The sequence below is a fragment of the Enterobacter dykesii genome, from assembly GCF_008364625.2.
GTDB classification, from domain to species: domain Bacteria; phylum Pseudomonadota; class Gammaproteobacteria; order Enterobacterales; family Enterobacteriaceae; genus Enterobacter; species Enterobacter dykesii.
Window position 1 is genome coordinate 3,264,528 of sequence record NZ_CP126604.1, and the last position, 230,686, is coordinate 3,495,213.

205 protein-coding genes, 5 tRNA genes, 3 rRNA genes, 1 other RNA gene, 3 pseudogenes and 1 other annotated feature (1 of these 218 running past the window's edge) are annotated in these 230,686 nt (G+C 55.4%); of the genes and pseudogenes, 89 read left to right on the top strand and 128 right to left on the bottom strand.

Annotation, left to right across the window (positions count from 1 at the left end; all coding sequences use genetic code 11):
• Positions 1-94: 94 nt before the first annotated feature.
• The 5 genes from F0320_RS15520 to F0320_RS15540 all read left to right on the top strand — a co-directional run bounded on the left by F0320_RS15520 (position 95) and on the right by F0320_RS15540 (position 1,002).
• Positions 95-170 (top strand) — tRNA-Val (locus F0320_RS15520).
• 41 nt (positions 171-211) lie between these two features.
• Positions 212-287 (top strand) — tRNA-Val (locus tag F0320_RS15525).
• Positions 288-316: 29 nt separating this feature from the next.
• Positions 317-392: transfer RNA gene (locus F0320_RS15530), tRNA-Val, on the top strand.
• Between the two features lie 4 nt (positions 393-396).
• A tRNA-Lys gene (locus F0320_RS15535) sits at positions 397-472 on the top strand.
• A gap of 188 nt (positions 473-660) precedes the next feature.
• The gene (locus F0320_RS15540; RefSeq protein ID WP_047652626.1) at positions 661-1,002 is read left to right on the top strand and encodes a FlxA-like family protein; all 342 of its coding nucleotides are present in this window, start codon (positions 661-663) and stop codon (positions 1,000-1,002) included.
• Here the strand turns inward: F0320_RS15540 and F0320_RS15545 are convergent.
• Entirely contained in the window at positions 999-1,934 is a 936-nt protein-coding gene (locus F0320_RS15545; RefSeq protein ID WP_126329898.1) for a LysR family transcriptional regulator, read from the bottom strand. The two genes, F0320_RS15540 and F0320_RS15545, sit on opposite strands and share 4 nt — an antisense overlap.
• Before the next feature lie 89 nt (positions 1,935-2,023).
• Here F0320_RS15545 and F0320_RS15550 point away from each other — a divergent pair, with 89 nt between their 5' ends.
• Positions 2,024-3,019 carry a bile acid:sodium symporter family protein gene (locus tag F0320_RS15550; RefSeq protein WP_047060698.1) on the top strand — a complete coding sequence of 332 codons (996 nt, stop codon included), beginning with the start codon at positions 2,024-2,026 and terminating at the stop codon, positions 3,017-3,019.
• Here F0320_RS15550 and F0320_RS15555 read toward each other — a convergent pair.
• The 3 genes from F0320_RS15555 to zipA all read right to left on the bottom strand — a co-directional run bounded on the left by F0320_RS15555 (position 3,016) and on the right by zipA (position 6,301).
• Positions 3,016-3,231: a DUF3820 family protein gene (locus F0320_RS15555; protein ID WP_003861328.1), complete on the bottom strand. Its 216-nt coding sequence runs from the start codon at positions 3,229-3,231 to the stop codon at positions 3,016-3,018. The genes F0320_RS15550 and F0320_RS15555 overlap by 4 nt on opposite strands.
• Position 3,232: 1 nt before the next feature.
• A complete protein-coding gene (gene ligA, locus F0320_RS15560; protein WP_126329900.1) occupies positions 3,233-5,248 on the bottom strand; it encodes an NAD-dependent DNA ligase LigA in 2,016 nt (671 codons plus the stop codon).
• A gap of 69 nt (positions 5,249-5,317) precedes the next feature.
• The gene (gene zipA, locus F0320_RS15565) at positions 5,318-6,301 is read right to left on the bottom strand and encodes a cell division protein ZipA (protein ID WP_047652629.1); all 984 of its coding nucleotides are present in this window, start codon (positions 6,299-6,301) and stop codon (positions 5,318-5,320) included.
• A 230-nt stretch (positions 6,302-6,531) separates the two neighbouring features.
• Between zipA and cysZ the strand changes: the two genes are divergently transcribed.
• The 5 genes from cysZ to crr all read left to right on the top strand — a co-directional run bounded on the left by cysZ (position 6,532) and on the right by crr (position 11,325).
• Positions 6,532-7,293 carry a sulfate transporter CysZ gene (cysZ, locus tag F0320_RS15570; protein WP_126329902.1) on the top strand — a complete coding sequence of 254 codons (762 nt, stop codon included), beginning with the start codon at positions 6,532-6,534 and terminating at the stop codon, positions 7,291-7,293.
• 163 nt (positions 7,294-7,456) lie between these two features.
• Positions 7,457-8,428, top strand: a complete 972-nt coding sequence (gene cysK / locus F0320_RS15575) for a cysteine synthase A (protein ID WP_014884739.1) — start codon at positions 7,457-7,459, stop codon at positions 8,426-8,428.
• Between the two features lie 317 nt (positions 8,429-8,745).
• Positions 8,746-9,003, top strand: coding sequence for a phosphocarrier protein Hpr (ptsH, locus tag F0320_RS15580; protein WP_000487600.1), 258 nt, complete (start codon positions 8,746-8,748; stop codon positions 9,001-9,003).
• A gap of 44 nt (positions 9,004-9,047) precedes the next feature.
• Positions 9,048-10,775, top strand: coding sequence for a phosphoenolpyruvate-protein phosphotransferase PtsI (gene ptsI, locus F0320_RS15585; protein ID WP_023332954.1), 1,728 nt, complete (start codon positions 9,048-9,050; stop codon positions 10,773-10,775).
• Positions 10,776-10,815: 40 nt separating this feature from the next.
• Complete coding sequence (gene crr, locus F0320_RS15590) at positions 10,816-11,325, top strand: PTS glucose transporter subunit IIA (RefSeq protein ID WP_003861316.1); 510 nt, start codon at positions 10,816-10,818, stop codon at positions 11,323-11,325.
• A 44-nt stretch (positions 11,326-11,369) separates the two neighbouring features.
• Here the strand turns inward: crr and pdxK are convergent, their stop codons facing one another.
• The 10 genes from pdxK to F0320_RS15640 all read right to left on the bottom strand — a co-directional run bounded on the left by pdxK (position 11,370) and on the right by F0320_RS15640 (position 19,653).
• The gene (gene pdxK / locus F0320_RS15595) at positions 11,370-12,206 is read right to left on the bottom strand and encodes a pyridoxine/pyridoxal/pyridoxamine kinase (RefSeq protein ID WP_126329904.1); all 837 of its coding nucleotides are present in this window, start codon (positions 12,204-12,206) and stop codon (positions 11,370-11,372) included.
• Between the two features lie 5 nt (positions 12,207-12,211).
• Complete coding sequence (gene cysM / locus F0320_RS15600; protein WP_126329906.1) at positions 12,212-13,123, bottom strand: cysteine synthase CysM; 912 nt, start codon at positions 13,121-13,123, stop codon at positions 12,212-12,214.
• A gap of 67 nt (positions 13,124-13,190) precedes the next feature.
• A complete protein-coding gene (gene cysA, locus F0320_RS15605; protein ID WP_126329908.1) occupies positions 13,191-14,285 on the bottom strand; it encodes a sulfate/thiosulfate ABC transporter ATP-binding protein CysA in 1,095 nt (364 codons plus the stop codon).
• Entirely contained in the window at positions 14,275-15,150 is an 876-nt protein-coding gene (gene cysW, locus F0320_RS15610) for a sulfate/thiosulfate ABC transporter permease CysW (protein WP_028016163.1), read from the bottom strand. The genes cysA and cysW overlap by 11 nt, the downstream gene beginning before the upstream one ends.
• Positions 15,150-15,983: a sulfate/thiosulfate ABC transporter permease CysT gene (gene cysT, locus F0320_RS15615; protein WP_008501609.1), complete on the bottom strand. Its 834-nt coding sequence runs from the start codon at positions 15,981-15,983 to the stop codon at positions 15,150-15,152. Before cysT ends, cysW begins: the two co-directional genes overlap by 1 nt.
• Positions 15,983-16,996: a sulfate ABC transporter substrate-binding protein gene (locus F0320_RS15620; RefSeq protein WP_047652632.1), complete on the bottom strand. Its 1,014-nt coding sequence runs from the start codon at positions 16,994-16,996 to the stop codon at positions 15,983-15,985. The genes cysT and F0320_RS15620 overlap by 1 nt, the downstream gene beginning before the upstream one ends.
• Before the next feature lie 164 nt (positions 16,997-17,160).
• Entirely contained in the window at positions 17,161-18,060 is a 900-nt protein-coding gene (locus tag F0320_RS15625; protein ID WP_126329910.1) for a Dyp-type peroxidase, read from the bottom strand.
• A 92-nt stretch (positions 18,061-18,152) separates the two neighbouring features.
• Entirely contained in the window at positions 18,153-18,728 is a 576-nt protein-coding gene (locus F0320_RS15630) for an RpoE-regulated lipoprotein (protein WP_126329912.1), read from the bottom strand.
• A 63-nt stretch (positions 18,729-18,791) separates the two neighbouring features.
• Positions 18,792-19,241, bottom strand: a complete 450-nt coding sequence (locus F0320_RS15635) for a DUF2919 domain-containing protein (protein ID WP_126329914.1) — start codon at positions 19,239-19,241, stop codon at positions 18,792-18,794.
• Complete coding sequence (locus tag F0320_RS15640; protein WP_023308738.1) at positions 19,228-19,653, bottom strand: GNAT family acetyltransferase; 426 nt, start codon at positions 19,651-19,653, stop codon at positions 19,228-19,230. The genes F0320_RS15635 and F0320_RS15640 overlap by 14 nt, the downstream gene beginning before the upstream one ends.
• Before the next feature lie 212 nt (positions 19,654-19,865).
• Here F0320_RS15640 and amiA point away from each other — a divergent pair, with 212 nt between their 5' ends.
• Both amiA and hemF read left to right on the top strand, forming a co-directional pair.
• Positions 19,866-20,741 carry an N-acetylmuramoyl-L-alanine amidase AmiA gene (amiA, locus tag F0320_RS15645; RefSeq protein WP_047652635.1) on the top strand — a complete coding sequence of 292 codons (876 nt, stop codon included), beginning with the start codon at positions 19,866-19,868 and terminating at the stop codon, positions 20,739-20,741.
• A complete protein-coding gene (hemF, locus tag F0320_RS15650) occupies positions 20,741-21,640 on the top strand; it encodes an oxygen-dependent coproporphyrinogen oxidase (protein ID WP_126329916.1) in 900 nt (299 codons plus the stop codon). Before amiA ends, hemF begins: the two co-directional genes overlap by 1 nt.
• Positions 21,641-21,687: 47 nt before the next feature.
• Here hemF and maeB read toward each other — a convergent pair whose 3' ends face one another.
• The gene (gene maeB, locus F0320_RS15655; protein ID WP_126329918.1) at positions 21,688-23,967 is read right to left on the bottom strand and encodes an NADP-dependent oxaloacetate-decarboxylating malate dehydrogenase; all 2,280 of its coding nucleotides are present in this window, start codon (positions 23,965-23,967) and stop codon (positions 21,688-21,690) included.
• Positions 23,968-24,213: 246 nt separating this feature from the next.
• Between maeB and tal the strand changes: the two genes are divergently transcribed.
• Both tal and tkt read left to right on the top strand, forming a co-directional pair.
• On the top strand, positions 24,214-25,164 hold the full coding sequence (gene tal, locus F0320_RS15660) for a transaldolase (RefSeq protein WP_126329920.1): 951 nt from the start codon (positions 24,214-24,216) through the stop codon (positions 25,162-25,164).
• 19 nt (positions 25,165-25,183) lie between these two features.
• Positions 25,184-27,172 (top strand): transketolase, encoded by a 1,989-nt coding sequence (gene tkt / locus F0320_RS15665; protein WP_126329922.1) that lies wholly within the window; start codon positions 25,184-25,186, stop codon positions 27,170-27,172.
• A 4-nt stretch (positions 27,173-27,176) separates the two neighbouring features.
• On the opposite strand, the gene F0320_RS15670 is transcribed toward tkt, so the two are convergent.
• From F0320_RS15670 to aegA, 3 genes are all read right to left on the bottom strand, one after another.
• The gene (locus tag F0320_RS15670) at positions 27,177-28,220 is read right to left on the bottom strand and encodes a DUF1176 domain-containing protein (RefSeq protein ID WP_126329924.1); all 1,044 of its coding nucleotides are present in this window, start codon (positions 28,218-28,220) and stop codon (positions 27,177-27,179) included.
• 101 nt (positions 28,221-28,321) lie between these two features.
• Positions 28,322-28,915: a GDP-mannose pyrophosphatase NudK gene (gene nudK / locus F0320_RS15675; protein ID WP_126329926.1), complete on the bottom strand. Its 594-nt coding sequence runs from the start codon at positions 28,913-28,915 to the stop codon at positions 28,322-28,324.
• Between the two features lie 66 nt (positions 28,916-28,981).
• Positions 28,982-30,958 (bottom strand): formate-dependent uric acid utilization protein AegA, encoded by a 1,977-nt coding sequence (aegA, locus tag F0320_RS15680; RefSeq protein ID WP_126329928.1) that lies wholly within the window; start codon positions 30,956-30,958, stop codon positions 28,982-28,984.
• Positions 30,959-31,110: 152 nt separating this feature from the next.
• On the opposite strand from aegA, the gene narQ reads away from it, so the two are divergent.
• Together narQ and acrD are read left to right on the top strand one after the other, a co-directional pair.
• The gene (gene narQ / locus F0320_RS15685) at positions 31,111-32,805 is read left to right on the top strand and encodes a nitrate/nitrite two-component system sensor histidine kinase NarQ (RefSeq protein WP_126330043.1); all 1,695 of its coding nucleotides are present in this window, start codon (positions 31,111-31,113) and stop codon (positions 32,803-32,805) included.
• Between the two features lie 142 nt (positions 32,806-32,947).
• Positions 32,948-36,061 (top strand): multidrug efflux RND transporter permease AcrD, encoded by a 3,114-nt coding sequence (acrD, locus tag F0320_RS15690; RefSeq protein ID WP_126329930.1) that lies wholly within the window; start codon positions 32,948-32,950, stop codon positions 36,059-36,061.
• A gap of 109 nt (positions 36,062-36,170) precedes the next feature.
• On the opposite strand, the gene ypfM is transcribed toward acrD, so the two are convergent.
• A complete protein-coding gene (ypfM, locus tag F0320_RS15695; RefSeq protein WP_015572204.1) occupies positions 36,171-36,230 on the bottom strand; it encodes a protein YpfM in 60 nt (19 codons plus the stop codon).
• A gap of 387 nt (positions 36,231-36,617) precedes the next feature.
• Between ypfM and F0320_RS15700 the strand changes: the two genes are divergently transcribed.
• From F0320_RS15700 to F0320_RS15710, 3 genes are read left to right on the top strand one after another with little or no spacing between them, the layout of a single operon-like run.
• Positions 36,618-36,968: an ArsC family reductase gene (locus F0320_RS15700; RefSeq protein ID WP_126329932.1), complete on the top strand. Its 351-nt coding sequence runs from the start codon at positions 36,618-36,620 to the stop codon at positions 36,966-36,968.
• Between the two features lie 10 nt (positions 36,969-36,978).
• Positions 36,979-38,106: a succinyl-diaminopimelate desuccinylase gene (gene dapE, locus F0320_RS15705; RefSeq protein WP_047060712.1), complete on the top strand. Its 1,128-nt coding sequence runs from the start codon at positions 36,979-36,981 to the stop codon at positions 38,104-38,106.
• Positions 38,107-38,130: 24 nt separating this feature from the next.
• A complete protein-coding gene (locus F0320_RS15710) occupies positions 38,131-38,328 on the top strand; it encodes a hypothetical protein (protein WP_023308751.1) in 198 nt (65 codons plus the stop codon).
• A 38-nt stretch (positions 38,329-38,366) separates the two neighbouring features.
• On the opposite strand, the gene ypfH is transcribed toward F0320_RS15710, so the two are convergent.
• The 6 genes from ypfH to dapA all read right to left on the bottom strand — a co-directional run bounded on the left by ypfH (position 38,367) and on the right by dapA (position 44,821).
• The gene (gene ypfH / locus F0320_RS15715) at positions 38,367-39,062 is read right to left on the bottom strand and encodes an esterase (protein WP_047652645.1); all 696 of its coding nucleotides are present in this window, start codon (positions 39,060-39,062) and stop codon (positions 38,367-38,369) included.
• Positions 39,063-39,135: 73 nt separating this feature from the next.
• Complete coding sequence (locus F0320_RS15720) at positions 39,136-41,082, bottom strand: tRNA(Met) cytidine acetyltransferase TmcA (protein WP_149323895.1); 1,947 nt, start codon at positions 41,080-41,082, stop codon at positions 39,136-39,138.
• A complete protein-coding gene (ypfJ, locus tag F0320_RS15725; RefSeq protein ID WP_126329936.1) occupies positions 41,082-41,948 on the bottom strand; it encodes a KPN_02809 family neutral zinc metallopeptidase in 867 nt (288 codons plus the stop codon). The genes F0320_RS15720 and ypfJ overlap by 1 nt, the downstream gene beginning before the upstream one ends.
• 120 nt (positions 41,949-42,068) lie before the next feature.
• A complete protein-coding gene (gene purC, locus F0320_RS15730; protein ID WP_032659350.1) occupies positions 42,069-42,782 on the bottom strand; it encodes a phosphoribosylaminoimidazolesuccinocarboxamide synthase in 714 nt (237 codons plus the stop codon).
• Positions 42,783-42,891: 109 nt separating this feature from the next.
• Positions 42,892-43,926, bottom strand: a complete 1,035-nt coding sequence (bamC, locus tag F0320_RS15735) for an outer membrane protein assembly factor BamC (protein WP_126329938.1) — start codon at positions 43,924-43,926, stop codon at positions 42,892-42,894.
• 16 nt (positions 43,927-43,942) lie between these two features.
• Entirely contained in the window at positions 43,943-44,821 is an 879-nt protein-coding gene (dapA, locus tag F0320_RS15740; RefSeq protein WP_126329940.1) for a 4-hydroxy-tetrahydrodipicolinate synthase, read from the bottom strand.
• 145 nt (positions 44,822-44,966) lie between these two features.
• On the opposite strand from dapA, the gene F0320_RS15745 reads away from it, so the two are divergent.
• Both F0320_RS15745 and bcp read left to right on the top strand, forming a co-directional pair.
• Positions 44,967-45,536, top strand: a complete 570-nt coding sequence (locus tag F0320_RS15745) for a glycine cleavage system transcriptional repressor (protein WP_033146171.1) — start codon at positions 44,967-44,969, stop codon at positions 45,534-45,536.
• A complete protein-coding gene (gene bcp / locus F0320_RS15750) occupies positions 45,536-46,006 on the top strand; it encodes a thioredoxin-dependent thiol peroxidase (protein WP_094934579.1) in 471 nt (156 codons plus the stop codon). Before F0320_RS15745 ends, bcp begins: the two co-directional genes overlap by 1 nt.
• A gap of 95 nt (positions 46,007-46,101) precedes the next feature.
• On the opposite strand, the gene F0320_RS15755 is transcribed toward bcp, so the two are convergent.
• The gene (locus F0320_RS15755) at positions 46,102-47,166 is read right to left on the bottom strand and encodes an AI-2E family transporter (RefSeq protein WP_047652648.1); all 1,065 of its coding nucleotides are present in this window, start codon (positions 47,164-47,166) and stop codon (positions 46,102-46,104) included.
• A gap of 221 nt (positions 47,167-47,387) precedes the next feature.
• On the opposite strand from F0320_RS15755, the gene bepA reads away from it, so the two are divergent.
• Together bepA and arsC are read left to right on the top strand one after the other, a co-directional pair.
• A complete protein-coding gene (gene bepA, locus F0320_RS15760) occupies positions 47,388-48,851 on the top strand; it encodes a beta-barrel assembly-enhancing protease (protein WP_126329942.1) in 1,464 nt (487 codons plus the stop codon).
• An 18-nt stretch (positions 48,852-48,869) separates the two neighbouring features.
• Positions 48,870-49,226, top strand: coding sequence for an arsenate reductase (glutaredoxin) (arsC, locus tag F0320_RS15765; protein ID WP_023308762.1), 357 nt, complete (start codon positions 48,870-48,872; stop codon positions 49,224-49,226).
• Here the strand turns inward: arsC and F0320_RS15770 are convergent.
• On the bottom strand, positions 49,223-50,047 hold the full coding sequence (locus tag F0320_RS15770) for a helix-turn-helix domain-containing protein (RefSeq protein ID WP_126329944.1): 825 nt from the start codon (positions 50,045-50,047) through the stop codon (positions 49,223-49,225). The two genes, arsC and F0320_RS15770, sit on opposite strands and share 4 nt — an antisense overlap.
• Before the next feature lie 146 nt (positions 50,048-50,193).
• On the opposite strand from F0320_RS15770, the gene celB reads away from it, so the two are divergent.
• Genes celB through F0320_RS15785 form a run of 3 tightly spaced genes read left to right on the top strand, consistent with a single transcriptional unit; the run spans position 50,194 to position 53,894 of the window.
• Positions 50,194-51,513 carry a PTS cellobiose transporter subunit IIC gene (gene celB, locus F0320_RS15775; RefSeq protein WP_024907562.1) on the top strand — a complete coding sequence of 440 codons (1,320 nt, stop codon included), beginning with the start codon at positions 50,194-50,196 and terminating at the stop codon, positions 51,511-51,513.
• A 3-nt stretch (positions 51,514-51,516) separates the two neighbouring features.
• On the top strand, positions 51,517-52,473 hold the full coding sequence (locus tag F0320_RS15780) for a N(4)-(beta-N-acetylglucosaminyl)-L-asparaginase (protein ID WP_149323896.1): 957 nt from the start codon (positions 51,517-51,519) through the stop codon (positions 52,471-52,473).
• Complete coding sequence (locus tag F0320_RS15785; protein ID WP_126330045.1) at positions 52,473-53,894, top strand: leucyl aminopeptidase family protein; 1,422 nt, start codon at positions 52,473-52,475, stop codon at positions 53,892-53,894. Before F0320_RS15780 ends, F0320_RS15785 begins: the two co-directional genes overlap by 1 nt.
• Before the next feature lie 16 nt (positions 53,895-53,910).
• Here F0320_RS15785 and F0320_RS15790 read toward each other — a convergent pair whose 3' ends face one another.
• From F0320_RS15790 to F0320_RS15805, 4 genes are all read right to left on the bottom strand, one after another.
• On the bottom strand, positions 53,911-54,612 hold the full coding sequence (locus F0320_RS15790) for a DnaA inactivator Hda (protein WP_211438414.1): 702 nt from the start codon (positions 54,610-54,612) through the stop codon (positions 53,911-53,913).
• Positions 54,613-54,708: 96 nt separating this feature from the next.
• A complete protein-coding gene (uraA, locus tag F0320_RS15795) occupies positions 54,709-55,998 on the bottom strand; it encodes a uracil permease (protein WP_047060720.1) in 1,290 nt (429 codons plus the stop codon).
• A gap of 83 nt (positions 55,999-56,081) precedes the next feature.
• Positions 56,082-56,708 carry a uracil phosphoribosyltransferase gene (gene upp, locus F0320_RS15800; RefSeq protein ID WP_023308769.1) on the bottom strand — a complete coding sequence of 209 codons (627 nt, stop codon included), beginning with the start codon at positions 56,706-56,708 and terminating at the stop codon, positions 56,082-56,084.
• Between the two features lie 158 nt (positions 56,709-56,866).
• Entirely contained in the window at positions 56,867-58,297 is a 1,431-nt protein-coding gene (locus F0320_RS15805; RefSeq protein WP_126329948.1) for a 6-phospho-beta-glucosidase, read from the bottom strand.
• Between the two features lie 266 nt (positions 58,298-58,563).
• On the opposite strand from F0320_RS15805, the gene purM reads away from it, so the two are divergent.
• From purM to ppx, 4 genes are all read left to right on the top strand, one after another.
• The gene (purM, locus tag F0320_RS15810; RefSeq protein ID WP_126329951.1) at positions 58,564-59,601 is read left to right on the top strand and encodes a phosphoribosylformylglycinamidine cyclo-ligase; all 1,038 of its coding nucleotides are present in this window, start codon (positions 58,564-58,566) and stop codon (positions 59,599-59,601) included.
• A complete protein-coding gene (gene purN / locus F0320_RS15815) occupies positions 59,598-60,239 on the top strand; it encodes a phosphoribosylglycinamide formyltransferase (protein WP_032643559.1) in 642 nt (213 codons plus the stop codon). The genes purM and purN overlap by 4 nt, the downstream gene beginning before the upstream one ends.
• A 207-nt stretch (positions 60,240-60,446) precedes the next feature.
• Entirely contained in the window at positions 60,447-62,507 is a 2,061-nt protein-coding gene (gene ppk1 / locus F0320_RS15820; protein ID WP_033146179.1) for a polyphosphate kinase 1, read from the top strand.
• A gap of 3 nt (positions 62,508-62,510) precedes the next feature.
• Positions 62,511-64,049, top strand: a complete 1,539-nt coding sequence (ppx, locus tag F0320_RS15825; protein ID WP_023308773.1) for an exopolyphosphatase — start codon at positions 62,511-62,513, stop codon at positions 64,047-64,049.
• 4 nt (positions 64,050-64,053) lie between these two features.
• On the opposite strand, the gene F0320_RS15830 is transcribed toward ppx, so the two are convergent.
• Positions 64,054-66,294 (bottom strand): EAL domain-containing protein, encoded by a 2,241-nt coding sequence (locus F0320_RS15830; RefSeq protein ID WP_126329953.1) that lies wholly within the window; start codon positions 66,292-66,294, stop codon positions 64,054-64,056.
• Positions 66,295-66,663: 369 nt separating this feature from the next.
• Between F0320_RS15830 and F0320_RS15835 the strand changes: the two genes are divergently transcribed.
• Complete coding sequence (locus F0320_RS15835; protein WP_023333002.1) at positions 66,664-66,834, top strand: YfgG family protein; 171 nt, start codon at positions 66,664-66,666, stop codon at positions 66,832-66,834.
• Here F0320_RS15835 and F0320_RS15840 read toward each other — a convergent pair.
• Positions 66,831-67,746 (bottom strand): annotated as a pseudogene (locus F0320_RS15840) (LysR family transcriptional regulator). The gene F0320_RS15835 and the pseudogene F0320_RS15840 overlap by 4 nt on opposite strands.
• A gap of 72 nt (positions 67,747-67,818) precedes the next feature.
• Here F0320_RS15840 and F0320_RS15845 point away from each other — a divergent pair.
• From F0320_RS15845 to F0320_RS15855, 3 genes are read left to right on the top strand one after another with little or no spacing between them, the layout of a single operon-like run.
• The gene (locus F0320_RS15845; protein WP_126329957.1) at positions 67,819-69,048 is read left to right on the top strand and encodes an MFS transporter; all 1,230 of its coding nucleotides are present in this window, start codon (positions 67,819-67,821) and stop codon (positions 69,046-69,048) included.
• A 50-nt stretch (positions 69,049-69,098) separates the two neighbouring features.
• Positions 69,099-69,566, top strand: coding sequence for a DUF6130 family protein (locus F0320_RS15850; RefSeq protein ID WP_126329959.1), 468 nt, complete (start codon positions 69,099-69,101; stop codon positions 69,564-69,566).
• A gap of 11 nt (positions 69,567-69,577) precedes the next feature.
• Entirely contained in the window at positions 69,578-70,321 is a 744-nt protein-coding gene (locus F0320_RS15855; protein ID WP_126329961.1) for an alpha/beta fold hydrolase, read from the top strand.
• A gap of 57 nt (positions 70,322-70,378) precedes the next feature.
• Here the strand turns inward: F0320_RS15855 and iolB are convergent, their stop codons facing one another.
• From iolB to F0320_RS15905, 10 genes are all read right to left on the bottom strand, one after another.
• Complete coding sequence (gene iolB, locus F0320_RS15860) at positions 70,379-71,203, bottom strand: 5-deoxy-glucuronate isomerase (protein ID WP_126329963.1); 825 nt, start codon at positions 71,201-71,203, stop codon at positions 70,379-70,381.
• 9 nt (positions 71,204-71,212) lie between these two features.
• Complete coding sequence (gene iolE / locus F0320_RS15865; RefSeq protein WP_126329965.1) at positions 71,213-72,103, bottom strand: myo-inosose-2 dehydratase; 891 nt, start codon at positions 72,101-72,103, stop codon at positions 71,213-71,215.
• A gap of 11 nt (positions 72,104-72,114) precedes the next feature.
• Positions 72,115-74,019, bottom strand: coding sequence for a bifunctional 5-dehydro-2-deoxygluconokinase/5-dehydro-2-deoxyphosphogluconate aldolase (locus F0320_RS15870; protein ID WP_126329967.1), 1,905 nt, complete (start codon positions 74,017-74,019; stop codon positions 72,115-72,117).
• Positions 74,020-74,031: 12 nt separating this feature from the next.
• A complete protein-coding gene (locus F0320_RS15875) occupies positions 74,032-75,165 on the bottom strand; it encodes a Gfo/Idh/MocA family protein (protein WP_149323897.1) in 1,134 nt (377 codons plus the stop codon).
• 8 nt (positions 75,166-75,173) lie between these two features.
• Complete coding sequence (locus F0320_RS15880; RefSeq protein ID WP_126329971.1) at positions 75,174-76,202, bottom strand: ABC transporter permease; 1,029 nt, start codon at positions 76,200-76,202, stop codon at positions 75,174-75,176.
• An 11-nt stretch (positions 76,203-76,213) separates the two neighbouring features.
• The gene (locus F0320_RS15885) at positions 76,214-77,761 is read right to left on the bottom strand and encodes a sugar ABC transporter ATP-binding protein (protein ID WP_047652664.1); all 1,548 of its coding nucleotides are present in this window, start codon (positions 77,759-77,761) and stop codon (positions 76,214-76,216) included.
• Positions 77,762-77,809: 48 nt separating this feature from the next.
• Positions 77,810-78,739, bottom strand: coding sequence for a sugar ABC transporter substrate-binding protein (locus tag F0320_RS15890; RefSeq protein ID WP_021241824.1), 930 nt, complete (start codon positions 78,737-78,739; stop codon positions 77,810-77,812).
• 31 nt (positions 78,740-78,770) lie between these two features.
• The gene (gene iolG, locus F0320_RS15895; RefSeq protein WP_047652665.1) at positions 78,771-79,757 is read right to left on the bottom strand and encodes an inositol 2-dehydrogenase; all 987 of its coding nucleotides are present in this window, start codon (positions 79,755-79,757) and stop codon (positions 78,771-78,773) included.
• Positions 79,758-80,046: 289 nt separating this feature from the next.
• On the bottom strand, positions 80,047-81,972 hold the full coding sequence (iolD, locus tag F0320_RS15900; RefSeq protein ID WP_126329972.1) for a 3D-(3,5/4)-trihydroxycyclohexane-1,2-dione acylhydrolase (decyclizing): 1,926 nt from the start codon (positions 81,970-81,972) through the stop codon (positions 80,047-80,049).
• Between the two features lie 11 nt (positions 81,973-81,983).
• Positions 81,984-83,489 (bottom strand): CoA-acylating methylmalonate-semialdehyde dehydrogenase, encoded by a 1,506-nt coding sequence (locus tag F0320_RS15905; RefSeq protein ID WP_047652667.1) that lies wholly within the window; start codon positions 83,487-83,489, stop codon positions 81,984-81,986.
• Between the two features lie 292 nt (positions 83,490-83,781).
• On the opposite strand from F0320_RS15905, the gene F0320_RS15910 reads away from it, so the two are divergent.
• The 3 genes from F0320_RS15910 to F0320_RS15920 all read left to right on the top strand — a co-directional run bounded on the left by F0320_RS15910 (position 83,782) and on the right by F0320_RS15920 (position 86,244).
• The gene (locus F0320_RS15910; RefSeq protein WP_126329974.1) at positions 83,782-84,615 is read left to right on the top strand and encodes a MurR/RpiR family transcriptional regulator; all 834 of its coding nucleotides are present in this window, start codon (positions 83,782-83,784) and stop codon (positions 84,613-84,615) included.
• Between the two features lie 370 nt (positions 84,616-84,985).
• The gene (locus F0320_RS15915) at positions 84,986-85,501 is read left to right on the top strand and encodes a DUF2778 domain-containing protein (RefSeq protein WP_126329976.1); all 516 of its coding nucleotides are present in this window, start codon (positions 84,986-84,988) and stop codon (positions 85,499-85,501) included.
• A 251-nt stretch (positions 85,502-85,752) separates the two neighbouring features.
• Positions 85,753-86,244, top strand: coding sequence for an Hcp family type VI secretion system effector (locus F0320_RS15920; RefSeq protein WP_126329978.1), 492 nt, complete (start codon positions 85,753-85,755; stop codon positions 86,242-86,244).
• Between the two features lie 152 nt (positions 86,245-86,396).
• Here F0320_RS15920 and guaA read toward each other — a convergent pair whose 3' ends face one another.
• On the bottom strand, positions 86,397-87,974 hold the full coding sequence (guaA, locus tag F0320_RS15925; RefSeq protein ID WP_006811514.1) for a glutamine-hydrolyzing GMP synthase: 1,578 nt from the start codon (positions 87,972-87,974) through the stop codon (positions 86,397-86,399).
• Between the two features lie 67 nt (positions 87,975-88,041).
• Complete coding sequence (guaB, locus tag F0320_RS15930; protein ID WP_023333022.1) at positions 88,042-89,508, bottom strand: IMP dehydrogenase; 1,467 nt, start codon at positions 89,506-89,508, stop codon at positions 88,042-88,044.
• 158 nt (positions 89,509-89,666) lie between these two features.
• Here guaB and xseA point away from each other — a divergent pair, with 158 nt between their 5' ends.
• From xseA to F0320_RS15945, 3 genes are read left to right on the top strand one after another with little or no spacing between them, the layout of a single operon-like run.
• On the top strand, positions 89,667-91,040 hold the full coding sequence (gene xseA, locus F0320_RS15935; protein WP_047652669.1) for an exodeoxyribonuclease VII large subunit: 1,374 nt from the start codon (positions 89,667-89,669) through the stop codon (positions 91,038-91,040).
• Positions 91,041-91,098: 58 nt separating this feature from the next.
• A complete protein-coding gene (locus F0320_RS15940; RefSeq protein ID WP_149323898.1) occupies positions 91,099-92,118 on the top strand; it encodes a M4 family metallopeptidase in 1,020 nt (339 codons plus the stop codon).
• Positions 92,119-92,469 (top strand): protealysin inhibitor emfourin, encoded by a 351-nt coding sequence (locus F0320_RS15945; protein ID WP_126329984.1) that lies wholly within the window; start codon positions 92,119-92,121, stop codon positions 92,467-92,469.
• Here F0320_RS15945 and F0320_RS15950 read toward each other — a convergent pair.
• The 12 genes from F0320_RS15950 to F0320_RS16005 form a co-directional block, all read right to left on the bottom strand.
• Positions 92,466-92,687, bottom strand: a complete 222-nt coding sequence (locus F0320_RS15950; RefSeq protein ID WP_023308796.1) for a zinc ribbon domain-containing protein — start codon at positions 92,685-92,687, stop codon at positions 92,466-92,468. The genes F0320_RS15945 and F0320_RS15950 overlap by 4 nt on opposite strands.
• A gap of 58 nt (positions 92,688-92,745) precedes the next feature.
• Positions 92,746-94,287 carry a peptide MFS transporter gene (locus F0320_RS15955; RefSeq protein ID WP_126329986.1) on the bottom strand — a complete coding sequence of 514 codons (1,542 nt, stop codon included), beginning with the start codon at positions 94,285-94,287 and terminating at the stop codon, positions 92,746-92,748.
• A 300-nt stretch (positions 94,288-94,587) separates the two neighbouring features.
• Positions 94,588-96,060, bottom strand: a complete 1,473-nt coding sequence (gene der, locus F0320_RS15960) for a ribosome biogenesis GTPase Der (RefSeq protein ID WP_126329988.1) — start codon at positions 96,058-96,060, stop codon at positions 94,588-94,590.
• 112 nt (positions 96,061-96,172) lie between these two features.
• Positions 96,173-97,351, bottom strand: a complete 1,179-nt coding sequence (gene bamB / locus F0320_RS15965) for an outer membrane protein assembly factor BamB (RefSeq protein ID WP_008502135.1) — start codon at positions 97,349-97,351, stop codon at positions 96,173-96,175.
• Positions 97,352-97,361: 10 nt separating this feature from the next.
• Positions 97,362-97,982, bottom strand: a complete 621-nt coding sequence (locus F0320_RS15970; protein WP_126329990.1) for a YfgM family protein — start codon at positions 97,980-97,982, stop codon at positions 97,362-97,364.
• A gap of 13 nt (positions 97,983-97,995) precedes the next feature.
• On the bottom strand, positions 97,996-99,270 hold the full coding sequence (gene hisS, locus F0320_RS15975) for a histidine--tRNA ligase (RefSeq protein ID WP_126329992.1): 1,275 nt from the start codon (positions 99,268-99,270) through the stop codon (positions 97,996-97,998).
• Positions 99,271-99,350: 80 nt separating this feature from the next.
• A complete protein-coding gene (ispG, locus tag F0320_RS15980) occupies positions 99,351-100,469 on the bottom strand; it encodes a flavodoxin-dependent (E)-4-hydroxy-3-methylbut-2-enyl-diphosphate synthase (protein WP_023308814.1) in 1,119 nt (372 codons plus the stop codon).
• 26 nt (positions 100,470-100,495) lie between these two features.
• Positions 100,496-101,509 carry a cytoskeleton protein RodZ gene (gene rodZ / locus F0320_RS15985; protein ID WP_126329994.1) on the bottom strand — a complete coding sequence of 338 codons (1,014 nt, stop codon included), beginning with the start codon at positions 101,507-101,509 and terminating at the stop codon, positions 100,496-100,498.
• A 293-nt stretch (positions 101,510-101,802) separates the two neighbouring features.
• Complete coding sequence (locus tag F0320_RS15990) at positions 101,803-102,969, bottom strand: bifunctional tRNA (adenosine(37)-C2)-methyltransferase TrmG/ribosomal RNA large subunit methyltransferase RlmN (protein ID WP_014171168.1); 1,167 nt, start codon at positions 102,967-102,969, stop codon at positions 101,803-101,805.
• Positions 102,970-103,138: 169 nt separating this feature from the next.
• Complete coding sequence (gene ndk, locus F0320_RS15995) at positions 103,139-103,570, bottom strand: nucleoside-diphosphate kinase (protein ID WP_003860625.1); 432 nt, start codon at positions 103,568-103,570, stop codon at positions 103,139-103,141.
• A 156-nt stretch (positions 103,571-103,726) separates the two neighbouring features.
• Complete coding sequence (gene pbpC, locus F0320_RS16000; RefSeq protein WP_126329996.1) at positions 103,727-106,051, bottom strand: peptidoglycan glycosyltransferase PbpC; 2,325 nt, start codon at positions 106,049-106,051, stop codon at positions 103,727-103,729.
• A gap of 1 nt (position 106,052) precedes the next feature.
• Entirely contained in the window at positions 106,053-111,005 is a 4,953-nt protein-coding gene (locus tag F0320_RS16005; protein ID WP_126329998.1) for an alpha-2-macroglobulin family protein, read from the bottom strand.
• Between the two features lie 287 nt (positions 111,006-111,292).
• Here F0320_RS16005 and F0320_RS16010 point away from each other — a divergent pair, with 287 nt between their 5' ends.
• From F0320_RS16010 to F0320_RS16025, 4 genes are all read left to right on the top strand, one after another.
• Positions 111,293-112,837, top strand: coding sequence for a PTS transporter subunit EIIC (locus F0320_RS16010; protein ID WP_126330000.1), 1,545 nt, complete (start codon positions 111,293-111,295; stop codon positions 112,835-112,837).
• 12 nt (positions 112,838-112,849) lie between these two features.
• Positions 112,850-114,217, top strand: a complete 1,368-nt coding sequence (locus tag F0320_RS16015) for a 6-phospho-alpha-glucosidase (RefSeq protein ID WP_047652681.1) — start codon at positions 112,850-112,852, stop codon at positions 114,215-114,217.
• 90 nt (positions 114,218-114,307) lie between these two features.
• Positions 114,308-115,153, top strand: coding sequence for a 3-mercaptopyruvate sulfurtransferase (gene sseA, locus F0320_RS16020; RefSeq protein ID WP_126330002.1), 846 nt, complete (start codon positions 114,308-114,310; stop codon positions 115,151-115,153).
• On the top strand, positions 115,153-115,923 hold the full coding sequence (locus tag F0320_RS16025) for a MurR/RpiR family transcriptional regulator (protein ID WP_033146219.1): 771 nt from the start codon (positions 115,153-115,155) through the stop codon (positions 115,921-115,923). Before sseA ends, F0320_RS16025 begins: the two co-directional genes overlap by 1 nt.
• 17 nt (positions 115,924-115,940) lie before the next feature.
• On the opposite strand, the gene sseB is transcribed toward F0320_RS16025, so the two are convergent.
• From sseB to trmJ, 11 genes are all read right to left on the bottom strand, one after another.
• On the bottom strand, positions 115,941-116,717 hold the full coding sequence (gene sseB / locus F0320_RS16030) for an enhanced serine sensitivity protein SseB (protein WP_126330004.1): 777 nt from the start codon (positions 116,715-116,717) through the stop codon (positions 115,941-115,943).
• Positions 116,718-116,779: 62 nt separating this feature from the next.
• Positions 116,780-118,066, bottom strand: coding sequence for an aminopeptidase PepB (pepB, locus tag F0320_RS16035; protein ID WP_047652685.1), 1,287 nt, complete (start codon positions 118,064-118,066; stop codon positions 116,780-116,782).
• Positions 118,067-118,126: 60 nt separating this feature from the next.
• Positions 118,127-118,327 (bottom strand): Fe-S cluster assembly protein IscX, encoded by a 201-nt coding sequence (gene iscX, locus F0320_RS16040; protein ID WP_003860650.1) that lies wholly within the window; start codon positions 118,325-118,327, stop codon positions 118,127-118,129.
• A gap of 1 nt (position 118,328) precedes the next feature.
• Positions 118,329-118,664 (bottom strand): ISC system 2Fe-2S type ferredoxin, encoded by a 336-nt coding sequence (gene fdx, locus F0320_RS16045; protein WP_003860652.1) that lies wholly within the window; start codon positions 118,662-118,664, stop codon positions 118,329-118,331.
• Position 118,665: 1 nt separating this feature from the next.
• A complete protein-coding gene (gene hscA / locus F0320_RS16050) occupies positions 118,666-120,516 on the bottom strand; it encodes a Fe-S protein assembly chaperone HscA (protein WP_126330006.1) in 1,851 nt (616 codons plus the stop codon).
• 14 nt (positions 120,517-120,530) lie between these two features.
• Positions 120,531-121,046 (bottom strand): co-chaperone HscB, encoded by a 516-nt coding sequence (gene hscB / locus F0320_RS16055; protein ID WP_119915345.1) that lies wholly within the window; start codon positions 121,044-121,046, stop codon positions 120,531-120,533.
• Positions 121,047-121,125: 79 nt separating this feature from the next.
• Positions 121,126-121,449 (bottom strand): iron-sulfur cluster assembly protein IscA, encoded by a 324-nt coding sequence (gene iscA, locus F0320_RS16060; protein WP_003860659.1) that lies wholly within the window; start codon positions 121,447-121,449, stop codon positions 121,126-121,128.
• Positions 121,450-121,462: 13 nt separating this feature from the next.
• Positions 121,463-121,849, bottom strand: a complete 387-nt coding sequence (iscU, locus tag F0320_RS16065; protein WP_003860661.1) for a Fe-S cluster assembly scaffold IscU — start codon at positions 121,847-121,849, stop codon at positions 121,463-121,465.
• 24 nt (positions 121,850-121,873) lie between these two features.
• Positions 121,874-123,088, bottom strand: coding sequence for a cysteine desulfurase (iscS, locus tag F0320_RS16070; protein WP_008502157.1), 1,215 nt, complete (start codon positions 123,086-123,088; stop codon positions 121,874-121,876).
• 119 nt (positions 123,089-123,207) lie between these two features.
• On the bottom strand, positions 123,208-123,699 hold the full coding sequence (iscR, locus tag F0320_RS16075) for a Fe-S cluster assembly transcriptional regulator IscR (RefSeq protein WP_023308826.1): 492 nt from the start codon (positions 123,697-123,699) through the stop codon (positions 123,208-123,210).
• A 216-nt stretch (positions 123,700-123,915) separates the two neighbouring features.
• The gene (gene trmJ, locus F0320_RS16080) at positions 123,916-124,641 is read right to left on the bottom strand and encodes a tRNA (cytosine(32)/uridine(32)-2'-O)-methyltransferase TrmJ (RefSeq protein WP_047652688.1); all 726 of its coding nucleotides are present in this window, start codon (positions 124,639-124,641) and stop codon (positions 123,916-123,918) included.
• 131 nt (positions 124,642-124,772) lie between these two features.
• Between trmJ and suhB the strand changes: the two genes are divergently transcribed.
• Positions 124,773-125,576 (top strand): inositol-1-monophosphatase, encoded by an 804-nt coding sequence (suhB, locus tag F0320_RS16085; protein ID WP_023308828.1) that lies wholly within the window; start codon positions 124,773-124,775, stop codon positions 125,574-125,576.
• Positions 125,577-125,616: 40 nt separating this feature from the next.
• Here suhB and F0320_RS16090 read toward each other — a convergent pair whose 3' ends face one another.
• Complete coding sequence (locus F0320_RS16090) at positions 125,617-126,597, bottom strand: nickel/cobalt transporter (protein WP_126330008.1); 981 nt, start codon at positions 126,595-126,597, stop codon at positions 125,617-125,619.
• Entirely contained in the window at positions 126,588-127,226 is a 639-nt protein-coding gene (locus F0320_RS16095) for a DUF1007 family protein (protein WP_126330010.1), read from the bottom strand. The genes F0320_RS16090 and F0320_RS16095 overlap by 10 nt, the downstream gene beginning before the upstream one ends.
• Before the next feature lie 125 nt (positions 127,227-127,351).
• Between F0320_RS16095 and csiE the strand changes: the two genes are divergently transcribed.
• Entirely contained in the window at positions 127,352-128,629 is a 1,278-nt protein-coding gene (gene csiE / locus F0320_RS16100) for a stationary phase inducible protein CsiE (RefSeq protein WP_126330012.1), read from the top strand.
• Here the strand turns inward: csiE and F0320_RS16105 are convergent.
• On the bottom strand, positions 128,624-129,769 hold the full coding sequence (locus F0320_RS16105; RefSeq protein WP_126330014.1) for a 3-phenylpropionate MFS transporter: 1,146 nt from the start codon (positions 129,767-129,769) through the stop codon (positions 128,624-128,626). The two genes, csiE and F0320_RS16105, sit on opposite strands and share 6 nt — an antisense overlap.
• Before the next feature lie 173 nt (positions 129,770-129,942).
• Between F0320_RS16105 and F0320_RS16110 the strand changes: the two genes are divergently transcribed.
• The gene (locus F0320_RS16110; protein ID WP_126330016.1) at positions 129,943-130,365 is read left to right on the top strand and encodes a DoxX family protein; all 423 of its coding nucleotides are present in this window, start codon (positions 129,943-129,945) and stop codon (positions 130,363-130,365) included.
• A 53-nt stretch (positions 130,366-130,418) separates the two neighbouring features.
• Here the strand turns inward: F0320_RS16110 and glyA are convergent, their stop codons facing one another.
• A complete protein-coding gene (gene glyA, locus F0320_RS16115; protein ID WP_126330018.1) occupies positions 130,419-131,672 on the bottom strand; it encodes a serine hydroxymethyltransferase in 1,254 nt (417 codons plus the stop codon).
• Between the two features lie 304 nt (positions 131,673-131,976).
• Between glyA and hmpA the strand changes: the two genes are divergently transcribed.
• Positions 131,977-133,167 (top strand): NO-inducible flavohemoprotein, encoded by a 1,191-nt coding sequence (hmpA, locus tag F0320_RS16120; RefSeq protein WP_126330019.1) that lies wholly within the window; start codon positions 131,977-131,979, stop codon positions 133,165-133,167.
• An 82-nt stretch (positions 133,168-133,249) separates the two neighbouring features.
• On the opposite strand, the gene glnB is transcribed toward hmpA, so the two are convergent.
• From glnB to purL, 5 genes are all read right to left on the bottom strand, one after another.
• Entirely contained in the window at positions 133,250-133,588 is a 339-nt protein-coding gene (gene glnB / locus F0320_RS16125; RefSeq protein ID WP_126330021.1) for a nitrogen regulatory protein P-II, read from the bottom strand.
• 65 nt (positions 133,589-133,653) lie between these two features.
• A complete protein-coding gene (gene glrR, locus F0320_RS16130) occupies positions 133,654-134,991 on the bottom strand; it encodes a two-component system response regulator GlrR (protein WP_023308835.1) in 1,338 nt (445 codons plus the stop codon).
• Entirely contained in the window at positions 134,978-135,715 is a 738-nt protein-coding gene (gene qseG, locus F0320_RS16135; protein WP_126330023.1) for a two-component system QseEF-associated lipoprotein QseG, read from the bottom strand. The genes glrR and qseG overlap by 14 nt, the downstream gene beginning before the upstream one ends.
• 1 nt (position 135,716) lies before the next feature.
• Positions 135,717-137,144 carry a two component system sensor histidine kinase QseE/GlrK gene (qseE, locus tag F0320_RS16140; RefSeq protein ID WP_126330025.1) on the bottom strand — a complete coding sequence of 476 codons (1,428 nt, stop codon included), beginning with the start codon at positions 137,142-137,144 and terminating at the stop codon, positions 135,717-135,719.
• A 542-nt stretch (positions 137,145-137,686) separates the two neighbouring features.
• Positions 137,687-141,574: a phosphoribosylformylglycinamidine synthase gene (gene purL / locus F0320_RS16145; RefSeq protein WP_126330027.1), complete on the bottom strand. Its 3,888-nt coding sequence runs from the start codon at positions 141,572-141,574 to the stop codon at positions 137,687-137,689.
• A 256-nt stretch (positions 141,575-141,830) separates the two neighbouring features.
• Here purL and mltF point away from each other — a divergent pair, with 256 nt between their 5' ends.
• Complete coding sequence (mltF, locus tag F0320_RS16150) at positions 141,831-143,381, top strand: membrane-bound lytic murein transglycosylase MltF (RefSeq protein WP_126330029.1); 1,551 nt, start codon at positions 141,831-141,833, stop codon at positions 143,379-143,381.
• Here the strand turns inward: mltF and tadA are convergent.
• From tadA to murQ, 4 genes are read right to left on the bottom strand one after another with little or no spacing between them, the layout of a single operon-like run.
• Positions 143,269-143,808, bottom strand: coding sequence for a tRNA adenosine(34) deaminase TadA (tadA, locus tag F0320_RS16155; RefSeq protein ID WP_045888303.1), 540 nt, complete (start codon positions 143,806-143,808; stop codon positions 143,269-143,271). The genes mltF and tadA overlap by 113 nt on opposite strands.
• A gap of 24 nt (positions 143,809-143,832) precedes the next feature.
• The gene (yfhb, locus tag F0320_RS16160; RefSeq protein WP_039263757.1) at positions 143,833-144,468 is read right to left on the bottom strand and encodes a phosphatidylglycerophosphatase C; all 636 of its coding nucleotides are present in this window, start codon (positions 144,466-144,468) and stop codon (positions 143,833-143,835) included.
• Between the two features lie 3 nt (positions 144,469-144,471).
• On the bottom strand, positions 144,472-145,833 hold the full coding sequence (locus F0320_RS16165; RefSeq protein WP_126330031.1) for a PTS transporter subunit EIIC: 1,362 nt from the start codon (positions 145,831-145,833) through the stop codon (positions 144,472-144,474).
• Positions 145,834-145,844: 11 nt separating this feature from the next.
• A complete protein-coding gene (gene murQ / locus F0320_RS16170) occupies positions 145,845-146,738 on the bottom strand; it encodes an N-acetylmuramic acid 6-phosphate etherase (protein ID WP_126330033.1) in 894 nt (297 codons plus the stop codon).
• A gap of 118 nt (positions 146,739-146,856) precedes the next feature.
• Here murQ and F0320_RS16175 point away from each other — a divergent pair, with 118 nt between their 5' ends.
• Both F0320_RS16175 and F0320_RS16180 read left to right on the top strand, forming a co-directional pair.
• Positions 146,857-147,705: a MurR/RpiR family transcriptional regulator gene (locus tag F0320_RS16175; RefSeq protein WP_023333056.1), complete on the top strand. Its 849-nt coding sequence runs from the start codon at positions 146,857-146,859 to the stop codon at positions 147,703-147,705.
• 46 nt (positions 147,706-147,751) lie between these two features.
• Positions 147,752-148,012, top strand: coding sequence for a YfhL family 4Fe-4S dicluster ferredoxin (locus F0320_RS16180; protein WP_008502177.1), 261 nt, complete (start codon positions 147,752-147,754; stop codon positions 148,010-148,012).
• On the opposite strand, the gene acpS is transcribed toward F0320_RS16180, so the two are convergent.
• The 12 genes from acpS to rseD all read right to left on the bottom strand — a co-directional run bounded on the left by acpS (position 148,009) and on the right by rseD (position 157,422).
• Positions 148,009-148,389: a holo-ACP synthase gene (gene acpS, locus F0320_RS16185; protein WP_149323899.1), complete on the bottom strand. Its 381-nt coding sequence runs from the start codon at positions 148,387-148,389 to the stop codon at positions 148,009-148,011. The genes F0320_RS16180 and acpS overlap by 4 nt on opposite strands.
• On the bottom strand, positions 148,389-149,120 hold the full coding sequence (pdxJ, locus tag F0320_RS16190) for a pyridoxine 5'-phosphate synthase (protein WP_047652701.1): 732 nt from the start codon (positions 149,118-149,120) through the stop codon (positions 148,389-148,391). The genes acpS and pdxJ overlap by 1 nt, the downstream gene beginning before the upstream one ends.
• A gap of 33 nt (positions 149,121-149,153) precedes the next feature.
• Entirely contained in the window at positions 149,154-149,861 is a 708-nt protein-coding gene (gene recO / locus F0320_RS16195) for a DNA repair protein RecO (RefSeq protein WP_047652702.1), read from the bottom strand.
• Positions 149,862-149,878: 17 nt separating this feature from the next.
• Positions 149,879-150,784 carry a GTPase Era gene (era, locus tag F0320_RS16200; protein ID WP_047652703.1) on the bottom strand — a complete coding sequence of 302 codons (906 nt, stop codon included), beginning with the start codon at positions 150,782-150,784 and terminating at the stop codon, positions 149,879-149,881.
• The gene (gene rnc / locus F0320_RS16205) at positions 150,781-151,461 is read right to left on the bottom strand and encodes a ribonuclease III (protein WP_003860711.1); all 681 of its coding nucleotides are present in this window, start codon (positions 151,459-151,461) and stop codon (positions 150,781-150,783) included. The genes era and rnc overlap by 4 nt, the downstream gene beginning before the upstream one ends.
• Before the next feature lie 222 nt (positions 151,462-151,683).
• Positions 151,684-152,658 carry a signal peptidase I gene (lepB, locus tag F0320_RS16210; RefSeq protein ID WP_023308848.1) on the bottom strand — a complete coding sequence of 325 codons (975 nt, stop codon included), beginning with the start codon at positions 152,656-152,658 and terminating at the stop codon, positions 151,684-151,686.
• A 15-nt stretch (positions 152,659-152,673) separates the two neighbouring features.
• Positions 152,674-154,473 (bottom strand): translation elongation factor 4, encoded by a 1,800-nt coding sequence (gene lepA / locus F0320_RS16215; protein WP_047652704.1) that lies wholly within the window; start codon positions 154,471-154,473, stop codon positions 152,674-152,676.
• A gap of 185 nt (positions 154,474-154,658) precedes the next feature.
• A complete protein-coding gene (gene rseC / locus F0320_RS16220; RefSeq protein WP_023308850.1) occupies positions 154,659-155,135 on the bottom strand; it encodes a SoxR-reducing system protein RseC in 477 nt (158 codons plus the stop codon).
• On the bottom strand, positions 155,132-156,085 hold the full coding sequence (gene rseB, locus F0320_RS16225; RefSeq protein ID WP_023308851.1) for a sigma-E factor regulatory protein RseB: 954 nt from the start codon (positions 156,083-156,085) through the stop codon (positions 155,132-155,134). Before rseB ends, rseC begins: the two co-directional genes overlap by 4 nt.
• The gene (gene rseA, locus F0320_RS16230) at positions 156,085-156,735 is read right to left on the bottom strand and encodes an anti-sigma-E factor RseA (RefSeq protein WP_047652705.1); all 651 of its coding nucleotides are present in this window, start codon (positions 156,733-156,735) and stop codon (positions 156,085-156,087) included. The genes rseB and rseA overlap by 1 nt, the downstream gene beginning before the upstream one ends.
• A gap of 31 nt (positions 156,736-156,766) precedes the next feature.
• Positions 156,767-157,342, bottom strand: a complete 576-nt coding sequence (rpoE, locus tag F0320_RS16235) for an RNA polymerase sigma factor RpoE (RefSeq protein WP_006176728.1) — start codon at positions 157,340-157,342, stop codon at positions 156,767-156,769.
• Complete coding sequence (gene rseD / locus F0320_RS21830) at positions 157,339-157,422, bottom strand: rpoE leader peptide RseD (protein ID WP_223605340.1); 84 nt, start codon at positions 157,420-157,422, stop codon at positions 157,339-157,341. Before rseD ends, rpoE begins: the two co-directional genes overlap by 4 nt.
• 344 nt (positions 157,423-157,766) lie before the next feature.
• Here rseD and nadB point away from each other — a divergent pair, with 344 nt between their 5' ends.
• Positions 157,767-159,386 carry an L-aspartate oxidase gene (nadB, locus tag F0320_RS16240; protein WP_047652706.1) on the top strand — a complete coding sequence of 540 codons (1,620 nt, stop codon included), beginning with the start codon at positions 157,767-157,769 and terminating at the stop codon, positions 159,384-159,386.
• Here nadB and trmN read toward each other — a convergent pair.
• Positions 159,371-160,108: a tRNA(1)(Val) (adenine(37)-N(6))-methyltransferase TrmN gene (gene trmN, locus F0320_RS16245; RefSeq protein ID WP_047652707.1), complete on the bottom strand. Its 738-nt coding sequence runs from the start codon at positions 160,106-160,108 to the stop codon at positions 159,371-159,373. The two genes, nadB and trmN, sit on opposite strands and share 16 nt — an antisense overlap.
• A 132-nt stretch (positions 160,109-160,240) precedes the next feature.
• On the opposite strand from trmN, the gene srmB reads away from it, so the two are divergent.
• On the top strand, positions 160,241-161,569 hold the full coding sequence (gene srmB, locus F0320_RS16250) for an ATP-dependent RNA helicase SrmB (RefSeq protein WP_047652708.1): 1,329 nt from the start codon (positions 160,241-160,243) through the stop codon (positions 161,567-161,569).
• A gap of 49 nt (positions 161,570-161,618) precedes the next feature.
• Here the strand turns inward: srmB and grcA are convergent, their stop codons facing one another.
• On the bottom strand, positions 161,619-162,002 hold the full coding sequence (grcA, locus tag F0320_RS16255) for an autonomous glycyl radical cofactor GrcA (protein ID WP_047652709.1): 384 nt from the start codon (positions 162,000-162,002) through the stop codon (positions 161,619-161,621).
• Between the two features lie 313 nt (positions 162,003-162,315).
• Between grcA and ung the strand changes: the two genes are divergently transcribed.
• On the top strand, positions 162,316-163,005 hold the full coding sequence (ung, locus tag F0320_RS16260; protein WP_047652710.1) for a uracil-DNA glycosylase: 690 nt from the start codon (positions 162,316-162,318) through the stop codon (positions 163,003-163,005).
• Between the two features lie 48 nt (positions 163,006-163,053).
• Here the strand turns inward: ung and F0320_RS16265 are convergent, their stop codons facing one another.
• Positions 163,054-164,184 (bottom strand): tRNA/rRNA methyltransferase, encoded by a 1,131-nt coding sequence (locus F0320_RS16265; protein WP_023308857.1) that lies wholly within the window; start codon positions 164,182-164,184, stop codon positions 163,054-163,056.
• Between the two features lie 204 nt (positions 164,185-164,388).
• On the opposite strand from F0320_RS16265, the gene trxC reads away from it, so the two are divergent.
• The 5 genes from trxC to F0320_RS16290 all read left to right on the top strand — a co-directional run bounded on the left by trxC (position 164,389) and on the right by F0320_RS16290 (position 170,109).
• Positions 164,389-164,808, top strand: coding sequence for a thioredoxin TrxC (trxC, locus tag F0320_RS16270; protein ID WP_047652711.1), 420 nt, complete (start codon positions 164,389-164,391; stop codon positions 164,806-164,808).
• A gap of 69 nt (positions 164,809-164,877) precedes the next feature.
• The gene (locus F0320_RS16275) at positions 164,878-165,576 is read left to right on the top strand and encodes a tRNA-uridine aminocarboxypropyltransferase (protein WP_047652712.1); all 699 of its coding nucleotides are present in this window, start codon (positions 164,878-164,880) and stop codon (positions 165,574-165,576) included.
• A 35-nt stretch (positions 165,577-165,611) separates the two neighbouring features.
• Positions 165,612-168,275, top strand: a complete 2,664-nt coding sequence (locus tag F0320_RS16280) for a bifunctional acetate--CoA ligase family protein/GNAT family N-acetyltransferase (protein WP_047652713.1) — start codon at positions 165,612-165,614, stop codon at positions 168,273-168,275.
• 110 nt (positions 168,276-168,385) lie between these two features.
• On the top strand, positions 168,386-169,741 hold the full coding sequence (gene pssA / locus F0320_RS16285; RefSeq protein WP_126330047.1) for a CDP-diacylglycerol--serine O-phosphatidyltransferase: 1,356 nt from the start codon (positions 168,386-168,388) through the stop codon (positions 169,739-169,741).
• Positions 169,742-169,785: 44 nt separating this feature from the next.
• On the top strand, positions 169,786-170,109 hold the full coding sequence (locus tag F0320_RS16290; protein ID WP_059347155.1) for a YfiM family lipoprotein: 324 nt from the start codon (positions 169,786-169,788) through the stop codon (positions 170,107-170,109).
• Here F0320_RS16290 and F0320_RS16295 read toward each other — a convergent pair.
• The 8 genes from F0320_RS16295 to rluD form a co-directional block, all read right to left on the bottom strand.
• Positions 170,106-171,401, bottom strand: a complete 1,296-nt coding sequence (locus F0320_RS16295; protein ID WP_047652716.1) for an MFS transporter — start codon at positions 171,399-171,401, stop codon at positions 170,106-170,108. The two genes, F0320_RS16290 and F0320_RS16295, sit on opposite strands and share 4 nt — an antisense overlap.
• 209 nt (positions 171,402-171,610) lie before the next feature.
• Positions 171,611-171,726 (bottom strand): 5S ribosomal RNA (rrf, locus tag F0320_RS16300).
• 67 nt (positions 171,727-171,793) lie between these two features.
• A 23S ribosomal RNA gene (locus F0320_RS16305) occupies positions 171,794-174,699 on the bottom strand.
• A gap of 182 nt (positions 174,700-174,881) precedes the next feature.
• Positions 174,882-174,957: transfer RNA gene (locus F0320_RS16310), tRNA-Glu, on the bottom strand.
• Between the two features lie 84 nt (positions 174,958-175,041).
• Positions 175,042-176,583, bottom strand: a 16S ribosomal RNA gene (locus F0320_RS16315).
• Together the 16S, 23S and 5S rRNA genes with 1 tRNA gene alongside form the textbook arrangement of a ribosomal RNA operon.
• A 428-nt stretch (positions 176,584-177,011) precedes the next feature.
• Positions 177,012-179,585: an ATP-dependent chaperone ClpB gene (gene clpB, locus F0320_RS16320; RefSeq protein WP_047650363.1), complete on the bottom strand. Its 2,574-nt coding sequence runs from the start codon at positions 179,583-179,585 to the stop codon at positions 177,012-177,014.
• A gap of 129 nt (positions 179,586-179,714) precedes the next feature.
• A complete protein-coding gene (yfiH, locus tag F0320_RS16325) occupies positions 179,715-180,446 on the bottom strand; it encodes a purine nucleoside phosphorylase YfiH (RefSeq protein WP_126329443.1) in 732 nt (243 codons plus the stop codon).
• Positions 180,443-181,423 carry a 23S rRNA pseudouridine(1911/1915/1917) synthase RluD gene (rluD, locus tag F0320_RS16330; protein WP_023308866.1) on the bottom strand — a complete coding sequence of 327 codons (981 nt, stop codon included), beginning with the start codon at positions 181,421-181,423 and terminating at the stop codon, positions 180,443-180,445. The genes yfiH and rluD overlap by 4 nt, the downstream gene beginning before the upstream one ends.
• A gap of 131 nt (positions 181,424-181,554) precedes the next feature.
• Here rluD and bamD point away from each other — a divergent pair, with 131 nt between their 5' ends.
• From bamD to pheA, 4 genes are all read left to right on the top strand, one after another.
• Positions 181,555-182,292, top strand: a complete 738-nt coding sequence (gene bamD, locus F0320_RS16335; RefSeq protein ID WP_023308867.1) for an outer membrane protein assembly factor BamD — start codon at positions 181,555-181,557, stop codon at positions 182,290-182,292.
• A 268-nt stretch (positions 182,293-182,560) separates the two neighbouring features.
• Complete coding sequence (gene raiA / locus F0320_RS16340; protein WP_003863162.1) at positions 182,561-182,902, top strand: ribosome-associated translation inhibitor RaiA; 342 nt, start codon at positions 182,561-182,563, stop codon at positions 182,900-182,902.
• A 110-nt stretch (positions 182,903-183,012) separates the two neighbouring features.
• Positions 183,013-183,138, top strand: a sequence feature (Phe leader region).
• Positions 183,014-183,061 carry a pheA operon leader peptide PheL gene (gene pheL, locus F0320_RS16345; RefSeq protein ID WP_100249759.1) on the top strand — a complete coding sequence of 16 codons (48 nt, stop codon included), beginning with the start codon at positions 183,014-183,016 and terminating at the stop codon, positions 183,059-183,061. It overlaps the preceding feature by 48 nt.
• 30 nt (positions 183,139-183,168) lie before the next feature.
• Positions 183,169-184,329, top strand: coding sequence for a bifunctional chorismate mutase/prephenate dehydratase (pheA, locus tag F0320_RS16350; protein WP_047650360.1), 1,161 nt, complete (start codon positions 183,169-183,171; stop codon positions 184,327-184,329).
• Here pheA and F0320_RS16355 read toward each other — a convergent pair.
• Genes F0320_RS16355 through aroF form a run of 3 tightly spaced genes read right to left on the bottom strand, consistent with a single transcriptional unit; the run spans position 184,326 to position 187,461 of the window.
• Complete coding sequence (locus F0320_RS16355; RefSeq protein ID WP_126329445.1) at positions 184,326-185,198, bottom strand: SMP-30/gluconolactonase/LRE family protein; 873 nt, start codon at positions 185,196-185,198, stop codon at positions 184,326-184,328. The genes pheA and F0320_RS16355 overlap by 4 nt on opposite strands.
• A 60-nt stretch (positions 185,199-185,258) precedes the next feature.
• Positions 185,259-186,380: a bifunctional chorismate mutase/prephenate dehydrogenase gene (gene tyrA, locus F0320_RS16360; RefSeq protein ID WP_126329447.1), complete on the bottom strand. Its 1,122-nt coding sequence runs from the start codon at positions 186,378-186,380 to the stop codon at positions 185,259-185,261.
• Between the two features lie 10 nt (positions 186,381-186,390).
• Positions 186,391-187,461 carry a 3-deoxy-7-phosphoheptulonate synthase AroF gene (aroF, locus tag F0320_RS16365; protein WP_126329449.1) on the bottom strand — a complete coding sequence of 357 codons (1,071 nt, stop codon included), beginning with the start codon at positions 187,459-187,461 and terminating at the stop codon, positions 186,391-186,393.
• Positions 187,462-187,675: 214 nt separating this feature from the next.
• On the opposite strand from aroF, the gene F0320_RS16370 reads away from it, so the two are divergent.
• From F0320_RS16370 to F0320_RS16385, 4 genes are all read left to right on the top strand, one after another.
• Entirely contained in the window at positions 187,676-188,050 is a 375-nt protein-coding gene (locus F0320_RS16370; RefSeq protein ID WP_047174748.1) for a DUF2799 domain-containing protein, read from the top strand.
• Positions 188,051-188,187: 137 nt separating this feature from the next.
• Positions 188,188-188,739: a YfiR family protein gene (locus F0320_RS16375; protein WP_185807255.1), complete on the top strand. Its 552-nt coding sequence runs from the start codon at positions 188,188-188,190 to the stop codon at positions 188,737-188,739.
• Entirely contained in the window at positions 188,732-189,952 is a 1,221-nt protein-coding gene (gene dgcN, locus F0320_RS16380) for a diguanylate cyclase DgcN (protein ID WP_149323916.1), read from the top strand. The genes F0320_RS16375 and dgcN overlap by 8 nt, the downstream gene beginning before the upstream one ends.
• 12 nt (positions 189,953-189,964) lie before the next feature.
• Positions 189,965-190,450 carry an OmpA family protein gene (locus F0320_RS16385; protein ID WP_126329455.1) on the top strand — a complete coding sequence of 162 codons (486 nt, stop codon included), beginning with the start codon at positions 189,965-189,967 and terminating at the stop codon, positions 190,448-190,450.
• Positions 190,451-190,452: 2 nt separating this feature from the next.
• Here F0320_RS16385 and F0320_RS16390 read toward each other — a convergent pair whose 3' ends face one another.
• The 7 genes from F0320_RS16390 to ffh all read right to left on the bottom strand — a co-directional run bounded on the left by F0320_RS16390 (position 190,453) and on the right by ffh (position 195,870).
• A complete protein-coding gene (locus F0320_RS16390) occupies positions 190,453-191,823 on the bottom strand; it encodes a PepSY-associated TM helix domain-containing protein (RefSeq protein ID WP_126329457.1) in 1,371 nt (456 codons plus the stop codon).
• Between the two features lie 38 nt (positions 191,824-191,861).
• Positions 191,862-192,266, bottom strand: a complete 405-nt coding sequence (locus F0320_RS16395; RefSeq protein WP_149323915.1) for a DUF2946 domain-containing protein — start codon at positions 192,264-192,266, stop codon at positions 191,862-191,864.
• 132 nt (positions 192,267-192,398) lie between these two features.
• Complete coding sequence (gene rplS / locus F0320_RS16400) at positions 192,399-192,746, bottom strand: 50S ribosomal protein L19 (RefSeq protein WP_002914145.1); 348 nt, start codon at positions 192,744-192,746, stop codon at positions 192,399-192,401.
• A 43-nt stretch (positions 192,747-192,789) separates the two neighbouring features.
• The gene (gene trmD, locus F0320_RS16405) at positions 192,790-193,557 is read right to left on the bottom strand and encodes a tRNA (guanosine(37)-N1)-methyltransferase TrmD (RefSeq protein WP_014832949.1); all 768 of its coding nucleotides are present in this window, start codon (positions 193,555-193,557) and stop codon (positions 192,790-192,792) included.
• 31 nt (positions 193,558-193,588) lie between these two features.
• Positions 193,589-194,128 (bottom strand): ribosome maturation factor RimM, encoded by a 540-nt coding sequence (rimM, locus tag F0320_RS16410; protein WP_029741020.1) that lies wholly within the window; start codon positions 194,126-194,128, stop codon positions 193,589-193,591.
• A gap of 15 nt (positions 194,129-194,143) precedes the next feature.
• Complete coding sequence (rpsP, locus tag F0320_RS16415) at positions 194,144-194,392, bottom strand: 30S ribosomal protein S16 (RefSeq protein ID WP_003863133.1); 249 nt, start codon at positions 194,390-194,392, stop codon at positions 194,144-194,146.
• A 116-nt stretch (positions 194,393-194,508) separates the two neighbouring features.
• The gene (gene ffh / locus F0320_RS16420; RefSeq protein WP_014884878.1) at positions 194,509-195,870 is read right to left on the bottom strand and encodes a signal recognition particle protein; all 1,362 of its coding nucleotides are present in this window, start codon (positions 195,868-195,870) and stop codon (positions 194,509-194,511) included.
• 166 nt (positions 195,871-196,036) lie between these two features.
• Between ffh and F0320_RS16425 the strand changes: the two genes are divergently transcribed.
• Together F0320_RS16425 and F0320_RS16430 are read left to right on the top strand one after the other, a co-directional pair.
• Positions 196,037-196,828, top strand: a complete 792-nt coding sequence (locus F0320_RS16425) for a cytochrome C assembly family protein (protein WP_014884879.1) — start codon at positions 196,037-196,039, stop codon at positions 196,826-196,828.
• A 19-nt stretch (positions 196,829-196,847) separates the two neighbouring features.
• A complete protein-coding gene (locus F0320_RS16430; protein ID WP_025759264.1) occupies positions 196,848-198,134 on the top strand; it encodes an HlyC/CorC family transporter in 1,287 nt (428 codons plus the stop codon).
• Positions 198,135-198,186: 52 nt separating this feature from the next.
• On the opposite strand, the gene grpE is transcribed toward F0320_RS16430, so the two are convergent.
• Complete coding sequence (grpE, locus tag F0320_RS16435) at positions 198,187-198,780, bottom strand: nucleotide exchange factor GrpE (protein WP_023308880.1); 594 nt, start codon at positions 198,778-198,780, stop codon at positions 198,187-198,189.
• A 122-nt stretch (positions 198,781-198,902) separates the two neighbouring features.
• Here grpE and nadK point away from each other — a divergent pair, with 122 nt between their 5' ends.
• From nadK to bamE, 3 genes are all read left to right on the top strand, one after another.
• A complete protein-coding gene (gene nadK / locus F0320_RS16440; RefSeq protein ID WP_008502500.1) occupies positions 198,903-199,781 on the top strand; it encodes an NAD(+) kinase in 879 nt (292 codons plus the stop codon).
• A gap of 85 nt (positions 199,782-199,866) precedes the next feature.
• Positions 199,867-201,528 (top strand): DNA repair protein RecN, encoded by a 1,662-nt coding sequence (gene recN / locus F0320_RS16445; protein ID WP_126329461.1) that lies wholly within the window; start codon positions 199,867-199,869, stop codon positions 201,526-201,528.
• A gap of 138 nt (positions 201,529-201,666) precedes the next feature.
• Complete coding sequence (gene bamE / locus F0320_RS16450) at positions 201,667-202,005, top strand: outer membrane protein assembly factor BamE (RefSeq protein ID WP_008502502.1); 339 nt, start codon at positions 201,667-201,669, stop codon at positions 202,003-202,005.
• Positions 202,006-202,113: 108 nt separating this feature from the next.
• On the opposite strand, the gene F0320_RS16455 is transcribed toward bamE, so the two are convergent.
• Together F0320_RS16455 and F0320_RS16460 are read right to left on the bottom strand one after the other, a co-directional pair.
• Positions 202,114-202,401, bottom strand: a complete 288-nt coding sequence (locus F0320_RS16455) for an RnfH family protein (RefSeq protein WP_047650347.1) — start codon at positions 202,399-202,401, stop codon at positions 202,114-202,116.
• Positions 202,391-202,828 (bottom strand): type II toxin-antitoxin system RatA family toxin, encoded by a 438-nt coding sequence (locus tag F0320_RS16460; protein WP_024908332.1) that lies wholly within the window; start codon positions 202,826-202,828, stop codon positions 202,391-202,393. The genes F0320_RS16455 and F0320_RS16460 overlap by 11 nt, the downstream gene beginning before the upstream one ends.
• A 156-nt stretch (positions 202,829-202,984) precedes the next feature.
• Here F0320_RS16460 and smpB point away from each other — a divergent pair, with 156 nt between their 5' ends.
• From smpB to F0320_RS16490, 6 genes and pseudogenes are all read left to right on the top strand, one after another.
• Complete coding sequence (smpB, locus tag F0320_RS16465; RefSeq protein WP_008502505.1) at positions 202,985-203,467, top strand: SsrA-binding protein SmpB; 483 nt, start codon at positions 202,985-202,987, stop codon at positions 203,465-203,467.
• 88 nt (positions 203,468-203,555) lie between these two features.
• Positions 203,556-203,919: a transfer-messenger RNA gene (gene ssrA, locus F0320_RS16470) on the top strand.
• A gap of 204 nt (positions 203,920-204,123) precedes the next feature.
• On the top strand, positions 204,124-205,365 hold the full coding sequence (locus F0320_RS16475) for an integrase domain-containing protein (protein WP_126329463.1): 1,242 nt from the start codon (positions 204,124-204,126) through the stop codon (positions 205,363-205,365).
• 262 nt (positions 205,366-205,627) lie between these two features.
• Positions 205,628-206,860, top strand: coding sequence for a hypothetical protein (locus F0320_RS16480; protein ID WP_126329465.1), 1,233 nt, complete (start codon positions 205,628-205,630; stop codon positions 206,858-206,860).
• A gap of 106 nt (positions 206,861-206,966) precedes the next feature.
• Positions 206,967-207,683, top strand: coding sequence for a hypothetical protein (locus F0320_RS16485; protein ID WP_126329467.1), 717 nt, complete (start codon positions 206,967-206,969; stop codon positions 207,681-207,683).
• Positions 207,684-207,747: 64 nt separating this feature from the next.
• Positions 207,748-208,246, top strand: a pseudogene (locus F0320_RS16490) (transposase); the annotation flags it as partial.
• Between the two features lie 32 nt (positions 208,247-208,278).
• Here the strand turns inward: F0320_RS16490 and F0320_RS16495 are convergent.
• The gene (locus tag F0320_RS16495) at positions 208,279-209,145 is read right to left on the bottom strand and encodes a hypothetical protein (RefSeq protein WP_126329469.1); all 867 of its coding nucleotides are present in this window, start codon (positions 209,143-209,145) and stop codon (positions 208,279-208,281) included.
• A 124-nt stretch (positions 209,146-209,269) separates the two neighbouring features.
• On the opposite strand from F0320_RS16495, the gene F0320_RS16500 reads away from it, so the two are divergent.
• The 3 genes from F0320_RS16500 (at position 209,270) to F0320_RS16510 (ending at position 211,307) form a co-directional block, all read left to right on the top strand.
• Positions 209,270-209,482, top strand: a complete 213-nt coding sequence (locus F0320_RS16500; RefSeq protein ID WP_071602232.1) for an AlpA family phage regulatory protein — start codon at positions 209,270-209,272, stop codon at positions 209,480-209,482.
• 353 nt (positions 209,483-209,835) lie between these two features.
• Positions 209,836-210,408, top strand: a complete 573-nt coding sequence (locus tag F0320_RS16505; RefSeq protein ID WP_149323914.1) for a recombinase family protein — start codon at positions 209,836-209,838, stop codon at positions 210,406-210,408.
• 296 nt (positions 210,409-210,704) lie between these two features.
• The gene (locus tag F0320_RS16510) at positions 210,705-211,307 is read left to right on the top strand and encodes an inovirus Gp2 family protein (RefSeq protein ID WP_149323913.1); all 603 of its coding nucleotides are present in this window, start codon (positions 210,705-210,707) and stop codon (positions 211,305-211,307) included.
• 41 nt (positions 211,308-211,348) lie between these two features.
• Here the strand turns inward: F0320_RS16510 and F0320_RS16515 are convergent, their stop codons facing one another.
• From F0320_RS16515 to F0320_RS16535, 5 genes are all read right to left on the bottom strand, one after another.
• Entirely contained in the window at positions 211,349-212,263 is a 915-nt protein-coding gene (locus F0320_RS16515) for a hypothetical protein (RefSeq protein WP_126329475.1), read from the bottom strand.
• A gap of 28 nt (positions 212,264-212,291) precedes the next feature.
• On the bottom strand, positions 212,292-216,146 hold the full coding sequence (locus F0320_RS16520; RefSeq protein WP_126329477.1) for a hypothetical protein: 3,855 nt from the start codon (positions 216,144-216,146) through the stop codon (positions 212,292-212,294).
• Positions 216,147-216,316: 170 nt separating this feature from the next.
• Positions 216,317-217,381: a DUF5677 domain-containing protein gene (locus tag F0320_RS16525; protein WP_126329479.1), complete on the bottom strand. Its 1,065-nt coding sequence runs from the start codon at positions 217,379-217,381 to the stop codon at positions 216,317-216,319.
• Between the two features lie 61 nt (positions 217,382-217,442).
• Complete coding sequence (locus F0320_RS16530) at positions 217,443-218,861, bottom strand: UvrD-helicase domain-containing protein (RefSeq protein ID WP_126329481.1); 1,419 nt, start codon at positions 218,859-218,861, stop codon at positions 217,443-217,445.
• Entirely contained in the window at positions 218,851-220,587 is a 1,737-nt protein-coding gene (locus tag F0320_RS16535) for an ATP-dependent nuclease (RefSeq protein WP_126329483.1), read from the bottom strand. Before F0320_RS16535 ends, F0320_RS16530 begins: the two co-directional genes overlap by 11 nt.
• A gap of 361 nt (positions 220,588-220,948) precedes the next feature.
• On the opposite strand from F0320_RS16535, the gene F0320_RS16540 reads away from it, so the two are divergent.
• From F0320_RS16540 to F0320_RS16555, 4 genes are all read left to right on the top strand, one after another.
• Complete coding sequence (locus F0320_RS16540; protein WP_126329485.1) at positions 220,949-222,421, top strand: phosphoribosyltransferase-like protein; 1,473 nt, start codon at positions 220,949-220,951, stop codon at positions 222,419-222,421.
• A 491-nt stretch (positions 222,422-222,912) separates the two neighbouring features.
• Complete coding sequence (locus F0320_RS16545) at positions 222,913-223,764, top strand: GTPase family protein (RefSeq protein WP_149323912.1); 852 nt, start codon at positions 222,913-222,915, stop codon at positions 223,762-223,764.
• Positions 223,742-223,951, top strand: a complete 210-nt coding sequence (locus F0320_RS16550; RefSeq protein ID WP_064323816.1) for a DUF5983 family protein — start codon at positions 223,742-223,744, stop codon at positions 223,949-223,951. Before F0320_RS16545 ends, F0320_RS16550 begins: the two co-directional genes overlap by 23 nt.
• Before the next feature lie 326 nt (positions 223,952-224,277).
• Positions 224,278-225,465, top strand: coding sequence for an integrase domain-containing protein (locus F0320_RS16555; protein ID WP_126329500.1), 1,188 nt, complete (start codon positions 224,278-224,280; stop codon positions 225,463-225,465).
• A gap of 36 nt (positions 225,466-225,501) precedes the next feature.
• On the opposite strand, the gene F0320_RS16560 is transcribed toward F0320_RS16555, so the two are convergent.
• The 5 genes and pseudogenes from F0320_RS16560 to F0320_RS16580 form a co-directional block, all read right to left on the bottom strand.
• A complete protein-coding gene (locus tag F0320_RS16560; protein ID WP_149323911.1) occupies positions 225,502-227,142 on the bottom strand; it encodes an AIPR family protein in 1,641 nt (546 codons plus the stop codon).
• 32 nt (positions 227,143-227,174) lie between these two features.
• Complete coding sequence (locus F0320_RS16565; protein ID WP_149323910.1) at positions 227,175-227,504, bottom strand: hypothetical protein; 330 nt, start codon at positions 227,502-227,504, stop codon at positions 227,175-227,177.
• Positions 227,505-227,831: 327 nt separating this feature from the next.
• A pseudogene (locus tag F0320_RS16570) lies at positions 227,832-228,240 on the bottom strand (phage polarity suppression protein); the annotation flags it as partial.
• A 117-nt stretch (positions 228,241-228,357) separates the two neighbouring features.
• Positions 228,358-228,672, bottom strand: a complete 315-nt coding sequence (locus tag F0320_RS16575; RefSeq protein WP_045357486.1) for a DUF1493 family protein — start codon at positions 228,670-228,672, stop codon at positions 228,358-228,360.
• The gene (locus tag F0320_RS16580; RefSeq protein WP_045357489.1) at positions 228,672-229,118 is read right to left on the bottom strand and encodes an STM2901 family protein; all 447 of its coding nucleotides are present in this window, start codon (positions 229,116-229,118) and stop codon (positions 228,672-228,674) included. The genes F0320_RS16575 and F0320_RS16580 overlap by 1 nt, the downstream gene beginning before the upstream one ends.
• A 30-nt stretch (positions 229,119-229,148) precedes the next feature.
• Between F0320_RS16580 and F0320_RS16585 the strand changes: the two genes are divergently transcribed.
• The 3 genes from F0320_RS16585 to F0320_RS16595 form a co-directional block, all read left to right on the top strand.
• On the top strand, positions 229,149-229,418 hold the full coding sequence (locus F0320_RS16585) for a hypothetical protein (RefSeq protein ID WP_045357491.1): 270 nt from the start codon (positions 229,149-229,151) through the stop codon (positions 229,416-229,418).
• Between the two features lie 2 nt (positions 229,419-229,420).
• On the top strand, positions 229,421-229,888 hold the full coding sequence (locus F0320_RS16590; protein WP_126329502.1) for a hypothetical protein: 468 nt from the start codon (positions 229,421-229,423) through the stop codon (positions 229,886-229,888).
• Positions 229,889-230,383: 495 nt separating this feature from the next.
• On the top strand, positions 230,384-230,686 hold the 5' portion of the coding sequence (locus tag F0320_RS16595) for a hypothetical protein (RefSeq protein WP_023333137.1). The gene runs 54 nt beyond the window's last position; 303 of the gene's 357 nt are visible here — the first part of the coding sequence; it begins with the start codon at positions 230,384-230,386; its stop codon lies beyond the right edge, outside the window.

A 230,686-nucleotide genomic window follows, 5' to 3' on the forward strand; every position in this document is an offset into this window, starting at 1 on the left:
TCGTTTTGTTTAATTTTACGACGAACGAATAAAAACTTTAGAAAATGCGTTGACTCATTTTCAACTCTCCCTATAATGCGACTCCACACAGCGGGGGTGATTAGCTCAGTTGGTAGAGCATCTCCTTTACACGGAGGGGGTCGGCGGTTCGAGCCCGTCATCACCCACCATCTACTTCGGTAGACTCGCAGTGTAGATAAGAATTGAGATTGGGCGATTAGCTCAGTTGGTAGAGCATCTCCTTTACACGGAGGGGGTCGGCGGTTCGAGCCCGTCATCGCCCACCATTCTCACCTTATCGCAGCAGTTCCGAAATGGGCGATTAGCTCAGTTGGTAGAGCATCTCCTTTACACGGAGGGGGTCGGCGGTTCGAGCCCGTCATCGCCCACCATTTCGGGTCGTTAGCTCAGTTGGTAGAGCAGTTGACTTTTAATCAATTGGTCGCAGGTTCGAATCCTGCACGACCCACCAATGTAAAAAAGCGCCCTAAAGGCGCTTTTTTGCTATCTGCAGTTTGTCTACTTTCGCCTTCCAGTACACTTTTACCGCATCAATAATACTGATTATGTATAGATGTAACTCCCTGCCAGATATGGCAGTTTTGCTCAAGCTAATCCCGTTGGTGTCGATACCTCTGTTTTATAACGCGAGGAAATACTATGACGACCATTCAGGCTTCAACCCAAATGATTCAAACCAGCAGCGGTGGGAGTGGTGCTTCTGGCAGCAACGACATCGCTTCCCAGATCAGCAGTATTATTGACAAGATCAATAAGCTGACTCAGCAGCTAAAAGAACTGGCGAACAACACCGGCAGCGCTGATGAGAAGAAGAAGCAGCAGGAGCTTATTCAGACCCAGATCAAAGTGCTGCAGGCGCAGCTCGCCGCGCTGCAGCGCCAGCAGGCCGAAGAGGCCCAGAAGAAGCAGGATCTAAATCTGGGCAAGGTCGAAGGTGTGAATAACCCGTCAGACGATCATCAGATCGATATCTACATCTAATCGTCTGATGCATTAAACAGTGGGTCGCGTATGCGGGCCTCGGTTAATCGCTGTGCCTGGATGCGCACCACTTCCCAGATGGCCTGCGCCGCCCCCGAGAGTGAACGATTTTTTCGCCGCACCAGCATCAGCTTTCGCTCAACAACGGGCGTTAATCGCCTGACGGCCAGTCGACTCCCCTGCGGCAGGGGAAGCGCCAGGGCGGGCAACACGCTGATGCCAATCCCTGCTTCCACCATGGGAAACAGCGTTGCCGGGTGCCCAATCTCCTGCACGATCGTTGCCTTTACGCCCTGATTCACCAGCGCGGAATCAATCAGCGGACGGCTGCCCGAGGCATAATCCTGTAAAACCAGGTTCGCGCCGGTCAGGGACTGCCAGCTGACTTCCGGCAACGTGGCCAGCGGGTCGTCGTCACGGCAGAGCAGCAAGAATGGCTCGGAAAGTACGCTTTCGCACGCCAGATCGCTCGCCTGGCCGGGATCGATAACAATACCAAAATCCGCATCGCCCTGGCGGATGCTCTCCAGCACCCACTGCTGCGGCCTGTCATGCAGGACAAAATCAATGTCCGGGTAGCGATGATTTCCCTCGGCAATACACTGCGGGATAAGGTGCGCTGATATCGTCTGGCTGGCCGCGACGCGCACGGTCCCCGAAAGCTGCTGCCCCAGCCTCCCCACGTCTCTGAGCGTGCTGTTCAGCTCATCCAGCAATCGTTCAAGACGCAGGGCGAGCTGCTGCCCCGCTTCGGTCAGTACCACTTCACGCGTGGTGCGGTCAAGCAACTTCACCCCGGTCTGATTCTCCAGCTCTTTCACGCTGTGGCTGACCGCCGACTGGCTCAGGCCAATCGTCTCCCCTGCCCGGCTAAAGCTGCGGGCGTGGGCGACGGTGACGAAAATACGAAGCTGGCGTAAGGAGTAATTCATCTGTTTTATTCATGAATGGATGCAATAAATCAATTTTATTTCTCAAATGGAAAAAAGCACAATAGCGACATCTGTTTTCAGGAGTCATTATGAAACTATTTCGTATTGTTGATCCGTTTACGCTCACCCTGGTGGTTACCGTTTTACTGGCCTCGTTCTTCCCCGCCCGCGGGGGCTTTGTCCCGTTTTTTGAAGGGCTGACGACGGCCGCCATCGCGCTGCTGTTCTTTATGCATGGCGCAAAGCTCTCGCGCGAAGCGATTATTGCCGGCGGTAGCCACTGGCGGCTGCATCTCTGGGTGATGTGCAGCACGTTCATTCTGTTCCCAATCCTCGGAGTGCTGTTTGCCTGGTGGGCGCCGGTTAACGTCGACCCGGCGCTCTACACCGGTTTCCTGTATCTCTGTATTCTGCCGGCTACCGTACAGTCCGCCATTGCCTTTACCTCTCTCGCTGGAGGGAACGTTGCGGCCGCGGTCTGCTCGGCATCGGCATCCAGCCTGCTTGGAATTTTCGTTTCCCCGCTGCTGGTGGGCCTGCTGATGAACATGCACGGCGCGGAAGGCAATCTCGAGCAGGTTGGAAAAATCTGCCTGCAGCTGCTGCTCCCGTTTGTCCTGGGGCATCTATCCCGTCCATGGACCGGGGCGTTCGTGGCGAAGCACAAAAAATGGATCTCCAAAACCGACCAGTCATCAATTCTGCTGGTGGTCTATTCCGCCTTCAGCGAAGCGGTCGTGAACGGGATCTGGCATAAGGTAGGCGCAGGCTCGCTGCTGTTTATCGTGGTAGTCAGCCTCGTCCTGTTGGCGATTGTGATTGCGGTAAACGTCTTTGTGGCACGCAGGTGCGGCTTCAGCAAAGCGGATGAAATCACCATTGTCTTCTGCGGTTCGAAGAAAAGCCTGGCGAACGGTATCCCGATGGCCAATATTCTGTTCCCGACCTCGGTGATTGGGATGATGGTGCTGCCGCTGATGATTTTCCACCAGATCCAGCTGATGGTCTGCGCGGTGCTGGCGCGTCGCTACAAGCGCCAGACCGAAAAGCTGGCGCAGGAAGAGACCCGCGCCGCGAAGGCTTAAGGACGTTTCAGGGGCTGAACCAGCTGGGTCAGCCCCTCGGTTTTGATCAGTAACGTGATAGCCATCAGCTCGCCCAGTCGCCCTGCCGGGAATTCATCCTTGCGGGCAAACCACAGCAGATACTCCTCCGGCAAATCAATCAGCCTGCGGCCCTTGTATTTACCGAACGGCATCTCCGTATTGGCAATCTCAACGAGCTGTTCTTTCTCCACGTTACTCTCCTAACAGACGCATCATTTCCGCTTCGTCGATAACATCAATGCCGAGCTCCTGGGCTTTCGCCAGCTTAGAGCCCGCCGCTTCCCCGGCGATCACCAGGTCGGTTTTCTTCGACACGCTGCCCGCCACTTTGGCCCCCAGCGCCACCAGGCGCGCTTTCGCATCGTCGCGTGAAAGCTGGCTCAGGCTGCCGGTCAGGACCACCGTTTTACCGGCGAACGGGCTGTCGATCTCTTCGGCGTTAACCACCACCGGCGCGGGCCACTTGATGCCCTCTTCCAGCAGCTTGCCGATGACTTCACGGTTGCTCTCTTCGGCGAAGAAGTTAAAGACGTGCGTGGCGACTACAATGCCAACGTCAGGGACTTTCTGCAGCTCGTCGATGCTTGCCTTTTCCAGCGCCTCCAGCGTACCAAAGTACGCCGCCAGGCCCGCCGCCGTCGCCTCACCCACTTCACGAATGCCCAGCGCATACAGGAAGCGGGCAAAGGTCGTCTCTTTGGCGGCTTCCAGCGCGTTAACCACATTCTGGGCTGACTTTGGCCCCATGCGATCCAGGCCGGTCAGTTTACCTGCCGTCAGTCTGAAGAGATCCGCTGGCGTGTGGACATACTCTTTCTCAACCAGCTGATCGATAATCTTGTCGCCCATGCCGTCGACGTCCATCGCCCGACGGGAGACGAAATGCTTCAGCGATTCTTTACGCTGCGCACCACAGATTAAGCCCCCCGTACAGCGCGCCACCGCTTCACCTTCCACACGCTCAACGTCGGAGCCGCACACCGGGCAGTGGGTCGGGAAGACGATCTCGCGCGTATCGGCAGGACGTTCTGACTCCACGACGTTAACCACCTGCGGGATAACGTCGCCCGCCCGGCGAATCACCACTTTGTCACCAATACGCAAGCCCAGACGTTCGATTTCATCGGCGTTATGCAGCGTGGCGTTACTCACCAGCACGCCCGCAACCTGCACGGGCTCCAGACGGGCGACCGGGGTAATCGCCCCCGTACGGCCAACCTGGAACTCCACATCGCGAACGAAGGTCATCTGCTCCTGAGCAGGGAACTTAAACGCCACCGCCCAGCGCGGCGCGCGAGCAACAAAGCCCAGCTGCTCCTGCAGCGCCAGTGAATTCACCTTGATGACGACGCCATCTATATCAAAACCGAGCGTAGGACGGTCCTCTTCCACCTTGTGGTAGAACGCCAGCACCGCTTCCGGCGAGTCGCAGAGCTGAACGCGGTTGCTCACCGGCAGGCCCCACGCTTTAAACTGCAGCAGACGTCCCAGGTGCGTATCCGGCAGCTCGCCGCCCTCCAGAATACCGACGCCGTAGCAGAAGAAAGTAAGCGGTCGCTTCGCTGTAATACGCGGGTCAAGCTGGCGCAGAGAGCCTGCCGCCGCATTACGCGGGTTAGCAAACACCTTACCGCCCGTGCGACGCGCCTCTTCGTTAATTTTCTCGAAGCCCGCCTGGGGCAGGAACACCTCGCCGCGCACTTCCAGACGCGCGGGAATGTTGTCACCCTGCAGCTTCAGCGGGATCGCACGGATGGTACGCACGTTGGTAGTGATGTCTTCGCCCGTCGTACCGTCGCCACGCGTTGCGGCACGCACCAGCACGCCGTTTTCATAGAGAAGGCTGACCGCCAGGCCATCCAGCTTGAGCTCGCAGCACCAGGTGAGGGAGTCGCTGCTTTTTAGGCGATCCTGCACGCGCTTGTTAAACGCGAGGAAGCTCTCTTCATCGAAGACGTTATCCAGCGACAGCATCGGCACCTCATGGCGCACCTGGCTGAAAGCGCCCAGCGGCTCAGCGCCGACGCGCTGGGTGGGGGAATCCGGCGTGATAAGCTCCGGATGCTGCGCCTCTAGTTCGCGCAGCTCGCGCATCAGGCGGTCATATTCGGCATCCGGGACTTCCGGCGCGTCCATAACATGATAGAGATATTCATGATGGCGAAGCGTGGTTCGCAGTTCAGTGAGTTGTTGTTCGATTGAGTCCATATCGCACCATCAATGAGAAAAAACCCCCGACAGGCGGGGGTTGAGGAGGAGTTGAAGTAAGCGCGACTATTACGCGTTAGCTTCCTTAACTTCGCGGATGCGGTCCTGATACTCGCGCAGCTTCTGCGGAGTCATCATTCGACGCTGATCGTCGAGCACCACGCCACCGACTTCGTCAGCGATGTGCTGAGCGGACTGCAGCATCAGCTTAAAGTTTTGCAGTTCGTCGCCGTAAGAAGGCACCTGCATAAAGATAGTGACGCCCGGGGTCACGAAATCACCGGTCATTTCCGGATCAAAGGTGCCAGGGTTAACCATGTTGGCCAGGCTGAACAGCGCCGGACCGCTACCGTCAGGGCTCAGATGGCGATGGAAAATGTTCATATCGCCAAACTTGAATCCTGCCTGTTGAATACTGTTGAGCAGCACGTCACCGTTGAGATGGCTGCCGTGATGCGCGGCCACGTTCATGATGATCACCGCTTCTTTACGCTGCGGTTTTTCAACAACCGGCTCTGGCTCTACAACGGGCTCAGGCTCAACGTGCGGGGCCGGAGCAGGCTGAGGCGCAGGCTGTACGTGAACAGGCTGCTGCGGTTGTTGTACCGGCTGAGCAGGCTGTTGCGGCACGGGCTGCTGCACCGGTTGCTGTTGAACCGGCTGTGGCGCTGCAGGCTGCTGATAAACAGGCTGTTGCGGCGGCTGGCGCACCGGCTCTTCCACTGGCTGCGGCGCTGGCTGGCGCGGCTGTGCAGAAGCATACGGCGGTTGATACTGGTGCTGCGAAGGACGAGGCGCTTCATGCTCCCCATGGCCTGCGCCGGGCGCAGTATTGACCCGATGAACACGAACTTCACCCACGCCGTCGTCGTCGCTGCCGTCGATGTCATCTTCACTGTCATCGTCGTCACGACTGGACTTCATGCGCTTCAGTGGGCGATCGCGAAACATCGAGGAACGCTCTTTACGGCTGGTCCAGAAACCATGTACCAGTAAAGCGATTATGGCGATCGCGCCAACAATGATTAATATCAGACGCAAATCCTGCATCATTATATTCTCTGTTGTTCTAACACCTTGCCACCACGGCAAACATTTACTCACTAAGAGTATTTGCCGTTTACGTCAAGTGCAAGTGTGTGCAGAGCATTCACAGCATAAAGATGAAGGAAATCGTGCTTTTTGCTGGTTTTTCGAACATTTCCGAACTGGTCATTGCTCCGTAAGTGGATAATATAGGCGGGCAATTCCACTGGTTGTGTAAAAAGGAGTACAACCTGGCTATGGTTTCAACATCTTCTTCTCCCCCGCGCAGCGGCGTCTGGTATTTTTCTCAGGGCTGGAAACTGGTCTCCCTGCCGGGGATTCGACGCTTCGTCATTCTGCCGCTGTTGATCAACATTATTCTGATGGGCGGCGCGTTCTGGTGGCTGTTCACAAAGCTGGAGAGCTGGATCCCGTCGCTGATGAGTTACGTGCCGGACTGGCTGCAGTGGCTTAACTACCTGCTCTGGCCGGTAGCGGTGATCTCCGTGCTGCTGGTGTTTGGGTACTTCTTTTCGACGATTGCCAACTGGATAGCCGCACCTTTTAACGGTCTGCTGGCGGAACAGCTTGAAGCGCGGCTTACCGGCGCGACGCCGCCGGACACGGGCGTGCTGGGGATCATGAAAGACCTGCCACGCATCATGAAGCGCGAGTGGCAGAAGTTTGCCTGGTACCTGCCCCGCGCGGTCGTGCTGCTTATCCTCTATTTTGTGCCAGGCATTGGCCAGACGATGGCGCCGGTGCTGTGGTTCCTGTTCAGCGCCTGGATGCTGGCTATTCAATACTGCGATTATCCGTTCGATAACCACAAGGTGCCGTTTAAAGAGATGCGCACCGCCCTGCGCAGCCAGAAGGTCGCCAATATGCAGTTTGGCGCACTGACCAGCCTGTTCACCATGATTCCCTTCCTGAATCTGTTCATCATGCCCGTCGCCGTCTGCGGCGCGACGGCGATGTGGGTCGACTGCTACCGTGCTAAGCACGCATTATGGAAATAATGCAAAAATGTGTAAAGCAGGGGTGGCTTATGCCGCCCCTTATTCCATACTGTTCCCCATTATTTCCTTGCAGTATATAGATATGCGAATTCCTTACTTCCCCCTACCTGCTTAGCAGGTATGCTGGGTCGGTATCCCAATTTCATACAGTTAAGGACAGGCCATGAGTAAGATTTATGAAGACAACTCGCTGACTATCGGTCATACGCCCCTGGTTCGACTGAACCGTATCGGTAATGGACGCATTCTGGCGAAGGTCGAATCACGTAACCCGAGCTTCAGCGTAAAATGCCGTATCGGTGCAAACATGATTTGGGATGCTGAAAAACGTGGCGTACTGAAGCCTGGCGTTGAGCTGGTGGAACCGACCAGCGGTAATACCGGTATCGCTCTGGCCTATGTGGCTGCCGCGCGTGGCTACAAGCTGACGCTGACCATGCCAGAAACCATGAGCATCGAGCGTCGTAAGCTGCTCAAAGCGCTGGGCGCGAACCTGGTGCTGACCGAAGGCGCGAAGGGCATGAAGGGCGCCATTCAGAAAGCTGAAGAGATTGTGGCCAGCGATCCGGCGAAATATCTGCTGCTGCAGCAGTTCAGCAACCCGGCTAACCCGGAAATTCACGAGAAGACCACCGGTCCGGAAATCTGGGAAGATACCGACGGCCAGGTTGACGTATTTATCTCCGGCGTGGGTACCGGCGGTACGCTGACCGGCGTGTCACGCTATATTAAAGGCACAAAAGGTAAAAAAGACCTGATCACCGTTGCCGTTGAGCCAACAGACTCTCCGGTTATCACCCAGGCACTGGCGGGTGAAGAGCTTAAACCAGGCCCGCATAAAATTCAGGGTATTGGCGCAGGCTTCATTCCGGGCAACCTGGATCTGAAGCTGATCGATAAAGTGGTGACCATCACTAACGAAGAAGCCATCTCTACCGCACGTCGCCTGATGGATGAAGAAGGCATTCTGGCGGGTATTTCTTCCGGTGCGGCCGTTGCGGCAGCGCTCAAGCTTCAGGAAGATGAAGCCTTTACCAACAAGAATATTGTGGTTATCCTTCCTTCTTCGGGCGAGCGTTACCTGAGCACCGCACTGTTTGCCGATCTGTTTACCGAAAAAGAACTGCAACAGTAGTGCCAGCATGTTAATAACGCGTAAAAAAGCACCTTTTCAGGTGCTTTTTTGTGGCCTGCTTCAAACTTTTGCCCCTCCTGGCATTGCTTCACCCCGTTGGGTCTGGTATTTAAACCAGCAATTATTTTGATGCGTGAAATTAATCGGTGAATGAAATAGCCTTGCTGAATCGATTTTATGATTTGGTTCAAGTCTTGCTTTCGCTGCATAATGTTTAATGACGATCGAAACGTCAGCGCTAACAATACAGGCTAAAGTTCAGTCGCCAGGCTAGACTTTAGTTCCACAACACTAAACCTATAAGTTGGGGAAATACAATGTTCCAGCAAGAAGTTACCATTACCGCTCCGAACGGTCTGCACACCCGCCCTGCTGCTCAGTTTGTTAAAGAAGCAAAAGGCTTCACTTCTGAAATCACTGTGACTTCCAACGGCAAAAGCGCGAGCGCAAAAAGCCTGTTCAAACTGCAGACTCTGGGCCTGACTCAGGGCACCGTTGTCACCATCTCTGCAGAAGGTGAAGACGAGCAGAAAGCAGTTGAGCATCTGGTAAAACTGATGGCTGAGCTCGAGTAAGTTTCCGGGTTCTTTTAAATATCAGTCACAAGTAAGGTAGGGTTATGATTTCAGGCATTTTAGCATCCCCGGGTATCGCTTTCGGCAAAGCACTGCTGCTGAAAGAAGACGAGATCGTCATCGACCGGAAAAAAATTTCTGCCGACAAGGTTGATCAGGAAGTTGAACGTTTTCTGAGCGGTCGTGCCAAGGCATCTGCGCAACTGGAAGCAATCAAAACTAAAGCTGGCGAAACTTTCGGTGAAGAAAAAGAAGCCATCTTCGAAGGGCACATCATGCTGCTCGAAGATGAGGAGCTGGAGCAGGAAATCATAGCCCTGATTAAAGATAAAGGCATGACGGCCGACGCGGCTGCGCATGAAGTTATCGAAGGTCAGGCAACTGCCCTGGAAGAACTGGATGATGAATACCTGAAAGAGCGTGCGGCTGACGTACGTGACATCGGTAAGCGCCTACTGCGCAACATCCTGGGTCTGGCCATTATCGACCTGAGCGCGATTCAGGATGAAGTCATCCTGGTTGCCGCTGACCTCACCCCGTCTGAAACCGCACAGCTGAACCTGAAAAAGGTCCTCGGTTTCATCACCGACGCGGGTGGCCGTACCTCCCACACCTCTATCATGGCGCGCTCTCTGGAACTGCCTGCCATCGTGGGTACCGGTAGCGTCACCTCTCAGGTGAAAAACGGCGACTATCTGATTCTGGATGCCGTAAACAATCTGGTTTACGTCAATCCAACCAATGAAGAGATCGATAAACTGCGCGCGGTTCAGGAGCAGGTTGCGACTGAAAAAGCGGAACTCGCTAAGCTGAAAGACCTGCCAGCCATCACCCTGGACGGCCATCAGGTAGAAGTGTGCGCAAACATCGGTACCGTCCGCGACGTTGATGGCGCTGAGCGCAACGGTGCGGAAGGCGTCGGTCTCTATCGTACAGAATTCCTGTTCATGGACCGCGACGCGCTGCCAACGGAAGAAGAGCAGTTTGCTGCCTATAAAGCCGTGGCTGAAGCCTGTGGCTCTCAGGCGGTTATCGTCCGTACCATGGACATCGGTGGCGACAAAGAGCTGCCGTACATGAACTTCCCGAAAGAAGAGAACCCGTTCCTGGGCTGGCGTGCAATCCGTATCGCGATGGATCGTAAAGAGATCCTGCGTGACCAGGTTCGCGCGATCCTGCGTGCCTCTGCGTTCGGTAAACTGCGCATCATGTTCCCGATGATCATCTCTGTTGAAGAAGTGCGTGCACTGAAGAAAGAGATCGAAATCTACAAACAGGAACTGCGCGACGAAGGTAAAGCGTTTGACGAGTCAATCGAGATCGGCGTGATGGTGGAAACACCTGCGGCGGCGACCATTGCGCGTCATTTAGCCAAAGAAGTTGATTTCTTTAGTATCGGTACCAATGATTTAACGCAGTACACCCTGGCAGTTGACCGTGGTAATGATATGATTTCACATCTCTACCAACCAATGTCACCGTCCGTACTGAACTTGATCAAGCAAGTTATTGATGCTTCTCATGCAGAAGGTAAATGGACTGGCATGTGTGGTGAGCTTGCAGGCGACGAACGTGCTACACTTCTGTTGCTGGGTATGGGTCTGGACGAATTCTCTATGAGCGCCATTTCCATCCCGCGCATTAAGAAGATTATCCGTAACACGAACTTCGAAGATGCGAAGGTGTTAGCAGAGCAGGCTCTTGCTCAACCGACAACGGACGAGTTAATGACGCTGGTTAACAAGTTCATTGAAGAAAAAACAATCTGCTAATCCACGAGATGCGGCCCAAATTACTGCTTAGGAGAAGATCATGGGTTTGTTCGATAAACTGAAATCTCTGGTTTCTGATGATAAGAAAGACTCCGGAACTATTGAGATTGTTGCTCCGCTCTCCGGCGAGATCGTCAACATCGAAGACGTGCCGGATGTAGTGTTTGCTGAGAAAATCGTTGGTGATGGCATTGCTATCAAACCAACTGGCAACAAAATGGTTGCTCCAGTTGACGGCACCATCGGTAAAATTTTTGAAACCAACCATGCGTTCTCTATCGAATCTGATAGCGGTATCGAACTGTTCGTTCACTTCGGTATCGACACCGTTGAACTGAAAGGCGAAGGCTTCAAACGTATCGCGGAAGAAGGCCAGCGTGTTAAAGTTGGCGACCCGGTAATTGAATTCGATCTGCCACTGCTGGAAGAAAAAGCCAAGTCTACCCTGACGCCGGTTGTTATCTCCAACATGGACGAAATCAAAGAACTGATCAAACTGTCTGGCAGCGTCACCGTGGGTGAAACCCCGGTTATCCGCATCAAGAAGTAATTCTTGCCGCACAGAAAAATGGCGCCTTCGGGCGCCATTTTTGTTTATGCGGGGAGGATAAGCTCGTCATACCCTTTCGACTGGGTATAAAGCATCACGTCGGTCACCCGATCGCCGGCCATGCGAATGGCATCAGCAACGGTTTTCCCCTCAACAATTCCGCTCACCAGCTCTGAACAGAACAGGTCGCCCGTCCCTTTCAGATCGGTTTCTACGCGCGGATGCGCGCTGACGGTCACGCCTTCATTCGTCACCAGCACCACGTGGATGTTTTCCGGGTCATCGGCGACCGGCGCACTGGTGATCGCCACCCATTTCAGGCTGTCGGAGAGCAGTCCCTGCGCCGCATCGATGGCGCTTTCCGGCGTACGGCACGGTTTGCCGCTTAACACTTCCAGCTCATAGACGTTTGGCGTAATCCCCTGCGCCAGCGGCAGCAGATGCTCCCGATACGCCTGCGGGATCTCAGGCTTCACGTACATACCGCTGTCGATATCGCCGATAACCGGGTCGACCAGCACCAGCAGGTCAGGATGCTGCACTTTGACCGCCTTCAGCCATTGAGCCAGCAGGACGATCTGGCTGGCGCTGCCCATATAGCCGGTAGTCACCGCCTTAAGCTCGCGCAGGATCTCGCGCTCTTCCAGCGCCTTAAGATAACCGCTGAACCACTCGTCGGGGATCACGCCGCCGTAGAAGGTGTCATAGTGTGGCGTGTTGCTAAACAGCACCGTCGGCACGGCGGTGACGTTCAGCCTGTGGGTACGAATATTCGGTACCGCAATGCTGTTCCCCACGCTGCCGTACACCACCTGCGACTGCACCGCCACAATGTCGGTTTGCTGCGCCCGGGTGTTATCCCGGAATAAAATCATCTCCATGACGCTTAAATCCCCGCCCCCTGCGAATAACTCTCTTCACCAAAGACGCCGGTAGACAGGTAACGATCGCCGCGATCGCAGATAATCGCCACGACAACCGCGCCAGGGTTTTCATTTGCAACGCGGATTGCCCCTGCTACAGCACCACCCGAACTGACCCCACAGAATATGCCTTCACGCACGGCCAGCTCACGCATGGTATTCTCCGCCTCGCGCTGATGAATATCCAGCACCCGATCCACCAGCTGCGCATTAAAAATGCCCGGCATATATTCCGCGGGCCAGCGGCGAATGCCCGGAATGCTGCTCCCCTCTTCCGGCTGCAGGCCAACGATGGTGACGACTTTTTCCTGCTCGCGCAGAAAACGCGATACCCCGGTAATGGTGCCGGTGGTGCCCATGCTGGAGACAAAATGGGTGATACGCCCGTCGGTCTGCTGCCAGATTTCCGGGCCGGTGGTGGTGTAGTGCGCGTACGGGTTGTCCGGGTTGTTGAACTGATCCAGCAGCTTACCTTCGCCGCGCTCGGCCATTTCTAGCGCTAAGTCGCGTGCGCCTTCCATTCCCTGCTCTTTGGTCACCAGAATCAGCTCGGCCCCGTAGGCACGCATCGCGGCGCGGCGCTCCTGGCTCATGTTGTCCGGCATCAGCAGCTTCATGCGGTAGCCTTTCAGCGCCGCAATCATCGCCAGGGCGATACCGGTGTTGCCGCTGGTAGCCTCAATCAGCACGTCTCCTGGCTTAATTTCTCCGCGTTTTTCGGCCTGGACAATCATCGACAGCGCCGCACGGTCTTTTACCGATCCCGCCGGGTTATTGCCTTCGAGTTTGACCCAGATTTCGCTGCCGTTGTTCGGCCCCATGCGCTGAAGTTTGACCAGAGGAGTGTTGCCGATGGTGTGTTCGAGTGTATTCACGATTTTTGCTCAATAAAAAGCCCGGTAAGCATTACGCCACCGGGCGAAAAACATACGCATTAACCTATCAGGCTGACTCCGCCAGAGCAATATCCTCGCGCGTCTCAATACGCTCCTTCCCGTGATAAATACGGGCATGCTGCAGCCCGACAAACAGGCGCTCCCCCCGGTGCGGCGGCACGTCATCGCGCATGACCACGGTCAGCGGCTCGGTATACCAGCCCAGCGGCTGTACCACCAATTGGGTGTAGTGACCTTTAGGGCTAGCTTCCAGGACCTGCACCGGCAGCGGTGAATCCAGGCTGGTTCGGCGGCTCACGTCCACTTCCCACGGACGCAGGAACAGATCGACCGGCCCCTGATGCGCGGAGGTATAGCCCAGCGGCCAGCGATGCGCGCCCACGTGGAACTGGCCGCCGCGAATGATGCCCTGCAGACGGTTCACTTCGCCCATAAACTCCAGCACGAAGCGGGTCGCCGGTTCACGCCACAGCTGTTCAGGCTCGTCAACCTGCTCAATGTTGCCCTGACTCATGACCACCACGCGATCCGCGACTTCCATCGCCTCTTCCTGGTCGTGGGTCACGAAGACGCTGGTGAATTTCAGCTCCTCATGCAGCTGACGCAGCCAGCGACGCAGCTCTTTACGCACCTGCGCATCCAGCGCGCCGAAGGGTTCATCCAGCAGCAGAATTTGCGGCTCAACGGCCAGCGCGCGCGCCAGCGCCACACGCTGTTTCTGCCCGCCGGACAGCTGGGCCGGGAAACGGTCCGCAAGGTGAGCCAGCTGCACCATCTCCAGCAGTTTTGTCACTTTCGCTTTAATGGTTGCCGCATCCGGGCGCTCGCGACGCGGCAGCACGGTCAGGCCAAACGCGATGTTGTCGAACACGGTCATGTGGCGGAACAGCGCGTAATGCTGGAACACAAAGCCTACTTTACGATCGCGGGCGTGCAGGCGGCTAACGTCGGTGCCGTGGAAGCGAATGTGCCCGCTGGTCTGATGCTCAAGCCCGGCGATAATACGCAGCAGCGTGGTTTTGCCCGAGCCGGACGGCCCCAGCAGCGCCACCATTTGTCCGGAAGGGATATCCAGCGAGATATCATTCAGCACCTGGGTGCGACCAAAAGACTTCTTAATATTGGCAATCTCAATGCTCATGATTTCCCTCCTGATGCTGACGTTTTTCCTGATTTTCTAAACGCCACTGCACCACACTCTTCAAAAACAGGGTCAAAATGGCCATCAGCGTCAGCAACGCTGCGGCAGTAAACGAGCCGATGGTGTTGTAGTCCTGCTGCAGCAGCTCAATCTGGAGCGGCAGCGACAGGGTTTCACCCCGGATGGAGCCGGAAACAACGGAAACGGCACCGAACTCGCCAATCGCGCGGGCGTTGGTCAGCACCACGCCGTAAAGCAGCGCCCAGCGGATATTCGGCAGCGTCACGCGACGGAACATTTGCCAGCCTGACGCGCCCAGCAGCACCGCAGCTTCGTCTTCGTTGCTCCCCTGGCTTAACATCACCGGCACCAGCTCGCGCACCACAAACGGACAGGTCACGAAGATGGTGACCAGAACCATGCCCGGCCAGGCGAACATGATCTGCAGGTTATGCTCATCCAGCCAGCCGCCCAGCGGACCGTTGGAGCCGTAAAAGAGCAGGTACACCAGACCGGCCACCACCGGCGACACGGCAAACGGAATATCCAGCAGGGTCAGCAGCAGCTGACGCCCCGGGAAGTTAAAGCGGGTCACCAGCCAGGCCAGCAGGGTACCGAACACGAGGTTCACCGGCACGGTGATCAACGCAATCAGCACGGTCAGCCAGATGGCATGCAGCATATCCGGGTTCGCCAGGTTTTCCAGCGCGGGCATCAGGCCCTTGCTGAAAGCCTGAACGAAGATATAGATCGTCGGCACGACGAGAATGAGGGCGGAAACCAGCACGCCCGCCCCAATGAGAAACCATTTGCCCCAGTTAATACGGGGTGCATCGTATCGCTTCAATTGCGTAACTTCCGCCATCAGTGACCTACCACGCGTCGACCAAAGCGACTTTGCAGAGTATTAATCGAGTACAGCAGCAGCAGCGAGGCCGCCAGGATCACCGAAGCAATCGCGCTCGCCGCCGGATAATCAAACTCCTGCAAACGGATGAAAATCATCAGCGAGGTGACTTCTGTTTTCCAGGCGATGTTCCCGGCGATAAAAATCACCGCGCCGAACTCACCGAGGCTGCGGGTAAACGACAGCGCGACGCCCGCCATCAGCGCCGGTGACAGTTCAGGCAAAACCACCTTGCGGAAGCTCTGCCAGCGCGTGGCGCCCAGCGTTTCCGCCGCTTCTTCGTATTCCGGACCTAACTCTTCCAGCACTGGCTGCACGGTACGGACCACAAACGGGATGCTGGTAAAGGCCATCGCCACCGCGATACCGAGCCAGGTGTAGGTTACTTTGATGTCAAATTTCGCCAGCCACTCGCCGTACAGCCCGTTCACGGAGAAAAGCGACGCGAGGGTTAAGCCCGCCACCGCCGTCGGCAGCGCAAACGGCAGATCCATCAGGGCGTCAAGCAGCGTGCGACCCGGGAAGCGATAGCGGGTTAAAATCCACGCCATCAGAAGGCCAAACACGCCGTTAAAAATGGAGGCGACAAACGCCGACAGCAGCGTCACCTTATATGCCGCCACCACCTGCGGGTTGGTGATCACGTCCCAGTACTGCGCCCAGCTCATCTGAGCAAGCTGCATCACCAGCGCGCTGAGCGGCAACAGCAGGATCAGGCAGACGAACAGCAGGCTGGTCCCGAGGCTTAAGGTAAAGCCCGGCAGCACGCGTTTTGTCGAGACTGCAAACATTACTTACGCCCCGCCGCCAGCAGTTTGTCTAACTCACCGCCGCTGGCAAAATGCGTTTTCATCACGTCAGGCCAGGAGCCGAAATGATCTTCCACGCGGAACAAATCGGTCTGCGGGAATTTATCTTTCAGCTTGTTCATTACGTCCGGGTTATTCACGCGGTAGTAGTAATCGGTAATGATGGTCTGCGCCTGCGGGCTGTACAGGTAGTTGAGATAGGCTTTTGCCGCTTTCTCGGTACCGTTCGCCTGCACGTTTTTATCCACCCACGCCACCGGGAACTCGGCCAGGATGTTGGTTTTCGGTATAACGACCTCGAAGCCCTGCGCTTCATACTGTTTGCGGATGTTATTCACTTCCGATTCAAAGCTGATCAGCACGTCGCCGAGACCGCGCTCCGCGAAGGTCGTGGTCGCCCCGCGGCCGCCGGTATCAAACACTTCGACGTTTTTCAGGAACTGGGTCATGAACTGCTCGGTTTTGGCTTTATCATTACCGTCAGCCTTGTCCGCCGCGCCCCACGCGGCTAAATAGGTGTAGCGCGCGTTACCGGAGGTTTTCGGGTTCGGGAAAATCAGCTTCACGTCGGAACGCACCAGATCGCTCCAGTCGTGGATATTCTTCGGGTTGCCCTTACGCACCAGGAAGCCCATGGTGGAATAGAACGGGGAACTGTTGTTCGGAAGGCGGCTCTGCCAGTCTGCCGGGATGAGCTTGCCTTTGTCGTGCAGGATCTGCACGTCAGTGACCTGGTTGTAGGTCACCACATCCGCTTTCAGGCCCTGCAAAATCGCCAGCGCCTGCTTGGACGAGCCGGCGTGGGACTGCTTGATGGTCAGCTTGTCGCCGTTATTGTCTTTTGCCCACTGCTGTTCGAACGGTGGATTAAGGGCGGCAAACAGCTCGCGGGAGACGTCATACGAACTGTTTAACAGTTCAGTCGCCTGCGCCTGGGCAACCAGCAGTAAACCTGCCAGCGCCAGAGTTCCTTTTTTCAGTACAGTAACGGCCATTGCGCACCCTTATAAATGTGATGACTATCTTATAGTCATAATATTTATAACGGGGATGAAAGGAGTAACGGTTTTATATACCGTTTGGTGATTTAGAAGCAGAAAAGGGAATAAGGGTGAGGCCTGATGCTAGCCCTCTCCCGCAGGGAGAGGGCGAAAGGACATTACAGCGCCAGCAGACGCTCAACGGACGGCGCGAAGTAGTAGCCACCGGTCACCGGTTTGGTGAAGCGCAGCATGGCGTCGCGCTTGCCGTCGGTATCGCCGAACATGCTCAGCAGCTGCTGCTCAATGTTATACAGGCGCGCGCAGTAGGCGCAGAAGTAGAGGCCGTGCGTGCCGCTTGCGGTACCGTACGGCAGGCTCTGGCGGACAATCTTCAGCCCTTTGCCGTCCTCTTTGAGGTCAACGCGGGTCAGGTGAGAGGTCACAGGGCGATCGTCACCGTCGATCTCTTCGTTGGCTTCTTTAGTACGACCAATCATCATCTCCTGATCGTGCACGCTCATGCGGTTAAGCTGCCTGAGGTTGTGCTCCCAGCGCTGCACGAACACGTAGCTGCCGCCCGCGTCCACGCCGTCTTTAATCACCGCCACGTCGCGACGAACCTCTTCACCCGCCGGGTTTTCCGTCCCGTCGACGAAGCCGCTCAGATCGCGCTCTTCCACCCAGCGGAAACCGTGAACCTCTTCCTGCACCTCAATGCTGTCGCCAAAGGCCGCTACCGCCGCCTGGGCAACGGAGAAGTTCACGTCGTGACGCAGGGAGAGAATGTGGATCAGCACGTCGTACTGGGTTGCCGGAGCCAGACCTTTGCCGTAAGGGATGAAGTCTTTCAGCTCTTCCGCCCCTTCGCCACCGCTCAGCTGACGCCAGACATTATTGCCAAAGGCGACAACGGCGCCGAGGTGAGCTTCCGGGAATTTGGCCTGGAAGGTAGCCAGCTTATCAACAAACGCTTTACTGGCCGCACGCAGGGCATCCACGTCCCCTTTAACATTGGCTTCAATCCAAATCGCCGCGCGGCAATGTTCTGGCAAAATGCCACTCTGAACCTGAGACATCGCTCCTCCTGAAATAAAGATGCCACGTTAGCGTGGCATTGATGGCGGCTATTATACCCGGATTTCAGCGAGGCGGTTTGTTCAGGCGCAAATTACTGCTTCCAGAGTATTTTGCTCACTTTCCAGCTCCTGAGCGTGTCGTCAGACGGCATCAGACCTTCCGGGCCGCTCCAGGTTCCGGTGAAGACATAGCTGATGTGCTGGCTGCCCTCAGCCTTACATTCCACCGCGACCTTGTCGTCAGACGGCAGGCTGGTGCAGTTGCCAAAAGCCTGCTTATAAAGGTCGCTGAACGGCGTGCCCACCTTCACACCGCTCGCCGTCGGAATATCTTCATCCATCACGGCAATGCGGTTTACGGTGCCTTTGTCACCGTTAATCACCAGCGCCAGCTTGTCGCCCTTCAGCGCTTCATAATAGCGAACAATATTGCCATTCTCCGTTTTCATGCCGCTGCGCAGGCGGTAATCGCCGCTGAGCGCATCCTGAATGGCGTCCTGATCCAGCGCCGTCGCGGCGGTAATTTTCCCCACGCCCTGCTCGGTCACTTCCGTCGATGAGCCAAACCAGTTCCACGGATACGCGGCGGACCAGTTAATGGAGGAGAGCGTCGAACAGCCGGTCAACGCCAGCGGGAGAGCGCATAAAAATAAACGCAGCGATTTCATTGAAACGTCCTTTCTTGTTAAATCAACGCTTGTTGGAGTGCGACATCGGCAAAAAGTGCCGGATTAATCATCCTGATGGGCAAAACAGGCGCGAAGACGTGGGTTGGTCAGCAGCCACAGCAGCGCCACGATATCGGCAACCACCAGCGCAACGCCGGTGCCCGTCAGCGGTTCACCGTACCACCAGAGTACCGGCTGCCAGAAGAGCAGCGCAACCTGGGCGAGGATCAGCAGCCAGCGAAGCGCGCGCCAGAAACCAGGGATCGTATGCCGTCGTCCGCTGCACAAAAAAGCGACCACCGCCGGTACGCCCGGCAATAAACCGAGCCAGAAGGCGTCGTGATCGGGATAAAAGAGATTCAGCAGCGTGTCGCCCTGCCCGCGCGACGCGGCGGCCATCACAAACAGCACCCAGGTTCGGGCCTGGAGCAGCAGAACGCACCAGAATAAAAAGGGCAGCCTGACGCGGCCCTGCGCGTCATAGTCTGCCGGATGGATCTCAGTACTCTTCATCTTCGATCAGACGCTTTCCTAAACTCAGCACGTCGGAATGCTCGTAGCCCAGACGCTCATACATGCCCAGCACCACGTCGTTATCTTCCCGCACCATGATCTGGATTTTCGGGCAGCCGCGGGCGATCAGCTTCTTCTCGAGCCGGTTCAGCAGCGCATTGGCAATGCCGCGGCCACGGTATTCGGGGTGGACGCCCAGATAATAGGCCGAGCCGCGGTGGCCGTCGTAACCGCCCATTACCGTCCCCACAACCTCGCCATTGACTTCCGCGACCAGAAACAGACTGACGTCGTGATTCACCTTACGTTCGATATCCATTTCCGGATCGTTCCACGGACGCAGCAGATCGCAGCGCTCCCAAAGGGTGATCACCTCTTCGAAATCTTCCTGGCGAAAAACGCGTATCTCCATGGTATTAACCGCCTTTTCGGGTTTAAAAACAGTGATTATGGCGCGAAGCTCGCCTTTCGCCAATAACCGGGGAAAATCTCGCCAAAATTTGGCATAATGTCACTTTGTCACGTATTGAAATGAAAAGTAAAACAATTCTCAACATGGACTGTCGTAACGGGAAACACGATACGATATAACACCAGGACCCCATTTTTTAGTATTCAGGCCGCATGAGCACATTCAAACCATTAAAAGCACTCACATCGCGTCGTCAGGTTCTCAAAGCGGGGCTGGCGGCCTTAACGTTAACGGGCATCGCAAAGCAGGCTCAGGCGAAAGACGAGAGCACGCTCAAAACCAGTAACGGACACAGCAAACCGAAAACCAAAAAGCCGGGCGCGAAGCGTCTGGTAATGCTCGACCCGGGCCACGGCGGTATTGATACCGGCGCTATCGGCAAAAACGGGTCGAAAGAAAAACACGTCGTGCTGGCAATTGCAAAAAATGTGCGCGCAATTTTACGCAGCAACGGCATTGACGCACGTCTGACGCGCTCTGGCGACACCTTTATTCCGCTGTATGACCGCGTTGAGATCGCCCACCAGCACGGTGCGGATCTGTTTATGTCGATTCACGCCGACGGCTTTACCAACCCTTCTGCGGCCGGTGCCTCGGTGTTTGCACTCTCTAACCGTGGCGCCAGTAGCGCCATGGCAAAATACCTTTCCGACCGCGAAAACCGGGCGGATGAAGTCGCCGGGAAGAAAGCCACAGACAAAGATCACCTGCTACAGCAGGTGCTGTTCGACCTCGTGCAGACGGATACGATTAAAAACAGCCTGACGCTCGGCTCGCATATCCTCAAGCGGATTAAGCCGGTGCACCGCCTGCACAGCAAAAGCACCGAGCAGGCGGCGTTCGTGGTGCTGAAATCACCGTCCATCCCGTCCGTGCTGGTGGAAACCTCCTTCATTACCAACCCGGAAGAGGAGCGACTGCTCGGCACCACGGCGTTTCGTCAGAAGATCGCCAACGCTATCGCCTCCGGCATTATCAGTTACTTCAACTGGTTCGATAACCAAAAAGCGCACTCCAGGAAACGTTGATGAAACCCGATGCTCAACTGGTCAAAACCTTCCTGCTGCAGCTGCAGGATGAGATCTGCCAGAAACTGGCTGCCGCAGACGGCGGTGAATTTCAGGAAGATACCTGGCAGCGCGAGGCCGGAGGCGGCGGGCGCAGCCGCGTACTGCGAAACGGCGGCATCTTCGAACAGGCGGGCGTGAATTTTTCCCACGTTCACGGCGACGCCATGCCCGCGTCTGCGACAGCACATCGTCCTGAACTCGCGGGCCGCAGCTTCGAAGCGATGGGCGTCTCGCTGGTGGTGCACCCGCACAACCCGTTCGTGCCCACCAGCCACGCCAACGTGCGCTTTTTCATTGCGGAAAAACCGGGCGCCGACCCGGTCTGGTGGTTCGGTGGCGGTTTCGATTTAACGCCCTACTACGGCTTCGAAGAGGATGCCGTGCACTGGCACACCACCGCGCGGGACCTTTGTCTGCCGTTTGGTGAAGACGTCTACTCGAAATTTAAAAAGTGGTGCGACGACTACTTTTACCTGAAGCACCGCGACGAGCAGCGCGGCATCGGCGGGCTGTTCTTTGACGATCTCAACACGCCTGATTTTGATACCGCGTTCAGATTTATGCGAGCGGTGGGCGAAGGGTATACCGACGCCTATCTGCCGATTGTCGAGCGTCGTAAAAATACCGACTACGGCGTGCGCGAGCGCGAGTTCCAGCTCTACCGCCGCGGGCGCTACGTGGAGTTCAACCTGGTGTGGGATCGCGGGACGCTGTTCGGTCTGCAGACCGGCGGGCGCACGGAGTCGATTCTGATGTCGATGCCCCCGCTGGTGCGCTGGGAGTATTGCTACGAACCAAAAGAAGGCAGCCCGGAGGCTGCCTTGCGTGAGTTTATTCAGGTTCGGGACTGGGTGTAGCCCTTATCCCCTCTCCCTTTGGGAGAGGGTTAGGGTGAGGGTAAAAATTACAGCGGCTGCGTCTGCGCCTCAACCACCGCCAGCGCCACCATATTCACGATACGACGCACAGAGGCAATCGGCGTTAACACGTGCACCGGTTTCGCCACGCCCATCAGTACCGGCCCTACGGTCACCCCTTCAGAGCTGGAGACGCGCAGCAGGTTGTAGCTGATACGCGCCGCTTCCACGTTTGGCATAATCAGTATGTTGGCCGATCCCTTCAGCGGGCTGTCCGGCATACGCTCGTTGCGGATGCTTTCCACCAGCGCGGCATCGCCGTGCATCTCCCCGTCAATCATCAGCTCCGGCGCACGCTCGCGCACCAGCTCCAGCGTCTGACGCATTTTGCAGGCCGCCGCGGATTTAGACGAACCAAAGTTAGAATGCGACAGCAGCGCCACCTTCGGCTCAATACCAAAACGACGCACGGTCTCGGCGGCCATCACGGTGATCTCCGCCAGCTCGTCCGGGGTCGGATCGTCGTTAACGTAGGTGTCCGCAATAAAGGTGTTGCCGCTCGGCAGCAGCAGCGCGTTCATCGCCCCGGCGGTATGGACGCCGTCGCGATAGCCGAAGATCTCCTGCACTACGCTAAAGTGCTCGTGATAATCGCCGATGGTGCCGCAGATCAGCGCATCCGCCTCGCCGCGATGAACCATGATCGCGCCGATCACCGTCGTGTTGCTGATCACCGCTTTCTGCGCCTGCTCCTGAGTGATCCCCCGGCGCTTCATGATCGCGTAGTATTCGCTCCAGTACTCTTTGAAGCGCGGATCGGATTCGTTGTTTACGATCTCGAAGTCGACGCCCGGCTTAATCTGCAGGCCCAGCTTCTGGATACGCATTTCAATCACGCTCGGACGACCAATCAGGATCGGTTTCGCCAGGCCTAAGGTGATCAGCTCCTGAGTAGCGTGCAGCACGCGCGCCTCTTCCCCTTCCGCCAGCACCACGCGCTTCGCGTCGGCACGCGCCTGGGAGAAGATCGGCTTCATGAACAGGTTCGTTTTATAGACAAACTCGGTGAGCTTATCGACGTACGCGTCGAAATCGTGAATCGGACGCGTCGCCACGCCGGAGTCCATCGCCGCTTTGGCCACCGCTGGGGCGATTTTAACAATCAGACGCGGGTCGAACGGTTTGGGAATGATGTAGTCCGGGCCGAAGCTCAGATCCTGATCGCCGTACGCAGACGCAACCACTTCGCTCTGCTCGGCGTGCGCCAGCTCCGCGATGGCGTGAACGGCGGCAAGCTTCATCTCTTCGTTGATCGCCGTTGCGCCAACGTCCAGCGCGCCGCGGAAGATGAACGGGAAGCAGAGCACGTTGTTGACCTGGTTCGGGTAGTCCGAACGACCGGTACAGATGATGGCGTCTTCACGCACCGCTTTCGCAAGCGGCGGCAGGATTTCCGGCTCGGGGTTCGCCAGGGCCAGGATCATTGGCGCACGCGCCATCTTCTTCACCATCTCCTGGGTCAGCACTTTCGGACCCGAGCAGCCGAGGAAGATATCCGCGCCGTCGATTACGTCGTCCAGGGTGCGTTTACCGTCGTCGTCGACCGCGTAAGCCGCTTTGGTTTCCGCCATGTTCGGCTCGCGGTCTTTATAGATAACGCCTTTGGAGTCGCAGACCACAATGTTGTGTTTCTGCATACCCAGCGCCACCAGCAGGTTCATACAGGCGATGGCCGCGGCGCCTGCGCCAGAGACCACCATGCGCACGTCGGAGAGATTTTTCTCTACCACGCGCAGGCCGTTGAGAATCGCGGCGGTGCTGATAATCGCGGTGCCGTGCTGGTCATCGTGGAACACGGGAATGTTCATACGCTCGCGCAGTTTCTGCTCGATATAGAAACATTCCGGCGCTTTGATGTCTTCCAGGTTGATGCCGCCGAAGGTCGGCTCCAGCGCGGCCACCACGTTGATGAATTTGTCAGGATCGAGTTCATCCACCTCGATATCGAACACATCGATACCGGCGAATTTCTTGAACAGTACCCCCTTCCCTTCCATCACCGGCTTACCGGCCAGCGCGCCGATATTGCCCAGCCCCAGCACCGCCGTGCCGTTAGAGATCACGGCGACAAGGTTACCGCGCGCGGTGTATTTGTAGGCCGCCAGCGGGTCTTTTTCGATTTCCAGACACGGTGCAGCCACGCCCGGCGAATAGGCCAGCGCCAGATCGCGCTGGGTTGCCAGCGGCTTGGTTGGGGAGACCTGGATTTTGCCCGGGACAGGGAACTCGTGAAAATCGAGGGCACTCTGTTTCAACTGATCGTCCATCTTGTTATTCCTTTTACGTATCGGTCAGATAGTATCGCCGCAGGACAGCGCATAAACTTTGAAGGCTGCCAAACTCTCACCATCACACATTAAAAATTGTTATCAATTTATAACAGCCATGTTACCCGTCTCAAAAGCAATGCCTCCCCCGTCTGCTATGCTTTTTTGTTAAGTCCATCATGATTTTTCCAGAAGTGTGAACTAACGCACTCATCTAACTCTTTTATTTCCAAGGAGTAATCATTTATGAACCAGCTAGACGGCATCAAACAATTCACTACGGTGGTGGCAGACAGCGGCGATATCGAGTCGATTCGCCACTATCAGCCGGAGGACGCGACCACTAACCCTTCGCTACTGCTCAAAGCGGCAGGGCTTGCCCATTTTAGCCATCTGATTGATGACGCTATTGCCTACGGTAAACAGCGCGGGAAAACGCAGGAGCAGCAGGTTGCCGAAGCCAGCGACAAGCTGGCGGTTAATTTTGGTGCGGAAATTCTTAAAAGCATCCCGGGCCGCGTCTCGACCGAAGTCGACGCCCGCCTCTCGTTCGATAAAGAAAAGAGCATAAATAAGGCGCGTCGCCTGGTGGAACTCTACGAGGAGCAGGGGATCGATAAATCACGCATTCTGATCAAACTCGCCTCTACCTGGGAAGGCATCCGCGCGGCGGAGGTACTGGAGAAAGAGGGCATTCACTGCAACCTGACGCTGCTGTTTTCGTTTGCCCAGGCGCGCGCCTGCGCTGAAGCGGGCGTGTTCCTCGTCTCGCCGTTTGTCGGGCGCATCTACGACTGGTATCAGGCGAAACAGCCGATGGATCCGTACGTGGTGGATGAGGATCCGGGCGTGAAATCGGTCCGTAATATCTACGACTACTACAAACAGCACCGCTACGAAACCATCGTCATGGGGGCCAGCTTCCGCCGTACCGAGCAGATCCTCGCCCTGGCAGGCTGCGATCGTCTGACCATCTCCCCTAACCTGCTCCAGGAGCTACAGGACAAAGACGAAACGGTGATCCGCAAGCTGGTGCCGACCTCCACCGTTCTGCCAAAACCGAAAGCCATGACCGAAGCGGAGTTCCGCTGGGAGCACAATCAGGACGCCATGGCCGTGGAAAAACTGGCGGACGGCATCCGCCAGTTCGCCGTCGACCAGCGCAAACTTGAAGATCTTCTCGCCGCCAAACTTTAACCTTGCCACGGAGTGAACTATGTCCCGTAAAGAGCTAGCCAATGCCATTCGCGCCCTCAGCATGGATGCCGTGCAAAAAGCCAATTCCGGCCACCCCGGCGCGCCGATGGGCATGGCTGATATTGCCGAAGTGCTGTGGAACGACTTTCTTAAGCACAACCCCAATGACCCGACCTGGTACGATCGCGACCGCTTTATTCTCTCCAACGGTCACGCCTCAATGCTGCTCTACAGCCTGCTGCACCTTTCCGGCTACGATCTGCCGCTTGAGGAGCTGAAAAACTTCCGCCAGCTGCACTCCAAAACGCCGGGGCACCCGGAGATTGGCTATACGCCAGGCGTGGAGACCACCACCGGGCCGCTCGGTCAGGGGCTGGCCAATGCGGTTGGACTGGCGATTGCCGAGCGTACGCTGGCGGCGCAGTTTAACCAGCCGGACCACGAGATTGTCGACCACTACACCTACGTGTTTATGGGCGACGGCTGCCTGATGGAAGGGATCTCCCATGAGGTCTGCTCCCTGGCGGGCACGCTGGGGCTCGGAAAGCTGATTGGCTTCTACGATCACAACGGCATCTCCATCGACGGGGAGACCGAAGGCTGGTTTACCGACGACACGGCAAAACGCTTTGAAGCCTACCACTGGCACGTGGTGCACGAGATCGACGGCCACGACCCTGAAGCGGTGAAAAAAGCGATTCAGGAAGCGCAGAGCGTGAAGGATAAACCGTCCCTGATTATCTGCCGCACGGTTATCGGCTTCGGCTCGCCGAACAAGGCGGGCAAAGAGGAGGCGCACGGCGCGGCGCTGGGCGAGGAAGAAGTGGCGCTGACCCGGCAGAAGCTGGGCTGGAAACATCCACCGTTTGAGATCCCGAAAGAGATCTACAGAGCCTGGGATGCCCGTGAGGCGGGCGAAAAGGCCCAGCAGTCCTGGAACGAGAAGTTTGCCGCCTACAAAAAAGCGCACCCGGATCTCGCCGCCGAGTTTTCCCGCCGCATGAGCGGCGGCCTGCCGGAGGACTGGGACGATAAAACCCAGGCGCTGATTGAAAACCTGCAGTCCAACCCGGCGAAAATCGCCACCCGCAAGGCGTCGCAAAATACCCTGAACGCAATCGGCCCTCTCCTGCCTGAACTGCTCGGCGGCTCAGCGGATCTGGCGCCCAGCAACCTGACCATCTGGTCGGGCTCAAAATCGCTGAAAGAGGACATTGCCGGGAACTACATCCACTACGGCGTGCGCGAGTTCGGGATGACCGCCATTGCCAACGGCATCGCCCATCACGGCGGGTTTGTGCCGTACACCGCCACCTTCCTGATGTTCGTCGAGTACGCCCGTAACGCGGCGCGCATGGCGGCCTTAATGAAGGCGCGGCAGATTATGGTCTATACCCACGACTCCATCGGTCTGGGGGAAGACGGGCCTACTCACCAGGCGGTGGAACAGCTGGCGAGCCTGCGCTTAACGCCGAACTTCAGCACGTGGCGTCCATGCGATCAGGTTGAAGCGGCGGTGGGCTGGAAGCTGGCGGTAGAACGCCACGATGGCCCAACGGCATTGATTCTGTCACGCCAGAACCTGGCGCAGATTGAGCGAACCCCGGAGCAGGTGAAAAACATCGCCCGCGGCGGCTACATCCTGAAGGACAGCGGCGGCAAGCCGGACGTGATCCTGATTGCGACCGGTTCCGAGGTGGAAATCACGGTGAAAGCGGCGGAGAAACTGACTGCCGAAGGACACGCGGTTCGGGTCGTATCCCTGCCCTCCACGGATATTTTTGACGCCCAGGACGAGGCGTACCGGGAATCGGTCCTGCCGTCCAGCGTCGCGGCTCGCGTGGCGGTGGAGGCCGGTATTGCCGACTACTGGTACAAATATGTCGGGCTCAAAGGGGCGATTGTCGGCATGCGGGGTTACGGTGAATCCGCCCCTGCCGACAAGCTGTTCCCGTACTTCGGCTTTACCGTTGAGAACGTAGTGGAGAAGGCGCTGAGCGTGCTGTAGTGCTTTACCGCGTGATCCACAGCGTGGGCCAGGCATCTGGCCCATTCCAGTTGTCGCAGCTGGGCTCCTCGGCGTAGCGCACCAGGCGGAAACGCTGGCCGTCAAAACGCCAGCGCGTCTGTATCCCGCAATCGCCCAAACCGCGCCCCAGCGCGAGCGTTGTCAGCTCGCGCGTCTTTTCATCGAAGCTGGCATTCATCAACTCCATTTCGCTCCCGTCGTCTGACGGCGTAAACGGCAGGCGCAGCCTGACGCTTCGTGCCGTGAACGGTTTTTTACGTGATACCAGCCACGCCAGATCGACGGTGTTATAGGCCCCCGCCTCGCAGCTGACGATCAGCAGCGCTTTGTCATCGGTTAACGCGGTGACGCGCACTTCGCGACGGTTAGGATCCAGAGAGCACTGGCTGGTGTTCATCCGTCCGGTACCATAGTCCAGCAGGTCGTTCAGTTCGGCGTGGGAGAGCGGCGTTGGGGTCGGGTTGACGACCGCCACCTTTTTTAGGGCGGGAGCAGGCGGAACGCTTAACGGCGGATCGTCACCTTTCTTGATCCACGCGGTTTCGCTGCCGACGCGCTTTTGCTGCGCATCAATGAACAGCAGCGCGGCCTTAAGCCCGGTCAGTGAAATGACCTGCTTACCGCCGCGCAGGGTCAGGGCCTTCCCTTCCTGGATGTTTTTCAGAAAGGCGGTGATGGTGGCCGCATCGTCCGTTTTCAGATGCCAGGGCGTGAGCTGCCAGCGCTGTTTGTCCAGCTTCAGGGGAACGTTATCCAGCAGCAGCCGGGGAGCAATCTCTGGCTCTTTGACCGGGGGCGCATCAAGACCGCCAAGATCGATACGCAGCGTGGCGTCCGTTTTCGCCCCGGCACTACGGGTGAGCGTCATGACCAGACCACGGTGTTCACCCGTGTTGCGTGCAAGGCAAAAATTCTGGTTATTGCAGGTTACCTGCCAGTCGGAGAAGGCTTGCTGGGCAGGTGCAGCCCGCACCTGCGGCGCGAGGAGCACACAAAACAGGTAAAACAAAAAGACGCTGTAGCGCATGAATGACACAATCCCGGAACGAAAACGCTTAACTGGGCAGTATCTTCGTGTTCCCGCCGGGGTTGCTCAATCGGATTTATCAGATATACCCGAAAAACAGGCTATATCCGTTCGAAAGTGGTCTTCATCAGCCCGGTTGTCTGTAAATACTGCAGTAATATCACCGCTTTACCATCCCTGATTTCGCCTGAACGCATCATCTCCAGCGCCCGGGCAAAAGGAAGCTCCAGCACTTCGATATCTTCATCCTCCACGCCACCGCCGCGGTGAGTGCGCTGCGCGTCGCTGTATTCCGCGATGAAGAAATGCACAATTTCCGTTACGCCGCCCGGCGACATAAACAGCTCGAAGACCTTTTTGACCTTGCCCACTTCGAAGCCGGTCTCTTCCACGGCCTCTTTGCGGATACAAACTTCCGGCTCATCATCATCGAGCAGGCCCGCGCAGGTTTCAATCAGACGTCCGTCAGGGTTGCCATTAACCCATGTCGCCACTCTGAACTGACGGATCAGCACCACGCTCTGCTTTTCACGGTTATAGAGCAGAATGGTTGCCCCGTTGCCGCGGTCGTAGACCTCGCGTTTGTGGCGGATCACCTCACCGTTGTTACGCGTAAGGTCATAGGTGATGTTACGCAGGACAAAGTAGTTTTCAGAGAGAATTTTGTCTTTGATAACGTCAATTTTCAAGGTCATACGGGCTCCACAACACAATGAGTCGTCCTATACTACGCCGTGAATCCCGCTTTGTCGCCCGCCGGATTAATGATGTTTTGGCGCGTTAACCCCAAGCCAGTCGAGTATCCCCTGCGCCGCATGACGCCCTTCCGCCATTGCGGTCACCACCAGATCCGCGCCGCGTACCGCATCGCCCCCGGCGAAGATCTGTGGGTTGGTCGTCTGGTAACGGTAGCGGCTCTCGACCGAAGCAACGATCCGCCCCCGATCATCCGTTTCGACACCCTGCGCCTGAAGCCACGGCATCGCGTGCGGGTTAAAACCAAACGCCATGATGACCGCATCAGCCGCCATCACGAACTCGCTGCCCGCTACCGGAACGGGCCGACGCCGTCCCTGCGCGTCCGGCTCTCCGAGCTCGGTACGCAGCATCCGGATACCGTTGACCTTTCCGTCGGGATCCAGCGTCAGCTCGACCGGCTGAACGTTAAATTCAAACGCCGCGCCCTCTTCTCGGGCATTCTTCACCTCTTTCTTCGAGCCCGGCATATTGGCCTCATTCCGACGATAGGCGCAGGTCACCTTCGCCGCGCCGTGGCGTAACGCGGTGCGGACGCAGTCCATCGCGGTATCGCCCCCGCCAAGCACCACCACGTTTAAACCACGGGTGTCGATGAACGGTTCGCTGGCCGTCGACCCCAGCCCCATAACGTGCCGCGTATTGCCCACCAGGAAAGGCAGCGCGTCGTAGACCCCTGGCGCGTCCTCATGCGGGATACCCGCCTTCATCGAGCGATAGGTTCCCACGCCAATAAACAGGGCGTCGTAATCGTTCTTTAACTGAGACATCGACACGTCCTGGCCCACCTCGCAGTTCAGCTCGAAGCGGATCCCCATCGCGGTAAATATCTCTCTGCGCCGCGCGAGCAGCAATTTGTCCAGCTTAAATGCCGGGATGCCAAAGGTCAGCAATCCGCCAATTTCCGGATGCCGGTCATAGACCGTCACGCTCGCGCCGCTGCGCGCCAGCACGTCGGCGCACGCCAGCCCGGCGGGCCCCGCGCCGACGATCGCGACTCGTTTACCTGACGGCGTGACGGCGGACATATCCGGCCGCCAGCCCATCGCCAGCGCCCGATCGGAGATATAGCGCTCGATGTTACCGATGGTCACAGATCCCGCCTCGTCACGTATTGTGCAGGCGCCTTCGCATAATCGATCCTGCGGACAGACGCGGCCGGTAATTTCAGGTAAACAGTTGGTCTGATGAGAAAGCTCGACCGCGCCGGCGATATCCCCCGCGTTGAGGCGCTCGATCCACTGCGGAATGTGGTTATGCAGCGGGCAGGTCCATTCGCAAATGCTGTGCTCTCCGCACTTCAGGCAACGCGACGCCTCGCGGGCGGCCTGTTCGGCCCGGAACGGCAGGTAAATTTCGTTAAAATGGCCCACGCGCTCTGCGGCAACCAGTTTGTCGGGCTCGCCGCGTGGCGGGGTTGTTTGCATCTGATGCAGTTTGGTGCGCGAAGCGTCTTCTCTGACGACCTCCGCATGCCAGGGCTGCGCTTCCAGGCTGGCCGTGCGCTGGCGGCGCGATTTCGCCAGAGTATCAAGGACAGCAGGCGTCGCCAGTGAGAGGACATCTGCCGGGCAATTTTCGATACAGGCCGGGCCGTGTGGCCGCGTCAGGCAGAGATCGCATTTATTCGCCGAGGCCTTCACGCCGCCGCTGTCGAGCGGAGTGACGATAATCTCCATCGTGCCAAACGGGCAGGCCACCACGCAGGCCTTACAGCCGATGCATTTTTGTTGATTCACCTGTACGCTGTCATCGCATTTGCTGATGGCGCCGTTCGGGCAGCTTTGCGCGCAGGGCGCGTTTTCACAGTGATGGCAGGTGACGGGGCTACTCTTCTCGCCGGTTCTCAGGACCGTAATACGGGGATGAAAATGGCGCTCGCTCAGGACGTGCTGCTCATCGTTGTGCGCCATCACGCAGGCCACTTCGCAGGCGCGACACCCGATGCACTGCTGGCTGTTAGCCATAATAAAACGATTCATAACCACACCTGTTTTTGGTTCAATAACCTTATTCTTTGTATGAATATGGTATTTACGCATCACGGCGCGATCGGGCAATGTTCAAATGCCCGGAATGCCGAATTATTTACAGTGAACCTGTAGCAGATCAATTTTATTCAGAGAGCCGTTCTGTGACCGTCAAACGACCCGTTTCCGGAAGCCTTGCCTGGGCTTTCTTTTCGATAATTGCCTTATCCGTGCTGACCAGCACCGTCGCGCTGCTGACGCTTGCCAGCAGCCAGCGTGACGCCGAAGCTATTAATATCGCGGGTTCGCTGCGCATGCAGAGCTATCGTCTGGGCTACGAGATGCAGCGCAACAGCCCTGCCCTTGTCGCGCATCGTGACAGCTGGCAACAGACGCTGAACGCGCCTGCACTGCAGAAGCTGAACCGCTGGTACGTCCCGGACGATGTAAAAGCGCGCTACCAGCAGCTGCACGTGGCCTGGCTGGAGATGGATGCGCGCATCGCCCGCGGCGACAGCGCGTGGTATCAAACCCACATTGAGGATTTTGTCGGCCGCATTGATGCCTTTGTGCTCGCCCTTCAGCACTACACCGAACATAAAATTCAGACGGTGACCCTGCTCTCGCTGGCGGGCGCCCTCGGGATCCTGCTGCTGACGCTGTTTACCCTGCGACGCATCCGTCGCCAGGTGGTGCTGCCGCTTAACAATCTGGTGGCGGCCAGCGAACGGGTTGAGCGTGGCGAATTTACAACCCCGGCGCCGGACACCGCCCTGCCGAACGAGCTGGGCCAGCTCTCGCGCGCCTTCAACCACATGTCCGCCGAGTTAGCCACGCTCTACCGCTCGCTTGAAGCCTCGGTCGCAGAAAAGACGCGGCATTTGCATGAAGCCCACCAGCAGCTCGACATGCTGTTCAAATGCTCGCAGGCGCTGAACACCGGCCAGATAGACAGCCACTGCTTCCGGCATATCCTGCAGATTGTCCATGACTATACGCAGATGAATTATCTCGAACTGCGCACCAGCGACGACTGGCGGCTGTCTGAAGGGACGGAGTCACATGGCACTCCTCTGCAGCACCTGCCGGTACTGATGCAGGACACCCTTTATGGCGAGCTGCGCTGGCAAAGCGAGACGGACAGCGTTCCCCTTCCGCTGATGAGAAGCGTGGCGACCATGCTCGGGCGCGGGCTGTACTTTAACCAGGCGCAAAAACATTACCAGCAGCTGCTGCTGATGGAAGAGCGCGCCACCATTGCCCGCGAGCTTCACGATTCGCTGGCGCAGGTCCTGTCGTATCTGCGCATTCAGCTTGCGCTGCTCAAACGCGCCGTGCCCGAGGAAAATACCCCGGCGCAGACCATCATCACCGACTTCTCCCGCGAGCTGAATAATGCCTGGCAGCAGCTTCGCGAGCTGCTCACCACCTTCCGCCTGACGCTGAACCACGCGAACCTACCCGCGGCGCTGCAGGAGTCTCTCGACGTCCTGCAGAGCCAGACGCAGGCGAAGCTGCACCTTGACTGCCGCCTCTCCTCGCTGGCGCTGGACGCGCAAAAGCAGGTGCATCTGTTGCAGATCGTGCGTGAGGCCGTGCTGAACGCCATTAAGCACGCGCAGGCCAGCGAGATCACCGTCAGCTGCGTGACCGCCGTGGACGGTACGCACAGCGTCAGCATTCGTGACAACGGCATCGGGATTGGCGAAGCCAGCGAGCCGCCTGGACATTACGGCCTGAACATTATGCGCGAACGCGCGCAACGGCTCGGCGGGATGCTGCACTTCTCGCAGCCGCAAAACGGCGGCACGCTGGTCAGCGTGACGTTCCCGGCGCCCGCGCCGTTAACGGGTAAATAACGGTAAAGGGGCACGCGCAGGAAAAAGCGCATGATAATTTACATTATCTCCTTTATTTCTCCACGTTTGACCTGGGCCTTACCGCTAAAGTTATGCGGGCAATAAACAATAATGACGTGCAGCAAAACGAGGTCACACTTTCATGGCGAATTTTTTCATCGATCGCCCCATTTTTGCCTGGGTGCTTGCCATCCTGTTGTGTCTGACAGGCGTCCTGGCGATTACTTCACTTCCTGTTGAGCAATACCCCGATCTGGCACCGCCTAACGTGCGCGTCACCGCAAACTACCCCGGCGCTTCCGCACAAACGCTGGAAAACACCGTGACGCAGGTTATCGAGCAGAACATGACGGGTCTGGATAACCTGATGTACATGTCCTCGCAAAGTAGCGCCACGGGTCAGGCGACGGTTACCCTGAGCTTTAAGGCGGGCACCGACCCGGACGAAGCGGTGCAGCAGGTGCAAAACCAGCTGCAGTCGGCTATGCGCAAGCTGCCCCAGGCGGTGCAGAACCAGGGCGTGACCGTGCGTAAAACCGGCGATACCAACATTTTGACCATCGCGTTTGTCTCGACCGATGGCTCGATGGATAAACAGGACATCGCGGACTACGTCGCCAGTAATATTCAGGATCCCATCAGCCGGATTAACGGCGTCGGGGATATCGACGCCTACGGCTCACAGTACTCCATGCGCATCTGGCTCGATCCCAACAAGCTCAACAGCTACCAGATGACGGCAACCGACGTGACGGATGCCATAAAGGCCCAGAACGCCCAGATTGCCGTGGGGCAACTGGGGGGAACGCCTTCCATTGATAAGCAAGCCCTGAACGCCACCATTAATTCGCAATCCCTGCTGCAGACGCCGGACCAGTTCCGCAACATCACCCTGCGCGTGAATCAGGACGGATCGGAAGTGCGTCTGGGCGATGTCGCCACGGTGGAAATGGGGGCGGAAAAATACGACTACCTGAGCCGCTTTAACGGCAATCAGGCCTCCGGTCTGGGGATTAAACTGGCCTCCGGCGCAAACGAAATGGCCACGGCGAAACTGGTGTTAGACCGTCTGGACGAGCTTTCTCAGTATTTCCCGCACGGGCTGGAGTACAAAGTCGCCTATGAAACCACCTCCTTCGTAAAAGCGTCGATCGAGGACGTGGTTAAGACCCTGCTGGAAGCCATCGCGCTGGTGTTCCTGGTGATGTACCTGTTCCTGCAAAACTTCCGCGCGACGCTGATCCCAACCATTGCCGTTCCCGTGGTGCTGCTGGGGACCTTTGCGGTGCTTTACGCGTTCGGGTACAGCATTAATACCCTGACGATGTTTGCGATGGTGCTGGCAATCGGCCTTCTGGTGGATGATGCCATCGTGGTGGTTGAAAACGTCGAGCGCATCATGAGCGAAGAAGGACTCTCTCCGCGCCAGGCGACGCGCAAGTCCATGGGGCAAATTCAGGGGGCGCTGGTCGGGATTGCGATGGTGCTGTCGGCCGTCTTTATCCCGATGGCCTTCTTTGGCGGCACCACCGGGGCGATTTACCGCCAGTTCTCGATCACCATCGTCTCGGCGATGGTGCTCTCCGTGCTGGTGGCGCTGATCCTCACTCCCGCGCTGTGCGCCACCATTCTGAAACCGCTGCACAAAGGGGAGCATCACGGGCAAAAAGGGTTCTTCGGCTGGTTTAACCGGATGTTCGACCGCAATGCCGCGCGGTATGAATCTGCCGTCGGTGGGGTGCTCCATCGCAGCCTGCGCTGGATGATGATTTACGTTGTGCTGCTGGGCGGCATGGTCTGGCTGTTTATGCATCTCCCCACCTCGTTCCTGCCGATGGAAGACAGGGGCATGTTCACCACCTCGGTGCAGCTCCCGAGCGGCGCAACGCAGCAGCAGACGCTGAAAGTGGTCCAGAAAGTGGAGCAGTACTTCTTCACCAAAGAGAAAGATAACGTTGTGTCGGTCTTCTCTACCGTCGGCTCCGGGCCGGGTGGAAACGGGCAAAACGTCGCCCGCATGTTCGTCCGCCTGAAGGACTGGGACGAGCGCGATACCCGGACGGGCACCTCGTTTGCCATCATTGAACGTGCGACAAAAGCCTTTGCGCACATCAAAGAGGCGCGCGTCTTTGCCAGCAGCCCGCCGGCGATAAGCGGGCTGGGCAGTTCCGCCGGGTTCGATATGGAGCTCCAGGATCACGCCGGCGCGGGCCACACGGCGCTGATGGCGGCACGCGATAAGCTGTTAGCGCTGGCGGGCAACGATCCCGGCCTGACCCGCGTTCGCCATAACGGTCTGGATGACAGCCCGCAGCTCCAGGTGGATATCGACCAGCGTAAGGCGCAGGCGCTGGGCGTGTCGATCAACGATATCAACGACACCCTGCAAACGGCGTGGGGCTCGAGCTATGTGAATGACTTTATGGATCGCGGCCGCGTGAAAAAAGTGTATGTCCAGTCCGCCGCGCCGTTCCGCATGCTGCCGGATGATATAAACCGCTGGTTTGTCAGGAATAACGCTGGCGGCATGGTGCCGTTTTCTGCCTTTGCGACATCGCACTGGGAGAGCGGATCGCCACGCCTGGAGCGCTATAACGGCTATTCTGCGGTTGAAATCGTCGGGGAAGCCGCGCCGGGCGTCAGCACCGGTACCGCCATGGACACCATGGAAAAACTGGTCCAGCAGCTGCCGGCTGGTTTTGGTCTCGAGTGGACGGCCATGTCTTACCAGGAGCGTCTCTCAGGGGCGCAGGCCCCGGCCCTTTACGCGCTCTCGCTGCTGGTGGTCTTCCTCTGCCTTGCCGCACTGTATGAGAGCTGGTCGGTCCCGTTCTCGGTCATGCTGGTCGTGCCCCTTGGGGTTATCGGTGCGCTGCTCGCGACCTGGATGCGCGGCCTCGAGAACGATGTTTACTTCCAGGTGGGCCTGCTCACCGTCATTGGGCTATCGGCGAAAAACGCCATTCTGATCGTTGAGTTTGCCAACGAGATGAATGCTAAAGGCCATGAACTGATGGCCGCCACGCTGCACGCCTGCCGTCAGCGCTTACGCCCGATCCTGATGACGTCGCTGGCGTTTATTTTTGGTGTGCTGCCGATGGCAACCAGTACGGGCGCAGGCTCCAGCAGCCAGCATGCCGTCGGCACAGGGGTCATGGGCGGCATGATTTCGGCCACCATTCTGGCCATTTACTTCGTTCCGCTGTTCTTTGTGCTGGTGCGTCGCCGCTTCCCGCTAAAGGAACGTGCTGAGTAAGTGATTGAAATAAAAAAAGGCGGCTTTATCGGCCGCCTTTTTATTGTGTGATTAATTCACACTATGGTTATTTTACTTATTTTAGTGCTCTTGCAATTCTTACTGAATGTCATTTACGAAGCATGCCTTCGATAAAATCTTTCCAGTTCCCCAGTTCACGTTCAATCATAACAACCTCTCTTATTATTATGCGCATTCTACAAAAACGGACCATCATTGTGAAGACTATTTAACCAATTGCTGTGATTGTACCCCACGTCCTGCGGGGATTTATGATAAATATGAACGGAGAGGCCTCAATTTTTTGTGACGGCTAGCAATATTTTGAAATAACCCCACGGACGGGTGAGTTTTATTTTACCCGCTGAGTTTATTCGAAATTTAAACCTTATGGACATCTATGCTTAAATGATGAAAGAATATTCAGCGTACAGATGTGAGTTGAATTAAGATGAAGCGTAAATCCAGACGATTCCTCAATGTGTTATATTCTACTTAAGGATATATCTTCGAATTTACTGAACATTTAATCATCATTAGGTCAAAAGGATTCACCATGGTTGTGATGTACGGCATTAAAAATTGCGACACCATCAAAAAAGCCCGCCGCTGGCTGGAAGAAAACAACCTAGAGTACCGCTTCCACGATTACCGAGCCGACGGGCTTGATGCAGAATTTCTGCATAGCGCGATCGGCGAACTGGGGTGGGAAGCACTGCTGAACACCCGCGGTATCACCTGGCGTAAACTGGACGAATCTCTGCGCGCCAGCATCAACGACGCTGACAGCGCGGCAAAACTGATGCTCGAGATGCCGGCAATTATCAAACGCCCATTGCTCTGCGCGCCAGGGCAGCCTATGCTGCTGGGTTTCAGTGAAACCCTTTATTCCGACTTTTTTCGTTGAGGTGTAGTTTATGTCATGCCCGGTCATTGAGCTGACTCAGCAGCTTATTCGCCGTCCTTCCCTTAGCCCGGACGACGCAGGTTGTCAGGCTCTTATGATTGAACGCCTGCGTGCCATCGGTTTTACCGTTGAACGCATGGATTTTGGCGATACCCAGAACTTCTGGGCGTGGCGCGGCCAGGGCGAAACGCTGGCCTTTGCCGGGCATACTGACGTCGTTCCCGCCGGTGACGCGGATCGCTGGATTAACCCACCGTTTGAGCCGACTATCCGCGACGGTATGCTGTTTGGTCGCGGCGCGGCAGACATGAAAGGCTCTCTGGCGGCAATGGTCGTGGCGGCAGAGCGCTTTGTGGCTCAGCATCCGAACCACAAAAACCGTCTCGCGTTTTTAATCACCTCCGACGAAGAAGCCAGCGCCCATAACGGCACCGTGAAGGTCGTTGAGGCGCTGATGGCCCGTAACGAGCGTCTCGACTACTGCCTGGTCGGTGAGCCGTCCAGTACCGAAGTGGTGGGTGACGTCGTCAAAAACGGTCGTCGCGGCTCGCTGACCTGTAACCTGACCATTCACGGCGTTCAGGGGCATGTTGCTTATCCGCACCTGGCCGATAACCCGGTCCATCGCGCTGCGCCGATGCTGAGCGAGCTGGTGGGTATCGAGTGGGACAAAGGCAACGAATTCTTCCCGCCGACCAGCATGCAAATTGCGAACGTCAAGGCCGGGACCGGCAGCAATAACGTGATCCCGGGTGATTACTTCGTCCAGTTTAACTTCCGCTTCAGCACCGAACTGACCGATGAGATGATCAAGGCGCGCGTCGTCGCCCTGCTGGAAAAATACCACCTGCGCTACACCGTGGAGTGGTGGCTTTCAGGCCAGCCGTTCCTGACGCAACGTGGCAAACTGGTGGATGCGGTGGTGAACGCCATCGAGCACTATAATGAAATTAAGCCACAGCTGCTGACAACGGGTGGCACCTCAGACGGACGCTTTATTGCCCGTATGGGTGCCCAGGTTGTCGAACTGGGTCCAGTGAACGCAACCATTCATAAAATCAATGAGTGTGTCAATGCGGCAGATTTGCAACTGCTGGCCCGTATGTATCAACGTATTATGGAGCAACTCGTCGCCTGACGAACGCTCTGAGAGGAATAGCGAATGGATTGGCTTTCAAAGTACTGGTGGATTCTGGTGTTAGTTTTTCTGGTTGGCGTTTTGCTTAACGTGATTAAAGATCTTAAGCGCGTTGACCATAAAAAATTTCTCGCCAACAAACCGGATCTTCCCCCGCACCGTGATTTTAACGACAAGTGGGACGATGACGACGACTGGCCGAACAAGGACCAGAAGAAGTAATCGTTAAGTTTCCCCTCTCCCCGGGAGAGGGGGAAACCTCACATAAACTCTACAATATCATCGTTATCCGGCTTGCCGCCGCTGAGCGCTTCATCAAAGTAGTGCTTTGGTACGGTATAGCGCAAACGATCGAGCGCGAACTGCATGCTACGGTCGTCAATCGCGTGGCCCAGATCGTCCACGATATCCAGCGTCACGTCTCCCCCTTCGCGAATCAGCGCTTCCTGAGCGGCAACCGCATGCGAGAGCTCAATCACCCGGTCTTCGCCACCGTGGATCAGGTGGATCGTGGTCTGCGTGGTCGCGCTTGTCGGTAACGTCGCAAAGCGGCCGTTAAACGCTATCACCCGTGAAGCCAAACCCGGCTGCGCTTTTACGCTTTCCAGCGACATGATTGACCCCTGCGAGAAGCCAATCAGCGCGGTCGCGTCAGCACCCACGCCGCTCTGCTGCTGCCAGTAGCGGACGATGTCGATAAAGGTCGGCATGATGGCGTCAATGCGAGCCTGACGGTTCTCTTCCGTCACGCCCTGCACAGAGAACCACTGGCGTCCGTTCGGACCACATGGCTCTACGCCACCGATGCTGACAATCAATGCCTCCGGAAAAACGGGCGCAAACCAGCTGCCAATCTGACCCATATTGACGGCATTATCACCTACGCCATGAAACAGAAGCAGTAACTGTTTAGCCGGTTTGTCAGGGCTTTGAACAACAAAATGGTCGTGTTTCATGGTGGTCTCCTTAATAGATGACCTGGATTCTACGCCTCCCGACGTGAATGACCATGCCACTTTACTGAAGAAGTCATTGAAAAAATTGCCATTGCAAAATGTCTTCTTTCAACTGCTGGCAGCGCGGATAATCAAGGCTTTCAAGCGCTTGCGCGGTTTCATTTCGCAACGTTGCCAGCAACGCTTTTCGCCCGACGTCTTCCGTTTTTCCGTCCATTTTCCCACGCAGGGCCGGAAGCGGCATGTCCACGGCTAACAACAGCCGCGTCAGCGCGGCAACCGAGGTTGAAAACGCCCGGTGTGCAAACGCAAACCCCGCCAGCTCCAGCCAGTCGTCATTATTAAGGGTAGCTTCCCAGCCGTCTTCCACGGGGATCTTTTCACCGTTCCAGGCCGATAACACCCGCGCATCGCGCTTCAGACGCTGCTGCGCCTTTTCACATAGCTGACGCCCGGCCTCGCTCTGCGGCCGCAACGCCATCGCGGTGTAGCAGCCGCTGCTGGCTTCACGATGGCTGCCCATCCGCACCAGAACAAACCCACATTGCTGCCAGAAACGCCACAGCTCATCGGTATAACCAAAGCTCACCGAAAGATAATCTTCACCGCTGGCGCCGCGAACAAGCGCCTGGCCAATCCCTTCCCGCTGACGGTGAGGATGGACGGCAATGCGGGTCACCCGTCGTCCTCTGAGCGTCGCCGCCAGCGGAGAGCCGCCGTGCGCCGCCAGAGACTGCGCCACCAGGTTACCGCGCGGACGCCGGTACCCCGCCCACACGGCGCGGCTAAGCTCAGGTGAGAGCCCGCCCTCCTCCACCAGCCAGAGCGCCCCGGCGATAACGGGATTCGTCTCGGCAACGGAGAACTGCTGCCCGGGCGCGTCCATCATGCGGCGTAAATCGAGCGGCGAAGTGCGATAATGCGCCGCGCAGAGGAGCTCGTATACGCTCGCTGCAAGCGCCGGGCGGCTTTCCCATGCCGTCGGCGTCAAAGACGTTAAACGCACCTCCCCTTCCGGACGTCGGTCGATCAGCGTGTCGTCAAACAACAGCGCGCTGGCGACGACCCGCTCAAGCGGGCAGCCCGCCGCCCAGCGTACCGGTGTAGATAAGCTGTAGCGCTGCAGCCCGGTAAACCGACCGCAGAATTTAAGCAGGAATCCCCGGCCCGTCCCTTCATAGCCCTGCACCGTGGTGGTCAACAGCACGCGAGGGAAACGGGCAACCAGCTTTTCCAGCAGAGGTCCGGGGATAGCAGCAGCTTCATCGACAATCAGCCAGTCAGCCTGGCGTGAAGAGGCAAGCAGCGCGTCCGGGGCCATAAAATGAAAACGATCTCCGGCAAAGCGGGCGATGATATCCGTCGCCCCCTTCGACGGCGCGGTAACCACGGCGCTGCCCGCAATGCGGTTCAGCAACATGCCCGCCAGGGCTGATTTTCCGCGCCCGCGCGCGGCGGTGACGGCCACAATGCCACCCGGCATCCCCAGCAGCACATCCAGGATCTCAGCCTGCTCGCGCTGTGGGGCGCCGCTGGCAGGCTGCCAGTCTGGCGCGTCGGGTAAAGGCGGAAGGGAAAACGCGCGGCCCTGAAGCCAGACAATCGCGTCGGGATCGGCGTCAATCGTCCGGCAGAAATGGTGGACAAAATGCGGCGTGGCTATCGCTTCGGCGCTGTCGCTCCAGCGTAGTGAATCGCTGTCAGGCAACCCGGGCCACGCGTCGAGCGGCGGAACCCGCAGCACCAGAAGGCTTCCGGCGCTAAGCGTTCCGCTCAGGGCGGCAAATGCGGCAACATCAAACCCGGCGCTGGCGTCAAAAACGGCATGCCGGAACTCGCGTCCCAGCAGGCCGATGATGGCTTTTGAAGGATGTTCGTCAAGCCTTACCCAGTCTCCGGGCAAGGCGTCACGCAGGGCCAGCGCCTGGGTTAACGTCCACTGCGCCTCGCCGCTGAGCACCACCAGCCGACGATGGCCGGTGCGCTCAAGCTCGCTTATCAGCTGTTCAAGCTCCAGCATTACATCGCTTTGCCGAAGGTATTACACTGCGCCGGATCGCCGCTGTCGAAGCCGCGTTTAAACCAGCTATAGCGCTGCTGTGAGGTACCGTGAGTGAAGCTGTCCGGCACGACGCGCCCCTGGCTTTGCTGCTGAAGGCGGTCATCACCGATAGCCTGAGCGGCATTTAACGCCTCTTCAAGATCGCCGGATTCCAGCACGCCCTGCTGCTGCATGCTGTGGCCCCAGACGCCCGCGAAGCAGTCGGCCTGCAGTTCCATTTTAACGGAAAGGCGGTTCACGTCAGCCTGAGACGCATTTTGCTGAAGCTGGCGCACTTTGGGCTCAATCCCCAGCAGCTTTTGCACGTGATGGCCGACTTCATGCGCGATCACGTAGCCCTGGGCGAAATCACCGTCAGCGCCAAGCTTGCGTTTCATGTCATCGTAAAAAGAGAGATCGATATAGACGGTGCCGTCTGCCGGGCAGTAGAACGGCCCCATCACAGATTGCCCGGTACCGCATCCGGTGCGGGTTGCCCCCCGGTACATCACCAGCTTCGGCTGCTGGTAGGTACGCCCCATCTTTTCGAACAGCTGACTCCAGGTGTCTTCTGTTGTGGCGAGAATAACGGAGGTAAATTTGGCCGCTTCATCTTCATTCGGGCTGATGGAGCGCTGAGAATGCTCCTGCTGTTGCAGCGGCTGACCGGTCATTAAACCAGTGAGATCGACGCCGTAATACCCCGCAACCAGCACGACAATCAGCAGGATTATCCCGCCCTTGCCGCTGGGTAACCGGAAGCCAGGTCCTCCCATTGAAGGACCGCCGCCATCACCGCGTCTGTCTTCTACATTGTCACTTTCACGACGCCCTTGCCAGCGCATAACCACCTCGAACTATTCCATTTATAATAGCTATGATCGTAGGCGGTTAACGGCAAGATTACCATAGGAAACAAGGGTAAGACGCCAAAGGATGAGAACATCCTTTGGCAAGTGAGGGAGTTAGTCGAGCTTAACGCCTAAACGGTGAGCAACCGCTTCGTACGCTTCAATCAGGCCACCCAGGCTCTGACGGAAACGGTCTTTGTCCATTTTATCCAGGGTTTCTTTATCCCACAGGCGGCTACCGTCGGGTGAGAACTCATCGCCCAGCACCACTTCGCCTTTGAACAGACCAAACTCCAGCTTGAAGTCGACGAGGATCAGGCCCGCGTCATCAAACAGTTTTTTCAGCACGTCGTTGGCTTTGTAGGTCAGCTCTTTCATGCGCGCCAGGTTCTCCTGGTTCACCCAGCCGAAGGTTTCGCAGTAGGATTCGTTGACCATAGGGTCGTGCATCGCATCGTTTTTCAGGAACAGGTCGAACAGCGGTGGGTTCAGTTCGATACCTTCTTCAATGCCCAGACGCTTCACCAGGGAGCCCGCCGCACGGTTACGAATAACGCACTCAACCGGAACCATATCCAGTTTTTTCACCAGACATTCCGTATCGGACAGCAACGCTTCCATCTGGGTCGGGATGCCCGCTTCGGCCAGTTTGGTCATAATAAAGTGGTTGAACTTGTTGTTCACCATGCCTTTACGATCGAACTGCTCAATGCGTGCGCCATCCCCTGCTGACGTATCATTGCGGAACTCGAGCACCAACAGATCCGGGTTTTCCGTGCTGTATACGGTCTTCGCTTTGCCACGATACAACTCAGCTTGCTTCTGCATCTTCATTACTCCTGGTGTGATGATTTGTGTTCAAAACTGGGGATATTATGCCACGCACACGTTTGCGTGGCACTAAAATAAAAAGGGCTGGATTCACCAGCCCTCGTATTTATTTGCTGAATGCTGCCTGGAAGACAGCGACCAGCGCATCGTTCTGCGACTGGGTCAGCGTATGACCTTTTGGATCGATAAACTGCAGACTGCTGCGGTTATCAAGGTCGCCTACCTGAATCTTGTAGTCACCGGAGGCAAGCTGAGGATCTTTCGCGCCCAGTTCCTGCCATGCGCTGTCGGAGAGCGGCTTATACGTTGCCGTCATGCTGCCGGTTGAACGCGTGCTGTCGGTCACTTTCATGCCCACTTTTTCAAGCGTCGCTGGCAGACGCTGCCAGGTCTGGTTAAACGGTGCACGCACCACCAGCATTGGCAGGCCGGTATCATCCGCACCGCTTTGCACATCGAAGGTCGCGCCGTTGCGGCTCTGCGCTGCGTTGGCGGCATCGGTAGCGGTCTTATCCAGACCTGCGGCAATCACGTTCAGCATTTCGGTGCTGTAACGCTGCAGGGACGCGGCATCCGCAACCGGTTTACCCGCCTGCTCCAGGTTCAACAGCTTAACGTTAACCGCCTGCTGGTAACCCTGTGGTTTAACGGAGACTTGATAACGACCGCGGTACTGCTGGTCTTCATCCAGACGGTTCCATTCGATCCAGTCGGTGGTTAACGTCTGGCTGGCGTCATCGCGTTTATCGATGGTGTAGTTCTTCGACTGAATGACGCTGACAACCTGCGGCCACAGCGTGCTACCGCGCGCGCTCTCAACCATCAGAGACGCCGTATCACCGGTGAACTGGGTACGCGCCCCGCTGACCAGCGCCAGAGGCTGTGCTGGCGGACGAATATCAAGCGCTTTACCGACCGGGCCGCTGCCGTTGGTCACGGGAATATTATAATCGCCGTTCTGAATCGGCAGGATCATACCAGCCGGTGCGTGAAGTTCAGCAAGCGGGGTCGCATCCAGATAGGATTCATCACCGCTCACCTGGCGCTTGTAGCGCGAATCTGAACTACAGGCAGCGAGCAGCATAACAAGCGAAACACTCGCAACCTTCGCCAGGCGCGACTTCTGTACTGAATAAGCCATCAAATCTCCCTAAACTCTACAGCAAACCGGCATGCTTTAGCGCCGCCCTAACGATGTCACGACCGTGGTCGGTAATCGGTGTCATTGGCAGACGCAGCGTATCGGTTGCTACAAGCCCCAATTCCTTACATGCCCATTTCACTGGGATCGGATTGGGTTCGACAAATAATTTATTGTGCAGCGGCATCAGACGCTGATTAATGACGCGCGCTTCATCAAAGTGACCGGCTGCGGCCAGTTTGCACATTTCAGCCATATCGCGCGCCGCAACGTTTGACGTTACGGAGATCACGCCATGGCCACCGAGCTGCATAAAGTCCAGCGCGGTCGCATCATCACCACTCAACAGGATAAAGTCGTCTGAAACCAGCTCTTTGATCTGATGAACGCGGCTTAAGTTCCCTGTCGCCTCTTTAATACCGATAATATTTTTTACTTCCGAGAGACGACCAACGGTTTCCGGCAGCATATCGCAACCGGTACGGGACGGCACATTATACAGAATTTGTGGCAAGTCAGTATGTTCAGCGATGGCTTTGAAGTGCTGGAACAAACCTTCCTGAGTAGGACGGTTGTAATAAGGGGTCACCGTCAGACAGCCAACAATGCCGCTGTCGTTAAAACGTTGGGTCAGGCTGATCGCTTCTGCGGTTGCATTCGCGCCTGTGCCCGCGATAACCGGAATACGTCCGTCAGCCAGTTCCAGGGTCAGCATAACCACATCGCCGTGCTCGTCGTGGCTCAGCGTTGCGGATTCACCGGTAGTCCCTACCGAAACGATCGCCGAGGTTCCGTTGGCGACATGGTAATCAATGAGCTTCTTCATGCTTGACCGGCAGACGTTACCTTTTTCATCCATCGGTGTTACAAGCGCGACAATACTTCCCGTGAACATGAGCCATCCTCTGTGCGAACAAGAGCCTCAATGTTACGTTTGGAACTGTAATAAAAGCAAGCGACCTGAGGCTCTCAGGCGGTTGTATGCATGTTTTTTTTATGCTTTCCTTAGGAAGACTTAACCATGCAAAGGAAGAACAGGTTTGACAACCTCATCACAACATTACCTGGTTATCACTGCGCTGGGTGCCGACAGGCCGGGTATCGTGAACACCATCACCCGTCACGTAAGCAGCTGCGGCTGTAATATCGAAGACAGCCGTCTGGCGATGCTTGGCGAAGAGTTCACATTTATTATGTTGCTTTCCGGGACATGGAACGCCATTACGTTGATTGAATCGACCCTGCCGCTGAAGGGGGCCGAACTGGATTTGCTGATTGTCATGAAGCGCACCACTGCGCGTCCGCGTCCGGCACTGCCTTCTACCGTCTGGGTGCAGGTTGAAGTGCCTGATTCACCGCATCTGATTGAGCGTTTCACCGCGCTTTTTGACAATCATCAGATGAATATTGCCGAACTGGTTTCCCGTACGCAGACAAGCGATGACCATGGTCTTCCGGTGCTGTTTATTCAAATTACCGCGCACAGCCCTGCCTCACAGGATGCGTCAAATATCGAGCAAGCGTTCAAAGCCCTCTGTACAGAATTAAACGCGCAGGGCAGTATAAGCGTCGTCAATTATTCGCAGCACGAACAGGATGGAGTTGAGTAATGAACCCACTGAAAGCCGGTGACATCGCACCGAAATTTAGCTTACCGGATCAAGACGGCGAGCAAGTAAATTTGACCGACTTCCAGGGACAGCGTGTTCTGGTCTATTTCTACCCGAAAGCCATGACCCCCGGCTGCACCGTACAGGCCTGCGGCTTACGCGACAACATGGACGAGTTGAAAAAAGTCGGCGTGGAAGTGCTGGGTATCAGCACGGATAAACCAGAAAAGCTGTCACGATTTGCTGAAAAAGAGCTACTGAACTTCACGCTGCTTTCTGATGAAGATCATCAGGTGTGCGAGCAGTTCGGCGTCTGGGGCGAGAAGACGTTTATGGGTAAAACCTACGACGGTATTCACCGCATCAGCTTCCTGATTGACGCTGACGGTAAAGTTGAACATGTGTTTGACGACTTCAAAACCAGTAACCACCACGACGTGGTATTGAACTGGCTGAAAGAGAACGCCTGATAAACAGCAAAACGGCAACACAGGTTGCCGTTTTTCGTGTTTTCTCCTCTCCCTACGGAAGGGGGGCGGAGTGAGAGCATCAGGCCTCACAAAACCTACTTCTCTTCCACCGCCGGCACATCCGGCCACGCGTGGACCACGGCCTTAATCAGCGTCGCCAGCGGAATCGCAAAGAACACGCCCCAGAATCCCCACAGCCCGCCGAAAATCACAACCGATAAGATAATCACCAGCGGATGCAGGTTCACCGCTTCAGAGAACAGCACCGGTACCAGCAGGTTACCGTCCAGGCCCTGAATAATCAGGTACACCGCAAAGCAGCTCCAGAACTCTGTCCCCAGCCCAAACTGGAACAGCGCGACGCCAACAACAGGAATGGTCACCACAAACGCGCCAATGTAGGGGATCAAAACCGAAAATCCGACCAGCACCGCCAGCAGCAGCGAGTAGTTCAGGCCGAAAATCAGGAAGCCAATCCAGGTAGCTACCCCCACGACAATCATCTCCAGCACCTTGCCGCGAATGTAGTTGGTGATCTGCTGGTTCATCTCTTCCCAGACCTGCCCTGCCAGCCCGCGGTTGCGCGGCAGAATACGGCGCACGGCGTTGAGCATCTGATCTTTATCTTTCACCAGGAAGAAGACCATCAGCGGCACGAGCACAAGGTAAACCGCCAGCGTGAGCAGCCCGACCAGCGAGGCCAGAGAGTACTTCACCACCGAATCGCCCATCGTCATGATGCGGGCGCGCATATTTTCGGCCATCGCGTCAATAATCCCGGCATCCATCAGGGCCGGGTAACGGCGCGGCAGCGTGGCGGCAAAATCAGAGAGTTTATTCAACATGCCGGGCATATCGCGGATCAGGTTAATTCCCTGCTGCCAGGCGACCGGCATCACCACAAAGGCCATCAACAGCAGGATGCCGACAAACAGCACCAGCACAATGCTGGTCGCCCAGCGGCGGGAACAGCCGATATGCTCCAGTCGCGCCGTCGGCCACTCCAGCAGGTACGCCAGCACGATCGCCACCAGCAGGGGAGCGAGCAGGCCGCTGAAGAAGAACAGAATACCGAACCCGGCAACCAGAATAACCAACAAAGCAATGGCTTCCGGGTCGCTGAACCGACGCCGGTACCACTGCATTAACATTTCGAGCATACAACCCTTCCCTGAATCGAATGGCGGGAGTGAGACGGTGAATTGTATCTAACTGTCACAAAAAAGACTTTCGCTTTTTGTATCCCGATCGTAATCCGCAAAAGCCTGATGAATGGGATTTTCTTCATGCTGTAACACGGCTACACTCGCAGAGCAGCAGAGATGAACGTTATGCCGGTTCATCGGTCAAATTAGCACATCCAACATACAGGACAGTGGTTATGTTCAGGCAGTTGAGAAAAACACTGGTTGCAACGCTGATTGCCGCGGTGACGGTCGGTCAGGTGTTGCCCGCTTTTGCTGACTCGTCCGATTCATTGCCGGACATGGGCACCACAGCAGGAAGCACGCTCTCTATTGGGCAAGAGATGCAAATGGGGGATTACTATGTTCGCCAGCTGCGCGGCAGCGCCCCGCTGATCAACGACCCTTTGCTGGTACAGTACATCAACGGGCTGGGAATGCGTCTGGTGGCGCACGCCGACTCGGTAAAAACGCCCTTCCATTTCTATTTAATCAATAATGACGAAATCAACGCCTTCGCCTTCTTTGGCGGTAACGTGGTGCTGCATTCGGCATTATTCCGTTACTCTGACAACGAAAGCCAGCTGGCCTCGGTGATGGCGCACGAAATTTCGCACGTTACCCAGCGCCACCTGGCGCGAGCGATGGAAGACCAGAAACGTAACGCCCCCCTCACCTGGGTGGGCGCGCTGGGCTCTATTCTGCTGGCGATGGCCAGCCCGCAGGCCGGGATGGCGGCTCTGACCGGTACGCTGGCGGGAACGCGCCAGGGGATGATCAGCTTTACCCAGCAAAACGAACAGGAAGCGGACCGCATCGGGATTCAGGTGCTGCAGCGTTCGGGCTTTGACCCGCAGGCCATGCCGAGTTTCCTGGAAAAACTGCTCGATCAGGCGCGTTACTCTTCCCGTCCGCCGGAAATTCTGCTCACTCACCCGCTGCCGGAAAGCCGACTGTCGGACGCGCGTAACCGTGCCAACCAGATGCGTCCGGTGGTGGTCCAGTCTTCGCAGGATTTCTACATGGCGAAAGTGAGAACGCTTGGAATGTACAATTCCGGGCGTAACCAGCTCACCAGCGACCTGCTGGATACCCTGGCGAAAGGCAACGTGCGTGAGAAAAACGCCGCGCAGTATGGTCAGGCGCTCCAGGCGATGGAAGCCAGCAAATACGACGAGGCGCGTAAAGCGCTGCAACCGCTTCTGGTCGCCGACCCGAACAACCCGTGGTATCTCGATCTCTCGACGGATATCGATCTGGGGCAGAAGAAAACGGCCGATGCGATTAACCGTCTGAAAGGGGCGAAAGACGTCCGTACCAACCCGGTGCTGCAGCTTAACCTGGCGAACGCTTACTTACAGGGCGGCCAGCCTGGCGAAGCGGCGACCATTCTGAACCGCTACACCTTTAATAATAAAGACGATCAAAACGGCTGGGATCTGCTCGCTCAGGCGCAAGCGCAGCTTGGCAATCGCGATCAGGAGCTGGCGGCGCGTGCCGAAGGTTTTGCCCTGGTGGGCCGTCTCGATCAGGCGATTTCCGCGCTCAGCAGCGCCAGCTCGCAGGTCAAGCTCGGCAGCCTACAGCAGGCCCGTTACGACGCGCGTATCGATCAGCTGCGCGGCCTGCAGCAGCGCTTTAAGCCGTACGAGAAGATGTAATAAAGGAGAATTCACGTCATGACAGACGCCGTAAAAATTTATCACAACCCTCGCTGCTCCAAGAGCCGCGACACCCTGAGCCTGCTGAAGTCTAACGGCGTTGAGCCGGAAGTGGTGCTGTACCTCGACACCCCACCTGACGCGCAAACCCTCCGCCAGCTGCTGCACATGCTGGGAATGGGCAGTGCAAGAGAGCTGATGCGCCAGAAAGAAGATCTGTATAAGTCGCTTAACCTGGATGACAGCCGTCTCACCGAGGCTGAGCTGATCCAGGCGATGGTTGAAAATCCAAAGCTGATTGAGCGCCCGATTGTGGTGGCGAACGGCCAGGCGCGCATTGGACGCCCGCCGGAAGACGTGCTCGAGATCCTCTAGTCCTTATGCCGCAGCGCTTCCAGAAAGGCCTGCGGCGTACTCTCTCCCAGCTTTTTCTGCGCTTTTCCGCGGTTGTAAATTTCGCACAGCTGGATCAACAGCTCGCCTGCCGGTTCGCTGTTCAGACGTGGGATGATTTCACATAGCGGCAGATCAACCTGAAGGGCGCGGTACTGCTGCGGATGCACTGTCACGGTGGTATTGCGTTTTTCAAGCTTCACCTCGAAACCAAAAGTCTCAACAGATTGAATATCAGCCGGACAGGCTTCCAGCGCGTCGTTCGCCCAGCGGGCCAGCAGCTGCGGAGAAATGCCCGCGTACAGCCGGGCGTAGCACCAGCCACTCACGGGTTCACGCGCCCACAGCAGATGCTGTTCTCCGCCATCGTCCATATGCAGCGACAGAGGCTGATAATGTAAAAGGAGTTTTTGCGGCACGATACCTGCCTTCAGCGCCTTTTTTCCCTGCAACGTCGCGCCCTTCTGCTTTATCGAAGCCGGTTTGAGGTAGCGGTTCAGGGTCGCTCGGGACACGGCGATCCCGAGTCCGCTATTGACCATCTGCAGCAGTTCGTCCAGCGGGGCACCCGTGATATCCCGCAGGGCATTGACCAGCGCAACTTGTTCCTGTCTCAACGCTTTGTGTATCACTTTTGGCGTCGTGTGGTTATCCGAAACCTGCTCGCGGTTGCGCCAGCGCCTGACGGTAGTGACCGAAATGCCCAGCTCGGTAGCCAGCTCCCTGTCGCTTTTATCTGACTGCTGAAGATAGCGACGGATGCGCGGCGTCGTGGTGGCATTAGCATGCAGTTTAATTTCCATCGCAGGATCCTCGTAACCAATCTTATGAGATTTATAATACACCAGCGATTGCTTTGTGACCGATTTCACCTTTCGCTCGCCACGCTTCACTGATAATCCTCAGACATAACATAAACCACCCCCCTCAATCTTGTACGGAGTTCACAATGAACAATGTTCTGGGATTTCTTGAAGCAAAACTGATGCCGCTGGCAGCCAAAACGGCCCAGCAGCGTCATCTCGGGGCCATTCGCGGCGCTTACGTGTCCTTCATGCCGTTTATCATCGTCGGCTCTATTCTGCTGGTGATCTCGTCGTTCCCGAATCAAGCCTATCAGCAGTTTATGTCTCAGGCCTTTGGTGAGAGCTGGAGCGCCATTATAGAAATCCCGTTCAACGCGGTGTTTTCCACCATGTCGCTGTTCATCAGCTTCCTGGTCGCCTTCCGCCTGGCGGAACACTACGGTGAAGACCGCATCTCCTGCGGTATCCTGGCGCTGGTCGCCTTTCTCATCCTGACGCCCTTTATCAAAGTGGCGGAAAACGGCGGTATTACCGTCATTCCGGTGGAGTGGATTGGCAGCAAAGGGCTGTTCGTAGCGATGATTGGTTCCCTGCTGTGGACGGAGCTGTTCTGCTGGCTCAAGCGCAAAAAACTGGTGATCAAAATGCCGGACGGCGTGCCTCCGGCGGTGCAGGAGTCGTTCGCCGCGCTGATCCCGGCCCTGCTGGTGATGATTCTGGTGCTGGGTATCCGCATCGTGTTTGAAAACACCCACTACAACACCATCCACCAGTTTATTTACGAAGTGGTTGCCACGCCGGTGCGCCACTACGGCACCTCTTACTTTGGCGCGCTGATGACGGTGTTCAGCATCACCATTCTGTGGTCAGTGGGCATTAACTCCGGCTCGATGATCAACGGCATCATTCGCCCGCTGTGGATGGAGAACCAGACCGACAACATCGCCGCGATTCAGGCAGGCACGACGCCGCCGCACATTATCACCGAACAGTTTTTTGACATGATCTGGATGGGCGGCGCGGGAGCTACGCTGTCGCTGGTGATTGCGATGCTGATTTTCGCCCGCAGCAAAAACATGCGTGAAGTGGCGCGCCTCGGCGCCGGGGCGTCGGTGTTTAACATCAACGAACCGATCCTGTTTGGCCTGCCGGTGATCATGAACCCGATCATGCTCATCCCCTTCAACCTGGTGCCGCTGGTGCTGGTCACCGTGCAGTATGCGGCGATGAAGATTGGCGCGGTTGCCGTCACCACCGGGGTGTTTATTCCCTGGACGCTGCCGCCGGTTATCAGCGGCTTTATCGTTACCGGACACCTGAGCGGCAGCGTCATGCAGCTTATCAACCTGCTGATTGGCGCCATGCTGTACCTGCCTTTTATGCGTATCGTGGACAAACAGTACCGCGCGGCGGAAATGGCCACCGTTACGCAAACCGACACCACCCTTGCAAAACAGGAGTAAAGCATGTGGGGAATTATCGCGACCTGGAGAATGGCGCTTGAAGGCGTTACGGAGTCGGCGTCTGCGCTGGCTGCGGGTAAACAGGTCTCTGCGGCAGTGGTTGATGCCGTCGCCGCCGTCGAAGACTTTCCGTTTTATAAATCCGTCGGCTACGGCGGGCTGCCCACCGAAAATGGTGAAGTGGAGCTGGACGCCGCCTACATGGACGGCGATACGCTGGCGTTTGGCGCCGTGGGCAACCTGGTGGATATCGCCAACCCGGTGCGCGTGGCACAGGCGCTTAGCCGCCAGCGCTACAACAGCCTGCTGGTCGGCCAGGGCGCGCGGGAATGGGCGCTGAGCCAGGGCTTTGCCGACAAAACTATGCTCACCGAGCGCGCCATGCAGCACTACCGCAAACGCTGCCGCGAGACGCTGGATAAGGGCTTAAGCCCTTACGACGGGCATGACACCGTCGGCGTTATCGGCCTCGATAAACAGGGGTCAATGAGCGTCGCCACCTCCACCAGCGGCCTGTTCATGAAAAAACGCGGTCGACTCGGGGATTCGCCGATCGTCGGTTCCGGCTTTTACTGCGACAGTGAAACCGGCGCGGCCACCGCAACGGGCGTCGGTGAAGATCTGATGAAAGGGTGCACCAGCTACGAAATTGTCCGCCGCATGGCGCAGGGTATGACGCCGCAGCAGGCGGCGGATTCGGTGGTGTTCGAGCTGGAAGATAAGCTGATGTCGCGCTTTGGCCGCGCGGGCGATCTCTCCGTGGTGTGCATGAACAACAGGGGCGAATTCGGGGCCGCCACCAACATCAAAACCTTCTCGTTTGTGGTGGCGACAGCTCGCCAGCCCCTCACCGTTTTTCGTACCGAACGCCTGCGGGAGAAAACGCATTATCACCCGGTAGACGATGCGTGGATGCAGGCCTATGCCGCGCGGATCCGCGCGCCGATTGAGGAGTCATGATGATTACGTATCAGTTTATCAGTGCGCTTTCCGACGCGGCTCCGCAAAGCCATTTGATTGCGGCCGCCTCCTGTACGTACCTACCCGAAACGGCGCTTGTCGCGGAAATGCGCGAGTCTGCCAGCATCGCTGATACCCGCTTTGGCTGCGCCCCGTTTGCCCGGATCACCCTGCTACCGGATGCCCTCTGGCAGGACAGCCTGAGCGAAGGATTACTGACGGCGCTGCGCCCGCTGCTGGCCTCGCCCGCCAGTCCCGAGCTGATACTGGACGTTACCGATATCGACGATGTGGTGCTGGCGCAGGTGCTGCGTTTTCTCTTTAATCAGGCGCACAGGCTGAGCGACCTGAAGCTGAAGCAAACGGATGAATCGGCGGTGCGCCTTACGCATATTACCGCCCTCTGCCTGCCGGAACAGCAGGCAAAACTGGAGGGGATCTTCCGCCAGCAGCAGGCCATCGCCCGCGGCATGGTCGCGGCGCGACGTCTGGCGGATATCCCGTCCGACCGCTGCACGCCGCAGTTTGTGGTGGAAGAGGCGCAAAGGCTCTGTGCCGCCTTCCCCGCCCTGCGCTGCGAAGTGCTGAACGAAAAGGCTATTGCTGAGCAGGGTCTGGGGCTGCTGCACGCCGTTGGCAAAGGGGCGACCTGTCCACCACGCCTGCTGGCTCTTCATTATGACGGCGTCAACGACGGCCCGGTGCGCTGCTATGTGGGTAAAGGCATTACCTTCGATACCGGCGGCCTGTGGCTGAAAGAAGGCGCGGGCATGTACACCATGAAATACGACATGTGCGGTGCGGCTAACGTAATGGGCCTAATGCTGACTATCGCAGAGCTGGCGATGCCCGTGCGCATCATGGGCGTGCTGGCGCTGGCGGAAAACGCCATCGGCCCGGACGCCATGCAGCCCGGCACGGTGGCGACGGCCTGCAATGGCACCACAGTTGAAATCAACAATACCGATGCCGAAGGCCGACTGGTGCTGGCGGATGCCATCGCCTGGGCCAGCCAGCGCCATCCGCAGGCGCGCTATATTATTGATATGGCGACATTAACCGGTGCGGTCGTGAAGGCGCTGGGGTATGAGCTGAGCGGGCTGATGACGCAGGATGAACCGCTGCGTGCGGCGCTGACGCTGGCGGGTAAGCAGAGCGGCGATGAAGTATGGTCCCTGCCGCTGGACGCGCGGCTGAAAAAACAGACCGACAGCGCCATTGCCGATCTGTGCAACACGCCGACCAACAATGCGGCAATCAGTGCGTCGGCGGCGTGGCTGCTGCACCACTTTTGCCCGCCGACCATTCCGTGGGCGCATCTGGATATCAGCGGTACGGCTCTTTGGCGTGAAAACGGACGGAGCGTGGCGTCGGGAAGACCTATTCCACTTTTGGTTGAGCACCTGCTGGGAGATATTTAGCCGCCACCCGGCACAACTACAGCTTGAGAATATCTTTCACAAACGGAATGGTCAGCTTGCGCTGGGCGGTAATGGAGGCGCGATCGAGCTGATCGAGCGTGTCAAACAGCGTGCGCATTTCGCGATCCAGACGCTTGAGAAGGAAACGCCCCACGTCCTCCGGCAGCTCAAACCCGCGCTGCTTTGCGCGCAGCTGTAACGCCTGAAGCTTATCTTCATCCGACAGCGGCTGGAGCTTGTAGATTTGCCCCCAGTCCAGACGAGACGCCAGGTCCGGCAGCCCCAGATTGAGCTGACGCGGTGGACGATCGCCGGTGATCAGCAGTCGGGTTTTACCCGATTCCAGAATGCGGTTGTAGAGGTTAAAGATCGCCATTTCCCACGGCTCGTCCCCCGCCACGCATTCGATATTATCGATGCAGACCAGCGAGAGATGTTCCATTCCCTCCAGCACCTCAGGTACGAACCAGGTGCGTTTATCCAGCGGCACGTAGCCTACCGCATCACCGCGCGCCGAAAGCTCCGCGCAGGCGGCATGCAGCAGATGGCTGCGCCCCGCGCCTTCGCGTGACCAGATATAGATGTATCCGCTGTGATCCTGGCGCAGCACGTTTTGCAGTGCAGCCAGTAAAGAGGGGTTATCACCCGGCCAGAAACTCGCGAAAGTTTCGTCGTCAGGGAGATAGAGTGGCAGAGAGAGCTGTGCCGGTCCGTTCAGAAATACCTCAACCAGAGATCCTACGTAAAATCGGAATGGAGTTTAACACGGAACCTGCAAGGAGAGAACCGGGCGATCCCTCGCCCGGTAATACGATCAATGTGACGCTTTTTCGCTTTCGTCCGCGTCCAGAATTTCTTCTTCCGGGCGAATGACCGAGATCAGCTTGAAGATCAGGCTCAGGCCCACGCCGACGATGGTCGCCAGCGCCATGCCCTTCAGCTCGGCCGCACCAATGTGCACCTTCGCACCGCTCACGCCGATGATCAGGATAACGGAGGTCAGGATCAGGTTCTGTGCCTTGCTGTAATCCACTTTGGATTCAATCAGCACGCGAATACCGGAGGCGCCGATCACGCCGTACAGCAGCAGAGAAACGCCGCCCATTACCGGCACCGGAATGATCTGAATCGCTGCCGCCAGTTTACCGACGCAGGAGAGCAGAATGGCGATAATCGCCGCGCCGCCGATAACCCAGGTACTGTAGACGCGGGTAATCGCCATCACGCCGATGTTCTCGCCGTAGGTGGTGTTTGGCGTCGAGCCGAAGAAACCGGAAATGATGGTGGAGAAACCGTTCGCAAACATGGAGCGGTGCAGGCCCGGGTCGCGGATTAAATCGCGCTTAACGATGTTCGCCGTCACCACCAGGTGGCCGACGTGCTCCGCAATCACTACCAGCGCCGCAGGCAGAATGGTGAAAATAGCAAACCATTCGAAGCGCGGAGTGTAGAAGGTTGGCAGGGCGAACCAGTGCGCCTGAGCAATCGGGGTGGTGTCCACCACGCCCATCGCGAAGGAGAGCGCATAGCCCGCCAGCACGCCGATCAGGATCGGGATAATCGCCATAAAGCCGCGGAACAGCACGGAGCCAAACACCGTCACGCCCAGCGTTACCAGCGAGATGATAATGGTTTTGGAATCCGGTGACTGACCGTCAGCAGGCAGCAGGCCGGCCATATTCGCCGCCACACCCGCCAGCTCCAGACCGATAACCGCAACGATGGCGCCCATCGCCGCAGGCGGGAACATCACGTCCAGCCAGCCGGTACCGGCTTTCTTCACAATGAAGGACACCACGCAGAACAGGACGCCACACATGATAAAGCCGCCCAGCGCGACTTCATAACCCAGCGGCAGCAACAGTAACACCGGCGAGATAAAGGCGAAGCTCGACCCGAGATACGCCGGGATTTTGCCTTTACAGATAAAGAGGTACAGCAGCGTACCGATGCCGTTGAACAGCAGCACGGTGGCCGGGTTAATGTGGAACAGGATTGGCACCAGCACGGTTGCGCCAAACATGGCGAACAGGTGCTGCAAACTAAGCGGGATAGTCTGTAAAAGCGGCGGTCTTTCACTCACCCCGATAGCACGGCGCGTCATAGTGTTTTCCTCTGTGTAGTATTGTTGGTGTTTTATTCAAAAAAAAGCCGACTATCAAAGTCGGCTTATTTATCGTTATTCGATTATTTCGTACCAAAGATCTTATCGCCGGCATCGCCGAGCCCCGGGATGATGTACCCGTGCTCGTTCAGGCCCTGGTCGATAGAGGCGGTATACAGTTCAACGTCCGGGTGCGCTTTTTCCAGCGCCGCGATCCCTTCCGGAGCGGCAACCAGTACCAGCACCTTAATGCTGTTACAGCCCGCGTTTTTCAGCAGGTCGATGGTGGCGATCATTGAGCCACCGGTCGCGAGCATTGGGTCAACCACCAGCGCCATGCGCTCGTCGATGTTAGACACCAGCTTCTGGAAGTAAGGAACCGGCTCGAGTGTCTCTTCGTTACGGTAGATACCCACCACGCTGATACGCGCGCTTGGCACGTGCTCCAGCACGCCTTCCATCATGCCGAGACCGGCTCGCAGGATTGGCACCACGGTAATTTTCTTACCTTTGATCTGCTCAACCTGCACCGGGCCGTTCCAGCCTTCGATGGTGACTTTTTCGGTTTCCAGATCAGAGGTCGCTTCGTAGGTCAGCAGGCTGCCGACTTCAGATGCCAGTTCGCGAAAACGCTTCGTGCTGATGTCATGCTCACGCATCAGGCCCAACTTGTGTTTAACGAGTGGGTGTTTCACTTCCACAATCTTCATTCTCTTTCTCCTCTGAGGTGGCGTCCGCAAAAAAATCGCGGGATTATACCGCTTTTTTCAGATTAGGCCATACCCATGTTGCTTGACAGGGATCAAGCAAAGACAAAAAAGCCGGAGACTGGGCTCCGGCTTTTTTGCGGGGTTCTGCCGGGTGGCGCTTAGAGCTGCTCTCCGTTGCTGGCAATCACCTGCTTATACCAGTCGAACGATTTCTTCTTACTGCGGTTGAGCGTGCCGTTGCCTTCATTATCTTTATCGACAAAGATAAAGCCGTAGCGTTTTTTCATTTCACCCGTGCCGGCAGACACCAGGTCGATACAGCCCCACGGGGTGTAGCCCATCAGATCCACGCCATCTTCCACCACCGCTTTTTTCATCTCGCGGATGTGGGCGGCCAGATAATCAATACGGTACTGGTCGTTCACCATGCCGTCGCTCTCCTGCACGTCGATCGCGCCAAAGCCGTTCTCAACGATAAACAGCGGCAGCTGGTAGTGATCCCAGAACCAGTTCAGGGAGTAGCGCAGCCCGACCGGGTCAATCTGCCAGCCCCAGTCGGATTTCTGCACGTACGGGTTAGAGACCAGGCTCTTGCTTTCGTCGTAATCCAGCTGCGGGTTATCCGCCGTCGCCTTGGTGGCGAAGGACATATAGTAGCTGAACCCGATGTAATCGACGCAGCCCTGCGTCAGCGCCGCTTTATCCTCTTCGGTTATATCCAGCGCGAAGCCGCGACGTTCGAAGTAGTTGAGCAGGTGCTGCGGGTACTTGCCGCGCACGTGCACGTCGGTGAACCAGTAGCGGCGGTGCATGGCGTTCATCGCCATCATCATATCGTCCGGCGCGCAGGTCAGCGGGTAGATAGGACACATGGCAATCATGCAGCCAATCTGCAGCGACGGGTTAATCTCGCGCCCCGCCTTCACCGCCAGGGCGCTGGCCACGAGCTCGTAGTGCGCCGCCTGGAACATCACCGGTTCACGGTCTTCACCCGGCGCGTACTTCAGCCCGGAGTTCGTGAACGGCGCAAAGTCTTCGTGGAAGTTAGCCTGGTTGTTGATCTCGTTGAAGGTCATCCAGTACTTCACCTTATGCTGGTAGCGCTGGAACACCACTTTTGCAAAACGAACGAAGAAGTCGATCAGCTTACGGTTGCGCCAGCCGCCGTATTCGGTGACCAGATGGAAAGGCAACTCGAAGTGAGAAAGAGTGATAACCGGCTCGATGCCGTACTTCAGGCATTCGTCGAACAGATCGTCATAGAATTTCAGGCCAGCCTCGTTAGGCTCAAGCTCGTCGCCTTTCGGGAAGATCCGCGTCCAGGCAATAGAGGTGCGGAAGCATTTGAACCCCATCTCGGCAAAGAGTTTGATGTCTTCTTTATAGCGGTGGTAGAAATCGATGGCTTCATGGTTAGGGTAATTTTTCCCCTCCAGCACGCCGTTGGTGATTTCACGCGGCACGCCGTGCGCCCCCGCGGTCATGACGTCGGCGACGCTCACGCCCTTGCCGCCCTCTTTCCAGCCGCCTTCCAGCTGGTGCGCCGCAACGGCCCCGCCCCACAGAAAATCTGCTTTAAATCCTGACATTCGCTTTCCCTCATTCTGCGTTATTTTCTGCAAAAACAATTACAGAAACCGGTTTCAGTTCGATGATGTGCAAAGGGCATAGCTGTTGCAAGCAGTTCTCAGAAACCGGTTTCATTTTCGTGAACAGAGTCAAGTTTGGCTGCATTCACGAAGTACACAGAAAAAAAGATCCCCACGTCCAGAATAGGCTCGCAAACGTTTGCCTGGACTGTTAGAATTGCGCCGATTTTTCTTACTAGCTATGCAATCGCGTGGGGATTTAAGCCGTGACCAACAAAACTTCTCTCAGCTACAAAGATGCCGGTGTTGATATTGACGCAGGTAATGCGCTGGTTGACCGAATCAAAGGTGTGGTGAAAAAAACCCGCCGCCCGGAAGTGATGGGTGGTCTGGGTGGATTCGGCGCACTGTGCGCGCTGCCGCAAAAATATCGTGAACCTGTTCTGGTCTCGGGTACTGACGGTGTAGGCACCAAACTGCGCCTGGCGATGGATTTAAAACGTCACGACACGATCGGTATCGATCTGGTCGCGATGTGCGTGAATGACCTGGTGGTTCAGGGCGCAGAGCCGCTGTTCTTCCTCGATTACTTCGCGACCGGCAAACTGGACGTGGATACCGCTGCCAGCGTGATTAACGGTATCGCCGAAGGCTGTCTGCAGTCCGGCTGTGCGCTGGTCGGTGGTGAAACCGCAGAAATGCCGGGCATGTATCACGGCGAAGATTATGACGTCGCGGGCTTCTGCGTCGGCGTAGTAGAAAAATCAGAAATTATCGACGGCAGCAAAGTGGCCGATGGCGATGTGCTGATCGCGCTGGCTTCCAGCGGCCCGCACTCCAACGGCTACTCCCTGGTGCGTAAAATCCTCGAAGTGAGCGGTTGCGACCCGCTGACCACCGAGCTTGACGGTAAACCGCTGGCTGACCATCTGCTGGCGCCGACCCGCATCTACGTGAAAAACGTGCTTGAGCTTATCGAGAACGTCGACGTTCACGCTATCGCTCACCTGACCGGCGGCGGCTTCTGGGAAAACATCCCGCGCGTCCTGCCGGACAACACCCAGGCGGTGATCGACGAATCCTCATGGCAGTGGCCAGCCGTGTTTAACTGGCTGCAGACCGCGGGCAACGTGAGCTCTCACGAAATGTACCGCACCTTTAACTGCGGCGTTGGCATGGTTATCGCCCTGCCGGAAAGCGAAGCGGATAAAGCGGTTAAGCTGCTGACTGAAAAAGGTGAAAACGCGTGGAAAATCGGTACGATTAAAGCTTCCGATTCCGAACAGCGTGTGGTCATTGAATGAAAAACATCGTGGTGCTCATTTCCGGCAACGGAAGCAATTTGCAGGCCATCATAGACGCCTGCAAACAGAAGAAAATCAATGGCACCATTCGGGCAGTTTTCAGCAACAAGGCCGACGCGTTCGGCCTTGAGCGCGCGCGGGAAGCGAACATTCCCGCGCACGCGCTGGAAGCCAGCCAGTTCGCCGGGCGTGAAGCCTTTGACCGCGAGCTGGTTCAGGAGATTGATGCCTACGCGCCGGACGTGGTCGTGCTGGCGGGCTATATGCGTATTCTAAGCCCGGCCTTCGTCGAACACTTCGCCGGACGTCTGCTGAATATCCACCCTTCCCTGCTGCCGAAATATCCCGGCCTGCACACCCATCGTCAGGTTCTGGAAAACGGCGATGAGGAGCACGGCACCTCCGTGCATTTCGTTACCGACGAGCTGGACGGCGGCCCGGTGATACTTCAGGCCAAAGTTCCGGTCTTTGACGGCGACAGCGAAGAAGACGTGACCGAACGCGTGCAGACCCAGGAACACGCCATTTACCCGCTGGTGGTCAGCTGGTTTGTCGACGGGCGTCTCGAGATGCGCGACGGCGCAGCCTGGCTGGACGGCGTGAAGTTACCCCCGCAGGGTTATGCGGCGGAAGAGTAGTTTGCTATGTCGGGTGGCGCTGCTGCGCTTACCCGACCTGTTCATTGCATTACCCGATATTCCCTTCTCCAACCTTCTAAAATCCCCAACAAAAAAAATAACTGTCATACTTTTCTGGCACTGTTGGACATATCGTGGAAATGCTCGCCATAATAAGGACGAGACGGATTTACCACGTCCTGTGATTGAACTGGAGTGTGAGCTGTAATGGGTCAGGAAAAGTTATATATCGAGAAAGAGCTAAGCTGGTTAGCATTCAACGAACGTGTACTCCAGGAAGCGGCAGACAAAAGTAACCCGCTGATCGAGCGCATGCGTTTTTTGGGCATTTATTCCAACAACCTGGATGAGTTCTACAAGGTTCGCTTTGCCGAGCTGAAAAGACGCATCATCATCAGCGAAGAACAGGGCTTAAACTCGCACTCGCGGCATTTACTGGGTAAAATCCAGTCCCGCGTGCTGAAAGCCGATCAGGAATTTGACGGCCTGTATAACGAACTGCTGCTGGAGATGGCGCGCAATCAAATCTTCCTGATTAACGAACGTCAGCTTTCCGTTAACCAACAAAACTGGCTGCGCCACTACTTCAAACACTATCTGCGCCAGCACATTACCCCGATTCTGATCAACCGCGAAACCGATCTGGTCCAGTTCCTGAAGGATGATTACACCTACCTGGCGGTGGAAATTATTCGCGGTGAATCCATCCGTTACGCGCTGCTGGAGATCCCGTCCGACAAGGTGCCGCGCTTTGTGAACCTGCCGCCGGAAACTCCGCGCAGACGCAAGCCGATGATCCTGCTCGATAACATCCTGCGCTACTGTCTGGACGACATCTTCAAAGGCTTCTTCGATTACGATGCGTTAAACGCCTACTCGATGAAGATGACTCGTGACGCCGAATATGACCTGGTGCACGAGATGGAAGCCAGCCTGATGGAGCTGATGTCCTCCAGCCTGAAACAGCGCCTGACGGCTGAACCGGTGCGTTTTGTCTATCAGCGCGATATGCCGGACGCCATGGTGGAGATGCTGCGCGAGAAACTGACCATTTCGCGCTATGACTCCATCGTGCCGGGTGGCCGCTACCACAACTTTAAAGACTTTATTGGCTTTCCGAACGTCGGCAAAGCCAATCTGGTCAATAAACCGCTGCCGCGCCTGCGCCATCTGTGGTTCGATAAATTCCGCAACGGATTCGACGCCATTCGCGAACGTGACGTGCTGCTCTACTATCCGTACCACACGTTTGAGCACGTGCTGGAACTGCTGCGTCAGGCCTCGTTCGACCCGAGCGTGCTGGCGATTAAAATCAATATTTACCGCGTGGCAAAAGATTCCCGCATCATCGATGCGATGATCCACGCGGCGCACAACGCCAAAAAGGTCACCGTGGTGGTTGAGCTGCAGGCGCGCTTCGACGAAGAGGCCAACATTCACTGGGCGCGCCGTCTGACGGAAGCCGGTGTGCACGTCATCTTCTCCGCGCCGGGGCTGAAAATTCACGCCAAGCTGTTCCTGATCTCCCGTAAAGAGGGCGACGATGTGGTGCGTTATGCCCACATCGGTACCGGGAACTTTAACGAGAAAACGGCGCGAATTTATACCGACTACTCGCTCTTGACCGCCGACGCCCGCATCACTAACGAAGTGCGCCGGGTCTTTAACTTTATCGAAAACCCGTACCGTCCGGTGAGCTTCGACTATCTGCTGGTCTCGCCGCAGAACTCGCGCCGCCTGCTGTACGATATGATCGATAAAGAGATCGCCAATGCCCAGAAAGGGCTGTCGTCCGGCATCACGCTGAAGCTTAACAACCTTGTCGACAAAGGGCTGGTGGACAGGCTATATGCAGCGTCCAGCTCCGGCGTGCCGGTTAACCTGCTGATCCGCGGCATGTGCTCGCTGATCCCGGAACTGGAAGGCATCAGCGACAATATTCGTGTGATCAGCATCGTTGACCGTTACCTGGAACACGATCGGATCTATATTTTTGATAATGCGGGTGATAAACAGGTCTATCTCTCTTCGGCAGACTGGATGACGCGCAATATTGACTACCGTATTGAAGTCGCGGCACCGCTGCTGGATCCGCGTCTGAAGCAGCAGATCCTCGACATCATCGAGATTCTGTTCAGCGATACCGTGAAAGCACGCTATATCGACAAAGAACTCAGTAACCGCTATGTACCGCGCGGCAACCGCCGCAAAGTGCGGTCGCAACTGGCGATTTACGACTATATCAAATCACTCGAGCAACCCGATTAACCTATGCCGATAAATGATAAGACCCCACGCCCGCAGGAATTCGCCGCGGTCGACCTTGGCTCTAACAGTTTCCACATGGTCATCGCCCGTGAGGTGGATGGCGCGCTGCAGATCATCGGTCGTCTGAAGCAGCGCGTACATCTGGCGGATGGTCTTGATGAACGCAGCATGCTCAGCGAAGAGGCGATGGAGCGCGGGTTAAACTGCCTGTCGCTGTTTGCTGAACGCCTGCAGGGCTTCTCGCCCTCCAGCGTGTGCATCGTGGGCACCCACACCCTACGCCAGGCCCTGAACGCCCCGGAGTTCCTCAAGCGGGCCGAAAAAGTGATCCCTTACCCGATTGAGATCATCTCCGGCAACGAAGAAGCGCGTCTGATTTTCATGGGCGTTGAGCACACCCAGCCGGAAAAAGGGCGCAAGCTGGTTATCGATATCGGCGGTGGCTCAACGGAGCTGGTGATCGGCGAAGACTTTGAGCCGCGCCTGGTGGAAAGTCGCCGTATGGGCTGCGTCAGCTTCGCACAGATGTATTTCCCGGGCGGCACCATCACCCGCGAGAACTTCCAGCGCGCGCGTATGGCGGCCGTCCAGAAGCTGGAAAACCTGGCCTGGCAGTACCGTATTCAGGGCTGGAACGTGGCGCTGGGCGCGTCAGGCACCATCAAGGCGGCGCATGAGGTGCTGCTGGCGATGGGTGAAAAAGACGGGTTTATCACGCCCGAACGCCTGACGTTGCTGACCGAAGAAGTGCTGAAGCATAAAAGTTTTGACGCCTTAAGCCTGCCGGGTCTTTCCGACGAGCGTAAAGCGGTATTCGTGCCGGGGCTGGCTATTCTCTGCGGCGTGTTTGATGCCCTCGCCATAAAAGAGCTGCGTCTGTCGGACGGCGCGCTGCGCGAAGGCGTGCTGTATGAGATGGAAGGCCGCTTCCGCCATCAGGATATTCGCAGCCGCACCGCGCAAAGCCTGGCCAACCAGTACAACATCGACCGTGAACAGGCGAAGCGCGTGCTGGACACCACGGTGCAGATGTACGAACAGTGGCAGGAGCAGAATCCTAAGCTCGCGCACCCGCAGCTTGCCGCGCTGTTGAAATGGGCCGCGATGCTGCACGAGGTGGGGCTGAACATCAACCACAGCGGGATGCACCGCCATTCTGCCTACATTCTGCAAAACAGCGATCTGCCTGGCTTCAACCAGGAGCAGCAAACCATGATGGCGACCCTGGTGCGTTATCACCGCAAGGCCATCAAGCTTGACGATCTGCCGCGCTTTACGCTGTTCAAGAAAAAACAGTTCCTGCCGCTTATTCAGCTGCTGCGTCTGGGCGTGCTGCTCAATAACCAGCGTCAGGCGACAACGACGCCCCCAACGTTAAAACTGAAAACAGACGACCATCACTGGACGCTGAGCTTCCCGCACGACTGGTTCAGCCAGAACGCGCTGGTCCTGCTGGATCTGGAAAAAGAGCAGCAGTACTGGGAAGCGGTCACCGGCTGGCTGCTCAAAATCGAAGAAGAGAGCGCCGACGTCGCAGCGTAACGGCTCAGGCGTCCGCGGTGGACGCCTCTGCTTCCAGCAGTGACTCAAGCGGTGCCGGTCTGCCAATCAGATAACCCTGCACATAATCGATGCCTAGCGCCTGAACCGCGCTACGTATCTCTTCGCTTTCGACATACTCCGCCACCACCAGCATTTTCTTCATGCGCGCCAGATGGCAGATAGACGCCACAATCTGATAATCCAGGCTGTTGTTGACGATATTGCGGATAAAGCTGCCGTCAATCTTGAGAATATCCGCGTCCACGCTTTTCAGCCGCGCATAGCTCGCATAGCCGGTGCCAAAATCATCAATCGCAATACGTACCCCCATTTTCTGCAGCTGCCGGAGGATGTGTAGCCCCTGCTCCGCATTGCAAAAAGTGCTGCACTCCGTCACTTCAAAGATCAGCTGCCACGGCTCAATGGCGTATTTCGCCAGCAGGCGACTCACCTCAAGCGGAAACTGCACCCGACACACGGTCGACGGGGCAAGATTAATGGCAAAGCGCTGGCCGGGCAGTCTTTCGCGATGCGCGGCCAGGAAACACAGGGTGTGCTCGAGCACCCACAAATCTACCCGCGAGGAGAGGCCAAACTCCTGCGCGACGGGCAGGAACCGGTCGGGGGAGATCAATAGCCCGTTGATATCCGGCATCCGGAGCAGGACCTCGTGATAGCAATCGCCACGCATGCCGCGAACGGGTTGAACCAGCAGGGTGAATTCGTCGTTATCCAGCGCCTTTTGCAGGCGGCTCATCATTGCGACTTTATTCTTAAGGTTGCGCTGCAAATGGACGGCCCCACGCTGCTGAAGATTTTCCGGATGGTTGGAGGAGAGCGACAGATCGGCGACCACGCCCAGCTCGCCCAGCACCAGATAAAGATGGTTAACCGGGGACCGGACATAGCAATAGCTCACGCCCACCTGCGGCTGCAGCGGCATGCCGTCCCAGACAAAGCGGAACTGCTTGATATGCTCGTCCAGGGCTTCAATACGCTGCTGGTGCGATTCCGCGTTAAGCCGTACCGCCAGGTCATACCCGGTCAGGTGATAGACCAGCTCATTGGGCTGGAGAATGCCATTCACCCACTGCGCCAGCTGCTGCTTGTACTGAATCCTCAGCAACACGCCGTAATTTCGGCCCAGAATTTCCAGCTCCGGAATGCGCAGCAGGCAGAGCGCCGACCACGGGTTTTTCGCCAGATCGCGCGACAGCGCCCGCAGGTTAGGCATATGGACGACCGGGTCGAGCAGCGCCAGCCTGCGGGAGCGTTTGTTCGCCGCGCGCTGCCGGGTCGCCAGCATCGACATATAAATCACCACGAACGAGAAGACCAGGTAACTGGAAGAGGTGATCGCCAGCTGAATGTCATACCCAGGATTCACCGGGATATAGCGGTAAAAATAGTGAATAGATACCAGCAGTACCGGCGTCCAGATAAGCGAAATCAGCTTATATCCAAAACGCATCGCGCCCCAGAGCATCACCGGCATCAGCAGGGAAAGGGTGTAGTTGGTGGTGAAAATGGAGCTGTTCTCATTCATCGGAAGTAGCAGCAGCGAAAGCAGTCCGCCAAGCGCGATAACCCACATTAGAAACTCAATGACCGTCACCTTTTTGTCTATCCCGGAACGGATCTGCGAGAGAAGGCTTATGAGATAGCGCGGATGGCGAAGCAGGCGGATCAGCAGATAGCTCAGCGGCACGCCCGTCAGCCCGCTGACCAGCAGCGTCTGATAGTTGATGAGCGTGCGAATATTGAGGGGGTTTAATCCCGCAAGGCTCTGACGGCTCTCATACACGCCCAGATAGACCGCAAACTGAAACAGCACCAGAAACAGCGTCGCAGGGCAGAATACCTGCCAGAAGATGCGCTGCGCCATCAGCCGCACGTCGCCGTACGCGGTCATATTCCGTCTGGGCGCAAATACCCGGTAGCCACCCCAACTGAGGACTAAAGGGACGACAAAATGGAGGATCCCCGCGAAGGTTTCAAACATCCCGACCGACGGGTAATAGCGGATAAACAGCGACAATACGATCCCGGGCAGCGCTTCCAGGCCAAAAAACATCATCAGCGAAAGCAAAAATGAGAGGGGTAAATAATAGAGTGCCGCAATGCCGTCGCCCAGCTGCGTGAAGGTATTCGCGATACTCAGCACGGGAAGTAAAACCACAGGCAAAATAAGCGGCAATGCCCACCAGCGGTTTTCATTTTTTTTCAGGAAAGCCAGAATGTTCATAGATGCCCGGTTAAACCCCTTTCGCTCCAGAGGGAAAATAAAGACAGGCATCCAACCTGACGTAAGCGCCGCCCGGCAGCGTGCGGGCGAACTGTGTGGAGGAAGGATTTTAAATATAAGGGCCGGGAAGCCGTTGACTTAAATCAAACTATTTTACGCAAATATCTGTTTGCGGCGTTTTTTTGAAATCATTTTCTTCATATTATCAATGTGGTAAATGCCTTAACTAATTTCAATAACACTAATTAATGTAAACATTGACGGTTATTTACACACAGCAGAATTGACCCCGTCTTCCCGCTGTGCCTTAATATCCTTGTCGCCCAAAAGGGCTTATCCAGGAAAAACAGAGTGAGTCAGGTCACGCGTATGCGAAAACGACATCAATTTAATACCCGAATGACCCGCATCATACTGCTCATCAGCTTCCTGTTTTTCTTTGGCCGCTTCGTTTACTCTTCAATTGGCGCCTGGTACCACCATCAGGACAAAACCCAGTCGCAGCAATCCAGCCTGACCGTCGACACCGCCGATCGCTAAACAGCCGAAGGATGTTGCACGAGCCGAATAATGGCCGCGATCCCTTTGCTGAGGATTTTATCCTGCCGCATGACCACCGCCAGCTGCCGCTGCAGCATGGGCGTAAGCGACATCACGCGTAGCCCTTCGCGATCGACATCCTTTTCGACCGCCATTCGCGGCACAATACTGTAGCCCAGCCCCGCGCGAACCATGCGTTTGATCGCCTCGATGCTGCCAAGCTGCATCACCGGTGCGATCGCTAATCCATTAACCGCAAACCAGCCATCGATCAGCGCCCGGGTACCGCTGCCTGATTCAAAGGCAATCAGCGGCTGAGCGTGCAGCGCCTCCGGGGAAAAGTCCCTGAAAGCCTCCAGCTGCTCCTGCGACGCGATAAAAACAAACTCTTCGTCCATTACCGGCATGACGTCCAGCGATCTGCCACTTACCGGCAGCGTCACCAGTCCCATATCGAGCCGGTTCTCTTCGATGGCCCTGACGATATCGAGCGTGTTGCCCGTCGTCACCCCCACCCTCAGGAGCGGATAGTCGCGCCGCAACTTCTCCAGCAGCGGCGGCAGAAGATGGATGCAGGCCGTTGCCCCCGTGCCAAGCGTAATGATGCCGCTCACATCGTGGCTGAATGCGCTCACGGACCGGATGGCGTCATCCACCGCCAGTTGAATACGCTCTCCGTGCGCCAGCAATGCTTCTCCGGCAGGCGTCGCCTTAATCCCCCGCCCGGTACGCTCCACCAGCCGCGTTTGCAGAAACTGCTCCAGCTGGCGTATTTGCAGGCTGACGGCGGGCTGGGAGATACCCAGCGCATCCGCTGCCGCTGAAAAGCTGCCGCGCTGGATCACCAGACGGAACGTGGCGAGATAGCCCAGATTAAGCGTTGTCATTCAAAGTTTCTCTTATACCGCGCATAAGGTTGCTGCCCTGCCAGCACAATAGCGCGCGAGTTATGCTCAGGACAACTGCATAACGGAATGAAAAACAATGGAAACACCTGCCCTGCCACGCCGCCTCGCCCTCGCGGCGGGATGTCATCAGCTCATCAACTGGGGGATCTCGTTTTATATGCCCGGCACCTTTGCGCTGGCCATTTCAGCCGACCGGGGATGGTCATCACCGCAGATTTACCTCGGCCTGACGCTGGCGATGCTGGTGATGGCGGCGGTTTCCCCGTTTGTCGCCCGCCTGCTGGCACGCTTTGGCGGTCAGAAGGTGGTAATGAGCGGCACGTTGCTGATCGCCGCAAGCTGCGCAGGGATGGCGTACAGCCAGACGCTTTTTGGCTGGTACTGCGCCTGGCTGATCGGCGGCACAGGGATGCGCCTGTCGCTGTACGATGCGCTGTTCGCCGCGCTGGTAAACCTCTACGGGCAGCAGGCGCGAAGAACAATCTCACGCGTCACGCTGGCGGGCGGGCTGGCCTCCGCCGTTTTCTGGCCGCTGGGCGATGCTCTGCTTCATGTCATGAGCTGGCAGGAGGCGCTGCGCGTCTATGCTCTCTTCGGCCTGCTGAGCGCGATGCTGATTCGAACGCTTCCCCGACAGCGGCTGACGGTGACGGCAAGGGTCGCCGCGCCGCCGCTGAACAACGAGCGGCGTAACGGCTGGCTTTATGCCGCCTTCATTGCCCTCATCACCTTTGTCTCTAACGGCACGTCCACCCATCTGCCGGAGTTTATTGCCCACTTCGGCCTGCCGGTCGCCATCGGGATGCTGTGGGGGATCGGCCAGACGGGCGCTCGTTCTGTGGAGGTGCTGGCGGGCGCTCGCTTAACGCCGTTCAGGCTGACCCTTTTCACCGCCCTCGCCATGCCGCTCTGCTTTCTTCTGGGGATGAGCAGCGCCCTGTTTGCGTGGTGTGCGGCCGGGTTTGTGCTGGGCTACGGCGCCATCAACGGGCTGGTCACCATCGTAAAAGCCGCCCTGCCGCTGGAGCTGTTTAGTACCGAGAGCTATGCCCGCCGCACGGGCATGCTGCTTATCCCCGGCCAGCTGATGGCGGCAGCCTCACCGTTCGCCTATGCGTGGCTGAATAAAACGCTGGGGATAGCGGGTGCAATGTGGGCTTCTACGGGGCTGACGCTGGTAATTGCCGGGCTGGCGATAGCGATTGTGCGCCGTCCACGCAGGCAAACTGTATCGCACTGTATCCAGAGCGTCACGCTGACAAACGGGTACAAAACCCCGCCTCCGGCAAATATCTCCGATACATAAAAATGGTTTTCTTTCCCTGTCGCCATTCAGAACCGATGAGGAGAGAGCCCATGATTCGTCGCTATGCACTTTTACCCCTGCTTGTCCTGGCATCTGTAGCCCATGCCCAGGCCACACCGCTCGACAACCTGAGCGCCGCGGACGTGAACGGCCCCGCCGCCGTTGCCCCGCTGGCGCAGCCGCAGCCGCCCGCAAAGCTGATCGTCGATCCCCCGCTTGCCGGGCCGCTGAGCAAAGGCGCGGTGTTTATCCAGTACCGTGCCGAAAACCTGCGTATCGAGCCGGTATTCGGACCTGAAGCGCTCAAGGTCACCCCGCGCATCGGGCACATTCACGTGGTGGTGGATGACGCGCCGTGGCACTGGGCTGACGCCAGCGGAGAACCGGTGATCCTGGTAGGGCTGCCCGCCGGTAAACACAAGGTGACGATAATTCTGGCCGACCCGACGCATAAGCCGCTCGACCACAAAACCGTTGAATTCACCGTCCCGCCCCATGCGGCGGTCCACCATTTTTAAGGAGTCTGAAGATGAAAGCACTGTCTGTAGTCACGGCAGGCCTGCTGGCGCTTTCCGCCAGCGCCTTTGCGCAGAGTAATACCAGCGTCGTGCTGGTGCACGGCGCGTTTGCCGACGGCAGCAGCTGGAATAAGGTAATTACCCTTTTGCAGAAGCAGCACGCAGAAGTCATTGCCGTCCAGCTCCCGCTCACGTCGCTTAAGGATGACGTTGCGGCCACGCGGCGGGCCATCGCCCGCGCCCAGGGTGACGTGGTGCTGGTGGGCCACTCCTGGGGCGGCACCGTCATTAGCGAGGCGGGCAACGATGCGCGGGTCAAATCGCTGGTATACGTAGCGGCGTTCGCGCCGGACTCCGGCCAGTCGACGGCGGATCTGGCAGGAAGCTTCCCCGCGCCGCCGGGCAGCGCGGGCATTGCCAAAACGGCGGACGGCTATTTATACCTGCCAGCGGACGCCGTCAGGAAGGATTTCGCGCCTGACGTGAAACCGGTAGAACAACAGACCATTGCGGCCACGCAGGGGCCAATTAAGGCCGAGGCGTTTGGTGAAAAGGTTGCCCACGCGGCGTGGCATGACAAACCTAGCTGGTATGTGGTCAGCAAGAATGACCGAATGATCAACCCCGATCTTGAACGCGCGATGGCGAAGACGATCCATGCGAAAACCGCCGAGGTGGCGGCAAGCCACGTGTCTATGGTCAGCCAGCCGGAGGCTATCGCCCGGACGATTGCGCAGGCGGTTGAAGCAAAGTAGTATTTTTGCGGACTTTATGCCGGGTAAGCACGGCGCCACCCGGCAAAAAAGACCGCTTCAGCGCTCCCTGTTCGCGGGATAATCCCGATTAATCCACGCGTGGTCCTCTTCCCAGGTGAACATCCATTTACGCACCGGGCCGGCCATCACGTTGAGGTAGTAGCTGTCATACCCGGCCATCGTCGCGACCGGGTGGTAGCCCTTCGGCACCATCACCACGTCACGGTTATAGACCGCCATACACTCATCCAGCGTTCTGTCGTCGGTATAGACGCGCTGCATGCAGAACCCCTGCTCCGGGTTGAGGCGATGGTAGTAGGTCTCCTCCAGATACGTCTCCTGAGGCGGGTTATCCGTGTCGTGCTTGTGGCTCGGGTATGAGCTGGTGCAGCCCTCACTGGTCCACACCTCCACCACCAGCAGGCTGTCGGCGGGCCTGTCTTCCGGCAAAATATTATGCACGTAGCGCTGGTTATGTCCTTTGCCGCGCGCTTCACCGTCGATATCCTGCGGGGCAATCAGCCGCGTCGGATAGGTGCCCTTGCCCGGCGCGGCGCAGACCGCCAGCTCCAGCGTCGTCAGCGCCTTCACCTGCACCGACTCCTGCGGAGTGACGTAAACCGCCCACGGCTTGATGCGCTCGAAGGGGCTCATCCGCTCGCCGATGTCGTTAAACTGCGCGGAAGGCGTGCTGATGGAGGCGCGTCCGGCCACCAGCACCAGACAGCGCTCTTCGCTGACGGCGGGCAGCGTCAGCAGCTGCCCCTCCTGCAGCTCATACGCCTCAAAGCCAACGTATCCCCAGCCGGCGCGTTCCGGCGTGACGGACTGCGTGCGCCCTTCACCGTTCGGCTGTTGCCAGCGTGATAGCAGACGTGACATGTCACCTCCTCAAATCAGTCCGGCGTCGCGCGCCAGGCGGCTCAGGTTGTTATACCCCAGACGGGCGTAGGTCAGCGGATGGGCAATCGCCGGATCCTGCTCGGCCTCGACCACCAGCCAGCCGTGATAATCCTGCACCTTCAGCAGCCGCATAATCGGCGGGTAATCGACGCAGCCGTCGCCCGGCACGGTAAACACGCCGCTCAGCACCGCATCGAGGAAGCTGGTTTTGCGGTTTTTGACGTCCGCCAGCACGTCGGCGCGCACGTCTTTGCAGTGAACGTGATTGATGCGCGACGCCCAGCGCTGCGCCACCGCCAGAGGATCGGCCCCGGCAAAGGTCAGATGGCCGGTATCCAGCAGCAGTCCGACCGCCTCCCCGGTGTGGGTCATCAGATTGTCCACGTCCTCGGCAGATTCAATCACCGTGCCCATATGGTGATGGTAGGCAATCTGCACGCCCTGCTGCTGCGTATAGCGGGCAAATTCGGTGAGCTTCTCGCCGTACTCCTTCCAGCGTTCCTGCGGGAAGCGCGGGCGCAGATGCACCGGGGTCTGCTGCTCGCCGTGAATGCAGCCGCTCACTTCCGCAAACACCAGCACCTTCGCCCCCAGCTCGCGCAGCAGCGTCAGGTGGGACTGCACGGCGGCGATCTCCTCCTCCACGCTGCGCTCCAGCAGGCGGCCGGAGTACCAGCCGGAGACCAGCTGCAGGTCGTGACGCTGCAGGATGGGGCCAAGCAGGCGCGCTTCGCGCGGGAATTTATTGCCCAGCTCGAAGCCGGCAAAACCGGCCTCTTTACCTTCGCTCAGACAGGTCTCCAGCGACGTCTCCGCGCCGAGAGAAGGCAGATCGTCGTTCGTCCACGTCAGCGGATTAATGCCTAATTGCACACTCATTGTCGTCTCCATTATGCGTGTCCGCGCTCGCGCCACCAGGCGATAAGCTGCAGGTAGTTGTCCCGGATGCGCGCCACCAGCTGCGCATCGTCAATATCTTGCTTCAGCCACGCGCGGGAGGCATCGCCAAACAGCGTGCGTCCCACGGCGAAGCCTTTTACTACCGCCTGCCCCGCTGCGGCTTTGAAGTCCGCGCGCAGCTGTTCTGCCGGGGCGTCCAGGCCGAGGATCACCACCCCGCGGCAGTGCGGGTCCCGGCGTTCGATAATCTCGCTCAGCGCCGTCCAGCCGTCGGCGGAGAGCGGCGGCAGCTTCCACCAGTCCGGGTAAATGCCGAGGTTGTAGAAGCGGGAGATGGCGCGCAGGTAGAGCTCGTCGCTGCGCGGCATGGTCGCGGGCAGGATCACCTCCAGCAGCAGCTCGTGCCCGGACCGGCAGCAGGCGTGGTACACCTCGGCTATTTTCTGCTCCTGCTCCAGGCGCAGGCCGTGGGCATCTTCCGGGTGGAAGAAGACCAGGCACTTCACCACGTGCTCCTGCGGCCAGCTGATAAGCTGGGTGCCGATGTTGCCGTGCTCCATCTCCAGCGGCCTAGAGCCCGGCAGCTCAATGGGACGACCAATCCACCACCCTTCCCCGGTGATCGCGTTCAGCGCGTCCTGACCAAAGGTGCCGTCGCACAGCAGTCCGGCTTTGCCCTCCAGCCCGGCGCGGCTCGCCGCCTCGCGGCTGGCCTGCAGGATCAGCTGCTTCAGCGCCGGAATGCGCTTAAGCGACGCGCCGCACTGCATCGCCATATCCTCAAGCTGGCTGCGGTGGTCGAAGGCCATCACGCACAGCTCCGGCCATTCGCGGCGGCGGGTGGTTACCCGGTGTAGGTGGTTCAGACGCGGGTCGAGATCCGGGCGTGGCACCATCGCGGCGCGGGAGAGATAGTCATCCAGCTCGATTTTGCTCGGCATCGCCGGGGCGCAGCCGTGGCGCGAAACCACCAGCGCGCCGCAGGCGTTGGCGTAGCGGCACGCCTGCTCCCAGCCTTCGTCGTTCAGGTAGCCGCGCAGCAGGCCGGACATAAACGCGTCCCCTGCGCCGAGGACGTTCAGCACCTCCACGCGCACGCCGGTCACCGTCAGGCCGTCGTCCAGCCGGGGCGGAATGGCGTCGGTGTAGACCGAGCAGCCGAGCGCGCCGCGTTTGCAGACCAGCGTTGCTTCACTGACGGCGCGCACCTGCTCCAGCGCCTGCAGGGTCTCCGTGCTGCCGCCCGCAATGTGAAACTCCTCCTCGGTGCCGACAATCACGTCGAAGAGGTGCAGCACCTCCTGCAGCTCGCGGGTGACCTTATCGGCGGCGATAAAGCGCGTTTCCCCGTCGCCTAAGGCGGTCAGCCCCCACAGCACCGGACGATAGTCGATGTCCAGCACCGTGCGCACGCCGTGACGGCGGGCATAGCCCAGCGCCGTCAGCACCGCCTCGCGGGTTTGCGGATGAGAAAGATGAGTCCCGGTGATGGCAAGACAACGTGCGGAGGCAATGTAGCTTTCGTCCACATCGCTGGCGGTAATCGCCATATCCGCGCAGTTATCGCGATAAAAAATCAGAGGAAAGGTGTCCCGGTCTTTAATGCCGAGGAGCACCAGCGCCGTAAGGCGTTGTTTATCGGTAATCAGATGGCTGGTATCGCAGCCCACCTGGTTGAGCTCTTCCCGCAGGAAGCGGCCCATATGTTCATCGCCGACGCGCGCCAGCATCGACGAACGTAAACCCTGGCGCGCGGTGCCGTACGCCACGTTACCCGACGACCCGCCGAGGTATTTGGCGAAGCTCGACACATCCTCCAGACGGGCACCAATCTGCTGACTGTAGAGGTCTACCGCCACGCGGCCCATGCATATCACATCAAACTGCTTTTCCACGTTGATACCTCATCAGACAATGTCGTTCACGTTCAGCCAGCGGCCTTCCCGGTGCGAGAGCGCAATCGCGTCCAGCACGCGAGACACCTTCCAGCCCTCTTCGAAGTCCGGCCACATCGGCGCGTCGGCGGCAATACCGTCCACCAGGTCGCGCACCTCCACCGTTTTTTGATCGTTAAAGCCTATCCCGTGGCCTGCGCCCATGCAGAACGCGGCGTAGTCCGGGTGCGCCGGGCCGACAAGTAAGGTGCGGAATCCCTGACGATTCACCGGATCGTCATGCAGATAGAGCTTCAGCTCGGCCATGCGCTCCTGGGTGAAGCTGATGGCGCCTTTCGTCCCGGTGATGACGTACGACAGCCCCATCTTGCGGCCACAGGCAACGCGGGAGGTTTCAATCACGCCCTGCGCCCCGCCCGCGAAGCGCACCATCGCGTGGGCCTGATCCTCGTTTTCGACGGCAATCATCTCAGACGATCCGGCCTTCGCCGGGCGCGCCGGGACCACGATCTTCAGGTCGCCGCAGACCTGCTCAATCTCCCCGACCAGGTACTGGGCCATATTGACGATATGAGCCGCGAGGTCGCCCAGCGCCCCCAGCCCGGCGGTCTCTTTGAAGCAGTGCCAGTGAACAGGCGAGAGCGGGTCGGCCATATAATCTTCGTTGTGGGTGCCGTAGAAGTGGATCACCTCGCCAATCTCGCCGCGCGCAATAATCTCCTTCGCCAGCTGCGCCGTCGGGTTTTTCATGTAGTTGAACCCCACCAGCGTTTTCACCCCGGCCCGCTTCGCCGCGTCTACCATCTCGCGCGCGTCGTGGGCGTTCAGCGCCAGCGGCTTCTCCGAGTAGACGTGCTTGCCGTGGCGGATCGCCTCCAGCGCCATCTCTTTATGCAGGTGGTTCGGCGAGCAAATATCCACCACGTCAATGGCCGGGTCGGCCACCAGCGCCCGCCAGTCCCCGGTGGAGCGGTTGAAGCCAAACGCCTGCGCGCGCTCTGCCGCCAGCTCCGGCGTGACTTCCGCCACCATCTCGCGCACCAGCCTGCCGCGCAGGTTGAACACCGTCGGGGCCTGGGCATAGGCGATAGCGTGCGCCTTGCCGATATAACCGGTGCCAATTAATCCAATACGAACCTCTTTCATCGTGATCCTCACAGTGCGCCGCGACGGCTTTTGGCATAGGTATCGAATGCCACCGCCAGAACGATAATTAATCCGGTGATAATCTGCTGGTAGTAGGCCGAGACGTTCATCAGCACCAGGCCGTTAATCAGAATCCCCATGATAATGGAGCCGATGATGGTGCCGCCGATGCGCCCGTAGCCACCCATCAGGGAGGTACCGCCGATCACCACCGAGGCGATGACGCGCAGCTCAAAGGAGATCCCGGCCACCGCCTCGGCGCTCCCCAGACGCGCGCTCAGGATGAAGCCCGCCAGCCCGGCCAGACAGCCGATCAGCACGTAGACGCTAACCAGCACGCGCTTCACGTTCACCCCCGCCAGGCGCGCCGCCTCCGGGTTACCGCCGATGGCGTAGACGAAGCGGCCCCAGCGGGTTTTATGCAGCGCCAGATAGCCGCCGAGGGCGACGATGGCGAAGATCCAGATCGGAATGGAGATGCCGAGCAGCTCCCCGCGCCCCCACCAGCGGTAGCCAGGGTCGAAACCGGCGATCGGCGCGCCGTCGTTGATCACCAGCGTCAGGCCGCGCCAGATGGTCATCCCGCCGAGGGTCACGATGAACGGCGGCAGGCGCAGGCGGGTCACGCCCAGACCGTGCAGGAAGCCAATCGCCGTGCCCATTGCCAGACAAATCCCCAGACCAATCAGCCAGCTCATGCCGCCCCAGGCGTTCGGATCGACGGTGGTGAAGTTGTCGCCCTTAATGACGTACGCCGCGGTCATGGCGCACACCGCCAGAATGGAGCCCACGGAGAGGTCAATCCCGGCGGTCAGAATAACGAAGGTCATCCCCACGGCCATGATCCCGTAGATGGAGACTTCGGTCAGGATGTTGAAAATATTGCGTTCAGAGAAAAAGTTGCTGTTCTGCGACTGGAAGAAGATCAGCAGCAGGATCATGAAAATCAGCACCCCGAAGCGCTCGAAGAAGGCGATGGGATCGATGCGTCCGGCGCGTTTGGCCGGGGCCTGCGTTTTAGAAATCATCTGCGTCATGAGAAACTCCGTTATGCCGCGTTCAGGGCGTTGTGGTTGATGGCCATCATCGTCATCAGCCGTTCTTCGTTAGCGTCGTCGCCGTGGATCTCGCCGGTCACCCGGCCTTCGCTGAGGGTGATGATCCGGTCGGACACCGCCATCACCTCAGGCAGATCGGAGGAGATCACGATCACCGCCACGCCCTTTTTCGCCATGTCAAACAGCACCTGGTGCACTTCCGATTTGGTCCCCACGTCGATGCCGCGCGTCGGCTCATCGACGATCAGCACCCGCGGGTTGAGCGCCATGCAGCGCGCGAGGATCACCTTTTGCTGGTTGCCGCCGGAGAGCTTGCGCACCTCCTGCGCGCTGTCGACCATTTTGATCTGCAGCGCCTTGCGGTAGGACTCAATCAGGTCGTCCTCCTTGCGGGTGTTTACGAACCAGCGCCACTGCAGCAGCGAGGAGAGGCAGGAGAGCGACAGGTTGTCGCGAATCGACAGCCCCAGCACCGCCCCCTCTTTTTTGCGGTCTTCCGGTACCAGCGCCACGCCCTGATCGAGGGCATAGAGCGGGTCGCGCGGCTGGTACGGCACGCCGTCCAGCTCAAAGCTCCCGGCGGTAAAGGCGTCTGCGCCAAACAGGCAGCGCGCCACTTCGGTACGCCCCGCGCCCACCAGCCCGGCAATGCCTAAGACCTCCCCGGCGTGAACGTGGAAGCTGATGTCGTGCAGGGCGATGCCGTGCGGATCCAGCGGCGGCTTTTCGCGGCTCAGCCCCTTCACCGCCAGGCGGACGGGTTTGTCCTCATGATGGGTTTCGCTGGCGGGGCGACGGTTAAAGGCCACGTCGCGTCCGACCATCAGGCGGATCAGCTGCTCGACGTTGGTCTCCGCCACCGCGCCGGTGCCGGTAAAGCGGCCGTCCTGGAAAACGGTGAAGCGATCGCAGAGCTGGAAAACTTCGTGCAGGCGGTGGGTAACGTAAATAATGCTCACGCCGCGGTTTTTAAGCTCCCGCACCACGCGGTGCAGGCTTTCCACTTCGCTGTCGCTCAGCGCGGCGGAGGGTTCGTCCATGATGATCAGGCGGGCGTTGAGGGTCAGCGCCCGGGCGATCTCCACCATCTGCTGCTGGGCGACGCTCAGGCGGGCGACCGGCGTGGTCGGCGCAACGTTCAGTTGCAGGTAATCGAGAATGACCTGCGCCTCCTGGTTGACCGCCCTTTCGTCGACGATCAGGTTCCGTTTACGCGGCTCGCGCCCGAGAAACATATTTTCCGCGACGGTCATGTTGGGCAGCAGGTTGAACTCCTGATAGATGGTGATAATGCCCTTGTTCTGCCGTTCCACCGGGGAGTCGTCCACCGGCAGCGTTTCGCCGTTGAACCAGATCTCCCCGCGCGTTTGCGGCTGCGCGCCCGCGAGCGCCTTCAGCAGCGTGGATTTACCCGCCCCGTTTTCCCCCAGCAGGGCGTGGATCTCCCCCGCGCCGACGGTCAGCTGGGCGCTGCTCAGCGCCCAGACGCCGGAAAAGCTTTTTGCCAGGTCGGTCACTTTCAGTAAGGGTTGCGACATCGGTCTGCTCCTCCTCATCTTGAGCCGCCGGAGGCGGCTCGGGACATATCAGTTACCGGCCTCGCCGATACGCTCAGCCTGCTGCAGGTTCTCTTTGGTGATCAGCGTCGGCGGATAGTCGGCCCCGGTAATGGCTTTCTTCTCGCGCACGTTGGCCACCAGCTGGCTCATCGCCGTCTGCACCGCAAAGCCCGGACGCTGATCCGCCGTCACCGCCAGCCAGCCGTCGCGCACGCGGGCCAGCGCTTCCGGCACCGCATCAAACCCGGTCACGAGGATTTCGCCCGGCTTCACGCCCTGGCTCTGCAGGGCTTCAATCGCGCCCAGCGCCATATCGTCGTTGGCGGAGAGGATCACCTGCGGGCGTTTCGGCAGCGAAGGCAGAACGCTTTCAACGATGCGCATCCCTTCAGAACGCATCCAGTTGCCGGTCTGGTCGGCGACGATCTTGTATTTATCCCCGCCCGCCTTCAGGCTGTCGCGGATCCCTTTGGTGCGTTCAATATTGGAAGAGGAGCCCGGCTGGCCGGTGAGGAGAATGATCTCCGCGCCGTTGGGGAATTTGGTTTTGACGAAATCGCCAATCGCCTGGCCGCCCTTGTAGTTGTTGGCGCCAAAGTGCGGCACTTTCTTCTGGCTGTCGACGGATCGGTCAAGGGTAACCACCGGCAGCTTCGCGTCCTGAATTTCATCCACCGCGCTGGAGACCGCGTTGACGTCGTTCGGGGAGACGATAAAGCCCTGCGCCCCGCGGGTGATGGCGTTTTCCAGGTCAGCCACCTGCTTCGGCGAGCTGCCCTGCCCGTCCAGCACCTGAAGCTTCACGCCCATCTCTTTTGCGGCTTTCACCGCCGTGCGCTGCATGTGAACTTCAAACGGCATGGCCAGGTTTGGCGTACTGAAGACGATTTGCTCGTTTTCGGCGAGGGCGGCCCCGGACGTCATGGCGATGAGGGCGGCTACGATCAGTTTTTTCATTATTATGTCTCTCTGTGTAGGGTTGTTGTGTTTAGAGGACGATCTCGCGCTGGCTGCGCAGTGACTCCAGCGCTTTATCCGCGAGGTACAGCGCACGTTCACCATCATCGCCGCTGCAGTCAGGCACCGCTTCCCCGCGCAGGACCGCGACAAAGTGTTCCCATTCCGCGGCGTAAGCGGATTTGTAGCGCTGCAGGAAGAAATGTTCCGGCAGCGCGCTGGTGCAGCCCTGTTTGCCGTAGTGCTGCACCTGGTTTTCCAGAATGTTGCCCGCGCACAGCAGCCCTTCGGAGCCGTGCAGCTCCAGGCGCTGGTCGTAGCCGTAAGATGAACGGCGGCTGTTGACGATGGTCGCCATCGCGCCGGAGGCATATTTCAGAACGATAAACGCGGTATCGATATCCCCCGCCTCGCCAATCGCCGGATCCACCAGGTTGCTGCCCTGGGCATACACCGACACCGGCTCTTCGCCCATGATGAAGCGCGCCATGTCAAAATCGTGAATGGTCATATCGCGGAACATGCCGCCGGAGACGCGCACGTACTCAGCAGGCGGGGGAGACGGGTCGCGGGAGATGATGAGCAGCGATTCCGGTTTGCCGATGCGCCCGGCCTGCGCGTCGGTTTTCACGCGGCGGAACTGCGGGTCAAAGCGGCGGTTAAAGCCGATAAACAGCGGCACGTCGTACTCTTTGACCACCTTCAGGCAGTCGCGCACGCGGGCGAGGTCGAGATGTACCGGCTTTTCACAGAAGATGGCCTTGCCGTGGCGGGCGGCCATTTCAATCAGGTCCGCGTGGGTATCGGTGGCGGAGGCGATCAGCACGGCGTGAACGTTAGGGTCGGTCATCGCTTCTTCCAGGCTCTGCTGGCGGGCCTGATACTGCGTGGCGAGGCGGGTGGCAAATTCCTGATTCGGGTCAACCACGGACCAGAGCGTGGTCGCGCCGTGGCTGGCGATGTTAGCTGCATGTACCTGGCCAATTCGGCCAGCGCCCAGTAAAGCAATGTTAAACATAACGGCTCCCGGTGTTGGTGAATGCTGTGAACTAACGACCCTATAAATAAAACATTTATTTCATTTTTATAAATAGTGAAAATTATGTTTTTGAGTGCGGGTTAACACTTTTGAGATGAATGAGATAAATTCTGTTATCAATCTCACAACATGGCGGGAGGGATGCCCTCGCCATTACAGAGGGGCGAGGGAGAAAAAAACGCACCGTTCCGTCCCCTCTCCCGGTGGGAGAGGGTTAGGGTGAGGGGAAAACAAAAATGAAATGAAAATTTCGTTACGGCAGGAAAACTTAATACTGGCGGGCTTTTTTCACCTGCGCCTGGGTTTGCTCAGCGGCCTCACGCACGGCAGACGACGCCGCCACCTGCGCATCACCGGTTCGCCACCACGAGGCGTAATCGTGGGTCATGGTCTTCGGCAGCACCTTGATGTCCAGCAGCGTCGGGCCGGGATGCGCCCGCGACGCCTCAAGCGCCGCCAGCAGGCTTTGCTCATCGTTCACCCGCCACGCGCGGCAGCCGTAGCTCTCCGCGTTTTGCGCGAAGTCGACCTTCACCAGCGGACCGTCAAGCCGTCCGGTTTTCGGGTTGCGGTGGCGGTTTTCCGTGCCAAAGCTGCCCATACCGTGCCCCATCTGCAGGTTGTTAATGCAGCCGAAGCTGGCGTTATCAAACAGCAGAACGGTGACCTTAATGCCCTCCTGAACGGCGGTTTGCAGTTCGGAGTGCAGCATCATGTAGGAGCCATCCCCCACCATGGCGTACACCGGCAGTTCGGGTCTGGCGAGCTTCGCGCCGAGGGCCGCCGCAATCTCGTAGCCCATGCAGGAGTAGCCGTACTCCAGGTGATAGCTGTCCGGCGTCTTGACCTGCCAGAGGCGCTGTAAATCCCCCGGCAGCGAACCGGCCGCGCCCACCACGATGGCGTTATCTTCAACATGCTGGTTGATCAGCCCCAGCACCCGCGTCTGGGTCAGGCGGGTGTTGAGCGCCTCGCCGTATTCCGCCAGCTGCGCATCCAGGTGCCCCGCCACTTCGGGCGCGTCGTCAGGACGCCACTGGCGATCCCACAGGCGGCGGCACTCGTCGCGCCAGGCGGACTTCGCCTCGGCGATCGCCTCTCCCCAGCCGCTGCGGTAATCCCCGAGCGCGTGGGTCAATGCCTGGAGCCCGGTTTGAGCATCGGCAATCAGCGCGATCGCGTCCAGCTTCAGGGCGTCAAACTCGGCCACGTTCAGCAGCAGGAATTCGACGTCCGGATGGGAAAAGAGCGCCTTGGAGCCGGTGGTAAAGTCGGTCAGGCGCGTGCCGATGCCAATCACTAAATCGGCCTGCGGCGCGAGCTGGTTGGCGGCCATTCCGCCCGTCACCCCAACGCCGCCCAGGTTAAGTGGGTGGTCACTTACCAGTGCTCCCTTTCCGGCCTGAGTTTCAGCAAACGGCAGCCGCAGCGTCTCGACAAATTCGCGAAACGCCTCATGCGCGCCGGAATAGCGCACGCCGCCGCCGCACACCACCAGCGGATGACGCTTGCGGGCGATCAGCGCCCGCGCCTGCGCCAGACGCTGCGGATCGGGCGGACGGCGTTCGATGTGGTGCACGCGACGCGCGAAGAAGCTCAGCGGGTAGTCCCAGGCCTCTCCCTGCACGTCCTGCGGCAGGCAGATGGTCACCGCTCCGGTATCTGCGGGGTCAGTAAGCGTTCGCATCGCGCTTAACATCGCGCTCATCAGCTGCTCGGGGCGGTTGATGCGGTCCCAGTAGCGGGAGACCGGACGGAAGCAGTCGTTGGTGCTGATGCTGAGGTCGTGATACTGCTCGATCTGCTGCAGCACCGGGTCCGGCTGGCGGCTGGCGTAGATATCACCCGGCAGCAGCAGCAGCGGAATGCGGTTCGCCGTAGCGGTGGCCGCGGCCGTGACCATATTGGCGGCGCCCGGCCCGACCGAGGAGGTAACGGCAAAAATACGCTGGCGGCGGTGCTGTTTGGCGAATCCCGTCGCCATATGGGCAATCCCCTGCTCGTTGCAGCCCTGCATGATCTGCAAATGGCCCGGGTCCTGCTCCAGCGCCTGGCCGATACCCAGCACGTTGCCGTGCCCAAAGATGGTGGCGACGCCCTCCACGAAGGGCGTTTCGTTGCCGTCCACGCTGACGTACTGTTGATTAAGGAACCGGACCAGCGCCTGGGCCATGGTCATACGTTCGGTTTGCATAAAACCTCCTGTCAGCCCAGCGTTGGCATAGAGAACGCAGCGCCTGTCTCCTGCTGCATTTCCGGCCAGCGCGCGGTGATGGTTTTCATTCGGGTGTAGAAGCGCACGCCGTCGTTGCCGTGCACGTTGAGCGCACCAAAGATGGAACGCTTCCAGCCGCCGAAGCTGTGGAACGCCATCGGCACCGGGATCGGCACGTTGACCCCCACCATGCCCGCCTGCACCTCTTCGCAGAATCGGCGCGCGCAGCCGCCGTCGCGGGTGAAGATCGCCGAGCCATTACCATATTCATGGCGGTTAATCAGATCCACCGCGCTGGCGTAATCTGCTACGCGCACCACAGAAAGCACGGGGCCAAAAATCTCTTCTTTATAGATGGTCATTTCAGGAGTGACGTTATCGAACAGCGTCGGGCCGACGAAGTAGCCCTGCTCGTGGCCCTTCACGCTGAAGCCGCGACCGTCCACGCGAAGTTTCGCTCCCTGCGCTTCCCCGCTGTCGATGTAGCCCAGCACCTTGCTGCGGTGCGCGGAGGAGATGAGCGGCCCCATTTCGTTTTCCGGCGACTGGTCCAGGCCCGGCCCGACGCGCAGCGCGGCAATCTGTTTTTCCAGCCGGGCGCAGAGGTCATCGGCGGTTTTATCCCCCACCGCCAGCACCACCGAGAGCGCCATGCAGCGTTCCCCCGCCGCGCCGTAGGCCGCGCCCATGATGGCGTTGGTCGCCATCTCCATGTCGGCGTCCGGCATCAGGATGCAGTGGTTTTTCGCACCGCCCAGCGCCTGACAGCGCTTGCCGTGGGCGGACGCGGTCTGGTAAATGTATTCCGCAATCGGCGTGGAGCCGACAAAGCTCACCGCCTGCACGCGCGGGTCGGTCAGGATCACGTCAACGGACTCTTTATCGCCCTGCACCACGTTGAAGACGCCGTCCGGCAGGCCGGCCTCTTTCAGCAGCTGCGCCAGCGCGAGCGCCAGAGAAGGATCCTTTTCCGACGGCTTCAGCACGAAGGTGTTGCCGGTCGCCAGCGCAATCGGGAACATCCACATCGGCACCATCGCCGGGAAGTTAAACGGGGTGATCCCGGCGCAGACGCCGAGCGGCTGCATCAGCGAGTGGCTGTCGACGCCGGTCCCGACGTTCGCCGAGTGTTCACCCTTTTGCAGATGAGGGATGCCGCAGGCAAACTCCACCACTTCCAGGCCGCGGGTCAGTTCGCCCACCGCGTCGGAGAAGACCTTGCCGTGCTCTTCGCTGATGAGGCGGGCCAGGCGATCCATGTTCTCTTCCAGCAGCGCCTTGAAGCGGAACATCACGCGCGCGCGCTTAAGCGGAGCATGGCGCGCCCACGCCGGAAATGCCTGCTGCGCGGCGGCAATCGCCTGCTCCGTTTCCTGTGCCGTACTCATCACCACCTGGCGGATCTGCTCGCCGGTGGCCGGGTTGAAGATCGCCTGAACGCGCTGGCCTGAACCGGTGACACATTCGCCGTGAATAAAATTCGCTACCGTCTCCATCCTTAACCTCTCGCTGTTGATACGTGACTGTTACCTGAATACCGTGTACCGAACACTATATATGAAACAAATATTCCATTTTAAGTTGAAATAAAATAAATGATGATTATTGTGATCACGGATGGATTTTTATGTTAACAGCCAACAACACTGGCGTAGCGTGCGCTATTAAGGAATTTCGGGCGAGGAAATGACTGAAGTTTCTGTTTCATTTTTGCTGCCAGATGGATGGCCGACATTTAAAAGACGCGGTTTTGCGTTTAGAATCATAAGACTGTATTTGGGGGATAAGATGACGACAGCAACCAGCCTGAACGAACTGCAGCAGCAAATCCGCGATCGCTACGATAGCCTGAGCAAGAGGCTGCAGCAGGTTTCCCGCTACGTGCTGGACAACACCAACAGCGTGGCCTTCGATACGGTTGCCGTCATTGCCGAGCGCGCCGACGTGCCGCCGTCGACGCTGATCCGCTTTGCCAACGCCTTTGACTTCACCGGCTTCAACGAAATGAAACAGCTGTTTCGCATGAATCTGGTGGAGGAGACCGCCAGCTACAGCGACCGCGCCCGGATGTTCCGCGAGATGGAGAGCGAGGCCGTGCCGGAAACGCCGCTCGATATCCTGCAGGAGTTCGCCCGCTCGAACGCCCAGGCGCTCCAGCAGCTGGCCGCCCGCGCCGAGCCGGAAATGCTGGAGCGCGCGGTACAGCTGCTGGCAGATGCCGACACCATCTACATCGCCGGACTGCGCCGTTCCTTTAGCGTCGCGGCCTACCTCACCTATGCCCTGAGCCACCTGGAGTGTCGCCCTATCCTGCTCGACGGCATGGGCGGGATGCTGCGCGAGCAGATCAGCCGCATTAAGGCCCGCGACATCGTGGTGTCGATCAGCTTCTCGCCGTACGCGGAAGAGACGGTGATGGTCAGCGAAACTGCCGCCAGCGTCGGCGCGCGGCAAATTGTGATTACGGACAGCCAGATAAGCCCCCTGGCGACGTTTAGCGATCTTTGCTTTGTGGTGAAAGAGGCGCAGGTGGACGCGTTTCGGTCTCAGTCGGCAACGCTGTGCCTGGTGCAGTCGCTGGTGGTGGCGCTGGCGTATCGGTTGGGGAGTGGGGAGAAATGAGCATGCAATCGCCACATACTCGGCGCCGATGATCTCATGCATTGTTAGCTACACGCGTTCAATATGGCTCACCCATAGCGAGTCGACGTTTGATAATTATCCTGAATTTTTTCTTTAACGAGTGCTTTATTTGCCGGTGACTGTGGATGATATCGTTATCTACAGTTCAAGAGACCGTATTTTTCCTACAGTAATTTAGATTTGCGCTGTTCGGTGTAACCATTTATTTGATATAAGTCTTCATTCTAAAGCATCACGATCATTTTCAGCGTTAAAAAGTTCAAATACGCACTTTTTGTATGGTTTATTTTTGATGCATGCACTATTTGCAGATAACATTAATAAGTATCTATACAAGAAAGGGTGCTACATGACTTTACATGGAAAGTTTATAATCAATGATGCTGACTACTCACCACTTGCATTTGATGGTATTGGTGTCTTTATGGCTTTTTCTGGTAATGGTGCATACAGGAACAAAGGAGCATGTGGCATCATTCCAAACGTTGGACCGCTACCAAAAGGTAAATATTATATAGTTGATAGGCCGAAGGGGAGTATGGCTAACAGGTTTAGAGCCTGGGGAGTCGATACATATAAAAGCATTTTTAGTTATCATGTTGATCATTCTGAATGGTTTGCTTTATTTCGCGATGATGGGAATGTAGATGATTCTACATTTTACGAAAGCGTAGCCAGAGGTGGATTTAGGCTACATCCCGGTCAGGTTTCAGAAGGGTGTATAACTTTACCTAACCAATCAGATTACAATAGATTAAGAGATGCATTATTAAGAACAAAGAAAGAAAAGATTAAAGGTCTTGATTTAGAATCCTATGGAACAATTGAGGTCATTATTGGTGGTTATCAGAAAACTTGCCCTTAATTCCCTTAGAATGATTCTATTCATCGGGATATTCGCTATTGTGTCAGGATTGGATGTTGGTTACTTAACTGAACATCCATTAATAAGTAACGAAACAGCCATTAGCATTTCCTATTTATTTAGCAACAACCCAGCACCCGAAGATATTTATTACAGTTATGATTATGCGTTAATTATATTTAACGTTCTTATCTCTCTCTTCATATACATTGTTACAATGAAGTTATTTAAATTAACAAGGAGTAAATAAAATGCCTATCCCTCCCTATCTGTGGCTCAAAGATGATGGCGGTGCCGATATCAAAGGTTCTGTAGATGTTCAGGATCGTGAAGGCTCTATCGAAGTAATCAGTATGAGTCATGGCATTAATCTTCCCGTCGATACAGCCAATGGAAAGATCACCGGAACACGTCAACACTCGTCATTTAATTTTGAAAAAGAAGTTGACAGTTCAAGTCCCTATCTCTACAAAGCAGCGGCCACAGGACAAACATTAAAAAGTGCAGAGGTAAGGTTTTATCATATTAATGATGCTGGCCAGGAGGTGTGTTATTACACCGTCTTAATGGAAAATGTAAAAATAACGGGTGTGAATTGTGGTGTGCCCAATGTCAAATTATCAGGAAATGATAAGTTAAATCATATGGAATCCGTTTCTATGCAATATGAAAAAATCACATGGCGTATTGTAGATGGAAATATCCAATTCTCTGATTCATGGTACGAGAGGCCAACAGCATAAATTTCTGTCACATTCTGCGCCACATTGCATTCCAGAAACTATGCTCTTCTTTGCAAATAGCTGCCCGATTGCCAAAAACAAAAAAGCCCGCAGTTACGCGGGCTTAGAGGTACTTTACTGCTTTTACGTACAGGCTGTTGCCAGACGCGAAATCATTCCCACTCAATCGTAGCTGGTGGCTTACCGCTGATGTCATACACCACGCGGGAAATACCGTTCACTTCGTTGATGATGCGGTTAGACACGCGGCCTAAGAAGTCATACGGCAGGTGCGCCCAGTGCGCGGTCATGAAGTCGATGGTTTCCACTGCACGCAGGGAAACAACCCAGTCGTACTTACGGCCATCGCCCATCACGCCGACGGAGCGAACCGGCAGGAACACGGTGAACGCCTGGCTTACCTTGTTGTACAGGTCAGCTTTGTGCAGCTCTTCGATGAAGATCGCGTCCGCGCGACGCAGCAGGTCGCAGTACTCTTTCTTCACTTCGCCCAGCACGCGCACGCCCAGACCCGGACCCGGGAACGGGTGACGGTAGAGCATGTCGTACGGCAGACCCAGTTCCAGACCGATCTTACGCACTTCGTCTTTAAACAGCTCGCGCAGCGGCTCAACCAGGCCCATCTTCATCTCTTTCGGCAGGCCGCCCACGTTGTGGTGAGATTTGATGACGTGTGCTTTACCGGTTGCAGAGGCCGCGGATTCGATCACGTCAGGGTAGATGGTGCCCTGCGCCAGCCACTTCACGTCTTCCAGCTTCAGCGCTTCTTCGTCGAACACTTCCACGAACACGCGGCCGATGATCTTACGTTTCGCTTCCGGATCGTTCTCGCCCTTCAGCGCGTCCAGGAAGCGCTGCTCGCCTTCCACGTGAACGATGTTCAGACCGAAGTGGTCGCCAAACATGTCCATGACCTGCTGGGCTTCGTTCAGACGCAGCAGACCGTTGTCCACGAAGACGCAGGTCAGGTTTTTGCCGATGGCGCGGTGCAGCAGCATCGCGGTCACGGAGGAGTCCACGCCGCCGGAGAGGCCGAGGATCACTTTGTCATCGCCAACCTGCTGGCGGATACGCTCAACGGCGTCGTCGATGATTTTTGCCGGGGTCCACAGGGCTTCACACTGGCAAATGTCACGCACGAAGCGCTCCAGCATGCGCATACCCTGACGGGTGTGAGTCACTTCCGGGTGGAACTGCACGCCGTAGAAGCGTTTTTCTTCGTTCGCCATGATGGCAAACGGGCAGCTTTCGGTGCTGGCAACGGTCACGAAGTCAGACGGGATGGCGGTCACTTTGTCGCCGTGGCTCATCCACACGTCCAGCAGCGGTTTGCCGTCTGCGGTCAGGGAGTCTTCGATACCGCGCACCAGCGCGCTGTCGGTGACGACTTCTACCTGTGCGTAGCCAAACTCACGCTCGTTAGAGCCTTCTACGTGGCCGCCCAGCTGCATTGCCATGGTCTGCATGCCGTAGCAAACGCCGAATACCGGCACGCCAGCTTCGAACACGTACTGCGGCGCGCGCGGGCTGTTCTCTTCGGTGGTACTTTCCGGGCCGCCGGACAGGATGATGCCGCTTGGATTGAATTCGCGAATCTGTGCTTCCGTGACATCCCACGCCCACAGCTCACAGTAAACGCCCAGTTCACGTACGCGACGCGCCACCAGCTGAGTGTACTGAGAACCGAAGTCCAGAATGAGAATGCGATGTTTATGAATGTTTTCCGTCATTGACGCTAATTCCGAGGCAAGTGAAACAAAAACAGAGCGCCCGGCAGAAGCCGGGCGCGGAAACTTATCAGGAGCCCAGACGGTAGTTCGGGGACTCTTTGGTGATCGTCACGTCGTGAACGTGGCTCTCCTGGATACCCGCACCGCTGATGCGCACGAATTCCGCTTTAGTACGCAGCAGGTCGATGGTACCACAGCCCGTCAGACCCATACAGGAGCGCAGGCCGCCCATCTGCTGGTGAATGATCTCTTTCAGGCGGCCTTTATACGCTACGCGACCTTCGATACCTTCCGGCACCAGTTTGTCTGCGGCGTTATCGGTCTGGAAGTAACGGTCAGAGGAACCTTTGGACATCGCGCCCAGGGAGCCCATACCGCGGTAAGATTTGTAAGAACGACCCTGGTAGAGTTCAATTTCACCCGGGGATTCTTCGGTACCGGCCAGCATGGAGCCTACCATTACAGCAGCTGCGCCCGCGGCGATCGCTTTGGCGATGTCGCCAGAGAAGCGGATACCGCCGTCAGCGATAACCGGAATACCGGTGCCTTCCAGCGCTTCAACCGCGTCAGACACCGCTGTAATCTGCGGAACGCCCACGCCGGTGACGATACGGGTAGTACAGATGGAGCCAGGGCCGATACCTACTTTCACCGCGCTGCAGCCAGCGTCAGCCAGAGCGCGAGCGCCTGCGCCAGTTGCCACGTTACCGCCGATGATCTGCAGATCTGGGTATTTGGCACGGGTATCACGAATACGCTGCAGAACGCCTTCGGAGTGGCCGTGAGAGGAGTCAATCAGCAGGACGTCAACGCCCGCAGCGACCAGCGCGTCAACACGCTCTTCGTTACCAGCACCTGCGCCAACCGCAGCACCGACGCGCAGACGGCCATGCTCGTCTTTACAGGCGTTAGGCTTACGTTCTGCTTTCTGGAAATCTTTAACGGTGATCATGCCGCGCAGGTGGAAGCTGCTGTCAACAACCAGCGCTTTTTCAACGCGTTTTTCGTGCATTTTTGCCAGCACCACGTCGCGGGTTTCACCTTCGCGAACGGTAACCAGACGCTCTTTTGGCGTCATATAGACGCTAACAGGCTGGTTCAGGTCAGTCACGAAACGCACGTCACGACCGGTGATGATGCCAACCAGTTCGTTCTCTTCGGTCACCACCGGGTAACCGGCGAAACCGTTACGTTCGGTCAGGGCCTTCACTTCATGCAGCGTGGTGGTTGGCAGAACGGTCTGTGGGTCAGACACGATGCCGGATTCATGTTTCTTCACGCGGCGAACTTCTTCCGCCTGACGTTCGATAGACATGTTTTTGTGAATAAAGCCAATGCCACCTTCCTGTGCCAGGGCGATAGCCAGGCGCGCTTCAGTCACGGTGTCCATTGCCGCAGAGAGCATAGGAATGTTCAGGCGAATGGTTTTCGTCAACTGCGTGCTGAGATCGGCAGTATTCGGCAGAACAGTGGAGTGAGCGGGAACGAGGAGGACGTCGTCAAACGTCAGTGCTTCTTTAGCGATACGTAGCATGGGCAATATCTCTGACCTGGGTGGTTAAATATTGCCGTGGCATTATACAGAGCGTAACCGATTGCATCTACACTTTTTTATAAAAAAGCTTGCGATTGCCTCTCAGCAGGTTACTATCGACTGAATAACTTGCTGATTTAGAATTTGATCCCGCTCACATGTTATCCTCTCAATCCCCCTCAATTTATACCGTCAGCCGCCTGAATCAGACGGTGCGTTTGCTGCTTGAGCAGGAAATGGGGCAGGTCTGGATCAGCGGTGAGATCTCTAACTTCACGCAGCCGTCCTCCGGTCACTGGTACTTTACCTTAAAAGACGACACCGCCCAGGTGCGCTGCGCGATGTTCCGCAACAGCAACCGCCGCGTGACGTTCCGCCCTCAGCACGGCCAGCAGGTTCTGGTTCGCGCCAATATCACCCTGTATGAGCCGCGCGGCGATTATCAGATCATCGTGGAAAGCATGCAGCCTGCGGGCGAAGGCCTGCTGCAGCAGAAGTATGAACAGCTAAAAGCCCGGCTCTCTGCCGAGGGGCTGTTCGACCAGCAGTACAAAAAACCGCTGCCCTCCCCCGCCCACTGCGTTGGGGTCATCACCTCGAAAACCGGTGCGGCACTGCACGATATTTTGCACGTGCTGAAGCGTCGCGACCCTTCCCTGCCCGTCATCATCTATCCGACCGCCGTTCAGGGTGACGATGCGCCGGGACAGATAGTTCGCGCCATTGAGCTGGCGAACGCCCGTCAGGAGTGCGACGTATTAATCGTCGGGCGCGGTGGCGGCTCGCTGGAAGACCTGTGGAGCTTTAACGACGAGCGCGTGGCGCGAGCAATCTTTGCCAGCCTTATCCCCGTGGTGAGCGCCGTCGGCCACGAAACTGACGTAACGATAGCCGATTTTGTCGCGGATCTGCGCGCGCCTACGCCGTCCGCGGCGGCGGAAGTGGTCAGCCGCAACCAGCTGGAGCTGCTGCGTCAGATTCAGAACGGCCAGCAGCGTCTTGAGATGGCGATGGACTACTTCCTTGCCAACCGTACCCGCCGCTTTACCCAGCTTCATCATCGTCTTCAGCAGCAGCACCCGCAGCTGCGTCTGGCGCGTCAGCAGACCGTGCTGGAGCGCCTGCGTCAGCGCATGAATTTCGCGCTGGATAGTCAGCTTAAGCGCGCGGTATCGCGCCAGCAGCGCGTGACGCAGCGCCTGAACCAGCAGAACCCGCAGCCGAAAATTTATCGCGCGCAAACGCGGATCCAGCAGTTGGAGTATCGTCTGGCGGAAACTATCCGGGCGCGACTGAGCACCACCCGCGAACGTTTCGGCAATGCGGTGACCCACCTTGAAGCCGTCAGCCCCCTCTCCACTCTGGCGCGCGGCTATAGCGTGACGACGGCGACGGACGGCAAAGTGCTGAAGCAAACTAAACAGGTAAATACCGGCGATGTGCTGACGACGCGTCTTTCCGACGGCTGGGTAGAAAGCGAAGTGAAATCAATTAAACCGGTGAAAAAGACGCGTCAGCGTAAAACCGGATAATTCTTCGCCGGTTACTTACTATACTGCTGCTATTCCCTTTTTTAATAAGGAGAGCAGCATGCCCCATCTTCATAGCGTTATTCCCCCTTATATTCTTCGTCGTATTATCGAAAGCGGTTCCGAGCCGCAGCAGCGCTGTGCCCGTCAGACATTAACCCACGTCCAGACGCTGATGGCCCACATGCCGGGCAAACCCGCCGCGCCGCACGTGAATAAAGCCGGGCAGCTGGAGCGCGATATTTACGACGCGAAGCAAACCCAGGAGCTGCCGGGTAAGCAGGTGCGTTACGAAGGCCAGCCGTCGAACGGCGATGTGGCGGTGGATGAAGCCTATAATTATTTAGGTATTACCCATGACTTCTTCTGGAAAGAATATCAGCGTGATTCACTCGATAATAAAGGGCTTATTTTGACCGGTACCGTTCACTATGGCCGGGAATATCAGAACGCCTTCTGGAACGGTCAGCAGATGGTATTTGGCGACGGCGACGGGGAAATATTTAACCGCTTTACCATCGCCATCGACGTGGTGGCGCACGAGCTGAGCCACGGCGTGACCGAGACCGAAGCCGGGCTTATCTATTTTGAGCAGTCGGGCGCGCTGAACGAGTCTCTGTCGGACGTGTTTGGCTCGCTGGTCAAACAGTACCATCTGAAGCAAACCGCCGATAAAGCAGACTGGCTCATTGGTGAAGGGCTGCTGGCGAAAGGGATTAACGGCAAAGGGCTGCGCTCAATGTCTGAACCCGGCACCGCCTATGACGATCCCCTGCTCGGCAAAGACCCGCAGCCTGCGCACATGAAAGATTTCATTAAAACGCGCGAGGATAACGGCGGCGTGCATCTGAACTCCGGCATCCCCAACCGGGCATTTTATCTGGCCGCGACGGCGATCGGCGGCTACGCCTGGGAAAAAGCAGGTTATGCCTGGTACGACACGGTTTGCGATCGCAATCTGGCGCAGGATGCGGATTTTGAGGCCTTCGCAAAATTGACGATCGCGCACGGAGAGAAACGCTCCGGCGGTGACGTTGGAGCGGCCATTAAACAAGCCTGGGAACAGGTGGGAGTGTTGTAAATGCAGGTTCCGGAACTGACGGATGACGCCGTGGTTGAGCTGGCCCGGGAAGGCGGCGTCGCTTTTATCCCCAGGCTGAGCGGACAGCGCACCATCGCGCTCTCCTCGCTCAATGAAGCCCAGCGCCAGCGACTGGTGAGCATCCTGGAGCAGGCTTTTCCGCGCGGTCAGCCGCCGGGGCAAGCCTCTTCACCCGGCAGCGGCGACCAGCGCTATTTCCGCATCCAGATTATCTGGACCGGGCAAAATCAGGCGCACTACGCCGATATCATCGTGCTGGTACCCGAGCAGGAAGCCCCCGAGTCGCTGGTCGAGCTGTGGCAGAAAGGCGAAGGCTGCGTGTGCGATTAACCTTCGGCCCGAACAAACTCCACGCGTTTTTTAGAGATTAAACCGTGGCCGTTCTGGCAGAAATAGTCCACCGCACCGCAGGCTTTTAATACCTGAAGTGGCTGATGGCACTCCGGGCAGCGGGCTTCAAGCGCAATATCTTTATTACAGCTGTCGCAGTGCGCTACGCCGTTCTGGGGCTCCAGCGGTGCCTGGCATTCCGGGCAGGTAATCGACATATTCTCTCCTGTTGGGTTTTACCGGGGCAGGATAACTGCCCCGGTAGGCTGAACATTATCAGGCTTCAGCTGCCGGTTTAGTCTGCGCATTTTCCAGCATGCGGCGCACCGGAACAATAAGGACGACCAGTACCGCGGCACAGATCAGCAGCGCGATGGAGCAGCGCGCGAAGAGATCCGGCAGCATATCCAGCTGATCGGCCTTCACGTGGCCGCCGATCAGGCCCGCCGCCAGGTTACCCAGCGCGCTGGCGCAGAACCACAGCCCCATCATCTGGCCGCGCATTCTTTCCGGCGCAAGCAACGTCATGGTCGCCAGGCCAATCGGACTCAGGCACAGTTCGCCGAGCGTCAGCATCAGGATGCTGCCCACCAGCCAGAACGGCGACACGCCCGTTCCACCGCTGCTCAGCACGTTCTGTGCCGCCAGCATCATCAGGCCAAAGCCTGCCGCCGCGCACAAAATACCAATAACGAACTTGGTGATGCTGCTCGGACGAATGTTCATGCTCGCAAGCTTCGGCCATGCCCAGCTAAACACCGGTGCCAGCAGGATGATGAACAGGGCGTTAATTGACTGGAACCACACCGCCGGGATTTCAAAATCGCCGATCATGCGGTTAGTGTAGTCGTTGGCAAACAGGTTGAACGAGGTTGGCTTCTGTTCGAACGCGGACCAGAAGAACGCCGCGGAGATCAGCAGAATAAAGCAGACCAGCAGTCTGGCGCGCTCTTTACGGTTCAGCCCCGCAAAGACAAACAGATAAATAAAGTAGAGGGCAACGGATGCAGCAATCACATAGACCAGCACGCTGGCTACCGCGACCGGGTTAATCACAATCACGCCTTGCGCAATCAGCGTCACGATCGTTGCCACGCCTGCCGCCAGCGCCAGCAGCCAAACGCCCACGCCGTTACGCTTCACCACCGGGCTGTTCCAGGTGGAGTCGAGGCCGACTTCGCCGTCATAGCGTTTCATCGCCGGAACGGCAAACACGCGGAAGATAATCAGCGCCACCAGCATCCCGATGCCGCCAATACCAAAGCCCCAGTGCCAGCCGTGGGTTTTAATCAGCCAGCCGGAAATCAGCGGCGCGATGAACGAGCCCATATTGATGCCCATATAGAACAGCGAGAAACCGCCGTCACGACGCGCGTCGCCTTTTTTGTACAGGGTACCGACCATCACCGAGATACAGGTTTTGAACAGTCCGGAGCCAAGCACGATAAACATCAGGCCGATAAAGAACAGGTTGTTGCCCATCACAGCCGAGAGCGCGATCGACAGGTGGCCGAGCGCAATCAGGATCGAACCGTACCAGACGGCTCTCTGCTGGCCGAGCCAGTTATCCGCCAGCCACCCACCAGGCAGCGCGGCCAGGTACATGGTACCGGCAAAGATACCGACAATCGCCGAGGCGTTTTCACGCGCCAGGCCCATCCCGCCGTCATAGACGGTGGCGGCCATAAACAGGATCAGTAACGGACGAATGCCGTAAAACGAGAAACGCTCCCACATCTCGGTGAAGAACAGGGAACCGAGCGGATACGGATGGCCGAAGAACGTTCGGCTCTCTTTTTGATTAACAGTGGATTGCATAATTCTCCCGAAAGGTATGTCGTCGTGCTTGTAAACACCAGCAGGTACGCCGGCCAGTTACGTATCTGGCCGATTTTTTACATGCGGCGAAAAGTTAGTTAACCATTTGATAACCAGGCGCTAGTTTTGTCTAGTACCGGACCCTGGACTTTAAGATGAAAATTCGACGATTGTCTACTTTCTTAGATTTAAACATGGTTAAAAGTGAATAGTGATTGACTTCACACAGAGAAAACCGTCGGTATGATTGGGCAAAAAAAAGCCCGCGATAAACGCGGGCTTTCGTGAAGCAGGTAAAGCTTATTTGCTTTTCTTAATGTGCTTAATCAGGCGCTTACGCTTACGCATCTGGTTTGGCGTCAGGGTGTTGCGCTTGTTGGCAAACGGGTTTTCCCCTTCCTTGAACTGGATACGGATAGGCGTGCCCATCACGTCCAGCGATTTACGGAAGTAGTTCATCAGATAGCGCTTGTAGGAATCCGGCAGGTCTTTCACCTGGTTGCCGTGAATCACCACGATTGGCGGGTTGTAACCACCGGCGTGGGCATATTTCAGCTTCACGCGACGGCCGCGCACCAGCGGCGGCTGATGGTCTTCCGCAGCCATGTTCATGATGCGGGTCAGCATGGCGGTGCTCTGACGACGGGTGGAGCTGTCGTACGCTTCACGCACGGATTCGAACAGGTTACCCACGCCGCTGCCGTGCAGCGCAGAGATGAAGTGCACGCGGGCAAAGTCGATAAAGCCCAGACGGAAGTCGAGGGTCTCTTTCACCTGCTCGCGCACTTCATTGCTCAGGCCATCCCACTTATTGACCACGATAACCAGTGAGCGCCCACTATTGAGGATAAAGCCGAGCAGAGAGAGGTCCTGATCGGAGATACCTTCGCGCGCGTCGATGACCAGCAGCACGACGTTGGCATCTTCGATCGCCTGCAGGGTTTTGATAACGGAGAATTTTTCCACCACATCGGTGATTTTCCCGCGCTTACGCACCCCGGCGGTGTCGATGAGGACATACTCACGCTCATCGCGCTGCATCGGGATGTAGATGCTGTCGCGGGTGGTGCCCGGCATGTCGTAAACGACCACGCGCTCTTCACCCAGAATACGGTTAGTAAGCGTAGACTTACCTACGTTTGGACGACCCACGATGGCCAGCTTGATCGGCAGATCCTGCGGGTTGAAATCGTCTTCAGGCTCTTCTTCGCCCTCTTCTGCGTCTTCGAACTGCGCCCAGTATTCAGCGTCTTCGTCTACTTCTTCCGGCGGGTTTACTTCGTCCACCCACGGCAGCAGAACGGTTTCCAGCAGGCTGGTGACGCCACGGCCATGCGATGCCGCAATCGGGTAGATTTCACCCAGGCCCAGAGACCAGAAATCCGCGACGGCCTGATCGGCATCGATGCCGTCAGTTTTGTTCGCCACCAGGAAGGTCGGCTTTTCGCGTGAACGCAGGTGTTTGGCAATAGCGGAGTCCGCCGGCATCAGGCCAGCGCGCGCATCCACCATAAACAGCACCACATCCGCTTCTTCAATCGCCAGCAGCGACTGTTCCGCCATGCGGGTTTCAACGCCGTCTTCTGTGCCGTCAATACCACCGGTATCAATACAGATGAACTCGCGTCCTTCCACCTCTGCACGACCGTACTTACGGTCACGCGTCAGCCCCGGGAAATCCGCAACCAGCGCATCACGGGTGCGTGTTAAACGGTTAAAAAGAGTGGATTTTCCAACGTTAGGGCGCCCGACAAGCGCGACCACAGGTACCATGTTTGAAGCCTCATAAAATTCAAAATAACGTCGCTTTCGCGGCGTTTTTAAAAATGTCAAAACGGCTCCTGAGTGAACAGGAGCCGTTTAGTATACTACAACCGCCGGGTAATTAACGCGTGATCGCGTACAGCGTGCCGTCTTTTGCCTGAATCAGCAGTTTGCCGTCGGCCACAACCGGATCGGTCAGGAAACCAGAGCTGTCGACTTTTTGCTGTGCAACAAATCGGCCGTTATCCGGATCGATCCAGTGCATATACCCTTCGCTGTCGCCAACCACCAGGCTACCGTTGTACAGTGCCGGAGCAGTCAGCAGACGGTGCAGCAGATCGCTTTGCGTCCACAGCGTGACGCCGCCTTCGGTGCTCAGCGCCAGCAGACGGTCGTTCTGATCGACCATATAGATGCGGTTACCCTCAACGATGAAATCGTTCACAGAGCCCAGCTCACGCTTCCACATGATCTGACCGCTGCGCAGATCCAGCGCGGTCAGGTTGCCGTTATAGGCCAGCGCGTAAACCACACCGTTAACGATGACCGGCGTTGTGTCTACGTCGCTCAGACGGTCAATTTCCGTTGAGCCAGTGGCCTGAGAGATACGCTGCTGCCAGATCATCTGGCCCTGCTGCATCAGGACTGCGCTCACGCGACCGTTGTCACCGCCCACAATGGCAGCACCAAATGCGGTAGCCGGCGCGGATTCGCCGCGCAGAGAGAGCGCAGGCATATCCAGGTTAACGGTCCATTTCACCAGACCGTCCGCTTCGTTCAGCGCCTGCAGCTGGCCGTTGCTGGTATGAATCAGCACCAGACCGTCGCTCACCACCGGACGAGACAGGGATTCACCCGCCACGGTTGTTTGCCAGGCAATAGAGCCGTCGCTGCTGTTCAGCGCATAAACCTGCGCTTTTTCGCTGCCCACGTAGACATGGCCACCGGCAACGGTCAGACCGCCAGACAGCAGTGCAGGTTTACGGGAGAACCAGCCGTCTTTTTCCGCCAGGTTAACGGACCATACTTCTTTCCCGTCATCGGCGTTCACCGCTTTCACGGTACCTTTGCGGTCAGCGGCATAGACAACGCTGTCTGCATACGCCGGATGAAGGTTGGAATAGAAATCACCAATCCCATTGCCCACGGAGACATCCCACGCGGTGGATGGGGTAAACTGGTTTTCAACCGTCGGCAGTGGGGACATTTTCACAACGTCTTCTTCGCCACTGAATAGTGAACAACCACTCAATAACGTAACAGAAAGCAGTCCTGGCAGAAGTAATTTACGCAATTGCATCGGGTCCCTCTCAGACGGACAAATTATTTATTTTCATCTGCATCATTTCGCTCAGCGCAGGTGAAGCGTTGCTCTCTACGCCAGCTTGCCACGCTTTACGCGCGCCCGTTTTGTCACCTTTGCTCAGCAGTGCTTCACCGCGCAGATCGGCAACGATGGCAGCAAAACCTTCGCCTTTGATGGTATCGAGCGTTTTCAGCGCATCGTCAGCTTTTTTCTGCTGAACCTGAATACGTGCCAGGCGCAGATTGATCACCGCTTTCAGGTTCTCATCGCTGGCAGCAGCAAGGCTCTGCGAGAGCTGAGCAGCGGCTTTATCCAGTTCGTTCTTATCAACGTACTGCTGAGCCACTTCCAGCGCAGCCAGTGCACCGTAGGTGTTTTTGTTGTCAGCCGCAAATTTTTCTGCAGCAGTCAGCGTTTGAGGCTGATCGGCACGAATTGCGCTCACGGTATTTTCATAGGACAGGGACGCGCCGCGCGCGGAATCTGCCTGATGATTGTTCCAGTAACGCCAGCCCACCAGCGCACCGATACCTAAAACAACCCCAACAACCAGCGCTTTGCCGTTTTCAACAAAGAAGCGCTTAATCGCGTCGACCTGATCGTGTTCGTTCTCGTAAATTTCCACGCAGTCCTTCTCCTTAGCCCAATAGAGTGCGCAAGTGCGCCGCAACGCTGTCCTGCGTTACCGTTGTCTGCTCACCAGAGCGCAGGTCCTTCACCACCACTTCGCCGTTAGCCACTTCGGACTCGCCCAGCACCAGTGCAATACTTGCGCCCCACTTATCGGCACGAGCAAACTGTTTTTTGAAGTTGCCGCCGCCATGGTTTGTCATCAGCTTAACGCCCGGCAGCGCATCGCGCACGCGTTCGGCAAGCTGCATCGCCGCAGACTGCGTTTCCGCGCCTGAAGCCACCAGGTATATATCGACAACGGAATCTGCTTTAAATTCCGGATTAACTGCCTGAACCAGCAAAACAAGTCGCTCAAGGCCCATCGCGAAGCCAACAGCAGGCGCTGCGCGACCGCCAAGCTGCTCAACCAGACCGTCATAACGGCCGCCCGCACATACGGTGCCCTGAGAACCGAGGCTGGTGGTCACCCACTCAAACACGGTACGGTTGTAGTAGTCCAGACCGCGCACCAGGCGCTGATTCACGGTATAGGCGATGCCTGCCGCTTCAAGCAGCTTGCACAGGCCCGCGAAGTGTTCGCGAGATTCTTCATCCAGGTAGTCACCCAGCGCAGGCGCATCGTTCAGCAGTGCCTGAACATCCGCGTTTTTGGAATCCAGAACGCGCAGCGGGTTACTGTACATGCGACGTTTGCAGTCTTCGTCCAGCTTCTCTTTATGCTGTTCCAGGAACGCCACCAGCGCATCGCGGTAGTTAGCGCGTGCTTCCAGAGAACCGATAGAGTTCAGCTCAAGAGAAACGTGATCGGCGATACCGAGGGCGCGCCACCAGCGGGCGGTCAGCATAATCAGTTCAGCGTCGATGTCCGGGCCCTGCAGGCCAAAGACTTCCACACCCAGCTGATTGAACTGGCGATAACGACCTTTCTGAGGACGTTCGTGGCGGAACATCGGGCCGATATACCACAGGCGCTGCTCCTGATTGTACAGAAGACCATGTTCGATGCCGGCGCGTACGCAGCCCGCCGTCCCTTCCGGACGCAGGGTCAGGCTGTCGCCGTTGCGGTCCTCAAAGGTGTACATCTCTTTTTCAACCACGTCGGTCACTTCGCCGATCGCGCGTTTGAATAACGGGGTCTGCTCTACAATCGGCAAACGGATTTCGCTGTAACCGTAGCTGCCGAGCACCTGCTTCAGTGTGCCTTCAATGCGCTGCCAGATGGCGGTTTCGCCAGGCAGATAATCGTTCATGCCGCGGATGGCTTGAATGTTTTTTGCCACGTTTATTCTCTTTCTATATACAAAAAAAACCCAAAGAATGGGTTCAATCATACATGGGAAGCGGCACGCTTCCCATCACGTTATTTTTCAACCTGCTGAACGCTGATACGCTGTGTTTCGTCCATCATGGCGGCTTTGGCGCGGATGCGGGCTTCAAGCTGGTCGATCATGTCGCTATTATCCAGACGATCTTTACGAACGCCATCTTCATAGAGACCACTTTTCTTGTTACCGCCGGTTACGCCCAGGGTTGACACCAGTGCTTCACCAGGACCGTTTACCACGCAGCCGATGATGGAGACGTCCATCGGGGTGATAATGTCCTCCAGACGCTGCTCCAGGGCATTCACCGTCCCGATCACATCAAACTCCTGACGTGAGCAGGTTGGGCAGGCAATGAAGTTGATCCCACGCGCGCGGATACGCAGTGACTTCAGGATATCGAAACCGACTTTGATCTCTTCGACCGGATCGGCCGCCAGCGAGACGCGCAGGGTGTCACCGATGCCTTCCGAGAGCAGCAGCCCAAGACCGATCGCGGATTTTACAGAGCCGCTGCGCAGGCCGCCTGCTTCGGTGATCCCGAGGTGCAGAGGCTGGTCGATCTGTTTTGCCAGCAGACGATAAGACTCTACCGCCAGGAACACGTCGGACGCTTTTACGCTGACTTTGAACTGGTCAAAGTTAAGACGATCCAGATGATCCACATGGCGCATCGCAGATTCGAGCAGCGCCTGTGGCGTAGGCTCGCCGTATTTTTCCTGCAGGTCTTTTTCCAGGGAACCGGCGTTAACGCCGATACGGATAGGAATATTTTTATCGCGGGCGCAGTCCACGACCATGCGGATACGCTCTTCGTTACCGATGTTGCCCGGGTTAATGCGCAGGCAATCGACGCCGTATTCGGCCACTTTCAGTGCGATGCGGTAATCGAAGTGGATATCAGCCACCAGCGGAACGCTGACCTGCTGTTTGATCAGTTTGAACGCCTCAGCGGCATCCATGGTTGGGACGGAGACGCGAACAATGTCCGCGCCTACACGCTCTAATGCTTTGATTTGATTGACCGTAGCTTCTACATCGGTAGTGCGCGTGTTGGTCATCGACTGAACGGCGATAGGTGCCCCATCGCCGATTGGCACATTCCCAACGTAAATCCGTTTCGATTTTCTACGTTGAATCGGAGCCTGGTTATGCATGAAAAATCTCCCGCGTTGCCCGTCTGTTACTGTGCTGCTGATTGTTCGGCATTAACGGTAAGACGTGCAACCTGGTTAGTTCTGATAAAGCGGCTCAGGTCGACAGGTTTTCCTTGATACTGGATCTGTACCGCTGCCGGAGCGCCGATTTTAAGTTTATAGGGAGCCTGGCCGGTTAGGTTTAACGTGCCATCTTTACGCTGCAGGCCGCTGAACAGTTTTTTACCTGTCGCGTCAGTCACTTCCAGCCAGCAGTCGGCGCTGAAGTTCATCACCAGCGCGTTGGGATCGGCTGCTGTCGCCGTACCCGCCGGGCTGGTTGGCAGAGTCGCTGCGCTATTGTCTGCAGGCTGAGTAGCCGCAGGCGCGTTCGCCGCAGTATCAACATTCGCCTGAGAAGGGGCAACAACCGCGTTTTGATCCTGAGCCTGCGGCGCAGCGGTGTTAGCCGTTGCTGCCGGAGCCTGTGCTGCATCGGTCGCCGACGCGTCTGGCGCTGCGGTCTGTGGCTCGCTGGAGGAAGCTGCGCCGTCGGTATTCAGCGGCACGCTCTGACCGTTCTCACTTCCGGCCTGGTTGAGTTCGGCGGAGGATTGATCGGCCATAGTGGTAATCTCTTCCTGCTGGGCCTTGTGGTTTTGCCACCACCATGCGCCGGTCAGACCGATCACCACAAACAGCACCAGCCAGGTAAAGCTCATCAGCCAGCCATCGCGTTTTTTACGACGTTTCCCCAGGGAGAAGGTCTGCATCGGCGCAACTTTTGCTGCACGGACCGGTGCCTGCTTCTCCATCATTGGCAGTAATTCGTTTTCGGGGATATGCACCAGTTTTGCGTAAGAGCGGATATAACCGCGCAAGAACGTTGAAGCCAGATCGGCAGGTGCCTTATCTTCTTCAATATCGCGAACCGTGGAAACCTTCAGGCACAAGCGTTCCGCAACGGCTTGCTGGCTGAGTCCGAGTTGTTCACGGGCGTTGCGAAGACGAACGCCAGTGGAAAGTGCTTCATGTTGGTCGTGAGTGGCTTCAGTATTCATTCGCTACAACTACTGGTACGTGAAAAATAAGGGTTCAGGTGCCGGTGAGTCACAATGCCACCCGCACCGCGAAACTTCTGGTCAGTTAACCTTGAACAGAGAGTATAAGACTGTCAGCCCGGAGATGACAGTACAGCCCTGCCCGTACGGCTAAACTGTTGTTACGTCGTTACATACTGCCCGAAAGTCGGATGAAACGCACCGTAATTATTATTCAGTCATCACGAATCTGACTGATTATTCAGTAAGAGTATGCTTCACGGCGCAGATAATGCGCCGTGAGTGCATAATAATCAAACAGCTTTAACCGCGATCGTCTCGCCCTGCATGCGTTTACGCAGGGTACGTTTGGTACGGTCAATGACATCACCAGCCAGCTGTCCACATGCTGCATCAATGTCATCACCACGGGTTTTACGCACGATGGTGGTGAAACCATACTCCATCAGCACCTTGGAGAAACGGTCGATACGGCTGTTCGAGCTACGGCCATACGGCGCGCCCGGGAACGGGTTCCATGGGATCAGGTTGATTTTGCACGGCGTATCCTTCAGCAGTTCAGCCAGCTGATGCGCATGCTCGGTGCCGTCGTTGACGTGGTCCAGCATTACGTACTCGATGGTCACGCGGCCCTGGTTGGCGTTGGATTTCTCCAGATAGCGACGCACCGCAGCGAGGAAGGTTTCGATATTGTACTTTTTGTTGATCGGCACAATTTCGTCACGAATTTCGTCGTTTGGCGCGTGCAGGGAGATCGCCAGCGCGACGTCAATCATGTCGCCAAGCTTGTCCAGCGCAGGCACAACGCCAGAGGTAGACAGCGTGACGCGACGCTTGGACAGACCAAAGCCGAAGTCATCCAGCATGATTTCCATCGCCGGAACGACGTTGGTCAGGTTCAGCAGCGGCTCACCCATCCCCATCATCACCACGTTAGTGATAGGACGCGTGCCGGTTACTTTTGCCGCGCCCACGATTTTCGCGGCACGCCAGACCTGGCCGATAATTTCTGACACCCGCAGGTTACGGTTAAAGCCTTGCTGCGCGGTAGAGCAGAATTTGCACTCCAGCGCACAGCCTACCTGAGAGGAGACACACAACGTGGCGCGGTCTTCTTCCGGGATGTAGACGGTCTCAACGCGCTGATCGCCGACCGCAATCGCCCATTTGATGGTGCCATCCGCTGAGCGCTGCTCTTCCACCACTTCCGGTGCGCGGATTTCAGCCACTTCTTTGAGCTTGTTGCGCAGGACCTTGTTGATGTCAGTCATGTCATCAAAATTGTCGCTGCAGTAATGGTACATCCACTTCATGACCTGATCGGCACGAAACGGCTTTTCGCCCATCTCTTTAAAGAACTCGCGCATCTGCTGACGGTTCAGATCCAGCAGGTTGATTTTTCCATTTTTATTGGGAACCGCAGGAATGGCGACTTCGGAGGTATTCACTAATTCAGACATAATATTATCCGGCCTCGTTGTTACACGTTATGGCCCATGGAGGGTTGAATAGAAACGCCCCGGAAAGCGGTCTGCTCGTCCGGGGCGTTGCATTGTACAAAGTCTGGCGCAGGGATGCCACGTCTGGACGCGGCATTTACGAAAATAATGTGTAAACGAAACCGTTAACTTAACGGGTACGAGGACACACTTCGCCTTCTGCGAAGAAGAAAGCGATTTCGCGTGCAGCAGATTCAACAGAGTCAGAACCGTGGGTGCCGTTCTCGGTGAAGCTGTCAGCGTAGTCAGCGCGCAGAGTACCAGCCAGCGCGTTGTCCGGGTTGGTTGCGCCCAGCAGGTCACGGTGACGCTGTACTGCGTTTTCGCCTTCCAGCACAGATACCACGATTGGACCGGAAGTCATGAACTCAACCAGGCCGTCAAAGAATGGGCGACCTTCGTGCTCAGCGTAGAAACCGCGAGCCTGCTCAACGGTCAGGTGCAGCATTTTGGTGCCAACAATTTTGAACCCTGCAGATTCAAAGCGAGCGAAGATGCTGCCAATAACGTTTTTTGCCACCGCGTTTGGTTTGATGATGGAAAAAGTACGTTCAATAGCCATGATAACCTCTGTCAATGTTCTGTTGTTTTGCATACCTGAGTATGGTGTGGCGCGGATTATAATGAGCAATAGCGCCATTGCCTATGGATTCAGGTAACATTTTTTTAAAATAAGACGAGTTTTAGCAACAGCTCACATCTGAAAGCTATTTTCAGGTCACTGCAGCGTAAAATTCACCGTCGCGACCTGACCGGTCTCATCCATAACGAGTAACTGATAATCGCCCGATTTATCAAGCTGTAATGTGTAAACTCTTCCCTTCACATTCAGCGGTTCACCGTTCAAAAACCACCAGCGCTCACCGCTATTGCCGGTCGCCTGAAGCGGCAGCGAAACGCGGGATTCCCCCGGCAGACGTTTGATGACGGCCCCTTCACGCACGCCGGTCAGAATGAGGGGCGCAGATGCGTCCTGCGACAGCGGAGGACAGGTGGTTGATGAAGGAGGGACCCTTACCGCGCGACGCTCGGTCGCTGGCAGCCACGGCTCCAGCGGCAGCGGCCAGACATCCAGGAATTTTTCAGTTGCATCAGGGCAATCTGCCGCCATGCGTTTACCCGTTTTATCCAGCCAGACCGGAAAACGAATGCCGCGTATCCCTTCCTGTTCGGGCAATAGCAGCGTGGGCGGTTCACTCCCTTCCAGCAGCCAGGTCGACAGGCGACGTCGACAGTTTTCACTGCCTTCCGGCAGCGACTGGCCGCCCGGCCAGCAGATCACGCCCCGCCCGACGCTTGCCGGACGCGGATCGCGCGGCAGACGGGCTTCGTCTACCGTTGAGCGCGACTGAAGCAGGTTATTGACCTGGTTTAACAGCGGAACCGCACTGGCAAACCCAAACTGACCAGCCACGGGCGTGCCGTCCGGTCGTCCGGTCCAGATGCCAATCACATAACGGGCATTCAGACCGATGGCCCAAGCATCACGGTAGCCGTAGCTGGTACCGGTTTTCCACGCCAGCGGCGCAACCTGCGGTAGCGCATTATCCGGCAGCGGCTGCGCTTCATTAGCCAGAATACGGCGAATAATCCACGCCGAGCCGGGTGATAACAGCGGACGTTCAGTCAGCGGATCGCCCGGCTGCAGGCGTAGCCTACCCGCCTTACCGTGTCGGGCAAAAGCACTGTAGGCCGCAGCGATATCTGCCAGCCGGGCGCCTGCCCCGCCGAGGATCAGGGACAGATTCGGCTGCGCCCCCGCGGGCAGGATCAGCGGCAAGCCTGCGTTGCTCAGCATCCCGGCAAAACGTTTTGGCCCGTAGGCTTCCAGTACCTGTACCGCGGGCAGGTTGAGGGAGCGCACCAGCGCTTCACTCATGCTGACCGGTCCGTGGAACCCGCTGTCAAAATTTCCGGGCCGATAGTCACCGGTTTTTCTGGGAACGTCCTGAAGCAGCGAGGCGGGATGGATCAGGCCATCGTCCAGCGCCATACCGTAAATAAAGGGCTTTAACACCGATCCCGGGGATCGGATCGCATTGACCATATCCACGTGGCTGAAACGCGTGTCATCGTTGATATCCACCGATCCCACCCAGCCGCGCACTTTCATATCGGTGTGATCGACCACGATCATCGCCAGCGAGCTGCGTGCCGGCAGGCGGGATTTCCAGTTTATCGCCAGCTCTTCCAGCTGCCGCTGCAGTCCGGCATCCAGCGTGGTGACAATTTTTGCGTTGCGACTTTTGCCGAGCATCATCCGCGCAAAGAGCGGCGCCAGCTGCGGCATCTGTCGGGGCGCCAGCCATACCGATTCTTCCCGCGATTCTTTGACCTGCTTTGCGGACCAGACCCCCTGCGTCGCCATGCGGTCGAGCACTTTATTGCGCGCCGCTTCGGCCCGTTCAGGCCAGCGATCCGGGCGTAAACGACTCGGTGCCTGCGGCAGCACCGCCAGCAGAGCCGCGTCGGAATAGCTGAGTTGCGACGGCGGCTTGCCGAGATAGGTCCAGCTTGCCGCCCCGACGCCCTGCAGCGTGCCGCCAAACGGCGCGCGGTTGAGATAAAGCGTGAGAATTTCGCGTTTGGAAAGATGCCACTCCAGCTGCATCGCCCGCCAGAGTTGACGAACTTTGCCGCCAAAGGTACGCGGATGCGGATCCAGCAGTCGCGCGACCTGCATGGTGAGCGTGCTTCCGCCAGAGACGACCTTGCCAGAACTGAGATCCTGCCAGGCGGCGCGCAGGACAGAAAGCGGGTTTACGCCGGGGTGATCCCAGAACCAGCGATCTTCGTACTGGATGAGCGCCTCAAGATAACGGGGAGAGACCTCTTCGATCGTCACCGGATAGCGCCAGATCCCGTCGCTATCGGCAAAACGCCAGAGCGGCGTGCCCTTCTCATCCACCACCACCCGGGCGGGGTTAACCTCTTTCAGAGGCAACGGCCACAGGCGGTCGGCAACGATAATCAGCCCCCATAAAACGAGAAGCGCTCCCGCCAGCCATAGCCAGCGGGAGCGTGTCAGACGTGCCATTCGCATTTTACGGAACAACAATCAGCGGGCCGCTGGCCGCCCCCGTTGCCCGCCACTGTGGAACGTACATAGACTCCACCATCGGAACTGGCACCTGGTAGGTTCCCGGCGTCACGGCGCGGGCCAGATAGACCAGCGTGACCGGCTGGCCTTCATTTACCGGTACGGCAGCCACAAAGCGGTCGTCGCGGAATTCCATATGCTGAATGTCCGCCTGCTGCATCTGGCTGAGCAGGTTCTGTACCTCACTGCCGCTGTCCTGCAGGCTGGCGCTGCTGCTCGCCAGATTCTGGTTTTCCAGCTCCAGACCCGCAGGGAGGAGATCCACCACCAGCGCGTCCGGCACGTTCTGGCTGGCTTTAACTTCCAGCCAGACCAGCACCAGTTCACCGCTCTTCAGCGAAGAGAGCGATTTACTGCTGCCATCGGTTGCCAGGATATGACGTTCCACCTGCAGCACATTCGAGCTCGGCTGTGGGGCATATTCCGGATAACCGGTGCTGTCCAGGCGTACCCACAGCGGTGTTGTCCCGGTATTGGTCACCTGTAGCGCGCCAAGCTGGTCGCCGCTCACGTTTTGTACCAGCGACTTATCGCCGCCTGATGCGGCCTCAGACAGAGACGTTTTTGCCTGCCACGCACCGGACAGGGTTTGCAGCGAACGTCCTGCCAGGAACAGCGCGTTGCTCTCCTGCGTTGACAGCCAGCGCTGGCTGAAGGCCTGTTCAGACAGGGCATTCAGCAGCGTATTTTGCGCATCCGGCAGCAGCTTGTACTCCTCCAGAAGAGAGAGCATCAGCGCGTTATCGCGAAGCTGGCTACCGTAATCGGCCATCCAGGTTTTGCTGTCGTTGCGCGGCGTTTTGAGCGCCAGATCCAGCGCCTGCTGGCTGCGCGGGGCATCGCCCATCAGTTTGAGCGCCATGCCCAGCTGCATCAGCGGCAGACCGGACGCCGCCTGAGCGTGACGATCCCAGATTTCACGCAGCGCGCCCAGCGGCGCTTTTTGCTGACGTGCCAGCACCAGCGCGGCATAGGCCTGCACGGCGAACTTGCTGGCCTGCGTATCGTCGCTGTAGCGAATAGACATCATGCCCGGGTCCTGCAGGTAGCGCAGCAACCGGCTATTGGCATTATTCACCGCATCGGCAGGCACGCTGTAGCCCTGCTCGCCCGCACGGATCAGGAAGTCGGTCACGTAGGCCGTCAGCCAGTACTCTTCCGGACCGTTTTTATCCCACAGCGCGAACCCGCCGTCTTCACGCTGCATCTGCAGCAGACGGGAAATACCGATATCAATGGCGGCACGGCGTTTATCGTCCGTATCACCTTTGATGCCAAGCGCCGTAAGCTGCGCCGCGTTGGTGTAGAGCGACGGGAACAGACCGCTGGTGGTCTGCTCCAGACAGCCATACGGATATGCCTGCAGTTCGCGAATATATCGCGCCAGGTTGAGCGGTGGTTTGCCGCTCAGCAGCAGTTGCCCCTGCAGGGTAGCAGGAGAGAAACCGTTACTGTGCTGCGCCGGTGCGGTCCAGGACTCGCCGGGGTTCAGCATGGCACCGGTATTCACCGTCTGCGCCGGGAACGCCGGACGCACGCCGATTTTCCAGCTCTTCTGCTGCGGTGCAAAGGTCTCGTCCGGGAGCTGCAGGCCGGTCACCTGAGCGGTCACCTCGCCATCACCATAACCCTCCAGCGCACGCACCGGAATAAACAGGGTGCTGCGTGCGCCAGGAGACAGCTGAATCGGCTGCGGCTGCCCGCCTTCCAGCGACAGTTTTCCTGTCGCGGTCAGGGCAACGTTCAGCGTTTGCGGCTGGTCGGTGAGGTTGGTGATATCCAGCGTCAGCCGCGAGGTATCCCCGCTTGCCAGGAAGCGCGGCGTATTAAGCTCGGCAATGACCGGCGCGGCCACCACAACCTTGCTTTCACTGCTGCCGAAATCGTCCTCCGTCCAGGCCTGCGCCATCAGACGCAGCTCACCGTTGAAGTCTCCTATGGGCAGCGTAACCGTGCCTTCTCCGTTGGCATCCAGCGTAACCGGCTGTGCCTGCTGGGCAATAATGGTGACGTGGTTTACCGGCGGTTTACCGCCGCGCTTCAGCTCATCACCGTCACCACCAAAACGCAGCGCGGCCAGGCGGCCCTGCCCTTCAATGACCTGGCCGTAAATATCGTAGATATCCGCGCCGTAGCGCTTCTGACCAAAGAAAGCCTGCCACGGATCCGGCGTAACGTAATCGGTAATATTCAACACGCCGCTGTCTACCGCCGAGACCAGGACGTTCACTTTCTGCGGCACCGCACCTTCTTTCACGCTGGCTTTCACCTTCACAGAAAGCGTCTGGTTTGGACGCATCTTCTGTGGGTTATCAAGCGCAATGTTCAGACGGCGATTTTCATCGCCCATCGGCAGATGCAGCAGGCCGACCGCGCGTTTCGGCGTGGCGGATTTGGATTTATCCCCAGGACGTACCACTAGCGTGCTGAGATAAAGATCGTGACGTTTCCAGGCTTTGTCGACCGGGATAGCGAGATCAAGCCCGTTTGCCGGTACGTCGATCTCTTTCCACCACAGCGGCCCTTCGCTGGACTCAATCATCGCATAGCCCTTGCCTGCTGCCGGCGCGGCAATGTGCAGGTTGATGGTATCGCCTGGCTGATAGGCTGGCTTATCCAGCTTCAGCGTCACGCGGTCAGGACGTGCAGCCCCGGTGCCGTCGCTGTTATCCTGCCAGCTGTAGCCTGCCCAGAAGCGCACGCTGCTGACCATCTCATCAGGTGCTTTAACTTCCAGACGATAAGAGCCCCACTCCACCGGGAAGGTGACTTTACCCGTCTCGTCGGCCTTGAGCGTCAGCTCCTGCTCGCCTTCAACCAGATCTTTTTGATCGAACTGAGACTGCCAGCCTTCGCTCTCAGACCAGTTCCAGAAGTAGTCACGGCGCTCGCGGATCAGGCGAACCTGTAAACCGGACACTGCCTTTTTCGCTCCGCTGGCATCGGCGTAAACGATATCGAAGCTGGCATTGCCGTTCTCGTCAACAATCGGCTGGTTGACGGTGGTATCGGTGCGGTAGTCGTAAACGGCTTTACTGGCGAACTGAGGGCGGATACCCGGCAGCTCAGCCGCCGGCCAGATTGCCTGCTCAGCGCGACGCGTCACCGGACGACCGCCGGATTCCAGCAGGCTGGCCTGCAGGATCAGCTGCAGCGGAGAATGCACCTCTTTCCACTGGCTTTCGGTAGAAACCTGCCCACGCCCCTGCTCATCAAGCGTAAGCTGCACTTCATCCAGACTGCGGCTCAGGTTCTCCTCGGCGATATCGCCAAACTGGAAGCCCGGCAGCGCAGCCACCGCGTCACGCAGCGGACGCAGGAAAAGCTGGCCCTGCAGAGAATTACCGTTGGCCGGTGCGCCATACAGGTAATAGCCCACCACGTTAAAGTCGACGTTATCCTGCGGTGAAACCGGCGTTTTTTGTCCGCTCAGGTTGAGCGCCATGCGCTCAGGCATGAAGTCTTCGACGTGGAAATCCCACAGGCGCTGCAGGTTATCGCCCGTGTTGGCGCGGATATGCCACATGCCGGTCTGCGCCCCGCTGTCCAGCGGATAGTTAAAACGATAGAGTCCGTTCTCTGGCTTGACGACAATCGTACGCGCGACCAGTCCATCCGGGCGCAGCACGTCAAGCTTCACGGGCTGATCCGGAAGTGGCTTACCGTCACTGTCGCGCAGTAAGCCGTTGAGGATCACCGTTTCACCCGGGCGGTAGAGATCGCGTGGGCCAAACATAAAGAATTGCTTACTGTAGCCAGGGCTACCGGCAATATCGAACTCTGCCAGATCCAGCGCAGGAAGCTTGAGGTCAAGCAGCGTAGTCTGGCCGTCTTTACTCGCCAGAATCAGCGCGGCCTCTTTGTCGGTCTCAAGCTTAGCGTGGCCATCGCCGTCGCTTTTCGCTTCGGCAAGGGTCTGCCCTTTATCGTTCAGCAGCGTGACGGTCACGCCGGACTGCGCCGCACCGTTTTCCAGACTCTGGGTGAAAATATCCAGGCGGTTATGGTAACGGTGAGCGGACAGGCCAATATCGCTTAAGGTAAAGAGCGTTGCGGCGTTGCTGTAGTTGTAGTGCCCGGCCTGGTTCATGACCGCGATATAAACGCCAGACTGCTGGAGCGGTTTAATATCCTTCAGGGGCAACAGCAATTTTTCGCGCGTATTGCGCGCCGGATTAAGGTCGAATCGACCGGTGTAAACCAGCTCCGCCATCTTCAGCAGGTTATCGGATTCCCAGTTGGTCAGCGAGTTACGGTACTCCCACTGGCTGACAAGGGAGGCCAGCGATTCCGGCTTCACGCGGTAAAAGTTGACATCAACATTGTTGACGTTGAGCGCCATCACCGGCAGACCTTCCACCACTTTGCCCGGCAGCAGCGAGCCGCGGCTGGCAAAACCAACGGTGGGTTCAATGTCCCGGGTGGTCAGGGCTTTTTCATAATCAATGCCAAACGTCGCCTTGTTCAGCGCCTGCAGGTCACGTTCAACGGTGACGACCAGGTTACGGTTAGGTTCCAAGTGGCGCAGTCGAAGCTCTTTCAGGTTAGGCGCAAGTTCCCACGCCCCGTCAACCTTGCCGCTTTTCTTATCCACGACATGCACCGTTTTGGCGAAATCCTGATCGGGATTCAGCGGAACAGAAAAGGTCAGCACCAGCGTGGCGGCACCGTCGAGCTGGACTTCTGAGGTATCCAGCAGGGTCAGCGCTTTTCCCTGACTCTGGGCGGCAAGCTTAGCCAACGTTTCAGCATTGGGCTTTTCTGCAGCTTTCGGTGTTGATGCTGTGGATGCCGCGGGAGCCGCAGCCTGAGATTTATCGTCGCTGTTATCACAGCCGACAAGCGTAAACGTGGTAAGCAGCGCGAGAGAGATCGCGGCTAAGCGAAACGGTTTCATCCTGTGTCCCTGGCCTGAGGGGGCCTGTTGGTCGTCGTCCGGATAAGTATTATCCGCAAGTTTCGTTAATTCAAAAAGGCCAATTTTAAAATGTGGAAAGCGCCTCGCAGAACGGCATCACGTCGCTACACCGTGATGGAACCGCGATCACAGCACATAACGTCACATGTTACCTTTCACGTCATTTGTTTTTAAAACAAGAAGATAGCTGGCTAAGCTCGCCCGAAGACTGCTAGTTTTATGACCATGACGCACCCCGAGTGCGCGGTTCAAAAAGAGAGAAAGCCATGAAACGAGCCGTGAACGCCCTACAAAATTTCGGAAAATCATTGTATGGACCGGTCCTTATCTTACCGATCGTCGGTCTGTTTATCGCCTTTGGTAACGTTCTGGGTAACGGTAATCTCGCTGAATACCTGCCGTTTCTGGGCCATCCGCTGATTCAGCATCTTGGTCAGCTTATCGCGAAATCTGCCGTGTCGGTGCTGGTCAACCTGGCGCTGGTGTTTGCCGTCGGGATCCCGATTGGTCTGGCGACGCGTGATAAAGGCTATGCCGCGCTGATTGGTCTGGTGACCTTTGTGGTGTTCATCAACGCCATGAACGTCACGCTACAGCTGCAGGGCGCGCTGGCGCCAGCGGCCCAGATGAAAGCGGCCGGGCAGACCATGGTACTGGGCGTACAGGTGCTGGAGATGGGCGTTTTTGCCGGGATCCTGACCGGGGCGCTCTCCGGCTATCTGTACAACAAATACTCCGGCGTACAGTTTAACGGCGCGATGGCGATTTACTCTGGCCACTGTTTTGTCGCCATCGTCATGCTTCCCGTCTCCATGCTGCTCGGCGTGGTGATGAGTGAAATATGGCCCTTTGCCCAGCACGGTATTAGCGCCCTGGCGCTGGCCATCAAAGGCTCCGGGCCGCTTGGCGTGGCAATCTACGGTTTCCTGGAACGTATTCTGGTCCCCACCGGCCTGCACCATCTGGTTTATACGCCATTCCTCTATACCGAGCTGGGCGGCACGCAGGAGGTATGCGGCACAACCTATCAGGGCGCGCGCAATATCTACTTCGCCGAAATGGCCTGCCCGGACGTGAAGGAGCTCAGCAGCACCGTGGTGTGGGACGCGCGCGGCATCAGCAAGATGTTCGGCCTGCCTGCCGCAGCCCTGGCGATGTATATGACCGCAAAGCCGGAGCGTAAAGCCATTGCGAAAGCCATTCTGATCCCGGCGGCGCTGACCTCTCTGCTGGTCGGCGTGACCGAGCCGATTGAGTTCTCCTTCCTGTTCGTCGCTCCGCTGCTGTTCGTGGTGCACGCGGTGCTGACCGGCATCGGCATGATGCTGTTCTCGCTGCTGGGCGTTCACGCCATCGGTGCCAACGGGATTATCGACTTCATCCTCTACAACCTGCCGCTCGGCACGGAGAAGTCCAACTGGCCGATGTACATCGTGGTTGGGCTGATCATGTTCGCTCTCTACTTCGTGGTGTTCCGCTTCCTGATCCTGCGCTTCAACATGAAAACGCCGGGCCGTGAGGATGAAGATCAAGAGACGCGCCTCTACAGCAAGCAGGAGTACCAGGCGAAGGGCAATAACGACGGGCTGGGTGAATCCATCGTGGTGGGACTCGGCGGTCGGGAAAACATTGAAGTGGTGGACAACTGCTACACCCGCTTACGCGTCACGGTGAAGGACGTCGCCATTATCGACGAGCCGCGGCTGAAGGCGACCGGCGCGAAAGGGATTATCAAACAAGGTAACAACGTTCAGGTGGTCTACGGGCTGCACGTCAAAAAAATGCGAGAAGCCGTTGAGACGTTTCTCTGAAAGGAGCTAAAGATGTTTACACCCCCATTCATTCTGTCGATTGCCGGCGGCGGCAGCACCTACACGCCGGGTATTGTGAAAAGCCTGATGGTGCGCCTGCAGGATTTCCCGCTGGCCGAAATCCGCCTTTATGACATCGACGAGGCGCGCCAGAACACCATTGCGCCGGTCGTCGAAAAGGTCATCCGCGACCACAGCCAGAGCATCAAGTTCACCGTCACCAGCGACCCGGAAGTGGCCTTCAGCGGCGCGCATTTCGTCTTCGCCCAGATGCGCGTCGGCCAGTATAAGATGCGCGAGCAGGATGAGAAGATCCCGCTGCGTCACGGGGTGGTCGGCCAGGAAACCTGCGGACCCGGCGGGCTGGCCTACGGCCTGCGCACGATCCTGCCGATGGTTGAGCTTATCGATCTGGTGGATCGCTACGCGCACGAAAAAGCCTGGATCGTGAACTACTCCAACCCGGCGGCGATCGTTGCGGAGGGCGTGCGCCGGCTGCGTCCGGATGCGCGGGTGCTGAACATCTGCGATATGCCTGTCGCCGCCATGCGCAATATGGGGGCGATTCTGGGGGTCGATCGCCGCAGGCTGGAGGTGGACTACTTCGGCCTGAACCACTTCGGCTGGTTTACCCGAGTACTGGTGGACGGCGAAGACAAGCTTCCCGAGCTGCGTAAGCATATCGCGACGTTTGGCCTGCTGACGGAAGATGCGGCCAAAACCGATCCGCAGCATTCCGATCCATCATGGGTAAAAACCTGGCGCAACATTAAGCCAATCATGGACCATTTCCCGGAGTATCTGCCGAACCCGTATCTGCAGTACTACCTGATGCCGAACCAGATTGTGGAACACCAGAACCCGGACTATACCCGCGCCAATGAAGTGATGGACGGGCGCGAGAAAAAGCTGTTCGCCGCTGCCGAAGAATATAAGCGCACCGGGATCCTGCCTGATGCCTTCCACGTGGGCGTCCACGGCGAGTTTATCGTTGACGTCGCCTGCTCGCTGGCCTTTAACCTGCACAGCCGCCATCTGGTGATGGTGGAAAACCGCGGGGCGATTACCAACCTGCCTTACGATGCGGTGGTGGAGGTTCCCGCTTATATCACCTCCGAAGGCCCGGAACCGATTCGCGTCGGTCAGGTGCCGCTGTTCCATCAGACCCTTTTGCAGCAGCAGCTCGCATCTGAACAGCTGCTGGTAGAGGCGACTATCGAGGGGAGCTATGAGAAAGCCCTGCAGGCGTTTACCCTCAACCGCACCGTGCCGACCATGGAACACGCGAAGGCGATTCTGGATGAAATGATTGAGGCCAACAGCGACTACTGGCCAGCGCTGCAAAAAGCCTGGCAAGACGGCGAACCGGTGAAAAAATAGGGGCTTGCTCGCGAGTTGAACGTGGTTTGCTTGTCGGTGTCAGAAAAAACACCGACAATCCTTTTTTACGGAAAAGAATGGAGGCAACCCATGTCCACCTCATATTTTGTCGCCGCCGACTGGCTGATTGAGCACGGCGACGATCCGGAAGTTCAGATTATCGACGCGCGTATGGCCCCTCCGGGACAAGAGCATCGTGACGTGCCCGGTGAATACCGTGCAGGGCACCTGCCTGGCGCGGTATTTTTTGATATTGAAGCCCTCTCCGATCACAACTCTCCCCTGCCGCACATGCTGCCGCGCCCGGAAGCGTTTTCCGTGGCGATGCGCGAGCTGGGCGTCAGCAAAGACAAACACCTCGTTGTCTATGATGAAGGTAACCTCTTCTCCGCGCCGCGCGCGTGGTGGATGCTGAAAAACTTCGGCGTGGAAAAAGTCTCGATTCTTGCCGGCGGGCTGGCGGGCTGGAAGCGCGACGAGCTGCCGCTTCAACAGGGTGACGTAACGCTGCCGGAAGGTGAATTCGACGCGACCTTTGACACCCACGTGGTAAAACGCCTGACCGACGTGCTGGTCGTGAGCCATGAAAAAACGGCGCAAATCGTCGATGCCCGTCCAGCGCCTCGCTTCAATGCCGAAGCGGACGAACCCCGTCCGGGGCTGAAGCGCGGACATATTCCGGGCGCGCTGAACGTGCCGTGGGGCGATCTGGTGTTTGAGGGCGAGCTGAAAACCACCGACGAGCTGCGCGCCATTTTTGACCGTGCCGGCGTTGATTTACACCGTCCAATTATTGCCAGCTGCGGCTCCGGCGTCACGGCCTGCGTGGTGATCCTGGCGCTCGCCACGCTCGGCGCGAACGACGTCACGCTATACGACGGCGCCTGGAGCGAATGGGGCGCGCGTGACGACCTGCCGGTTGAACCGGCGAAATAATGGATAATCGCCTGGCCACGCTGTTAACGCGCGGTGCGTCGCTGACCCGCGCGGAGTATCGCGTCCTCGCTCACCTCACGGAGCATCCGCTGCTGGTGGGCAACATCACGGTACGCGAGCTGGCGCAGGCGACGTTCGTTTCTACCGCCACCATCATGCGGCTGTGCCAGAAGCTGGGGTTCAGCGGCTTTAGCGAGTTTATCTGGCACTGCAAGCAGCTGCTCTCCGACACGCCGCATATTGCCGCTCAGGGGCAGTCGCTTCCTGAACTCCCGGCGCTGTTTAACCAGTTTATCGCCAACTATCAGCACACCTTCCAGTGGGTCACGCAGGAAAAACGCCAGCAGTTTGCCGACCTGCTGCGCCAGAAAGAGAGCTTCTTTCTCTACGGGGCCGGGTTTTCCTATCTGTTTGCGGAGTACCTGACCAAGAAGCTGCAGGTGCTGGGCAAAACGGCGTTTATCTCCGGGCCGGGAGACAGCCGGAATATTTTCCTCAGCAACGCCTCACGCTATCAGGTGTTTATTGCCGTCTCGCGCAGCGGCGAAACCGAGCAGGTGCTGGATAAAGCTCGGATTGCCAAAAACGTCGGTATGACGATCGTCGCGTTTACCCGCGCCTCGGCCAACACGCTGGCGGGGATGGCGGACGTGCATTTTGCCCTCTATGACGAAGCGGTACACTTCGCCGCCGAAGCCGCGGGGGTGACGTCGTTTGAGTCGAATCTGGTGCTGCTGATGGATTTACTGCTGCTGGAAGCAACGGGGTGATATTCACCCCGCCGTAATCAGATGATGCGGTTGGTTTTGAGATCGCGCAGGAAGCCGCCCCAGCGACGCTCGTAGAACGGGGTGATGTGCTCGGTAATAAAGTGGCTGATGCCCTTCTCGCCGTTCTTCACCTGGCAGATATCAATCGGCTCATCGCCCGGCAGCGTGTCGGTCGCCACGCTTCCCGCCGCCTGAATGATTTCGTCGATATCGCCGTCCGCCTCAATACCAATCAGCAGAACCGGATGCTCGTCCGCACGCTCTTTAATGGAGCAGAGAAACGCGCGTCTAACCGGTTTCAAGGTTTTGAACAGCGTCGTCAGGGAATCAATCATCTGCGCGGGCGGCTCGGCCACTTCAGACAGCAGCAGCGTTTCGCCCCCTTCCAGCACTTCCTGGGTGCTGAGCGGGTTGCCCTCTTCACCTATCAGATGGCTGATTTCACGCGGCGTAAACTCTTTCCCGGTCGGCAGCTTCGCGTTAAGGAACAGCGTCTGGCCCAGCGTCATTTCAAACAGGGTACGCACCGGCATCACTACGAACGCCTGTTCGTCTTCTACCGCTTCCTGCAGGGCTTCCAGCGAGGTAAAGAACGGGATCACCGAACTGCCGTCGTCTTTCTCCCAGTGCAGCAGATCCAGCGCGCTGTCTTCGACAACCTGCTCACCTTCCGCGGCAGTGCCAGGCACCCAGACGGTGGATTCCAGCAGCGTGCGGAAAAATGCCGGACGGTGGGCGGGCTCGGTCGCCGCCTGCTCCAGCAGGGTTTCTAATTCGTTTTTGGTTTCGGACATAACAATTCCAGATGATGCATTTCCCCCTCTCCCCCTGGGAGAGGGGGAGAGGGCAATAACGATTACTCAGCCGTCAGCAGGTTCGCCACGGTACGCACGCCCAGACCGGTCGCGCCCGCGGACCACTGCTCAACTGCCGCTTTACGGTACGTTGCGGAACAGTCGATGTGCAGCCAGCCTTCGTGGTAGTTCTCAACGAAGTGGGACAGGAAGCCTGCCGCCGTGCTTGCACCCGCCGGGTACGCCGCGCTCGCGGTGTTGTTCAGCTCGGCAAAGTTGGACGGCAGCTGGCTGCGGTGGAACTCGGCCAGCGGCAGACGCCAGAACGGCTCGTTTTCCGCAGCGGCGCTTGCCAGCAGGCGAGCGGCCAGCTTGTCGTCGAAGCTGAATAGCGCGTGGTAGTCGTTACCCAGGGCGGTTTTTGCCGCGCCGGTCAGGGTCGCCATGTCGATAATTAGCTCTGGCTTCTGGGCAGACGCGTCGATCAGGCCATCGGCCAGCACCAGACGGCCTTCGGCGTCGGTGTTCATCACTTCGACGTTTTTGCCGTTGCGATAGCGAATGATGTCGCCCAGCTTGAAGGCGTTACCGCTCACCATGTTGTCCGCGCAGCACAGATACAGCTTCACGCGCTTGTTCAGACCGCGAGTGATGGCAAACGCCAGCGCGCCGGTGATGGTTGCCGCGCCGCCCATGTCGGACTTCATGGAGTCCATGAACGCGCTCTGCTTCAGGCTGTAGCCGCCGGTGTCGAAGGTGATGCCTTTCCCGACCAGGCAGGCAAAGACCGGCGCCGCTTTATCGCCGGTTGGGTTGTAATCCAGAGCCAGCAGGACCGGAGGGCGCTCGGAACCACGGCCCACGGTGTGGATGCCCATGTAATTCTGCTCGCGCAGGTCTTCACCTTTGGTAATGCGATAGGACATCTTGTCGCCGGCCACGCCGCACAGCAGGTCAACCGCGCGCTGCGCCAGCTGCTCCGGACCAAGCTCTTCCGCCGGGGCGTTGATGGTGTCGCGCACCCAGTCGATGATTTGCAGGCGGCTTTCCAGCTCTTTCTGACCGGCTTCGTCGAGGTTCGCCCACTCAATTTTGCGGGTGCCTTTCGGCCCTTTGTAGCCTGCCCAGAATGCCCAGCTGCGGTCGGTGTCCCAGCCTTCGCCTTCCAGGGAGACATGCTTAATGCCCAGGCCGTCAATTTTACGCGCGGCGCGCTGGATCAGACCCAAATCGTCGTTGCCCGTCAGGTGCAGGGTTATGCCGTCATTGTTGATGCTGTAGCTGGCTTTCTCGCCCCAGCGCGCGTCGGCGGGCTGCGTCGAGAGCGTAATCTTCATCGCTTCGGTCATTTTATTTTTCCTTATTAGCAACTAGCAAACGGGCCGCCTGAAGGCAGCCCGTTATGTTTTTTATTCTGCTTCATCTAACCAGACTAACAGAATCGCCTCCAGAATTTTTTCATTGGATGCGTTTGGATCGTCGTCGAAATCCTCTAAATCGCAGATCCACTGATGCATGTCGGTGAATCGTACGGTCTTCGGATCAAGATCCGGGTTCGCGTCGTAGAGCGCTTCGCCGATTTCACGGCTGTCTGTCCACTTCAGTCCCATATCAATGCTCGCGTGCGTGGTTGATGGTGTAGCGTGGGAACTCCACGACCAGATCTTCATCGGTCACCGCCGCCTGGCAGCTCAGGCGGCTGTCAGGCTCCAGACCCCATGCTTTATCCAGCATGTCGTCTTCGTCTTCGGTGCTCTCAGCGAGAGAATCAAAACCTTCACGCACGATGCAGTGGCAGGTGGTGCAGGCACAGGATTTTTCACAGGCGTGTTCCACTTCGATACCTGCACGCAGGGCAACATCGAGAATGGTTTCACCGGTCTTCGCTTCCAGAACAGCGCCATCCGGACAGAGGTCCGCATGAGGCAAAATAACAATCTTTGGCATATTAAACCTCGTCCACGGACTGGCCTTTCAGCGCGACGCGGACAGATTTGTCCATGCGGCGAGCAGCAAAGTCCTGGGTTTGTTTATCAACGTTTTTAATGGCTTCTTCTATTGCGTCAGCGTCATTGCCTTCTGCTACTGCGCTTAAATGCGCGGCAGCGTCGTCAATCACCTGGCGCTCAGCGGCGCTTAACAGCGCGGCATCGGCAGCGAGCGCGCCGCTCAGGCTCTCCAGCACGCGGGCGGCTTCAACTTTTTGTTCAGCCAGCATACGCGCCTTCACATCCTGCTCGGCGTAGCTCATTGAATCCTGAATCATGGAGGCGATTTCGCCATCGGTCAGGCCGTAGGACGGCTTCACCTGGATGGACGATTCCACGCCGGTGGATTTTTCCATCGCCGTGACGCTCAGCAGACCGTCCGCATCCACCTGGAAGGTGACGCGAATATGCGCCCCACCCGCAGGCAGCGCCGGAATGCCGCGCAGCGCAAAGCGCGCCAGAGAGCGACAGTCCTGCACCAGCTCACGTTCGCCCTGCATTACGTGGATGGACATCGCGGTCTGGCCGTCTTTGAAGGTCGTGAACTCCTGCGCGCGCGCCACCGGAATGGTGGTGTTACGCGGGATCACTTTCTCCACCAGGCCGCCCATGGTTTCTAAACCCAGCGACAGCGGGATGACGTCCAGCAGCAGCATTTCGCTGTCCGGCTTGTTGCCGACCAGAATATCGGCCTGGATTGCGGCGCCCACGGCAACCACTTTGTCCGGGTCGATGGAGGTCAGCGGCGTGCGGCCAAAGAATTCGCCCACGCGCTCGCGCACCAGCGGCACGCGGGTCGAACCGCCCACCATGACCACTTCCAGCACCTCGTTCGCCTCAACGCCCGCATCTTTCAATGCGCGACGGCAGGCCAGCAGGGTGCGCTTCACCAGCGGGGCAATCAGATCGCTGAACTGGTCGCGGGTGATCTCACCCTGCCAGCCCGCAACGTTTACGGTAACCGTCTGCGCATCGCTCAGGGCGATTTTGGCGTCAATCGCCGCATCCAGCAGTTCACGCTGGACGCGCGCATCGCTGCGATCGCTGATGCCCGCCTGCTCGCGAATGTAGTCCGCCAGCAGATGGTCGAAGTCATCGCCACCCAGCGCGGAATCCCCGCCGGTCGCCAGCACTTCAAACACCCCACGGCTCAGGCGCAGGATCGAGATATCAAAGGTACCGCCGCCGAGGTCGTAAACCGCAATGACCCCTTCCTGACCGGAGTCGAGGCCGTAGGCAATCGCCGCCGCCGTCGGTTCGTTCAGCAGGCGCAGCACGTGCAGGCCCGCCAGACGCGCGGCGTCTTTGGTGCCCTGACGCTGTGCATCGTCAAAATAGGCCGGAACGGTGATGACTACGCCGTCCAGATCGCCGCCGAGCGTCGCCGTCGCGCGCGCCGCCAGCGCTTTGAGGATGTCGGAGGAAACGCGAATCGGGTTCAGCAGACCGGCCGCGGTCGCAATCATCGGCAGGCCGTTTTCACTGGCCTGCAGCTGATACGGCAGATGCGGATAGCGGGTCTGAATATCGGTCAGCGAGCGGCCCATCATGCGCTTCACGGAGCTGATGGTGTTGGCCGGATCGCGCGCGGCGTTGGCGCGGGCGTCATAGCCGACCGCGTGCCCCTGCTGCTGGTAGTGGACTACGGAAGGCAGCAGATGGCGGCCCTGCTCGTCAGCCAGCGTTTCCGCCTGGCCGCTGCGCACGGTCGCCACGAGGGAATTGGTGGTGCCCAGATCGATACCCACCGCCAGACGACGCTGGTGCGGTGCGGCACTTAAGCCAGGCTCACTAATTTGTAATAAGGCCATAATTGCTTCCGAAATTAAAAATCGAGCAGCTTTTCTTCGAGTTGTTCAGCACTGCTTCGCAGTTTATCGAGAAAACGGAGTTTGCGCACAGTGTCTGCCGCCACGTCCCAGGTCTCGTTGTTCAGTTGCTCCACCATCTGCTGATGGCGGGTATCGAACATGCCCTTCACGCGCGTGATGAAGCTTTCCAGACGCGCTTCGTCTTTGGCCTGTTCAATCTCATCCAGCTCTTCGCGAAGCTCCAGCTGCTCCATCAGAAACGCCGTGTCACGCACGGTGTGCTGTTCGCTCGCCAGATCGAATCCGTGGAGCGAGAGCAGGTACTCGGCACGACTCAGCGGATGACGCAGCGTCTGCCAGGCCTGGTTGATGGTCGCAGAGTGCGATACCGCAGCCAGCTGTTCTGCCTGAGTACCACTGGCGAATTTATCCGGGTGATACTGACGCTGAAGATCCTGAAAACGGATTGTCAGCGCCTGGAGATCAATCGGGTATTGAGCGGGTAGTCCGAAGAGAGTGAAGTAATCCATAACAATCTCAGGGGTAGCCTGTTAGAACAAACCCCACGCGCAGCAGGTAAGCCACGGTGGGGTTTCGGATAACGCGCGGTTAAACGTGGAAGCTTTCGCCGCAACCACACTCGTCTTTGACGTTCGGGTTCGTGAATTTGAACCCTTCGTTCAGGCCTTCTTTAACGAAGTCCAGCTGAGTGCCGTTGAGGAATTGCAGGCTTTTGCCATCGACCACCACCTTCACGCCCTTGTCTTCGAACACGGTATCATCAGACGCCGGTTCATCAACAAACTCCAGTACGTAAGCCATACCAGAACAGCCGGAGGTACGTACGCCCAGTCGCAGGCCAAAGCCTTTACCACGGTTCGCCAGAAAAGAGCTTACTCGCGCGGCAGCGCTGTCGCTAAGGGTAATCGACATACTCAAACCTCAATTATTTTGCTTCACGTTTGCTTTTATAGTCCGCAATAGCGGCTTTGATCGCGTCTTCTGCCAGAATTGAGCAGTGAATTTTCACCGGTGGCAGTTCGAGTTCTTCAGCAATATCCGTGTTCTTAATTGCCTGTGCTTCGTCCAGAGACTTGCCCTTCACCCATTCGGTCACCAGGGAGCTGGACGCGATAGCAGAACCGCAGCCGTAGGTCTTGAAGCGCGCGTCTTCAATGATACCTTCATTGTTGACTTTAATCTGCAACTTCATCACGTCGCCACACGCCGGTGCGCCGACCATGCCGCTACCAACAGATTCGTCGCTGTTGTCAAATGAGCCAACGTTGCGCGGGTTCTCGTAATGATCGATGACTTTTTCGCTGTATGCCATGATTGAATTCTCCTTATGTACCGATTAGTGATGTGACCATTCAATGCTGTTCAGATCCACGCCCTGCTTGAACATTTCCCACAGTGGAGAAAGGTCGCGCAGACGGCCGATGGAGTTGCGAACCAGCTTGATGGTGTAGTCAATCTCTTCTTCGGTAGTGAAACGACCTAAAGAGAAACGGATAGAGCTGTGCGCCAGCTCGTCGGTCATGCCCAGCGCGCGCAGCACGTAGGATGGCTCCAGGCTTGCAGACGTACAGGCAGAACCGGAAGAAACGGCCAGGTCTTTCAGCGCCATGATCAGCGATTCGCCTTCAACATAGTTGAAGCTGACGTTGAGGATGTTCGGCGCGCCCTGCTCGAGATCGCCGTTCAGATACACTTCTTCCATATCTTTCACGCCGTCCCACAGACGGTTACGCAGCGTGCGCAGGCGTGCCATCTCGGTTTCCATCTCTTCTTTCGCAATGCGGTACGCTTCGCCCATGCCCACGATCTGGTGAACAGGCAGCGTGCCGGAACGCATACCGCGCTCGTGACCGCCGCCGTGCATCTGTGCTTCGATGCGGATACGTGGCTTACGACGAACGTACAGCGCGCCGATCCCTTTCGGGCCATAAATTTTGTGGCCGGAGAAGGACATCAGGTCCACTTTCAGCTGGCTCAGGTCGATAGGCAGTTTGCCCACGCTCTGGGTCGCGTCCACGTGGTAGATGATACCGCGCGCGCGGCACATTTCGCCGATGGTCGCGATGTCCTGAACGACGCCGATTTCGTTGTTAACGTGCATGATAGAAACCAGAATGGTGTCGTCACGCATAGCCGCTTCGAGCTCTTTCAGGTCGATGATCCCGTTGCTCTGTGGCGCCAGGTAAGTCACTTCGTACCCTTCACGCTCCAGCTGGCGGCAGGTATCCAGCACGGCTTTGTGTTCGGTTTTGCTGGTGATGATGTGCTTGCCTTTTTTCTGATAAAAGTTGGCTGCACCTTTGATCGCCAGGTTGTCGGATTCGGTCGCACCGGAGGTGAATACAATCTCACGCGGGTCGGCCCCCACCAGGTCAGCAATCTGATTACGGGCGATATCAACCGCCTCTTCAGCATGCCAGCCAAAACGGTGTGAACGGGAAGCTGGGTTACCAAAGTTTCCGTCCAGGGTCAGACACTGCATCATTTTCTCGGCAACACGCGGGTCCACCGGCGTGGTTGCGGAGTAATCGAGATAAATCGGTAATTTCATTGCTCTTTAAACTCCGTACATCGCTTCAATGCAAGGAATCAGGCAACCGGCTGGATGTACGACCGAGTACACGGGGCGAGTCTTCGCCCCGGCCTGATTCTGAAATCTTTATCGTTTTATTACGCGCGCAATTTGACGTCGATAGCGTCCTGCGCTCGGGTGCTGCGTTGGGAATCCTGACCGTGCTGACGACCAGAGACATCCAGAACTTCCTGGTTATTCACCAGCTCACCGAGGGTGATGTTGTTCAGGAAGCCGGTCAAACGGTCGCTCAGATCGCGCCACAGCGCGTGGGTCAGGCACTTATCGCCGCCCTGGCAGCCTCCTTTCCCCTGGCAACGGGTCGCGTCAACGGATTCGTCAACTGCGCTAATCACTTCACCAACTGCAATACTGCCCGCGTCTTTACCCAGCAGATAACCGCCGCCTGGGCCACGAACGCTGGAAACCAGTCCATTTTTACGCAGTCTGGAGAACAGCTGTTCCAGGTAAGAGAGGGAGATCCCTTGTCGTTCAGAAATATCAGCCAACGGAACCGGGCCCGCTTCGGAGTTGAGCGCAACGTCCAGCATCGCGGTCACGGCATAACGCCCTTTAGATGTCAGTCTCATGTCTTACTTAACCTCAAACTCGCCCCTGCCCGGGGTTTTTTATTGTAAAATGGGGGTATTGCATAGCAGGGCCAAGTCTGACATTCCTGACTAAAATGGTCAACTATTTACTTGACTGTTTTAGTCAGGTATTTAACGTTCCGTGCCTTCATAACCCAGGTGCGGCCTGATGCCCTCACCCCAGCCCTCTCCCACGAGGAGAGGGGGAAATCGACACTACTCTTTATTCTTCTGCTCAATCGACGCCAGAATCCCGCGCAGGATGTTCAGCTCCTGGCTTTCCGGGCGCGCGCGGGTAAACATGCGGCGCAGTTTGTTCATCACCTGGCCCGGGTGACCTTCACGAATAAAGCCGGTTGAGAGCAGCGTCTGCTCCAGGTGACCGTAGAAGCGCTCAAGATCGTCCACCAGCGGGTAGGCCGTTTCTTCTTTAGGCTCTGCCTGTTTCTCCTGCGTCGCCAGCCACGCCATACGCACTTCATAGGCGATAACCTGCACCGCCATCGCCAGGTTCAGCGAGCTGTATTCCGGGTTCGCCGCTATGGCGACGTGATAGTGGCACTTCTGCAGCTCGTCGTTGGTCAGGCCAACGCGCTCGCGGCCAAACACCAGCGCAACCGGAGCCTGTTCTGCTTCTGAGACGCTTTTCAGGCCGCATTCGCGCGGATCCAGCATCGGCCACGGCAGCGTGCGTGAACGCGCGCTGGTGCCAACAACGAGGCTGCAACCGGCCAGCGCTTCGTCAAGGGTATCGACGATCTGGGCGTTGCCGATCACGTCGCTGGCACCGGCCGCCAGGGCGATAGCCTGCGAGTCAGGTTTCACCAGCGGGTTAACCAGCCACAGGTTCGTTAAGCCCATGGTTTTCATAGCGCGGGCAACGGAGCCCATGTTGCCGGTGTGCGATGTTTCGACCAGCACGATTCGAATGTTTTGCAGCATAATTTTTAATGTCTGAATTCAGCGTCTGAAGAATATTCCGGCATATTATCATAAACGGGAGACATAATCCGATCCCACTGCTATACTCTGCGCCGATTTTCCTGTTCTTTAACATCCAGTGAGAGAGACCGATGCATCCGATGCTGACCATCGCCGTGCGCGCAGCGCGCAAGGCGGGTAATGTAATTGCCAAACACTACGAAACGCCAGACTCCGTAGAAACCAGCCAGAAAGGCAGCAATGATTTCGTGACTAACGTCGATAAAGCCGCAGAAGCGATTATTATCGAAACGATCCGCAAATCTTACCCGCAGCACACCATCATCACCGAAGAAAGCGGTGAACATGAAGGTACCGATCAGGATGTTCAATGGGTTATCGATCCACTGGATGGCACCACCAACTTTGTTAAACGCCTGCCACACTTCTCTGTGTCTATCGCAGTACGCATTAAAGGCCGTACTGAAGTCGCCGTTGTTTACGATCCAATGCGTAACGAACTGTTCACCGCTACCCGCGGTCAGGGCGCACAGCTGAACGGCTACCGTCTGCGCTGCAGCAACGCACGCGATCTGGACGGCACCATTCTGGCGACCGGTTTCCCGTTCAAGGCGAAACAGCACGCGACCACCTATATGAATATCCTGGGCAAACTGTTCACCGAATGCGCGGACTTCCGCCGTACCGGCTCTGCCGCGCTGGATCTGGCCTACGTGGCGACCGGCCGCGTTGACGGTTACTTCGAGCTGTCGCTGAAGCCGTGGGACTTTGCTGCGGGCGAGTTGATCGCACGTGAAGCAGGTGCCATCGTTTGTGATTTCACCGGCGGCCACAACTACATGTCTACCGGCAACGTCGTTGCGGGTAACCCACGCGTTGTTAAAGCCATGCTGGCAAACATGCGTGATGAACTGAGCGATGCGCTGAAGCGTTAATCCCGGTCATTCCCTCTCCCTGTGGGAGAGGGGATCCCAACTAAAACGGCCGCAATCCTCTTCCCACCGGTACCGCGCTCATCCACATCGTCACCGCCGCCACCAGCAGAATCACCCCGCCCGCCAGCGCAAGCGTTGTCCACCCTACCTGTCGCCACAGCACCGGCGTTTTATTGCCGCTCAGTTTGACCGCTAGCTGACGGAAGCTGTGAACCAGCAGCGCTAAAGACGAAATGGTGAGAGACGTCCCTGCCGCCATCGCCAGCGCGGAGAGCATTCCCCAGCCAAACACGCCTATCACCTTGCTGAACAGCAGCACCATGATTGCCCCCGAACACGGGCGCATGCCCATCGAGAGAACAATCATCAGCCGCGCGCGCCAGTCGTCACCGCTCTGCAATTGTTCCTGCGTGGGCAAATGCTGATGCCCGCAGCCGCAGCTTTCATCATGAACGTGGTGCGGCGTAAAGGTTTTGAATTTGGGTTTTTGCAGCAGCACGCGCAGCTTTTTCAGCGCCCGCCAGCAGAGGATCAGCCCCAGCACGCCCACCAGCGCGTAGCTCCCCTTCTCCAGCCAGAAACTGCTCATGTGCAGCTGGCGCGCGGGAAGCTGCAACAGCGAAAGGACCACCACGACGAGCACAATCGCCACACCGCCCTGTAGCAGCGAGGAGGCCAGCGTCAGGCCGATGCTCGATTTCAGCTTCGACGGATGGGTGGCGAGCCAGGTCGTTATCACGATTTTGCCGTGCCCCGGCCCCAGCGCGTGCAGAACGCCATAGATAAAGCTGAATGCCAGCAGAGAACCACCCGCTTTGGTCGGGTTCTCCGCCACCGCCTTCAGCAGACCGCTCATCTGCTGGTTGACCTCACGCTGCCAGACGATGCTTTTCATCATGACCTGCGGCCAGGCCTGCCATAGCCAGAGCGAACCGCAAACGGCTAGCAGAAGAAAGAGCGCCAGCGGCCAGAGGTGCAGCCAGCGGCGCGGTTTCCGAACCGGAGAAGAGATCACTGACATTGTAACGTCACCTCCTGCGCGAACTGTTTACCCAACTCCATATCCTCAGGTGGGGCATCTTCCTTATCAAGCGAGACCGCAAAGTTTAGCGTCTCCTCGCTGGGTTTCGGGGTGTGAACGCCAATTTTGCAGTTTTTTTGCAGCGCGTCCGGCAGCCGTACGTCGCCGTCTTTGTCATAGCGCATGTCGACATAGTAAGTAGGGTCAAAAGTGGAAAACGTGTACGTTTGCCCGGCCAGCGGCTGCGGATGCGCCAGCGGAAGCACAAACGTCAGCACAGCCTGATGCCCGTCACGCGTCATACCGTATTCCGTTGGCCGGTTCAGAAATTTGACCTTTTGCCCGTTGTGCCAGAATTCCGTGAAGTAGTGCTGGCCGAGCACGTTGGCCATCACTTCCGCCGCCAGCTTTTTCCAGATTTCATCGCCGGGCTTCGCGTTTCCCGCATCGTAGAGCAGATCGGCCGAGGTGATTTCATCCATCGTCCAGCGCATCTTCAGGCCGCTCAGCTGCGTGCCGTCGGTAACCAGCTCGGTCTGGAGGTCAATAAAACTGTGAGGGTGCGCGCTGGTGGTGAAGCTGATAACCGCAAAAAATAACGCCATCGCACTTTGTTTAACTGTTTGCATCAATTCCTCACGTCAAAAATTCTGTGATGTTCCCCAGCAATCCTGAGTGAAAGGCCTGCCGGCGCGCTTTTCAGCGCTCATCCTTTAGCTATTCTTATCAAACATTCACACTGGATACCCGACAGATGATGACGACGCTTGAAATTCCATCTGTGCTTTCCAGTTCGCAGCGCCGCTGCCAGGTGCTTTTGATGCTTTACCTGCCCGATACTGCCGTCACCGCACAGAGCATTATCGCTGCCAACGGCGTGGACGACGCGATGGCACGGCAAGATATAGCCGAGACGCGCGATGAAATCCAGCGCTATCACCGGCTGGACATCGTTACGCACCACGACGGCAGCTACCGGATTGAAGGCACAGCCCTGAATCAGCGTTTATGCCTGCTGCACTGGCTGCGCCGGGCGCTGCGGCTTTGCCCGCAGTTTGTCTCGCACCAGTTTACCCCCGCATTAAAAACCGCGCTTAAACAACACGGCATTGCGCGGCCGCTTTACGATGATGCGAACCTGCGGGCGCTGATCGGCTTCTGCTCCCGCAAGCTGCAGCGCCAGTTTGAATGCCGCGACGTCCAGTTTTTACAGCTCTATTTGCAATACTGTCTCATTCAGCATCAGCTCGGAAATACGCCGCAGTTTTCTCACGTGCAGCGCAGCTGGACCCAGTCGAGAGGGGAGTATTTTACGGCCCAGGAGATCGTACGTCACTGGAAACGGCGCGTGCCGCAGGGTGCGCACGGGGATGAACAGCTGTTTCTGGCGCTGCTGTTTATGATGCTCCGCACGCCCGATCCGGTGCTTGATAAGCACCAGCAGGATCAGCGTCTGCGCCGGGCCATCGTGCGCATGGTCGCCCGTTTTCGCTCGCAGACCGGGATGAACTTCAGCGATGAGCAAGGGCTGACCGATCAGCTGTATATCCATCTGGCTCAGGCGCTGGACCGCTCGCTGTTTGAAATCGGCATCGACAATAGCCTGCCGGAGGAGATCCATCGTCTCTATCCCCGGCTGTTACGCACCACAAAGGAAGCGCTGTTTGAGCTGGAAGCGGAGTTTGGGCTGCGTTTTTCTGATGAAGAGATGAGCCTGGTGGCGGTGATTTTCGGCGCCTGGCTGATGCAGGAGACCGATCTGCACGAAAAACAGGTGATCCTGCTGACGGGAGACGATAAAGCCAGCGAGGATCTGATTGAACAGCAGCTTCGCGAGCTGACGCTGCTGCCGCTTAATATTCGCTATCTAACGCTGCAGGCTTTCCAGAAAGAGGGGGCACCGCGCGAGGCCGCGCTGGTTATCACCCCCTACCCTACCGTCCTGCCGCTGTTCTCGCCGCCGCTGATTCATGCCGTTGAGACACTGAACGCGCAGCAGCAAGAACATATACGCGCCATGCTGGAATCATAGCGACGCGCGGGCGGCCACTTTAGGGCGAACAACGATGGCGGGTAAGGCGACCAGCGCCATCACCCAGAAAACCCCATGCCCCAGGTGCTGATAGAGGAATCCGGCAAACACCGTCATGATCGCGATACTGCCTCCCATCGCCACTGCCGAATAGACGGCCTGCAGGCGAATAACGTCTCCGCCCTCGCGCGCTGCGATATAGCGCATCGCCGCCAGATGACCCACGGTAAAGGTGCCGCAGTGAAGAATTTGCGCCACGATCAGCCACGGCAGATCGGTCGTCCAGCCCATAATCCCCCAGCGCGCCACGCCGCACACGGCGGAAAGCAGCAGCAGGTCTCGTGCGCCAAATCGACGGAACAATTTCTTGCTCAGGGCGAAAATGATGACTTCGGCCACCACGCCCAGCGACCACAGATAGCCCACGGCGGAAGCAGAATATCCCGCCCCCTGCCAGTAGATGGCGCTGAAGCCATAGTACGCCGCATGCGCCCCCTGAAGCAGGCAGACACATGCCAGAAAACGCCAGCTCTGGGCCACCAGGCTCCGCCAGGCGGGCCAGCCTGCGCTCTCCTGATGGCGGCTCTCCCCTTGCGGCATCACCGACGGTCGCAGCAGCATGCCAAGCAGCATCGAGGCAATACCGATACTCAGCAGGGCGAGAATGGCGCGGTAATCGTAAAGGCTGACCAGTTTCCCCACCAGCGCCGAGCCAATCACAAAGGCAATTGAGCCCCACAGGCGCACGCGGCCATAGTCCATGGTGATCTGCTTTTGCCAGGTGTTCGCCAGGGCATCCGTCAGCGGTACCAGCGGTGAGAAGAAAAGGTTAAAGCCGACCATCACCACCATCAGCCAGGCAAACTGGTGGCTGACCCAGAAGCAGGCAACAAAGACTAGGGTCAGCAGCGCAAGAATGCGCACGGCCTTGATCAGTAAGGAGGGATCGCTGACGCGCGGAGCAATCAGCAGACTGCCAAGGAAACGCGCCACCAGCCCGGCCCCGAGCAGGACACCGATGGTCTCGGGCGTCAGGCCGATACCCTTAAGCCAGACGCTCCAGAAAGGCAGAAAAATGCCGTAGCTAAAGAAATAGGTGAAATAACTGAGCGCCAGCCAGCGCGTGGAATGCAAGACCATGAATCCCTCCCGAAATCGAGGCCATAGTCTGGCGAGAATATAAAAATTAAGCAAGTCGATAGCCTGCTATAAATTAACGAGATTTTAACATTTCGTGCAGTCGTCTGGCTTATGGCGGGGAATGAAAATATGTATTACGTTTAAATTACTCCACTTGCAGAGGTTTTTCTGCCATGAACTCATTACGTTATTTCGATTTCGGTCAGTCACGTCACCTTTTGCTGTTGATTGCGCGCATCGCGCTTGTCGTGCTGTTTATCATCTTTGGCTATCCAAAACTGACGGGGTTTAGCGGAACCGTACAATATATGACCTCGCTGGGTGCGCCGATGCCCATGCTGGCGGCCATTATTGCGGTGGTGATGGAAGTGCCTGCCGCTATCCTGATCGTGCTGGGCTTTTTCACCCGTCCTCTCGCCGTATTGTTTGTATTCTATACGCTGGGCACGGCGATTATTGGTCACCATTACTGGGATATGACCGGTGATGCGGTCGTACCTAATATGATTAATTTCTACAAGAACATCAGTATTGCTGGCGCCTTTATTTTGCTGGCGATTGTTGGTCCGGGGGCTATTTCCCTCGACCGGCGATAAGCCATAAAAAAGGCCGCAAGTGCGGCCTTTTTTGTTTCTGCAAAGCAGAGGAATTATGCGTATACCGGGAAGCGTGCGCAGATATCCAGAACTTTACCTTTGACGCGCTCGATAACCGCTTCGTCATTGATGTTGTCCAGAACGTCACACATCCAGCCAGCCAGCTCTTTCACTTCCGTTTCTTTAAAGCCGCGGCGAGTTACGGCCGGAGAACCGATACGGATACCGGAGGTCACGAACGGGCTCTTCGGATCGTTTGGCACGCTGTTTTTGTTCACGGTGATGTTGGCGCGGCCCAGGGCAGCGTCAGCTTCTTTACCGGTCAGGTTCTTATCAACCAGATCCAGCAGGAACAGATGGTTTTCAGTACCGCCGGATACCACTTTGTAGCCACGGTTCAGGAACACTTCCACCATCGCTTTGGCGTTCTTAGCAACCTGCTGCTGATAAACCTTGAACTCTGGCTCCATCGCTTCTTTCAGCGCAACGGCTTTAGCCGCGATAACGTGCATCAGCGGGCCGCCCTGCGCGCTTGGGAATACAGCGGAGTTCAGTTTTTTGTACAGCTCTTCGTCACCGCCTTTCGCCAGGATCAGGCCACCGCGTGGACCCGCCAGGGTTTTGTGGGTGGTGGTGGTCACAACGTGAGCGTGTGGAACCGGGTTCGGGTAAACGCCAGCGGCAATCAGGCCCGCAACGTGCGCCATGTCGACGAACAGGTAAGCACCGATGCTGTCCGCGATTTCACGCATTTTTGCCCAGTCAACGATGCCGGAGTAAGCAGAGAAGCCACCGATGATCATCTTCGGTTTGTGCTCTTTAGCCTGCTTCGCCATGTCTTCGTAGTCAATTTTGCCGGACTCATCAATACCGTAAGGGATGATGTTGTACAGTTTGCCGGAGAAGTTAACCGGGGAGCCGTGAGTCAGGTGGCCGCCCTGCGCCAGGTTCATACCCAGAACGGTATCGCCCGGCTGCAGGAGCGCGGTGTAGACCGCGAAGTTAGCCTGAGAGCCAGAGTGCGGCTGCACGTTTGCGTAGTCAGCGCCAAAAAGTTCTTTCGCACGGTCGATAGCCAGCTGCTCAACGATATCAACGTACTCGCAACCGCCGTAATAGCGCTTGCCCGGGTAACCTTCAGCGTATTTGTTGGTCAGCTGAGAACCCTGCGCCTGCATAACGCGAGGGCTGGTGTAGTTTTCGGAGGCGATCAGTTCGATGTGCTCTTCCTGACGTACTTTTTCCTGCTCCATAGCCTGCCACAGTTCGGCATCATAATCGGCAATGTTCATTTCACGCTTTAACATCCGCATCTCCTGACTCAGCTAACAAGTAAATTTTGGCCTGAAAAGGCAGTCCTGTTGGACAACGGGCAACAGTATAACTGATTAGTTCTGTGATAACAGGTCTTGACAAACGATTTTACGCAAACGTTTTCCTGCGCGCCACGCAAGGGTTTGAGGAATAAAGCTCTCCCCCTTTCCAGCGGATTTCTTTTCAGGTTTGTGATGCATATTTTTCATCTTGCAAAGAACCATTTACAACGCAGGGGTATTTTTTATAAGATGTATTTAAAATACATCATTAAAGTCACATCAGAAGGATGCGCTCATGCTCGACGCTCAAACCATCGCTACCGTTAAAGCCACCATCCCCCTGCTGGTGGAAACCGGCCCTAAACTCACCGCCCATTTTTACGATCGCATGTTCACGCATAACCCGGAGCTCAAAGAAATTTTCAACATGAGCAACCAGCGCAACGGCGATCAGCGCGAAGCGCTGTTCAACGCCATCGCGGCCTACGCCAGCAATATTGAAAACCTGGCGGCACTGCTGCCCGCGGTGGAAAAAATCGCGCAGAAGCACACCAGCTTCCAGATCCAGCCCGAGCAGTACAACATTGTGGGTGGCCACCTGCTGGCAACGCTGGACGAGATGTTCAGCCCGGGCCAGGAGGTGCTGGACGCGTGGGGGAAAGCCTACGGCGTGCTGGCAAACGTGTTTATCAACCGCGAAGCGCAGATCTACAGCGAAAACGCCAGCAAGAACGGCGGCTGGGAAGGCACGCGCGCCTTCCGCATCGTTGAGAAAACGCCGCGCAGCGCGCTGATTACCAGCTTTGAATTTGAGCCGGTGGACGGACAGCCGGTTGCCGATTACCAGCCGGGCCAGTATCTGGGCGTGTGGCTGAAGCCTGAAGGTTTCCCGCATCAGGAGATCCGCCAGTATTCTCTTACCCGCAAGCCAAACGGTAAAGGCTACCGCATTGCGGTGAAGCGCGAGGACGGCGGTCAGGTATCCAACTGGCTGCACAACGAAGCTAACGTGGGCGACGTGGTCCATCTGGCCGCGCCGGCGGGCGATTTCTTCATGGCCGTTGAAGCGAATACCCCGGTTACGCTGATCTCTGCGGGCGTCGGCCAAACGCCAATGCTGGCGATGCTCGATACGCTGGCGAAAGCCAACCACGGTGCGCAGGTCAACTGGTTCCACGCTGCGGAAAACGGTGACGTGCACGCTTTTGCCGATGAAGTGAAAACGCTCGGGGCTTCCCTGTCGCGCTTCACCGCGCACACCTGGTATCGCCTGCCGACGGAAGCAGACCGCACAGCTGCCCGCTTTGACAGTGAGGGTCTGATGAATCTGAGCCAGCGTGAAGGCCTGTTCAGCGCACCGGATATGCAGTTCTACGTCTGCGGGCCGGTGGCGTTTATGCAGTACGCCGCGAAGCAGCTGGTGGAGCTGGGCGTGAACAAAGACAACATTCACTACGAATGTTTCGGGCCGCATAAGGTGCTGTAATGCAAAAAGCCCCTCGTTCGAGGGGCTTTTTTTTCGCCGGGTGGCGGCTGCGCCTTTCCCGGCTACAAAACTTTTGGGAATGTTAAATCGCGGCGTCGTCTTCTTCGCCGGTACGGATACGGATCACGTGCGCCACGTCAAAGACGAAGATTTTACCGTCGCCGATTTTGCCCGTCTGCGCGGTGCGGATAATGGTATCCACGCAGGTATCGACGATATCGTCGCTGACCACGATTTCAATTTTCACTTTCGGCAGAAAGTCGACCATGTACTCTGCGCCACGATAAAGCTCGGTGTGGCCTTTCTGACGACCAAAACCTTTCACTTCCGTCACGGTCATCCCGGTGATGCCGACTTCCGCCAGCGCTTCACGCACGTCATCCAGTTTGAAAGGTTTAATAATCGCATCAATCTTTTTCATGGTGGGTCCTTAAACTCTTGCCTGTAAGCTGCCTCGTAATCGATTGCTCACAGTATCATACGGCATTACTCTTTAAAATCGTTTGCTTCCAGCTCGTGGCGCGACAGCAGCTTGTAGAACTCGGTGCGGTTGCGTCCGGCCATGCGCGCCGCGTGGGTCACGTTGCCTTTGGTGATCTGCAATAGCTTGCGCAGATAGTTGAGCTCAAACTGATTCCGCGCTTCCGCAAACGTCGGCAGGGCCGTGTTTTCCCCTTCCAGCGCCTGCTCTACAAGCGCATCGCTGATTACCGGTGAGGAGGTCAGCGCCACGCACTGCTCAATCACGTTCACCAGCTGGCGCACGTTACCCGGCCAGCCTGCGGCCATCAGCCGCTTCATCGCGTCGGTGGAGAACGCGCGCACAAACGGTTTATGACGATCGGCCGCCTGGCGCAGAAGATGATTCGCCAGCAGCGGAATGTCTTCCGCGCGCTCCGCCAGCGCCGGGATCTTCAGATTCACCACGTTCAGACGGTAGTAGAGATCTTCGCGAAACTCGTTGCGGGCCATCACTTTTGGCAAGTCGCGGTGGGTGGCGGAAATAATGCGCACGTTAATATCAATGTCGCGGTTGCTGCCCAGCGGGCGAACTTTTCGCTCCTGCAGCACGCGCAGCAGTTTGACCTGCAGCGGCGCGGGCATGTCGCCAATCTCGTCCAGGAACAGCGTGCCACCTTCCGCGGCCTGGAACAGCCCTTCCCGGCTGCTCACCGCGCCGGTGAATGCGCCGCGGGCATGACCAAACAGTTCAGATTCGAGAAGCTGTTCCGGAAGCGCGCCGCAGTTAATGGCGATAAAGGCGTTTTTACTGCGCGGGCTGGCGTTATGGATCGCCTGCGCCAGGATCTCTTTCCCGGTTCCGCTCTGGCCGTTGATGAGCACGCTGACGTCGGACTGCGCCACCATCCGGGCCTGTTCAAGCAGACGCAGCATAATGGGGCTGCGGGTGACGATGGACTCCCGCCACGCTTCATCCCCCGCCGGGGCGGCATGTTCCAGCGCGCTGTCGATAGCCTTATACAGCGCGTCTTTGTCCACCGGCTTGGTCAGGAAGCTGAAGACCCCCTGCTGCGTCGCGGCAACCGCATCCGGGATCGACCCGTGCGCCGTCAGGATGATCACGGGCATACCCGGCTGCTGCTTCTGGATCTCCGCGAACAGCTGCAGGCCATCCATTTCGTCCATCCGCAGGTCGCTTATCACCAGATCGATTTTCTCGCGGCTAAGGATCTTCAGCCCCTCCAGCCCGCTTTCGGCGGTCACGACGCTGTAGCCTTCACTCACCAGACGCATCCCCAGCAGCTTTAACAGCCCGGGATCGTCATCCACCAGTAAAAGATGGGCAGGTTTACGGCTCGTCATGCTTCACGTCCTCTTGTTTCGGCGTATCGCTGTCCGGTGACGCGGATGAACTCCCCGGCTGATATTTACGCGACGAGAGCTGCCTTTCGATATCGGTCAGGTTCTCCAGCTTACGCGTCGTGGTATCCAGCTGCGTACGTAAATGTTGCTGCTGTTGGCGCAGCGTATCAAGCTCGCTGTCGGTTGACTGCTGCAGCTTGCTGTAGCGGGAACGCTCTTCAGACAGCTGAAGTTGTAATGTCTGCCCATCGCGCCAGAGCTGGTATACCGGGCGTACCTGCACGGGAAGATTGACCACAAACGTGTCCAGCCGGGTGACATTGACGCGGCGTTCAACGGGGGTGATTTTCGCATCTGCAAGTAAAATCCCACGCTTGAACGCGTCCTGCCAGGTGTCGTCATCCAGCATCGCGGCCTTCGAGCGGGCGTCTACCGGCGCCAGACGCTGGGCGCAGTCTATTCCACGCAGCCAGAACAGCGGGTTGCTTTCAACGTCATGTCCTGACAGGTTCCAGATGTCGTCACAGCGGGTTGAGAGGAAGTCTGCCAGCTGGTTATCGGGCCATTTATCTTCCTGTTTATCGCTAATAGCACTTTGTGGCGCATGGGAAACACACCCTGCCAGAAATAAACAGGGCAGGCTCAGGCTAAGCGTTTTGCTGGAAAACACCGCGCGTACGGCGCGGAAAAAGACGTGTGACATACTCACCAGACATAGATTCATTTTATTGATTTTTCCGGCTCACGGGCAGTTCGATACGGAAGCAAACATCTGAACGTTCGTCCGCGGCAATGTTTAGCTCACCCTGCATGCGTCGTATGCAGTCCCGGGCGATGCTCAAGCCCAGACCGCTTCCTTTAACCGCGCCTTTCCGCTGATGACTCCCCTGGAAAAAGGGTTCGAAGATCATGGTTTTTTCGTCATCGGGGATCGGGGTGCCGGTGTTTGCGACGTCAATAAACACCCGTGAACCATTCGTATTACTTCGGATATAAATGTTACCGGATTCAGTACCATAGTGCACCGCATTGGAGTAAAGATTATCCAGAACGCTCATCAGCAGCATGGGTTCAGCCAGGCACGCAGGCGCATTCAGCTCGACGCCGGTATGCATCATTTTAGCTCTTGCTGGCAAGCTGTGGGCCGAGATCACCATATCCACCAGCGGCTCAATCTCTACGTTTTCCAGTACGACCGCCCCGTCAGCCAGCTTGCGGTTGTAATCCAGCAGTTGCTCAATCAGCTTTTGTAGATTGCGGCTGCTGTCATCCAGGATCTCGACAATTTCTTTCTGTTCTGGCGTAAGGGGTCCTGCCACTTCGTCCGCCAGCAGCTCCGTCCCTTCGCGCATGCTGGCCAGCGGCGTTTTAAGCTCATGAGAGATATGGCGCAGGAACTGATGGCGCTGAGATTCGAGCCACGCCAGGCGCTCGGACAGCCAGATAATGCGCTGGCCGACGGATCGCAGCTCGCGCGGACCTTTAAAAGCGACCGTATCCCCGAGCGATTTCCCCTCCCCCAGACGGTTGATCATACGCTGGATGCCCTTCACCGGGCCGATGATCATGCGGGTAAAGAGCAGAACCAGCCCGAGACTCACCAGGAACAGCACCAGCGCCTGCCAGCCGAAGAACTGGCCGCGCTCGGCAATCTCCTGCTGGAGCTGCTGGCCGCGAGAGAAAATCACCGCGCGCGTAGACTGCACCATCTCGGTGTTGGCGCTGGCAAAAGCTTCGAGGCGCGCGGCAGCAACGGCATCCGGGCCGCTGTTGCTGCACTGCAGCTGCGCGAGATCGTTTAAATCCTGACGTAACGCCTGATAGAGCTTGTCGTCAGGTAAGACCCCCGCGTGAGCGTCCAGCATTTCGCTGTAGCGTTTACGCTGACTCTGATAAACCTTTTCCAGCGTCCGATCGTCAAGCACGCAATACTGACGATAGCTGCGCTCCATCTCAAGCGCGGCGTTGGTCATCGCTTCACTGCGTCTGGCGTCGATGAGCGTCGTGCGGTTGGTCAAAGCCGCCTGCGCGCTCAGCGCGTTCAGGCTTTGCCACGCCTGCCAGGCAAGGATTAGCAGCGGCAGCAGGATCAGCAGGAAGGCCATCATGACGAGCTGCCGCAGGGAGCGGGGGAAAACGGGCCAGCGTTTCAACGCATTACTCTCTTAATGGGGGTTTACGCAGAGCGTAACTGAGTCTGCCCTTCAGATACAACAAAGCCGGGTAAAAACCCGGCTTTGTCATGGAATGAGGCGGTGCCTAACTCGACGTTTCGCCCTGGCCTGATAAAGCATCGCTATGATCAGTAGTTGGACGGCAGGCACCTTTTTGTGCGTCATTCGAAGTTTATGTAGCGCGTCCCTAAGGGGCTGACATAAGAAGGTGAATGAGCCACTGGTTAATATTATGCAACACCCGTGCCAGAATGCAAAATAAAATATTAAAATATTAAAATATTGAAATATATAGTTTTTACTCGTTTAACGCGTTAATTATCGGTTGAATGATTTTCAGGCTAAGTGTCGCTATTAAGCAACACCTTAACGGGAACCTTTACTGCCACATATAAATCAATGAGTTAAATGTCGCCTTTTGGAGACAGTCGTATTGCGGGTCTGTCGCGTAATTGCGACACAAATAAAAAAGCCCGGTGAAGCTTTCGCTTACCGGGCCTGGAAGGGTGTGGGGCTAAAACTTAACCCAGCTGCTTACGCGCGTTGCGGAAGATACGCATCCACGGGCTATCCTCGCCCCAGTTTTCCGGGTGCCAGGAGTTGCTCACGGTACGGAACACGCGTTCCGGGTGCGGCATCATGATGGTCGCGCGACCGCTTTCGCTGGTCACCGCCGTAATACCGTTGGCGGAGCCGTTCGGGTTAGCCGGGTAGGTTTCTGTAACCTTACCGAAGTTATCGACAAAGCGTAGCGCCACCAGGCCCTTGCTTTCCAACTGAGCCAGATGCGCAGCATCACGCACTTCTACCTGACCTTCGCCGTGGGAAACGGCGATTGGCATCTGTGAACCGACCATTCCCTGCAGCAGCAGAGACGGGCTTTGGGTCACTTCCACCAGGCTGAAGCGCGCCTCGAAGCGGTCTGACTGGTTACGCACAAAGCGCGGCCAGGCTTCGCTGCCCGGGATCAGCTCGCGCAGGTTAGACATCATCTGGCAGCCGTTACACACGCCCAGCGCCAGGGTCTGCGGACGGTGGAAGAAGGTTTCGAACTCATCACGCACGCGGCTGTTGAACAGGATGGACTTCGCCCAGCCTTCGCCCGCGCCCAGCACGTCGCCGTAGGAGAAGCCGCCGCACGCCACCAGCGCCTGGAAATCTTCCAGACCGGTACGCCCGGCCAGCAGGTCGCTCATGTGGACGTCGATAGCGTCAAAGCCCGCGCGGTGGAAGGCAGCCGCCATCTCAACGTGGGAGTTAACGCCCTGCTCGCGCAGCACGGCCACTTTTGGACGCGCGCCGGTCGCAATGTACGGCGCAGCGATGTCTTCGTTAATGTCGAAGGAGAGCTTCACGTTCAGGCCTGGATCCTGGTCATTCGCTTTCGCGTTATGCTCCTGATCGGCACATTCCGGGTTATCACGCAGGCGCTGCATCTGCCAGGTGGTTTCCGCCCACCACATGCGCAGCGTGGTGCGGCTTTCGCTGAAGACCGCGTGACCGTCAGCTTCAATCACGAAGCGGTCGCCCTGAACGGCTTTACCCAGATAGTGCACGCAGTCTGCCAGACCGTGCTTCGCCAGAATCGCTTCAACCGCGTCTCGATCCGCCGCGCGCACCTGAATCACGGCACCCAGCTCTTCGTTGAACAGCGCCGCCAGACGGTCTTCGCCAAGCGTTGCAATGTCGGCTTCCACACCACAGTGGCCGGTGAAGGCCATCTCTGCCAGGGTCACCAGCAGGCCGCCGTCGGAACGGTCGTGGTAGGCCAGCAGCTTACGCTGCGCCACCAGCGCCTGAATCGCGTCGTAGAAGCCTTTCAACTGGGCAACGTCGCGCACGTCGGCTGGCTTGTCGCCGAGCTGGCGGTAAACCTGCGCCAGCGCGGTGGCACCCAGCGCGTTGTGGCCTTTACCCAGGTCAATCAGCAGCAGGGCGTTGTCTTCGGTCGCAAGCTGCGGCGTAACGGTGTGGCGCACGTCTTCCACGCGGGCAAACGCGGTGATCACCAGCGACAGCGGAGAGGTCATCTCGCGCTGCTCGTTGCCTTCCTGCCAGCGGGTTTTCATCGACATGGAGTCTTTGCCCACCGGAATGGTCAGGCCGAGGGCAGGACACAGCTCCTCGCCCACCGCTTTTACGGCTTCATACAGGCCAGCATCTTCGCCAGGGTGGCCGGCAGCGGCCATCCAGTTGGCGGAAAGCTTGATACGTTTGATATCGCCAATCTGCGTCGCGGCGATGTTGGTCAGCGCTTCACCGACCGCCAGACGGGCAGAAGCAGCGAAGTCCAGCAGCGCTACCGGGGTGCGTTCGCCGAGAGCCATCGCTTCGCCGTAGTAGCTGTCGAGGCTCGCGGTGGTCACGGCGCAGTTAGCGACCGGGATTTGCCACGGGCCGACCATCTGGTCGCGTGAAACCATACCGGTCACGGTGCGGTCGCCGATGGTCACCAGGAAGGTTTTCTCTGCCACTGCAGGCAGGTGCAGCACGCGGTTGACCGCTTCTGCCACGGTGATGCCCTGACGATCCAGCGCTTTGCCCGCCGCTTTACGGGTGGTTACGTCGCGGGTCATCTTCGGCGTTTTACCGAGCAGCACGTCGAGCGGCAGATCGATCGGCTGGTTGTCAAAGTGGGTGTCGCTTAAGGAAAGGTGCTGCTCTTCGGTCGCTTCACCGATGACGGCATACGGCGCGCGCTCGCGGCGGCATAGCTCGTCAAACAGCGGCAGCTGATCGGCGGCAACCGCCAGCACGTAGCGCTCCTGGGATTCGTTACACCAGATTTCCAGCGGGCTCATGCCCGGCTCATCGCTCAGGATGTCGCGCAGGTTGAAGCGTCCGCCGCGGCCACCGTCGCTCACCAGCTCCGGCATGGCGTTGGACAGACCGCCCGCGCCCACGTCGTGGATGAAGAGGATCGGGTTGGCGTCACCCAGCTGCCAGCAGCGGTCGATCACTTCCTGGCAGCGGCGCTCCATCTCAGGGTTGTCACGCTGCACGGAGGCGAAATCGAGATCCGCATCAGACTGGCCGGAGGCCATAGAAGAGGCTGCGCCGCCGCCCAGACCGATGTTCATCGCCGGGCCGCCCAGTACGATCAGCTTCGCGCCGACGACGATCTCGCCTTTCTGCACGTGATCGGCACGGATGTTGCCGATCCCGCCCGCCAGCATGATCGGTTTGTGATAGCCACGCAGCTCTTCGCCGTTGTGGCTGTCCACTTTCTCTTCATAGGTACGGAAGTAACCGTTCAGCGCCGGACGACCAAATTCGTTGTTAAACGCCGCGCCGCCCAGCGGGCCTTCGGTCATGATATCCAGCGCGGTCACAATGCGCTCTGGCTTGCCGAAATCTTCTTCCCACGGCTGTTCAAAGCCCGGGATACGCAGGTTGGAGACGGAGAAACCGACCAGACCCGCTTTTGGTTTAGCGCCACGGCCGGTCGCCCCTTCGTCACGGATTTCACCGCCGGAGCCGGTCGCCGCACCCGGCCACGGGGAGATCGCGGTCGGGTGGTTGTGGGTTTCCACTTTCATCAGGATATGCGCGGGCTCCTGATGGAAGTCATAGCGCCCTGCTTCGCGATCGGCGAAGAAGCGGCCCACCTCGGAACCTTCCATTACCGCGGCGTTGTCTTTATAGGCAGACAGCACGTGGTCAGGGGTTTGCTCCATGGTGTTTTTGATCATTTTGAACAGCGACTTCGGCTGCTGTTCGCCGTTAATAATCCAGTCGGCGTTGAAAATCTTGTGGCGGCAGTGCTCAGAGTTAGCCTGCGCGAACATGTAAAGTTCGATGTCGTTCGGGTTACGGTTGAGCTTAACAAACGCATCCTGCAGGTAGTCGATTTCGTCTTCTGCCAGCGCCAGGCCGAGACGCAGGTTGGCGTCAATCAGCGCCTGACGGCCCTGCCCCAGCAGGTCTACGCTCTGTACCGGCGCAGGCTGATGGTGGGAGAACAGCTTCTGCGCGTCGTCGAGAGAGGCAAATACGCTCTCCATCATGCGGTCATGCAGTTCAGCCGCAACCGCCTGCCACTGCGCGTCGCTCAGGGTAGAGGCTTCCACGTAGTACGCCACGCCGCGTTCCAGACGGTTAATCTGGCTCAGGCCACAGTTGTGGGCGATGTCGGTGGCTTTGGAAGACCAGGGGGAGATGGTGCCCGGACGAGGCGTAGCAAGGATCAGTTTGCCGGTTGGCGTATGGCTGCTCAGGCTTGGGCCATACTTGAGCAGGCGTTCCAGCTGTACGCGCTCCTCTGCATTGAGGGGGGCATTCAGGTCAGCAAAATGGACATACTCAGCGTAAATATTGCTTACCGGAAGGTCGGCCGCCTGAAAACGTGCCAGCAGTTTGGTAATACGGAAGGCAGACAGTGCAGGCGAACCACGCAGAATTTCCATCATAAGTCTCTCGTCTTCGAAGCGCCGGGGCGCTTACAGTGTGCGCAAGGGGGGAAAACGGGCGTCATTATAGAGAATCCTGAGCGCCGACGAAACCGTTTGCGTCGAAATAAAATTTTAACAATAGATGTGACCTGTCTCTCTAATTGGTTGCCAAGTGGCGCAAGTTTACGCAAAATGCCGCTCATTCAATGGCAAACCTTATGATTAACATGGCTACAGCAGACTGAGGCAACCGGCGTCGCAGAGAATTAACTAATTGAAAAAATTAAAGATTAATTATCTGCTCATCGGCATTGTAACGTTGCTGCTGGCAGTGGCCCTCTGGCCTTCCATCCCCTGGTTCGGCAAAGCCGAAAACCGTATCGCCGCCATTCAGGAGCGGGGGGAACTGCGCGTCAGTACCCTCAACTCCCCGCTGATTTACAGCGACATCAACGGCAAAATCATTGGCCTGGATTATGAACTGGCACAACAGTTCGCCGATTATCTTGGCGTGAAGCTCAAAATCACCGTCCGCCAGAATATCAACCAGCTGTTTGACGATCTCGATAACGACGATGCCGATATGCTTGCTGCCGGGCTGGTGTATAACAGCGAGCGCAGCAAGAACTACCAGCCAGGCCCGACCTACTACTCCGTTTCGCAGCAGCTGGTCTACCGCGTCGGGAGCCTGCGCCCGCGCTCGCTGGCTTCAATTAACGATCGGCAGCTGACGATTGCGCCCGGCCACGTGGTGATTGACGATCTGCGGGAGCTTAAGGAAAAGAAATATCCCGACCTGAGCTGGACGGTGGATCCGAAACTCGGCACGACGGAGCTGCTGGAGCAGGTAAAAGATCAGAAGGTGCCCTACACCATCGCCGATTCGGTCGCGATCAGCCTGTTCCAGCGGGTGCATCCTGAAATCGCCGTGGCGCTGGACGTCACCGACGAGCAGCCCGTGACCTGGTTTAGCCAGCTTGATGACGATCAGACCTTCTCTGCCGCGATGCTTGATTTCTTCAACACCATCAATGAAGACGGTACCCTGGCACGTCTCGAGGAGAAGTACCTCGGGCACGGCGATGACTTTGACTACGTTGACACCCGCAGCTTCCTGCGCGCGGTAGACAGCGTCCTGCCGGACCTGCAGCCGCTGTTCGAAAAATACGCCCAGGAGATTGACTGGAAACTGCTGGCAGCTATTTCGTATCAGGAATCCCACTGGGATACCCAGGCCACGTCGCCCACGGGCGTACGTGGTTTGATGATGTTAACCAAAAATACCGCGCTGAGCCTGGGCGTGAACGATCGTACCGACGCCGAACAGAGCATCAGCGGCGGCGCGCGCTACCTGCAGGATATGATGGCTAAAGTACCGGAAACGGTGCCGGAAGAAGAGCGGATCTGGTTTGCGCTGGCGGCCTACAATATGGGCTACGCGCATATGCTTGATGCGCGAGCGTTGACGGCCAAAACGAAAGGCAATCCGGACAGCTGGTCAGACGTTAAGCAGCGCCTGCCGCTGCTGAGCCAGAAGCCATGGTATAACAAGCTGACATACGGCTACGCGCGCGGACATGAAGCCTACGCCTACGTGGAAAATATCCGTAAATATCAGATTAGCCTGGTCGGGTATCTGCTGGAGAAAGAGAAAGAGGCGACGGAGGCCAAACGGCTGGCTCAAAGCTACCCGGTCGTGGCGCCGGACGAGCTTAATCGTCCGAAAGCTTCAGTTCTGCCTTTTGCTGCTTTTTCTGCTGACGGCGCATTCGAAAGAAATCGCTTAATAGCCCCGAACACTCTGGTGCAAGCACCCCACCGATAGTCTTCACCTGGTGGTTCATACCCGGGTGACCCAGCACGTCCATCAGCGAACCGGCCGCACCGGTTTTTTCATCCCGCGCCCCGAAAACCAGAGTCCCGATCCGGCTGTGGACCATCGCCCCGGAGCACATCACGCACGGCTCCAGCGTCACATACAGCGTGGTATCAAGCAGACGATAGTTTTGCAGCACCAGCCCTCCCTGACGAAGCGCCATGATTTCGGCATGCGCAGTAGGATCGTGGCGACCAATAGGACGGTTCCACCCTTCGCCAATCACCTGGTTGTTATGAACCAGCACCGCGCCCACGGGCACTTCGCCCTCGTCCCATGCGCGTTGAGCCAGCGTCAGCGCATGGCGCATCCAGTATTCATGATTGTGTTCAGGGTTGGACAAAGGCTGATACTCCAGTCGAAAAGCGGGCGGCATTATACACGCCCGTTTTAGAGAAGACTATTCGAGTTGCTGAAGTTCGCCTGATGGCGTGACGCGCCAGCGGTGCTGGCAAAAATAGAGCAGCGGGTTGTCCTGCTTGCTGTCGCTGTAGCCGCTGTACAGGCGCAGCGGCGTACCGATGCGTTTCTCCAGCTGGACCACTTTTTCATGCCCCAGGCAGCGCAGGGTCAGCACCCAGCCGCCGTAACCGCGGGCAATTTGCGTGGCGATAAGATTCACGCGCGGAAGCCAGGGGGTATCAAAGTAGACCTGCTCCACAAGCGTCTGCGGGGAGCCTGTAATCAGCCAGATGTCGGCATCGTTCGCGTCGAGGTAGCTGGTCAGGCGCGCCTGTACAACAGGAAAGGCGGCAACGTGACCGCGAAACCAGTGCGCAAAATCCTTTTCGAGCTGCTTGAGCCGCGCTTCGCTGTGCCCAAACGTACATCCCCACAGCAGCAGACTCATCGGCCATCTCGCCGCCCGGCCTTTCACCAGCAGCGCGATCCCGATAACCGGTAAGAGCGGCAGCACGAGCAGCGCATTCAAAGGCTGACGCCGTAGCAGGTAACGCATAAACGTTCCAAACATATCCTGCTGATGCAGCGTTCCATCCAGATCGAAAAAGACAACGCGACGCGCGTGATTTGCCAAACCTTACTCCTCTGGGTCGTTGAATCCTAATAGCCAGGTAAAAAGGAACCCGGCGATCACCGCTACTAAATAGCCTAACAGATAGAGCATGACTTTTCCGGTCACGATGGTTAATGCCAGCGGTAAACCGGAAAGCCCAAAGGTGATAACGGTAGCGACTTTCCAGTAGCTGATCAGCGCCCCGCCTACCGCACCGCCCAGACACGCGGCGAGGAACGGTTTACCCAGCGGCAGCGTAACGCCGAAAATCAGCGGCTCGCCAATGCCGAGCAGGCCAACCGGCAGTGCGCCTTTTATCATTTTTTTCAGACGCGTGTTGCGGGTTTTCATCAGTACGGCAATCGCCGCGCCGACCTGCCCCACGCCCGCCATCGACAGGATAGGCAGTAGCGCGTTGTAGCCGTGCGCCTGTACAAGCTCTACGTGGATCGGCACCAGCCCCTGGTGCAGACCGGTCAGCACCAGCGGCAGGAAGGTACCGGAAAGCACAGCGCCCACTAACAGGCCGCCGCGGTCAATAGCCAGAGACGCACCGTGAGCGATGGCTTCAGAGATCCACCCGCCTAACGGCTGGAGGGCCACAATCGCTACGCTACCGGTAATCAGCGTGGTCAGCAGCGGGTTGAGAATCAGCTCGATCGACCCGGGCAAAACCGCGCGCAGCCTTTTCTCGATCCAGCACATCAGGATGACCACCAGCAGCACGGCGATCACCCCACCGCGCCCGGGCTGGAGCGCCTCACCAAACAGCGTGATCTGCGCCAGCTGCGGGCTGGACAAAATGCCCGCCATGACCCCGCCCATCGCCAGCGATCCACCAAACACCTTCGCGGTATTCACCCCGACGAGAATGTTCATGATGGCGAACACAGCGCTGCCGAAGATCCCCAGAATCCCCAGCAGGTTCGGATACTGCGTGGCAAAATCCCCGACGATATCCGGCCGCTTGAGGATATTGATAATCCCGGTGATCAGTCCCGAAGCAATAAACGCCGGGATCAGCGGAATAAAGACGTTTGCCAGCTGACGCAGCGCATCGCTCATGGGGGCTTTGTATTTGGCCTTCGCCTGCGCCCTGGTGCGTTCCGCATCGTCCATCGACGCGCTCGCGCTAACGCCCATCAGCGCGCGCATGGCATCGACAACCTGCGCCGCTTTCCCTGGCCCGACGATCAGCTGATGCTGCTGCCCCTGCTTCACGTAGCCGCTGACGCCGGACAGTTGCTTCAGGCGCGGCACGTCAAGCTGGTCGTCGTTATGCACCTCGACGCGCACGCGCGTCATGCAGTTTTCGAGACGCTGAATATTTTTTTCCCCACCGATCCCCTGCAGGATATCGCTGGCGAGCGCTGCTGTTTTGTCCATAGACGCCTCTGTTAGTTTTCTAATGCTGCCCGTAAGAAGCCGCTATGCGCATCGAGTTTGGCTCTCGCGGCCGCCGCATCCAGCCCGCTCAGGATCATCAAAATGGCCGGTTTAACATCGTGATCGGTCTGCTTGAGTACCGCTTCAGCCTCTTCACGGCCTGTGCCCGTCGCCTCCATCACCATGCGGCAGGCTCTGTCCACCAGCTTGACGTTGGTGGCCTGCATATCCACCATCAGGTTCTGATACACCTTGCCGAACTTCACCATCGCGCCGGTGGAGATCATATTGAGCACCAGCTTTTGCGCGGTCCCGGATTTAAGGCGCGTGGAGCCGGTGAGCGCTTCCGGCCCGACAACCGGAGAGATAGCGATAGCGGCCACCTGCGCAATCGGGGAGCCCGGATTACAGGAGATGGCCACCGTCGTGCAGCCCGTCCGGTTGGCGTATTCCAGCCCGCCAATGACGTACGGGGTGCGCCCGGATGCCGCCAGCCCAACCACCAGATCCTTCGCGGTCAGATTCAGACCTTTCAGGTCATCCTCGCCCAGCTGTTTGTTATCTTCCGCCCCTTCAACGGCTTTCAGCAGCGCGCCGGGTCCACCGGCAATCAGTCCAACGACCAGACCGTGCGGAACCCCAAAGGTTGGCGGGCATTCTGACGCATCCAGCACCCCAAGACGCCCGCTGGTGCCCGCCCCCATGTAGATAATACGGCCGCCGGCCTTGAGGGCTTCCGCCGCCGCATCGACCGCTTTCGCCACCTCGGGTAATGTCTCTTTCACTGCCTGCGCGACCAGCGTATCCTGTTGATTAAAGCGGTTAACCAGCTCCAGGGTGGATAGCGCATCCAGATCCATGGTTTGCGGGTTACGCGTTTCAGAAACAAGTGAGCCAAGATTCATTTTTTGTACCTCAAGAATTTTTAATTCATAATAATCACACTATAATGGAATATAAAATTCATTCAGGCGAGCAAAATTCGTATTTGCGCAGATAATCACATTTTCGCCAGGAGACCCTATGAACTGTTTAATTCGCATTCGCCAGCGCTACGCAGGCTTTGCCCAAAGCGACAAGAAGCTGGCGGATTTTCTGCTTTCTCAACCCGATCGCGCGCGCCATCTCAGCTCGCAGCAGCTGGCGAGTGAAGCCGGCGTGAGCCAGTCCAGCGTGGTGAAGTTTGCCCAGAAGATTGGCTTTAAGGGGTTCCCCGCCCTCAAGCTGGCGATCAGCGAAGCGCTGGTGAGCAACCCCAACCCGCAGTCTATGCCGGTGCATAATCAGATCCGCGGCGATGACCCGATGCGGCTGGTTGGCGAAAAGCTGATCAAAGAGAACGTGGCGGCCATGCACGCGACGCTCGATGTGAATACCGAAGAGAAGCTGCTGGAGAGCGTGGCGATGCTGCGCGGCGCGCGCAGGATCATTCTGACCGGTATCGGTGCGTCCGGACTTGTGGCGCGTAACTTTGGCTGGAAGCTGACGAAAATTGGGCTTAACGCCATCGTCGAGCAGGATATGCACGCCCTGCTGGCGACCGTACAGGCGATGGATCCTGACGATCTGCTGCTGGCTATCTCCTACTCCGGCGAGCGCCGTGAAATCAACATGGCAACCGATGAAGCGCTGCGCGTCGGCGGTAAAATTCTGGCGATCACCGGTTTTACCCCGAATGCCCTGCAGCAGCGGGCAACGCGCTGTTTATATACCATTGCCGAAGAGCAGGCCACGCGCAGCGCGGCTATCTCGTCCACCAGCGCGCAAATGATGCTGACGGACCTGCTGTTTATGGCGCTGGTGCAGCAGGATCTGGAGCGCGCGCCCGAGCGCATTCGTCACAGCGAAGAACTGGTAAAGAAACTGGTTTGACGCGTATAATGCCCGCCCAGTTTGTGTTGTTTCTGAGAATTTCCTGATGGCGCTGTTAATTACCAAAAAATGCATTAATTGCGATATGTGCGAGCCCGAATGCCCGAACCAGGCGATTTCGATGGGGGACAGCATCTATGAGATTAACAGCGACCGCTGCACGGAATGCATCGGCCACTATGAAACGCCGACCTGTCAGAAAGTGTGCCCGATCCCGAATACCATCCTCAAGGATCCGGCCCACGTCGAGAGCGAAGAGCAGCTCTGGGATAAGTTTGTCCTGATGCACCACGCGGACAAACTTTAACTTTCGATAATCACCGTTGCGCTGGCATAGTGGCGTTCATCTGCGATCGTCACGTGCATGTGCTTCACCCCCAGCTTTTCCGCCAGCTTTTGCGCTTCTCCCCACAGACGCAGGCTCGGTTTGCCCAGCTCATCGTTAAACACTTCGAACTGATTAAACGCCAGGCCGTTACGAATGCCGGTCCCGAAGGCTTTGGCTGCCGCCTCTTTTACCGCAAAGCGCTTTGCCAGAAAGCGCACCGGCTGCTGATGCGCTTCCCAGATGGCCCACTCGTTATCGCTCAGCACGCGTCTTGCGAGGCGATCGCCGCTACGGGCGATCACCGCTTCAATACGGGCTATTTCAACGATATCGGTGCCTAAGCCCAGAATGGCCATTACTGACGCGCTTCCTGCATCAGGCGTTTCATTTCTGAAACCGCCTCTTTCAGGCCGCTCATCACCGCACGGCCAATGATGGCGTGGCCGATGTTCAGCTCGTGCATTTCCGGCAGGGCGGCAATGGCCTTCACGTTGTGGTAGGTCAGGCCGTGACCGGCGTTAACCTTAAGTCCCAGGCTTGAGGCATACGTGGCCGCTTTGGCAATGCGATCCAGCTCTTTCGCCTGTTCGGCGTCATTTTTGGCATCGGCATAGCAGCCGGTGTGGATTTCGATATACGGCGCGCCCACGTCGGCCGCCGCTTTAATCTGGGCGAAATCGGCGTCGATAAACAGAGAAACCAGGATACCGGCATCCGCCAGGCGCTTGCAGGCATCGCGCATTTTGTCGAGCTGACCGGCCACATCCAGACCGCCTTCGGTCGTGACCTCCTGGCGTTTTTCCGGCACCAGGCAGCAGAAATGCGGCTGGGTCTCGCAGGCAATGGCCAGCATCTCTTCGGTGACCGCCATCTCCAGATTCATACGGGTGTCCAGCGTCTGACGCAGAATGCGCACGTCGCGATCGGTGATATGGCGACGGTCTTCGCGCAGGTGAACGGTAATGCCGTCGGCGCCAGCCTGTTCAGCGATAAACGCTGCCTGAACCGGATCGGGATACGCCGTGCCGCGCGCATTACGCAGCGTGGCGATGTGGTCGATGTTGACGCCTAACAGTAATTCAGCCATGACAATCCTCGGTTTTCTTTTCGATTCTGTGGTCTAACGTTTCGGCACAAACTGCCTGAATAATTCGCGGCTCTTTAAGGGCTTGCCGCCAAGATACGGCTTGAGGGCAATCCGGGTAAAGCGTTTTGCTGCGCGCAGGGTATCTTGATCGGGAAACTCGCGCTCATACAGCGCCCGGAGCTGGCGCCCGGTAAAGGTGCTGTTGTCGATCACGATACTGGCAATGAAGCCTTTTTCTTCACGGTAGCGGTAGGTCATGGTGTCTTCTACCTCATCCCCGCTGCCCGCGCAGTGCAGAAAATCTACGCCGTATCCGAGGTGGCCCAGCAGCGCCAGTTCAAAACGACGCAAGGCGGGTTCGGGCGTGCCGGATGCGCCAGCCAGCGCCTGGATACAGTGCAGATAATCGAAGAAAAGTTCAGAGAAGCGGGTCTCATGCTCAAGAACCCGTGAGATGAGTTCGTTGACATACAGACCGCTGTAGAGCGTGATGCCGGAAAGAGGAAGCGCCAGAGAGACGGCTTCGGCACTGCGCAAGGTTTTCACTTCCCCTCGCCCACCGAAGCGTACCAGCAGCGGCGTGAAAGGCTGTAGGGCACCTTTCAGGTTAGAACGTTTGGAACGTGCGCCTTTCGCAACGAGGCGCACGCGGCCCGACTCTTCCGTGAAGACGTCCAGCATGAGGCTGGTTTCGCTCCAGGGACGACTATGCAGGACAAAGGCGCGCTGCCATCCATCCATATGCTCGTCGTCTTAAGTTACTGGTCTTCGCCGTAACCGAGGCTGCGCAGAGCACGCTCATCATCGGCCCAGCCAGATTTCACTTTCACCCACAGTTCAAGGTGAACCGGCGCTTCGAACATCTCCATCATGTCCTTACGGGCTTCAATGCCGATGGTTTTGATCTTGGCCCCTTTGTTGCCGATCACCATCTTCTTCTGCCCTTCGCGCTCAACGAGGATCAGGCCGTTAATGTCGTAGCCACCGCGCTCGTTGCTCTGGAAACGCTCGATCTCCACCGTCACAGAGTACGGCAGTTCAGCACCCAGGAAACGCATCAGCTTTTCACGGATGATTTCAGACGCCATAAAGCGCTGAGAGCGATCGGTGATGTAGTCTTCCGGGAAGTGGTGAATCGCTTCCGGCAGATGCTTACGCACGATGCCCGCGATGGTGTCCACGTTCAGGCCGGTCTCAGCGGACAGCGGAACGATGTCGAGGAAGTTCATCTGGCTACCAAGCCACTGCAGATGCGGCAGCAGGTCGGCCTTTTCCTGCACGTTATCAACTTTGTTGACCGCGAGGATGACCGGCGTTTTGCCGTCACGCAGCTTGTTCAGCACCATCTCGTCGTCCGGCGTCCAGCGGGTGCCTTCCACAACGAAAATCACCAGCTCTACGTCGCCAATCGAGCTGCTCGCCGCCTTGTTCATCAGGCGGTTGATGGCACGCTTCTCTTCCATGTGCAGGCCCGGGGTATCGACGTAGATCGCCTGATACGCGCCTTCAGTATGGATGCCGACGATGCGGTGACGCGTGGTTTGCGCCTTACGCGAGGTGATGGAAATCTTCTGCCCAAGCAGATTATTCAGCAGGGTGGATTTGCCAACGTTCGGACGTCCGACGATGGCAATAAATCCGCAATAGGTTTTATCTTCGCTCATTCCAGCTCCAGCATTTTTAACGCCTGTTCGGCGGCAGCCTGTTCAGCCTTACGACGGCTTGAACCTGTGCCTACCACCGGTTCACTCAGGCCACTGACCTGGCAATGGATGGTAAATTCCTGATCGTGCGCTTCGCCACGCACCTGCACCACCAGATAAGACGGCAGCGGCAGATGACGACCCTGCAAATATTCCTGCAGACGCGTTTTCGGATCTTTTTGTTTATCGCCCGGGCTGATTTCGTCCAGACGGGTCTGATACCAGTTCAGGATCAGCTTTTCTACGGTCTGGATATCGCTGTCCAGGAACACACCACCAATTAATGCTTCGACCGTATCGGCAAGAATAGATTCACGACGGAAGCCGCCGCTTTTCAGTTCACCCGGCCCAAGACGCAGACATTCGCCCAGCTCAAACTCGCGCGCGATTTCCGCAAGGGTATTACCCCGAACCAGCGTGGCACGCATGCGGCTCATATCCCCTTCATCCACACGCGGGAAACGGTGATAAAGCGCATTCGCAATCACGAAACTTAAAATAGAGTCGCCTAAAAACTCGAGACGCTCATTATGTTTGCTGCTGGCACTGCGGTGGGTTAATGCCTGTTGCAACAACTCCTGATGATGAAAAGTGTAGCCCAGCTTCCGTTGAAGCCGATTAATTACGATGGGGTTCATGCGATACCAATAAATGAATGCGTCAAAAATGCAGCACACGAAACCGACCTGAGAAAACCAACGCGGTTTCGTGTGCCGTGGCACCCTTGCAGGGCCAACCTTAAACTTCGGGGGAATATTCTATACACAACGACAGGGGATGTCGTTAGTTCGAAGAGATTTATCGTGGAAATAATTCACGTAGCCGCTAATTAAAGCGGCTACGCGTTCATTTATTGAGAATTAATGGATTCCGCCAATACGATTCAGGCGTACACCGGTCGGCCATTCGCCTTCCTGCTTCTCAAAACTCATCCAGATGGCGGTGGCTTTGCCGACCAGATTCGCTTCCGGCACAAAGCCCCAGTAACGGCTGTCCGCAGAGTTATCGCGGTTGTCACCCATCATGAAGTAATGTCCTGGCGGTACAATCCAGCTCGCCAGCTGCTGGCCCGGCTGGCGATAGTACATACCCAGCTGATCCTGCGCGATTGGCACGGTGAGAATTCGGTGCGTCACATCGCCCAGCGTCTCTTTGCGCTCAACCAGACGGATGCCGTCCTCTTTGGTTTCACCTTTCGGTACCTGGAAGAACCCGCTGGTCGCTTCGCCACCGTTACGACGGGCAAAGGTCTGCACAAAATCACTTGGCTCAACGTTTGAGTAAGTGATTGGCAGCGCGTTTTCACATGCGGTACCGGAGCTGCAACCCGGCTGAACGGTAACTTCTTTCGCAACCGGATCGTAAGTGACTTTATCACCCGGCAGACCTACCGCACGCTTGATGTAGTCCAGGCGCGGATCTTCCGGATATTTGAACACCACGATGTCGCCACGTTTCGGATGACCGGTTTCGATCAGCGTTTTCTGGTAGATAGGATCTTTAATGCCGTAGGCAAACTTCTCAACCAGAATAAAATCACCAATCAGCAGCGTTGGCATCATTGAACCTGATGGAATTTGGAACGGCTCGTAAATAAACGAACGTACCACCAGCACAATCGCCAGCACCGGAAATACCGAAGCGCCCGTTTCCAGCCAGCCCGGTTTCGGGCCGACTTTCTTCAGGGTTTTCGCGTCAATCCCATCACCAGTGGCTGCCTGAGCGGCAGCCTGACGTTCACGACGTTTTGGGGCGAAGATAAACTTATCCAGACACCACAACAGACCTGTCACCAGGGTAGCAATGACCAGGATCAGGGCAAACATGTTCGCCATGCCAACTCCTTAGGGTTATTTGCCGTCTTTACCAACATGAAGGATGGCAAGGAATGCTTCCTGCGGCAGCTCGACGTTACCGACCTGCTTCATACGCTTCTTACCTTCTTTCTGCTTCTGGAGCAGCTTTTTCTTACGGCTGACGTCACCGCCATAGCACTTCGCCAGAACGTTTTTACGCAGCTGTTTCACGGTTGAACGCGCGATAATGTGGTTGCCAATCGCCGCCTGAATCGCGATATCGAACTGCTGACGTGGGATCAGATCTTTCATTTTCTCAACCAGCTCGCGGCCACGGTACGGCGCATTGTCGTTGTGGGTGATCAGCGCCAGCGCATCCACACGCTCGCCGTTGATCAGCACGTCCACACGCACCATGTTGGAGGCCTGGAAGCGTTTGAAGTTGTAATCCAGTGACGCATAGCCACGGGAGGTCGACTTCAGACGGTCGAAGAAGTCGAGTACCACTTCCGCCATCGGGATCTCATAGGTCAGCGCCACCTGGTTACCGTGGTAAACCATGTTGGTCTGCACGCCACGCTTCTCAATACACAGCGTAATTACGTTACCCAGGAATTCCTGCGGCAGCAGCATGTGACACTCTGCGATAGGCTCACGCAGCTCCTGAATGTTGTTCAGCGGCGGCAGCTTGGACGGGCTATCGACGTAGATCACTTCTTTCGAGGTGGTTTCAACTTCATAAACTACGGTCGGCGCCGTGGTGATCAGATCCAGATCGTATTCACGCTCCAGACGCTCCTGAATGATCTCCATGTGCAGCAGACCGAGGAAACCACAGCGGAAGCCGAAGCCCAGCGCCGTTGAGCTTTCTGGCTCATAGAACAGGGAGGCATCGTTCAGGCTCAGTTTACCGAGCGCGTCACGGAAGTTTTCGTAGTCGTCAGAGCTGACCGGGAACAGACCGGCGTAAACCTGCGGTTTCACCTTTTTAAAGCCTGGCAGCGCTTTATCTGCCGGGTTACGGGCGCCGGTCAGGGTATCGCCCACCGGCGCGCCGAGGATGTCTTTAATGGCGCAGACCAGCCAGCCTACCTCGCCGCATCTCAGCTCGGTACGGTCAACCTGTTTTGGCGTGAAGATGCCCAGACGGTCGGCGTTGTAGACCTGTCCGGTACTCATTACCTTAATTTTTTCGCCTTTACGCATGGTGCCGTTTTTAATACGCACCAGAGAGACAACGCCCAGATAGTTATCGAACCACGAGTCGATAATAAGCGCCTGCAGCGGGCCATCCGGATCGCCTTCCGGGGCTGGAATGTCACGTACCAGGCGTTCCAGCACGTCGGTCACGCCCACACCGGTTTTCGCGGAGCAGCGCACGGCATCGGTCGCGTCAATGCCGACAATATCTTCAATCTCTTCCGCTACGCGTTCAGGATCGGCGGCTGGCAGGTCGATCTTGTTCAGAACCGGCACAACTTCGAGATCCATTTCCATCGCGGTGTAGCAGTTTGCCAGGGTTTGGGCTTCAACGCCCTGCCCGGCATCCACCACCAGCAGCGCACCTTCACAGGCCGCGAGCGAGCGTGAAACCTCATAGGAGAAGTCAACGTGGCCTGGGGTGTCGATAAAGTTCAGTTGATAGGTTTCACCATCAGCCGCTTTGTAATCAAGCGTAACGCTCTGCGCCTTGATGGTGATACCGCGTTCGCGTTCCAGGTCCATGGAGTCCAGAACCTGGGCTTCCATTTCACGATCAGACAGGCCACCGCAAATCTGGATAATACGGTCAGACAGCGTCGACTTACCGTGGTCAATGTGAGCAATGATCGAAAAGTTACGTATGTTCTTCATATAGTTAAATAATTATGCCTTACGAATTCCTGGAGGCCGCTGTTCTTAGCCTGACGTTTTTCAGTGCGAAAACGCAGCATTCTACACTACATCCTCGCTACCTGGAAATGCACTTAGAAGCACGTATAACGTGAAGAAAGGCCGTTTTCTGTTTTAGGGTGTAAAAAATGATAAAGCCCGATGGATCACCGGGCCTCTGAAGAGAGCGTTTCAACACGAAGCTGGTCTGGTGCCAGCCCAACGCTGAGAATGACAGGCTGCCACTCCTCCCGCGCGGCAAGCGTCGGAGATAGCCCTTTGGCAAGCCAGAATCCCCCCACGCCACCCAATGCGGCACCGCACATAGCGGCCACATCGGTACCAAACAGCATCTGAAACAGGCCACCCATGATAAACAGGCCGACCAGCGGAGAGAGATACACCAGCATAGCGGAGCTGAGCAGGCTGCCTTCCGCGATGCCCAGTTCCACCTTCTGCCCCGCCATCAGCGGCTGTTCGCTTGGCACAGAAATCGTGTGCGATGTTTGTGGCCCGAGCTTATTCAGCACGCGGCTGCCACAGCCGGCACGGGATGCGCAGCTATTACACGAGGCTTTAACATCGCAGCTCACCAGCGCAATGCCGTTCTGCCAGGAAACAACCGTCGCCCACTCTTTGATCATTGTGCAGCCCTGAATTTAATGCTGTCGGAGATGCGCTTCGCCGTCTGCGGAGGGAGTTCTCCCACAATGGTGATCTCTGCGTTATCGCGTACCGTTGTACTCACCGTACGGCGCCCGGTACGCAGCATTTGTTCGGCGCTGTTTGCCGTTGCGCGATTGATATTCACCGAGAAGCTGAACAAACCATCCGAATAGAGACGCGATTCCACCGGCGTTTCAATGGTTGGCAGCTGACGACGGCTGCTGGACACTTCGCTAAACCCTTGCGGGATCCAGGCAGGTACCCAGTTGAAATTAACGGAATCCCCGGCAGGAACAGAAAGCAGCGGCGGCAGGCTGGCCTTAGCCAGATTCTGCATGCTGTTGCCAACCTGATTATTCACGCTGAAGGAGATAACCCGGAACTGTTCCAGCGTTTCACCGTCACGATCGAGCAGGTCTACACGCATCGGGAGTTTGGTTTCGGCATCAATCCAGACGATATAGCTGTAGCGCGTTCCGTCCCGGGCAACAACGCGAATGACCTCACACAGTCTGTCCGCGATGCGTGTGCGCCCCACCGAAATAAAATCATAGTAAGGGGCAAGCCGTTTGAAGTCGGTATAAATGAGTGACGGCAGAGAATCAACGATATAATCGCCATTCAGCGTGAAAGGCTCCAGACCCGGCTCGAAATAGCTGATTTCGTTGCCACGCTGAACCACTTCCCGACGCGGGCCATCCATCTGTAAAAGCTGGGCGAGCGGCTGGTTATCAAGACGGGCATGACGATAGCGTAACGACTCGACGCCCTGCTTATTGATGCTGATAAATGCCAACTCATAATTGAGTGACTGGCTGGCCAGATTCATTTGCTGCAACAACGCCCCGGATGAAACATCAGCCGAGGCGTTGGCAGAGAAGAACAGGCTACCCGCCATCAGAGACATGGCGAACCAAAGTTGCTTCATTACTGCGATTGCGTTCCTAAAGTTTGGTTTCCGGGCACCTGCACAGCAGCTTGCTGTGTCTGCGCCTGCTCAAACTGAAGCTGTTCAGAGTGCAGACGACGCTGCAACTCGTAATCCTGCAACATCGCATTAATGCGACGGCGCTGCTCCTGAACCTGCTGTTGCTGGCCGCCGCTGGCGGATGCATCAGCCGGTACACCCAGACTTACCGGGCTGGCTTTGCCCATCATCGGCAGTGTGTTAAACACTGGCGCTTCTGGCTGCTGATTAGTTTCAGACTGAGTATTATAGTGCTGGACGCCAACAATAACTGCAAGCGATACGCATGCAGCCACACCCATTTGGGTAAGCTGGCTGGCCCACGGGCGCACCTTTTGCCAGAATGGCATTTTCTGCCACTGGTGAGGCGCGGGTTGAGCTTCAGGAATCAGCGGAGTGGTCTGATGAACAGGCTCATTCTCAATCGCCGCCATGACGCGGGCTGAGATATCGAAATGGAGAACCTCGCTGGTGTCACCGCGAAGGGTGTCACGGATGAGATGGTAACTCTCCCAGGTCTCTTGCATTTCGGGTGAATGAGACAGCTCGTTGAGCATCTCATTATCTACCGTTTCACCATCCATTAAAGCGGAAAGTTTTTCTTTCTGCATGCCTAATACCTTTTCCAGTATCCCGCTATCGTCAACGCCTGATAAGCGGTTGAACTTTATTATCAATAGCTTCTCGCGCACGGAAAATTCGTGAACGTACCGTGCCGACCGGACAATCCATGATAGCGGCTATCTCTTCATAGCTCAGACCATCCAGCTCCCGTAACGTAATTGCCATGCGTAAATCTTCCGGGAGCGACTCGATCGTGCGAAAAACGATTTGTCTCAGTTCTTCTGACAACATTAAGTTCTCAGGGTTCGAAATTTCTTTCAATGCGCCGCCACTTTCGAAGTTTTCGGCGTCTATTGCGTCCACATCACTTGAAGGCGGACGACGACCCTGAGCGACCAGATAATTCTTTGCCGTATTGACCGCAATACGGTACAGCCAGGTATAAAAAGCACTATCTCCCCGGAAAGAATCCAGCGCGCGATAGGCCTTAATAAAAGACTCTTGCACCACATCAGGCACATCGCCTGACGGTACATAGCGGGAAACCAGGCTCGCCACCTTATGCTGGTAGCGGACCACCAGTAGGTTAAAGGCTTTCTGATCTCCCTTCTGGACCCGTTCAACCAGGACCTGGTCCGTTAACTGCTCGCTCATCCGAGGTAATGTCTCCCCAAACCTAAATTCCACGCGTTATCGAAACGCCACTCTAAAAATACCGCACTTTGAGCAAGCACCGAATTAGAGTGTCTGATCTTCAATAAGTTCCGTAACGCCTTTGTTTTTGTTCATCGCGCCGCAGACTGTTCATTTTCTCTCATTATAAGTCTGTTCACGATACGCACCACTTTCTGACAAGAAACATCTTTTTCCCGCCAGAAGAGTAACGCAACACAGGCTTTATTTCACCACAAAATCTGACGCTAACGATCTGCTTCGCAAAATAATTTCACTCATTTACCCTCCGTTTACCTCCGCTTACGCGTTTAGCCATTGCGACAGCCTCTAAAAAAATACGTGCGATAAATCGCATTCAGGTGCTATTCTGACCCAACACTGTTTAGTAAATTAAACAACAATCATGAACACAACATCTGAACTCCATTGTGATGTACTGATCATCGGCAGCGGCGCTGCCGGTCTCTCTCTGGCGCTGCGCCTGGCCGAGCATCAAAACGTTATCGTTCTGAGTAAAGGACCGATAAGTGAAGGTTCCACGTTTTATGCCCAGGGCGGCATTGCCGCCGTGTTTGATGAGACAGACAGCATTGCTTCCCACGTCGAAGATACGCTCATTGCCGGGGCCGGGATCGTGGATGCACACGCCGCAGAGTTTGTCGCCAGCAATGCCCGTCACTGCGTTCAGTGGCTCATCGACCAGGGCGTCTTATTCGATACTCAGGTTCAACCGAACGGTGAAGAGAGCTACCACCTGACTCGCGAAGGTGGCCATAGCCACCGCCGCATCCTGCACGCAGCGGATGCCACCGGAAAAGAAGTGGAAACCACGCTGGTCAGCAAAGCGCTGAACCATCCTAATATTCGGGTTCTCGAGCGAAGCAATGCCGTTGACCTGATTATCTCTGACAAGATTGGCCTGCCCGGGACGCGTCGCGTGGTGGGCGCCTGGGTCTGGAACCGAAATAAAGAGAAGGTGGAAACCTGTCAGGCAAAGGCTGTAGTCCTGGCGACGGGCGGCGCCTCTAAAGTGTATCAGTACACCACGAACCCGGACATTGCCTCCGGAGACGGTATCGCTATGGCCTGGCGCGCAGGCTGCCGGGTGGCGAATCTCGAGTTTAATCAGTTTCACCCCACCGCCCTGTTCCACCCTCAGGCGCGCAACTTCCTGCTGACGGAAGCCCTGCGCGGTGAAGGCGCTTATCTGAAACGCCCTGATGGCTCCCGCTTTATGCCCGACTTTGACGCCCGGGGCGAACTGGCCCCGCGCGATATCGTTGCTCGCGCCATCGACCATGAAATGAAGCGTCTTGGCGTGGACTGCATGTATCTCGATATCAGCCATAAGCCAGCAGAGTTCATTCGCCAGCATTTCCCGATGATTTATGAAAAGCTGCTCAATCTTGGCATTGATTTAACGCGCGATCCGGTGCCCATTGTGCCAGCGGCACACTATACCTGCGGTGGTGTGATGGTTGACGATCATGGACGTACTGACGTAGACGGTCTGTATGCTATCGGTGAGGTCAGCTATACCGGACTTCACGGCGCGAACCGTATGGCCTCTAACTCGCTGCTTGAGTGTCTGGTGTACGGCTGGTCGGCGGCGGAAGACATCACCAGGCGCATGCCTTACGCCCGCGAGACAGAGCAGCTGCCTGCCTGGGATGAAAGCCGCGTGGATAACCCGGACGAGCTGGTTGTGATCCAGCACAACTGGCATGAGCTACGGCTGTTTATGTGGGACTACGTGGGGATTGTGCGCACCACGAAACGCCTGGAACGCGCCTTGCGCCGCATCACCATGCTGCAGCAGGAAATTGATGAGTATTATGCCAATTTCCGCGTATCCAATAACCTGCTGGAGCTGCGCAATCTGGTGCAGGTTGCCGAGCTGATTGTTCGCTGCGCGATGATGCGTAAAGAGAGCCGCGGGCTGCACTATACCCTGGACTACCCGGATCAGCTTGCTGAGTCCGGCCCGTCGATACTCGCCCCGCAGGTTTACATAAACAGATAAAACGCCTGGGTCAGGGCAGTGTAATCTTCGGAATAACGCTGGTCTGGCCCACGGATCACCATCCGGTCATTAAAGCATTCACCCTCTTTTGGCGAGAGCGCCAACAGCACGCGGTGCGGCAGTCGTCCTTCCGTATCCGAAATATCGGTACGCAGACGTAACGTCCAGCCGATCTCCTGCGCGATGCCGATAAATGTGTTGCCGGTACTCTCGGGCAGGACCACGCAGAAAAAACCTTCTTCGGAGATGAGTTCTGCCGCGCTGGTGAGCAGCGCTTTATGATCGAGGGAGCCGGTATAACGCGCCTGTTCACGCTCGGGCGTCCCGCACTCAACGCCGGGCTCGTAGTAGGGAGGGTTGCTGACGATCAAATCGTAACGTGCGGTTTGTTCAGGCGCCCAGGCGAGCACATCTGCGCAGTCCACTTTCATGCGGGCAGCCCAGGGGGATTCGGCCATATTGTCACTCGCCTGCTCTGCGGCCTGCGCGTCCAGTTCGACGGCATCAATGATGACATGTTCTTCCGTACGCTGCGCCAGCATCAACGCCACCAGCCCGCTGCCGGTACCGATATCAAGAATACGCTTAACACCTGCGACAGGCGCCCACGCTCCCAGTAAAATACCGTCTGTACCGACCTTCATGGCACAGCGATCGTGGGCGACAAAAAATTGTTTAAAGGTAAAACCATCGCGGCGCAGCTGCGCTTTGAGTTGAGACATGTCAGGACAACCTTCTAAGTGAAACTGGAGTAGCATAGGGGAAAGCGAAGTGGCCGAAAAGCGATATCCATACAAACAGATGAAGATTACAGCCGTAACGTCTATAATCAGCGCCCCACACAGAGGTAGAACATGACTGTAACGACTTTTTCCGAACTTGAACTCGATGAAAGCCTGCTCAATGCACTTGAGAGCAAAGGCTTTACACGCCCGACCGCCATTCAGGCAGCGGCCATTCCGCCTGCGCTTGAGGGCCGCGATGTGCTCGGTTCTGCGCCAACCGGCACGGGGAAGACAGCAGCCTATTTGCTGCCTGTGTTGCAGCATCTGCTCGACTTTCCGCGTAAAAAATCTGGCCCGCCGCGTATTTTGATCCTGACGCCTACGCGCGAACTGGCAATGCAGGTTGCCGATCACGCGCGTGAACTCGCGGCAAATACTCATCTGGATATCGCCACCATCACCGGCGGCGTTGCGTATATGAACCACGCCGAAGTGTTCAGCGAAAACCAGGACATCGTCGTTGCAACGACGGGCCGCCTGCTGCAGTACATTAAAGAAGAGAACTTCGACTGCCGCGCGGTTGAAACGCTGATCCTCGACGAGGCCGACCGCATGCTGGACATGGGCTTCGCACAGGATATCGAGCACATTGCAGGAGAAACGCGCTGGCGTAACCAGACGATGCTGTTCTCTGCCACCCTCGAAGGGGAAGCGATCAAAGACTTCGCAGAGCGTCTGCTGGAAGATCCGGTGGAAGTGTCGGCGACGCCGTCCACCCGTGAGCGTAAGAAGATCCACCAGTGGTACTACCGCGCGGACAACCTCGAGCACAAGGTCGAATTGCTGAAACACCTGCTGAAGCAGGAAGATGCGCTGCGCACAATCGTATTTGTGCGCAAGCGCGAGCGCGTGCACGAGCTGGCTGAAATGCTGCGTAACGCCGGGATCAACAACTGCTATCTTGAAGGCGAGATGGCGCAGATCAAGCGTACCGAAGGCATCAAGCGCCTGACCGATGGCCGCGTTAACGTACTGGTTGCGACAGACGTAGCCGCTCGCGGAATCGACATCCCGGACGTCAGCCACGTCATTAACTTCGATATGCCGCGCAGCGGAGATACATACCTGCACCGTATTGGCCGTACCGGCCGCGCGGGCCGCAAAGGGATTGCGATTTCACTGGTCGAAGCGCATGACTACCTGCTGCTGCAGAGGATTGGCCGCTATGTTGATGAGCCGCTGAAAGCGCGCGTTATTGACGAACTCCGCCCGACCACGCGTGCGCCGAGTGAAAAGATGACGGGTAAACCGTCCAAGAAAGCGCTCGCAAAACGTGCGGAGAGAAAAGAGAAAGAAAAAGAGAAACCGCGCGTGAAGCAGCGCCACCGCGATACCAAAAACATTGGTAAGCGCCGTAAGCCAAGCTCTGCCGCACCAGAGACGAAAACTGAAGAGTAAAAAAAGCCGGGGAAATCCCCGGCTTTTTTATTCCCCCCTGCTGAAGCCGTTACAGGCTTTCAGTAAAGGTACGAGCGATAACGTCGCGCTGCTGTTCTGGAGTCAGTGAGTTAAAGCGAACCGCATAGCCGGACACGCGGATAGTCAGCTGTGGGTATTTTTCTGGGTGCTCAACGGCATCCATCAGCGTTTCGCGGCGCAGCACGTTAACGTTCAGGTGCTGACCCCCTTCCACGCGCACTTCCGGTTTCACTTCCATTGGAATTTCACGGTATTCGATTTCGCCCAGTTTGTTCACCGGCACGATTTCATCTTCAGCAAAACCCGCTTTCGCAACGACGCAGCGCGCTTCGTTCTTCTCGCTGTCCAGCAGCCAGAAAGAATTGAGCAGATCGTCATTTGCAGCTTTAGTAATCTGGATACCTGTAATCATGTGTTGCCTCCCTAGGCTACATTAACTGATGCTGGCCTTTCGCGGCCAATTGGTAAAACCATTGTTTCTTGTGTGTATATATAACATTCACACCTCGGTGATTTATTGATTTAAATCAACAAAAACACCAACCACATAAAGAGTGTGGTTTGAATTTATTGTTTCAGATCAATTTCACAGTCTTACCAATTAAACTCACTCTGTATCTTTTCAAAATAAATTTAGCCACTTAGCACGTATTTCAGCACGTAATTTTGCTCACCGGGGCTAAACAGGTAAGCTAGTCACAGATTGAGATTCGCAGGAGAGCGAGATGACGACACCTTTAACCTGGCATGACGTGCTGGCAGAAGAAAAGCAGCAGCCTTATTTTATCAATACGCTCAGCACCGTTGCCGCTGAGCGTCAGTCCGGACAAACGATTTACCCGCCGCAGAAAGACGTGTTCAACGCCTTTCGCTACACCGAACTGAGCGATGTGAAAGTGGTCATTCTGGGTCAGGATCCCTATCACGGCCCCGGGCAGGCGCATGGGCTGGCGTTTTCCGTTCGTCCGGGTGTGGCTATCCCCCCTTCTCTGCTCAACATGTATAAAGAGCTTGAAGCAACCGTGCCCGGTTTTACCCGGCCAAACCACGGTTACCTGGAAAGCTGGGCGCGCCAGGGCGTGCTGTTACTGAATACGGTGCTTACCGTACGGGCGGGTCAGGCGCACTCGCACGCCAGTCTGGGCTGGGAGACGTTTACCGATAAAGTCATCAGCCTTATCAACGAGCATCGTGAAGGGGTGGTGTTTTTACTTTGGGGTTCTCACGCGCAGAAGAAAGGGGCGATTATCGATCGTCAGCGTCATCACGTGCTCAAGGCACCGCACCCGTCACCGCTGTCTGCGCATCGCGGTTTCTTTGGCAGTAATCATTTTGTTCTGGCGAATGAATGGCTGGAAAAAAGTGGCGAAAAGCCGATTGACTGGATGCCTGTATTACCGGCAGAGAGCGAGTAGTTTGAGTTTGTATGCCCGGCTCACCGGGCATACAAAAAGCAAAATGGCTTATGCCTTATTCTGACGCCACCATTCGGCCAGCAGTACGCCGGTCGCAACGGATACGTTCAGACTTTCCACATTGCCTGTTCCGTCGATAGAGACGCTCAGATCCGCACTGGAGAGCGCCGCGTCAGACAGACCATCACGTTCCTGACCTAATACCAGCACCATTTTGCGCGGCAGCGTCGCTTTAAACAGCGGCGTACCGGCATGGCTCGAGGTGGTCACGATGGAATAACCCGCTTTACGGAACTGCTCGAGGGCGTCCAGAACGCTGTCGCCGGTGATCGGCTGTACGTGCTCGGCTCCGCCTTCCGCAGTACGGATCGCTGCGCCGGATTCCAGCAGCGCGGCATCCTGCAACAGCACGCCTTTCACGCCAAAGTGCGCGCAGCTGCGCATCATTGCGCCCAGATTGTGCGGGTTGCCCACATCTTCCAGCGCCAGCACGCAGTCATCGGCATCCGCCTGGCTGACCCACTGCTGCACGGTGGTGCCGTTACGCTTTTTGATCAGGAAGCAGACGCCGCCGTGGTGTTCAGTACCGGACGCTTTGGTCAGCTCCGCATCATCCACCACGTGGTAGGCTTTACGGTTCGCGGCCATCCAGCGCAGCGCTTCTTTAAAGCGCGGGGTCACGCTCTGGATAAACCAGGCGCGGACGATACATTCAGGACGGCTCTGGAACAGCGCCTGGCAGGCGTTCTCGCCATACACGCGGGTCTCTTCCGCACGCTGACGGCGCAGTACTTCCGGGTCGATAAAGCTTTTACCGCTGATACCGCCGTGATCGGCCTTTTCTGGCGTTTCGTCGCCAGGGGCACGAGAAACGGTGCGCCACGGGGAGGCGTTATCACGTGAGAAATCATCACGCGGACGATCGTCGCGTGGACGGTCACTGCGTGGGCGGTCGGAACGCGGACGATCATCGCGTTTGCGATCGTCACGTTTGCGGTCATCACCGCGGTTATTTCTGTCATCGCGGGCGGGGCGACGGCCACCGTCTGCACGAGAAGACGCCGGACGCCCGCCACCTTTTCCGGTACGCGGATTTTGGGTGCGTTTATCAGAGTCATCATCACTGCGGACATACATCACTTTGACCTTGCCGCTTTTGTTTTTCATTTCGTCGTTCATGCTTTTCTCCACCAGCGCTGCGCGAAGCGCGCAGATTACCCGATGTGCCAGCGCATAGCCATAATTTCGTACAAAAGCCTGTGACTATTGTTCTCATTGAATAAAACGCATTGTTGTTTCAAACAGGCTCATTGATAATATGTAACATATTAGAAACATTATCGGCGTTGTGCCGCTGTCCCACGGCTCTATCAGAGGTTAGTTATGAATACCGTATGTGCCAACTGTCAGGCTCTTAACCGCATTCCGGACGATCGGATTGAAGATGGTGCGAAATGCGGACGCTGCGGCCATGAATTGTTTGATGGCGAGGTCATTAACGCGACGGGTGCTACGCTGGACAAACTCCTTAAGGACGATCTTCCTGTCGTGATCGATTTCTGGGCGCCATGGTGCGGCCCATGCCGTAGCTTCGCGCCGATCTTCGAAGATGTGGCCGAAGAGCGTAGCGGAAAAATGCGGTTCGTTAAGGTCAATACCGAAGCCGAACCCGAACTGAGCGCACGTTTTCGTATTCGCAGCATCCCGACCATTATGATTTTCAAAAATGGCGAAGCGATCGATATGCTCAACGGTGCGGTTCCAAAAGCGCCTTTTGAAAGCTGGTTAAACGAGTCGCTGTAACATTCACGGGGCACGTCTTGTGCCCCGCTCCCGCCTCTGCGAAAATAGCGTTTTTCCTGCATTTCGCTCATGACTGATAACGCTGTCCTTAAATTACGCGCCGAACGCCTTGCGCGCGCCACACGACCGTTCCTCGCCCGAGGCAACCGTATTCGCCGCTGTCAGCGCTGCCTGCTGCCGCTGAAGGTTTGTCTGTGCGAGACGCTCGCTCCGAGTACGGCGGAAAGCCGTTTTTGTCTGGTCATGTTCGATACCGAGCCGATGAAACCCAGCAATACGGGGCGTCTTATCGCTGATATTCTGCCGGATACCTCCGCGTTTCAATGGTCCCGTACGGAGCCGCCTCAGGCCCTGCTCGATTTAGTGGCCAGCCCCGACTATCAGCCTATGGTCGTTTTCCCCGCGTCTTATGCAGGCGCGGAGCGCCAGGTTCTTTCAGCGCCGCCATCCGGTAAACCCCCTCTGTTTATCATGCTGGACGGCACCTGGACCGAAGCGCGAAAAATGTTTCGCAAAAGCCCCTATCTCGACGCGCTGCCGGTCATTTCGGTCGATCTTTCCCGCGTCTCCGCCTACCGCCTGCGTGAAGCGCATGCTGACGGGCAATACTGCACCGCCGAAGTGGCGATTGCGCTTCTGGATTTAGCGGGAGATACCGTTGCGGCTGGCGCCCTGGGCAACCATTTCTCATGCTTCCGGGAGCGCTATCTGGCGGGAAAAACCGTTCATAAGGGCAGCGTCACAGCGCCCGAGCCAGAAAGCGTTTAAAATCATCAGGTCGCTTGCATTCACAGGAGGCCTCCATGAGCCAGCGAGGGTTAGAAGCGCTACTTCGTCCTAAATCCATTGCCGTCATCGGCGCATCAATGAAACCGGATCGTGCTGGCTATCTGATGATGCGCAATCTGCTGGCCGGGGGATTTAATGGTCCCGTCATGCCCGTCACGCCGTCTTATAAAGCCGTTCAGGGAGTGCTTGCATGGCCTGATGTACAAAGCCTGCCTTTCGTGCCGGATCTTGCCGTACTTTGTACAAACGCGAAGCGTAACCTGGAACTGCTGGAATCACTCGGCAAGAAAGGGTGTAAAACCTGCATTATTCTCTCGTCTCCGCCTGAACAGAAAGCCGAGCTTCTGGCCTGCGCCAGCCGCTATCAAATGCGCATTCTTGGGCCAAACAGTCTGGGCCTTCTCGCCCCCTGGCAGGGGCTGAATGCCAGTTTCTCTCCGGTTCCGATCCGCAAAGGCAAACTGGCGTTTATCTCGCAGTCGGCTGCGGTATCGAACACCATCCTCGACTGGGCGCAGCAGCGTGAAATGGGATTCTCCTACTTCATTGCCCTGGGCGACAGTCTGGATATCGACGTTGATGAGCTACTGGATTTTCTGGCACGTGACGGCAAAACCAGCGCGATCCTGCTTTATCTTGAGCACCTCAGCGACGCGCGTCGTTTTGTCTCGGCTTCGCGAAGCGCGTCGCGCAATAAGCCGATCCTGGTGATCAAAAGCGGACGAAGCCCTGCGGCACAGCGTCTACTCCATTCGCATTCCGGTATGGATCCCGCCTGGGACGCCGCCATTCAGCGCGCGGGGTTGCTGCGGGTACAGGATACGCACGAGCTTTTTTCCGCCGTTGAGACGTTAAGCCATATGCGCCCGTTGCGCGGTGAGAAGCTAATGATTGTCAGTAACGGTGCGGCCCCTGCAGCGCTCGCGCTGGACGAGCTGTGGCGGCGCTTCGGCAAGCTGGCAACGCTGAGTGAAGAGACGCTGCAGCGCCTGAGAGAAGCGCTTCCGACCAGCGTGACGCCCGGCAATCCGCTTGATTTGCGCGATGACGCCAGCAGCGACCACTATATCAGGGCTATCTCCATTTTGCTGGATAGCCAGGATTTCGATGCGCTGATGATTATCCACTCCCCCAGCGCGGTCGCGCCGGGTAGTGAAAGCGCGCGCGCGCTTATTGACGCCGTGCGCAACCATCCACGCGGTAAATACGTTACCCTGCTCACCAACTGGTGCGGTGAGTTTTCGTCTCAGGAGGCGCGGCGCTTGTTCAGCGAGGCCGGGCTGCCAACCTACCGCACGCCGGAAGGCACCATCACCGCGTTTATGCATATGGTGGAATATCGCCGCAACCAGAAACAGCTGCGTGAGACGCCGGCTTTGCCGGGGAATCTGACGGCGAACACCGTCGACGTTCACCGGCTGTTGCAGCAGGCCATTGAAGAAGGCGCAACCTCGCTTGATACGCATGAGGTCCAGCCCATTCTGGGCAGCTACGGGATGCAAACCCTGCCGACCTGGATCGCCAGCGACAGCGCAGAGGCCGTTCATATAGCCGAACAGATTGGCTATCCGGTTGCCCTGAAGCTACGTTCCCCGGATATCCCGCATAAGTCTGATGTTCAGGGGGTTATGTTATACCTGCGTACGGCAACAGAGGTGCAGCAGGCAACTGATGCTATTTTCGACCGGGTCAAAATGGCCTGGCCGCAGGCAAGGATCCACGGATTGCTGGTGCAAAGCATGGCCAACCGCGCAGGGGCTCAGGAATTACGGGTGGTGGTCGAACACGATCCCGTCTTCGGCCCGCTCATCATGCTGGGGGAAGGTGGCGTTGAGTGGCGCCCGGAGGAGCAGGCTGTGGTCGCTTTACCGCCGCTGAACATGAACCTGGCGCGCTATCTGATCATCCAGGCGATTAAAAGTAAAAAGATCCGTGGCCGGAGTGCGCTGCGCCCGCTTGATATTGCCGGGTTAAGTCAGTTCCTGGTGCAGGTGTCTAACCTGATTGTGGATTGTGCCGAAATCCAGCGGCTGGACATTCATCCGCTGCTCGCCTCGGGCAATGAGTTTACGGCGCTGGACGTGACCCTGGATATCGCGCCATTCGAAGGAGACCCAGAGAGCCGTCTGGCGATCCGCCCGTATCCCCTGCAGCTGGAGGAGTGGGTTGAGATGAAGAATGGAGAACGCGCCTTGTTCCGCCCTATTCTGCCGGAAGATGAGCCTCAGCTGCGGGCCTTTATCTCTCTGGTCACGAAAGAGGATCTTTATTATCGCTATTTTAGCGAAATCAACGAATTTACCCACGATGATTTAGCCAATATGACCCAGATCGACTACGATCGAGAAATGGCGTTTGTTGCCGTTCGTCGCGCCGCTAAGGGTGATGAGATCCTCGGCGTCACGCGTGCGATTTCTGACCCGGATAACGTTGATGCGGAGTTTGCGGTGCTGGTGCGCTCCGATCTTAAAGGCCTGGGTCTGGGAAGACGGCTGCTGGAAAAACTCATCAGCTATACGCGAGATCACGGATTGTTACGCCTCAATGGCATTACTATGCCTAACAATCGCGGTATGGTGACCCTGGCGCGAAAACTTGGGTTTGACGTTGATATTCAGCTGGACGAAGGTATTGTGGCCTTGTCCCTCAGTCTGACATCAGCAGATAAACGCGAGTAAGCTACTGGAAATGTTACCCACTTTGGACGGGACTGGTGGTATCATTGTCCGCTTATGTTGTTTGCATGGTACAGACAACCCTTCAATGAACAGAGAAGAAACGCACTGTGATGTTGTCAAAATTTAAGCGTAATAAACATCAACAACACCTTGCTCAACTACCGAAGATTTCTCAGTCAGTTGATGATGTAGAGTTCTTTTACGCTCCCGCTCATTTTCGGGAGACGCTTCTGGAAAAGATTGCCAGCGCCACGCGACGCATTTGCATTGTAGCGCTCTATCTTGAACAGGATGAAGGCGGGCGCGCGATCCTAAACGCGCTCTATGAAGCCAAACGTCAGCGTCCGGAACTTGATGTTCGCGTACTGGTAGACTGGCATCGCGCTCAGCGTGGCCGTATCGGCGCTGCCGCCTCAAACACCAATGCTGACTGGTATTGCCGTGCGGCGCAGGAAAATCCTGGCGTTGATGTGCCTGTTTATGGCGTCCCGGTAAATACCCGTGAAGCGCTCGGCGTCCTTCATTTCAAGGGATTCATCATTGATGACAGCGTGCTGTACAGCGGCGCAAGTCTGAACGATGTTTACCTTCATCAGCTCGATAAATATCGCTACGACCGCTACCATCTGATCCGTAATCCGCAGATGGCCGATATCATGTTTAACTGGGTTGATAAAAATCTGGTCTATGGCCGCGGTGTTAATCGCCTTGACGATCCCGAACGTCCGAAAAGCCCGGAAATCAAAAACGATGTTCGCGCCTTCCGCCAGGAGCTGCGTGATGCGGTCTATCATTTCCAGGGCAATGCGAATAACGAAGAGCTATCCGTTACCCCGCTGGTAGGGCTCGGCAAATCAAGCCAGCTGAACAAAACGATCTTCCATCTGATGCCGTGCGCGGAGCAGAAACTCACCATCTGTACGCCGTACTTCAACCTTCCTGCCGTGCTGGTGCGTAATATTATTCAGCTGCTGCGCGACGGTAAAAAAGTGGAAATCATCGTTGGTGATAAAACCGCAAACGACTTCTTCATTCCTGAAGATCAGCCGTTCAAAATCATCGGTGCGCTGCCTTATCTGTATGAGATTAACCTGCGCCGTTTCCTGAGCCGTTTACAGTATTACGTCAACACTGACCAGCTGGTAGTACGCCTCTGGAAAGACGAAGACAATAGTTACCATCTTAAAGGCATGTGGGTCGACGATGAGTGGATGCTGCTGACCGGTAACAACCTCAACCCACGCGCGTGGCGACTGGATCTGGAAAACGCTATCCTGATCCATGACCCGCAGCATGAGTTAGCCGCACAGCGTGAACGTGAGCTGGAGCTGATTCGCACGCATACTACTGTGGTGAATCATTACCGCGAATTGCAGAGCATTGCCGATTACCCGGTGAAAGTCCGCAAGCTTATCCGCCGCTTACGTCGTATCCGTATCGACCGACTTATCAGCCGTATTCTGTAATGTCCAGGCCCTGCCACCCGCAGGGCTTTTTTATGGAGCCGTTGATGCGTATTCCTCTGTTACTTAGCGTCCTCTTTCTCAGTGGCTGTAGCCATATGGCTAACGATAACTGGTCCGGACAGGATAAAGCCCAGCATTTCCTCGCTTCCGCGATGTTGTCCGCAGCCGGTAATGAATATGCGCAGCATCAGGGATACAGCCGGGATCGTAGCGCGGCGATAGGGTTGATGTTCTCAGTCAGTCTTGGAGCATCAAAAGAACTGTGGGATAGCCGCCCCGCAGGGAGCGGCTGGAGCTGGAAAGATTTCGCCTGGGATGTCGCCGGCGCAACGACCGGCTATGCCGTGTGGCAGATGGCGCGCTATTAAAGTCGAATGCCTTTCCCTTTGCGATGCAGCATCAGGGAAACAACAAAAGCCAGTGCGCCCATTATCGTTACGTACCAGAAGAATGTCGTTTCACTTCCCCATGATTTAAGCGACAACGCAACGTACTCCGCCGATCCGCCAAACAACGCATTAGCTACCGCATAAGAGAGCCCGACCCCTAAAGCGCGTACCTGCGCCGGGAACATTTCAGCTTTCAGTATTCCGCTAATAGAGGTATAGAAACTGACAATCACCATCGCCAGCATCAGCAGCGCAAACGCCGCATACGGCGAAGTCACATGCTGAAGGGCCGACAGAATAGGTACGGTACATAACGCCGACAGGCCGCCAAAAATCAGCATCGACGTACGTCGACCGATTTTATCCGAGAGCGCACCGATAATAGGTTGTATGAGCATAAAGACAAACAGCGCCACGGTCATGACTACGCTGGCAACGTTTGCGTGCATGCCGGTGGTGTTCACCAGGTACTTCTGCATATAGGTCGTGAACGTGTAGAAACTGAGAGAGCCACCCGCAGTAAAGCCCAGCACCATAAGGAAAGCTTTGCGGTTACGCCATAACCCTTTGAATGTTCCAGCCTCCTTCAGCGTTCTGACTTCCTTCTGAGAGGTTTCATCTAACTGACGGCGTAGCCAAAGTGCGACAACCGCCAGTACTGCGCCCATCGCGAAAGGAATTCGCCATCCCCAGGCATGAAGTTGTTCGTCCGTCAGAATTTGCTGCAGGATCACCACCACAAGAATGGCCAGCAGTTGACCACCAATCAGCGTGACGTACTGGAATGAGGCGTAAAAACCTTTACGGCCTTCCAGTGCAATCTCACTCATGTAGGTCGCACTGGTACCGTATTCACCCCCCACCGATAATCCCTGAAATAAGCGGGCCAGTAACAGTAGCGCCGGTGCCCAGGTGCCAATCGATTCATATCCCGGTAAGCAAGCGATCACCAGAGAACCAAAGCACATCATGCACACCGAGATCAGCATAGAAGCCTTACGGCCGCGACGATCCGCAATGCGGCCGAACAGCCAGCCCCCAATGGGTCGCATTAAAAACCCTGCAGCAAAAACCCCCGCTGTTTGTAGCAGCTGCGTTGTGGTGTTGCCGGATGGGAAAAAAATATGTGCGAAGTAGAGTGAACAGAATGAGTAGACGTAAAAGTCGAACCATTCAACCAGATTCCCTGAAGAGGCGCTGACGATTGCCCATACCCTTCTTCGGGTATCACTGTTAGCCAGCGTCCCGTTTGATGTAATGCTTTCTGTCATTGTGATTATGCTCCTGCCATAAACAGCGGCGTATTGAGCCAGGAGACTCAATTACCTCGTAAATGAAATGTTATAATTTTGTTATAAATGACATTGCGACAGGGATCACACATTCCATTAGCAGGATAAGGGATTAAGAGAAAGGCCAGAGAGGTTAAGCGCAAAGCAAAAAACCCCGCACCTTACGGTACGGGGTTCTTCTAATTGATGCCTGGCAGTTCCCTACTCTCACATGGGGAGACCCCACACTACCATCGGCGCTACGGCGTTTCACTTCTGAGTTCGGCATGGGGTCAGGTGGGACCACCGCGCTAAAGCCGCCAGGCAAATTCTGTTAATCTGTATCAGGCTGAAAATCGTGTCTCTCTTCGCCAAAACACCTTCGGCGTTGTAAGGTTAAGCCTCACGGTTCATTAGTATCGGTTAGCTCAACGCATCGCTGCGCTTACACACCCGACCTATCAACGTCGTAGTCTTCAACGTTCCTTCAGGACCCTTAAAGGGTCAGGGAGAACTCATCTCGGGGCAAGTTTCGTGCTTAGATGCTTTCAGCACTTATCTTTTCCGCATTTAGCTACCGGGCAGTGCCATTGGCATGACAACCCGAACACCAGTGATGCGTCCACTCCGGTCCTCTCGTACTAGGAGCAGCCCCCCTCAATTCTCCAGCGCCCACGGCAGATAGGGACCGAACTGTCTCACGACGTTCTAAACCCAGCTCGCGTACCACTTTAAATGGCGAACAGCCATACCCTTGGGACCTACTTCAGCCCCAGGATGTGATGAGCCGACATCGAGGTGCCAAACACCGCCGTCGATATGAACTCTTGGGCGGTATCAGCCTGTTATCCCCGGAGTACCTTTTATCCGTTGAGCGATGGCCCTTCCATTCAGAACCACCGGATCACTATGACCTGCTTTCGCACCTGCTCGAGCCGTCACTCTCGCAGTCAAGCTAGCTTATGCCATTGCACTAACCTCCTGATGTCCGACCAGGATTAGCTAACCTTCGTGCTCCTCCGTTACTCTTTGGGAGGAGACCGCCCCAGTCAAACTACCCACCAGACACTGTCCGCAACCCGGATTACGGGTCTACGTTAGAACACCAGCCATTAAAGGGTGGTATTTCAAGGGCGGCTCCACGCAGACTGGCGTCCACGCTTCAAAGCCTCCCACCTATCCTACACATCAAGGACCAGTGTTCAGTGTCAAGCTATAGTAAAGGTTCACGGGGTCTTTCCGTCTTGCCGCGGGTACACTGCATCTTCACAGCGAGTTCAATTTCACTGAGTCTCGGGTGGAGACAGCCTGGCCATCATTACGCCATTCGTGCAGGTCGGAACTTACCCGACAAGGAATTTCGCTACCTTAGGACCGTTATAGTTACGGCCGCCGTTTACCGGGGCTTCGATCAAGAGCTTCGCGTTACCGCTAACCCCATCAATTAACCTTCCGGCACCGGGCAGGCGTCACACCGTATACGTCCACTTTCGTGTTTGCACAGTGCTGTGTTTTTAATAAACAGTTGCAGCCAGCTGGTATCTTCGACTGATTTCAGCTCCACCCGCAGGGGCTTCACCTACATATCAGCGTGCCTTCTCCCGAAGTTACGGCACCATTTTGCCTAGTTCCTTCACCCGAGTTCTCTCAAGCGCCTTGGTATTCTCTACCTGACCACCTGTGTCGGTTTGGGGTACGATTTCGTGTTACCTGATGCTTAGAGGCTTTTCCTGGAAGCAGGGCATTTGTTACTTCAGCACCGTAGTGCCTCGTCATCACACCTCAGCGTTAAAAAGGTACCGGATTTACCTGGAACCTCCGCCTACATGCTTAAACCGGGACAACCGTCGCCCGGCTAACATAGCCTTCTCCGTCCCCCCTTCGCAGTAACACCAAGTACAGGAATATTAACCTGTTTCCCATCGACTACGCCTTTCGGCCTCGCCTTAGGGGTCGACTCACCCTGCCCCGATTAACGTTGGACAGGAACCCTTGGTCTTCCGGCGAGCGGGCTTTTCACCCGCTTTATCGTTACTTATGTCAGCATTCGCACTTCTGATACCTCCAGCAACCCTCACAGGCCACCTTCAACGGCTTACAGAACGCTCCCCTACCCAACAACGCATAAGCGTCGCTGCCGCAGCTTCGGTGCATGGTTTAGCCCCGTTACATCTTCCGCGCAGGCCGACTCGACCAGTGAGCTATTACGCTTTCTTTAAATGATGGCTGCTTCTAAGCCAACATCCTGGCTGTCTGTGCCTTCCCACATCGTTTCCCACTTAACCATGACTTTGGGACCTTAGCTGGCGGTCTGGGTTGTTTCCCTCTTCACGACGGACGTTAGCACCCGCCGTGTGTCTCCCGTGATAACATTCTTCGGTATTCGTAGTTTGCATCGGGTTGGTAAGCCGGGATGGCCCCCTAGCCGAAACAGTGCTCTACCCCCGAAGATGAGTTCACGAGGCGCTACCTAAATAGCTTTCGGGGAGAACCAGCTATCTCCCGGTTTGATTGGCCTTTCACCCCCAGCCACAAGTCATCCGCTAATTTTTCAACATTAGTCGGTTCGGTCCTCCAGTTAGTGTTACCCAACCTTCAACCTGCCCATGGCTAGATCACCGGGTTTCGGGTCTATACCCTGCAACTTAACGCCCAGTTAAGACTCGGTTTCCCTTCGGCTCCCCTATACGGTTAACCTTGCTACAGAATATAAGTCGCTGACCCATTATACAAAAGGTACGCAGTCACACCACGAAGGTGCTCCCACTGCTTGTACGTACACGGTTTCAGGTTCTTTTTCACTCCCCTCGCCGGGGTTCTTTTCGCCTTTCCCTCACGGTACTGGTTCACTATCGGTCAGTCAGGAGTATTTAGCCTTGGAGGATGGTCCCCCCATATTCAGACAGGATACCACGTGTCCCGCCCTACTCTTCGAGTTCACAGCCTGTGTGCTTTCGTGTACGGGACTGTCACCCTGTACCGTGCGACTTTCCAGACGCTTCCACTAACACACAAGCTGATTCAGACTCTGGGCTGCTCCCCGTTCGCTCGCCGCTACTGGGGGAATCTCGGTTGATTTCTTTTCCTCGGGGTACTTAGATGTTTCAGTTCCCCCGGTTCGCCTCGTTAACCTATGTATTCAGTTAACGATAGTGCAACGAATTGCACTGGGTTTCCCCATTCGGACATCGCCGGGTCAAAGGTTCATATCACCTCGCCGGCGCTTTTCGCAGATTAGCACGTCCTTCATCGCCTCTGACTGCCAGGGCATCCACCGTGTACGCTTAGTCGCTTAACCTCACAACCCGAAGATGTTTCACTTCTGATTGCGAAAATTTGAGAGACTCGAACACACCATTAAGATGTGTCGTTTCAATTTTCAGCTTGATCCAGATTTTTAAAGAGCAAATATCTCAAACGTCACCCGAAGATGAGTTTTGAGATATGACGGCAGGTGACTTTCACTCACGAACCAGCAAGTGGCGTCCCCTAGGGGATTCGAACCCCTGTTACCGCCGTGAAAGGGCGGTGTCCTGGGCCTCTAGACGAAGGGGACGTAAAGTCTCAATCGCAAGACGCCTTGCTATTTACTTTTCATCAGACAATCTGTGTGAGCACTACAAAGGCAGGTTCTTTAAGGTAAGGAGGTGATCCAACCGCAGGTTCCCCTACGGTTACCTTGTTACGACTTCACCCCAGTCATGAATCACAAAGTGGTAAGCGCCCTCCCGAAGGTTAAGCTACCTACTTCTTTTGCAACCCACTCCCATGGTGTGACGGGCGGTGTGTACAAGGCCCGGGAACGTATTCACCGTAGCATTCTGATCTACGATTACTAGCGATTCCGACTTCATGGAGTCGAGTTGCAGACTCCAATCCGGACTACGACGCACTTTATGAGGTCCGCTTGCTCTCGCGAGGTCGCTTCTCTTTGTATGCGCCATTGTAGCACGTGTGTAGCCCTACTCGTAAGGGCCATGATGACTTGACGTCATCCCCACCTTCCTCCAGTTTATCACTGGCAGTCTCCTTTGAGTTCCCGGCCGGACCGCTGGCAACAAAGGATAAGGGTTGCGCTCGTTGCGGGACTTAACCCAACATTTCACAACACGAGCTGACGACAGCCATGCAGCACCTGTCTCAGAGTTCCCGAAGGCACCAAAGCATCTCTGCTAAGTTCTCTGGATGTCAAGAGTAGGTAAGGTTCTTCGCGTTGCATCGAATTAAACCACATGCTCCACCGCTTGTGCGGGCCCCCGTCAATTCATTTGAGTTTTAACCTTGCGGCCGTACTCCCCAGGCGGTCGACTTAACGCGTTAGCTCCGGAAGCCACGCCTCAAGGGCACAACCTCCAAGTCGACATCGTTTACGGCGTGGACTACCAGGGTATCTAATCCTGTTTGCTCCCCACGCTTTCGCACCTGAGCGTCAGTCTTTGTCCAGGGGGCCGCCTTCGCCACCGGTATTCCTCCAGATCTCTACGCATTTCACCGCTACACCTGGAATTCTACCCCCCTCTACAAGACTCTAGCCTGCCAGTTTCGAATGCAGTTCCCAGGTTGAGCCCGGGGATTTCACATCCGACTTGACAGACCGCCTGCGTGCGCTTTACGCCCAGTAATTCCGATTAACGCTTGCACCCTCCGTATTACCGCGGCTGCTGGCACGGAGTTAGCCGGTGCTTCTTCTGCGGGTAACGTCAATCGACAAGGTTATTAACCTTATCGCCTTCCTCCCCGCTGAAAGTACTTTACAACCCGAAGGCCTTCTTCATACACGCGGCATGGCTGCATCAGGCTTGCGCCCATTGTGCAATATTCCCCACTGCTGCCTCCCGTAGGAGTCTGGACCGTGTCTCAGTTCCAGTGTGGCTGGTCATCCTCTCAGACCAGCTAGGGATCGTCGCCTAGGTGAGCCGTTACCCCACCTACTAGCTAATCCCATCTGGGCACATCTGATGGCAAGAGGCCCGAAGGTCCCCCTCTTTGGTCTTGCGACGTTATGCGGTATTAGCTACCGTTTCCAGTAGTTATCCCCCTCCATCAGGCAGTTTCCCAGACATTACTCACCCGTCCGCCGCTCGTCACCCGGAGAGCAAGCTCTCCTGTGCTACCGCTCGACTTGCATGTGTTAGGCCTGCCGCCAGCGTTCAATCTGAGCCATGATCAAACTCTTCAATTTAAGTTTGATGCTCGTGAATTAAACTTCGTAATGAATTACGTATGTTCACTCAGAGACTTGGTATTCATTTTTCGTCCGAGGACGTTAAGAATCCATGTCACTTTGAGTGCCCACACAGATTGTCTGATAAATTGTTAAAGAGCAGTGCCGCTTCGCTTTTCGCTGCGGCGCGGGGTGTGCATATTACGCTTTCCCGCTTCAGAGTCAAGCGTTTATTTTCGCTTTTCTCTGCTGACCCGGCGGCGTGTGTGCCGTTGTTCCGTGTCAGTGGAGGCGCATTATAGGGAGTTATTCCGAAGCCGCAAGGGTAAAGTGAAAATTATTTACTGACCGCTCACTTTCCAGGCAACATTTACTCCAGACCTCAATTTTCGCCTGGTTTTTAAACAAAAACGAGCCGCTTGCGGCTCGTTTTTGCGTTTTGTGACTTACTGCACTGCCACAATCCGATCGTCGTGGGCTTCCAGACGGATAACTTTGCCCGGAATCAACTCTCCGGAGAGGATCTGCTGCGCCAGCGGGTTTTCGATCTGCTGCTGGATAGCACGTTTTAATGGACGCGCACCGTACACCGGATCGTAACCATTCTCGCTCAGCAGCTTCAGCGCCTCGTCGGAGATATGAATTTCATACCCACGCTCTTCCAGACGTTTGTAAAGACGCTGCAGCTGGATCTGCGCAATCGACGCAATGTGTTTCTCACCCAGAGGATGGAACACCACCACTTCATCAATACGGTTGATGAACTCCGGACGGAAGTTATGGCTGACGACACCGAGCACCAGATCCTTCATATGGCTATAGTCCAGTTCACCGAAACGTTCCTGAATCAGATCGGAACCCAGGTTCGAGGTCATGATGACAACCGTATTACGGAAGTCGACCGTTCTCCCCTGCCCGTCTGTCAGACGACCATCGTCCAGCACCTGAAGCAGGATGTTGAACACATCCGGGTGCGCTTTTTCCACTTCATCCAGCAGGATGACGGAATAAGGGCGACGGCGAACCGCTTCCGTCAGATAACCACCTTCTTCATAACCTACGTATCCCGGAGGCGCACCGACCAGACGCGAAACGGAGTGTTTCTCCATAAACTCGGACATATCGATACGCACCATCGCATCGTCGCTGTCGAACATAAAGTTAGCCAGCGCTTTACAAAGCTCGGTCTTACCGACGCCGGTTGGCCCCAGGAACAGGAACGAACCAATCGGGCGGTTTGGATCGGACAGCCCTGCACGGCTACGACGAATGGCGTTGGAAACCGCCTCAACCGCTTCGTTCTGGCCAATCACCCGATTATGGAGATCTTGCTCCATGCGCAGCAGTTTTTCACGCTCGCCTTCCAGCATGCGCGCCACCGGAATACCGGTCCAGCGAGCAAGCACTTCCGCGATTTCTGCATCCGTCACTTTATTACGTAACAGACGCATCGTTTTCCCTTCTGACTGCGTCGCTATCTCAAGCTGTTTTTCCAGCTCAGGAATTTTGCCGTACTGCAGTTCAGACATCCGCGCCAGATCGCCGACACGGCGAGCCTGCTCAATGGCAATTTTTGCCTGTTCGAGTTCAGCTTTGATGGTCTGCGTACCTGAAAGGGATGCTTTCTCGGCTTTCCACTCTTCTTCCAGCTCAGAGTACTGGCGCTCTTTATCGTCCAGTTCTTCATTGAGCATATCCAGGCGTTTCTTACTGGCTTCATCAGACTCTTTCTTCAGCGCCTGCTGTTCCAGCTTGAGCTGAATGATGCGTCGGTCGAGTCTGTCCAGCTCTTCCGGCTTCGAGTCAATCTGCATACGAATGCTCGACGCCGCTTCATCAATCAGGTCGATCGCCTTATCCGGCAGCTGACGGTCAGCAATATAACGATGCGAAAGCGTCGCCGCCGCAACGATGGCTGGGTCCGTAATCTGCACGTGGTGGTGCAGCTCATAGCGCTCTTTCAGACCACGCAAAATCGCGATGGTATCTTCAACGCTTGGCTCAGCAACAAACACTTTCTGGAAACGACGTTCCAGCGCAGCATCTTTCTCAATGTACTGACGGTACTCGTCGAGCGTGGTGGCACCGACGCAGTGAAGTTCACCGCGCGCCAGAGCAGGTTTCAGCATGTTCCCGGCATCCATAGCGCCGTCGGCTTTACCTGCACCAACCATGGTGTGCAGCTCATCGATAAACAGGATAACGTTGCCTTCCTGCTTCGCCAGATCGTTAAGCACGCCTTTGAGGCGCTCTTCAAACTCGCCGCGGTATTTCGCACCGGCCACCAGCGCGCCCATATCCAGCGCCAGTACGCGGCGACCTTTCAGACCTTCCGGCACTTCCCCGTTGACGATACGCTGCGCCAGCCCTTCAACAATAGCGGTTTTACCGACACCCGGTTCACCAATCAACACCGGGTTGTTCTTGGTACGACGCTGCAGTACCTGAATCGTACGCCGGATTTCTTCGTCACGGCCGATAACCGGGTCAAGTTTGCCCTGTTCAGCACGCTCGGTCAGATCGACCGTAAATTTCTTCAAAGCCTGACGTTGGTCTTCGGCTCCCTGATCGTTCACGCTTTCACCTCCGCGCATTTTCTCAATCGCCTGAGTCACATTGGCGGTGGTCGCACCGGCAGATTTCAGCAGGTCGGTCAAGGTGCCGCGTGATTCAAGCGCCGCCAGAACAAACAGCTCTGACGAAATAAAGTTGTCCCCACGTTTTTGCGCCAGCTTGTCGCAAAGGTTCAGCACGCGCACCAGATCCTGCGACGGCTGAACGTCGCCGCCGGTCCCTTCGACCTGCGGTAAACGGCTCAGCGCCTGATCGATAGCGGTGCGTAACTGGCCAGCATTAATGCCAGCGGACGTTAATAAAGGACGTACCGATCCCCCTTCCTGATTCAGCAAGGCGCTCATTAAATGAAGAGGTTCGATAAATTGGTTGTCGTGCCCCAGTGCGAGGGACTGGGCATCGGCGAGAGCAAGCTGGAATTTATTGGTAAGACGATCCAGACGCATAACTCCTCCCATAACAGGTCAAATTTGCTACTGGAGATTAAATGAGGTCATCCCTCAATTATTCAAGGTTAATGACCTGAATTATGTGAAAAGAAAACGGCACGTACCGGATCGTCTTGATTCTTTAGGTTATATCAGCCAAATGAAACTTGCCATACGCCCCGTGGTCTTGTCGCGACGATAGGAGAAAAAATCACCCTTTTCGGTGAATGTGCAGCGATCGCCGCCGAAGATCTGCGTCACGCCGACGTTATTCAGGCGCTGACGGGCAAGCTGATAAATATTGGCCAGATATTTTTCTCCAACGGGTTTGAAGGCATTAACGGCTTGCGGATCTTTCTCCATAAACGCTTCACGAACCTCCGGGCCCACCTCAAATGCCTGAGGACCAATTGCCGGGCCAAGCCAGGCAATTATATTGTCAGGGGAATCTTTGAAACAGGCGACGGTCTCTTCGAGCACGCCTTCACACAGACCACGCCAGCCCGCGTGTGCTGCTGCCACCTCGGTACCTGCACGGTTACAGAACAGAACCGGCAGACAATCGGCGGTCATCACGGCACAAACGGTTCCCGGATTATTACTGTAAGAGGCATCAGCGCGTTTAGAAGCATAGGGTTCCACCGTCAACTTCAGTACCGCGTTACCATGAACCTGTTCCAGCCAGACCGGTTTCGACGGCAAGTTCCCCGCAGCAAACAAACGTCTGCGGTTCTCTTCAACGTGTTCCAGGTTGTCGCCACAGTGCGCACCGAGGTTCAAAGACTCCCACGCGCCCTGGCTAACACCGCCAATACGGGTTGAACTGCAGGCAGCCACGCCTTCAGGCAATGGCCACTCCGGGACAATCAGTTTGGTCATAACCAGTCCACTTGATCCTTATGTTCTTCGAAATCAGCACGCATGGCGTCGATAAGATCCACCATATCCTGCGGGATAGGCGCATGCCACTCCATCTGAATACCGGTGATAGGGTGGTAAAGACGCAGCATGGTCGCGTGCAGCGCCTGACGATCGAATTTACGCAATACGCTGATGAACTCATCCGATGCGCCTTTAGGCGGACGCGGGCGGCCACCGTAGACCTGATCCCCCACCAGCGGATGGGTAATGTGGGCCATATGCACACGGATCTGGTGAGTACGTCCGGTTTCCAGACGCAGACGCAGGCGCGTATGAATACGGAAGTGCTCCATAATGCGATAGTGCGTCACCGCCGGTTTACCCATCGGATGCACCGACATATGGGTACGTTTGGTTGGGTGACGGCTGATTGGCTCTTCCACCGTTCCGCCAGAGGTCATATGCCCAATGGCTACCGCTTCATACTCGCGGGTGATTTCGCGCAGCTGCAGCGATTCCACCAGACGGGTTTGAGCAGGAACGGTCTTCGCCACTACCATCAAACCGGTGGTATCTTTATCCAGACGGTGCACGATGCCCGCGCGCGGGACATCCGCGATCGGCGGATAATAATGGAGAAGTGCGTTAAGCACCGTACCGTCAGGGTTCCCCGCGCCCGGATGTACAACCAGGTCGCGCGGCTTGTTGATCACCAGAATGTCATCATCTTCATAGACGATGTCCAGTGGGATATCCTGCGGCTCGAAGCGGATTTCCTCTTCAATTTCAGCATTGATGGCGACAGCTTCCCCACCTAACACTTTCTCTTTTGGTTTGTCCCAGATCTTGCCGTTTACCAGCACGCGCTGGTCAAGGATCCATTCTTTTATGCGTGAACGCGAATAATCAGGGAACAATTCGGCCAAAGCCTGATCTAAGCGTTGACCGAGCTGATTTTCGGAGACTGTTGCGGTGAGTTCTACTCGTTGTGCCATAAACTGCTTCTTCGTTTAACGTTGGGTTTTACGGCTTTGCCGTTTAATATAGTGTGCTATTGTAGCTGGTCTTAATCGGGAGCAGGAACAGAGTTTCTCCCGGACAAACATTTGAGGAAAGTCAAAACGTCATGACGCGCATGAAATATCTGGTGGCAGCGGCCACGTTGAGCCTGGCTTTGGTGGGCTGCTCCGGTTCAAATGAACAGGTCCCTGACAATCCGCCGAATGAAATCTATGCGACTGCACAACAAAAGTTGCAGGACGGTAACTGGAAACAGGCGATAACGCAACTGGAAGCGTTGGATAATCGCTATCCATTTGGTCCGTATTCGCAGCAGGTACAGTTAGATCTCATCTACGCATACTATAAAAATGCCGATCTGCCTCTGGCTCAGGCAACCATCGATCGTTTCATGCGTCTGAACCCGACTCATCCTAACATCGACTACGTGATGTACATGCGCGGCCTCACCAATATGGCGCTGGACGACAGTGCGCTGCAGGGCTTCTTCGGCGTGGATCGTTCCGACCGTGACCCGCAGCATGCGCGTGATGCCTTCAATGACTTCTCCAAGCTTGTGCGCGGCTATCCGAACAGTCAGTACGTGACCGACGCGACCAAACGTCTGGTATTCCTGAAAGATCGTCTGGCAAAATATGAATACTCCGTAGCGGAATACTATACCCGCCGTGGTGCATGGGTTGCTGTGGTTAACCGCGTAGAAGGTATGCTGCGTGATTACCCGGATACTCAGGCAACGCGCGACGGCCTGAAGCTGATGGAAAATGCCTATCGTCAGATGCAGATGACCGCTCAGGCTGAAAAAGTGGCGAAAATCATCGCCGCGAACAGCAGCAACACCTGATCTTGCCTCAATACAAAACGGCAGCCCAAAGGCTGCCGTTTTTTTATTCATTTTAGCGCGTCGCTGAAGCGCTTAAGCCCCAACACATCCAGTCAACTATGGCCCCAATTTTTTCCTTCGACAAGGTAAATCTCACCTCTTCCTGCCCTGCCTCACAAAAAAGATTCCCTGACAAAAACCGACAAAATAACGTGATCTAAATCACACATTTTGACATTAGGTCGGGTATGCTGGAATCACCAAGACGGAAAGACAAGAGGTAAAATTTATGACAATGAACATTACCAGTAAACAAATGGAAATTACTCCGGCAATCCGCCAACACGTCGCAGACCGTCTCGCCAAACTGGATAAATGGCAAACTCATTTGATTAATCCACATATCATCCTGTCCAAGGAGCCTCAGGGTTTCATCGCTGACGCAACTATCAATACTCCAAACGGCCATCTGGTCGCCAGCGCAAAACACGAGGATATGTACACCGCTATTAACGATTTGATCAACAAGCTGGAACGGCAGCTCAATAAAGTGCAACACAAAGGTGAAGCCCGTCGCGCCGCAACATCGGTGAAAGACGCCAGCTTCGCGGAAGAAGTTGAAGAAGAGTAATCCTTTAAATTGAGTGTACCGCCAACGCGCCTTCGGGCGCGTTTTTTGTTTTTTATTGACAGGGTGAAAACAGTGCGGGTACTTTAACGGTATCAATCACAGGATGACTTTATGAAACTTACGCCGTTCTTCTTCGCATTCTTTTTTACCTTCCCCTGAACGGGAGGCGTTTCGTCGTGTGATAAAGAATGCGAAGACGAACAACAAGGCCTCCCACACCGGGGGGCCTTTTTTATTGATAACGATAAAATGAGACCGACAACACTATGACACCGGAAAACCCGTTACTGGATCTGCGAGTAAAAATCAGCGCGCTGGATGAGAAACTGCTGGCGCTGCTGGCCGAACGCCGCGCGCTTGCCGTTGAAGTGGGCAAAGCCAAGCTGGACTCCCATCGTCCGGTCCGTGATATTGACCGCGAGCGGGATCTGCTGGAACGTCTTATTCAGCTCGGCAAAGCGCATCACCTCGATGCCCACTACATTACCCGGTTATTCCAGCTCATCATTGAAGACTCCGTTCTCACCCAGCAAGCGCTGCTCCAGCAGCATCTGAACAAAACCAATCCACACTCTGCGCGTATCGCCTTCCTCGGTCCGAAAGGATCTTATTCTCACCTGGCCGCACGTCAGTATGCCGCACGCCATTTCGAAGAATTTATTGAGAGCGGCTGCGCGAAGTTTGCCGACATATTTAATCAGGTTGAGACCGGCCAGGCGGATTACGCCGTCGTACCTATTGAAAACACCAGCTCCGGCGCCATCAACGACGTTTACGATTTGCTGCAGCACACCAGCCTGTCGCTGGTTGGCGAGCTGACGATCCCAATCGATCACTGCGTGCTGGTCTCCGGATCAACCGACCTGAGCAAGATCGAAACGGTTTACAGTCATCCACAGCCGTTCCAGCAGTGCAGCCAGTTCCTGAACCGCTATCCGAGCTGGAAAATTGAGTACACCGAAAGCACCTCGGCGGCGATGGAAAAAGTGGCGCAGGCTAACTCCCCAACCGTAGCTGCTCTCGGCAGCGAAGCGGGCGGCGCACTGTATGGTTTACAGGTGCTGGAACGCAACCTGGCGAACCAGACGCAAAATATCACCCGCTTCGTGGTGCTGGCCCGCAAGGCAATCAATGTATCAGACCAGGTGCCGGCCAAAACCACGCTGCTGATGGCGACCGGCCAACAGGCTGGGGCGCTGGTTGAAGCCCTGCTGGTGCTGCGTAACCACAACCTGATCATGACCAGGCTGGAATCACGCCCAATCCACGGTAACCCGTGGGAAGAGATGTTCTACCTCGATATCCAGGCCAACCTGGAGTCTGCTTCCATGCAGAAGGCCCTGCGCGAACTGGGCGAGATCACACGTTCCATGAAGGTGCTGGGCTGCTATCCGAGCGAAAACGTCGTCCCGGTCGATCCGACCTAACGTTCGATAAAGCGGCTTTTCTTCATCCCTGCCACGTTCACCGGCAGGGTGAAGATGGCGCCGGAGAGCGGATACTTCGCCACCTCGTCCGCATCCATATTTTCCCGCGTGGTGGTAATAAACAGCGTTTTCATGTCATCGCCGCCAAAGCAGACCATCGTCGGGCAACGAACCGGCATGCGATATTCTTCCAGCTGTTCCCCTTGCGGAGAAAAACGCGCAATACGCCAGCCGTCAAACAGCGCGCTCCAGTAGCAGCCTTCCACATCCATCGCCGCGCCGTCCGGTATCCCTGCGCCTTCTTTAAACTGACGAAACACCTCACGCCTGCCGGGTTCGCCCTGCTCATCAAGCGGCGTTCGGTAAATAACGCCATTTGGCGTATCTGAAGTAAACATCCATTGATTATCCGGGCTAAACGCTAAGCCGTTGTGGCCGTGAATATCGCACTGGATCACTTTCGGCGTCAGGTCGTTGTCGATGCGCATCAGCAGGGCACCGTTGTAATCTCCCGGCCCCCAAAACGTGCCCGCGTAGAATCGTCCCAGAGAATCGGTGCCGCCGTCGTTAAAGCGTGCGAGCTGCGGGTTAGAGGGGTTATCGCACACCTTGCGCTGCAGGAGGCCATGCTTATCGGCAAGCCAGATGCCATTACGCATGGCGACGATAAACCCGCCGCGCTCCCGCAGCGCGAAACAGCCCACCTCCTCGTGGAAAGAAAGCACGGTGTGTTCTTCCGTTGGCAGATGGTAGCGGTGGATCTCCCCTTCCAGAATATCGGCCCAGTAGAGCGCGTGCTCTTCTGCGCTCCACGTCGGGCATTCAGGCAAATGCCCGGTGTAATTCAACAGCAGCTGCGGTTCAGCCATGACAGTTCCCCAAAATAAAAAAAGCCAGCATTGCTGGCTTTCAGTATATACATCATCGCATTACTGGCGACTGTCATTTGCCTGGCGCAACAGCGTCCGGCTCTCACTCTGGAAACGCTGCGCGTAATCGCCAAACCAGTGCTCGACCTTGCGGAAGCTGTCGATAAACGCCTGCTTGTCTCCGTGCTCCAGCAGCGTAATGGCTTCGCCAAAACGCTGATAGTAGCGCTTGATGAGCGCCAGGTTGTTCTCGGAGGACATAATAATGTCCGCATAAAGCTGCGGATCCTGAGCAAACAGGCGCCCGACCATCGCCAGCTCCAGACGATAGATAGGTGAAGAGAGCGCCAGAAGCTGTTCAAGCTGCACATTCTCTTCTGCCAGATGCAGACCGTAGGCAAACGTCGCAAAGTGGCGCAACGCCTGAATAAACGCCATGTTCTGATCGTGCTCAACCGCGCTAATGCGGTGCAGTCGCGCGCCCCATACCTGAATCTGTTCCAGGAACCACTGATAGGCTTCCGGCTGACGACCGTCGCAGTAAACCACCACCTGCTTAGCCAGGCTGCCGCTGTCCGGGCCAAACATCGGGTGCAGACCCAGCACCGGGCCCGTATGCGCAGCCAGCATCGCCTGCAGCGGACCATTTTTGACGGAGGCCAGATCCACCAGAATGCAATCTTTCGGTAAAGGAGGAAGCTTCCCGATGCTCTGCTCCGTCACGTGGATCGGTACGCTGACGATAACCATCCCGGCATCTTTCATGAGTTCCGGAGCATGCGCCCAGTCCTCTTTTTCCAGAATGCGCACCTGATATCCAGAAAGCGTCAGCATTTTTTCAAACAGACGCCCCATTTGACCAGCCCCGCCGACAATCACCACCGGCCGCAGGGACGGGCAGAGGGTTTTAAAGCCCTTGTCGTTTTCGCTGGAATAGGATTCCCGCATCACGCGACGCAGAACATCTTCAATTAAATCAGGCGAAACGCCCAGCGTCTGGGCCTCTTTGCGACGAGAGGCCAGCATTGAGGCTTCGCGCTCCGGGACGTAAATCGGCAGGCCGTATTTGCTTTTCACCTCACCGACTTCGGCTACCAGCGCCATGCGGCGCGCCAGCAGTTCCAGCAGCGCCTTATCCACTTCATCAATTTGATCGCGCAGTGCGGTCAATTCAGCAACCATAACTAACCTCTTAAGCCAGACGCGTCGCCAGCTGGCCGTTCAAATCTTTGTGGATCTCACGCAGCAGCGCATCGGTGGTTTCCCAGTTGATGCAAGCATCCGTCACGGAGACGCCGTGCTTCATTGCGCTACGCGGTTGTTCAGATGACTGATTGCCTTCATGAATATTGCTCTCAATCATCAGACCAATAATCGAACGGTTGCCATCTTTGATCTGTGCGACCACGGATTCCGCAACCGCAGGCTGGCGACGGTAATCTTTATTCGAATTACCATGACTGCAATCTACCATCAGTGCCGGGCGCAGTCCCGCCTGCTCCATCTCTTTTTCACACTGCGCCACGTCCGCCGGGCTGTAGTTCGGTGCTTTCCCGCCGCGCAGGATAACATGGCCGTCCGGGTTACCCTGCGTTTGCAGGAGGCAGACCTGGCCCGCCTGGTTGATACCGACGAAACGGTGCGGCATCGCAGCAGCGCGCATGGCGTTGATCGCCGTCGCCAGGCTGCCATCGGTACCGTTTTTAAAGCCAACCGGCATTGACAGGCCAGACGCCATCTCGCGGTGGGTTTGCGATTCCGTGGTTCGCGCGCCAATCGCCGACCAGCTGAACAGATCGCCCAGGTACTGCGGGCTGTTAGGGTCCAGCGCTTCGGTTGCCAGCGGCAGCCCCATGCTGACCAGCTCCACCAGCAGGCGACGCGCAATCTTCAGGCCTGCTTCCACGTCAAACGAGCCATCCATGTGCGGATCGTTAATCAACCCTTTCCAGCCGACGGTCGTACGTGGCTTCTCAAAATAGACGCGCATCACCAGATAGAGGCTATCGCTGACCTCCTCCGCTAACGCTTTAAATCGACGAGCATATTCAATGGCGGTTTCAGGATCGTGAATGGAGCAAGGACCGCATACCACCAGCAGGCGCGGATCGCGGCCGGCGATAATGTCAGAAATGGTCTGGCGAGAGTGCTCGATCTGAGCCTCCTGCGCGACGCTCAGCGGAAATTCCGCTTTCAGTTGATCCGGAGTGATTAACACCTGTTCGTCAGTGATATGTACGTTGTTCAGCGCGTCTTTTTGCATGATGGCGATCCTGTAAAGCTCGTTTGCGATAGTTGTATTCCTCAATGAGGTGAAACCACGATACCATAAAAAGTAAACATTTCAATCCAAAATACGTACACATTACTTTACAAGCGCCAATTTAATGCAAAAATCAGCCGATAAAAACGTAAACTTTAAATTACACACAGATTTTCTTTAGCCAGGCTATGCTGAAGAAAAAAGGAGAATGGCTATGCGTTCAATTGCTCTCGCGCTGTTGTCGCTGTTTTTAACGGGCTGTCAGATCAATCCTTACACCTTCCAGCCCGACTGGACCAGCCCATCCTGGTTTGATGCAGGTAAAGAAGACGCCATGAATGGCCTGCCGGTTAAAGATAACCAGGCCCTGGCCGATAGTTTTAACGACACACAGGTTGATCGTAGCGAATATCTTCGCGGCTATGCTGACGGTCAGAAGAAAGTCTGCGAAGAAGGGTTTATTCACGCCTGGGGATTAGCCGGCAAATCTTTCCCTGCCAGTTGCGATACAGCCGAAAACGCGGCAAAACTGCGTGCGTCATGGCAGCAAGGGATGGATGAAAGTATGCGCTCCAGCAGACTGAATTAATCTATTTTCATCCACCGGAAAATAAACAACAGTAGGATTTAGCTTAGGTCGGCCTCATGCTATTTCTGACATAATGACGGCCCTGATAAACAATGGTATTCTGCCCGCAACTCTTAAAGACATCTATTTCCGGAGCGATGTGGCGGATTCTGGTGAGAAATTTATTCTTGATCTCTTTTTTCCGACTCTCTCTGGTGTTAATGCTGTTCCTTATGGTGGGCCCTGCTGCGGCAGGCACGCTTTCGGAGACGGATAAATCGGTGCGCTCGATTGTCTCAGGTATTGTGAGCTATACGCGATGGCCGTCACTTTCCGGGCAGCCTAAACTCTGCATCTACGCCACTTCTCACTATACGCACGCCCTCAGCGGCGATGAGGGGCATAACGAGTTACCTTATACGCCAGTTATTGTACGTAACGATCGGGAAGCCCTGGCCGCGACGTGCGATGCGATCTATTTCGGGTCTGAATCACCGGCAAAACAACTTGAATTAATAAGCCAATATCAGGGCAGAGCGTTGCTATTAATCTCAGAGCAAAATCCGGAATGTGTAATTGGCAGTGCCTTTTGCCTGATAATCGATCGCGGCCAGGTACGGTTTGCTGTCAACCTGGATGCATTAACTCGCAGTGGCGTAAGAGTCAATCCGGATGTATTAATGCTGGCACGGAATAAGCAGCATGGATAAAGATTTCACTTCAACGCCACGTCCGACGTTTAAAAGAACGTTGAGGCGAAACAGCATGATAAGCGTCATCATCACGATGACGTTAATATGGCTGCTGCTCTGTTTTGCTTCCGTCGTGACGTTAAAACAATACGCGCAAAAGAATCTCGAATTAACCGGCGCAACAATGAGCCACAGCCTGGAAGCCTCGCTGGTGTTCAACGACTCGCTGGCGGCCAACGAAACGCTGGCTGCGCTGGGCAAACAGGGGCAGTTTGCCGTGGCCGAGGTCATTAACGCGCATAAAAAGCGGTTTGCCTACTGGTCCTGGAACCCGGAGGACAACAACGACACGCTGGGTGCACTGGTCAGCCGCTGGCTTTTCCCCGTACCGGTTGCGCAGCCCATCATGCATAACGGCGCAACGATCGGCGAAATTCGCCTTACCGCGCGTGACAGCCTGATCGGCCATTTCATCTGGATGTCGTTTGCCGTACTGACCGGCTGCATTCTCTTTGCCGCCGTGGTCGTGCTCATCATTACCCAGTCTTTGCATCACGGGATGGTCACGGCCCTGCAGAACATTACCGACGTCGTGCATGACGTACGCACGAACCGCAACTTCTCCCGGCGGGTGAAAGACGGCCGTATCGAAGAGTTTCACCAGTTTGGCGAGGACTTCAACAGCCTTCTGGATGAAATGGAAGAGTGGCAACTGAAACTTCAGGCCAAAAATGCCCAGCTGTTGCGTACCGCCATGCACGACCCGCTTACCGGTCTTGCCAACCGCGCGGCGTTTCGTAACAGCATTTCGGCCTTAATGAATGACCATTCTGCCAAAACAAACTCGGCCCTGCTCTTCCTCGACGGTGATAATTTTAAGTTTATTAACGACACCTGGGGACACGCGGCAGGAGACTGCGTGCTGATAGAAGTCGCCAGCAGAATGATGGAGTTTGGCGATAAACGTCATCAGGCATACCGCCTTGGCGGTGATGAATTTGCCATGGTGCTCTACGGCGTTCACTCTGAGCTTGAGGTTCAACACATTTGTGCTGCGCTTTCGCAGCAGTTTATCCGTCCGTTTGATCTTCATAACGGACAAAAAGCATCGATGTCACTCAGCATTGGCTTTGCTCTGGCGTGGGAAAATGCTTCTGTGGAAGCATTACTGGAGAGGGCTGACCGCAACATGTACCAGGTGAAAAACCAGCGTACGAAAACAATAAGTTAGAAAGGATACACTATGTTAAAACGTTACTTCGCGCCGATAGTACTGGCCTCACTGGTTCTGGCAGGCTGCCAGTCGCCGCCGGAAGGCAAATTCACTCCTGAGCAAATTACGGCGATGAAGTCTTACGGTTTTAACGAACTGAACGGTGACTGGTCACTTGGCATGTCGGACACCATCCTGTTTGATAAAAATGACGCCAGGCTGCGCCCGGAAAGTGAAAAGCAAATCCAGTCCATGGCCTCTCGTCTGGCGGAAACCGGCCTGAACCACGCGCGGATGGACGGTCACACGGATAATTACGGTGAAGAACGCTACAACGAAGCGCTGTCGTTAAAACGCGCCAACGCCGTAGCCGATGCCTGGGCGAAGGGAGCCAATATCCCGCGCAGCAATCTCACCACGCGGGGGTTAGGTCAAAAATACCCGGTTGCGAGCAACAGCACTCCGCAAGGGCGCGCTGAAAACCGCCGCGTTGCAGTGGTGATCAGCACGCCATAGGGTTATTTAGCGGATGATTCGGCGAGCGTCACCCTGGTTGCCGCTCGCCAGCGCAGCCAGTCCACCAGAACAAACAGCGCCAGACTCATGCCCATGACCGGCAAGGCCAGCCCCAGCAGTATGCTGATTACCACCGTAACCCCTCTTCCCCATCCTGACAGCGCCAGCCAGCTCTGACAAAGCGTCTGTACCGGACTCACTGCCGACCGTGCCGGACGACGCATCCACCACATCCGGTAACCCCAAATGATGAGCACGCACAGGGCGAGGCCGAACGCCACCAGCAGCAGCTGATTCACCAGCCCGAATAAGATCCCCATATGGAAATCCACGCCCCAGCGGGTCAGTTTTGCCATTAACGGGAAATCCTCGAAACGGGTTCTGTCCAGGACCTGCATCGTCGAAGGATCAACCGCAACGGCGTCCACCTGAGTCGGCCAGCTGCGATCGATTTCCGTCACGGTCCAGGCGCTATCCGCCGTTTTTGCCGGGCGGATCTCCAGCCTGTTGGCATCAATTCCTGCGTTACGGGCCGCGCTTAATACTCCGTCAAACTGCGTCAGATCCATCGCCATTTCCGGCATCATCATGCCGCCGTGATGGCCACGGTGTTCGGCGTACTCATCCACGATCTCCTGTTGGCCGGAAAGCGTCGTGTTCACCTGCGGGGTAAGCCAGTTCATCTCTGCCCGCAGCTTATCAACGTTCCCGCCTGCCCATTGAGACCAGGTCAGGCCGGTTGCTGAGAACAACAGCATTCCGCCCAGCAGACTCCAGCCCAGCGTCACGTGCATGCGACGACGATTCTGGAAGCGATTATTGATCCGCCGTTTGGGCCGGGTATAAAACCACAGGGCAATACCGCCCAGCGCGGCGACCCACATCCACGAGGCCGCAAGCTCGCTGTAAAGGCGCCCAATGTTGCCCAGCATCAGGGACGTATGCAGGTAATCAATGGTCTGACGCAGGGGTAAAATCCCGCTGGTGCCGTATACCGTCAGATCTCCCAGCACCGCCAGGCTCACCGGATCGATAAAGATAGCCCGGTTCTCCGATGGCCCAAGTTTCGGGTCAGCAAACATCACGCGGGTGGTTTCACCCTCAACCAGCCCCGGACGCACGGCGTGCAAACGTAAATCTGATCCAACGGTTTTTTCCGCCACGGCGATTTGTTCCGCCAGAAGCTGCGGCTCGCCCACGGAATCCGTGTGGAGCGCGTGCCGGTAGAGTGCGTTTTCCAGCTGCGGAGTCGCCACATACAGCGTACCGGTCAGCGCGGCAAAGAAGATAAACGGGCCGACAAAAAGCCCGACGTAGAAATGGAGGCGACGCAGCAGGTTTCCCCATGCCGCGCGCGGAGTGCAGGTAGTCATACTTTTCCTTTTTAAGGCAAAAAGTTATCGATTAATTTTTAAAGGGAAAAAGCAGACTGCCGCGGCGGCGCGCGGGTATCAGGATAAAGCCAGGGGAAAAAGTGCCAGTGGTTGACCGCCCGGCGCGGCGGCTTAACGCGAAGCCTCTGAAGCATCACGCAGAGCAGGACGATCAGCGCCAGCATCACGCCAGGGACATGCGCTAACAGCACGCAGTAGCCGCACGCTTCCGCATGGTCGACAGGCATCGTATGCGGCATATCGCCCTGATGCTCGTCCATCGACATCATGCTCATATCATGATGCATACCCGGCATCGCGCTCATGGGATCTTTCTGCAATGAGACGGAGATCAGCGGCGCCACCACGATCAGCAGGATCGCAAACAGCGCGGTCAAGGCCGCTGCGCGTTTCCGGTCAGGCTGATGCAGTACGTTATCCACTTCACCTCCATTCAAGAGGCAAGCATTGTAAATGATTTATGACAAAAGGGTTAACGCGAGAGGTGCGCAGGGATAAAAAAAGGGCCAGCCTTTCGGCCAGCCCTTTCTAACAGGATGTCGCTTAAGCGAATCTTAGTTCAGACGCTCTTTAATACGAGCAGACTTACCAGTACGCTCACGCAGGTAGTACAGTTTAGCTTTACGTACAGCACCACGACGTTTAACAGCAATGCTGTCAACTACCGGAGAGTGAGTCTGGAAGACACGCTCAACGCCTTCGCCGTTGGAAATTTTACGAACAGTGAATGCAGAGTGCAGACCGCGGTTACGAATAGCGATAACCACGCCCTCGAATGCCTGCAGACGTTTTTTGGAACCTTCAACAACCCATACTTTCACTTCCACGGTGTCACCTGGACGGAAGGAAGGTACGTCCTGCTTCATCTGCTCTTGTTCAAGTTGCTTAATAATGTTGCTCATAATTTAATCTCTTATCCTGGGTAAACTGATATTCGGGAGCGTATTACGCATTCCCATCATGTTCATGCTGCTGGTGCGCGTGTTCTGTTTTGAACTCGGCCAGCAACTTTGCTTGCTCTTCAGTCAGAGCCAGGTTTTCCAGAAGTTCAGGTCTTCTAAGCCAGGTTCGGCCCAGCGACTGCTTCAAACGCCAGCGACGTATCTCGGCATGGTTTCCAGACAGTAACACCGCCGGTACTTCCATCCCTTCTAACACTTCAGGACGAGTATAGTGTGGACAGTCCAGCAACCCATCGGCAAAGGAATCTTCCGTTGCCGAAGCTTCATGGCCCAGAACCCCCGGAATGAACCGGGCGACGGAGTCAATCAGCGTCATTGCCGGTAACTCACCACCGCTGAGAACGTAATCGCCGATAGACCATTCTTCGTCAATCTCGGTTTGAATTACGCGCTCATCTATCCCTTCGTAGCGACCACAGACCAGAATCAGCTTTTGATTCGTCGCCAGTTCGCTCACGCCCGCTTGATCAAGCTTGCGTCCCTGAGGTGACAGATAAATCACCTTTGCGCCTTCACCTGCCGCGGCTTTTGCTGTGTGAATGGCGTCCCGTAAGGGTTGCACCATCATTAGCATCCCCGGTCCGCCGCCGTAAGGACGATCGTCCACGGTACGGTGCCGGTCATGAGTAAAGTCACGAGGACTCCAGCTCTGGATGCTCAGCAGGCCATTCTTTACTGCCCGGCCAGTTACCCCGTAATCGGTAATCGCGCGGAACATTTCAGGAAACAGGCTAATTATGCCAATCCACATAGCGCCGTCTTTTACCGTTTATCCGGAGAATTTAAAAACCAGGATCCCAATCTACTTCAATGGTTTGAGTAGTGAGATCGACTTTCTTGATAACCTGTCCATCGAGGAACGGAACCAACCGCTCCTTGATGCCAAATGCATCTTTCAGGTTTGCCTTAATGACGAGAACGTCATTTGACCCGGTTTCCATCATATCGATGACTTTCCCCAGGCTGTAGCCTTCAGTGGTCACTACCTGGCAACCCATAAGGTCTTTCCAGTAATAGTCGCCCTCTTCCAGCTGTGGCAACTGCGACGAATCCACGACAATTTCACAATTAGTCAGCGCATTCGCGGCATCACGATCGTCAACGCCTTTCAGCTTGATGATGATGTCCTGATTGTGGTGACGCCAGCTTTCCAGCTCGACCTCTTCCCACTTACCGCCTTTCTGGATAAACCAGGGCTGGTAATCAAAAATGCTATCAGCGTCTTCAGTGGAGGAAAACACTCTGAGCCAACCACGGATACCGTAGCAAGAACCCATTTTTCCCAATACGATCGGTTCAACAGGTGCTTTATTGCTCATCATGACCACCGTGACAGATTAAGCTGCTTTGTTTGCTGCTTTGATCAGCGTAGCAACGCGATCGGAAACAGTAGCGCCCTGGCCAACCCAGTGAGCGATACGATCCAGATCCAGACGAGTTTCTTCTTCTGCGCCAGCGGCCAGTGGGTTGAAGAAACCAACGCGCTCGATGAAGCGACCGTTGCGTGCATTACGGCTGTCAGTCACAACAACCTGGTAGAACGGACGCTTTTTAGCGCCGTGACGAGCTAAACGAATAGTTACCATAACATCCTCTTGTGTGAATAAAACAACCGGGCCCCATCGAGGAACGGAGCCCGGGTGTCATATTAAAAGCCCGAAAATTTTACTCATTTTCGGGCAAAAAGCAATCTCAAAAGCGATTAACGCCCTGGAAAACCGGGTGGCATCATGCCTTTCATGCCGCGCATCATCTTCGCCATGCCGCCTTTCTTCATTTTCTTCATCATGCGCTGCATGTCGTCGAACTGTTTCAGAAGGCGGTTAACGTCCTGCACCTGCATGCCGCAACCGGCCGCGATGCGGCGTTTACGGGAACCTTTGATGATGTCCGGGTTAGCGCGCTCTTTAAGGGTCATCGAGTTGATGATCGCCTCCATACGCACCAGCACCTTGTCATCCATCTGCGCTTTTACGTTGTCAGGGATCTGGCCCATGCCAGGCAGTTTGCCCATCAGGCTGGCCATGCCGCCCATGTTTTTCATCTGGCGCAGCTGCTCAAGGAAATCGGTGAGATCGAAACCGTCACCTTTTTTCAGCTTGCTGGCCAGCTTCTCGGCCTGCGCGCGGTCAACCTTGCTCTCGATATCTTCGATCAGCGACAGCACGTCGCCCATGCCGAGGATACGGGAGGCAATACGATCCGGGTGGAACGGCTCGAGCGCTTCAGTTTTCTCGCCCACCCCGAGGAACTTAATCGGCTTACCGGTGATGTGACGAATGGAGAGCGCCGCACCGCCGCGGGCGTCACCGTCCACTTTGGTCAGCACCACGCCGGTTAACGGCAGCGCTTCGTTAAACGCTTTTGCGGTATTCGCCGCATCCTGACCGGTCATGGCATCGACAACGAACAGGGTCTCTACCGGGTTGATAGAGGCATGCACCTGCTTGATCTCGTCCATCATCGCTTCGTCAACGTGCAGACGACCGGCGGTATCCACCAGCAGCACGTCGTAGAATTTCAGCTTCGCTTCTTTCAGCGCCGCGTTAACGATGTCGACAGGCTTCTGCGCCACGTCGGACGGGAAGAAATCTACCCCGACCTGCTCGGCCAGAGTTTCCAGCTGTTTGATCGCCGCCGGGCGATAGACGTCCGCAGAGACCACCAGCACTTTTTTCTTGTGCTTTTCACGCAGGAATTTACCCAGCTTACCGACGCTGGTCGTTTTACCCGCACCCTGCAGGCCCGCCATCAGCACCACGGCCGGCGGCTGAGCCGCCAGGTTAAGCACCTGGTTCTCTTCGCCCATCGCCGAAACCAGTTCATTACGAACGATTTTGACGAACTCCTGACCCGGAGTCAGGCTCTTGTTAACTTCATGACCAACCGCTTTCTCTTTTACGCGGTTGATAAAATCACGAACAACCGGCAACGCGACGTCTGCTTCCAGCAGTGCCATGCGCACTTCGCGCAGCGTTTCCTTGATGTTCTCTTCAGTAAGGCGTCCGCGGCCGCTGATGTTGCGCAGCGTGCGCGACAAACGATCGGTTAAATTATCAAACATTGTCTCTCGCCTGAGTAGAAACGTTGGGCCGCCATGGGCGACACATACACAGAATTTTGCCGGAGTATAACATGAAGGCGCCTTTGTTGTTATGCAACGGTTGGAGCAGGCGTCACGTAACGTTATACTGCTTCTCTTTCTTATTAAGACAACTGTCGATGCCTATATGCCTGTTTTCGCACTGATCGCCCTTGTTGCCTACTCTGTCAGCCTCGCGCTGATCGTTCCCGGCCTGCTGCAAAAAAACAGCGGCTGGCGGCGCATGGCTATTCTTTCCGCGGTAATCGCACTGATTAGCCACGCGTTTGCGCTGGAATCACGCATCATTCCCGGCGACGGCAGCGTGCAAAACCTGAGCGTCCTCAACGTCGGCTCGCTGGTCAGCCTGATGATCTGTACGGTAATGACCATCGTCGCGTCTAAAAATCGCGGCTGGCTGCTGCTGCCGATTGTCTATACCTTCGCGCTGATCAATCTGGCCCTCGCCACCTTTATGCCTAATGAATTCATTACGCATCTGGAGGCGACGCCGGGGATGCTGGTGCATATCGGCCTGTCGCTCTTTGCCTACGCGACGCTGATCATCGCCGCGCTTTACGCCATGCAGCTCGCCTGGATTGACTACCAGCTGAAAAACAAAAAGCTGGCGTTTAACCATGAAATGCCGCCGCTGATGGTCATTGAGCGTAAGATGTTCCACATCACCCAGGTGGGCGTGGTGCTGCTGACGCTGACGCTCTGCACGGGCCTGTTTTACATGAAGAACCTGTTCAGCGTGGAGAATATCGATAAAGCGGTGCTCTCCATCATCGCGTGGTTTGTCTATATTGTCCTGTTATGGGGCCATTATCATGAAGGCTGGCGCGGTCGTCGCGTGGTCTGGTTCAACGTCGCGGGTGCGGGCATTCTCACGCTTGCCTATTTTGGCAGCCGCTTCATACAGCAATTTGCTGGCTAAGTAACAAAAGGAGTTCCCCCTGGAACACATCTCTACCACCACGCTGATCGTTATCCTGATCGTCATGGTGGTCATCTCCGCCTATTTCTCCGGCTCGGAAACCGGCATGATGACCTTAAACCGCTACCGGTTACGTCATCGTGCTAAACAGGGTAACCGTGCCGCCCGTCGCGTTGAAAAACTGCTCCGCAAGCCGGATCGCCTGATAAGCCTGGTGCTCATCGGCAACAACCTTGTCAACATTCTTGCCTCCGCCCTCGGCACTATTGTCGGGATGCGCCTGTACGGCAACGCCGGGGTGGCGATTGCTACCGGCGTGCTGACGTTCGTGGTGCTGGTGTTTGCCGAAGTGCTGCCGAAAACCATCGCCGCGCTTTACCCTGAGAAAGTCGCCTACCCGAGCAGCTTCCTGCTGGCACCGCTGCAGATCCTGATGATGCCCCTGGTCTGGCTGCTGAACATGGTGACGCGCGTCCTGATGCGGATGGTGGGAATCAAAGCCGATGTCACCATCAGCAGCGCGCTCAGCAAAGAGGAGCTGCGCACCATCGTGAATGAATCCCGCTCGCAGATCTCCCGACGCAATCAGGACATGCTCCTGTCGGTGCTGGATCTGGAAAAGGTGAGCGTGAACGATATCATGGTGCCGCGTAACGAAATCGTCGGTATCGACATCAATGACGACTGGAAAGCCATCGTCCGCCAGCTGACGCACTCCCCACACGGACGCATTGTGCTCTATCGCGACTCGCTTGATGACGCCATCAGCATGCTGCGCGTGCGCGAAGCCTACCGTCTGATGACCGAGAAAAAAGAGTTCACCAAAGAGGTGATGCTGCGCGCCGCCGACGAGATTTACTACGTGCCGGAAGGAACCCCGCTCAGCACGCAGCTGGTGAAATTCCAGCGAAACAAGAAGAAGGTCGGCCTGGTGGTGAATGAGTACGGCGACATTCAGGGGCTGGTGACGGTCGAAGATATTCTGGAAGAGATTGTCGGAGACTTTACCACGTCAATGTCGCCTTCCCTCGCGGAAGAGGTCACCCCGCAAAACGACGGCTCGGTGCTGATTGACGGTAGCGCGAACATTCGTGAACTCAACAAAGCCTTTAACTGGCATTTGCCGGAAGATGAGGCTCGGACCATTAACGGGATGATTCTGGAAGCGCTGGAAGAGATCCCGGCGGCGGGCACGCGGGTGCGCATTGAGCAGTACGATATTGATATCCTGGACGTGCAGGACAACATGATTAAGCAGGTGAAAGTCCTGCCCGTTAAACCCCTGCGCGAAAGCATCGCGGAGTAAGGCTGTAGGCCGGGTGAGGCGAACGCCGCCACCCGGCACTACGGATAGCGAATTACGCTTTCGCTTTCGCCACGGTCACCATCGCCGCGCGAATGGTACGCCCGTTCAGAGTGTAACCTTTCTGCATCACGCCCAGCACCTTACCGGCTTCCACCTCTTCGGACTCCACCATTGCAATCGCCTGGTGAACGTTTGGATCCAGCGGAACGTCGGTATCGGCAATCACTTCCACGCCAAACTTACGCACCACGTCGAGCATGGACTTCAGCGTCAGTTCGATACCTTCGATCATCGCCGCGTTGTCCGGATTCGCTTTGTCAGCCACTTCCAGCGCGCGGTCGAGGCTATCGATTACCGGCAGCAGTTCGTTGACGAATTTCTCCAGCGCAAATTTATGCGCCTTCTCAACGTCCTGCTCGGTACGGCGACGCAGGTTTTCCATTTCCGCCTTGATGCGCAGAACACCATCGCGTTCGCGATTCTGCGCTTCTACCAGCTGGGCTTCCAGATTCGCAATTTTTTCATCGCGCGGGTCCACCTGCTCAGCAGACGCGTCTGGCTCTACAGCCTCAACTTCATCGTGCTGTTCCGTGATAATTTCTTCAGGGGCTTGCCCCTCAGGCGTTTTCTGTTCTTTACTACTCATGAATTTCTCCGCGTTTTTCTGCATTCATCTCGCTAACTTCGCTTATTATGGGGATCAGTTTCCGGGATTCAAGGGAACAAGACAGATTGTCATCATTCATCAGGCACAAGGACCTCCAGAAAATGAATAATCATTTCAGGTGTATTGGGATCGTCGGGCATCCGCGTCACCCTACCGCACTAACGACACATGAAATGTTGTATCGCTGGTTGTGTAGCAAAGGCTATGAAGTGATGGTCGAGCAGCAGATTGCGCAGGAGCTGCAGCTGAAAAGCGTCAAAACCGGCACGCTGGCGGAAATTGGCCAACAGGCCGATCTCGCCGTGGTGGTGGGCGGCGACGGCAACATGCTCGGCGCGGCCCGCACGCTGGCGCGTTATGACATCAAGGTCATCGGCATTAACCGTGGCAATCTCGGTTTTTTAACCGATCTCGACCCGGACAATGCCCAGCAGCAGCTGGCTGACGTGCTGGAAGGCCACTATATCAGCGAAAAACGCTTTTTACTGGAAGCGCAGGTGTGCCAGCAGGACTGCCAGAAGCGCATCAGCACCGCGATTAACGAGGTCGTGCTTCATCCCGGAAAAGTGGCGCACATGATCGAGTTCGAAGTTTATATCGACGAAATTTTTGCCTTCTCCCAGCGTTCTGACGGGCTGATTATCTCCACCCCAACCGGCTCAACCGCCTACTCGCTTTCTGCCGGCGGCCCGATACTGACGCCTTCGCTGGATGCCATTACCCTGGTGCCAATGTTCCCGCACACGCTCTCCGCCCGCCCGCTGGTCATCAACGGCGACAGCACGATACGCCTGCGCTTCTCTCACCGCCGTAACGACCTGGAGATCAGCTGCGACAGCCAGATAGCGCTGCCGATCCAGGAAGGTGAAGATGTCCTTATTCGTCGGTGTGATTACCACCTTAATCTGATTCACCCGAAAGATTACAGCTATTTCAACACATTAAGCTCGAAGCTTGGCTGGTCAAAAAAATTGTTCTGATTTTGCATCCAGTACTTTACTGTATAAAAAACCAGTTTATACTGTATGAAAACACAGTTATGGTTTTTCATACAGGAAAACAATTATGCTGGCACAACTGACCATCAGCAACTTTGCCATTGTTCGTGAGCTTGAGATCGATTTCCACAGCGGCATGACGGCGATCACCGGGGAAACCGGTGCAGGTAAATCCATTGCCATTGATGCCCTCGGCTTGTGCCTAGGCGGCCGCGCAGAGGGCGACATGGTGCGCATGGGCGCAAACCGTGCCGACCTGTGCGCCCGCTTCTCCCTGAAAGACACCCCTGCCGCCCAGCGCTGGCTGGAACAGAACCAGCTTGAGGATGGACGTGAGTGTTTACTTCGCCGCGTGATCAGCAGCGACGGTCGTTCACGTGGCTTTATCAACGGCACGGCAGTTCCGCTCTCCCAGCTTCGCGAACTCGGCCAGCTGCTTATCCAGATCCACGGCCAGCACGCGCATCAGCAACTCGTCAAACCAGAACAGCAGAAAGCGCTGCTCGATGGCTATGCGGGTGAGTACGCGCTTACTCAGCTTATGGCGGAGCACTATCGCCAGTGGCATCAGAGCTGCCGTGAACTTGCCCAGCACCAGCAGCAAAGCCAGGAGCGCGCTGCACGTGCGGAGCTGCTGGCGTACCAGCTTAAAGAGCTGAACGAATTCAACCCGCAGCCGGGTGAGTTTGAGCAAATCGACGAAGAGTACAAACGTCTGGCGAACAGCGGTCACCTGCTCTCAACCAGCCAGAATGCGCTCAACCTGCTTGCGGATGGCGAAGACGTGAACCTGCAGAGCCAGCTGTATAACGTCCGCCAGCTGATTACCGAACTGGTCGGCATGGACAGCAAGCTTTCTGGCGTCCTGGATATGCTGGAAGAAGCGGCCATTCAGATCTCCGAAGCCAGTGACGAACTGCGCCACTACTGTGAACGTCTGGATCTCGACCCGAACCGTCTGTTTGAGCTGGAGCAGCGTATCTCCCGTCAGATTTCACTGGCGCGCAAGCACCACGTCGCTCCGGAAGAGCTGCCGGGCTACTATCAGTCTCTGCTGGAAGAACAGCAGCAGCTTGACGATCAGGCCGACTCGCAGGAAACCCTCTCTCTGGCGGTGAATCTGCACCATGAACAGGCGCTGGCGACAGCGCAAAAGCTGCATGAAATCCGTCAGCATTACGCCCAGGAGCTAAGCCAGCACATCACCGACAGCATGCACACGCTGGCGATGCCGCACGGCGTCTTCACCATTGATGTTCGCTTTGAAGAGAACCACCTGACGGCAGAAGGGGCGGACCGCATCGAGTTCCGCGTCACAACCAACCCGGGGCAGCCGCTGCAGGCTATCTCCAAAGTGGCCTCCGGCGGTGAACTTTCGCGTATTGCGCTGGCGATTCAGGTGATCACCGCGCGTAAAATGGAAACCCCGGCGCTGATTTTCGATGAAGTGGATGTCGGCATCAGCGGCCCAACGGCGGCAGTAGTGGGCAAACTGCTGCGCCAGCTAGGTGAATCAACGCAGGTAATGTGTGTCACCCACCTGCCGCAGGTCGCGGGCTGTGGTCATCATCACTTTATCGTCAGCAAAGAAACCGACGGAGAAATGACCGAAACGCATATGAAGCCATTGGATAAACGCGCGCGTCTGCAGGAGCTGGCACGCCTGCTCGGCGGCAGCGAAGTCACGCGTAACACGCTCGCGAACGCGAAAGAACTGCTGGCGGCATAAACTTTTTCGGGATCTCAGGGTCATACAGAACAACAAAAACGCCGCCAGACCGGTTTCAAAGTGGGGCAAGGTCTATTATCATCGGCATATTACATATGAGCCGCGTTCTGCTCGGGCCCGAAAAGGAATCAAATCACTATGCGTTGTAAAATGCTGACCGCTGCCGCAGCGGTTCTTCTGATGTTGACCGCAGGCTGTTCCACTCTGGAGAAAGTGGTTTACCGTCCTGACATCAACCAGGGGAACTACCTTACCCCTAACGATGTGTCCAAAATCCGTGTGGGGATGACACAACAGCAGGTCGCTTATGCACTGGGAACCCCGATGATGTCCGATCCGTTCGGCACTAACACCTGGTTCTATGTATTCCGTCAGAAGCCGGGCCACGAAGATGCGACCCAGCAGACCCTGACGCTGACCTTTAGCAGCGCCGGTGTGTTGACCAACATCGACAACAAGCCTGCCCTGACCAAATAATCAGAAGTCAGAAATGCAAAAAGGTGCTCATTGAGCACCTTTTTTGTATCTGAACTCTTGCGCAGAATCGTAGCCCCGGTAAGCGCAGCGCCACCGGTGGAGGAAGAGCTACTTAGCCGATTTCTCCGCACGCTGACGTCGCAGCTCTTTCGGGTCGGCAATCAGCGGACGATAAATCTCCACCCGGTCGCCCTCTTTCAGCACATCACCCAGCTTCACCGGACGGCTATAAATCCCGACCTTATTTTTTGCCAGGTCTATATCGCTGCGAAGTTCGAGGATGCCGGAAGCGCGGATAGCCGCCTCAACGGTTGCCCCCTCTTCCAGCATTACGCGCTGCAGATACTGCTTCTCCGGCAGCGCGTACACCACTTCTACAGCAATCTTATGCGACACTGTAAACCTCTTTGGCGCGGGTGGTGAACGCCTGAACCATATTCGAAGCCAGCTCTTTAAAGATGCGGCCAAACGCCAGCTCAATCAGCTTATTGGTAAATTCAAAGTCCAACTGGAACTCGATGCGACAGGCGTCAGCGCTCAGCGGCGTAAACTTCCAGCCCCCCATCAGGGTTTTAAACGGACCATCCACCAGATGCATCAAAATACTCTGATTGCTGGTCAGCGTATTGCGGGTGGTGAACGTCTTGCTGATCCCCGCTTTGGAGACATCCACCGCCGCGGTCATCTGCGTCGGGCCGGACTCCAGAACGCGGCTCCCGGTGCATCCCGGAATAAATTCTGGATAAGACTGAACGTCGTTCACTAACTGATACATTTGTTCCGCGCTGTAAGGCACAAGCGCAGTACGGCTAATCTGAGGCATAGCATTTCCCATGGTCACACAACGGACAAATAATAACATTTATCACCTGTTAAAAAAACGCTAAGCCTCATCTCGTGCTAAGATAGCGCGTTAGACCTCACAGGACGCAATGAGGTGACTTTTTGAAATCAGATTACCGACGGCTTTACGACACTTATGACGAAGAAAAAAGCACATAAACCAGGCTCGGCGACCATTGCGCTCAACAAGCGTGCTCGCCACGAGTATTTCATTGAAGAAGAATTCGAAGCTGGCCTTGCATTGCAGGGCTGGGAAGTAAAATCGCTGCGCGCCGGGAAAGCCAACATTGGCGATAGCTACGTGATCCTGAAAGATGGCGAAGCCTTCCTGTTCGGCGCGAACTTTACGCCGCTGACCGTCGCCTCCTCACACTACGTGTGTGACCCAACGCGCACCCGCAAGCTGCTGCTGAACAAGCGTGAGCTGGAATCCCTCTACGGACGCATCAACCGTGAAGGTTTCACCGTGGTCGCTCTGTCGCTGTACTGGAAAAACGCCTGGTGCAAAGTGAAAGTTGGCGTTGCGAAGGGTAAAAAACAGCACGACAAACGAACCGATCTGAAAGAGCGCGAGTGGCAGTTGGACAAAGCACGCATTATGAAAAACGCAGGACGTTGATTCTGCACACTTATTGTACTATTCAATAAGTTAGCGTTCCGGGCTGGTATCCAGGAAGTGAAATCTGGTATACTTACCTCACACTATTGGGGCTGATTCTGGATTCGACGGGATTTGCGAAACCCAAGGTGCATGCCGAGGGGCGGTTTGCCTCGTTAAAAGCCGCAAAAAAATAGTCGCAAACGACGAAAACTACGCTTTAGCAGCTTAATAACCTGCTCTGAGCCCTCTCTCCCTAGCTTCCGCTCTTAAGACGGGGATCAAAGAGAGGTCAAACCCAAAAGAGATCGCGTGGAAGCCCTGCCTGGGGTTGAAGCGTTAAAACTAATCAGGCTAGTTCGTTAGTGGCGTGTCTGTCCGCAGCTGGCGTGCGAATGTAAAGACAAACTAAGCATGTAGTACCGAGGATGTAGAAATTTCGGACGCGGGTTCAACTCCCGCCAGCTCCACCAAAATTCTCCATCGGTGATTACCAGAGTCATCCGATGAAGTCCTAAGAGCCCGCACGGCGCAAGCCCTGCGGGCTTTTTTGTGCCTTGAATTTGTCCCGCGAAGTCCGAAGAGAACTAATTAAATCCGAACCTTTTAGGCACCTTGTTAGGCACCTCATAAAGCTTTATTGTTTTTGAGGTGCCTAAAACTATGGAAACTCGGCAATGGCAAGACAAACTAAACCTCTCTCCGTTAAGGAAATCGAATCTGCCAAACCCAAGGAAGCGGACTATGTGCTCTATGATGGCGATGGCCTTGAGCTACTGATCAAATCCAGCGGAAGTAAAATCTGGCAATTTCGCTACATTCGCCCTGTCACCAAGAAGCGTGCGAAGAAGAGCATAGGCCCCTACCCGGCAGTTACGCTTGCAGATGCTCGAAGCTATCGAGCAGAATCCCGCTCTCTCCTGGCAAAACAAATCGATCCTCAGGAGCATCAGCAAGAACAACTTCGCAGTTCGCTGGAAGCCAAAACCAATACTTTCCAGCTCGTAGCTGAACGATGGTGGAATGTGAAGAAAGCCAGCGTAACCGAGGACTATGCCGACGATATCTGGCGCTCTCTTGAAAGAGATGTCTTTCCTGCAATTGGCGACATTAGCGTTACAGATATTAAAGCTCACACACTGGTTCAGGCCGTCCAACCGGTTCAGGCCAGAGGAGCACTGGAAACCGTTCGTCGCCTGTGCCAACGCATTAATGAGGTCATGATCTATGCCCAAAACACAGGGCTAATTGATGCGGTTCCTAGTGTCAATATTGGAAAGGCATTCGAGAAGCCGCAGAAGAAAAACATGCCCAGCATTCGTCCCGATCAGTTGCCTCAGCTGATGCAGACAATGCGAACAGCTAGCATTAGCCTTTCAACACGATGCCTGTTCATGTGGCAACTTCTTACCATTACCCGCCCTGCCGAAGCGGCTGAAGCCCGTTGGGAAGAGGTAGACATGGAAGCACGAGAATGGAAGATCCCTGCATCACGTATGAAAATGAACCGTGACCATACCGTCCCATTGTCAGATGAAGCAGTGGCTATTCTGGAAATTATGAAGCCGTTGAGCGGCAATCGGGAATTCATTTTTCCCAGCCGTATCAAACCAAAGCAACCAATGAATAGTCAGACGGTTAACGCATCACTAAAGCGTGCGGGCTTCGCCGGAGTGCTGGTTTCGCATGGCCTGCGATCTATCGCCAGTACGGCCCTTAACGAGCAAGGCTTCCCACCAGATGTGATTGAAGCAGCACTTGCTCATGTGGACAAGAATGAGGTGCGTCGTGCTTACAACCGTAGCGATTATCTTGAGCAGAGACGACCACTGATGCAATGGTGGGCTGATTTTGTGAATAAGGCCGACAGAGGGGGCATTGTTGAAAACGAAATAAGGGAGTTCAAACTGGTGGTCTGAGTTGCTAGCGAACTACAGCGGAAGAATGGAGTGGGGCGAGCAGAAATTGCATAATGACTCGAGAACAATCTGAAGAACAATTCAACTAGCAGACCTGGCGATTTTTGTCTAGCACAAAATTGCCAAGTGAAGAGCCAACCAACGTCGCAAAACCTGCAATTAGTTTAGCGAAGAACCCAGTGCGAGTCTGTTTAGAGATAGTAAACATTTCCTGCAGGCTTTAGTGCTATAATTGATATCTTAATTTGGGATCTGGAATGTCATGTCAAATAATAAAAAGCATCCTTCTGAAAAACAAGGTTCGACAAGAAAGAACAAAACAAACGAGTTGTGTATATCCTATCTTCAAACTAAGTGGCGGAATATCTTAACCACAAGATTCGCCTATTTTTTTGAAAAGTCCACCCAAAGTAGTCAGCGCATGGAGTTGATAATAGACTGTATGATAAAAGGTCTAGAGTCACGCTTCTGGAAGTTTTCGGACTTGAAGGATACTCAGTTCAATACGCAAGTCATGCTTCCTGATATAGGTGTATATTCCCAGCGAATTGCAGAGATGCTGTTTTACTGCCGGCTTTTGGAGATGGGCTTCGTCGATATTAAAAGCAAAGATGCTGGGCCTGACTTTACCGCAGAGAAAAATGGTGAGACTTTTTGTTTTGAAGTGGTCACGCCAACACCGCAAGATTCTATCAGAGAGCTTATTGGACGAAGCAATCTAGTGCCTGAAGAACGAGACTTAGTGTTTCGTGAGCGTTTGTTGTCAGTCACATCAGCTATAAAGGCGAAATTAAAGCAGTTCGAAACTCATAAATCGGCAGGACACGTACCAGAAGGTGCCCACTATATAGTCGTTGTTAATGATTCACTGCTGCTACCCTATGACCAACCCTGGTATGGGGCGAAGGCTGAACTCTGCTTTGGTGACAGTACTTTACCGATAGCAGTGGATGCGACGTTAGGTTCTGGAGACATCGATTTCACTGATTTTCTGGGTGAAGCACCTTCGAAGAATGATAGTGACGAGTTTCAAAACCTCGTAATGAGGAGCAACTTTAGCATTTCAATCAATGGGGGGAAGCCGGTTGCTCCGGAGAACTCTTTCTTGCGTATGAGAATCAGGGAGAAAATCCTAAGCCGAAAGAGCACCGGCACCGTCATGGTCGATATAGCAGAGTCTATAGGTGTTGCGGGAATTTATCAGATAACATTGCGGGAGGACCTGATGTTCTACCGTTGCTTTAAATCTTGTCAGACTATAATGCCAGCTTCCGCACTGATTAGCTCGGTGAAGAATAAACATCTGGTCAGAAACTCGATAATTTCCACATCAACATATGCCAAGGATGAAGATCTAATTCAACCACTCATGTCACCTGCACGTATGTTTGGTTTCGAGCCACACGATTTTAATAACCAAGCTGCTTACAACAGTTTTTTCAAACCTTTTTTGGAGGATGGTGAGTTTTACAGGCAACCTGACCCTCAAGATTAGTCGATAATTGAAGCTGTCAGCAGCGTTTATTGTTGGAGTAACAGGGGGATAATTTTAGCTATAAGATTCGCAAGCTAATTAATAACATACACATATGGAGTACATCATGCAGATGCATATCGCCCGGCGCCTTTCCGAGGCCATTGGTAGTTGGCTACACATGGAGTTTTGCTGTTATAGAGCAGGATTGTTTTCTGAAAGTTCATTAAAGGCCGCAGTGGGTCAGGTTCTTAGCTCATTCCCAATCCTAACGAAAGGTGAGCGCGTCCACGCGGATTTCCCTCACGAACTCTTAAATCCTAATGCTAAACCTGGCCGTAAGAAAGAACTAGACTTTGCACTAGTTCTTGCTGGGCGCGGAGTACCAAAACGAAATGCCCAAATTGCCGTAGAAGCAAAGTGGGCAGGTTCATCACATTGCACTCCATCGAAAATCTTTCAGGATTTTTTGCGACTGTCGGAAATTAAACGAGGAGATCCCAATACTGTTTGTATTTTCGTGCTAGCAGGATCGCATCGACAGGTAACTAAACTCTTGAGTGGGATGCCCTTTACGTCCTCTGGCAAAAGAAATACTGGGGTAGGCTCATCCGGTAATGAGAGAAGACTAAGACCCAATCATTCAAACATGGATCATCGGTGTTACTTTTCTAAACCAATTAAGGAGTTATCCTCTGCAGGCTTTACTCTTCCTGAGTCGTTTGTTTGCCAATCACACGGCATACACCCACGTCAAACAGTTGGCGGTACCGTGGATTTTCAAGCGATAGCATGGGAAATTAAGTCTGTTTCCACAGACAGTCTCAACACAAAAGTTTGGTAGGCCATGGCAATTATTCATTCCCTTAGTCCCCTAGAGGGGTGCCTTAATGATAAGGTCAGGAAATAAAGCGATAAACAGCATTTATCCGCAGACGGAAGTCCAAATGTGCATTATTCACCAGATTCGCAACTCGATTAAATACGCTGCCTCAAAACATCACAAAGCGTTTATGGCTGACCTGAAGCCGGTCTACCGCGCGGTATCAAAAGAGGCGGTGGAAACGGCGCTGGATGAGTTGGAGAAAAATGGGCGAGCAGTATCCGGTGGTGCTTCAGTCATGGCGGTGAAAATGAGAAAACGTGTCAGGCTATTTCCGTTATCCGGCAAATATTCGCAAGGTGATTTACACGACAAATTCCATCGAATCGGTGCATCATCAGTTCAGGAAGCTGACAAAAACCAAAGGCGCCTTCCCGCATGAAAAAATCCTGCTGAAGCTACTTTATCTGTAACTGATGAATGCGCAAAAAAAATAGACAATTCCTATCCAAAGCTGGAATTTGACATTGTCGCAGTTAGCCATTTATTTTGATTGGCGACTGAATAACGTGATGACGTTGTAGAGCTTTTAACGTAACAAAGAATTCTAAACGCTCTATTTTTTTCTGTGTACATTAGAATCAAATGCTAGTCTTACACTCTCAACGTTTCGTGACCAATATTTTAGAATAGTTTCCGCTAAAGCATCTTGGCTTGCATTTGCTAATCGGTATTTTTTACTTTGATTGTTAATCACAAAATCTGATGCTTCAACATATTCCCATAAAGGGTCAATAAGGTCATTCACTGCCGCAGCTTTACTTTTCCAACCACCTTGTGGTGCAAGTTCATTTATAAGGTCTACTAATTTCCTCTGAATAACAATGTATACCTCTGTTTTCTTCTCTCCCCCCTTCTTTCCAGCCTTAACTCTAACGCCTGATAGTTCTGATTGTTTATCAATGTAAACCTTGAACCAAACCATTCCGATACACTTATCAAATAGACTAAAAGAGGTATTTAATGCCCTTAGCGCGATGCATTCATTTTCCGATGCTACCGACTGCCCCCATTGATACAACATTGAAGCATTAAAAAGATGCGCAAAAAATATGTCATCAATTCTGATGGGCTCGATAATTAATGGAAAAAAAGTCTCCCGATAAATACGACTCTGTAAGTCTCGCCAGCACTCCTGTACAGGATCATATAATTCTGTGTACTCCTCTTTGAGCTGTAACATCCCATTAACAGTGTGACTTTGATAATCCCGAAGATGAGGTTCTGAGTACAACCTTACACGCGTACCCACTTTTGCAGATTTCCAGTACTGTTCTCTCATTCTGGCTAGTTCTTCTTGCATTACCGAGTAGCTTTCATCAAGTATTTCAGCATATCTCTCCCACTTGCAGTGTGACATCTCCTCAGAGACTTCCTTTCTTTTCTGGCTAATTTCTTCACAAATTTCAGATATAGAAAACATTAATTCACCATATATCAACAAGTTAACTCTTGTAAAAAATGTCTTTTTGCTACCCGGATTTTTTGCAAAATCCTTTGATCATACTCTTACACAACCAAACTGAACTAATGCAAGGTAACTTAACATGAACACATCCAACGTCAGAATCCTTCGTTTAACCGACGTCGTCAGCAAAATGGGCATAAGCCGCTCCACCATCTATGATTGGCTCAATCCAAAATCTTCGCGCTACGATGCATCTTTTCCCAAACAGCGTCGACTGGGTAAGCAATCTATCGGCTGGCTGGAAGCTGAGTTAGACGAGTGGCTTTTACTCCGTAGTCAAGTGGGTTATTGAGTCTTAATGAATTGCAAGTAAAGGCCATTAACTCAGCCATAAAAACAGAATAAGTCATTGAAATTTCGATACGAGATTGCGGAGGCATCATTCGATTGAGACGATTAAACCTTAATAAAATCAACTTGCAAACCAATTGAATAGAGGTCCAAAAATACATTATTGACACTTTTTACAAGTATCAAATCAAGAAGAAAAGGACAATTGGCAGAAACATCAAGATCAAACATTTTTTTTGTCTTAGACAGATAACACTGTGAGGATGCCAATTGTCATCAAATGCTTTTTTACGCCCTCAAAGTCAGAGGCGTCTGACGTGTCAAAAAATAATTAATGATACCGGATTCTAATCAATGAAATTTTTTGCTTACTTCGCTTGTGTTGACTCTGCTGGAGCAAAAGGAGTTAGAGAGCATACTGTTTTTCAAGAAATATGCGATTTTTTCCATGTAGACTCAGAGAATATTGTTATTGAAATTGTTGACATTAAACGACCATTTTCAGAACAACGGCTATTAAAGGAGCTCATTAATACAAAAATGAACCGTGGTGACACCATTATAATTACTGATTTAAGCTGTCTGGGAAGAAATGTTGAGGACATAGAGGAGGCTTTATTTTTATTTTTTCGAAAGGAGATAAATGTCTACTGTTACCATCCTCGCACTAGAATTGAGCCAGCAATTGAATGCTGCATGTCATTTCTGATAACAGTCCAAAAAAAAGTCGACATTCATAATCTTAAGTCAACAAGGAGCCGGTATCAGACAATGAAAAAAGCGTTAGGAAGAAAAAAAGGAAGTAAACATGAGTTGGGAATATTAAAACTTAAGCTGAAAGGACATACACAGATACAAACGGCTAAAATTCTAGGTATCAGTATTTCAACAGTCAAACGCCACTGGAAAAACACATTTATTACTTAGCAAAAACAAGCTAATTAGAGAGTAACTTTAATATAGCCATCACAGGCTAGGACTGTCTTTTTCTAAAATTTAGATGTTGGAAAGGTATTATAATGGCAATCTACTCTTAGCCCTGACTAATAGTCATCTAAGAGCAGTATTATTAATCAAGTAATTATCAGATCACAACAGTATGGGGATACGATGCTCTGATGCCTGAATATACCTGAATCAAAGACAATGTACAGTCTTGTCTGTGTGGCAATCATCAATACGGTCTTTAAAGACCGTAGGACCAACCACATAGGAATACTTATATGAGTTATGTTGAACTTTACCGATCAATAATCAATCGTTCATTGAGTTTGATTACGAACAGGCACCAAAGAGTTGCTGCGTTCAGGGTTGATACTCATTTTCCGGGGATAGTTGACAACGGTGATAATATTTGCTGCTTTCATAGCCTGGAACCTGGTGAAATTAGCCGTATGTGCAAATCAATGGAGGCTAAGCTCATAGCCGATATTCAGAGAAAAGAGCGAGAAGGGAAACGTGTATACCGAGGAACAGTAATTATTATATGGGCGAGAGCATTTTCATTATCGGGTAAATGCCATTACCACCTTTGCCTCCTGTTTAACAAAGATGCCTACTATCATCTCGGGGATTATGAGCAAGAAAATACGCTAAGAGCAATGATCACTGGAGCTTGGTATAGCGCGATGGGATTGCAACTGGACGATCACCCAGGTTTGGTGCATTTTCCAGAGAACTGTCGATATGTGTTGAATTCCAGCCATCTTGATTTCCAGGAAAACTACCAGGAATTACTGAACCGCTTGGATTATCTCGCTAAAATAGAGACCAAAATCTTTGGTGAAGGATATCGTAATTTCGGTTCTTACCAAATCGACCTTTAATTTCAATGTGGCCTTCCTGTTTAGGGAAGGCCTTTTTCACATCAGGGATAAGTGATGTGCCCTACAATCGCGCAGATGAGTCGATAATCGCTAACGTAGAAGATCTCCGGATTTTCAGTATCTTGCTCGCCGATAAAGAATACCCATGCTTTATCTTTCAGCCCCTTGCCTTTGGCTTCTATTGCCTCGGTACGGGCAGCCTCCAGCTCTTTACGAACCACGGTACGCTTGGCTTTTGACCAGCTAGCCCAATCGATGTAGATCTGGTAGCTTCGGGTAGGTTTAGGTTTACCTGACTCATCTTCCCCCCATTCACCAGACAAGGGAATGATGAGGTTTTCATCATTTTCAGTAAATTTGTTCCAAAGCAGTGGTGCATAAAAGATCTTCGGCTCCGGGTAAGGTTGAACCTCATTCCGGAGCTTTTTAAACGCCGTCATGTAGATTTGACCACTGATACCGGGAACGTTAAGCGACATTCCCCGGTCATGCGGGAAACGGATGAAGGCACGGCAAATATTGCGAATAGCATTCACTTGACGCCGGGATTGTCGTTCGGGTGAATTACCTTCACCAGATTGTGAGGATGCTGAACGTGTCGAACTGGATTTACTTTCATCACCAGCGATATCTGGTTCAACAACCGGGCGCTGTTCAATCAACTTTAATCCTGAGGGCATTAAACCCGGAGCACTATCCAGTATGTTGCGGACACTCGCCTTCTGGCCTTGGCGAATTACTGTGCTTTCAGCATCAGCATCACATTCATGATGATGTTGAATATGTCGTTTCTTTTTAAAATAGGCTCTGACTTTTTTATCTTTTTCCCATGCAGCAGGATGCATGGTTATACCACACCCCCAGCACACATAGCCTTCAGTATCAACGCTATCAAGCAACCACAGGTCCTCTGCTTCTACAATCTCACGGGTATGTTTATCACGTGCAGACTCCATTACTTTCTCCTTGTTAGGCTTTTAACCGTCATTCAAACCTCTGTTCCCTCTCACAATCTTCCCGTAACTCGCGTTCTTTTTGACGTTCCACCCACTTCTTCATTTTTTCGCAAACTACTTTCGCAGCCTCGGCGATATCTGGACGCTCATGTTGGCTCAGTGTACTGATAGTCCTTGATCTAGCTTGCATTATGTTCGCAAGGCTACCAGTCCAGGATGATGGAGTAATGCGCTCAGCAAAAGACTCCAGTACAGCTAGTGGCTCAGGTGACGCCTCTAGAAGTTCTATAGCCGTTTCGTGTATGGTCAGTGCACTCTGCTCACCATTTTTTGACCAAAGATTTATTCCACCAGCTACAACGGGCCAAACAAAGGGATCATTTCTGGCGCGGCACCATGCAATTAGAACGCTTGTATTTATTTTTGCTAGGGGATAAGTGCGTAAGCCACCACGATTAATAAAGAATTGTCTTCTTTGCCGCTGTTCCTCAGTACCTTCAAAAATGCGATTGAGAAATGCTTCTGGCATCGATGCAGCAGTTGTAGCTATAGTTTTATGAAATCCAGACACATATCCATAATGTTCATCAATGACGCTGAATATTGTGTCCAACCACTCTATTTTTCTTGAGTCATTACCATCGAAACGCAATGCAGCATGGATAACTTGTTCCATGCGATAATCGATTGCCCCCCCTTGGTCTCTGTCGCTGTTTTGAATCCTCTGGATAGCTGCTGCGAGACCGATTAATCGAAAGTCTGCACCGAGCGTATCTGCAGATTCATCTTTACCATGAAGCTTCATGGATAGTGCATCCAAAATAACATCGTCGCCGCTAACTTTATTTAGGAGGCGCTTAGCAAGATCAAGTAAACGGACTCTCGGTAAATTGGCGTATTGGTCTCGCCAGAGAATTGGCTCATACATAAAAGGGCTAATGTCTGGATCATCCAAATGCTTCATGCAGCGATCCAAATCATTTACTGTAAATTTCCCCCAAGGATGCAAGCCAACCAATACCTGTCGCAGTTCAGGATGCTGCGCACATTGGTCGAGAAACTTCTGTGCTAATGATGGATCGACAGAGTCAACTTCTTCGATGAATCCCCCAATAACTCCAAAGTCTTTGTTAGCATCTGGCTGTTTTTCAATTTGTTCAACAAGTCGCTGCCAGCCAATACGTAGATCATGTGCCCCTCGAGCAAGTCCTCGACCAAAGCCAGCACGATAAGGCATTCCACCGATGGAGAACAGATCTGCTCCTAACTCCTCAATTACATGATTTGATGAGGCAAAGTTTTGTCCCAATTGAAGTGCTTTAGCTTCAAGTCGTTTTCCAGCTGCGGTATATTTATCGGAGTCCTCATGATCAAAATCCGCATCCAGTGCCCAATAATCATGATTTTTACTCAACACGTATGTCTTTATTGTTGGAATTAACGCAATGGGCTCCAACTCCTTCTCTAAGGCAGCAAGATTATCCGGCAACTGCTCAACATCATCTCCATCGCTACGCTTGGTATAGTCAAAATAAACCGTTGAACGAACGGCTTTCCAACCTTCCCCCCAAGGACTTAAAACATTTAATGTACGGGCAGCATCGATGAGTTTGTCTCGCATTGCTTCTTGAAACCAAATTCCCCTGAATTTGTCAGCCAGGATTGATCTTGCAGGCTTTTCAAGCTCAGGATCTCCGGATACCGCTAATTGGATAATGACGTCAATAAAGGCGCTGCGCCATTCAACAAGTTCATCATAGTTGGGTTCGTATCCATAGTCTCTTGGTCGAGCTCCAAACTCACTAACTCCAAACCCTGACCACGGAGGGCCATCCAAGGCGGTTGACAGCATCTTGAAGCCCAAAGATCTACGCGTAAGAGTGCTTGATGCAATGCATTCGTTCATTAAAGCAATACGCTGGCTCAGGGATGCATGAGTACCAGACAGATACGCCTGGAAAAACCTTGGGACCATGTTTAGAGCAGAATCCAGATTATTATTATCGGCTTCGTCCTCTGCCATTTGGATAAGAAGCCTGGCGCATCGCTCAAAGGCATTCGGTTCGTATGCCATCAATTGTAAAAGACGCAGAATACTACGTCGCTGCGGATTGTAGCCCGGCTCCATACCTTTGAAATCAGATGATGAGAGTACGGCAGCCTCAATTCTGTTGAGCAATGCTTCAGGTGCAACCGGTCCGATATACCCAAGTATTCGTAACGAAATATCATTTAACTCGGCTATTCTTCCTAACATCCCTTCAGGCTGAAGCCAGGCTTCTACAATTTCTTTCGCAACAGGATGGTCATGCAACAACCCCAAGCGATGCGAAAAAGACATTAATAAACGCTCACAATCCGGAGCTTCAAAAGTCGCCCTAAGTTGATCAACAGGAATACTGTCGAGTGCGGATGCTGCCAATCTGTTAGCAATGGCATGAGGTAAGATAGCTCTCCAGTGAGATCTTTTCTGAACGATATGACGTTCCATCAACTTCGTAACGGCTTTAAATAACTGGGTTCTGGAATACTCAAAGAGCGCCCCTAATATTTCCAGTTCATCGGTAGCAGCATCTTGACTAGATACCGAGAATGAATACACCAGTGACAATATTTCAGCTTGCTCCCGTAAATTACCGTCGGGATGATTACGCTGTTCAAACAAACGATTAAACAACTGCGCATCAGAAAGTAGAGCCAAACTCTCGCCTTCCTCCCCTCTCTCCGCTATAGCCAAAGCAACTCTTGCATTCCCATCTGCGAACTCAGCAATACGACGGGCATTATTCTGACCAATAGATGGGAAGCGACGGATAAGAAGTTGCTCAGCCACCTCTGGACCATCTGTCTCAATATGGATGACCTCAGTTGTCTGTGGTTTGTCATCCCTAATGTCGTACTCGATCGTGATGAGACTTACTTCTTTTCCTGCAGCTGATACCTTGCTAGCAAGTGAAGCATGGAGTTCTGATGGGCAATTATCAAGGATCATAATTGCTCGTCGGTCCTCAGCGATCAGCTTATCAAGCATTGCTGTCGCCGACGGTACTGGCTCAGAGCCAGTATCAACATAAATAGCTACTGTCCGGTCAAGCGCATCTGTTCCAATAGATTCATCAAAGAGTGCCTGAACGATTCGAGTCTTCCCAACCCCAGACAATCCTGTAATACGAACCGCCTTATTCGTCGAACGGATAAGTGCTCGCATTGGGCTAATTGCTTCATCAATTTTGAGTTTTTGTCCCCTTCCCGACGGTAAAGTAATGGTTACGCCTGGGGCTGAGATTAGAGTGTCTGTAACACCTTGTGGCGGATTGCTCCAAGCTCCGTAGGGTTGCCAGCCGGAATACCCTTGCCCAAGCTTCCCTTTTACCCACAGCATGACTGATGGATATTGGCGCAACCATTGAATGAGTTTGGAACGGTCGTAGAAATCAAGATGAAGAGTGCTTTTATTAGGATCATCTTTTACTGCATCCCTCATCGCTTTGAGACGATCCGCCTTTCCTGACGGCGAGCAATCATCACCTAGGCTGACAATTATGTAGCTGCCTTGTTTTCTGGCTTGTTCAGATATGATGGGTGAAAGCGCTTCGCCGATGCCCATTTCCTTCTCAATTGTAGCCTTTGGCATTTTATGTTTCTTTGCCTGAAAGACCGTATTAGGCCTTATAAGAAAGCTAGGTTTCAGTTGATCAACTGGAACCTGAACATGGATATCAATTCCTCCGTCAGGGGCTGTAATTGAACCAGACCAATTTACACATGCTGGGCTATGGCCATGCATTGCTACTTCAGCTTCCGCTAGCCTGGCAATCAGCTCTTCTAGCTGAGTATCGGAGAGCCGAAGTAATTCGTCCTTTTCAATGTCAAAGATTGCCACGCCTTCACCTTAGTAAAAAATTTTTGCCATTATTCATACTTTGAGTTCACTGAAAGCCGAGTAACTTCCATCCATTCTCCAAATGTTCAGCTTTCGGACATCGTTCGTTTGGGTTGACATCATGTGAATAAGATTAAAATACAACCCGCGTCATCTTCGTTTCCCTGATTTTATTCAAAACTATCAGCTTTACCTTTCTTCATCAGGGCATCGGATGCGGCGACAACTTCTTCTTTCAACTTCTCATGCCACAACCAGAGCACGGAGCTATATAGCAGACGTTGATCGTCAGGTGAAACTGAAATTATCGCCTGAGTGGCCTGTATTAAAGACAAGCTGGTGCACTGAATCGGCTCTAACAGCCCTTCATTAGATGGTCCGCATAGCAAGAGATCTTTATTTGAAAGCGATGTACCGAGCTTGAAACCAATGCTGTCAATTCCTGCATGAATATATTGGTTGGAAAAGCCGTAGTGCGGCCGTAAAAAGTCCAGCTCGACAAATTCCTCAATATCACTAAAGCGAACCTTAGTTCTGGCACTGGGTTCTTTTCCTAAAGCTTTTGCGGCCCAACCTAATTCATTGCCGAAACCCGCTTCATACTTACCAACGATGTCATTTCTCTCGAGATCAAACCGACTTAAATCTTGTGGGGAGAAAGAACTAAAACCCAACTCTTCACTATATTTATTATAGCGATTAGCAGCTTTTCGCCTCTGTATGCTCTGAAAATCCGTGAATCTTTTCGCCAGGTCTTCGTCGCCTTCTGCGATAAATATCAATATGGCCGTGGTTTCATGGAGCGTTCTCCAACGGGCCATTGCACCGTCTGCAAAGCCACCCTTTAGAAGATGAGATATCTCGCAGGAAACCTGGACAGCACGTGCGTGCAGTCGGGTGGTTATGTTCAGTTTTGCGGACCTTTCTCCAGAACCGGTGCGATACTCACTGTTTACCTCATTACCGATTTCAGTACAGCCATAAATTAATGCATCCAGCCGCTTTAAAGGGAACTCCCATGTTGTAAATAGTCTTCCTCTAAATGCATCTAAATCTTCGTAATGGTCCTTTAATACCTCCCCTTTAGCCTCATCCAAATACTCGAACATTTTCAACGCAACCAAATGCTCTATGTCTTCAGAATGAGTATCTAACCACTCAGCAATCTCTGCGGGAGACATATTGCCGCTACCAGCCACATCCTGTATCTGAGAAAGTACTTTTTTGTTTAACAAGTTCAGTTCCTTAGAGAGGGTCAGCACTCCGTCGACGTAGTAAGGGGGCTTTACGTCGACACTAGCGGGGCATCAACACGGGAGTAAACGAGCAGACAACCAGCTTCTTCGATCCGCGAGTGAAGGCTACGTAGAGATGTCGGGCATCCATCTCCTCAGGGGCGGTTATAACGGCCACTTCCGCCTCTAGTCCCTTCAGCAACAGAGTACTACCAATGGCACGTTGCGCAAGGGGGCGACTCTCGTGTCGGTTTCTTTCGCGCTCGCGCACCGTGGCCTCGGCAAAGCTGCAACTCCCCTCCGCAGCTGTTTGCATCGCGCGCAGACAGCAATACAACACATCCGGACGATAGACTCGGGCATTGTTTTGCCTGGTCAATGCGCGTAGTGCCTCGATGGCCAAGGGAAAACTTGGGGCATTAGTGAACGCGAGCAGTGCGGCTTCTGCCTCAGTCGCTGGATTGTGTGCAGTCCCCCTGCGTAAGCTCTCCAGTCGGCGTTGCAAGACAGCTACTCCGACCTGCGTCATAACCTCCGCGGCAAACTCCACTAAACAAATCAGTGCGTCGGCAGACTGCAGGTTGAATGTCGTTCCAAACAACGTGAGGTCGGCGAGGTCGACAGGCTCTACTGCAGTAGCTCCCGGTGTCTGACTGGCCATTTGCCGGCGGCCACGAGGGTTACGACTATCGCCTATCACCAGAACGTCTCCTTCCCGCGTAACAGCCTGTGTTAACGCAGCGGTGAGCCGCTGCTGAATGGCAGTAGCCGGTTGCAACTCGACCCAGACAACTTCCGGCGGGGTTTGGCGTAAATCAATGCCACCTCCTGCCAGGAGTATTCGCCGACACTCCAGAAGCCATTGGCCAAATTCGGGCTTGCCTGCGTTAGTCCAGCGCCAGGGCTGGTTAAGCTCGCCGATAGCAGGAAAATGCGGAAGCACGTGGGTATTCCAGTCCACCAGCTGATTACCGCGAAAGCCGAAGATAGCCTGCATCGGGTCGCCAAGAACACATGTGGGAAGTACCACGGAAAGTGCTGTAACCAGATCGTGTTGCACTAAATTGCAGTCCTGGTACTCATCGACAATCAGATGGGCATAGCTTGCTGCGAGGACCTCATTGAGGTGCCCACTTTGGAGTAAATGCCTAGCAGCCATGCGTATTGCTGGGTAGTCGGCTCCGGGATTCTGGAGCAGGAGGACTGCAGAGGCAACAGCACTTCGTTGCGGAAACATAGCCACTAGCCGCATGGAAAAACCATCAATTGTGGCAATGTGGTAAGCCGAAGCAGCAACTCCGGCTTTTTGCATGCGCAGACGCAGCGTTGTGACACCCGCGTTGGTATGGGTTAGGATGAGTACTGGCGTTGTTCCGGTATGCCGGGTCAGCGCATCGGCGATAAGTTGTGTCTTGCCACACCCCGCAGGGGCAGTGATCGCGCCGCGGCGAAAAGCAAATAAATCGTACTCAGACGGCATGAGCCCACCTGTAAAGCCGATCAATAAGTGCGTAAAACACAGCGTCTGTCGCTGGCATGTGCGGCCCCAGAATATCGCGTGCTATATCTTCATATTTGGTGACTGATTTAAACCAGCCGTTTCGACGATTACGTGCGGCCATCCCCAGCAACTGCCGCGTCTCAATAGGATACGGAATGCCGATCAATTCTCGCTGTTGCCGAATGTGGGCGAGTGTCAGTTGACCGTTCGACTGTGCCTGAATATGCGCAGCCACCAGCTCTTCGTCCATAAGATCGATTGCCCGTTGAAGTAGGGCATCGACGCCGATATCCGGCAGGCTCAGAAACAGCTCGTCCTCCAGAGCACGTCCGTTTCGCCAGGTGATGTACTCTCCACCTGCATCCATGTATGCCTGTACTGTCGCCGCAGTGGGCGGCTTATCCGCATCAACCATGACCAGTACCCGGTAGCCAAGCCGACGCAATGCGAGCCCACGAACAAAACACCGGTCCGGCTCCCCGCCGCCTACATTCACATATGCAGTTCCTGCGGCCAGCATTGATTGTCCGTTTATATTCGTCCAGAAATGGTCCAGGCCACGGATTAGGCCGACTTCACTGGCACCCTCGCAGACTATGACGCTACGAGCGAGAAAAGCTTCTGGATCAGCCCTAACGGTGCTTTGAATATCATCAGCGACACCTACCTGGAGAACTCGATGTGCGCCATCCGGAGACTTGCGTACCACGAAGAGCTGATTGCCGTTAAGTTCGCGGACAGCAACCGGGGAGTGGGTGGACAGGAATACCTGAAGGGGAGGAGGATTTTCCTTCGCACCAAGGGAATTCAACAATCGGGTAAGGCGATGCGGCTCCAACCCATACTCAACTTCATCGACCAGAACGATAGACGCCTGCTGCGCTGCCACACGCTGCATACCTGCGACCAGTAGACGGGATGAGCCTGTTCCCAGTGAGCGCAAGGGCACCCCTGTAGCATCGTGTAGCGCAATGGCTCCGTCTCCGATCGATACGGCGTGCGCGTCCAGCAATGCCTGGGTTCCACCACCTAAAGGAACGCCAAGTTCATTGGCTTTCTGGGTCACAATTTGCAGTGTTGCTGCCAGCTGTACACCAGCCTGATCTCCGAAACCATTCCGGGCCTGGCGTGCCGCATTGGCCAATTCAGCACCAAGATTTGGCCGCTCTGCTGTCAGGCGATTGAGCACCGAACCGCGTGTCCATGACAGGTTGGAACTAGCATAAGCCCCGAGCCGGGCTGGGGCTAACAGCAACCGATCTTTCCAGGCAATATTGCGCTCCAACCCTTGTGCCTGAGCGCGCTGTGATACCAACGACCAGACAGGCTCCAACTCGCTATCCACTGTCAAACGTAAGCAAAGAACCGTTTCCAGCCCTTGTTCAGGTTCTTCGGTGACCAACCCGTTTGCGCGGTTGAAGGCCTGTAAATAATTTCCGTACGAATCTAAGCGCATCAGTGCATCGGGCAACGAGCCAAGCGTCACTGTGATGCTGATGGGTTGGGTGACATCCAGCCCATAAAAATCAGTATCGGCGAAACTGATATTGCGGCGGGCACCAAGGCAAAAGTCAATCGCATCGATAATAGTGCTCTTGCCGCTGTCTCCAGGGCCAATCAGGCAGTTGAGGCCTGGTGAAGGTTGCCAGTTCAGTAAGCGGATAGTTCGGAAATTCTGGATCTCGACTTTGCAAATTCTGACCAAGGACCTGCTCCTTAATTATTATTTTCTCACCTGCAGCGTGATCTCAAAAGACAGCCACGAAGAGGAGATGCCGCGCCGAAATATTTTACACTCTCAACAAGCAAGGATCTAAATACCGACACCTAACCCCATGTTTATAATTGATTTTACCACACCCAAACTGGAGACATATGCGGGGAACACGTTGTCAGTCTTTTGCTCGTTAAATATACCAATATTATCCACAGTGCATTATTCATTTCACGGTTAAATGATTGTTTCTGATCAACTGTGATGTAAGCTAACTGTGGTAGCTGTGCTGGAATTTTTTCACAACCCTGCATGGTATAGTCCTCGCAGAATTCAATTTTGGAGTCAAGGAATGATCAATTCGTTGCCGTCTTCCATAGCCACTGAGATCGCACGAGTCGAGCGTGCGGTGAGTGGTTGGCCTGTGCCCATCGCCATCGACCACGTCATTCGCTGGGTACTGCAATTTGACCGAGATGATTATGGCTTGGCCATCCGCATTCTCGAAAACATTGATGTGTTGGCGCAACGAGATGTCCGAGCCGCATTTCAGGTTGCTCAGGCAAAGTTAGAACGGGCTGCTATCGAAAAAGGCACTCCGATCAAAAAAACGAACACGCTTTATGCAGGCGTCGGCCAAGCATCAAAAAGTGGTGCCGTAATGGCATACCACTACAGATTAGCATCTCAGATTTCTGAGGCTGATTTCTTCACACAGGATGAAGAAGATGACATTGATTTCAGTAAAATTGATAACATCGTTTTATTGGATGATGTCATTGGCACTGGACAGTCGGTAGCAACTGACATTGCGCATGTAATCGAGGAAATACATAGTCTATCCCGGTCACGAAACGTCTACGTGCTAACGGTCGCCGGTTATGTAGAAGGGATTTCTAGAGTGGTCGAGGAAACGGGGGCTTCAGTCATTTCAGCCCTTGAATATTCAGTAAAAGACACTGTCACCGATCTTGATAGCGCGTTTTACACGGGACTTCCCATGTCTGAACGTACCAGAACTTTGGATCGCATCAAGCGCTACTGTCGAATTGCTGCGCACTCTGACTTAGGCTACGGCAATATTGGCGGCATGCTGGTGTTTGATCACAACACACCAAATACTTCTTTGCCTGTTATTTGGGCTAGAGGCAATGGTTGGATGCCGCTTTTCGCGCGCGCTGGCCGAGTCCAAGGTACAGCAAAGGTTCTAAAGGAAGCTAAGGCTGAACGTGAGGCAGAATCGGCGCTAGAGTCTCATGTAGCGGAGCATCCGCCTAAGAAAAAGGCAATGGACCTCACTCTTTTTGTTGAAGGAAAATCCGACGAACGCTTCGTAGACGTAATGCGTGGAAGTTTTGGTCTCGTCGAACGTTTAGGAGTTTCAGATGTGAGTGCCGTAGCGTTGGGCGGGCTTGCTCAATCTGTACGCCTTTTCGAACTTCTTCGCGATTCACGTAAATACGCGGTATTCGTCCTAGACGGCGACTCACATTCAAAGCGTTTGGCGAATCGGATCGAACTAAGCAGTACTACTCAAGTCATGTACCTCGAACCGTCTTTCATCGCGATTCTTGATTTAGACAAGATTTATGCTGATGCAGAGAGATTTCCCGGTCTCCCGGAGCCAAGTCGAAATCCAAACGATGAGAAATGGTTATTTGAAGTTGAGCGAGCGGTCCTCAAAAAAGGGTCACTTACGGCATCAGGTGAGCGTTTTGCCCAAATCGTGGAGGAGTATCTGCATCCAGAAAAGTACGACACCTTCATCCAAAATTTAGCTAAGCATGTGGATCAACTTCTCTCACCAAGTGACACTTCATCCTAGGCATTGAATAAAAGACTGGACGGGTATTGTGGCTTCCAAGTGAAGCCACCAAGCCTTGTGAATTGACCACTAACTGCGGTTTTGAAAAGCAGATAACGGTCAGGAACGATCCGAGATTGAAGACTGGCGAGGATTGGTGCATGTGCTCACCGGCGTCAGTCTTAAATAGTCAAATTTTACTGCCCATCAGCAAGCTGAATATCCAAAAATCATTAAAAGGAAGTAGCTACGAACCATGGTCCTGTTCAGTAAACTAAATAATTGACTTGCAATAATCATTTAACAGCCCATAAAAGCGACTCTGATATAGCTCCATGCAATTACTGCTTTTGGCTCAGAGCAGCCTTTCAACCCGACACCCTAAAATCGTTACAACCAAAGCCACTAGTTTTGACTAATGCTCAAAATAATTTCAGACAGATATTATCTCTGTGAATCACCCCTAAGCCTTCCTGGCTCGGGGGTTTTGTTTTTCTGTCTGAGGTTGTTTAATGAAAAAATCAGAAGGTCTGCAAGCCATCGAAAAGCCGCTGGCATCGCTTCCCTATGCCATTGGCAAACATATTCTTGACCATATTCAGAAACTCACTCACTACGAACCAGTCATCGGGATCATGGGCAAAACAGGTGCGGGAAAATCATCGCTCTGTAATGCGCTTTTCCAGGGTGAAGTTACGCCCGTCAGTGATGTTGACGCCTGCACCCGTGACATACTGCGATTCCGACTGAGTAGAGGTGAACAGAGCCTGTTACTGTTAGATCTGCCCGGTGTCGGTGAGAGTGAGCAACGGGATAAAGAATATGAATCTTTATATCGACGAATCCTCCCTAGGCTGGATTTAATCCTGTGGGTAATCAAATCCGATGATCGTGCTTTCTCCGTCGATGAACGCTTCTACAAGCGAGTGATGACTGACCACCAGCAGCGGACACTTTTTATCGTTAATCAGGCTGACAAAATAGAGCCCTGCCATGAGTGGTATGTCACCGGCAATGCACCATCACCGAACCAGTCGGTTAATATAGAGGCCAAGCTGGAGTCCATTCGCCAGCTATTTTCACCATACCATCCGGTGTGCGCTGTCTCAGCGAGAACAGAATGGAATCTGCCATCAATGGTAGAAACGATGATGCGTTGCCTGCCGGATCGTGCCACCAGCCCATTGGCGGCGCAACTGCATGGGAGGTTATGCAGTGAACCGGTAAAAAAGCAGGCTCGTGAGGGCTTTGGTAATGCGGTCGGAGAAGTATTTGATTCTGCGGAAGCGGCATCATTTGTACCCTCGCCACTAAAAGCGGTTATCGGAAGGACAAAACACAGTGAAAATCGGTCTGAACCTTAACGCTGACAGCATCAATGTGCTGGCGCTGAACATGGGGAAAAGCGCGGTCGAAGTTGACGGTATCGAGCTCGCTGAGCTGATAGCTGCCGATAATGCTCAAGGGCTTACGCTGCGTATCGCGGAGGAACCCGGCGAGGTGATTGTCGAAACCAGCTCTCGCCTTCTCCTAAGTAGCCTTGTAAGATAAGGCCAAGCGGACCGATAAAATGAAAATTAGTTTTAGGCACCTTCTTAGGCACTAAAGAATAATTGAATTGAATAATTAGCATTTTAATTCAGGTGGTTAGCGGACCAATTCAGACTCCGCCAGCCCACCAAAATTCTCCATCGGTGATTACCAGAGTCATCCGATGAAGTCCTGAAAGCCCGCACGGCGCAAGCCCTGCGGGCTTTTTTGTGCCTTTTATCGCTCCAGAACATCGGCTAAATCCGGTGAGTATTGTTATACGCTTTTAGGTATACATCCTGCCGTATACCTAAAAGCGTATACCGATTCAAGAAGACGCGGCCACAGTGGCACGGACAACACGCCCCCTGACCACCACCGAAGTCCTACGCGCTAAAGCGTTAGAGAAGGATTTAACGCTGCATGATGGCGATGGGCTTTTTCTGATAGTGAAAACCAACGGGAAAAAGCTCTGGCGTTTCCGTTATCAACGTCCGGCGACAAAACAGCGGACAATAATGGGGCTGGGTGCTTTCCCCGCCCTTTCACTTGCCGACGCCCGAGGGTTAAAAGCGGATTACCTTGCCTTGTTAGCCAACGGAATTGACCCACAAATTCAGGCCGAAGTTGCAGAGGAACAGCAGCAAATCGCTCTGGACAGTATTTTTTCAACGGTCGCCGCTAACTGGTTCCAGCTCAAAAGCAAAAGCGTTACCCCGGATTACGCAAAAGACATTTGGCGTTCACTGGAAAAAGATGTATTTCCTGCCATCGGAGAGGTCCCCGTTCAGCAAATCAAAGCCCGAATACTTGTTGAAGCCCTCGAGCCAATTAAAGCACGTGGGGCTTTGGAGACTGTTCGTAGGCTGGTACAGCGTATCAACGAGATAATGATTTACGCAGTTAACATCGGTTTGATAGATGCTAACCCGGCATCAGGCATCGGTATGGCTTTTGCTAAGCCTAAAAAGCAAAACATGCCGACGCTACGGCCTGAAGAATTGCCGAAGCTGATGCGTGCTTTAGTCATGTCGAATCTGTCTGTTCCGACTCGCTGTCTTATTGAATGGCAACTCCTAACCCTCGTGCGTCCTTCGGAGGCCTCCGGCGCTCGGTGGGAGGAGATCGATCTCGATGCAAAACTCTGGACGATTCCAGCCGAACGAATGAAGGCCAAGCGTGAACACATTGTTCCTCTATCTCCTCAGGCATTAGAGATACTTGCAGTAATGACGCCAATCAGTGCTCATCGAGAACATATTTTTCCTAGCAGGAATGATCCAAAGCAATCGATGAATAGCCAGACTGCTAATGCTGCGTTAAAAAGAATCGGATATGGGGGTAAACTAGTAGCACATGGTTTGCGCTCAATAGCGAGTACTGCGATGAACGAACAAGCTTTTAATTCTGATGTTATTGAGGCAGCTCTAGCTCATTGTGATAAAAATGAACTTAGGCGAGCTTATAATAGATCTATTTATTTAGATAAACGTAAAGAACTAATGAACTGGTGGGGCAATAAAGTCCGAAGCTAAAAAACAGTGGCCGTAAAAAACGGCCACATAAATAAGTCAAACCTTTTGATTTGCACGACTTTCATCAAACCCAACAATTTTCCCTGTTAAATCATATAAAACGCCGTCTTTTTGTCTATAAACTCTCCCTGCCTGAATTAATAATTCCACAGCAATTGTGTACTGTGCAGTGCTACAATCCAAAGCTCTTATAATATCGCGATGCATACCAATCTGCCATGGTTGTGGTGGCAGTCGAGAAAACACAGTCTCTACAAACTCTTCGGTAACTTTAGTATTTCTATATGGACGTGATAGTCCAGTTATAGAATCATAAACACTACTGTATTTTTCAACACACTCTATGTTATCCAAATTAAATACCGTCTGCATATAAAGCATTAAATACAGGACGTTATTTCTACTTAATTTTTTACTGTTAACGACGACAAAATCATCAGATAATTTCGCGATTTGCTGCCAAGCATCAGGAATGTTTTTGTTGAAAAGTTTATCTATATCAATCGATAAGAGTTCTTTAAGCGTAAAGTCGAATTTCAAGAAATACAAAGAAACTGAACAGAATGCCAATATTTGACGCCATTTTTTCAGGAACCCTTCACCTCCTGAATGGCCTCTTATAGAATATAAGTATTCATCTGTTTTTTTAAGAATCAAGGCTATCTTAGGCCAAATGTTTATATCAAGACGCTCTGAGAAAATTGTATTATACGCGCCTTCGTTCCTTAAAACTCTGGTTTTCATTCTGCTCGCATTGTATGGCATTTTCAAAACCAGAGTTGTTAAACCCGAGGCTATGTATAGAGGTGTTACAATAGCATCTCGTGTAACACCTTGATTTTTATAAAAATTCCTCCTTCTATCATAAAAGAATCCGTTTCGTAAAAGAATTTCTTCTACATCTTTTTGAATTCGTTCTGTAGCATGAAGTGAATATTGCTCTACTGCAGTTTGGTTATTAGTTGCCCGAATAATCTGATCACGCACACTTTCATCATTCGAAACAATAACTTTAACCATTACCGCACGTTCATGCTGGTCAGAACCTCCATTGTCAAAATGCCTAAATATCGACTCAGATGTCTGTAGACCATTTACAATTTGTATATCCTCCATGTAAATGGATTGCCCTATCATTTGAGCAGATGTAGATAATATTGTAACCCCATTATTTAACAGCCAGAAATCAGGTGAACCCTGGTCTGAAAGTGTTAATTTAATATCTTCATTAACGGCATTCAAGCCCATAAAATCTCTTACATTTGATTCAAACAAATATCTACGCAAAGTATGATCTGTTTCATTAGTTAAAAACTTATAATAGTCACTAAGCTTAACAATTAAAATGTAACGTTCGCCTCTAGATAATGAATCCAAATATGGCAACTCCAAAGAAAAGTTAGGAGTCTGCCTATAAAGACTGATAATTTCTCTTGCACCTAAAAATGAAAAATCAACATCACAGTGGCCGAATGATTCTTCTGTGATTTTCTTTATCTGCTCAGCCCGACTATAAATAGATTCACCAACCTCTGTTGATTCACCTCTAGAGCCATAAATAAAGTGAATATTAAAACTATTCATTCTAGCAGAGACTTTTTTATAAGAAAATATTAAATCATCTCTTTTCTTTTTAACTTCATCGTTGTACTGGCCATTTAATTCTGATGTAGGCACTCTAAAATCAAATAATTCATTGACAGTAGAAATTAAACTTTCAAGACTGCTTGTTTATATGTGTCATGATGTTTACATGTCACTATATAGATTGCCAAGTCAGTACCTTTCTTTGGCCACACAAAGTCATTCACATCCTGTAATAAATGCCCATTAATTATGATATATAGCCCATCAATCCCGCCATCATGTCCACCATCTACCCATCCGCTCTCAATCTCTTCAAAAGAAAAATCATATTCTTTTAACACCTGTTCTAATACTAAATATTCAAAAACCTCGCCCTTATTTGATGACGGGTTGTTTTCCTGCATACGATCTTCAATGATTCCATCAAGTAAAACCGTGTCATTTCTTGCCATGTTTATTACCAAAATTAATAGATTTACGGTTAAAGCACATACTAACCCACTAACAAATGAGTATGTATCGGTTGCCTCAAGATTTGTGGTCTCAATCGAAGTTGCAGTATATCGAATGTTATTACCTTTGAGCGCAATGCTCTCCCCGCCCCGCCTGCCCGCTTAAGGGGGCGCTTTTAATGCAGGTGCATGACCGGCCTCAGAGCGCGCCAGTGCTGGCGCTGGCGGGGAATTCGGTGTCGTTAAAACGCATTCAAAACTATGCGCCTATGCATGCATGGCTTTTATACGTAAAAATGGCGGGATTTTCGGGGATTTTTAAGCGGACTACTGCACGGCCAGTTCTGCACGACGGCGGGTATAATTCAGGTTCTGTGCAGGTGTGAATTTTTCACGACTATACATCTACATCGCGCGAAGCCGCGTCAGGCCTGAATCCGATGGCCGCTAAAATGTCATTATCCTGCTCCGAATAATTAATTTTTTCACCGGCGACCAGCCAGAGCTGTAGCGCCTCCCTCAGATAGTCGAGTGAGTGCTGCATGGCGCAGCGCTGAACGGCGGGATGTTGCCCGGAATAATTCATCAGTCCAGGGGCAAGTGCGGCGGCCAGCTCCGCACCGTGCACCTGCATAAAATCATTTAAACGGTCGCGGATGCTGATTCGCTGTACTTTCTCATACAATCAGATATAACAGTCCGCAACCTGATGAATTTCCCACTTATTTACCTCAATCTCACGCAGCGTTTACAGTCTTCGTCCGTTGTTTCCGTCACTCACGTGTAATAAACTACCAGCATTATTATCAGCCCCAAAAGGGCTGATAATAATGCAACTAATTTTGACTTACCGTTAAAAAAGCCAGCGACCAGCATTTGCCGATTCAATAAGCATACTTACTGTCAAAGGCTCGGGCGCGTGATGATCGGTTCTAAGATAGCGGGGCAATATCGCATTTGGGAGGAATCGAATCCCCTCATTAGGGAAATATCGATTAAAGACAAAATCAGACATATTAACATTCAGGCTTTCTGAATATTCCTCCAGAAAATCAGTCATATCTTCCGGCAGTACACTTTGTTTTCCTGTGCTTACAGAAGTATCGTCAGACATTTCCCAGAAGTGTTTTTTAATGAGTTCCCTGACGAGTGCTGCTTTGTCTGTCATTACCTTTCTCCTTGCCCAACGATAAGCTGATAACGGTGGATAACGTTATGGGTGATCATGGCAAGGTCATAGGCCGTCAGTACGGCACCAACCCAAGGGAGCCATCTCCCGATGTATGCTCCTATACTGGTTGTGTATGCCCATTCGCCACGCAAGAGTTTTGCCCATGTGATGGTTCTACGACCCTGCTTAAAACGCTGTCGAATAAGCGCACGAAGTCCAAGAGAAAGCGGGCTTGTTCCCCTGGTTGCAGCGCCAGCCCCCAGCTTCCCACTGACAGGGATTACCGGCAAGCTGACTAACATGGAAGCAATTGCCATCAAATCAATCACATCACTAAACTGCTTTTTAAATTCATCCAGAATAAGCCAGTAAAGTAGCTCCTCTTTGTCGACGCTCATTCCCTCAAAGAAGTATGTTCCGTTTAACTGTTCGGTCGTATCCATAGACTTTCCCTGTTTAAGCTGACGAACTAAATGCTAATACTGGCCTTTGGTGTCGTCCAGAACATACTCCACAACATTATCCTAAATTTGGATTTAGGCGTTGCCGCTACAAGGAATGTAGGGAAAGAATGCAAACCAAGTCAACTTTGCATATCTTCAAGCTTCAATGGATACCAGAAATTGCCAGACGGCATTATCATTCAATGGGGGAAGTCGACTTCTGGCACAGTTGGCACCATTATCGGCGGCTTCGTCGGCGGCGCTCTTGCTGCATGGGAAATGGGACGTTTGTGGAATTGATTATGCAACAGGTTAATTCAATAACATTGGTTAAGGTTAGTGAAGCTACCGATGTATCCCAGGCTCAATCTGACGTTGTGCTCAATGGTAAAAGCACCGGCATTATTGTACCGGGGCAAGTGCTGGAAGCAGCGGTCCAGGTTAATGAGCAGCGTTACATCCTGTTTCTGACGGATGACATTATTTTTGAAGAATCCCTGACAATTGTCCTTATTGACGTTCATGACGGGCTTAAAGAAATTGTTCATTTGGGCAATGAGTACTCCACAGGAACTTTTGCGGATCTCCAGGTCACTGACGATAGCGTGGACTTCAGGTTTATTGGGGATTATATCTGGACACTGAAAGTATCAGATTCACCCCGCCTGCGGCTTCCTTTTGTTTCCGATCCAAAAGGTGTTAAACGGGAGTCTGGTCTGAAAAAGTACATAACGATTTCTGCAACACCAGCGTCGGAAAACGTAAGCTGAAGTCATTATTTAACAGAATGAAAAGGCTTTCTGGTGAGCTGGATAAATGCACCTGAGAATTATGCAGCCCCGGATAGCCAACCAGAATCTCCATCAGTAATAACCCTATTCACCTGATGAAATCCTGAAAGCCCGCACGGTACAACCCCTGCGGGCTTTTTAGTACCTCACCCCACCGTTCCCCATCCCTTTGACAAACATCAACACCCTCTCCCCCTTCCTGCGCAAAATTACCCACGCCACCCAGCGCTACGGATTAGCCGCCCCAACCCGGAAGCCCCCCACCATGTACAGACCCATAACCGTCATTATCTTTATTCTCCTGACCCTCGCCGCCCTCGCGGAAATAGGCGTTTTATCCTTTGGATAATCCTCAGGCGAAATATCCCTCATCAGGGCACGCTGATCTCATTACAGTTTTTTCCTAAAGCCATCCCGCTTCGCCTGTGCCATGCTAAATCACGCTCATAACCGATAACGTTAAATGAGGATATTATGAAAAAAACAATTATCGCATTATCTGCCGTTCTGCTGGCTTCCCCAGTATTTGCTGCGACCACACATGCAACTGACGATACCGTCGCGGCGGCGAACGCAAACGCCAACGAGGCGAAGCAAAAACTGCACGAAGAGCAGAACAAAGGTGAAGAGCTGAAGCTGAAACAGAAGCATGCTGCAGAAGGCAAGAGCGAGAGCCTGGGCAGCAAGGTCAGCGAAGATTCCCAGAAAGCCTGGCATAAAACCAAAGAAGGCACCGAGAAAGGGTGGGATGCCACCAAAGAAGGCGCTGAGAAAGGC

Excerpts from the sequence above, each read along its gene's own strand:
- F0320_RS15540 (WP_047652626.1), top strand. The coding sequence starts at position 661 with ATGACGACCATTCAGGCTTCAACCCAAATGATTCAAACCAGCAGCGGT.
- F0320_RS15545 (WP_126329898.1), bottom strand. The coding sequence starts at position 1,934 with ATGAATTACTCCTTACGCCAGCTTCGTATTTTCGTCACCGTCGCCCAC.
- F0320_RS15550 (WP_047060698.1), top strand. The coding sequence starts at position 2,024 with ATGAAACTATTTCGTATTGTTGATCCGTTTACGCTCACCCTGGTGGTT.
- ligA (WP_126329900.1), bottom strand. The coding sequence starts at position 5,248 with ATGGACTCAATCGAACAACAACTCACTGAACTGCGAACCACGCTTCGC.
- zipA (WP_047652629.1), bottom strand. The coding sequence starts at position 6,301 with ATGATGCAGGATTTGCGTCTGATATTAATCATTGTTGGCGCGATCGCC.
- cysZ (WP_126329902.1), top strand. The coding sequence starts at position 6,532 with ATGGTTTCAACATCTTCTTCTCCCCCGCGCAGCGGCGTCTGGTATTTT.
- cysK (WP_014884739.1), top strand. The coding sequence starts at position 7,457 with ATGAGTAAGATTTATGAAGACAACTCGCTGACTATCGGTCATACGCCC.
- ptsH (WP_000487600.1), top strand. The coding sequence starts at position 8,746 with ATGTTCCAGCAAGAAGTTACCATTACCGCTCCGAACGGTCTGCACACC.
- ptsI (WP_023332954.1), top strand. The coding sequence starts at position 9,048 with ATGATTTCAGGCATTTTAGCATCCCCGGGTATCGCTTTCGGCAAAGCA.
- crr (WP_003861316.1), top strand. The coding sequence starts at position 10,816 with ATGGGTTTGTTCGATAAACTGAAATCTCTGGTTTCTGATGATAAGAAA.
- pdxK (WP_126329904.1), bottom strand. The coding sequence starts at position 12,206 with ATGGAGATGATTTTATTCCGGGATAACACCCGGGCGCAGCAAACCGAC.
- cysA (WP_126329908.1), bottom strand. The coding sequence starts at position 14,285 with ATGAGCATTGAGATTGCCAATATTAAGAAGTCTTTTGGTCGCACCCAG.
- cysW (WP_028016163.1), bottom strand. The coding sequence starts at position 15,150 with ATGGCGGAAGTTACGCAATTGAAGCGATACGATGCACCCCGTATTAAC.
- cysT (WP_008501609.1), bottom strand. The coding sequence starts at position 15,983 with ATGTTTGCAGTCTCGACAAAACGCGTGCTGCCGGGCTTTACCTTAAGC.
- F0320_RS15620 (WP_047652632.1), bottom strand. The coding sequence starts at position 16,996 with ATGGCCGTTACTGTACTGAAAAAAGGAACTCTGGCGCTGGCAGGTTTA.
- F0320_RS15625 (WP_126329910.1), bottom strand. The coding sequence starts at position 18,060 with ATGTCTCAGGTTCAGAGTGGCATTTTGCCAGAACATTGCCGCGCGGCG.
- F0320_RS15630 (WP_126329912.1), bottom strand. The coding sequence starts at position 18,728 with ATGAAATCGCTGCGTTTATTTTTATGCGCTCTCCCGCTGGCGTTGACC.
- F0320_RS15635 (WP_126329914.1), bottom strand. The coding sequence starts at position 19,241 with ATGAAGAGTACTGAGATCCATCCGGCAGACTATGACGCGCAGGGCCGC.
- F0320_RS15640 (WP_023308738.1), bottom strand. The coding sequence starts at position 19,653 with ATGGAGATACGCGTTTTTCGCCAGGAAGATTTCGAAGAGGTGATCACC.
- amiA (WP_047652635.1), top strand. The coding sequence starts at position 19,866 with ATGAGCACATTCAAACCATTAAAAGCACTCACATCGCGTCGTCAGGTT.
- hemF (WP_126329916.1), top strand. The coding sequence starts at position 20,741 with ATGAAACCCGATGCTCAACTGGTCAAAACCTTCCTGCTGCAGCTGCAG.
- maeB (WP_126329918.1), bottom strand. The coding sequence starts at position 23,967 with ATGGACGATCAGTTGAAACAGAGTGCCCTCGATTTTCACGAGTTCCCT.
- tal (WP_126329920.1), top strand. The coding sequence starts at position 24,214 with ATGAACCAGCTAGACGGCATCAAACAATTCACTACGGTGGTGGCAGAC.
- tkt (WP_126329922.1), top strand. The coding sequence starts at position 25,184 with ATGTCCCGTAAAGAGCTAGCCAATGCCATTCGCGCCCTCAGCATGGAT.
- F0320_RS15670 (WP_126329924.1), bottom strand. The coding sequence starts at position 28,220 with ATGCGCTACAGCGTCTTTTTGTTTTACCTGTTTTGTGTGCTCCTCGCG.
- nudK (WP_126329926.1), bottom strand. The coding sequence starts at position 28,915 with ATGACCTTGAAAATTGACGTTATCAAAGACAAAATTCTCTCTGAAAAC.
- aegA (WP_126329928.1), bottom strand. The coding sequence starts at position 30,958 with ATGAATCGTTTTATTATGGCTAACAGCCAGCAGTGCATCGGGTGTCGC.
- acrD (WP_126329930.1), top strand. The coding sequence starts at position 32,948 with ATGGCGAATTTTTTCATCGATCGCCCCATTTTTGCCTGGGTGCTTGCC.
- F0320_RS15700 (WP_126329932.1), top strand. The coding sequence starts at position 36,618 with ATGGTTGTGATGTACGGCATTAAAAATTGCGACACCATCAAAAAAGCC.
- dapE (WP_047060712.1), top strand. The coding sequence starts at position 36,979 with ATGTCATGCCCGGTCATTGAGCTGACTCAGCAGCTTATTCGCCGTCCT.
- F0320_RS15710 (WP_023308751.1), top strand. The coding sequence starts at position 38,131 with ATGGATTGGCTTTCAAAGTACTGGTGGATTCTGGTGTTAGTTTTTCTG.
- ypfH (WP_047652645.1), bottom strand. The coding sequence starts at position 39,062 with ATGAAACACGACCATTTTGTTGTTCAAAGCCCTGACAAACCGGCTAAA.
- F0320_RS15720 (WP_149323895.1), bottom strand. The coding sequence starts at position 41,082 with ATGCTGGAGCTTGAACAGCTGATAAGCGAGCTTGAGCGCACCGGCCAT.
- ypfJ (WP_126329936.1), bottom strand. The coding sequence starts at position 41,948 with ATGCGCTGGCAAGGGCGTCGTGAAAGTGACAATGTAGAAGACAGACGC.
- purC (WP_032659350.1), bottom strand. The coding sequence starts at position 42,782 with ATGCAGAAGCAAGCTGAGTTGTATCGTGGCAAAGCGAAGACCGTATAC.
- bamC (WP_126329938.1), bottom strand. The coding sequence starts at position 43,926 with ATGGCTTATTCAGTACAGAAGTCGCGCCTGGCGAAGGTTGCGAGTGTT.
- dapA (WP_126329940.1), bottom strand. The coding sequence starts at position 44,821 with ATGTTCACGGGAAGTATTGTCGCGCTTGTAACACCGATGGATGAAAAA.
- bcp (WP_094934579.1), top strand. The coding sequence starts at position 45,536 with ATGAACCCACTGAAAGCCGGTGACATCGCACCGAAATTTAGCTTACCG.
- F0320_RS15755 (WP_047652648.1), bottom strand. The coding sequence starts at position 47,166 with ATGCTCGAAATGTTAATGCAGTGGTACCGGCGTCGGTTCAGCGACCCG.
- bepA (WP_126329942.1), top strand. The coding sequence starts at position 47,388 with ATGTTCAGGCAGTTGAGAAAAACACTGGTTGCAACGCTGATTGCCGCG.
- arsC (WP_023308762.1), top strand. The coding sequence starts at position 48,870 with ATGACAGACGCCGTAAAAATTTATCACAACCCTCGCTGCTCCAAGAGC.
- F0320_RS15770 (WP_126329944.1), bottom strand. The coding sequence starts at position 50,047 with ATGGAAATTAAACTGCATGCTAATGCCACCACGACGCCGCGCATCCGT.
- celB (WP_024907562.1), top strand. The coding sequence starts at position 50,194 with ATGAACAATGTTCTGGGATTTCTTGAAGCAAAACTGATGCCGCTGGCA.
- F0320_RS15780 (WP_149323896.1), top strand. The coding sequence starts at position 51,517 with ATGTGGGGAATTATCGCGACCTGGAGAATGGCGCTTGAAGGCGTTACG.
- F0320_RS15785 (WP_126330045.1), top strand. The coding sequence starts at position 52,473 with ATGATTACGTATCAGTTTATCAGTGCGCTTTCCGACGCGGCTCCGCAA.
- uraA (WP_047060720.1), bottom strand. The coding sequence starts at position 55,998 with ATGACGCGCCGTGCTATCGGGGTGAGTGAAAGACCGCCGCTTTTACAG.
- upp (WP_023308769.1), bottom strand. The coding sequence starts at position 56,708 with ATGAAGATTGTGGAAGTGAAACACCCACTCGTTAAACACAAGTTGGGC.
- F0320_RS15805 (WP_126329948.1), bottom strand. The coding sequence starts at position 58,297 with ATGTCAGGATTTAAAGCAGATTTTCTGTGGGGCGGGGCCGTTGCGGCG.
- purN (WP_032643559.1), top strand. The coding sequence starts at position 59,598 with ATGAAAAACATCGTGGTGCTCATTTCCGGCAACGGAAGCAATTTGCAG.
- ppk1 (WP_033146179.1), top strand. The coding sequence starts at position 60,447 with ATGGGTCAGGAAAAGTTATATATCGAGAAAGAGCTAAGCTGGTTAGCA.
- ppx (WP_023308773.1), top strand. The coding sequence starts at position 62,511 with ATGCCGATAAATGATAAGACCCCACGCCCGCAGGAATTCGCCGCGGTC.
- F0320_RS15830 (WP_126329953.1), bottom strand. The coding sequence starts at position 66,294 with ATGAACATTCTGGCTTTCCTGAAAAAAAATGAAAACCGCTGGTGGGCA.
- F0320_RS15835 (WP_023333002.1), top strand. The coding sequence starts at position 66,664 with ATGCGAAAACGACATCAATTTAATACCCGAATGACCCGCATCATACTG.
- F0320_RS15845 (WP_126329957.1), top strand. The coding sequence starts at position 67,819 with ATGGAAACACCTGCCCTGCCACGCCGCCTCGCCCTCGCGGCGGGATGT.
- F0320_RS15850 (WP_126329959.1), top strand. The coding sequence starts at position 69,099 with ATGATTCGTCGCTATGCACTTTTACCCCTGCTTGTCCTGGCATCTGTA.
- F0320_RS15855 (WP_126329961.1), top strand. The coding sequence starts at position 69,578 with ATGAAAGCACTGTCTGTAGTCACGGCAGGCCTGCTGGCGCTTTCCGCC.
- iolB (WP_126329963.1), bottom strand. The coding sequence starts at position 71,203 with ATGTCACGTCTGCTATCACGCTGGCAACAGCCGAACGGTGAAGGGCGC.
- iolE (WP_126329965.1), bottom strand. The coding sequence starts at position 72,103 with ATGAGTGTGCAATTAGGCATTAATCCGCTGACGTGGACGAACGACGAT.
- F0320_RS15875 (WP_149323897.1), bottom strand. The coding sequence starts at position 75,165 with ATGAAAGAGGTTCGTATTGGATTAATTGGCACCGGTTATATCGGCAAG.
- F0320_RS15880 (WP_126329971.1), bottom strand. The coding sequence starts at position 76,202 with ATGACGCAGATGATTTCTAAAACGCAGGCCCCGGCCAAACGCGCCGGA.
- F0320_RS15885 (WP_047652664.1), bottom strand. The coding sequence starts at position 77,761 with ATGTCGCAACCCTTACTGAAAGTGACCGACCTGGCAAAAAGCTTTTCC.
- F0320_RS15890 (WP_021241824.1), bottom strand. The coding sequence starts at position 78,739 with ATGAAAAAACTGATCGTAGCCGCCCTCATCGCCATGACGTCCGGGGCC.
- iolG (WP_047652665.1), bottom strand. The coding sequence starts at position 79,757 with ATGTTTAACATTGCTTTACTGGGCGCTGGCCGAATTGGCCAGGTACAT.
- iolD (WP_126329972.1), bottom strand. The coding sequence starts at position 81,972 with ATGCAAACCGAACGTATGACCATGGCCCAGGCGCTGGTCCGGTTCCTT.
- F0320_RS15905 (WP_047652667.1), bottom strand. The coding sequence starts at position 83,489 with ATGGAGACGGTAGCGAATTTTATTCACGGCGAATGTGTCACCGGTTCA.
- F0320_RS15910 (WP_126329974.1), top strand. The coding sequence starts at position 83,782 with ATGACGACAGCAACCAGCCTGAACGAACTGCAGCAGCAAATCCGCGAT.
- F0320_RS15915 (WP_126329976.1), top strand. The coding sequence starts at position 84,986 with ATGACTTTACATGGAAAGTTTATAATCAATGATGCTGACTACTCACCA.
- F0320_RS15920 (WP_126329978.1), top strand. The coding sequence starts at position 85,753 with ATGCCTATCCCTCCCTATCTGTGGCTCAAAGATGATGGCGGTGCCGAT.
- guaA (WP_006811514.1), bottom strand. The coding sequence starts at position 87,974 with ATGACGGAAAACATTCATAAACATCGCATTCTCATTCTGGACTTCGGT.
- guaB (WP_023333022.1), bottom strand. The coding sequence starts at position 89,508 with ATGCTACGTATCGCTAAAGAAGCACTGACGTTTGACGACGTCCTCCTC.
- xseA (WP_047652669.1), top strand. The coding sequence starts at position 89,667 with ATGTTATCCTCTCAATCCCCCTCAATTTATACCGTCAGCCGCCTGAAT.
- F0320_RS15940 (WP_149323898.1), top strand. The coding sequence starts at position 91,099 with ATGCCCCATCTTCATAGCGTTATTCCCCCTTATATTCTTCGTCGTATT.
- F0320_RS15945 (WP_126329984.1), top strand. The coding sequence starts at position 92,119 with ATGCAGGTTCCGGAACTGACGGATGACGCCGTGGTTGAGCTGGCCCGG.
- F0320_RS15950 (WP_023308796.1), bottom strand. The coding sequence starts at position 92,687 with ATGTCGATTACCTGCCCGGAATGCCAGGCACCGCTGGAGCCCCAGAAC.
- F0320_RS15955 (WP_126329986.1), bottom strand. The coding sequence starts at position 94,287 with ATGCAATCCACTGTTAATCAAAAAGAGAGCCGAACGTTCTTCGGCCAT.
- der (WP_126329988.1), bottom strand. The coding sequence starts at position 96,060 with ATGGTACCTGTGGTCGCGCTTGTCGGGCGCCCTAACGTTGGAAAATCC.
- bamB (WP_008502135.1), bottom strand. The coding sequence starts at position 97,351 with ATGCAATTGCGTAAATTACTTCTGCCAGGACTGCTTTCTGTTACGTTA.
- ispG (WP_023308814.1), bottom strand. The coding sequence starts at position 100,469 with ATGCATAACCAGGCTCCGATTCAACGTAGAAAATCGAAACGGATTTAC.
- rodZ (WP_126329994.1), bottom strand. The coding sequence starts at position 101,509 with ATGAATACTGAAGCCACTCACGACCAACATGAAGCACTTTCCACTGGC.
- F0320_RS15990 (WP_014171168.1), bottom strand. The coding sequence starts at position 102,969 with ATGTCTGAATTAGTGAATACCTCCGAAGTCGCCATTCCTGCGGTTCCC.
- ndk (WP_003860625.1), bottom strand. The coding sequence starts at position 103,570 with ATGGCTATTGAACGTACTTTTTCCATCATCAAACCAAACGCGGTGGCA.
- pbpC (WP_126329996.1), bottom strand. The coding sequence starts at position 106,051 with ATGCGAATGGCACGTCTGACACGCTCCCGCTGGCTATGGCTGGCGGGA.
- F0320_RS16005 (WP_126329998.1), bottom strand. The coding sequence starts at position 111,005 with ATGAAACCGTTTCGCTTAGCCGCGATCTCTCTCGCGCTGCTTACCACG.
- F0320_RS16010 (WP_126330000.1), top strand. The coding sequence starts at position 111,293 with ATGAAACGAGCCGTGAACGCCCTACAAAATTTCGGAAAATCATTGTAT.
- F0320_RS16015 (WP_047652681.1), top strand. The coding sequence starts at position 112,850 with ATGTTTACACCCCCATTCATTCTGTCGATTGCCGGCGGCGGCAGCACC.
- sseA (WP_126330002.1), top strand. The coding sequence starts at position 114,308 with ATGTCCACCTCATATTTTGTCGCCGCCGACTGGCTGATTGAGCACGGC.
- F0320_RS16025 (WP_033146219.1), top strand. The coding sequence starts at position 115,153 with ATGGATAATCGCCTGGCCACGCTGTTAACGCGCGGTGCGTCGCTGACC.
- sseB (WP_126330004.1), bottom strand. The coding sequence starts at position 116,717 with ATGTCCGAAACCAAAAACGAATTAGAAACCCTGCTGGAGCAGGCGGCG.
- pepB (WP_047652685.1), bottom strand. The coding sequence starts at position 118,066 with ATGACCGAAGCGATGAAGATTACGCTCTCGACGCAGCCCGCCGACGCG.
- iscX (WP_003860650.1), bottom strand. The coding sequence starts at position 118,327 with ATGGGACTGAAGTGGACAGACAGCCGTGAAATCGGCGAAGCGCTCTAC.
- fdx (WP_003860652.1), bottom strand. The coding sequence starts at position 118,664 with ATGCCAAAGATTGTTATTTTGCCTCATGCGGACCTCTGTCCGGATGGC.
- hscA (WP_126330006.1), bottom strand. The coding sequence starts at position 120,516 with ATGGCCTTATTACAAATTAGTGAGCCTGGCTTAAGTGCCGCACCGCAC.
- hscB (WP_119915345.1), bottom strand. The coding sequence starts at position 121,046 with ATGGATTACTTCACTCTCTTCGGACTACCCGCTCAATACCCGATTGAT.
- iscA (WP_003860659.1), bottom strand. The coding sequence starts at position 121,449 with ATGTCGATTACCCTTAGCGACAGCGCTGCCGCGCGAGTAAGCTCTTTT.
- iscU (WP_003860661.1), bottom strand. The coding sequence starts at position 121,849 with ATGGCATACAGCGAAAAAGTCATCGATCATTACGAGAACCCGCGCAAC.
- iscS (WP_008502157.1), bottom strand. The coding sequence starts at position 123,088 with ATGAAATTACCGATTTATCTCGATTACTCCGCAACCACGCCGGTGGAC.
- iscR (WP_023308826.1), bottom strand. The coding sequence starts at position 123,699 with ATGAGACTGACATCTAAAGGGCGTTATGCCGTGACCGCGATGCTGGAC.
- trmJ (WP_047652688.1), bottom strand. The coding sequence starts at position 124,641 with ATGCTGCAAAACATTCGAATCGTGCTGGTCGAAACATCGCACACCGGC.
- suhB (WP_023308828.1), top strand. The coding sequence starts at position 124,773 with ATGCATCCGATGCTGACCATCGCCGTGCGCGCAGCGCGCAAGGCGGGT.
- F0320_RS16090 (WP_126330008.1), bottom strand. The coding sequence starts at position 126,597 with ATGTCAGTGATCTCTTCTCCGGTTCGGAAACCGCGCCGCTGGCTGCAC.
- F0320_RS16095 (WP_126330010.1), bottom strand. The coding sequence starts at position 127,226 with ATGCAAACAGTTAAACAAAGTGCGATGGCGTTATTTTTTGCGGTTATC.
- csiE (WP_126330012.1), top strand. The coding sequence starts at position 127,352 with ATGATGACGACGCTTGAAATTCCATCTGTGCTTTCCAGTTCGCAGCGC.
- F0320_RS16105 (WP_126330014.1), bottom strand. The coding sequence starts at position 129,769 with ATGGTCTTGCATTCCACGCGCTGGCTGGCGCTCAGTTATTTCACCTAT.
- F0320_RS16110 (WP_126330016.1), top strand. The coding sequence starts at position 129,943 with ATGAACTCATTACGTTATTTCGATTTCGGTCAGTCACGTCACCTTTTG.
- glyA (WP_126330018.1), bottom strand. The coding sequence starts at position 131,672 with ATGTTAAAGCGTGAAATGAACATTGCCGATTATGATGCCGAACTGTGG.
- hmpA (WP_126330019.1), top strand. The coding sequence starts at position 131,977 with ATGCTCGACGCTCAAACCATCGCTACCGTTAAAGCCACCATCCCCCTG.
- glnB (WP_126330021.1), bottom strand. The coding sequence starts at position 133,588 with ATGAAAAAGATTGATGCGATTATTAAACCTTTCAAACTGGATGACGTG.
- glrR (WP_023308835.1), bottom strand. The coding sequence starts at position 134,991 with ATGACGAGCCGTAAACCTGCCCATCTTTTACTGGTGGATGACGATCCC.
- qseG (WP_126330023.1), bottom strand. The coding sequence starts at position 135,715 with ATGAATCTATGTCTGGTGAGTATGTCACACGTCTTTTTCCGCGCCGTA.
- purL (WP_126330027.1), bottom strand. The coding sequence starts at position 141,574 with ATGATGGAAATTCTGCGTGGTTCGCCTGCACTGTCTGCCTTCCGTATT.
- tadA (WP_045888303.1), bottom strand. The coding sequence starts at position 143,808 with ATGCCGCCCGCTTTTCGACTGGAGTATCAGCCTTTGTCCAACCCTGAA.
- F0320_RS16165 (WP_126330031.1), bottom strand. The coding sequence starts at position 145,833 with ATGGACAAAACAGCAGCGCTCGCCAGCGATATCCTGCAGGGGATCGGT.
- murQ (WP_126330033.1), bottom strand. The coding sequence starts at position 146,738 with ATGAATCTTGGCTCACTTGTTTCTGAAACGCGTAACCCGCAAACCATG.
- F0320_RS16175 (WP_023333056.1), top strand. The coding sequence starts at position 146,857 with ATGAACTGTTTAATTCGCATTCGCCAGCGCTACGCAGGCTTTGCCCAA.
- F0320_RS16180 (WP_008502177.1), top strand. The coding sequence starts at position 147,752 with ATGGCGCTGTTAATTACCAAAAAATGCATTAATTGCGATATGTGCGAG.
- acpS (WP_149323899.1), bottom strand. The coding sequence starts at position 148,389 with ATGGCCATTCTGGGCTTAGGCACCGATATCGTTGAAATAGCCCGTATT.
- pdxJ (WP_047652701.1), bottom strand. The coding sequence starts at position 149,120 with ATGGCTGAATTACTGTTAGGCGTCAACATCGACCACATCGCCACGCTG.
- recO (WP_047652702.1), bottom strand. The coding sequence starts at position 149,861 with ATGGATGGATGGCAGCGCGCCTTTGTCCTGCATAGTCGTCCCTGGAGC.
- era (WP_047652703.1), bottom strand. The coding sequence starts at position 150,784 with ATGAGCGAAGATAAAACCTATTGCGGATTTATTGCCATCGTCGGACGT.
- rnc (WP_003860711.1), bottom strand. The coding sequence starts at position 151,461 with ATGAACCCCATCGTAATTAATCGGCTTCAACGGAAGCTGGGCTACACT.
- lepB (WP_023308848.1), bottom strand. The coding sequence starts at position 152,658 with ATGGCGAACATGTTTGCCCTGATCCTGGTCATTGCTACCCTGGTGACA.
- lepA (WP_047652704.1), bottom strand. The coding sequence starts at position 154,473 with ATGAAGAACATACGTAACTTTTCGATCATTGCTCACATTGACCACGGT.
- rseC (WP_023308850.1), bottom strand. The coding sequence starts at position 155,135 with ATGATCAAAGAGTGGGCGACGGTTGTTTCCTGGCAGAACGGCATTGCG.
- rseB (WP_023308851.1), bottom strand. The coding sequence starts at position 156,085 with ATGAAGCAACTTTGGTTCGCCATGTCTCTGATGGCGGGTAGCCTGTTC.
- rseA (WP_047652705.1), bottom strand. The coding sequence starts at position 156,735 with ATGCAGAAAGAAAAACTTTCCGCTTTAATGGATGGTGAAACGGTAGAT.
- rpoE (WP_006176728.1), bottom strand. The coding sequence starts at position 157,342 with ATGAGCGAGCAGTTAACGGACCAGGTCCTGGTTGAACGGGTCCAGAAG.
- nadB (WP_047652706.1), top strand. The coding sequence starts at position 157,767 with ATGAACACAACATCTGAACTCCATTGTGATGTACTGATCATCGGCAGC.
- trmN (WP_047652707.1), bottom strand. The coding sequence starts at position 160,108 with ATGTCTCAACTCAAAGCGCAGCTGCGCCGCGATGGTTTTACCTTTAAA.
- srmB (WP_047652708.1), top strand. The coding sequence starts at position 160,241 with ATGACTGTAACGACTTTTTCCGAACTTGAACTCGATGAAAGCCTGCTC.
- grcA (WP_047652709.1), bottom strand. The coding sequence starts at position 162,002 with ATGATTACAGGTATCCAGATTACTAAAGCTGCAAATGACGATCTGCTC.
- ung (WP_047652710.1), top strand. The coding sequence starts at position 162,316 with ATGACGACACCTTTAACCTGGCATGACGTGCTGGCAGAAGAAAAGCAG.
- F0320_RS16265 (WP_023308857.1), bottom strand. The coding sequence starts at position 164,184 with ATGAACGACGAAATGAAAAACAAAAGCGGCAAGGTCAAAGTGATGTAT.
- trxC (WP_047652711.1), top strand. The coding sequence starts at position 164,389 with ATGAATACCGTATGTGCCAACTGTCAGGCTCTTAACCGCATTCCGGAC.
- F0320_RS16275 (WP_047652712.1), top strand. The coding sequence starts at position 164,878 with ATGACTGATAACGCTGTCCTTAAATTACGCGCCGAACGCCTTGCGCGC.
- F0320_RS16280 (WP_047652713.1), top strand. The coding sequence starts at position 165,612 with ATGAGCCAGCGAGGGTTAGAAGCGCTACTTCGTCCTAAATCCATTGCC.
- pssA (WP_126330047.1), top strand. The coding sequence starts at position 168,386 with ATGTTGTCAAAATTTAAGCGTAATAAACATCAACAACACCTTGCTCAA.
- F0320_RS16290 (WP_059347155.1), top strand. The coding sequence starts at position 169,786 with ATGCGTATTCCTCTGTTACTTAGCGTCCTCTTTCTCAGTGGCTGTAGC.
- F0320_RS16295 (WP_047652716.1), bottom strand. The coding sequence starts at position 171,401 with ATGACAGAAAGCATTACATCAAACGGGACGCTGGCTAACAGTGATACC.
- clpB (WP_047650363.1), bottom strand. The coding sequence starts at position 179,585 with ATGCGTCTGGATCGTCTTACCAATAAATTCCAGCTTGCTCTCGCCGAT.
- yfiH (WP_126329443.1), bottom strand. The coding sequence starts at position 180,446 with ATGACCAAACTGATTGTCCCGGAGTGGCCATTGCCTGAAGGCGTGGCT.
- rluD (WP_023308866.1), bottom strand. The coding sequence starts at position 181,423 with ATGGCACAACGAGTAGAACTCACCGCAACAGTCTCCGAAAATCAGCTC.
- bamD (WP_023308867.1), top strand. The coding sequence starts at position 181,555 with ATGACGCGCATGAAATATCTGGTGGCAGCGGCCACGTTGAGCCTGGCT.
- raiA (WP_003863162.1), top strand. The coding sequence starts at position 182,561 with ATGACAATGAACATTACCAGTAAACAAATGGAAATTACTCCGGCAATC.
- pheA (WP_047650360.1), top strand. The coding sequence starts at position 183,169 with ATGACACCGGAAAACCCGTTACTGGATCTGCGAGTAAAAATCAGCGCG.
- F0320_RS16355 (WP_126329445.1), bottom strand. The coding sequence starts at position 185,198 with ATGGCTGAACCGCAGCTGCTGTTGAATTACACCGGGCATTTGCCTGAA.
- tyrA (WP_126329447.1), bottom strand. The coding sequence starts at position 186,380 with ATGGTTGCTGAATTGACCGCACTGCGCGATCAAATTGATGAAGTGGAT.
- aroF (WP_126329449.1), bottom strand. The coding sequence starts at position 187,461 with ATGCAAAAAGACGCGCTGAACAACGTACATATCACTGACGAACAGGTG.
- F0320_RS16370 (WP_047174748.1), top strand. The coding sequence starts at position 187,676 with ATGCGTTCAATTGCTCTCGCGCTGTTGTCGCTGTTTTTAACGGGCTGT.
- F0320_RS16375 (WP_185807255.1), top strand. The coding sequence starts at position 188,188 with ATGTGGCGGATTCTGGTGAGAAATTTATTCTTGATCTCTTTTTTCCGA.
- dgcN (WP_149323916.1), top strand. The coding sequence starts at position 188,732 with ATGGATAAAGATTTCACTTCAACGCCACGTCCGACGTTTAAAAGAACG.
- F0320_RS16385 (WP_126329455.1), top strand. The coding sequence starts at position 189,965 with ATGTTAAAACGTTACTTCGCGCCGATAGTACTGGCCTCACTGGTTCTG.
- F0320_RS16390 (WP_126329457.1), bottom strand. The coding sequence starts at position 191,823 with ATGACTACCTGCACTCCGCGCGCGGCATGGGGAAACCTGCTGCGTCGC.
- rplS (WP_002914145.1), bottom strand. The coding sequence starts at position 192,746 with ATGAGCAACATTATTAAGCAACTTGAACAAGAGCAGATGAAGCAGGAC.
- trmD (WP_014832949.1), bottom strand. The coding sequence starts at position 193,557 with ATGTGGATTGGCATAATTAGCCTGTTTCCTGAAATGTTCCGCGCGATT.
- rimM (WP_029741020.1), bottom strand. The coding sequence starts at position 194,128 with ATGATGAGCAATAAAGCACCTGTTGAACCGATCGTATTGGGAAAAATG.
- rpsP (WP_003863133.1), bottom strand. The coding sequence starts at position 194,392 with ATGGTAACTATTCGTTTAGCTCGTCACGGCGCTAAAAAGCGTCCGTTC.
- ffh (WP_014884878.1), bottom strand. The coding sequence starts at position 195,870 with ATGTTTGATAATTTAACCGATCGTTTGTCGCGCACGCTGCGCAACATC.
- F0320_RS16425 (WP_014884879.1), top strand. The coding sequence starts at position 196,037 with ATGCCTGTTTTCGCACTGATCGCCCTTGTTGCCTACTCTGTCAGCCTC.
- grpE (WP_023308880.1), bottom strand. The coding sequence starts at position 198,780 with ATGAGTAGTAAAGAACAGAAAACGCCTGAGGGGCAAGCCCCTGAAGAA.
- nadK (WP_008502500.1), top strand. The coding sequence starts at position 198,903 with ATGAATAATCATTTCAGGTGTATTGGGATCGTCGGGCATCCGCGTCAC.
- recN (WP_126329461.1), top strand. The coding sequence starts at position 199,867 with ATGCTGGCACAACTGACCATCAGCAACTTTGCCATTGTTCGTGAGCTT.
- bamE (WP_008502502.1), top strand. The coding sequence starts at position 201,667 with ATGCGTTGTAAAATGCTGACCGCTGCCGCAGCGGTTCTTCTGATGTTG.
- F0320_RS16460 (WP_024908332.1), bottom strand. The coding sequence starts at position 202,828 with ATGCCTCAGATTAGCCGTACTGCGCTTGTGCCTTACAGCGCGGAACAA.
- smpB (WP_008502505.1), top strand. The coding sequence starts at position 202,985 with ATGACGAAGAAAAAAGCACATAAACCAGGCTCGGCGACCATTGCGCTC.
- F0320_RS16475 (WP_126329463.1), top strand. The coding sequence starts at position 204,124 with ATGGCAAGACAAACTAAACCTCTCTCCGTTAAGGAAATCGAATCTGCC.
- F0320_RS16480 (WP_126329465.1), top strand. The coding sequence starts at position 205,628 with ATGTCAAATAATAAAAAGCATCCTTCTGAAAAACAAGGTTCGACAAGA.
- F0320_RS16485 (WP_126329467.1), top strand. The coding sequence starts at position 206,967 with ATGCAGATGCATATCGCCCGGCGCCTTTCCGAGGCCATTGGTAGTTGG.
- F0320_RS16495 (WP_126329469.1), bottom strand. The coding sequence starts at position 209,145 with ATGTTTTCTATATCTGAAATTTGTGAAGAAATTAGCCAGAAAAGAAAG.
- F0320_RS16500 (WP_071602232.1), top strand. The coding sequence starts at position 209,270 with ATGAACACATCCAACGTCAGAATCCTTCGTTTAACCGACGTCGTCAGC.
- F0320_RS16505 (WP_149323914.1), top strand. The coding sequence starts at position 209,836 with ATGAAATTTTTTGCTTACTTCGCTTGTGTTGACTCTGCTGGAGCAAAA.
- F0320_RS16510 (WP_149323913.1), top strand. The coding sequence starts at position 210,705 with ATGAGTTATGTTGAACTTTACCGATCAATAATCAATCGTTCATTGAGT.
- F0320_RS16515 (WP_126329475.1), bottom strand. The coding sequence starts at position 212,263 with ATGGAGTCTGCACGTGATAAACATACCCGTGAGATTGTAGAAGCAGAG.
- F0320_RS16530 (WP_126329481.1), bottom strand. The coding sequence starts at position 218,861 with ATGCCGTCTGAGTACGATTTATTTGCTTTTCGCCGCGGCGCGATCACT.
- F0320_RS16540 (WP_126329485.1), top strand. The coding sequence starts at position 220,949 with ATGATCAATTCGTTGCCGTCTTCCATAGCCACTGAGATCGCACGAGTC.
- F0320_RS16545 (WP_149323912.1), top strand. The coding sequence starts at position 222,913 with ATGAAAAAATCAGAAGGTCTGCAAGCCATCGAAAAGCCGCTGGCATCG.
- F0320_RS16565 (WP_149323910.1), bottom strand. The coding sequence starts at position 227,504 with ATGGCAAGAAATGACACGGTTTTACTTGATGGAATCATTGAAGATCGT.
- F0320_RS16575 (WP_045357486.1), bottom strand. The coding sequence starts at position 228,672 with ATGACAGACAAAGCAGCACTCGTCAGGGAACTCATTAAAAAACACTTC.
- F0320_RS16580 (WP_045357489.1), bottom strand. The coding sequence starts at position 229,118 with ATGGATACGACCGAACAGTTAAACGGAACATACTTCTTTGAGGGAATG.
- F0320_RS16585 (WP_045357491.1), top strand. The coding sequence starts at position 229,149 with ATGCTAATACTGGCCTTTGGTGTCGTCCAGAACATACTCCACAACATT.
- F0320_RS16590 (WP_126329502.1), top strand. The coding sequence starts at position 229,421 with ATGCAACAGGTTAATTCAATAACATTGGTTAAGGTTAGTGAAGCTACC.